The following is a 230686-nucleotide window of genomic DNA, read 5'->3' on the forward strand; positions in this document are numbered from 1 at the left end:
GCGTTCGACGGCTTCCTCGATGATCCGGTCGATGAGCTCCTGGCAGGTCGGCAGATCCTCGATGATGCCCGCCACCTGACCGGAGGCGAGCACACCCGCCTGCGTATTGCCTTCCACCAGACCGGCTTTCAGCAGCATCGGGGTGTTGGCGGCCATGATCACCTGGGACCAGGTGAGGTCCTTGTGCTTGCGCATGGCGAGGCCGTCCTTGACGAGCGCCGACCACTTCATGCCGGTCATGTGCTTGAACTTGACGGCATTCGCGGCCGCCGCCAAGAACCCGCGGTAGCTGCCCGAATGTTCAAGTTTGTTGACCAGTTCGGTGTTCAGCACGCGATGCGGCATGCCATCCACCTTGGTGGAGACCGTGGTGTCCTGGAGCCCGCGCGCGAGGTATTCCTGCTTCACCGAATCCGGCACACTGCTGTCCTGGGTGAGCAGGAAGCGGGTGCCCATTGCGACACCGGCCGCGCCGTAGGACAGCGCCGCCGCCAGCCCACGGCCGTCGAAGAACCCGCCGCCGGCGACCACCGGAATATCCACGGCGTCGAGCACCGAGGGCAGCAGCAGCGTCGTCGCGACGGAACCGGTGTGCCCGCCGCCCTCGCCGCCCTGCACGATCACCGCATCCGCGCCCCATGAGGCGACCTTCACCGCGTGCTTGGCCGCGCCGATGGACGGCACGACCACCACGCCGTTGTCCTTGAGCCGCGCGATGAGTTCCTTCTTGGGCGCGAGCGCGAAGGAGGCGACCTTCACGCCTTCGCGGATCATCAGCTCGCATCGGTCGACGGCGTCCGCCGCATCGGCGCGAATGTTCACGCCGAACGGCTTGTCGGTCTTGGCCTTCGTCTTGGCGATGGCTTCTTCGAGTTCCGGCATGGTCATGGTGGCTGAGGCCAGAATGCCGAGGCCGCCCGCATTGGCGGTGCCCGCGACCAGACTGGGCCCGGCGACCCAGCCCATTCCGGTCTGCACGATCGGATGCTCGATGCCGACCAGTTCGGTCAGCGGAGTCCGCAGCCGCGCGCTCATGCCGTCACTTCCTTCTCCCGGAAGCCCTTGGGGTCGAGCACATTACGAATGATGTTCAGCTCTTCCTCGGTCGGCAGCCGGGTTTCGCCCGCCTCCGCCAGCCCGGCGATCTCGAACGAGGTGTTCTCCGCGACCTCGTCGGCGCTCACGCCCGGGTGCAGCGACAGCGCCCGCATGGTGTGCTCCGGGCCGTTGTAATCGAACACGCCCAGGTTCGACACCACCCGGTGCAGGTGGTGGAACCGGTACGCCGGATTCTCGGGATCGATCTTGTCGTAACCGATTCCGGAGACGATGTCGATGCTCTCGGTGAACACCCGCTTGTTGTGCTTGGGCACGAAGTAGCTGGTGGCGTGATTGATGGTGTTGCCCGGCGCGCCGCGCACCCCGAACATCTGGCGGGTCGGCTGCTGCAGCGGACCGAAGGCCGAGAGGTTCTGATTGCCGTACTTGTCGAGCTGATTCGCGCCCATGACCACGTGCCGACGGCCCGAGGCGACGACATCGAACACCTTGGAGAACGGAATCCAGCCCTCGATGGGCGCCTTGCCGCCGATGGCCGGAACCTCGGCGAAGAACAGCGCCTCACCGTCGGACAGCAGCAGATCCGGTTCGAAGGTCAGCCGGGCCAGCCGCGCCCCGATGGTGGTGACGGTCGACATCGGGCTGGCCATGATTTCGCCCGCGCCCCGGAAGATTTCGGCCGCGGCGACAACACAGACCTCGGCCCGGGTGATGGTGGTGGTCTCGCTCATTACTTCTGCTCCTCGGCGAAAGCCTTGACGGCGGCCTGGTATTCGGCTTCCGAGACGTCCAGGTAGCGCGCCTTGAATTCGGCCCACGACTCCGGAGTCTTGGCGGCCTCCACGTAGTGGCGCTGGAACTTCTCGTCGCGCCCGTAGCTGCCGGAGAAGGTGAAGTGCGCGCCGCCGGGGGCTTCGACCACACCGTCGACCATCATGCGATTGAGGATGATCGCCTGCTGCGGAACGGCTTTCACCAGTTCGTCGGTCTCGACGAGCCGGTCCACCGACAGGTAGCGGCGCTCGGCCGCCAGCAGGTACAGGTCGTCGAAGTAGGGGTCGACGCCGGTGTAGGCGGCATTGCCGTGCTTGTCACCCAGATCCAGGTGCACGAAGGCGGCGTCCAGGTTCAGCGCGGGCATGGCGACCAGAGTCTCGGTCTTGCCGTCGGTCGGGTACGGGGACTCGACCGTCTTCAGCTCGCCGTCCCAGAAATCGATGACGGCGGAACCCAATCCGGCGCGGATGGGCAGGAACGGCAGGCGTGCGGCGGCGGCCTGGAGACCGCACTTCACCATGCCCTCGTCCATCTCGCGCACGGTGATCGCGCCCTCGGTGCGCGCCTTGGCGAACCACGGGTCGTAGAACGGCGCCGAGTCCAGGGATACGAAGCCGTAGTACGCCTTTCGCACCTTGCCCGCCGAGCACAGCAGGCCCAGGTCCGGTCCGCCGTAGGTGACGACCGTCAAATCCTTGATGTCCGACCGCAACAGCGCCCGCACGAAGGCGAGCGGCTTGCGCCGCGAACCCCAGCCGCCGATGCCGATGGTCATTCCGCTGCGCAGTTCGCCGACGACATCGTCGAGCTGCATTCGCTTGTCGCGCATATTATTTCGGCCCTTCTACCGTGCTTTTTTCTGGGCGGCGATATCGTCGTCGAAGCGCGCCCGGATCTCGTCGGCGACACCGGCGAGGTTGAGCTCCATGGTGAAGCCCTGCTCGTAGCGGTAGGACCGGTGCACGTCCTGCACGTCGATGCCATTGAGCGCCCGCTTGGCGGCACGGATGACGCGGCCGTCCTTGTTGGCGATGTTCTTGGCGACTTCCATTGCGGCGGCGTCGAGTTCGGCGCGCGGCACCACTTTGAACACCGAGCCGTAGTGGTGCAGCTGCTGTGCGGTGAGGGTGCCCGCGGTGTAGAACATGGTGCGCATCAGGTGCTGGGGGACCAGTCGCGCCAGATGGGTGGCCGCGCCGAGCGCTCCGCGATCGACCTCGGGCAGTCCGAAGGTGGCGTCATCCGAGGCCACGATCACGTCCGAATTACCCACCAGGCCGATGCCGCCGCCGAGGCAGAAGCCGTTGACGGCGGTGACGACGGGGACCTGGCAGTCGTAGACGGCGGCGAACGCCTCGAAGCAGCCGTGGTTGGCGCGGATCAGCTTGGTGTGCCCGGTGTCGTTGTTCATCTCTTTGATGTCGACGCCGGCATTGAAGCCGCGGCCTTCCGCGCGCAGCACGACGACCCGGGTCTCCGGGTTGCGGCCGGCTTCGCGGATGGCGTCGGCCAGGGCGAACCAGCCGTCCGAAGGCAGTGCGTTGACCGGCGGATAGTCGACAGTGACGACTTCGACGCCCTCGGTTTCGGTGTGACGGTTGATCCCCATCATCTGTCCCATCGTTGGCAAAACAAGCAAGTGCTTGGTAGGTTAGCACGGTGGCAATCGAAGTGAACCTCTCCGGTTCGGTGGTCCTGGTGACCGGTGGCGTGCGGGGAGTCGGCGCGGGAATCTCCCGGGTTTTCCTGGACGCCGGAGCGACCGTGGTGGCGTGTGCGCGCCGCCCCGCGGACACCCCCGTGCAGAGCAATGGACGGGAGATCGACTTCCTGCCGTGCGATGTGCGCGATCCGGAATCGGTGCGCGGGCTCGTCGAGGAGATCGTGCGCAAGTACGGGCGGCTCGACACCGTGGTGAACAATGCCGGTGGCGCGCCCTTCGCGCTGGCGGCCGACGCCTCCGCGAATTTTCACTCCAAGATCGTGCAGTTGAACCTGCTTGCGCCGCTGCTGGTTTCGCAGGTCGCCAATGAGGTCATGCAGCAGCAGGAGTCCGGCGGCTCGATCGTGATGATCTCCAGCGTCTCCGGGCACCGGCCCTCGCCGGGCACCGCCGCCTACGGTGCGGCCAAAGCCGGTGTGGACAGCCTGGTTTCGTCGCTCGCCGTCGAATGGGCCCCGAAAGTCCGCATCAACTCGGTCATCTGCGGCATGGTCGAGACCGAGAGCTCGCACCTGCACTACGGCGACGACGACGGCATCGCCGCGGTGGCGAGCACGGTTCCCCTGCAGCGCATGGCCGCCCCCGAGGACATCGGCCGCACCGCCGCCTTCCTCGCCTCCCCGCTGGCCGCCTATATCTCCGGCGGCGCGCTCGTGGTGCACGGCGGCGGCGAGAAGCCCGCCTTCCTCGAAGCCTCGACCGCGGACGTCCCCGCGGTCTCCGGCCACTGAACCCCCGTCATTCCGGCATGCTTTTGGCCGGAATCCACACGGTCGACGGCGTGGATCCCGGCCAAAAGCGCGCCGGGATGACGAAGAACTCCATCGACGCGAAGAGGTATTCGAAATGACGGACAAGAAGATCTGCGACGGCCGCGTGGTCATCGTGACCGGTGCCGGTCGTGGCATCGGTCGTGCGCACGCGCTCGCTTTCGCCGCCGCGGGCGCCAAGGTCGTGGTGAACGATCTCGGTGCCGAGCTCGACGGTGCGCCCAGCCCGGATTCCCCGGCCGCGCAGGTGGTCGAGGAGATCAAGGCGCTCGGCGGCGAGGCCGTCGTGAACGGCGACGACATCTCCGACTGGGAGGGCGCGCGCCGCCTGATCGCCACTGCCGTCGACACCTTCGGCCGCTTGGACGTGCTCGTCAACAACGCGGGCATCGTGCGCGACCGCATGCTGGTGAACCTCGGCGAGGACGAGTGGGATGCCGTCATCAAGGTGCACCTCAAGGGCCACTTCGCGCCCATGCGGCACGCCGCCGAGTACTGGCGCAACGAGGCCAAGGCGGGCCGCACCCCTGAGGCGCGCATCATCAACACCAGCTCCGGCGCGGGCCTGCTGGGCAGTGTCGGCCAGGGCAACTACGCGGCCGCCAAGTCCGGCATCGCGGGCCTGACCCTCACCGCCGCAGCCGAATTCGCGCGCTACGGCATCACCGTGAACGCCATCGCCCCGGCGGCGCGCACCCGCATGACCGAGACCGTGTTCGCCGACATGATGGCCGCGCCCGAGGACGGTTTCGACGCCATGGCCCCGGAAAACGTGTCCCCGCTGGTGGTCTGGCTGGGCAGCGTCGATTCCGCCGGCGTCACCGGCCGCATGTTCGAGGTCGAGGGCGGCAAGGTGACGGTGGCCGACGGCTGGCGGCACGGCGTCTCCATCGATGGCGGCGCGCGCTGGGAGCCGGCCGATCTCGGCCCGGTGGTGCGCGATCTGCTCGCCAAGGCAACCACTCCGGAGCCCGTCTACGGAGCCTGATCCGCAGCTGTTCCCGACGCCTTCATCGCCGGTATCCCCACGGGGGATGCCGGCGATGCGCGTTTCCGGATCCGTTCGGCGCGGCTGTGATTCGAAACACAGCGCGTGCCGATTCGTCTGACTGGCTGATTCTTTGCTGTCGCGTTGGTCTGGAATGTCCGATCTCATATCGCCCCTCCGGGGCTGGTGAGGCACCTGATGACCATGAGATTTGAGCACAATGCCCAATTGCGCTGGGGCTCTTGTTCATATCCGGTACGCCGTGAGGTCCGCAGGCGTACGGTTTGTATGCACCCCTAATGCCACCAAGACTTGTGCGGGTCGGCAAGCGTGCTTGTACGATGACCGCGTTCCGCAAAGGCCTGGCAATCGGGGCGACCGGGCTCTACCGTTCCAGCCTGCCTGGCGGGTTGGACTTCCCACACCGGGTGGGAATGAAAGCCGACTGCGCAGTACTCGATGAGGGGATGGCTGTCGCATGATCTTTGGTCGTGCATTGCGCTTGGTGGCAGTGACCGCAGCTGTCGCCGGTTCGGCGATGCTCGGGCCCGTCACCGCCGGTGCGCAGCCCGGCGGCATCGACCTCGAGCCCGCCCCCGCGGGCGACGACCCCGCCCTGAGCGTGCCCGCCCCGCAGGCCGTACCCGTGAACCCCGTCGCCGGACCGGACGACGTCCTCGCCGCCCTGCTGGGCGTCGGCGCGGGCGGAACCGGTTCGGCCGCACTGGGATCCGCCGCCGTCGGCTCCGCCGGGCTGGGCGCTCTCCTGGGTACCGGTTCGGCCGCGGTCGGCTCGGCCGGCGCGGGAACGGGCTCCGCGGTCCTGGGTACCGGTTCGGCCGCACTCGGAACCGGTTCGGGCGCAGTGGGTTCCGCCGGTGTGGGCACCGGCCTGGCCCTGGGTTCCGCCGGTGCGGGCACCGGATCCGCGCTGGGTTCGGCGGGAGCCGGTACCGGCTCGGCCCTCGGTTCCGCGGGAATCGGCACCGGTTCGGTGCTCGGCACCGGTTCCGCCGCAGTCGGTTCCGCCGGAATCGGCGCATTGGCCCTATTTTTCGGCACGGGCTCCGCGGGCGTCGGCTCGGCGGCGGTGGGTTCCGCCGCGGTCGGCTCCGCGGGTCTCGCCGCCCTGTGCACCGGCTCGGCCGCTGTCGGATCTGCCGGAATCGGTTCCGCCGCTGTGGGTTCCGCCCTCGGCGGCTCCGCGGGCGCGGGCTCGGCCGTGACCGGCTCCGGAGCGGGTTCCGCCGGAGCGGGTTCCGCCGCCGGTTCGGCCGCGACGGGATCCGGTGTCGGCTCCGCCGGAGTCGGTTCGGCGGGCACGGGTTCGGGAGGCGTGGGTTCCGCCGCCGTCGGCTCGGCCGAAGCCGGTTCCGCCGCAGCCGGTTCCGCGGCCCTCGGTTCGGCCGGAGTGGGCTCGGCCGCGGTCTGCGCCTCTCCGCTGCTGCTTCTGCTGATTCCGATACCGGCCCCGGTGCCCGATACACCCGCTGTGCCACTGGACATTCCGCAGCCGCCCGCGGCCCCGGCGCTGCCCGCCGTGGTCGCGCCCGCGGTGGCTCCGGCTCCCGCCGAGGAGGCGCCCGCGCCTGCCGCCGCGCCACCACCGGCACCGGCTCCCGCTCAGGCACAACCGATGCCGCAGGTGCGGCCGACGTCGAGCAACAGTCCGCTGCCGCCCATCAAGGTGCTGTCGGTCATCGGTGGCCTGGTGGCGCTCACGCTGGTGGGCGCGGGATCGGGCGCGGTGAGCTTCCAGAGCGCATCGGCGGCCCAGGGGCGGGTCGATGCCGCGCGGGCCGCGTTCTTCGGACCGAGGGCGTGAGGGGACCGCGATGACCGAGAGCAAGGCGCATAGCATCGGGTCCTACCGTCGCGTGGCGGCGGCGGTGGACGCCGTGTGCGCGGTGGCGGCCGACTTCGACGCCACCACCCTGGACGAGGTGGTGCTCGCCATTTCCGCCGAGCGCCGCCGGCCCATCGAGATCGCCAGTGCCCAACTGGGTCCCGGCGTCTGCGGTCAGCGCCGCAGCTATCCGGACCGGGATGTGATCGTGCTGGCGTCCTCGCTGCCCAGCCGCGATCACACGCTCGCGCACGAGCTCGGCCACATCGTCTTCGACCATCCGGGCGAGGCGGCGACCGAGGTGGTGCTCGAGGCCAGCGACGATCTCATCGCGTACATGCTCAGCCAGCGTGCGCATCAGAAGGTGGTCGAGCTGGGCGAGGACGAGCAGTGCGAGTGGGAGGCCGAGACCTTCGCGAGCATGCTCATGACCCGACTGCGTGTGTTCAACAGCCGGGGCGCAGGCGTCTCGGTCCTTCGATTCGACGAGGCATTGGGATGACCCCGGCGATGGTGGGCTGTCCGCGGGAGGGCGCAGCATGATGTTCTGGTTGACGGCCATGCTGGTCTGGATGGCGGCCGGGGCGCGAGTGGGCCGGGTGCTGGTGAAACCGGCGACGACCGCGCGGGTGGCGATCGTGGTTGCCGTGGCGGCGGTGGCCGCTGCCGTGACCATCGCGATTCCGGATGTCGCTGTGGCAGTGGATCATGCGGCGAAGAACGGCATTCACGGTCAGTGGCTCTCCGATCGCGCCACCACGTCCGCGTGGATTCTGTTCGTGACGGCCACCTCGGTGGTCGCCGCTGCGGCCTGGCCGGTGGTCTCGCGCCGCAATCTGCGGCAGATCGCGTGGATGATCTACGCGGGCGGCGTCATCGCCATGGCGCTGACGCTGGCCTGGTCGGTCACCTTCGGCTGGGTGATCGTGGTGCTGGGATCCCTCTTCATCGTCGTCACCGGCGTGCGCAACCTGGACTGGACCACGCTGGGCCGCGGTATCGCCCTCTACACCTCCGGCACCGCCTTGGTGGGAGTGCTTGCGGCACTGTCGATTCGGCGCGACATCAAGGATATGCCGATGGCGCGGCCCGGCACCGAGGACTGGTTCTGGCCGGCCTGGCTGGTGGCGAGCCTGCTCATCGCGGTCGGCGCGGTGTGGATCGTCATCGAGATGTGGTGGCGAGCCCGCCTGCTGCTCAAGCAGATTCACGCCTTGCATCGGGTGATGGTGGGTCGTTTCCCGGAGGTGGTGGCCAAGGATCAGACCGGATCCGCCACTCAGCTCAAGGCTTCCGACCAGGTGGCGCAGATCATGGACGCGCTCTACCTGCAGTCGGGCGGCGGGATGGAGTTGGCCGCGGTCGGCGCGCCGCCGGAGTCCATGCCCGAGCGGGCCGAGCGGGTGGCGCAGTGGGCGCGTAATCCGTTCGGGGATGTGCTCGTCGACGGCCGTTGGATCGCGCCGCCGCCGGGTGTGGGTCCGCGCCGCTGGGTGCAGGCGATTGCCCGGGCCTTCGATGCGGCCGCCGCCAGTGGAACTCCGGCCGAGAGTCACAGCGCCGCACAGCGCTGAGTGTTCATCCGTAGCGGTGTGTCGGAAGGCGCTGCGCGCAGATCTCGGGAAGATCAACATCGGATAGGGTGAACCGCGTGGAAGAACCGACACAATTCGTACCGGTTCATACCGGACGGTCCGTCTCTTTTGTGTCGAAATCCGAATGTCGCAATTGCGCCGGGGTATGCACGGCGCGGTATTCGACTCGTCGTAATGGTGCATTCAGAGCGAAACACGCGCAGCACTCATAACGACATAGTGCACAAACTCGTTGGTTTCTTCCCGGATGTGATCCGGGCAGGGCAACGCCAGGATTGTGCATAGTGCACCAGGCGCAGCGTTCTACGCCACATGGCCTCAGTCGCCTGAGACCGGTGCAACACTCCTCGTCCGAACCGTATGGGTCGATCAGACGATGACGTTGCCCTGCAAGCAACGCCACCGTCCGACCCTGGTCCGGCCCCCGCTTCTGGTACGGCTGGGAGTAGTCCTGTTACAAACCAACACAGTGCGGCCTCCGAGCTAGCCGCACTGTGTTGCCTTGAGGCAGGGCCTATTCCGTGCCGTCCGGAGGAATTTCGGGCAAGCCTTCACTGGCCCGAAGCTTCTCCGCCATGGAGGTGAGGAGGTTCTGAGATTCTTCGGAGAGGTCGAACGCTCTACTCGACAGCCGACGAAGTCCGTAGCCCTGCAGCTGGGACAGCAGCTCGAGATCATGATCGATCTTCGCCGCGTAGATGTCGTTGAAGAAGTAGTCCGGCTTGACCTTGAAGAACTTTGCCAGCGCAGCCACCGTCTCGTCCGACGGATTCGTGCGCTGTCCCGACCGCAGCTGCGAGAGATACGGTTTCGAGATCGGATGGCCTGAGGCCGTAAGCGCAGCCGCCACCTCTGCATTGGTATGCGGCTTGCGCCCGGGGGGATGCACGGTTTCGAACAGCTTGTTCAGCCGCGCCGCGAAATCAGCCATTGTGAGCCGCCCAATTCCCTTCGCTGTACTAACAGTCGTTATCTCGGATACGTATCATTGATATTAGCGGCTCAGTAACTGAAAACCTACGCCTGATTCGCGATTTCCTTGAAGCTTCTAGGCGGTGATCCTGTGAAGCGTCCGTGGCTTGGGCGTTTGCGGGCCACCCCCACGGTTCTTGCCGAGCGCTTAATGGTGCCGGTTCTGGCCCGTCGCGAGGGTCTTCCCGGACGGGCCGCCAGTAACCATAAGATAGCTGACGTCTCATCTTCTTGTCTGTACCGGAGATTGTGTGGTGTACGCCACTTTTCGCGGTTCCTGGGATGAACGTTCAACCTGGCGCCAACTGGCCCAAAATGATTGAAACGACTACAACCTCTCGATGATCGTCCCCGTGGCGAGTGCGCCACCGCAGCACATGAGGATCATGGCGGTGCTCTTGTCGGACCGCTCGAGTTCGTGCAAAGCCGTTGTGATCAACCGGGATCCGGTGCTGCCGACCGGATGTCCGAGTGCGATCGCGCCGCCGTTCACATTCACGCGATCGAAGTCCGGCTTGTGCACGCTGGCCCAACTCAGCACGACCGATGCGAACGCCTCGTTGATCTCGAACAGATCGATGTCGTTCATGCTCATGCCGGTCCGCTCGAGCAAGCGCTCGCACGCCTGTACCGGTCCGTCCAAATGGAATTCGGGCTCACCGCCGACCAGGCACTGCGCCACGATGCGGGCGCGCGGGCGCAAACCCTCTCGCTGCGCGGCCTTTTCGTCCATCAGCAGCACCGCGGCCGCGCCGTCGGACACCTGCGACGAAGTGCCGGCGGTGTGAATTCCGCCTTCCGCCACCGGCTTCAGCTTGGCCAGGCCCTCCCGGGTGGTCTCGCGCAGACCCTGGTCGCGGCTGACGTCCATGGTCTCGCCGGTGAGTTCGCCCTCCTTGTTCACCTGCGGCGCACCGGCGATGGTGAGCACCTCGCGATCGAAACGGCCCTCGGCCCACGCCTGCGCGGCCAGCCGCTGGGAACGCACGCCCAGTTCCTCGACATCGTCGCGAGTAATGCCGCGCCGCTTGGCAATTCGCTCCGCGGCCCCGAACTGGTCGGGCATGTCGATATTCCACGACGCCGGGCGGCGCGGACCGGCGTGCGTTCCGACATTGGCGCCCAACGGAACATGGCTCATGGACTCGATGCCGCAGGCGAGGCCCACCTCGATCGCGCCCGTGGAGATGAGCCCGGCCACCAGGCCGGCGGCCTGCTGCGCGGAACCGCACTGGTTGTCGATGGTGACGGCGCCGGTCTGCCACGGCAGGCCCGCGTGCAGCCAGGCGGTGCGGGTGACATTGTTCGACTGCTCGCCGACCTGCATGACGCAGCCGCCGATGACCTGCTCGACGAGAGCGGGGTCGAGCTCGGCGCGCTCGAGCACGCCCTTCTGTGCGGCGCCGAGCAGCTCCGCCGCATGCAGTCCGGCCAGCCAGCCATTGCGCTTGCCGATCGGCGTGCGCGCGGCCTCGACGATTACGGGTGTACCCATCAGTGTCCTTCCAGCTTCAAGAACTGCAACGAGTTCCTTAGAGGTAACGTAGACCGGTTAACGGCTCCTTCCCTAGTTTTACCGCCTGTGCTTCAATAGCGGTAGAACGTGTTTCAGTTAGACGAAGGAGTCAACTGGTGGTGGATACGCATGCCCGGCCGAACGTGCCGGACGGATTCGACGTCACGGACCCCGACCTTTGGGCGCAGCGCGTCCCCGTCGATGAATTCACCGAACTCCGCAAGGCCGCCCCGATCTGGTGGAATCCCAAGTCGCCCGAGGTCGGCGGCTTCCAGGACGACGGCTTCTGGGTGGTCAGCAAGCATGCCGACGTGAAGGAGGTGTCGCGCCGCAGCGACGTCTTCTCCACCTACGAGAACACCGCCATCCCGCGATTCAACGACGACATCACCCGCGAGCAGATCGAGATGCAGCGCTTCGTGCTGCTGAACAAGGACGCTCCGGAGCACACCAAGCTGCGCAAGATCATCTCCAAGGGCTTCACCCCGCGCGTCATCAACGGCATGCGCGCCGAACTGCAGGCCCGCGCCGAGAAGATCGTGAAGGCCGCCGTCGAATCCGGTTCGGGGGACTTCGTCGAGCAGGTCGCCGCCGAACTCCCGCTGCAGGCCATCGCCGATCTCATCGGTGTGCCGCAGGAGGACCGGATGAAGCTGTTCCGCTGGTCCAACGAGATGACCAGCTATGACGATCCGGACTCCGATGTCGATCCGATGGTCGCCTCCACCGAGATCCTCGGCTACTCCTGGCAGATGGCCGAGGCCCGCAAGGCGTGCCCCGCCAATGACATCGTCACCGAGCTGGTGCAGGCCGAAATCGACGGCGAGGCACTGTCTTCCGAGGAATTCGGCTTCTTCGTCATGATGCTGGCCGTGGCCGGCAACGAGACCACCCGCAATGCCACCACGCACGGGATGCTCGCGTTCATGGAGAACCCGGACCAGTGGGAGCTGTTCAAGAAGGAGCGGCCCAAGACCGCGGCCGACGAGATCATTCGCTGGGCCACCCCGGTCAGCATGTTCCAGCGCACCGCGCTCGAGGACACCGAGCTGTCGGGCGTGCAGATCAAGAAGGGCCAGCGCGTCATTCTGCTGTACCGTTCGGCCAACTTCGACGAAGAGGTCTTCGAGAACCCCTTCACGTTCGACATCACGCGCCAGGACAACCCGCACCTGTCCTTCGGCGGGACCGGCGCGCACTTCTGCATCGGCGCGAATCTCGCTCGGCTGGAAGTGGATCTGATCTTCAACGCCATTGCCGACCACATGCCCGACATCAGCGCGCTCGGTGACCCCAAGCGACTGCGTTCGGGCTGGTTGAACGGGGTGAAGGAGCTTCAGGTCGACTACAAGGGCGGGTGCCCCGTAAAGCACTGACCCACAACGAGTTAAAGCGAGCGTCCAGATACTGGACGCTCGCTTTATTTTGTCACCGTGACGGCGGAAATGACCCCTGAACTGGGGGCTTGCACCTTCCAGGTGGAACAAACAAAACGGCGGGCGACCGGAAAACCGGTCGCCCGCCGCGCCTTCGGACCCCAACCGAAAGACATCACCACCGTCATCCCGGCGTGCTTTTGGCCGGGATCCATTGCCGGTGGGCGGATTCCGGCCAAAAGCACGCCGGAATGACAGGGTCAGAGAGGTTTCAATGTCGCCATCGCGCGTTCCGTCTCCCAGAACGCGCGCAGGGCGAGAATCTTCCCGTCCTCGGCCACCTTGTAGGTGAAGACGCCTTCGGCGTCGACGATGTGGCCGCCCATGGTGGTGCGGATGCGGCCGGTGAAGGCCACCTCGCTACCGCAGGCGAAGGAGTCGTCGAAGAGGAACTCGATGTTCTCGGTCGGGGCAATCGCCTTGTCCCAGAACGCCGCAATGGCTTCCGGCCCGCGATGGCCCTTGCCGTCCGGGTCGAAGAACGACGGCCCGACCGGGTCTTCGACAATGCCGTCGGCGGCGAACAATGCTACCCACGCGGCCTTGTCCTTGGCACGCACGGCCGCCTGCGAGGCGTACCCGGCTACCCGGGCGGGGTGCTCGGTCGTGGTGGTCACGGCTGCTCGCTTCCGACGACCCACATCGAAAAGTACTGTGAGCCACCACCGTACGCATGACCGAACGCCTTGCGGGCGTTTTCGACCTGGTAATCTCCGGCCCGGCCCATGACCTGCTTGGCGGCCTCGGCGAAGCGGATCATGCCGGATGCGCCGATCGGGTTGGAGGAGAGCACGCCGCCGGACGGATTCACGGGAAGCTTTCCGCCGATGGCGGTTTCGCCCGCATCGGTGAGCTTCCAGCCCTCGCCCTCCGGCATGAAGCCGAGGTTCTCCAGCCACATGGGCTCGAACCACGAGAAGGGAACATAGATTTCGGCCGCGTCGATCTCCTCGAGCGGATTGGTGATCCCGGCCTGCTTCCACAGCGCCTTGGCGGCCTCCTGGCCGGCCTTCGGGTTCACCTGATCGCGCCCGGCGTAGGCGAGCGGCTCGGTGCGCATGGCGGTGCCGTGAATCCACGCCACCTTCTTGCCCTGCGCCTCAACGGCTTTCGCCGAGGACTCGTCGCCGATCACGATGGCGCACGCGCCGTCCGAGGACGGGCAGGTCTCGTCGAAACGAATCGGGTCCCACAGCATCTGCGACGCCATCACCGACTCCATGGTGATGTCGGCCTGCTGCAGATGGGCGAACGGGTTCTTCGCGCCATTGCGGCGATCCTTCACCGCCACCATGGCCCCGATGTGCAGCGGTGCGTTGGCCCGGCGGATGTAGGCGCGCACATGCGGGGCGAAGTAGCCGCCCGCGCCCGCGCCCACCGGCATGGTGAAGGGCACCGGATTCGACAGTGCCCACATGGCATTGGATTCCGACTGCTTCTCCCAGGCGATGGCGAGCACCTTGCCGTGCACGCCGCCCTGCACCAGGTTGGCCGCCACCACACCGGTGGAGCCGCCGACCGAGCCGGCGGTGTGCACGCGCAGCAGCGGTTTGCCGGTGGCGCCCAGGGCGTCGGCGAGGAAGAGCTCCGGCATCATGGAGCCCTCGAAGAAGTCGGGGGCCTTGCCGACCACGACCGCGTCGATATCGGCCATGGTCAGGCCGGAATCGGCGAGGGCACGGTCGATGGCCTCGCGCACCATGCCCGCCATGGACACGTCCGACCGCTTGGTCACGTGATGGGTTTGTCCGGTGCCGAGCACCGCGGCAGGGTTGGACAGCCCACCCGTCGCCCGACCACCACCCCTCACCGAATCGCTGTGCGATGCCGTGCTCATTTTGCCTCCAGGGTGGCGACCAGGTTCTGCTGCAACGCCGGACCGGAACTGGCATGCGCCAGTGCCCGATTCGCGGTGCCATTGAAGATTTCGCGGGCGGCGAAGCCGATGCGCTCCAGGCCCGCGGCGAACATCGGATTGCCGGACAGCGGACCGCCGGACGGGTTGATCCGGGTGTCACCGTTCAGGCCGATGGCCTGCTTGAGGATGAACTCCTCGTGCGAGAACTGCGTGTGCAGTTCGGCGACATCGAAATCGGTTGTGCCACCGTTGATCGCGGCCTTGGCGGCGCGCGCGGCGGAATCCGAGACGGTCAGGTCGCGCGCACCCAGGATCGGGGTGTCGATGTAGTGCGCCATGCCGGTCAGCCAGGCCGGACGCTCACACAGCTCACGCGCCCGGTCGCCCACGGCCAGCACGATGGCGGCCGCACCGTCGGTGATGGGCGCGATGTCGTGCGCCCGGAAGGGGTTCGCCACATAGTCTGCGGCCAAGAGCTTTTCAGCGTCCGCGCCGGTGCTGCGCGCCGCGACGGCCGCCATCTCGGCCTCGGTCCAGCGACCCGCGTCGAGGCCCGCGCGGGCCTGCAAACCGGCCATGGACACCGAATCCGGCCACAGCGGCGCGACCAGGTACGGGTCGGTCTGCAGGGTCAGGATCTGGCGCAGCGTACCGGCCGACGCCTTGCCGAAGCCGTACACCAGCGCCGTCTTCGCCTGTCCGGAGCGCAGTTTCACCCACGCCTCGTACAGCGCCCACGCCGCGTCCATCTCCACGTGCGACTCGTTGATCGGCGGCACCGCGCCGATGGAGTCGATCGCCGAGATGAACGAGAAGGCCCGCCCGGCAAGGTAATCCGAGGAACCCGAGCACCAGAAGTCGATATCGGACTTGGTGATGCCGAGCTTCTCGTACAGCTCGGCGAAGCACGGCGCGAGCATTTCCACGCCATTGGTGGTGCCGAAGGTCTCCGGCACGTGCGGCGCGTGGGCGAAGCCCACTACCGCGATGTCAGTTGCATTGTCGCTCAACGTGATCAGCCTCTACAGGTGGTGGGCGAACGAGTCGTAGTCGGCGTCGGGCTCGCCGGTCGGGCGGAAGTGGTCGATATTGCCGATGGACAGGCTCCACTCCTCGCGCGGCTTCCACACCGCCTCGACGCGCATACCCATGCGGACCTCGCTCGCATCCAGGCCCAGCACCAGGTGCAGGAACGGAATGTCCGCGCCGTCGAGCAGGACGTAGGCCGCCACATACGGGGGCTTGATGCGCTGGCCCATGAACGGCACGTTCACGATGCAGAAGGTGGTGACGATGCCCTTGTCGGACACCTCGACGTAGTCGTCGGTCGGCTCACCGGTGCGCGGGTCGGCGCCGCGCGGCGGGAAGTACACCTTGCCGTCCATCTTGGCGCGGGCGCCGAGCAGGCGGCCCTCCATGATGGCCTTCAGGAATTCGCCCTCCTGCGGGGCGGCGGTGTGCTTGAAGGATAGGTCGACGGGCGTGATCAGGCCGGTCACCGGCTCGGCGTCGGCCACCGAATCGGTTGGCGCGACCGAGGTTTCACCCGGCTCGAAGCATGCGATGTCCTGGATCCGGCCGGTGCGCTCGGCCGCCCAGCGGGCGCGCACGCGCAGGCCGGTCGAAATCTCGTCCGGCGACGCCACATCCACCGCGTGCAGAATCGCGGTGTCCGCGCCGTCCAGCTTGACGAGCGCGTAGGCGAACGGCCGGTCGAACGGCTGGCCCGGCAGCGGCTCGGCCACCCAGGACCAGGTCTGCACGGTGCCCACATCCGCGACGTCGACGAAATCCGTCAGCGCCTCGGCGGTTTTGGGGTCGTATTCGGCCGGCGGCACGAGGACGCGTCCATCGGATCCGCGCACACCGACGACCTGCCCGGCACGCAACCCGGTCAGGAAGCGTCCGATGGTCGGGCCGGTGGAGCGGGTGTAGTCGAATTGCATCCGCAGCGGCGCGGACAGTATCTCGGTGTTTCCCGGAGTCACGAGATCGAGTAGAACAGGTTCTAAGAACGGTCGCAAGAGTCAGCTCCACAAGGGTCCGGTTCCTGTCAACCCGCGAGGTGGGGGAGTGCGGAACCGGTCCCGGGGCCTCGAGGGAAGGATGCCGGATGCGTTTCGGTTTGCAGCTCGGATATTGGGGCGCGCAGCCGCCCGCCAACGCGCAGGAGTTGGTGAACGCCGCCGAGGACGCCGGATTCGACGCGGTCTTCACCGCCGAATCGTGGGGCTCCGACGCCTTCACGCCGCTGGCCTGGTGGGGGTCGCAGACCAGTCGGGTGCGGCTGGGCACCTCGGTGGTGCAACTGTCGGCGCGCACGCCCACCGCCACCGCCATGGCGGCGCTGAGCCTGGACCATCTCAGCGGCGGCAGAGCCATTCTGGGCCTGGGCGTTTCGGGGCCACAGGTGGTGGAGGGCTGGTACGGCCAGCCATTTGCCAAGCCGCTCGGGCGGACTCGCGAATACGTGGACATCATCCGGCAGGTGCTCGCCCGCGAGGGCAAGGTGACCAGCGACGGGCCGCACTACCCGCTGCCCTACAACGGGGCCGGCGCGAGCGGACTGGGCAAGCCGCTCAAGCCGATCACGCATCCGCTGCGTGCGGATCTGCCCATCTGGCTGGGTGCCGAGGGGCCGAAGAACGTCGCGCTGACGGCCGAGATCGCCGACGGCTGGCTGGCCATCTACTACACGCCGCGGTTGGCGGACATGTACAACGAGTGGCTCGACGAAGGCTTCGCGCGCCCGGGTGCCCGGCGTTCGCGGGAGGACTTCGAAATCGCCGCCACCGCACAGGTGATCATCACCGAGGATCCCGCGGCGGCGCTGGCGTATCTGAAGCCGGTCATGGCGCTCTACATCGGCGGCATGGGCGCGGAAGAGGTGAATTTCCACGCCGAGGTGTACCGGCGCATGGGCTACGGGCCGCAGGTGGACGAGATCACCAGGCTCTTCCGCTCGGGGCGCAAAGAGGATGCGGCCAAGGCGGTTCCGGATGAGCTCATCCACGACACCATGATCATCGGCAATGAGGCGCATGTGCGCGAACAGCTGAAGGTGTGGGAGAAGGCGGGCGTCACCATGCTGCTCGTCGGCGTGCGCGATCTGGATCAGATGGAGAAGTTGAAGCCCATCATCGCGGCCGAGAATCGGCTGTAGAACGCGTTTCAAATTCCGGTCGCACGATAGCGGTCGTGCGGCCGGGCGAGAAGGGTGCGTCCCACTATGTGGGGCGCGCCCTTTCGTGGCTATTCCAATTCGGAGTAAGTCGCCGTAGTCTGTGGCGGGGGACACATCCGGTCGATCGACCAAGAGAATTTTGTGGCTTGTCACACACAAGAACACGTTCTATTTTGATCCTGTGAGCTACAACATCGCGGACCTTGTCGAACACACCATCGACCTCATGCCCGAACGTGTCGCGCTCGCCGATGACACCCGCTCGGTGACCTATGCGCAGCTGGAGGACCGGGCCAATCGGCTCGCGCACTACCTGCAGGAACAGGGTGTCAAGCCGGGTGACAAGGTCGGCGTGTACTCGCGCAACACCATCGAGGCCGTCGAGGCCCTGGTCGCCATCTTCAAAGCGCGCGCAGTGATGATCAACGTGAACTACCGATACGTTGAGAACGAGTTGCAATACATCTTCGAGAACTCGGACATGGTTGCTCTCATTCACGAGCGCCGCTACAGCGACAAGGTGGCCAATGTGCTGCCGAACGTCGAGAAGCTGAAGACCATCGTCACCGTCGAGGACGGCACCGACCTCGACCGTCCCGCCGGCGCGGTGGAATACGAAGCGGCCCTGGCCGGCACCCACGGCGAGCGCGACTTCGGCGAACGCTCCGCCGACGACATCGTGATGATCTACACCGGCGGCACCACCGGCCTGCCCAAGGGCGTCATGTGGCGGCACGAGGACTGGTGGCGCGTGCTCGGGGGCGGCATCAACTTCTACACCGGCGAATTCATCCAGGACGAGTGGGAGCAGGCCAAGGGCGGCGCGTCCGGCAACTCGCCCATGGTGCGCTACCCGATCCCGCCGCTGATCCACGGTGGCTCGTTCACCGCCACGCTGCACAGCCTCTTCGACGGCGGCAAGGCCGTCATGCTGCCGGAGTTCTCCGGGCACGGCGTGTGGCAGGCCATCGACCGGCACGGCATCAACATGATCTTCATTACCGGTGATGCCATGGCGCAGCCCATGCTCGCCGCCCTCCGCGAGGGCAACCCGGAAACCGGTGAGCCGTACCAGCATTCGAGCCTGTGGGTGCTGGCCTCCTCGGCCGCGCTGTTCTCGCCGACGCTGAAGGACGAGTTCATCGAGCGGTTCCCGAACGCGCTCATCACCGACTCCATCGGCGCCTCCGAGACCGGCTTCGGCGGTCTTTCCGTGGCCACCAAGGGGTCCACCCACACCGGCGGGCCGCGGGTGAAGATCGACGGGTCCACCCAGGTCATCGACGAAGAGGGCAATCCGTGCGAGCCGGGCTCCGGCAAGGTCGGCATGCTCGCCCGCACCGGCAACATCCCGATCGGGTACTACAACGACCCGGTCAAGACCGCGGAAACGTTCAAGACCTTCAACGGGATTCGCTACTCCATCCCGGGTGACTACGCCCGCGTGGAGGAGGACGGCACCGTCACCATGCTCGGCCGCGGGTCGGTGTCCATCAACTCCGGTGGCGAGAAGATCTACCCCGAAGAGGTCGAGGGCGCGCTCAAGGCGCATCCGGAGGTCTTCGACGCGCTCGTGGTCGGCGTGCCGGACGAGCGCTGGGGCCAGCGGGTCTGCGCGGTCGTGCAGTGCCGCGGCGAGGTGCGGCCGACGCTGGAGGACCTGCGCCCGGTGCTGAGCAAGGAGATCTCCTCCTACAAGATGCCGCGCTCGCTGTGGTTCGTGGACGAGATCAAGCGCAGCCCCGCCGGCAAGCCCGACTACAAGTGGGCCAAGGCGCAGACCGAAGCGCGCGACGCCGACGAGTGACGCACTCCCACTCCATGATTCTCGAGCCCGCCTGCCTTCGCAGGCGGGCTCGGTGGTGGGAGAGGGGGTGAATCCACCCGCCTTCGGGGGTTCGGGGGCGAAGGCCCTGAGGGGCCCGGGAGTGGATCAATCCCATTTTTCTTGTCGGTGGGCTGTGCAAGAGTGTTTGCCATGAGCGACACGGCAGGCCGGTCCACCACCATCACGGACGACGTATTGCGCTCCTTCGAGGGGCACCGGCGCGAGCTGTGCGCTTACGCCTACCGCATGCTCGGTTCCTCCTTCGAGGCCGAGGACGCGGTACAGGAAACCTTCACCCGGGCCTGGAAGTCCTACGACTCCTTCGAGGGTCGTGCCAGCGTCCGCTCCTGGCTGTACAAGATCGCCACCAATGTCTGTCTGGACATGCTGGACGGTCCGCAGCGCAGAGCCAGACCCATGGACCTGAACGGTCCCTCCACGCCCGAATCCCCGCTGCCCATGCCCGAGCCGGATTACGTCTGGGTGGAGCCCATTCCGAACGCGCTCGCCTTCGGCGCGGACCCGGCCGAAGCGGCCAGCACCAAAGACACGCTGCGGCTGGCCTTCGTCGCCGCCGTACAGCATCTGCCGGCCACCCAGCGCGCGATTCTGATCATGCGCGAGGTGCTGCGCTTCTCGGCCAATGAAACCGCCGACATGCTCAATGTGTCGCCCGCGTCGGTCAACAGCGCCCTGCAGCGCGCCCGCGCCACCATGTCCAAGGTCAACGACGTGTCCACGGTGTCGGATGTCTACGACGAATCCAACGAGCAGCAGCGCAAACTCGTCGACGACTTCGTGAAGGCCTTCGAGTCCTACGACATGACGGCCCTCACCGAACTGCTGAAAGCCGATGTGGCGCTGTCCATGCCGCCCATCTCCTTCTGGGTGTCGGGTCCGGAGAACGTCGCGGCCTTCATGCTCGGTCACGGCCACGCCTGCCGCGATTCCCGCATGGTCCCGGTCGAGGCGAACGGCATGGCCGCCTTCGCGCACTACAAGCCCAGCGCGGATGTGCCGGGTCTGTGGACGCCGTGGTCCATCACTGTGCTGGAATTGGACGGCGACAAGGTCTCCGGGTTGAATTTCTTCCTCGACACCGAAAAGCTCTTCCCGTTGTTCGGGCTGTCGATGGAGTACCGCGAGAATTAAAATCGCACACGGGGGAATCCAGACCAGGTCGCCGTGCACGGTGGATGCGCCGGGGTGGTCCGGCGCGGCGCGGCGACATGCGTGACGGCCCGCTGGGAGCAATTGCCAGCGGGCCGTTCATGTTTCGCCGCCACTGCGGTACTGTGCCGACACGGTCGGACCTTCGCGGGACTGGAGGTACTCATGGCGCGCACCGAATCCGATCTGGCGCAACTGCTCACCCATTCGCGGAATCTCCTGGATATCGCCCTCACCGAGATCCTCGAATCACACCGTGCCCCCGACGATGTGACGCCGCTGTGGCCGGACGAGCGCTGGAGCGCCGACCTCGAGCGCATGCTCGCCAACGCCCGGCAGGAGGCCATCCTGGCCATCTCCGGCACCGTGCGCAACGAACCCGAATACGGTGCGGGCAAGACCATGCTGCACACCCTGCACGACGCGGGAACCCAGGTGCGCCTGCTCCTTTCCCCCGATTACGTGCGCAGCCGTGAACAGCGCGAGGCACCCACTCGCTTCGCGGTCAACTCCCAGATCCGGGTCACCGACGCGAACTTCTGCAATACGGTCATCATCGACCGCCGGGTGGCCGCACTGTGGGCGCAGAGCGAGGACCGCCGCCCGCGCGGCGTTCTCGTCACCGAACCCACCCTGCTCGGCGTGATCCACCAGTTCGCCACCACCACCTGGCATTCCGCCCGGCACCTGCGCGACCACCTGGACGTCAGCGATGCGGAACTGGGCGAGAACGCTTTACGCGTCATCCAATACCTCAATGCCGGCCTGATCGACGAGGTGGCGGCGCGCAAACTCTCGGTCTCGGTCCGCACCTACCGCCGCTACGTCGCCGACCTCATGGCGCGGCTCGAGGTCACCAGTCGCTTCCAGCTCGGCGCCCGGGCACGCGAACTGGGCCTGCTGAACTGACTTCGCGTGGCCGCGCCGCGCGGTGTGCTCCGGCCGACGCGGTCGCGGCCGTGGGGCTCAGCGCGGCGGTAGACCCGCCTCCGCGTGTTCGGCCGCATACCGTTTGGCGGCAGCGTAATTGGCCTTCCCGCTCGGCTGCCGGGTCATCTGCTCGACCAGCCAGTACGTCCTCGGCGCCTTGTAGCCCGCGACCTGCGTGCGCACATGCGCGTCCACCTCGGCGAGGTCGAGCGATGTACCGCGAGGCTGCACGAGCGCCGCCACCCGCTGCCCGAAACGCTCGTCGGGCACCGCGATGACCAAGGCGTCGAACACATTCGGATGCGATTTCAGCGCGCCCTCCACCTCCTCGGGGAACACCTTCTCCCCGCCGGTATTGATGCACTCCGATCCGCGCCCCAGCAGAGTGACGGTGCCGTCGGCCTCGTAGCGCGCGTAATCGCCGGGCACCACGTACCGGGTGCCGTCGATTTCCAGGAAGATCGTGGCCGACTTCTCGGGATCCTTGTAGTAGCCCAGCGGCACATGGCCTTTGCGTGCCATCCGCCCCACCGCGCCCGGCACCGGCTCGACCAGATTCCCGTCGTCATCGATGAGCGCGGCCTGCGCGCCGAACTTCACCCGCGGCCCTTGCGAATGATCGGAATCCTTGCCCACCACCGCCAATCCGGTGCTGCCGCTCTCGGACGAGCCGATCACGTCGGTGAGGAACAGATTCGGGAACAGCTCGAGATACTGCTGTTTCAGCGCATGCGAGAAGAGCGCCGCATGACTGCTCAGCGCCCACAGCGAAGGAGTGTCGTAGCCGCCCTCGCGGTACGCGTCCAGCAGCGGCCGCGCCATGGCGTCCCCGACCACGGTCAGCACGTTCACCCGATGCCGCTGCACCACCCGCCACACCTCGTGCGCGTCGAACTGTGGCACGAAAACCACTGTGCCGCCGGAGTTCAGCGCGATGAACACCGCCCACTGCGCCGCCCCGTGGATCAGCGGCGACAGCGGCGCCATGACGATTCCGCTGGGCGCGGACTTGGCATTGTTCGCCAACTCCCATTCGTCCGCGACGTATTCGCCGGTCACATGGTTGATGCCGCCGCCCAGTGCCCGCCACACGTCCTCGTGAGTCCACATGACGCCCTTGGGCATTCCGGTGGTGCCACCGGTGTAGAGCAGATACAGGTCCTCGGAGGACCGCGCCGCGAAGTCGCGTTCACCGGACTGCCCGGCCAGCGCGTCGTCGTACGCGATGCCCCCGAAGCGCATGTAGTCGAGCGCCGAATCATCCTCCACCGCAATGAACTCGGTGAGCTCCGGGCTGAGTGCGGCGACCTCGGCGACGATGTCGGAGTACGCGCGCTCGAAAACCAGCGCCTTCAGATCGGCATTGTCGACGATGTAGCGCACCTCCTCCGCCACATACCGATAGTTCACGCTCACCGAAACCGCCCGCAGCTTGTACGCCGCGATCATGGCCTCCAGTGCCTCGATGGAATTGCGCGAGTACACCCCGACGTGATCACCATGACCGATTCCCCTGGCGGACAAGTGATGTGCAAGCCGATTGGCCCGCTCGTCTAGCTCCCGATAGGTGACCCGCCGCTCCCCACAGATCACCGCGACCCGATCGGGCACCGCATCCACCGCATGTTCGAACAGGTCGGCGACATTGAAAGACATGCCGCCAGCCTCGCAGCGGAGATACCGATACCAGGAGGAAAAGCCCTGGCAGGAAGCGGTCGGGCGGTGACAGGAACTGGTCGCGACAGCAGTCGGCCCGCCGGAATGTACGGCGGGCCAAGGAAGTTCGGGTCAGTTCGCGCCGGGGTAGGCCATGTAGAAGGGCTCCCACTGGTGGCCGTCGGGGTCGAGGAAGGTGCGGCCGTGCATGCCCACCTGGGCTTCCTGGGCGCGTTTGTCGGTGTTGATCTGTTCGGTGCCGCCGGCGCGGAGGGCGGCCTCGGTGAGGGTGTCGACTTCGGCGGCGCTGGTCAGGGCGAGGGCGTAGGCGGCGGCGACGGTGGCTTTGGTGTCGGCGAGGGGGCGCTCGGAGAAGGTGGTGAAGAAGTCGGGGGTGAGGAGCATCAGGCAGATGTTGTCGTCGATGACGATGCAGGCGGCGTTGCAGTCGGTGAAGTCCTGGTTCACTTTCCAGCCCAGCGCCTCGTAGAAGGTCTTCGACCGGTCCAGGTCGGTGACGGGGAGGTTGATGAAGATCATCTTGCTGGCCATGGTGGCTCGTCCTTTCCTTGATGTCATTCGTGTGGACGGGGTGCGCGCGGAAAACTAATCGGCACCGCTCGCGCTGTGGTCTGTGACACATCATTTGCCCATCACGCGGTGGCGGGTGAGCCCGGCGTGCAAGAGTGACTGTTGGGAGGTGCCTGATGAAAAACAGCTACCTGGTCGCGCTCACCGGCAGTGGCGGGACGGTACCGCCGGAGTTGGGTGTGGTGCGCCGTCTGGTCGAGCGCGGGCATCGGGTCACGGTGCTCGCGGAGGACTCCATGGCCGCGGCGGTCGCCGCCACCGGTGCGCGGTTGCGGATTCGCGCGGGGGCGGGGTTCGCGCGCGAGACCGTCGACGAAATCGACAGTGCGGCACCGGATATGGTGCTCGCCTCCTACTTCGCATTCGGGGCGATGGTGGCCGCGCAGAGCCGGGGCGTCCCCTTCTCGGTGCTCATGCCCGGCATCTATCCGCTGCCCGTCGAAGGCTCCCCGCCGCCCGGATCCGGATTCACCCGCGCACAGGGCCCGCTCGGGCGCGCCCGCGACAATCTGGTCGGCGGCCTGGTGCAGCGCCGCTGGGATCAGGAACTGCTGCCACAGCTCAACGCCCTGCGCGCCGACTTCGATCTGGAGCGTCTGGCCCACTACCGCGACCAGGTGCAGCTGGCCCACCGTCAGCTCGTATTGTCCAGCGAGGCTTTCGATTTCCCGGCCCCGTGGCCGGATGGCGTCCGCTTCACCGGCCCCATCCTGGACGACCCGCACTGGACCCGGGACACGGAGTGGACGGTCCCCGACGGCGGCGCACCCGTGATCCTGGTTTCCCTGTCGAGCACGGACCAGCGCCAAACCGACTGTCTCCAGCGGATTGCCGACGCCCTCGGCCGTCTCCCCGTGCGCGGCGTGATCACCACCGGCCCCGCGGTACATCCGACCGCGCTCACCGCCCCCGCCAATGTCTCCGTCCTACCCGCGGCCCCGCACCTGCCGATCATGCGGCACGCCAGCCTGGTCATCACGCACGGCGGCCACGGCACCCTCATGAAGTCCTTCGCCGCCGACCTCCCCGTCCTGGTCCTCCCGCACGGCCGCGACCAAGCCGACAACGCCGCCCGGGTCCGCGCCCACAACGCCGGAATCACCTTGCCCCGCACGGCATCTCCGCACCGCATCACCCGCGCCGTGCAGCGGCTCCTGACCAGCCCCGCCCACTACCGCGCCGCCGCCCGCCTGGGCCGCACCATCCGTCAGGACGCCACCTCCGACCGTCTCATGCGCGAGCTCGACCCGGCGGGAGATCACCCAGGCGTGATATCCGAGCGCCTCTTCCCGGTCCGCGAATTCGAATCCTGACCCCCGCGCCCCCGCCGCCCCGGTTACCGTGACCAGCATGGATTTCCTGGCCGTCCTGCGCGACAAGCTCACCGCCTTCGGCGCCCTCATCACCCCCGAGGCCGACCTCACCACCCCCGTCCCCTCCTGCGGCGACTGGACCTTCTACGACCTCGTCGACCACATGGGCCAGGGCAACCTCTGGGTGGTCACCGCCGTAGCCGAGAACCGCGGCGACTACGAGGGCCCCGCCGCCCCCAAGGACCCCACCGACCTCCGCGCCTGGTACGACGAAACAGCCCACGCCATAGTGCAATCCCTCTCCGCCGCCCCCGAAACCCCCGCCTGGACCTTCACCCGCCTCCTCCCACGCAATGTGGCCTTCTGGCGTCGCCGCCGCGCCCAGGAAACCCTCATGCACCTCTGGGACGCCCGAAACGCCCTGGGCGCTCCCGAAGCCTTCGAACCCGCCCTGGCGGACGACGGCATCGCCGAGGTGTTCGAACTCTTCGCCCAGCGCATGATCGACCGCGGCCTGGCCACCACCCCCACCTCCGCCCTCCGCATCACCACCACCGACACCGCCCGCACCTGGACCTACGGCCCCGGCGAGCCGGTAGCCGAACTCTCCGGCCCCACATCCGATCTCCTGCTCGCCCTGTGGGGACGCAAGCCCGCCTCCGACCCGGGCTTCACCTGGTCCGGCGACCGCACCGCCGGTGAACGAGTCCTTGCCGGGCCGTTGGTGCCGTGACACCGACCCGGAAGTTCCCCGGAACGAGAGAGGCGGTGGCACCGGGTTGGTGCCACCGCCTCGCTGTGCCGTTGTGCGGCTGAAGGTTTACCTCAGTGCTGCGCGGCCAACTGCGCGCCGAGAGCGCGGAGGTGGTCGGTGGCCCCGCCGAGCGCGAATTCGTTGTGCTTCGCGGCGGTGAAGTACTGGTTGACGATGTGGTCACGGTCGATGCCCACGCCGCCGTGGACGTGGACCACCGTGTGCGAAACGCGGTGGCCGGCTTCGGCCGCCCAGAACTTGGCGGTGTGGATTTCGCTGGTGGCGTCGAGACCTTCGGCCAGGCGCCAGGCGGCCTGCTGGACCGCCAGGCGGATGCCCTGGACGTCGATGTAGGCGTCGGCCAGGCGCTGGGCGACAGCTTGGAAGCTGCCGATCTTGCGGGCGAACTGTTCGCGTTCGCGGGCGTAGTCGGCCACCAGTTCGAGGCCCTTCTCCAGGGTGCCGAGCTGCTGGGCGGACAGGCCCAGCCAGGCGCGCTGGAGGAGCCAGTTCAGGATTTCGGGGCCCTGGTCGAGGGTGCCGACCAATTCGGCCGGGGCGCCTGCGAATTCGATCTCGGCTTCGGGGGAGCGGTCGGTGACGATCTGGTCGGCGATGTGGACCTTCTCGTCGGCCAAGTCGACGAGGAAGACGGCCGGGACGCCGTTGGCCGTGGCGGGGACCAGGATTCGGGACGCCTGGCGGGCGAAGGGGACCGTGGTCTTGAGGCCGGTGATACGCCAGGAGCCGTTCTCGTCGGCGGTGGTGACGGGGTGCTCGGGCTCCCAGTTGCGCTCCTCGGACAGCGCCACGGTGAGGATGACCTCGCCGGTGGCGGCCTGGGAAGCCAACTCGCGCTGGGCATCCGAGCCGAAGGTCGCCAGCACGCCCGCGCCGAGGATGGCCGACCACAGGTAGGGGACGGCGGCCACGGACTTGCCGAGCTCGCGCAGGATGGCGATTTGCTCGAGGACGCCGAAACCGCTGCCGCCCACCGCTTCCGGGAGGGTGGCGGCCAGAATGCCGGTCTCCGCCAGCGACTTCCACAGCGCGTCGTCGTACCGCACGGTGGGCTCGCCCAGATCGGACTTGTTCTTGTCGAGTTCGCGCAGCTTGTCGGCGGTGACCAGCTTGCCGGTCACCTCGGCGGTGAGACGGGCCAGGTCCTGCTGCGCCTCGGTAAGGGTGAAATCCATTGGAGTTACCTTGCTTTCCGCGCCGTCCGGGTCAGGCCCGGAGGAGGCAGCTTGCGTAACCACGCAGGGCCCCCGGACGTCGCAATCTGATTCGGTATCAGCGGGCGGCGGGCGGCTGCTTGAGGGCGGTCATGGCGATGATGTCGCGCTGCACCTCGTTGGTGCCGCCGCCGAAGGTGAGGATCAGGCAGGCGCGGTGCATGCGCTCGAGCCGGCCGCGCAACTGCGCGCCGGGGGAGTCCTGGCGCAGGTACGCCTGCGGTCCGAGCACCTCCATGAGGCTGCGGTAGGTCTCGGTGGCCAGTTCGGTGCCGTACACCTTGCAGGTGGAGGCGTCCCAGGGCCGCGGCGCGGCCTCCCCGCCGGCGTCGGCGCGCGAGGCGATCTCCCAGTTCAGCAGCTTCAGGTATTCGACCTTGGCGTGCACCCGAGCCAGCGCGATCTGCACCCATTCCTGGTCGATGACGCGGGAACCGTTGGAGTTCTTGGTATTGCGCGCCCACTCGGTGGTCTGCGCCAGCGCCAGCGCCAGCGGAGCGGAGGAGGTCAGCGCGACCCGCTCGTGGTTGAGCTGGTTGGTGACCAGCGACCAGCCGCCGTTCTCCGGCCCGACCATGTCGGAGTGCTTGACCCGCACATCCTGGTAGTAGGTGGCGGAGGTGTCGGGCCCGGCCATGGTGTGCACCGGCGTCCAGGAGAATCCCTCGGCGGAGGTGGGCACGATGAACATCGAGATGCCCTTGTGCTTCTTGGCTTCCGGGTCGGTGCGGGCGGCCAGCCAGATGTAGTCGGCGTAGGCGATGAGGGAGGTCCACATCTTCTGCCCGTTGATGATCCACTCGTCGCCGTCGCGCACGGCGGTGGTGCGCAGCGAGGCCAGGTCGGTGCCGGCGCCGGGCTCGGAATAGCCGATGGAGAAATGCAATTCGCCCGCGGCGATCTTGGGCAGGAAGAACTTCTTCTGCTCCTCGGTGCCGTAGTGCATGATCGTCGGCGCGACCGAGTTGATGGTCAGGAACGGCACCGGGGCGCCGGCGATGGCGGCCTCATCGGTGAAGATCAGCTGATCCATGGTCGAACGGTCCTGGCCGCCATACTCTTTCGGCCAGCTCAGGGTGAGCCAGCCGTCGCGGCCCATTTCCCGGACCACCTCGCGGTACACATTGCCCGAGCCGTACTCGCCGGTCTGGGCCGAAAGTGCCTGGCGCCGTTCGGGAGTGATCAGCTTGGCGAAATAGTCACGCAGCTCAGCACGAAGCTGTTCCTGTTGCGGCGTGTAGGCAATCCGCATGGTACGTACCCCTAGCCTGAAGTTTCTGGTTCCGCCGATCATCGCACAGGGGGTGGAACTTGTTCCAGTAATAGGGTCCCCTAAGCCCATTCCGACTACCTCTGAACGGCGCTGCTTGTTACTCTCGGGCCATACCTGAGGTTAAGGAGTCACCTATGAAGGTCACCGTCGATTTCGACCAGTGCGAGGCGAACGGCATCTGCGTCGGAATCGCCCCTGAAGTCTTCGATCTCGATGACGATGACAATCTGCACGTCCTCGTCGACGAGGTGCCGAAGGCCGATGAGCACGATGTGAAGACCGCGGTCGCGCAGTGCCCGAAGGCGGCGCTGAAGCTCGCCTGAATCGGCGCTTGCCCGCGAAGTGGAACACGTTCTAGAGTCGGCCCGGTGAGCGATTCAGATGTGAGTCTTGCCGGCCGGGTTGCCATCGTCACCGGAGCCGGTGCGGGTCTGGGCCGGGCCGAAGCCCTCGAACTGGCCCGGGCCGGCGCGTCCGTCGTGGTGAACGACCTTGCCGAAAACGACGCCGTCAGCGCAACCCTCGCCGATATCCGGGCGCTGGGCGCGAAGGCGGAGTTCGTGGCGGGCAGCATCGCCGAGCGGTCCACCGCCGACGCCCTGATCAGCACCGCCGAGCAGACCTTCGGCGGGCTGGACATCGTGGTGAACAATGCCGGGATCACCCGGGACAAGATGTTGTTCAACATGTCCGACGAGGATTTCGACGCGGTGGTCGCGGTGCACCTGCGCGGGCATTTCCTGCTGACCCGCAATGCCGGGTCGTACTGGCGCACCAAGTCCAAGGAGGCGGGTGCGCCGGTGTACGGGCGCATCGTCAATACGTCCTCCGAGGCCGGCCTGCTCGGTCCCGAGGGGCAGGCCAACTACGGCGCGGCCAAGGCGGGCATCACCGCGCTGACCCTGTCGGCCGCACGTGCGCTGTCACGTTTCGGCGTGACCGCCAATGCCATTGCCCCGCGCGCCCGTACCTCCATGACCGAGAAGGTCTTCTCCGCGGCTCCCGAAGAGGGCCCGGATCCGCTCTCGCCCGATCATGTGGCGCGGCTGGTGGCCTACCTGGCCTCCCCGGCGGCCGCGGCCGTCAGCGGCCAGCTGTTCGTCGTCTACGGCCCGATGGTGGCGCTCATGGCGGCTCCGGTGGTGGAGCAGCGCTTCGACGCCGAGGGTGAATGGAGCACAGCGGGTCTTGCATCCACGCTGGGCGCATATTTCGCCGAACGTTCTTCGGGCGCCACGTTTTCCGCGTCCTCGCTGATGGATCTCGGATAATCCGGTCAATGTAACCGTCATCCGGGGTTTTTACCCTGTCCAGCGGTTGATCATGCGGTCGACAGTTGGTAGGAAGGATCAAACTGTGTGTGTGACGCCTCACAAAGGCGTCACACACATACCGGTGGTTGCCGGATGAACACGTTCTCGAAACTGGACACTGGTTCAGAAAGATTGCCTGTTCAAACCGGCGAAACCTTCCCGAATCGGATGAGAACGTGTTCTAATCTGTGAGCGGGACCGAGATCACATTCACATCTCGGGTGCTATAGCTAGGCAGGGGCAGGAGGAATAGCGGGAATGAATGAAGTCCTTGCCGTACCGCTGCGGGCGGTCGGAGGGTTCTTCGAACTCGCCGGTGCTGTCGCTCGCGCCGCGGTACGGCCCCCGTTCCAGCGACGGGAATTCATCGATCAAGCCTGGTTCGTCGCCCGGGTTTCCATCTTTCCGACCCTATTGGTCGCGATTCCGTTCACCGTCCTGGTGAGCTTCACTCTCAACATCCTGCTCCGGGAGATCGGCGCGGCCGACCTGTCCGGAGCCGGCGCGGCCTTCGGCGCCATCACCCAGATCGGCCCCATGGTCACCGTGCTCATCGTGGCCGGTGCGGGCGCCACCGCGATCTGTGCCGACCTCGGCGCGCGCACCATCCGCGAGGAGATCGACGCCATGCGGGTGCTGGGCATCGACCCGGTGCAGCGGCTCGTCGTCCCCCGCGTGCTCGCCTCCATGGTCGTGGCGGCCCTGCTCAACGGACTCGTGTCCGCCATCGGCATTCTGGGCGGCTTCGTCTTCTCCGTGTTCCTGCAGGACGTGAACCCCGGCGCGTTCGTCAACGGCATCACCCTGCTGACCCATCTGCCCGAGGTGATCATCTCCGAGGTGAAGGCCATGCTGTTCGGACTCTGCGCCGGACTGGTCGCCTGCTACCTGGGGCTGAACGTGAAGGGCGGTCCGAAGAGCGTCGGTGACGCGGTGAACCAGACCGTCGTTTTCGCGTTCATGGCGCTGTTCGTCATCAATGTCGTGATGACCGCCATCAGCGTCAAGTTGGCGGTGCGGTGATCCCATGGCTTTCGTGATCCAATCCCGGTTCCCGCGGGTGACGCGGCGTGTGAAGCGCACGTCCGACAGCCTGGACTCGGTCGGCAAGCACGCGGTGTTCTACGCGCAGTCGCTCGCCTCGATTCCCAAGGCGCTCGTCCACTACCGCACCGAGACCATCCGGCTCATCGCCGAGATCTCCATGGGCACAGGCGCACTCGCGGTCATCGGCGGCACCGTCGTGATCGTCGGGTTCCTCACCCTGGCGGCCGGCGGCACCATCGCGGTGCAGGGCTACAGCTCGCTCGGCAATATCGGCGTCGAAGCACTCACCGGCTTCTTCGCCGCCTTCATCAACGTTCGCATTGCGGCACCGGTGATTTCGGGCATCGGCCTGGCGGCGACCCTCGGCGCGGGCACCACCGCGCAGCTCGGCGCCATGCGCGTCTCCGAGGAGATCGACGCGCTCGAGGTGATGGCTATCCGGCCGGTGCCCTTCCTCGTCGGCACCCGCATGCTCGCGGGCATGCTCGCGGTCATTCCGCTGTACTCGCTCGCGGTCATCGCCTCGTTCATCGCGAGTCGCTTTGCGACAGTGGTGATCTACGGGCAGTCGGCCGGTGTGTACGACCACTATTTCGAGACCTTCCTGATCCCCAGCGACATCCTCTGGTCGTTCGCGCAGGCGATCTTCATGGCCATCGCGGTCATGATGATCCACACCTACTACGGCTATCACGCCGCGGGCGGCCCCGTGGGCGTCGGCGTCGCGGTGGGCAATGCGGTGCGCGCGTCCCTGATCGCTGTCGTCATGGTGACGCTGTTGATGTCGCTCGCCATCTACGGCACCTCCGGCAATTTCCATCTCTCCGGGTAGGGCGGGGCGACATGGTTCAAGAACATGCACGAGTGGCGAGTCCGATCGGCTCGCCCTTCGTCGAGAAACCCAGACCCAAAAGGGCTTCCGAACAGGGCTGGTTCATCAAGCTGGCCGGCCTCGGCATGGTGCTGGGCCTGGTCGCGATCGTCGCGATCTGCCTGGTCATGTTCGCGGGCGGCTTCGAGAACACCGTGAAGGTGACCGTCGCCGCCCCGCGCAGCGGCCTGGTGCTGGACCCCGAGGCCAAGGTGAAGATCCGCGGCGTGGAGATCGGCACGGTCTCCGGGATCACCACCACCGGCGACGGCGCGCGCATCGAATTGGCGCTGGACCCGGACAAATTGAAGATGGTGCCGGCCAATGCGCTGGTGGACATCAAGTCCACCACCGTCTTCGGCGCCAAGTACATCAACTTCGTGTCGCCGGAGAACCCGTCGGCCGAATCGCTGCGCCCGGGTGCGGTCGTGCAGGCCGGTGCGGTGACGGTCGAATTCAACACGCTCTTCCAGCATCTCAACGAGGTGCTGCTCAAGGTCGAGCCGGAGAAGCTGAACGCCACCCTGACCGCGCTGGGCATGGCCCTGGACGGTCGCGGTGAGAAGCTGGGCCAGCTGCTGGCCGACAGCGACGCGTACCTGCGCGAGATCAACCCGAGCCTGCCCGACCTGCAGCGCGATCTGCAGACCTCGGTCGGCGTCACCAACCTGTACGCGGACACCGTGCCGGATCTGTTGCGCACCACCGGAAATATGACGGTCACCGCCGAGACCATCGTCGACGAGACCGCGAACTTCGATCGCGTGCTGCTGAACCTGATCGGCCTGGCCAACGACACCGGCGCCGTGCTCGACGAGAACGCCGAGCCGCTGGTGACCGCGCTGAATCTGTTGCGCCCCACCGCGGAACTGCTCAACGAGTACAACCCGGCGCTGTACTGCCTGGTCGTCGGCGCGGCCGACGGGCTCGAGCGCGGCAACCAGATCTTCGGTGGCCTGGGCCCGTACGTGAACCTGAACGCAGGCTTCATGCCCGGCGGCACCCCGTACGAGTACCCGAAGGACCTGCCGAAGGTGAACGCCACCGGTGGCCCGCACTGCGAGAACATTCTCGACCGGGTGCCGGGCAGCCACTCCAACTATCTCGTCACCGACACCACCGAGGGATACGTGTGGACTCCGCCCACGGGCACGAGCCTCAACGGCCCCCGGGTGTTCCAACTTCTGTTCGCCGGATTGCCGGGGGTGACCAACTGATGCGGATCAAACCGCACGCGAGCACCGTGAAGCTGGGGATCTTCACCCTGGTCATGGTGCTGATCCTCGCCGGGCTGGGGGTGATCTTCAGCCAGGTGCGCTTCGCCGCCTCGACGAGCTATCACGCGATCTTCACCAGTTCGTCCGGGATGCTGCCCGGCGCGAAGGTGCGCATCGCCGGTGTGCCGGTGGGTTCGGTGGATCGGGTGTACGTCAAGGACAACAAGGCGTACGTCGATTTCGACATCGACAGCAAGTACCGCATCTACGCCGGCACCCAGGCCGCCATCCGTTACGAGAACCTCGTCGGCGACCGCTATATGGAGCTGATGGACGGGCCCGGTGACGCGCAGCCGCTGCGTGAGGGCTCCACTCTCGGCTTGGATCAGACCAAGCCCGCACTGGATCTGGACATGCTGCTCGGCGGCTTCAAACCGCTGCTGCGCGGGCTGAATCCGGATCAGGTGAACGATCTGACCGGCGCGCTGCTGCAGGTGTTCCAGGGGCAGGGCGGCACGCTGGTGGCGCTGCTCAACAGCGGTGGCTCCTTCAGCAAGACCCTCGCCGACCGGGACGCGTTGATCGGCAGCGTGATCGAGAACCTGAAGACCGTGCTCGGCACCATCGACGCACACAATCAGGAGTTCTCGACCACGTTGACCGAATTGCAGCGCCTGGTCAGCGGTCTCGCTGCCGACAAGGATCCGCTCGGGGCCGCACTGCCCCGATTGGCCGGAGCGACAGGCGATCTCACCGGGCTGCTGCAGCAGGTGCGCCCGGATCTCAAGGCCGACATCGAACACCTCGGACGCCTGTCGGCCAATCTGGATGACAAGCGCGACGACGTCCAGTACGTGATGGATCTGCTGCCCGAGACCTACAAGAAGCTCATCCGGATCGGCTCCTACGGCTCGTTCCTGAACATGTACGTCTGCGGCGCGGACTTCCTCGTCACCGCACCCGACGGCTCGACGAAGGTCATCAACGCGCCGGGTGGGGAAACGGCCGGAAGGTGTGCCAAGTGAACGGACAACGCTCTCCGCTGATCAATATCGGTGTCGTCGGCATCGTGCTGGTCGTGACGATCTGCCTGACCGCCCTCCAGTTCGACCGGCTGCCGTTCGTGCGCGCCGGGGCCGAATTCAACGCCTACTTCGCCGATGCCGGCGGCCTGCTGCCCGGGGATCCGGTGCAGGTCGCGGGTGTGCGCACCGGGCGCGTGGAGGAGGTGGAGCTGGACGGCCCGAAGGTGAAGGTGCGCTTCACCCTCGACGAGTCGATCGTGCTGGGCGGCAAGACCACCGCGGCCATCAAGACCAATACCCTGCTGGGCCGCAAGTCCCTGGAGGTGACGCCCGCGGGCACCGGAGCCATCCGCAAGGACGACGTTATTCCGTTGGACCGCACCACTTCTCCGTATTCGCTCAACGATGCCCTCGGCGACCTTGCGACCACGGTGAAGGGGCTCGACACCGATCAGGTGAACGAGACCCTGGACACCCTGTCCGAGGCGTTCGCCGACACACCCGGGCCGCTGCGCTCGGCGCTGGACGGCATCAGCGCGCTCTCACGCAGCCTGAACACGCGTGACCAGGCACTGCTCGACCTGCTCGGGCACGCGCAGAATGTCACCAGCGTGCTGGGTGAGCGTGCGGCGCAGATCAATTCGCTGCTGGTCGACGGCAACAGCCTGCTCGGCGAGCTCGATGCCCGGCGTGCGGCGCTGAGCCAGCTCATCGTCTACGTGAACGGATTGGCCCAGCAGCTCACCGGTTTCGTCAACGACAACGAGGCGCAGCTGAAACCGACTCTGGACCGGCTGAATTCGGTGCTGGAGCTGTTGCAGAACAACAAGGACAACCTGAGCAAGGCGCTCATCGACCTCGGCCCGTTCGAGGCGGCGCTCGGCGAACAGGTCGGCAGCGGCCCGTACTTCCAGGCCTACCTGTCCAACGGGTCGGGCAAGGCGTTGCAAACAGTGATCGATGCGATGGTCTGGCCGGAGCATCTGCCCAACGATCTGCGCGAGTGGCTGCTGAACCCGCCGCCCTCGATCAACCCCGCACTGGTGGAGCCGCCGAAGTGAACGCAATTCGAAAAGTTCCTCGCTGGGCGCGATTGGTCGCCGCGGGCCTCGTGGTCGCCCTCGGGGCCTGGGTGGTCTACGGGCTGGTCTCCGATATCGGCAAGAAGCACATCACCGCGTACTTCCCGTCCACCACCGGTCTGTACGACGGGGACGAGATCCGGGTGCTCGGCGTGAAGGTCGGCACCATCGACTCCATCGAGCCCGGCAAGGACGGCGTCAAGGTGACGATGACCGTCGACCGTGGCGTCGACCTGCCCGCGGACGCCAAGGCCGTGGTCATCTCGCCGTCGCTGGTGTCGGCGCGGTTCATCCAGCTCGCGCCCGCCTACGACGGCGGTCCGAAGATGGGCGATGATGCGACGATCCCCGTGGAGCGCACCGCGATTCCGGTGGAGTGGGACGACATCAAGGCGGAGCTGACCAAGCTGTCCACCGCGCTCGGCCCGATCGGCGAGGACGACAAGGGTTCCTTCGGCCGCGTGATCGACACCGCCGCGGCCAATCTCGGCAACGGCAATGCCGAGTCCTTCCGGACCACGCTGCGGGAGCTGTCCAGCACCCTGAACACGCTTTCCGACGGCCGGACCGACCTGTTCGGCACCATCCGGAACCTGCAGCAGTTCGTCGACGTGCTGTCGAAGTCCAATGATCAGATCGTGCAGTTCGGCGGCCGGCTCGCCTCGGTGGCGTCCGTGCTGGCCAATGTGTCCACCGATCTCGGTGCGGGACTGGACAATCTCGATATCGCCATCGCCGATGTGAAGCGCTTCCTGGACGAGCGCGGCGACGCGCTCACCGAGAGCGTGCAGCGGCTGGGCGACGCCACCCAGGTGCTCGCCGACCACAAGCCCGAGCTGGAGCAGATCATGCACTCCGGCCCGACCGCGCTGGCGAACTTCTACCAGCTCTACAAGCCGGCGCAGGGCACGCTCACCGGCTCGCTGGCCGCACCCAACTTCGCCAACCCGATCGTGTTCCTGTGCGGGGCCATCGAGGCGATCGAGGTCAACGATTCGCAGAAGAGCGCCGACCTGTGCAAGCAGTACCTCGGACCGGTCCTCAATACGCTCGTCATGAATTACCCTCCGCTGCTGCTCAATCCGGCGACCCAGCAGAACGCCTTCCCGCAGCAGCTCACCTACAGCACGCCGGAGCTGGCGGGCCAGGTGCAGACGGGCAACGCGCCCACCAACCTCGCCGAGATCCTCACCGGAGGTGGGCAATGATGAGCCGCCGAATTCGACTGGCGGGCATGGCGATCGGACTGGTCGCCGTGCTCGGGGCCAGCGGATGCGAATGGGACGGACTGAACTCGCTGCCGCTCCCCGGCGCCCAGGGCGTCGGAGAGGACTCCTGGCAGGTGCGCATTCAAATGCCGAATGTCACCATGCTGACCCGCAATTCGCCGGTCAAGGTGAACGACGTGTCCGTCGGCACCGTCACCGACATCGAGGTCGAGGACTGGCACGCGCTGGTCACCGTGGGCCTGGAAAAGGGCGTTCAGCTGCCGGCCAACGCCATCGCGCGCATCGGCCAGACCAGCCTGCTGGGCAGCAATCACATCGAGCTGTCCGCACCGAAAGATGTTCCGGCACAGGGCACCCTGAAGGACGGCGACCTGATCCCGCTGGATCGGGCCGGCGCCTTCCCGACCACCGAGCAGACGCTGTCCTCGCTGTCGGTGGTGCTCAACGGCGGCGGCATCTCCCAGGTGGAGACCATCACCCGGGAACTCAACGCCACCTTCACCGGCCGCACCGACGCCATTCGCGATCTGCTGCCGCAGCTGAACACGCTGACCAGCACGCTGGATCAGCAGACCGGTGACATCATCGCCGCCATGAGCGGACTCGACCGCTTCGCCGGCACGCTGGCCCAGCAGAAGGACGATGTCACCCAGGCCATCACCACCATCCACCCGGCCCTGACCGTGCTCGCGGACCGCCGCGAGAACATCACCAAAGCCATTACCTCCCTGGGTGATCTGAGCGCCGTCGTGCAGCGGATCATCGATCAGGGCGGCGAGGACCTGAAGGCCGACCTGGCCAATCTGGAGCCCGCGCTGAAGTCGCTGGCCGACACCGGCGGCAAGCTCGCCGACTCGCTGCAGTGGCTGCTGACCTTCCCCTTCCCGATGAAGAACATCGACAAGGTCATCAAGGGCGACTACATGAACCTGTGGATGACCGTGGATCTCACTGCCTCCCGGCTGGATTCGAACTTCCTGACCGGCACGGCGCTCGGCGGCACCTACGGCGGCGTGCAGGCCACCCTCGGGTACGGGATCCCGGCCACGGCCGCGGGAATCGGTGACCCGCTGCAGGATCCGTACAAGACGCCGGCCGAGACCACGGCTCCGGCGCCGACCATCGCTGGGCTGCCGCCGATTCCGGGTCTGCCCGCCATTCCGGGGCTCACCGTGCCCGCGACCGGACAGGGGGGTACCGGACAGTGAAACTCACCAAGTTCGTCAAGATCCAGCTGGCGATCTTCTCGGTGCTGACCGTGATCGGCCTGTCGGTCATGGGTGGCGAATATGTGCGGCTGCCCGCCATGTTCGGCATCGGAACCTACACCGTCACAGTCGAACTGGCGGCTACCGGCGGTCTCTACGAAACCGCCAACGTGGCCTACCGCGGCACCAATGTCGGCAAGGTGGACGAGGTCCGGCTCACCTCCAAGGGGGTCGCCGCGAAACTGTCCATCGACAGCGACTACAAGGTCCCCGCCGATATCGACGCCTACGTGAAGAGCGTCTCCGCGGTCGGCGAGCAGTACGTCGATCTGGTGCCGGTGGAATCGCCCAAGGGCGGGAATCTGCGTGACGGCGCGGTGATTCCGATGGAACGCACCAAGCTGCCGCAGGACGTCGGGGCGATGCTCGATCAGGCCGACCGGCTGCTGTCCACCGTCGCCGACACCAAGCTGCAGGAGGTCATCCAGGCCGCCTTCACCGCCTTCGACGGTGCGGGACCGGAATTGCAGCGCTTCATCGACTCGGCCTCCCTGCTGGTGCAGGAGGCCAAGGCGAACGCGGAGCCCACCAAGGATCTGCTCGCCAAGCTCGGTCCGCTGCTCGACACCCAGGTGCAGTCCGAGGACTCCATCCGCAGCTGGACCCGCGACCTGGCGACGCTGACCGACCAACTGCGCGAACATGATCCGGCGCTGCGGTCGGTGCTGCAGAGCGCACCGTCGACGGTGCAGAAGGTGAACCAGACCTTCCAGGACCTGAAGCCCACGCTGCCGATCGTGCTCGCGAACATGATCAGCGTCGGACAGGTCGGCGTCACCTATCACGCCGGTGTCGAGCAGATTCTCGTCATCTATCCGCCGTTGCTGTCGGGGCTGCTCACCGCGATTCGCGGGCCCGTCGAATACGGCGCGATGGTCGACTTCATGCTCGGCCTGAACGATCCGCCCGGCTGCACCACCGGCTTCCTGCCGGCCGAGGAGCGGCGCTCGCCCGCTGAGTGGGACCAGATTCCCACGCCCGCCAATATGTACTGCAAGGTGGCGCAGAACGCCAACGAGGCCGTGCGCGGTATCCGCAATACGCCGTGTATGGAGGTGCCGGGCAAGCGGGCGCCGACTCCGGAACTGTGCCGTGACCCGCAGGGTTACGTGCCCGAGGGCACCAACCCGCCCTTCGGCGATCCACAACCTGTTGACAACACCGGTCAACCGACCAGTAACCTGCTCGGTAACCAGACGTCCCCCTTCATCGGACACTCCGATCCGGTCACCGGCAACTTCGTCGGACCCGACGGCAGCGTCTACCGGCAGGGGGGTATCAACCCAGATGGTTCCACCAGGGTGCCGTCGAGCTGGCAAGAAATGCTTCAGGAGCCAACACGATGAGCGAAACCGCAGCTAATCGGAGCCGCACTCGGCGGCGAGTCAGTCGACAGGCCGGTCCACCGGCCGAGGACAGCGCCGCCGTCGAGATCCGGGAATCGGTTGCCGCCACGGTGGAACCGGCGCCGGCCGAGGACGCCGCCGCCGCACCGGCGGTGGAACTCGTGAAAGACGCTCCGACAGCTGTGGATTCGGCCGCGAAGGCCGAGCCTGAAGTGGTGGTGGACGCCGAGCCTGAGACTGTGGCGGTTCCGGCCGCCGAGCCCGACGCCGCGGCGGACGCGGCTCCGGCGGCGGAGGCCGACGGCGAGGAAAAGCCGAAGTCCAAGCTGCGCAACCTGTTCGGCTCGCTCGGGCGATCGGGCACGATCGCCGCGGCGGTCGCGCTGGTGTCGGCGCTGGTGCTGCTGGCCTCCGGTGGCGTGTTCTTCTACCACCAGAATCGGGCCGACGCGCTGGAGACCCGGCGCGCCGACTACATTCAGGTCGCCAAGCAGGCCTACATCGACATGACGACCATCAAGGACACCACCGCGGGCGCGGACATCGACCGGCTGCTCACGGTCGCGGGCGGCTCGCTCGAGAACGAGTACTCGCAGAACCGGGATCTCTACAAGCAGATCTTCGAACAGCTGAAGGTCAACTCCACCGGCACGGTCGTCGCCGCCGCGATCGAGACCGACGACGAGAATTCGGCCGATGTGCTGCTGCTCGCCAAGCAGACCATCTCCAATACCGCCTCCAACGGCCCGATGCAGAAGGACTACCGCTTCCGGGTCCATGTGCAGCGCGAGGGCGATTCCCTGTCCGCCACGTCCGTGGAGCTGGTGCCGTGAAAACCGATAAGCGTTCCCTCCTGATCGCCGCCGCCGGTGTCCTTTTCGTCGCGGCCGTCGCCGTCGCCTCGCTGACCGCGTGGACCTTCTGGTCCGACCGGCAGGCCGAGCAGAACCGCGCATCCTCGGCGGAGGCGGCGCAGCGCACCGTCGAGGCGCTGTTCTCCTACGACTTCAACAATGTCGACAACCAATTGGCCACGGCCGCAGAGAATCTGACCAGCACCTACCGTGACGACTACATGAAAGTCATCGCGCAGCAGGCGATTCCGGCCGCCAAGGAAACCAAGCTCACGGTCCGGACCACCGCGCAGGCCAGTGGCGTGATCAGCACGTCGCGGGACAGCGCCACCATCCTCGTCTTCGCGAATCAGCTGTTCATGCGCGGTGATTCCGATCAGAAGACGATCACCGGCTCGCGCCTGCAGGTCGAACTGACCAAGCAGGACGGGCAGTGGCTGGTCTCGAACATTATTCCGGTCTGAGTTCCGCCCGTCGTCCGGTTGCGGCGCGCCCGCGTCGATCTCGAACTAATCTCCTCGGAGAGAACAAGATCGACGCAGGGGCAGTGCTTTGGGTAAGACGACGACGCCGTGGACCGCGGCCGACATACCGGATCTGAGCGGGCGCACCGCGGTGGTCACCGGAGCCAGCGCGGGATTGGGGCTGCAGACCGCGCGCATGCTCGCCGAGCGCGGCGCACAGGTGGTGTTCGCCTGCCGTGACACCGAAAAGGCCACGGGGGCGGTGGGATTGATCCGGCAGACGGCGCTGGATGCCGAATTGCCGGTGCTGGAACTGGATCTGACCTCACTGGAATCGGTGCGCACAGCCGCCGACCGGCTGCACGACCTGGTCGGCGGTGTCGATCTGCTGATCAATAATGCCGGGACCCTGAATCTGGAGCGGACGCTCACCGGCGACGGGTTCGAGAACACCTTCGCCACCAACCATCTCGGGCCGTTCGCTTTCACCGGGCTGGTGCTGGATCTGTTGCTCGCCGCGCCCGGTGCGCGCATCGTCACGGTCTCCAGCGGAATGGCGGAGTCCAAGCGGTCCCCGCTCGACCTCGACGACCTCGCGTTCGAACAGCGGCCGTACAAGGCCACGGTCGCCTACGCGCAGTCGAAACTGGCGAACCTGATGTTCAGCCTGGAGCTACAGCGTCGCTTGAACGGGACCGACATCGAATTGTCCGCTGTCGCAGCGCATCCCGGTATCTCGATCACCGAGTTCCCGCGCAATCTGCCGCTGGCCGTCCGCATCCTCGCGCACCCGGCCCTGCGCTGGCTGTTCACCCCGATCCAGCAGACCGCCGCCATGGGCGCCCTGCCGACCCTGCGCGCCGCCGTCGACCCCACCGTGCGGGGTGGTGAATTCTTCGGCCCCACGGGCAAATTCAAGGGTTATCCGGTGCCCCTCGAGCCGGTGGCGCAGGCGATGGACCCGGAGACGTCCGCCGCGCTGTGGGCGGCCTCGGAGAAACTCACCGGCGTGACGTTCGACTTCGGCGGGCGGCAGTCGACCGAATCGGCCTGAATCCCAGGGGGCGCGTGATCGGGTGCCAGACGGCTGTCGAACGTGTACCGGCGATGTCGCCGACGAGGGGGTGTGCCGCATGAACCCTCAGTAGCGGTGCTGGTTGTCTGCTGGTGGGACGACGGTGTTGACAGCATAAGGGTTGCCTAACCTAAAGTCATCGCCCGTGACTGCTGTGGATACCGCCCGTGCGCCCGCGCTGCGGCGTGGCCTTCCGATGCTAGGCATCGGGATCGCCGCGCTGCTGGTGTGCGTTGTGCTCAGCCTCGCGCTGGGGGCGCGGTCGGTGCCGGTCAGCACCGTCGTGCAGGCGCTGCTCGGAAATGGGCAGGGGCGGGACGCGCTGGTGGTGACCGGAATGCGGTTGCCGCGCACGATCGTCGGGCTGGCGGTCGGAGCGGCCCTGGGGCTGGCCGGAGCGGTGGTGCAGGGGGTAACCCGGAATCCGCTGGCCTCGCCGACCACGCTCGGAATCAATGCCGGTGCGGGACTCGCGGTGGTGACCGCCATCTACGCCCTGGGACTCACGCACCCGGCGCAATTCGCGGGATTCGCCTTCGCGGGAGCGGCTGGGGCCGCGGCCTTCACACTCGCGCTCGGCCGACGGTCGGGGGATCTGGACCCGGTGCGGCTGGTTCTCGGCGGGACCATGCTCCAGCTGGTGCTGGTCTCCTGGACGTCGGCGATCATGCTGCTCAGCGAACGCACGCTCGATGAGGCGCGGTTCTGGCTGGCCGGATCCATCGCCGAACGTGATCTCGGCACCTTGATGCCGCTGCTGCCGACCATGATCACCGGCGCGGTTGTGGCGCTCGCGATCGGTCCGGCGCTCAATGCTCTCGCGCTCGGTGATGAAGCCGCGACAGCGCTCGGACTGCCGGTGGCGCGAATCCGGTTGGCGGGCATGGCCGCCGTGGTGTTGCTGGCCGGATCCGCCGTCGCCGTCGCGGGGCCGATCTCCTTCATCGGGCTGGCTGCTCCGCACCTGGTGCGGCTGGTCATCGGTGGCGACCACCGTCTCCTGTTGCCCGGCTGCCTCATTGCTGGTCCGCTGTTGTTGCTTTCGGCCGACATCATCGGACGTCTCGTCGCCCGGCCCTCCGAAGTGGAGGTGGGTATCGTCACCGCCCTCCTCGGCGCGATCCTGCTCGCGGTGCTCGCACGGCGGAAGACGGTGCAATGAGGGACAACCGCCGCGCACTCGCCGAGACGTCGCGTTCCACCGCCGGGACCGATCGGGCGGGTTCCCCTGCCGAGCAGGGGAAATCCTTGGATCCGGCAGTCGAGACATTCGATGTGCGGTTCTGCTCGCTGGAGCCGGTCGCGGCACGGCGGTACAGCGGGCGTTCCGTGAACTCGATTGTGCGGCAACGCAGGCGGGTGCTGGTGTACGGCATCGGCTGTGTCGCGGTGCTGGCAGTCCTCGCGACGGTCGCACTGGTTTCCGGCGAGATCGCGATGCCGGTGCCGACCGCGCTGTCCGCCGCGCTGGGTATGGGCGATGCGGGTGACGTGTACGTCGTGCAGCAGTTTCGAGCGCCACGGCTGGTGGCCGGGGTGATCGCCGGGGCGGGGCTCGCGGTGGCAGGCGCGATCCTGCAGCGATTGTTCCGGAATCCGCTGGCGTCGCCGGATGTCATGGGTGTCACCGGTGGCGCGTCGCTCGGCGTGGTGCTGATTCTGGCGTTCGGGGCCAGTCAGGCGGCTATTCCGTTCGGGGCGTTGGCCGGCGGTGTGCTCGCGGGTGTGCTGCTCATCCTGCTCGGAAGCAAGGCCGGGTTGCCGGTCGCGCGGCTGGTGCTGGTCGGGCTGGCCGTGCAGGCCGGACTCCAGGCGGCCGTGAATCTGTTCGTGGTGCGATTTCCCCGGGAGCTGGCGTCCTCGGCGACACAGTGGACAGTCGGATCGCTGTACGGGCGCACCTGGACCGAAGTGCAGGGCGCGGCACTCGCGCTCGCGGTCGTGCTGGTGCTCGCCTTCGTGCAGTACCGGACGTTGGCGACACTCGATCTCGGTGACGAATCCGCCGGGGCGCTGGGCATTTCGGTGCCGAGTGCCCGGCTGCGACTGCTCATGACCGCGGTCGTGCTGGCCTCCCTGGCGGCTGCCATCGCCGGGCCGATCACCTTCGTGGCGCTGGCCGTGCCGCAGCTGGTGCGCATGCTGGTCGGACCGCCCAGCGCCCTATCGCTTTTCGTCACCGGACTCGCTGGGGCGGTGCTGCTGGTCGGCTGTGACCTGGTGGCGCAGCATGTTTCGCCGGTCACCGTGCCGGTGGGCATCGTCACCGCCACCATCGGCGCGCCCTGGCTGTTGATACTCATGCTGCGCGAGAGCAGCCCGGCCCATCGGAGGACCGCTTGAGCGCGAATGTGCTTGCCACGCAAGGGCTCGCCTTGCATTACGGCGAGCGGGTCATCATCGATGGGCTGGATCTGGAACTGCCCGGCGGGGCGGTCACCGCCATTGTCGGACCCAATGCGTGCGGCAAATCCACGCTGCTGCGGGCGCTGTCGCGGCTGCTGCGGCCCAGCGGCGGCGCGGTCACGCTGGACGGGGCCGATATTCATCGCATGTCGGCGCGGGCGCTGGCGCTGCGGCTGGGATTGCTGCCGCAGCAACCGATCACGCCGGAGGCCATTACCGTGGAGGCGCTGGTGCGGCTCGGGCGGTACCCGCATCAGCGGTTGCTGCGGCCCTGGTCGGCCGGAGATCAGGCGGCGGTGGACGAGGCCCTGCGGCGCACCGGCACCACCGAACTGCGGGACCGGCAGGTCGATCGGCTCTCCGGCGGTCAGCGTCAAAGGGTATGGATCGCACTGGCTCTCGCACAGGACACCGATCTGCTGCTGCTCGACGAGCCCACCACCTTCCTGGACCTGCGCCACCAGCTCGACGTGCTCGATCTGGTCGCCGAATTGCACGCCGACGCCGACCGCACCGTGATCATGGTGCTGCACGACCTCGGCCAGGCCGCCCGCTACGCCGACCACCTCGTGGTGCTGCACGACGGCCGGCTCGCCGCCGCCGGTCCGCCCGCCGAGATCCTCGACGCCGAGCTGGTGCGCACCGTCTTCGGCGTCGACTGCCGGGTCATTCCCGACCCGGAGACGGGCACGCCGCTCGTCGTCCCGGCTCGCCGCGCGGCCCGCTCACTGCTTCCGGGAACCGTTGCCGCCCAAGGCGGTGGGCCCGAGCCCACCGCCGTCGCTCCGGTCTGACGTCCGGAACCGCACGTCCACGCCGCCGCCCGTTCGGGCGGCGGAGCACCACCCCACGAAATGAGGACTCACCTTGTCCAGACGAGGATTCGGCATGCCCGGAACCGGCCGGGTCATTGCCGCGCTGGCCGCGGCCGCCATCGGCATCGCAGGGCTCTCCGCCTGCGGATCCAGCTCCACCACAACGGATTCCGGTGCTTCGGTGGCCGGGCGCGGGGAGTTCCCGCGCACCCTCGACACCGTCAAGGGGCCGGTGACCATTCCGAACGCGCCGCAGCGGGTGGTGGTGCTCGACACCGCCGAACTCGATTCGGTGACGCTGCTGGGCGTCAAGCCGGTGGGAGCGGTGGTGCCGCACACCAAGACTCGCGGTGGGTTCCCCGATTACCTGGCGGACAAGGTCGACGGTGTCACCGATGTCGGGCCGCTGCTGGAACCGAACCTGGAGCGCATCGCCTCGCTGAAGCCGGATCTGATCCTGTCGTCGAAGGTGCGGCACGAGAAGATCTACGACAAGCTCTCGGGCATCGCGCCGACCGTCTTCACCGAGACCACCGGCAGCACCTGGAAGGCCAATCTGGCCGTGCACGGTAAGGCCCTGGGGCTGGAACAGCAGGCCGCCGACGCGCTCAGCGCCTACGAGGGCCGGGCGCGGGCGCTCGGGGAGAAGATCAAGACTGCCAACAACGGTGCGCTGCCGTCGGTTTCGGTGATCCGCTTCCTGGCCGGACCGACCCGGCTCTACCTGAGCAACTCCTACAGTGGCACCGTGATGGCCGATATCGGCCTGGTCCGCCCGGCCGCGCAGGTCTCCACCGATCCGAAGAAGATCATGCAGGAGGTCAGCGCCGAGCAGATCGACCTGGCCGACACCGATCTCATCTTCGTCGCCACCATCGACGACCCGAGCAAGACCGAGAAGGGCACTGTCACAACGAGTCCGGTGTGGAAAGACCTGCCCGCCGTGCGCGGCGGCAAGGTCTTCGAAGTGGCGGACGAGACCTGGATGTCGGGCATCGGCGTGCAGGCCGCCGACCGCATGCTCGCCGACGTGGCCAAGGCCACCGGCGTGCAGCAGTAACCCGTCGTCATCCCGGCGCGCTTCTTGGCCGGGATCCACGCAATCGAATCATGACTTGCCTGTGTGGATCCCGGCCAAAAGCATGCCGGGATGACGGAATGTGATCAGTCGCGGATCGCCGGATCCACGTCGTCGTCGGTGAGCAGTGCGCTGCCCGCGACCCGATCTTGCGCCAGCGCGTCCAGGAAGGCTCGCGCCCACCGGTCCACGTCGTGCGTGAGCACCTGACGGCGCATCGACCGCATTCGGCGTCGCCGGGTGTCCCGATCGTCGTCCAGCGCGCCGAGCAGGGCCTCCTTCACGCTCTCCAGGTCGTGCGGATTGCACAGGTACGACTGCCGCAATTCCGCTGCCGCGCCGGTGAATTCGCTCAGTACCAGCGCGCCGTTCAACCCGCCCTGGCAGGCCACGTACTCCTTGGCCACCAGGTTCATGCCGTCGCGCAGCGGTGTCACCACCATGACGTCGGCGGCCACGAAGAACGAGATCAGCTCATCGCGCGGGATCGGCCGGTGCAGGTAGTGCACCACCGGATAGCCCACCCGGGAGAACTCGCCGTTGATGCGTCCCACCTGGCGTTCGATATCCCCGCGCATCTGCACGTAGGACTCGACCCGCTCGCGCGACGGCGTGGCCAGCTGCACCATCACCGTCTCCTCGGGATTCACCCTGCCCTCGTGCAGCAGCTCCTCGAGCGCCGCGAGCCGGATGTCGATGCCCTTGGTGTAGTCGAGCCGGTCCACGCCCAGCAGGATGTTCTTCGGATTGCCCAGTTCCGCACGGATTTTCGCGGCCCGCTCCCGCACGGTGCGCCGGCGCGAGTACTCGTCCATCTCGGTGGAGGCGATGGAGATCGGGAACGCACCCACCCGCACGGTGCGGAAACCCACCTGCACCACACCGAGTTTCGAGCGCACACCCACATTGCCGCGCGAAGTCGGCTGTCCGGCAAGCCTTCTCGCCAGATACAGGAAGTTCTGCGCTCCGCCGGGCAGATGGAAGCCGATCAGGTCGGCCCCCAGTAGGCCCTCGACGATCTCGGTGCGCCAAGGCATCTGCATGAACAGTTCCACCGGCGGGAACGGAATGTGCAGGAAGAAACCGATGGTCAGATCCGGGCGCAGCATGCGCAGCATCTTGGGGACCAGCTGCAGCTGATAGTCCTGCACCCACACCGTCGCGCCCTCGGCGGCCACCTTCGCGGTGTGCTCGGCGAAACGCCGGTTCACCTGCACGTACGCCTGCCACCAGGTGCGGTCGTACACGGGCCGCACGATCACATCGTGATACAGCGGCCACAGCGTGGCATTGGAGAAACCCTCGTAGTAGTCGGCGACCTCATCCGAGGAGAGCGGAACCGGATGCAACTCCAGCCCGTCCTCGACGATCGGGTCGATCTCCACATCGGGAACCCCGGCCCAGCCGACCCACGCCCCCTTGTTGTTGCGCAGCACCGGTTCGAGTGCGGTCACCAATCCACCGGGGCTGCGCTTCCAGCGGGTGGTGCCATCGGGTAGTCGTTCCAGATCGACCGGTAGCCGGTTCGCGACGACGACGAATCCGGAGCCGGAGCTGTCCGGGTTCACGGGTCATTCGCCTCGCGAGTTCGGTCCGATACCCAGCATCGACAGCAGCATCCGGCATTCGTCGGCGTCGGTGGCGTACGCCGCGACGACGCGCTGGGCCTGGCGTGCGGTCTCGTCGGCGAGCGGTTCCAGATCGTCGTCCGCGATGTCGTTGGCGGTGCTCTTCGCGGCCATCATCATGTCCTCTCGGGAAAGTCTGCTCAGGTCTCGAGAGTCCATCGTATCTGCCAGGCATTTCCGGCACGTTCCCTCGGGGCGCAGCGTGCCCTGATCGCGATACTCGAGGCTTGCACATCGGGGCGCTCCGAAACGACGCCGGGCCGAATACCTATACGGTGAGCAGTGCACATGTTCCAACCGATGAAGGGGTCGCAGCCATGCCGTTGGCCACGGTGAACGGAATCTCGCTGAACTACCAGGTCAAGGGAGACCGGTCCAAGGGCACCGACGTCAAGGGCGCGGCGCCGCTGGTGGTCATGATCATGGGGACCGGCAGTCCGGGCCGGGTGTGGGAGCTGCACCAGGTGCCCGCGCTGGTGGCCGCCGGATACCGGGTGTGCACCTTCGACAATCGCGGAATCGCGCCGTCCTTCGAGGCCGCGAACGGCATGACCATCGACGATCTGGTGCGCGACACCGCCGCGCTCATCGAATTCCTCGATGAGGGGCCGGTATTCGTGGTCGGGCAGTCCATGGGTTCGCGGGTGAGCCAGGAACTCGCGCTGGCCCGCCCGGATCTGGTGCGCAAGGCCGTTTTCCTGGCCGGGCACGGCCGCCTCGACCAGTTCCAGCAGACGCTCTCGCTCGGCGAGCACGAACTCGATGCGAGCGGTGTGAAGCTGCCGCCCAAGTACGAGGCCGCCATCACCGCGCTCATGAACCTGTCCCCGGCCACCATGGCCGAGACCAACGCCGCCCGCGACTGGCTGGACCTGTTCGAATTCACCGGCGGCCCGGTCACTCCCGGGGTGCGCGCACAGCGCCGCATGGACCACGATTTCCACCGGCTGGCCGCCTACCGCGGCATCAAGGTGCCTTGCTTGTCGGTCGGATTCGCCGACGACCGCATGATTCCGCCCTACCTGTCGCGCGAGGTGGCCGAGGCCATTCCGGGCGCTCGCTACCAGGAGGTTCCCGACGCCGGGCACTTCGGCTACCTGGAACGGCCGGAGACCGTCAACAAGCTGCTGCTCGAATTCTTCGCGAGCTGAAGGTAAAGGTAACCACCAACTCGTAACGCCCGCCTTGCTAGGGTCCATATCAACGTCGGGGGTTCGTTGCAGTGCTGTGGTGCCTCACCCAGCGCCTATGCGATCCGTCAGCGTTCCCGTACACAGCGCCAGTATCAGTGAGGTGAAATGAGCACCAATCCCTTCGATGACGAAGACGGCCGGTTCTTCGTCCTGGTCAACGACGAGGAACAGCATTCGCTGTGGCCGGCTTTCGCCGAGGTCCCGGCGGGTTGGCGAGTCGTGTTCGGCGAGGACAGCCGTGCCGCGTGCGTCGAGTACGTCGAGAAGAACTGGACGGATATGCGTCCCAAGAGCCTGCGCGATGCCATGGCCGCCGACGATGCGGCCCGTCAGGCGGCGCAGTCCTGAAATTCGCGGTTGACCCGATACTGCGCAGGAACGGTTCCCGAGTGCGGTTCGCCGATGCCATGAGCATCCGGCGACCACGCTCGGGCCGCCCCTGAGGGCATCGGCCGACCCGGTGAACTCCGGCTTTCCGCGCAGCCGGACCACCTGGTTATGATGGGCACCGCATCCGCCTCCTTAGCTCAGTGGTAGAGCACCGCTCTTGTAAAGCGAAGGTCGTCAGTTCAATCCTGACAGGGGGCTCCACCCCGGAAGCCGGGCCGAACCAACAGGTTTCGGCCCGGCTTCCGGCATTTCGCGCTCACGCGCGGGAGTCGGGGAGCTCCGCGTAGTCGGGGAGGTCGATGCCGTTGATCGCGCGCTCGATCAGCTCTGGATCCCAGCCGGTTTCGGGCTCGGCGTCCGGGGCGGCGACCTCGAGACTGCGCACGTGCAGACGGCCGATCTCCTGGTTCGCCTCGACGAAGGCCCGCATGCGCTTCTCGTAGGCGGTGAATCCGGCCTCCGGATCCCAGTCGGCGGCGGCCAGTTCCCCCGCCAGCAGATAGGCGCCGACCAGGGCCAGTCCGGTGCCCTGGCCGGACATCGGCGACGAACAGAAGGCGGCGTCGCCGAGCAAGCCGACCCGGCCGTCCGACCAGCGATCCATGACGACCTGGGCCACCTGGTCGAGATAGAAGTCGGGGGTGTCGTCCAGGTGGTCGAGGATCCGGGGGCCGAGCCAGCCCATTCCGGCCATCCGCTCGCGGAGCAGGCGCTGCTGGGCTTCCACATCGCGGTGGTCGACGTCGAACTCGGCGGCGGGGAACGAGAACATGGCGATCGCGCGGGTGGCGTCCCGCATGGGGCGCAGTCCGGCGGAACGGCCGGACTCCTGATAGTCCATCAGCCAGCGGTCCAAGCCGAACTCATTGGGCACGGTGTAGAAGGCCAGCACCAGCCCGAGGTGGCGGATGAACTGCTGGTGCGGGCCGAAAACCAGTGCGCGCAGCGCCGAGTGCAGGCCGTCCGCGCCGATCACCAGGTCGAAGCGCCGCTGTTCGCCGCCGGCGAAGGTCACGTCGACCCCGTCCGGGTCCTGGCTCAGCTCGGCGATCCGATCGCCGAAGAGGTACTCCACTCCATCGCGGGTGTCGGCGTACAGCACGCGGGACAGGTCGCCGCGCAGAATCTCGATATCCGCGACATACCCGTCGCCGTCGTGGTCTTCGGCGCGAAAGGTCTCCAGCACTTCGCCATTCGCGTCCACGGTGTACGCGCCGGCGGTGTCGGTGCAGGCCGCGCGAACCGCCTCGTCCAGCCCCATGCGCCGGATGACCTCCTTGGCCACCCCGCGCGCGTCCACCGCCTGCCCGCCGGGCCGCAGCCCAGGAGACCGCTCCACCACGGTCACCTCGGCTCCGCGCCGATGCAGCCAATGGGCCAGCGCGGGCCCCGCGATGCTCGCCCCCGCCACCAACACTCTGATCTCGCTCACGAATTGGTGACGATGTGGCCGGCCGGGATTCATCGGTGATGTTCGCGTTCCCAGGAAACTCCCAGCGGGGGCCCAGGTTCGGCCGGGGTGTGCAGCACAATATGAGGTCATGACAGGTGTGTCCGTGCGTGAACCCGAGGCCAGGGTGCTCGTCGTCGATGATGAGCCGATGATCGTGGAGTTGCTGACGGTCAGCCTGCGGTATCAGGGGTTCGAGGTGGCCAGTGCGGCCAGCGGGACCGAGGGGCTGGACAAGGCCAAGACGTTCAAGCCGGATGCGCTCATCGTCGATGTGATGATGCCGGGGATGGATGGGTTCGGGCTGCTGCGGCGGTTGCGGGCCGATGGGATCGATGCGCCGGTGCTGTTCCTGACCGCGCGGGACGAGGTGGAGGACAAGGTCACCGGGCTCACGCTGGGGGCCGACGACTATGTGACCAAGCCGTTCAGTCTGGAAGAGGTGGTGGCTCGGCTGCGGGTGATCCTGCGGCGGGCGGGGCGGACCGCGCCGGAGGAGAAGTCGTCGCGGTTGAAGTTCGCGGATATCGAACTCGATGACGACACCCACGAGGTGTGGAAGGCGGGGGAGCCGGTTGCGTTGTCGCCCACCGAGTTCACGCTGCTGCGGTACTTCCTGGTGAATGTGGGGACGGTGCTGAGCAAGCCGCGGATCCTGGATCACGTGTGGCGCTACGACTTCGGCGGGGAGGTCGGGGTGGTCGAGACCTATGTGTCGTATCTGCGGAAGAAGGTGGACACCGGGCCGGATCGGTTGATTCACACGCTGCGCGGGGTGGGATACGTGATGCGGGAACCCAATCGCGGGAAAACGAGCGTGCAGTGAATGCCGCGGCAGCGCGGCGGAAACTGACCGATCGGCTCGCGGCGGTGCCGCTGCGCACCACGCTGGCCTTGGCGCTGGTGTCACTGGCCGGGCTGGGGCTGTTCATCTCGAGTTTCGCGGTCACCTCGCTCATGCGGGATGTGCTGATGGATCGGCTCGACGAATCGCTGATCGACGCCGCGCACGGGTGGGCCTCGCCGGGGGCGCCGCAGCCGGAACGACTACCGCGGCCGCCGCAGAACAAGGAGCGGCCGGCGCAGTTGTTCTATGTGCGCGTGGAGGATTCGCGGGGAGAGCAGCGGCTGTCCCTCGACGACGGAGCCCAGATACCGGATATTCCAACCGATCTCGGGAATCGGCCGGTCACCGTCGGGTCGGTGGGCGACCCGGGGGAGAAGTGGCGGGTGCTGCGGCGCACCGACCAATTCGGCACCAGCACAGTGGGTTTGCGGCTGGACGAGAACAAATCCATTCTCGACCGGTTGATCGTGCTCCAGGCGGTGATCGGCGCGCTGGTGCTCGCCGCGCTGGCTTTGGTTGCGCGCGTGGTGATCCGGGCCAGTCTGCGGCCGCTGCGCGAGGTGGAGCAGACCGCGGCCGCCATCGCCGGCGGGGACCTGGATCAGCGAGTTCCGGTGCGCGGCACCGACACCGAGGTGGATCACCTGTCGCAATCGCTGAACACCATGCTGCATCAGATCCAGCAGTCCGTGGCCGCCACCGAAGCCTCCGAGGAGGCGGCGCGGCGGTCCGAGGCCAAGATGCGGCGGTTCGTGGCCGACGCCAGTCACGAACTGCGGACGCCGCTCACCACCATCAAGGGATTCTCCGAGCTGTACCGGCAGGGCGCCATCGACGACGCCGGCATGGTCATGGACCGCATCGAACACGAGTCGAAACGCATGGGGCTGCTGGTCGAAGACCTGCTCATGCTGGCGCGGCTGGACGCCCAGCGGCCGGTGGAACGGCGGCCGGTGGACCTGCTCACGCTCGCCAGCGACGCCGTGCACGCGGCGCGCGCGGTCGCCGCGGTGCAGCATCCGGAAGGACCCGCGCGGCCCATCGACCTCCAGATCGTTTCCGGCGAAGGCACATTGGAGGTGCTGGGGGACGAGGCGCGGCTGCGGCAGGTGCTGGCGAATCTGGTCAACAACGCGCTCGTGCACACGCCGTCCGACGCCGCGGTGACGGTGCGGCTCACGCCCGCCGCGGACCAGGTGCTGCTGGAGGTCGCCGATACCGGGCCGGGGCTGAAAGCCGAACACGCGGAACGGGTTTTCGAACGGTTCTATCGCACCGACAGCTCCCGCACCCGGGGCAGCGGCGGCGGCACCGGGCTGGGGCTGTCGATCGTGCAGGCGCTGGTCGCCGCGCACGGCGGGGCGGTGTCGGTGACCAGCGCGCCCGGGGCGGGCACCACCTTCACGGTGCGCCTGCCCCGCGGAAATCCTTCTCAGGCAGGCACGTTCGCGCCGTAGCCGAGATCGCGCAGGGCCTGCTTGATCTTGGCCTGCGCCTCGTCCAGGGACTCCTTGCTCGGATCCGGATCCGCGCCGGTGATGTCGAAATCACCGAGCTCGAAGGCCGGGAAGACGTGGATGTGCAGGTGCGGCACCTCCAGGCCGGCGATGAGCAGGCCCGCGCGCGGGGCGTCCCAGGCCGCCCGCACCGCCTGGCCGATCTTCTGGGCCACGCCCGTCATGCGCGCGAAGGTGTCCGGATCGAGGTCCTGCCACTGGTCGATCTCCTTGCGCGGCACCACCAGCGTGTGCCCCTGCGTCACCGGGGCAATGGTCAGGAATGCGACGAAATCGTCGTCCTCCCAGACGAACCGGCCCGGCAGCTGACCTTCGATGATGAGCGAGAAAACGGAAGCCATGCCCCGGACCTTACGCGCATCACACCGCCACGAAGTGCGACAGGATGCCCTGCACCTCGTAGATGTCGACCTGCCGGTTGAAGCGTTTCTGGATGGGTTGCGGGGCGCCTGCGATATAGATCGCCAGCTCGGCGTCCAGGTCGAAGGTGCCCGCCGTTTCCACCGAGAAATGCGTGATCGCGCGGTAGGGGATGGAGTGGTACTCCACCTTGCGTCCGGTCAGGCCCTGCTTGTCGATCAGGATCAGCCGCCTGTTCGTGAAGAGGATCGCGTCGCGCACCAGGAGGTAGGCGGCGAACACCTGCTCCTGCTGACCGAGCAGCCTCCCGTACTCCTGCTGTGCCGCCCCCGCATCGATGCGCCCGGCATTGCCCATGATCCCGTCGATCAAGCCCATGGCTCTTCCTCACAGTTCGCGGTGATCGCCGTCACGATCCATCATCCCCGGGGTACCCGCTCGCGGGCATGCGAACTCTTCGTGACTTTCTGGGCGACCAGGGGTGCTCAGGGGGATTCCGGCACGATCTAAGCTGTTGGCCGTGCGCGTACTCGTCATCGGTTCCGGAGCCCGTGAACATGCCCTCGCCCTGGCTCTGCGCCGGGATCCCCAGGTTTCCGCGCTGTTCGTGGCGCCCGGCAATGCCGGTATCGCTCAGCATGCCGAGGTGCGGGCGGTGGATGCGTCCAATGGGGACGCGGTTGTCGCGCTGGCCAAGGAGGTCGCGGCGGATCTCGTGGTGATCGGGCCCGAGGTGCCGCTGGTGCTCGGCGTTGCCGATGCGGTGCGGGGTGCGGGAATCGCGGCGTTCGGGCCGTCGGCCGCGGCGGCTCAGATCGAGGGGTCCAAGGCGTTCGCCAAGGACGTGATGAGTGCGGCGGGCGTGCTGACGGCGCACAGCGAGATCGTGGATCATCCGGGCGAATTGGATGCCGCGCTGGATCGGTTCGGGCCCACCTGGGTGGTGAAGGACGACGGGCTGGCGGCCGGTAAGGGTGTCGTCGTGACGGCGGACCGGTCGGTGGCTCGCGAACACGGCGCGGAGCTGCTGGAGAACGGGCATCCGGTGCTGCTGGAGTCGTTCCTCGACGGGCCCGAGGTGTCGCTGTTCTGCCTGGTGGACGGGGAGACCGTGGTGCCGCTGCTGCCCGCGCAGGATCACAAGCGGGTGGGCGACGGGGACACCGGGCCGAACACGGGCGGGATGGGCGCGTACACGCCGCTGCCGTGGCTGCCGGCGGAGACCGTCACCGCGATCGTCGACGATGTGGTGAAACCCGTTGCCGCCGAGATGGTCCGGCGGGGCGTGCCGTTCAGCGGCCTGCTGTACGCGGGGCTCGCCATCGGGCAGGCCGGGCCCGCCGTGGTCGAATTCAATTGCCGCTTCGGGGATCCCGAGACGCAGGCGGTGCTGGCCCTGCTGGACAGCCCGATCGGTGAGCTGCTGTACGCCACCGCGACCGGGACGCTGGACCAGGTGGACGCGCCGCGCTGGAAGGACGGCTCGGCGGTCACCGTCGTGCTGGCCGCCGAGAACTACCCGGCCCGCCCGCGCAGCGGCGATGTCATTTCCGGGGCCGAATCCTCGGGCACCGGAACCGAATCCGAGGTGCTGCACGCCGGCACCGCACAGCGGGAAGACGGTGCGCTGGTTTCCGCGGGCGGCCGCGTGCTCGCCATCGTCGGCCAGGGCGCGGATCTCGCCGAGGCCCGTAAGAACGCCTACGACCGGCTCGCGGGAATCAAGTTGCCCGGCGGGCACTTCCGCAGCGATATCGGTCTCGCTGCCGTCGAGGGCCGCATCACGGTGCCGACCCCGGCCTGATCGACCTCTGAAAGACTTACGCCCCCTTGCGGTTTCGCAAGGGGGCGAAGTGTTTCACCGGCTTTCAGCTGAGGTTGACGCCGTGCAATGCCAGCCAGCGCTGCGGGTCGACCTTCTGCCCGTCCATGACGATCTCGAAGTGCAGGTGCGGGCCGGTCGAGTCGCCGCGATTGCCGATGCGGGCGATCTGCATGCCGGCCGGGACGCGCTCGCCGACGGAGACGAAGAAGTCGTACATGTGCCCATAGATGGCGATGCTGCCGTCATCGTGGCGGATGCGCACCCACAGCCCGAAGCCCTGCGCCGGCCCGGCCTCGATCACCGTGCCCGCGGCCACCGAGTAGATCGGCGAGCCCAGCGGCGCGGCGATGTCGATGCCCGCGTGGAAGGTTCCCCAGCGCGGTCCGAACCCCGAGGTGAACGCCCCGATTGCGGGCAGCGTGTACTGGCCGACTCCGGGCAGCACGAAGGTATTGGCATTGCCGCCCGTGATCCACGGCTGATACTCCCCGGCCACCGCCGCCGCGGCCTCGGCCTTGGCGCGTTCGAGGGTCTGGCGCGCGGCCGCCGCCACCACGGCCTGTTCGCGCAGCCGTTCGCCATTGTTGATGGCATCCAGATACCGCTTGGTGGTTTCCGTCGATGCCTGCACCTGCAAGGGGTGCGCGACCGGAACCCGAATGGCCACACCGGGACTCGGCTCCGCGTCCACCGGAATCAACCCCATGGCACTGTCGGCTCCGGCGAACACCACCACGGCCGTCATCCCGGCGATCAGTACTCGATGCCGCACCGCCCAGTCCCGCGCCACCGGCGCCTGCCGCCGATACTCCGCGCGCGCCTGCCGCGCCAGCTCCTCCACCTCGGCGCGCGAGCGGGGCCGCCGCCCCCACAGCTCGATGCCGCGCTCGCGCACGACCGGAGCCTGCCTTCGCACCCAACGCGCGGTCTGCGCGGCAGCCTGAACACCGCGTGCCACGACCGCGCGCGTGCTGGTCGATTCGGTCTGGCCGGCCAATTGTGACCGCACGCCGGGGGTATAACTACCCTGGTCGCGCCCGAAGCCTCGCTTGCGCGCGGGACGCTCGGTGCCCTGCGCGGGCTCCGCGACCGGTGCCTCCGCTCCCGATTCCTCGGGTTCGGTGGCGGTTTTTCCCCCCGCCATGTGGCTCCCCTCAGCCATTCCGGAGACCATTACGGGACAGCCGGGGGAGCGGGTGCTCTACCGTCTGTCGGGTGCGTATCGAATCTCGGCGGTCGACCATTCCACCTTTTTACGTGATGGACGTCTGGAAAGCAGCAGCTGAACGGGCACGAACCCACGGGGATGTGCTGGTGCTGGCGGCCGGGCAGCCGTCCACGCCCGCGCCGCGGGCGGTGCTGCGAGCCACCCGGGAGGCCATGGATTCCGAATTGCTGGGGTACACCGAGACTTTCGGGATCCTGGCCTTGCGGGAGGCCATCGCGGGGCATCACCGGGATACCTACGGGGTTGCCGTGGAGGCCGACGATGTGGTGGTGACGACCGGGTCGTCCGGCGCGTTCACGCTCATTTTCCTGGCGGCCTTCGATGCGGGGGACACCGTGGTGGTGGCCCGGCCCGGCTATCCGGCCTACCGCAATACGCTGACCGCGCTGGGTTGCGAGGTGGTGGAGCTGGACTGTGGTCCCGAGACCCGGTTCCAGCCGACCGTGGCCATGCTGGAGGCGCTGCCGGAGGCCCCCGCGGGGTTGATCGTGGCGAGCCCGGCCAATCCGACCGGCACCATGATCGCGCCGGAAGAGCTTGCGGCACTTGCCCGCTGGTGTGACGAGCACGGGACGCTGCTCATCTCCGACGAGATCTATCACGGCATCGTCTACGACGCTGGGTTTGCTTCGAGCGCCGAGCCGACAGCATCCGCGTGGGAAACCTCCCGCGAATCCGTGGTCATCGGCTCGGTGTCGAAATACTTCTCCATGACCGGCTGGCGGCTGGGCTGGATGCTGGTGCCGGAGTCGCTGCGCCCGGCCCTGCAGCGGCTGGCCTCGAATATGACGGTGTGCCCGCCCGCCATCTCGCAGTACGCGGCCGTGCACGCGTTCGGGGCGGAGGCGAAGGCCGAGCTGGACGGGCATGTGCGCCGCTACGCAGCCAACCGGCAACTGTTGTTGACCGGTCTGCCGAAGCTGGGCATCACCGATCTGGCGCCCGCGGACGGCGCGTTCTACGCGTACGCGGATATCGCGCACCTGACCGATGATTCGATGCGCTGGTGCCAGGACGTGCTCGATCACACCGGTGTCGCCTTGGCCCCCGGCCTCGACTTCGACACCGTGAACGGCCTTCACACAGTTCGCTTCTCGTTCGCCGGGGCGAGCGCCGACATCGAGGAAGCGCTGGACCGGTTGGAACGCTATATGGCGTGATCTGCCAAGACTTTCCGGACTGGCCCACGAGCCCGCGCGGATGGGGTACAAAAGCTGTAATGCGATTCCGCGCGGCGCGTCCGATCGCCCTTCCTTTCCGGAATCACCACAGATCGCACAGATTTGGCATGAATTTACCGATGATGACTGGCACGTTTGGCACGATTGCACCGTGACCACTGCGACGACTCCGAAAGGCGAACGGCGTCGCCAAGCGCTGGTTTCAGCCGCCGCCGAGCTACTGCTCGAGGGTGGCTTCGAGGCGGTCCGGCACCGCTCGGTGGCGACCAGGGCGGACCTGCCGCTCGCCTCGACCACCTACTACTTCGAATCCCTGGAGGATCTGATCGCCCGCGCGGTCGAGTTCTCCGGCAATGCCGAACTGGATGCCATGCGCCGCCGTGTCGGCGAGGTGACCCACCGCCGCCGCGGTGCGGAAGCCACCGTGGATCTGGTGCTCGATCTGCTGGTCGGCCCCGACCAGCACGACGAGGACGCGCGCGGGCAGCTGATCGCCCGCTACGAGCGCTCGGTCGCCTCGGCGCGGCATCCCGAGCTACGCGAGGTCCAGCTCCGACTACGCGCCCAGCTCGAGGAGCTGCTGGCCGATGTGCTGCGCCGGTCCGATCGGGTGGTACGGACCGAACAGATACGCCGGCTGGTGGCGGTGGTGGACGGGGCCGTCGTGACCGCCCTCAGCGAACTCGACCCGCAACCCCGCCGCATGGCGCGCGGGGCTCTGCTCGAGGTGATCGACATCGTCGCGCCTCCGGCCTGACTCGGATCCAGGAGCGGGAAGCCCACTCCCGGGACCCTCAGGGGTTTCACCCCTGAAACCCCAAGCGGCGAACGGGGAAACACCCCGCCCGCAGACCCAGCACACCATGGTTCGCGGCCGTCTCGATTCTGGACTGACGGAGCGGGGGAGCGAAGCGGAGGAGCGGAGGAGGGAAGAATCGAGACTCAGGGCCGCGAACCCCGCCGGAGCGAAGCGGAGGCAAATAGGCACAGTAAACTGGGTCAACGTGACCTTTGTGCCTAACGTCCTCGCCACTCGCTACGCCTCTCCTCAGCTCGTGCGGCTGTGGTCTCCCGAGAACAAGATCGTTCTCGAGCGGCGGCTGTGGCTGGAGGTGTTGCGGGCGCAGAGTGAGCTGGGGATCGAGGTTCCCGCCGGGGTCATCGAGGATTACGAGCGGGTCATCGAGCAGGTCGATCTGGCGTCGATCGCGGAGCGGGAGCGGGTCACCCGGCACGATGTGAAGGCGCGCATCGAGGAGTTCAATGCGCTTGCCGGACATGAGCATGTGCACAAGGGCATGACCTCGCGCGACCTCACGGAGAATGTCGAGCAACTGCAGATCCGGTTGTCGCTCGAGCATGTGTACGCGCACGGTGTGGCCATCGCCGCGCGGCTGGCCGAGCGGGCCACGCAGTATCAGCCGCTGGTGATGGCGGGGCGCTCGCACAATGTGGCGGCGCAGGCCACCACGCTGGGCAAGCGGTTCGCCTCGGCCGCTGATGAGCTGCTGATCGCGCTCACCCGGCTGCGGGAGCTGATCGACCGGTACCCGCTGCGCGGCATCAAGGGTCCGATGGGCACCGCGCAGGACATGCTGGATCTGCTGGGCGGCGATCCGGCCAAGCTGGCGCAGCTGGAGCAGAAGGTCGCGCATCACCTCGGGTTCAAGAACGTCTTCACCAGCGTCGGCCAGGTGTACCCGCGCTCGCTGGATCACGACGTGCTGTCCACGCTCGTCCAGATCGGTGCGGGCCCTTCGTCTTTCGCGCACACCATCCGTCTGATGGCGGGCCACGAGCTGGTGACCGAGGGCTTCCAGCCCGGTCAGGTCGGCTCCTCGGCCATGCCGCACAAGATGAACACCCGCTCGGCCGAACGGGTCAACGGCCTGCAGGTGGTGCTGCGCGGCTACGGCTCCATGGCGGCCGAGCTGGCGGGCGCGCAGTGGAACGAGGGCGATGTGTTCTGCTCGGTGGTGCGCCGCGTCGCGCTGCCGGACGCGTTCTTCGCCGTCGACGGCATGATGGAAACCTTCCTCACCATCCTGGCCGAATTCGGCGCCTACCCGGCCGTCATCGACCGCGAGCTCAATCGCTACCTGCCGTTCCTGGCCACCACCCGCATTCTCATGGCCGCCGTGCGCGCCGGGGTGGGCCGCGAGACCGCGCACGAGGTCATCAAGGAGCACGCGGTGGCCGTGGCGCTGGCCATGCGTGAGCAGGGCCGTGAGCCCGATCTGCTGGATCGCCTGGCCGCCGACGACCGCATGCCGCTGGACCGCGCGGCCCTGGATGCCGCGCTGGCCGATCGGTCCGCCTTCATCGGCGCGGCCGAGGCGCAGACCCGCGATGTGGTCGCGCAGGTGCAGAAGCTGGTCGACGCGAATCCGGAGGCGGCCCGCTACACCCCGTCCCCGATCCTCTAAGGGAGACAAGGATTCTCGTACGATCACTGGGTCATCCCGGCGTGCTTTTGGCCGGGATCCACACAGGCCGAGGTGGTTTCCGGCTAAAAGCATGCCGGAATGACGAGGGTGGGGCCTCCGCCTAGGCTCGCCACATGAATCCGTACACCATCTTTGCCGATATCGTCGCTGGTCGGGCACCTTCCTCCAAGGTGTACGAGGACGATGATGTGTTGGCGTTCATGGACATTCGGCCGTTCACGCCGGGTCATCTGCTGGTGATTCCGAAGGTTCCGGCGCGGAGCCTGTCGGAGTTGGATCCCGAGGTGGGCGGGAAGCTGTTCCGGGTGGGGCAGCAGCTGGCCGCCGCGCTGCGTGCTTCCGAGGTGGGGGCCGACGGGGTGAATTTCTTCCTCGCCGATGGCGTGACCGCCGGCCAGGAGGTGTTCCATGTGCACCTGCATGTGATTCCGCGTACACCCGGCGATGGTTTCGGGCTGCGTGGCCGGCCCACCACTCCGCCGCGTGCGGACCTCGATTACCTGGCGGGTTCCATCCGCGGAGCGCTGGACAGAAACGCCCCCAAGTCATAGCGAATCTGCATTACCATATGCGTACCGCATGGTTTGCTAGCGACACGCCAATTCCGCAATCTTCCCCGAGGCTCCTGGTTCGTGAGTTACGTTTGAATGCGATTGTGGTGGGCTGATGGAGGTGGGGCATGCGCAGAAGAGTCGTTGCCGCAGCGATTTTCGCGATCGCCGCGAGTTTGCTGTACCCGGTTGCCGTCGCACCGGCAACCGCGAACGCGGCCTCGGTCCTACGCGTAGACGAGCTGAACTCGACCCGCTCCGCCCTCTTCATCGACTCACCCGCCATGGGCCGCGTCATCCAGGTCCAGGTGCTGCATCCGGCGGGCGGCGGATCCCGCCCCAGCTACTACCTGCTCGACGGCCTGGATCCCGGTGCGGCGCAGAGTACCTGGACCAATGCCACCGACGCGGAGCCGTTCTTCAGCGGCAAGAACGTGAACGTGGTGCTGCCCATGGGTGGCCAGGCCAGCTACTACACCGACTGGATCGCCGACGATCCGAAGTTCGGCCGGTACAAGTGGGAAACCTTTCTGACAGAAGAACTTCCGCCGATCATCGACGGCTACTTCAGCGGTAACGGCGTGAACGCCATCGGCGGCCTGTCCATGGGCGGCAACGCGGCTTTCACCCTGGCGGTACGGCATCCGGGCCTGTACACGGCGGTGGCGGGCTACAGCGCCTGCCCGGACACCACTTTCGCTCAGGGGGCCATGCTGTTCTCGATCGCCAACCGCGGCGGCAATCCGTTCAATATGTGGGGCGGCACCACGAGTCCCGCCTGGGCGGAGCACAATCCGGCGCTGATGGCAGATCGCTTGCGCGGCAAGACCATCTACCTCTCGACCGGCACCGGCCTCCCCGGCCCGCACGAGCTGGAGATCAAACCCCAACTGCCGGAGAACATCTTCTTCGGCGGCCCGATCGAGTTCGGCGTGAACGCCTGCGTCACCTCGTTCGAGGGCAAGCTGAAATCGCTCGGTATCCCGGCGCGCATCGACTACAGCCCGGTGGGCACGCACTCCTGGTCGTACTGGCAGGACACCCTGCACCAGTCCTGGCCCACGATCGCCGGAGCGATCGGGGCCTGACGATGGGTGAGCGGGCGTGCCGGTCCGGCACGCCCGCGAACTACGTTCCGGGACGGTTGAATTCGCCGTCCTTGGCTCCGGCTACGAACGCCGCCCACTCTCCCGGCGTGAAGATCAGGATGGGTCCGTCGGGGTTGCGGGAATCGCGAAGGGCGATATTGCCGGTCGCGAGGAAGGCGATCTCGACGCCGTCGGCGTTCTCGTCGCTCCGCCGCCACACGGCGTCGGGTTCTATCTGGCGGTTCTTGACTTCCACTCCTGGGCTCCTGTGCGGCTGCGGGCAGTACTGGACGGTGATGTGGATCGCATTCATGATGCCAGCGTTTGTGCGGCCTCCGGATCGGATATTCCATTCTGTGTCAGCGGAAGGGAGGTATGGTGCGCACGCCATGGTCTCAGCAGCGGGCAGCCCCCATCTCCGACAGCTGTGAGATGGTTCCCGCACGCTTCACGGTGGAATTGGCTCACAGCATCCTGCGGATCCACCGAAGTTGCCCGACCGATCAATGTGCCCGTCGCAAGGCGGCGGTGTTTTTCCTGTACGAACAGCGGCAGCCTGCCAACGGCAATGGAGCGCGTACGCGCCGCCGCTAACCGACCCGAGTCGTGGGCCGCCGCAGCACGATGGTGGCGGCGAGCACCGGGATCAGCCCCAGCGCGCTCACCACGAGTATGTAACCCGCTGGGATGCTGAGGATTTCGCGCACCTCGGTGCGGCGCACCACGTGCTGGAAGTCGCCTGCGGAACTGGCCGTGAAGGTGAAGTCCGAGGTGATCGCCGCGGGGGTGCGGATCGTGGTGGTCAGCTCGGTCAGATAGTTGTTGCCGTTGGCGGAGAGCCGGCGCAGATCCGCGTCCGCAGGATCGGAGATGCGCCCCGCGAAGTCGACGTCCTGCCACTGTTCGGTGCGTGCCGACCGCGATGTCGCGTCGGGATCGGAGCGCGTGACCCGCTGACCGTTCAGCACGTACAGGCGTACCGACTGGGTGCCGGTGGCGGCGCTCGACATGCGCATGGGATACACCAGGTGATCGGTGTCGAAGGTGAGCCGCACCGGATTCAATCTGCCGCGCAGGGCTTCCGAGCCGGTGAGCCGCATGGCCACGAACGACCAGCCCTCGCTGAGATACGGCTGCAGTGTGGCGATCACCTCGTCGCGCAGGGCATAGCCGTTGGCGTTCAGCCACTCTCGTACGCCACTAGAATCCCCGCCGCTGAGCGTGGTGGCTTCGAGCGGGCCGAGCCGGACCTGGTTCACCACGGTCGGCGCGCCGGTCGAGTTGGCCGCACCGCCGGGTGCGACCGCGCCATCGCCGCCGCGCCCCAGCGCGGGCGATGGCGGGAACCACCGGTAGTCCACGATCTCCCGGGGCGCGGTGATCTCGTCCAGTTCGTCGAAGGTCGCCGCACTGCCCTCGGTGACGGTGGCGGGTGCGGGTGTGGGCACGATGAGCGCCGCATTGTCGCCACTGCTCTGGAGCGACAGCCGCATGACGATGGTCTCGCGCGTGCCCTCCAGCCCCAGCAGCGCGACTTCGTCGTCCACGCTCGCCGTCTGTCCGATCGGCGGCGCGATTCCCCCGCACGCGCATGCGGAAGCGGGTGCGGCCAAACCCATTCCCCCCGCCCCGGCCACGGTGGCCACCACCGCGAGCAGGCGCGCTGTCGAACGCAACAGCATGGCGCGAGCTTACCGGAGTGAGCGCCCCACTAACGTGGAGCGCATGGCTCTTGACAGTGGTAGCGCGACGACCAATCCAGGCGTGGCAGTGTCCGCGCCGATCGCCAAGAAGGTGCCGAGCGAACGCGTGCACCACGGCGATGTCTTCGTCGACGAGTACGAGTGGCTGCGGGACAAGGAGAACCCCGAGGTCATCGCCTATCTGGAGGCGGAGAACGCGTACACCGAGGCGCAGACGGGCAAGTTGGGGCCGTTGCGGGAGAAGATCTTCGACGAGATCAAGGCCCGCACGCAGGAAACCGACCTGTCGGTTCCGACTCGCATGGGCGACTACTGGTACTACTCGCGCAGCTTCGAGGGCAAGCAGTACGGCGTGCACTGCCGCTGCCGCGTCGCCGACGCCGACGACTGGACCCCGCCCAAGCTCGAGGTGGACGCGGCCATCGAGGGCGAGCAGATCCTGCTCGACTCCAATGAACTGGCCGAGGGTCACGATTTCTTCTCCCTCGGCGCGTTCTCCATCAGCCACGCGGGCGACCTGCTGGCCTACTCCGTCGACACCGTCGGCGACGAGCGCTACATGCTGCGCTTCAAGAACCTGGAGACCGGCGAGATCCTCGCCGACGAGATTCCGGGCACCGCGCCCGGCGCGACCTGGTCCCTCGATGGGACGCACGTCTTCTATCAGACCGTCGACGAGTCCTGGCGGCCCGACACCGTGTGGCGGCATCGCCTCGGCACCGCACAGGCCGCCGATGTGAAGGTCTTCCACGAGCCGGACGAGCGCTACTGGGTGAGCATCGGCGCGACCCGCTCCGAGAAGTACCTGGTGGTCTGGGTCGGCTCCAAGATCACCAGCGAGGGCTGGATCCTCGAATCCGACAATCCCGAGGGCGAATTCCGGGTGCTCATCCCGCGCCGCGAGGGCGTCGAGTACTCGGCCGAGCACGCCGTCATCGGCGGCGAGGACAAGCTGCTCATCATGCACAACGATGTGATCGACGGGCGGAAGGCGGAGAACTTCGTGCTCGCCGAGGCCCCGGTCGCCGATCCGTCGAATATGCGCATCCTCATCGGCCACCGCGACGATGTGCGCCTCGAGGATGTCGACGCCTTCTCCGACAAGCTGGTGCTCAGCTACCGCAAGGAGGCGCTGCCGCGAGTCGCGGTGTGGCCCTTGACCGCCGACGGTTACGGCGAGCTGAAAGAGATCGATTTCGATCTCGCGCTCTTCTCCGCCGGTCTCGGCTCCAACCCGGAGTGGGAGCAGCCGACCCTGCGCATGGGCGTCACCTCCTTCATCACCCCGATGCGGGTGTACGACTACGTGCCCGGCACGGGTGAGCTGCTGCTGCGCAAGGAACAGCCGGTGCTCGGCGGCTACAATCCCGACGAGTATGTGCAGCAACGCGATTGGGCCGTGGCCGCCGACGGCACCCGTGTCCCGATCTCCCTGGTGGTGCGCCGCGACGCCCCCGCCGGCCCGAAGCCGTTGCTGCTCTACGGTTACGGCTCCTACGAGGCCAGCATCGACCCCGGCTTCTCGGTGGCGCGGCTGTCCCTGCTCGACCGGGGCATGGTCTTCGCGGTCGCGCACGTGCGCGGCGGCGGCGAGATGGGCCGCCTCTGGTACGAGCACGGCAAGACCCTCACCAAGAAGAACACCTTCACCGACTTCGTCTCCTGCGCAAGGCATCTCATCGATTCCGGCGTCACCGCCGCGGACCGCATGGTCGCCGATGGCGGCAGCGCGGGCGGCCTGCTGGTGGGCGCGGTGGCCAACCTCGCGCCGGAGTCCTTCGCGGGCATCCTCGCCAACGTCCCCTTCGTCGACCCCCTGACCTCCATCCTCGACCCCTCGCTCCCGCTCACCGTCATCGAGTGGGACGAGTGGGGAAACCCGTTGGAGGACAAGGAAGTCTACGACTACATGAAGTCCTACTCGCCGTACGAGAACGTCGAGGCCAAGGACTACCCGGCCATTCTCGCCATCACCAGCCTCAACGACACCCGCGTGCTGTACGTGGAACCGGCCAAGTGGGTCGCGAAACTGCGCGCCACCAAGACCGGCCACGCTCCGCTGCTGTTGAAGACGGAGATGAGCGCCGGTCACGGTGGCGTCAGCGGCCGCTACGAGAAGTGGAAGGAAGTCGCCTTCGAATTCGCCTGGGTGCTGGACACTGTGGGCCTGGCCGACCGCTGACCGGCTAGCCGGTCTTCAGGTGTGAGGTGTCGGCGCTCGGACCGAGCGCCTTCGCCTTCACCTCGTCCGGCGGGACCCAGGACGGCTTCTTCATGCGCTCGATGATCAACGGCACCGCGCTGAACACGATCGCCCCGCCCGCCACCAGGGCGATGTAGGTGCCGGGGCTGCCGATGGGCAGCTGCGACGGTGGCACGAACGCCAGGATGAAGGCGAAAGCCACCGAGAGGAAACCGATTCCGGCGAAGATCCACATGCCCAGGGTGCCGCCCGGAATCTTGAAGGCGCGGGGGAGGTCCGGCTGGGTGTAGCGCAGCCGGATGGCGGCGGCGTACATGAACATGTAGATGATCAGGTACAGGCTCACCGCCATGGCGGAGATGAGGAAGAACGCCGAGCTGACATCGTCCATGAACAGGTAGATCGAGGACAGCGCGGTGACGATGACGCCCTGGATGATCAGGATATTCACCTGCACGCCACGGTTGTTCACCTTTTGCAGCACCGGCGGGAGCATGCCGTCGTGTGCGGTGGCCAGGACGCCGCGGCTGGGGCCCATGATCCAGGCGAGTACACCCGCCAATGCGCCGTAGGCGATGAGCGCCGACAGGATGCGCACCGGCCAGCTGGTGTGGATCATCTCGTCGAAACCGAGCGTGAAGGCGTCGAAAACGCCTGTGTTCAAATCGATTTTGTCGTAGGGGACGATGCCCGCCACGGCGAGCGCGCCGAGGGTGAAGATGCCGAAGGCCACGGCCGCCGCGATCATGATGGCGGCGGGGTAGCCCTTGGCCGGATTCTTCAGTTCGGTGGAATGCACGCCCTGCGATTCCACGCCCGCGAAGTTCAGCAGGATGCCCGCGAGGAAGGCCAGGCCGGAAAGCCCTGCGAGATAAGGGAAGAAGCGCGGTGAGTCGTGGCCGCTGTGGTCGACGGTGACGGCCGGATCGGTGGTGTGCTCCCAGCCGATGGAATGCCCGGTGGACAGCCACCAGAGGAAGACCAGCACCAGGATGATGCCGGGCAGCGCGGTGCCGAGCAGGAATCCGGCGCGGGTCACCTTCAGCGCGAACTGGTTGCTCACGAACGCCACCGCCGTGCACAGCCAGAAGGCGACGATGGCGAAAACGCCTACGTAGACATGGTTCTGGGCGATGTCGGGGCGGTCGAAGGCGAAGGCCACGCCCGCGGCGGCGAAGCTCATGCCGGTCGGGTAGAAGACGATCACCTGGATCCAGGACAGGAAGATGATCCAGAAGCCCACGGGCTTGCCGAAAGCCCCGCTGATCCACGCGTAGAGGCCACCGGCCTTGTCGGCGTACATGCTTCCCAGTTCGGCCGCGACGAGCCCGGCGGGAATCAGGAACAGCACGGTCGAGAAGCCGATGTAGAAGAACATCGTCATCTCTTCCTTGGCCATCATGGGCAGCCCGCGCAGCGAGGTGACGATCGAGGCGGCGGTGGTGAATCCGAGCGCCGAGACGCTCAGGTACTTGGTGGCGGTCCGCGCCGTCGTGGCTGTCACGACTTCGCCTTGCCCGCAGCGGCTTTCACCCTCGCCACGATCTCCTCGTGCGAGACGGCCGGGGTGGCGTTGTGGGTGAAGCCGCCCGCGTCCTCGCGGGTGAGCGAGGTCTGCATGGGATGCGCATCCAGTTGCCGCAGACCGCGTTTCACGTCGTCGAGCAGCAGATCGGCCTGGTCCAGGGTGAATCCGTGTCGCAGTACCGCGCGCATGATGGTCTCGTTGTCGCGGTCGGCGGGCAGCGGATAGGCGGCGATGAGCCAGCCGCGGGTGCGCAGCCGGTCGGACAGGTCGTAGAGGTTGAAGTTCTGGTCGCCGTTCAGCCGCCACGACACGGCGGTGATGCCCTTGTCCGGGTCGGCGGCGTGGATGAGGTCGAACGGGCCGATGTCGGTGAGGCCCTTGGCCAGGTGCTGGCCGGCCGCGTAGATGGCCGATTGCACGCGCCGGTATCCGGTGCGCCCGAGCCGGATGAAGTCGTAGTACTGGGTGATGGCCTGTCCGCCCGGCCGGGAGAAGTTCAGATTGAAGGTGGGCATATTGCCGCCGAGGTAGTCGACATTGAAGACGAGTTCCTCGGGCAGGTCCTCGGCGCTGCGCCAGATGGCCCACCCTGCGCCGAGCGGGGCCAGCCCGGTCTTGTGCCCGGAGGCGTTGATGGATTTCACGCGCGGCAGCCGGAAGTCCCACACGATGTCGGGCGCGGTGAACGGTGCGAGGAAGCCGCCGCTGGCCGCGTCCACGTGAATCGGGATGTCGAGTCCCGTTTTCGCCTGAATGTCGTCGAGCGCCCGGCTGATGCCCTGCACGTCCTCGAACAGTCCGGTGAAGGTCTGCCCGAAGGTCGGCACCACCATGATGGTGTTCTCGTCGACATGCGCCGCGATGTCGTCGGGGTGCATGGTGAAGTGGTTGCCGCGCAAGGGAATCTGGCGGATCTCGACATCGAAGTAGCGGGCGAACTTCTCCCAGCACACCTGCACCGGCCCGCACACGAAGTTGGGGAGGCCGCGCCCGCCGCGCTTGCGCCAGCGGAATTTGGCGGCCAGTCCGCCCAGCATGGCGGCCTCGCTGGAGCCGGTGGTGGAGGTGCCGAGGGTGCTCATCGGGTCGGGGGAGTGCCACAGGTCGGCGAGCATGTGCACGCAGCGCTGTTCGAGTTCGGCGGTCTGCGGGTATTCGTCCTTGTCGACGATGTTCTTGTCCAGGCTCTCGTCCATGAGCCGCCGGGCCTGGTCGTCGACCCAGGTGGTGCAGAAGGTCGCGAGGTTCATCCGGGCGACGCCGTCGAGCAGCAGTTCGTCGTGGACGATCTGATAGGCGACCTGGGGGTAGATCTCCCGTTCCGGGAAACCGCCGCGTGGGGCCGGGCGTTTGATGCCGGGCATGGCGAACAGGTCGTCGGGTTCCTGAGTGGTGGTCATCGGGCCTCCGTCGCACGGTCGAGCCGGGTGTTTGCCATCGAAGTGCACCAGTCCCGAGACTCATCGAAACCGGTTGAGCAAGTATTCGTTTCGTAATCAGAAGATAGTTGCTGAACGGTTACTATTTCGACTATGGACTATCCGCATGTCGTCGACCAGGTGATGTCCGCAGTACGGCCGCACATTGGCGAGGGCGCGGTCGCCGATTACATTCCCGGCCTCGCGAAGGTCGATCCCAAGCAGTTCGGTTTCGCCGTCGCGACCGCGGACGGGCAGCTCTACACCGGCGGTGACGTGCACGTTCCCTTTGCCATCGAATCCATTTCCAAGGCGTTCGCGCTTGCGCTGGTGCTGGGTCGCAAGGACGCCGACGTCTGGAAGCGGGTGCGCCGCGAACCGTCCGGCATGGCCTTCAACGACCTGATCGAGCTTCAGCTGGAGAACGGCATTCCCCGCAATCCGTACATCAATGCGGGGGCCATCGTGGTCGCGGACGAATTGCTGGCCGATACCGGCGATGCCGTGGCCGCCCTGCGCGACTTCTTCCGCGCCGAGACCGGCAATCCCGCCCTCGACGTCGACAGCGTGATCGCCGAATCGGAGCTGCGCTCCGGCGACCGCAATCGCGCCATCTCCTATCTCATGGCCAGCTTCGGCAATATGCGCAACACCGTGGAACTGGCCCTGGACCACTACTTCCGGCAGTGCTCGTTCAGCATCACCTGCGCCGAACTGGCCAAGGCCGGACTCGTCATCGCCCGGCACGGCCTGCGCGCCGACGGCAGCCGCCTGCTGAGCGAGGACGACGCCCGGCACATCACCGGGCTCATGACCATGTGCGGAACCTACGACGGCGCAGGCGAATACGCGTATCGCGTCGGCCTGCCCACCAAGAGCGGGGTCGGCGGCGGACTGCTCGCCGTGGTGCCCGGCGTCTGCTCGGTCGCCGCCTGGGGACCGGGGCTGGATGCCAAGGGCAACTCGGTCTCCGGCGGCATCGCGCTCGAAACATTTTCCCGGACAGGCGGTTTCTCGGTCTTCTGACCTGTCGTTCTCGTGTTCACAACGGACGGAAGGGAACAACCATGGCGCACGCGGCGACCAAATCCGCGAAACCGGCTGTGGCCACCTCGTACATCTCCTGGATCACGCTGGCCTTCATGACCACCAGTTCGGTGGCCAGCCTGCGGTCCGCGCCGACCATGGCCGTGTACGGCCTGGCCTGCATCTTCCTGTACCTGTTGCCCGCCATCGTGTTTCTGCTGCCGACCAGCTTCGTGGCGGCCGAACTGGCCTCGGGCTGGGCGGGCGGCGTCTACAAGTGGGTGGGGGAGGGGCTGTCGCAGCCGCTGGGCTTCCTGGCGGTGTGGTGCCAGTTCGCCATGACGATCTTCTACTACCCGACGCTCCTGGCTTATGTGGCAAGCACTTTCGCCTACATCATCCATCCGTCGCTGGCCTCCAACGGCGTGTACGTCGCGATCGTCATCATCACCATCTACTGGGCGGGCGTGTTCATCTCCTCGCAGGGCACCAAAACCGTTGCGGGACTGTCGAGTATGGGACTGGTCATCGGCACCCTGATTCCGGGCACGCTGCTGGTCATCCTCGGCCTGGTGTTCCTGGCACAGGGCAACGAGACCGCCGCGCCCATGGACGCCGGGCATCTGCTGCCCGCCTGGACCGGACTGGCCAGCCTGGTGCTCATCGTCAACAACTTCATGTCCTTCGCGGGCATGGAGATGAACGCCGTGCACGTGTCCTCGCTGAAGAATCCGGGCAAGGAGTACCCGAAGGCCATGGCCGTGGCCGTGCTGCTGGTGCTGGCCATCTTCATCATTCCGGCGGTGGTGATCAGCTGGGTGGTGCCGGCCGGCAGCCTGAGCCTGACCGCGGGCGTCATGCAGGCTTTCGACGGCTTCTTCAACCACTTCGGCATCGGCTTCCTGACCCCGGTGCTCGGCATCATGCTGGTGGCGGCGGCGCTGGGCGGAATGCTCACCTGGCTGGCCGGACCGTCCAAGGGACTGCTGCTCATCGGCCGCCAGGAGGGCTATCTGCCGCCGATCCTGACCAAAGTGAACAAGCACGGCGTGCAGCAGAACATGCTGGTCGCACAGGGCATCTTCACCATGGTGCTGGCGCTGCTCTATGCCTTCATCCCGAATGTGTCCAGCGCGTACTGGATTCTGTCGGTGATCACCACGCAGGTGTATCTGATCATGTACGTGCTCATGTTCGCGGCGGCCTGGCAGCTGCGGCGCAAGCAGCCCGACCATCCGCGCGGCTACCGCGCGCCCATACTGGGCGTGCTGTGCGTGGTCGGCACGCTGTCGTCCATCGCGGCGTTCGTCATCGGGTTCGTCCCGCCGTCGCAGTACAGCAGTGACAATCCGGTGGTGTACGTCGGCATCATCGCTCTCGGCCTGGGCGTGGTGGGCCTGCTGATCCCGTATCTGTTCCTGCGTTTCGCCAAGCCGAGCTGGAAGACCGAGGTTCCCGAGGAGGCGCTGTCATGACCGGTCTGGAATCGGCGCAGCAGACCCGCAACCGCCGCAGGATCAATATCGTCGCGGCGCTGGTGCTGGTCGCTCTCGCCATTGTGGGAGCAATCCTGTTCAAGCAGAACAAGAATGACGACGAGGCGCTGCGCAAGGCGCAGATCCTGCACACCCGGCTCATCGACGCGGGGCTGGCCGCGCCCGACGCGGAGACCATCCGGGATTCGCTGGGCAGTGACGGCGGTCTGGTGTGCCAGGACCCGTCCTCGCCGCTCATCAAGGCCCGCTATCAGGCCGCGATCAGCAATGGCGCGTCCGGGCCGGGCAATCGCCCGGTCATCGCCGACACCGACATGTTGCAGGCCACCGCCCTGGCCATCGAGACCTACTGCCCGGATCATCTCGCGGCCTACCTGAAGGAAACGGCCGATCTGCGGACCGGCGATACGGTGAAACCCGGAGACGGCCAGTGACAGAGGAGGATGTAGTGACCGATACCGCTGCCGCGAACGACGATTCGCGCACCGCCGAGCTGCGGGCGCAGGTCAAGGCGCTCATGCCGCGGGCGAAAGCCGATCTCACCGAACTGGTTTCGTACAGGTCGGTGTACGACGCCCGGCAGTTCCCGGTCGAGGAATGCGTCAAGACCGCGCAGTGGGTGGCCGACGCCTTCGCCGCCGAGGGCCTCACCGACGCCGGACTGCACGTGACGCCGGACGGCAGCAATACCGTGGTGGCCCGCTATCCCGCACCCGCCGGGAAGCCGACCATCATGCTGTACTGCCACTACGATGTGCAGCCGCCGCTGGACGATGCCGCCTGGAAGACGCCGGTGTGGACGCTGACCGAGCAGGACGGCCGCTGGTACGGGCGCGGCGCGGCGGACTGCAAGGGCAATATCGTCATGCATCTGACCGCCCTGCGTGCGCTGCGGAAGACACTGGGCGGCAAGGACTTCCCGGTCGGGCTCACCCTGGTCTGCGAGGGCTCCGAGGAGCAGGGCACCGGCGGTCTCGAACAGTTCGTGCCCGGCAATGTGGAACTGCTGCGCGCCGACACCATCCTCATGGACGACTGCGGCAACTTCGCGGTCGGCGTGCCCACCTTCACCCAGACCCTGCGCGGCAATGTGAATGTGGTCGTCACCATCGAAACCCTCAGCAGCCCCATGCATTCCGGCATGTTCGGCGGCGCCGCGCCCGACGCCCTGGCCGCGCTCATCCACGTGCTGGCCACCCTGCGGGACGAGCACGGCAACACCACCATCGACGGGCTCACCGCCGATCAGGTGTGGGACGGCGTGCAGTACCCGCCCGACGCCTTCCGCGCCGACGCCAATGTGCTGCCCGGCGTGGACCTGCTCGGCAGCGGCACGGTGTCCGACATGCTCTGGGCGCGACCGTCATTGACGGTGCTCGGCATCGACGCCCCCAAGGTGGTCGGCTCGTCGGCGGCCATCCAGCCCACCGCGGCGGCGCGCCTGAACCTGCGCATCCCGCCCGGCCAGGACCCGCAGCAGGCGCTGAAACTGCTGAAGGGGCACCTGGAATCGCACACCCCGTGGCATGCCAAGGTGACCGTCGAAACCGAAGCCGTCGGTGCGCCTTTCAAATCCGCGTCCGGCGGCCCGGCCCGCACCGCCATGGAGAAGGCCCTCGAAGCCGCCTACGGCCGCCCCACCACCACCTCGGGCCAGGGCGGCGCGATCCCCCTCTGCAATGTCTTCGCCGACACCTACCCCGATACCGAGATCATGCTGCTCGGCGTCGAGGAACCCAAATGCCTGATCCACGCCCCCAACGAGAGCGTGGATCCGACCGAGATCGAGAACATGGCACTGGGTTTGGCGCTGTTCCTGGCGTCCTACACGGACTGAGCACAGCGTCATCCCGGCGCGCTTTTGGCCGGGATCCACACAGGCGGTACACCTGCTGATTGTGTGGATCCCGGCCAAAAGCATGCCGGGATGACGAGGCCGGGATGACGGGGTGGGGTCAGCGAGAGAGTATGCGGCTCAGCGGTTCGGCGAGGTCGATCGGCATGGGGAACACGACGGTGTTGCGGCCCTCGCCGCCCATTTCGCTGAGTGTCTGGAGATACCGCAGTTGCAGGGCGGCCGGGGTGCTCGCGAGGATTTCGGCTGCCTCGCGGGTGTTCTCGGCCGCCTGCACCTCACCGCGTGAATGGATGACGCGGGCGCGGCGTTCGCGTTCGGCCTCGGCCTGGCGGCCGATGGCGCGCTGCATGGCCTCCGGGATCTCGACGTCCTTGATCTCGACGAGAATGACCTTCACGCCCCAGGGTTCGGTCTGCTCGTCGATGATCTTCTGCAGGTTGGTGTTGAGCTGGTCCCGCTCCGACAGCAGCGTGTCCAGGTCCTCGCGCCCGAGCACGGAACGCAGTGTGGTCTGGGCGATCTGGGAGGTGGCCACGGCGTGGTTCTCCACCTCCACCACGCTGCGCACCGGATCGACCACCTTGAAGTAGGCGACCGCGTTCACCCGCACCGGCACATTGTCGCGGGTGATGGCCTCCTGCGGCGGAATGGTGAGCGCGATGGTCCGCAGATCGACCCGCACCATGCGGTCCGCGAACGGGATCAGGCCCACCAGGCCCGGTCCCTTCAACGGGCGCAGCCGGCCCAGCCGGAAGACCACGGCGCGTTCGTATTCCCGCAGAATCCGCACCGTCGATACCAGGGCGGCGAGGACGACCACGCAGCCCGCGGCGAGACCGGCGACCATCATCGGGAACTCCTCTCGAGCCCGGCCGGGAAGGCGGCGGGCGTATGCCGGAAGTGGTCGGTCAGCACCCAGCCCGCCGCCAGCCAGCCCAGCGAGATCGGCACCAGCACAGCGAAATTCGCGATCGACGGCTTGAGTGCCGCGGCGAGCAGCAGGAACACCGCCGCCAAGAGCATGAGCAGCAGCGCGATCCCGCGATGGAACCGCCCCGCCTCCGAATGCGGCCACGGATCCACCGCCCGCGTGATCTCCCGGCCCTCCAGCGAGGGCGTGCACTCGCGCTTCTCCGGGCAGGCATTGCACACCGTGGGCCGGCCCCGGTACCGCACCAGCCGCTCCCGCTTGTCGATGCTGTGCGGCCACAGCGGCTGATCGGTGGGGCACACCCAGTAGTCGTGGTCGGGCAGGTACCGGAATCCAGCCGTCCGATGCCGGTCCGCACGCCGATGAATATGGCGCGCAATCACATCCAGCACGAAGGCGATGGCGATCAGCAGCACCGCGTAGCTGCCCATGGCCACGGTCTCGGGGGAGGGGCTCAGGGTCACTGCTCCTCGCCCCCGGCCACGGTCGCCAGCTCCGGCGCGGGCACATCCCAGTCCGGGGTGTGCGTCTTGGAGTCCTCGGGCCGGTCCGCGCCGCCGGTGCCGCGATACTTCACCGCCAGCACCATGATCCACAGCAGCGGCGCGATGCCGCCCAGCATGAACACGATGTCGCCGGGCATGCGCAGCCACTCCAGCACTGTATTGGCCTTGCTCTGGATGTAGGTGAGCTCGCGCGCCTCGTAGTAGCCGCTGCCGACGGCCTTGTACAGCTGCAGGATTCCGATCGGGAACAGGGTGGCGAACACCATCCACGCCAGGCCGATGTTCAGCGACCAGAACGACAGTTTCGCGAGTTTGTCCGGCCACTTGTCGGCCGGGATCATGTAGCGCACGCAGAACAGGGCGAAGGCGCAGGCCAGCATGCCGTACACGCCCATCATGGCGGCGTGCGCGTGATTGGCGGTGAGCGCGGTCCCGATCTCGTAGTAGGACACGATGGGCAGGTTGATCAGGAAGCCGAAGACGCCCGCGCCCAGGAAGTTCCAGAACCCGACGGCCACCAGGAACATGACCGCCCAGCGGTGCGGGAACGGGGTCTGCGAGCGCGCCTCCTGCTTGGAGCCCAGCTGCAGGAAGCTCCACGCCTCGACGGTCAGGAAGGTCAGCGGCACCACCTCGAGCGCGGAGAACACCGCGCCCAGAGCCATTGTCTCCACGGGGGTTCCGTTGAAGTACATGTGGTGCATGGTGCCCACCACGCCGCCCGCCGAGTACAGGATGACGTCCAGGTAGATGACGATCATGCCGACCCGTTCGCGCACCACGCCCAGCAGCACGAACATGTAGGCGACCATGACGGTGGTGAACAGCTCCAGGAAGTCCTCCACCCACAGGTGCACCACCCAGAACCGCCAGAACTCGGTGACGGTGAAGTTGTCGCCCGGCCGGGCCAGCAGCCCGACCGCGTACACGGCCGGAATGGCCAGCGCCGCAAGGAAGAACAGCCACGGCATATTGCCCATGTGCTCGTTGGCGAGCCGGTGCCGCATGCCGCGCCACAGGATCGCCACCCAGACCGCGAGCCCGGCCACCAGCAGGATCTGCCAGAAGCGCGCCAGATCCAGGAAGGTGAATTGCTGTGCGGCGAAGAAGTTGTCGTAATCCACCTTGCCGTGAATGCTCAGCGCCTCGCAGATGAGGCTGCCGAACACCACCACCGCGACCGCCCCGAGCAGGATGTAGGAGAGTTTGCCCTGCCCGCGCGGTTCGCGGCGAGCGATCAAGGGCGTCAGGAAGATTCCCGCCGCCAGGAACGCCGCCACCACCCAGAACAGCGCCAGTTGCAGATGCCAGGTGCGGGTCAGGTTGTAGGGCAGCCACTGTGCGAGATCGATGCCGAAGAAGTCGGTGATGTGCGCCCGATAGTGCTCGGTGGCCGCGCCCAGCATGGCCTGCGCGCCGAACAGCACCACCATGACCGCGAAATACCAACGGGTGGAACGCTGTCCGGGCGTCAGCATGACCTCGCCGGGCTCCCGGAACGACAGCGTCGCCGCCTCCCGGCCCTTCCAGCCGAGCTTGTCGCCCCAGCGCCCGAACACCGCGAACAGCACGCCGATGCCGACCAGCAATGAGATCAGCGAAATCACGCTCCACACCACGACACTCGCGGTCGGGGTGTTGCCCACGCGTGGTTCCGGCGGCCAGTTGTTGGTGTAGGAGTAGTCCTTGCCGTCGCGGTGCGCGGCCGAGATCCAGGCGGTCCAGGAGATGAACGAGGTCACCGCGCGCACGGCGTGCTCGTCGGCGAGCACCTCCGGCTTGAGGCCGAGTTCGGTGCTGTCGCTGCGGAATACGGTGCCGTAGTGGGCGGTCAGCGCGTCGAATGCCAGCGCCTGCTCGGGGCTGTACACCAGCACGCCGGTGTGCTCGTCGTAGCGATTGGCCTGGAAGTCGGCCTGGACGAGTTCACGTGCGGCATCGGTGCCCGCGTGCTCGTCGATGGCGATATTCGCGGCCCGGCGCAGATAGTCGGCGGTGTAGTCGGGTCCGAGCCAGGCCCCGTGGCCGAGGATCGAACCGTATTCCATCAATCCGGCGGCCAGGAAGATCTTCTGGCCCTCGCCGATATCGTCGCCGGTGAACAAGAGGGTGCCGTCGGCGGTCTGCACGCGATCGGGAATCGGCGGTCCGTCGTCGTAGGTGCGGAAGGCCAGTAATCCCATGATGAAGAATCCGAATAGGGCGACCAGGGCACAAGCCTGAATCCATCCCTTGCCGACGAGCAATTGCCGTTTCGAATCCTGGGCCACTCCCGATCCTCCGCTCGTTGTCCGAACTCGCCGATCGCAGTACCTTTTCCGCTCGCCCGACGACTGTATCGCTTGATCGAGCGGCAATTACGTAGCAAACTCTGATGTCGAAACTGCACGACTGACCGATTGCACGATCCGGCTACCTACTGGGAGATGCGCGTGTCCGTCTATCTGTATCGGTGGGGAAAGTTCGCTTACCGGCGCAAGTGGATTGTTCTGCCCGTCTGGATAGCCCTGTGGATCGTGCTCGGCATCCTCGGCTTCAGCCTCCAGAAGCCCATGAGCAACTCCTTCGACATCCCGAATCTGCCGTCGGAACGAGCCAGCGAGATCCTGGACAAGCATTTCCCGGGCATGTCGGATGCGTATCAATTCGATGCCGTCACCGGCGTCTACGTGATAGGCGCGCCCGCCGGCACGAAGCTGACCGACGAGAGCAATCACCAGGCGGTGCAAGCCCTCGTGCAGAAGATCGAAGCGCTGAATATCGTCAATCACAGCAAACCGCTGGTGGACCCGATCGAGGCCGCGCAGGAAATGGGCTGCCTCGATGCCGACCGCACTTCCAGCGCCTTCATCTCCAAGTGCAGCAACGCGCCGCTGAACGTGTTGAACCCGGAGCACCCGGATTCGGTTGCGGTACTCAGCGTTCCGTTCGATATCAAGAATTTCGCGGATATCACCGCAGACGACCGCAAAGCCGCCTACGACGTCGCCGACGAGGCCCGCAGCGCCGGGCTCACCGTGGAACTGTCCGGCACCATCGCCATGGAACAGGAGCAGCCCAGCGGCAAGGCCGAGCTGATCGGCATGGGCTTCGCCTTCCTGGTCATGATCATCTCGTTCGGCGCGATCGTGGCGGCCTTCGTGCCCATCCTCACCGCGCTCGTCGGGCTCGGCGCGGCCACCTCGGTGATCTTCCTCGGCACCTCGGTGCTCGACGTGCCGAGCTTCACCACCTTCCTGGCCTCCATGATCGGCATCGCGCTGTCCATCGACTACGCGCTTTTCATCGTCTCCCGCTACAAACACGAACTGGCCGTACAGGATTCACCCGAGGAAGCCGCAGGCGTGGCGCTCGGCACGGCCGGCTCGGCGGTGGTGTTCGCCGGTGCGACCGTGATCATCGCGCTGGTCGGGCTCAGCATCGTCGGCGTCCGCTTCTTGACCTTCATGGGTCTGGGCGGCGCGGTGGCGGCGGCCTTCGCGGTGCTGGTGGCGCTGACGCTCATGCCCGCACTGCTGGGCGCGTTCGGCCGCTTCCTGTTCAAGCCGAAGCTGCCGCTCATCGCCCAGCACGATCCCGAGGACGACAACTCCGTCACCAACGGCATGCGCGTCGGCACGCTGATCGGCCGCATGCCGGTGGTCACGCTGATCCTGAGCATTCTGGTGCTGGGCCTGCTCGCGCTGCCCGCCGCGAAAATGAATCTCGGTCTGCCGGGCGAGGATTCGCTGCCCAAGACCTCCACCGCCCGCAAGGCGTACGAACTGCGCACCGAGGGCTTCGGGGTCGGCAGCAATGGCGTGCTGCAGGTCGCGGTGGATCTCTCGGATACGCCCGCCGATCAGCGCGAACCGGCGGTCACCGCGCTGCGCGAGAAACTCGCCTCGTACTCGGATATGAACTACGTGACCGAACCGACCTGGAGCGAGGACCGGGCGGGCGCGACCTTCGAGGGCGTCCCCAAGACCGGGCCCAATGATCAGCAGACCAAGGATCTGGTCCGCGATGCCCGCGACGCGGAATCACAGTTCCGGTCCAAGTACGGCATGGCGTACGGAATCACCGGCACCACAGCCATTTACGCCGATATCGACCACGTGCTGCTCGGCAAGATCGTGCCCTACCTGGCCATTGTGGCGGGCGCGGCCTTCCTGCTGCTGATCGCCGTCTTCCGCTCGATCCTGGTGCCGTTGACGGCGGCGCTCGGCTTCCTGCTGTCCATGGCCGCCACCTTCGGCGCGACCGTGCTCATATTCCAGGAGGGCGCGTTCGGCCTCATCGACGAGCCACGGCCGATCATCAGCTTCCTGCCGATCATGTTGATCGGCTTGGTCTTCGGCCTCGCCATGGACTACCAGGTCTTCCTGGTGACCCGCATGCGCGAGGAGTACGTGCACGGGGAGCGGCCCAAACAGGCCATGGTCAAGGGCTACCACCACGGCGCGCGCGTGGTCACCTCGGCGGCCATCATCATGATCTTCGTGTTCGGCTCGTTCCTCATGGAGCCCGATGCCAGCGCCAAGTCCATGGGCTTCGCCCTCGCCGCCGGCGTACTCTTCGACGCCTTCCTGGTGCGCATGGTGCTGATCCCGTCGCTGCTCGTGCTCATGGGCGACGCGGCCTGGTGGATGCCCAAGTGGCTGAGCAAGATCGTGCCGGATATCGACGTCGAGGGCGCGAAGCTGCGGGAAATTCAGCGGCGCGAGGCAAATTCCGCCTCGGAATCGGGGGTTTTTACAGGTTGACATTTGATGTAGATCTGTAAAACTCAAGGGCGTTTTGCGGTCATCCGGAGAGAGGGACGCCAATGACCGAGCACGCCCGCACGGCGCTCGACCTGCTGCGCGACAGCAGCCAATTCAAGTGGTATGCCATTCCACTGCTGCTGCTCGTCATCTACGTCTATGCCACCGAGGTCGAGCGCCGGAACTGGAATGTTCTGTTCGCGGGCATCGCGCTCTGGGGCATGGATCTGTTCAACGAGATCTGGAATTCGCTGGTCTTCCATGCCACCGGCCGCGCACCCGTCTGGGGCGCGACCGGCCCGACCGCGTATCAGCTGCTCATCGGACTGAACATCGAGATCTGCTTCATGTTCGCCATCATGGGCGCGGCGGCGGCGAAGATGCTGCCGCCCAAGGAAACCCGCATCCTCGGCCTGCCCAACCGGCCGGTGCTCATCGCGGTGAACGCCGCGGCGGCCGTCGGCGTGGAGGTGCTGCTCAACAAGGCCGGCGTGCTCACCTGGGACTGGTCCTGGTGGCAGCCGAGCTTCCCGTTCCTCATCTGGCTCATCGGCTACGTGCCGTTCTTCGCGGCCTGCTTCTACGTGCACGATCTGCCGACCGTGCGGGCGAAAGCCACTACGGTGGGGGCGATTCTGGGCGTGGACGCGGTGGCCATCGCTGTCTTCGGAGCTCTGGGGTGGCTGTGAATTCTCGTTTCAAGCGCGGCGCAGTCTGGGTGGCAGCCGGAGTCGTCTTCGCCGGTCTGACAACGTATTCCGGCGCTTCCGCCGAGACCGGCGGGTGCGGGCTGATCGGCACCGTGGGCACACCCGAGCTGGGCGCGGACGACACCACGGCGGGCCTCGAGGCCCTGCCCGCCGCGAATATCGCACTGCCCGAACAGATCTACTTCCGCACCTCTGCCGAATCGTTCAACCGGCGCTGGTCCTTCTCCGCCCGCGACGGGCACATCTACGTGAAAGAAGCCGCCGCGCAGGGCGGGTGGCGCAACCTCCCGCTGCCCGGCTGCATGGAGGGCCGCATCGCGGGCGTCTCCGCCGATGACGACGAGGTCATGGCCATCGATCGCGACGGCCGGTTCTTCACCATGGACCACGCGCTCAGCGCGCCCGAGGACTGGAACTGGAGCGAGCGGTACGGGACGCCGCTGTGGACCGGGGCCGGAAACACCCTGCCCGCAGGCACCCTCGACTGGACCTGGTCGGTGCTCTCGCCGAACGAGGATCACGTCTGGCGCGACAATGCGGGCAATGACCATCCCGTCGGCGGGGCCAAGGTCTCGCACGTCTTCGCCTTGACCGGCGGCGGCAGCCGCATCAGCTATGTGGACCCCTGGCTGCCGGTGGACCACAGCTACGAGTTCGCCACTCCGGCGAACGGGCGCTTCCGGGCGGTGAAGCTGTCCACCAGCGCCTCGACCACGTTGGTGGTCAATCGATTCGGCGATCTGTACACGCGGCTCTACGACTTCGACATCTCGGGCGCGGACAAGGTCTTCTTCCGGTACTCGTACGAGGATCAGCGCGGCCTGCCGGAAGCGCCCGACATGCTGTCGGAGCGGATCGATTCCCGGTACGCCGCCATTCAGCTGCCCGCGCCCGACTGGGTGCGCCAGCCCAAGGTGCCCGGTGAGATCACCGACCGCATCTCCGTGCACAAGACCGGAATCGGTTCGGACGCACGGGAGTTGCGCGTCGAGGGCCGCAGTGACGGCCGCACCGGCTACTGGGTCAAGACGCTGACCGCCGCGCAGTGGAGTTTCGTGCCCACCGACCAGCCGCTGGCCGGAAATCCCTTGCAGAACACCACGGACGACCGTTCCATCGACGATTCGATCCAGCCCTCGCCGTACAGCTATGCGGGCAGCGCCGGAACGTGGACCGCGTCGGTCGAGAACTTCGATGTGTCGAACACGCCTACGCTGCGAATAGATTTCGGCGACGGCGCGCGCCTGGATCTGATCCTGCACACCGTCGACGGTCTGCGGCAGCTCCCACAGCAGCAGGGCATCGGCACGCAGGCCCGCCGTTTCGACGGGACCATCGAGGTTCCCGCCGAGGTCCTGGGTTCACTTGCCACGCAACCCGATTCGGTGCGTCAGTTCCTCGCCTCGGCGCTCGGCGGCCGGCGGTTCACCGACACCGCCGTCGATGTCACCGTGAGCGAATTCCGTATCGACGGACTCGGCGTGGTTCTGGTCAGAACTCCGCCTGGTCCTCCGGCTCGATGACCTTGAATTCGGTATTCGCAGGGCGCATTTCGTTCAACCGGCCGAAATAGATGCCCTGCGCCTCCGGCTGAATGATCCCGTAGTGGATCGGCAGCGCCGTGCGCGGATTCACCGCGCGCAGATAGTCCACCGCCTCGCTGATCCGCATCCACGGGGCGGCGGCCGGAATCGCGAGCACGCCCACCGGCACCGGCGGCACCCACAGCGAATCGCCCGGATGCACCAGCTGCGCCGGATCGTCCGGGGTGCCGAGCTGGAAGACCGTATTGTCGATGACCGGAATCTCCGGATGGATCACCGCGTGCCGCCCACCGCCGCCGGTGACCTGCACGTCGCCGACCTTCAGCACGTTCCCGGCGTGCACCGCCTCCCACGGCTCCTCGCGCAGTTGCGCGGTCTGCGGATCCGACAGCAGCCGCGCCTGCGGATTCGCCTCGACCAGCGCGCCGATCCGATTCGGGTCGATGTGATCGGGATGCTGATGCGTCACCGCGATGGCATCCAGCCCCGTGAGGCCCTCGAACCCGTGCGAGAAGGTGCCCGGATCGAAGAGAATCTTGGTCCCGTTCAGCTCCACCAGAATGCATGAGTGTCCGAAATGGGCTATGCGCATATGGCAACGGTAGCCCTGATCTGTGGCGCGGCCCACTTACCGCACGACCCGGCGACGCCCCGCCGCGCCACGCCAACTACCCTGATCAGCGAAACCCCCGCTCGGCTGCATGTGTCTCCGAGCGCCGCCCCACCAGCTGAGGAGCAACGCGTGGCACGTGTCGTGGTCGAGGTGATGCCGAAGGCCGAAATCCTGGATCCGCAGGGACAGGCCATCGTCGGCGCGCTGGGGCGCCTGGGTCACCCGGGAATCTCGGATGTGCGGCAGGGCAAGCGATTCGAACTCGATGTCGCCGACAATGTGAGCGACGCCGAGCTCGAGCAGATCGCCGAATCGCTGCTCGCCAACACCGTCATCGAGGACTGGAAGGTCGTCCGGCTGTGACCGCACGCATCGGAGTCATCACCTTCCCGGGCACGCTCGACGATGTCGACGCCGCCCGCGCCGCCAAACTGGCCGGTGCCGAGGCCGTCTCGCTGTGGCATGCCGACGCCGACCTGAAGGGGGTCGACGCGGTCATCGTGCCCGGCGGCTTCTCCTACGGGGATTACCTGCGGGCCGGGGCGATCGCCAGCATGGCTCCGGTCATGGGCGAGGTCATCAAGGCCGCCGGGCAGGGCATGCCGGTGCTGGGCATCTGCAACGGTTTCCAGATCCTGTGCGAGGCCGGGCTGCTGCCGGGCGCGCTCACCCGCAACGAGGGGCTGCACTTCGTGTGCCGCGACCAGTGGCTGAGCGTCGAGCGCACCGACACCGCCTGGACCTCCCGCTACGAGCCGGGCGCGCAGATCCTGGTGCCCGTCAAGAACGCCGAGGGGCGCTACCAGGCTTCGCAGGCCGTGCTGGACGAGCTGGAAGGCGAAGGCCGCGTGGTCTTCCGGTACGCGGGCGACAACCCGAACGGGTCGCAGCGCGATATCGCGGGCATCTGCTCCCCGGACGGCCGCATCGTCGGCCTCATGCCGCATCCGGAGCACGCCACCGAGGCGCTCACCGGCCCCAGCGACGACGGGCTGGGGATCTTCTTCTCCGTGCTGGACGCGCTGGTTTCCGCCTAACTGATCCGATCCAGAATCTCGAACCCGACCCCCTCGGCGCGGGCGATGTAACCGGGTAGCACCACCTGGTTTCCATCGAATCCGATTGCGCCCGAGGGGGTTTCGAGTATCGCCCCATTGTCGACGGCGGCGTGCACCCGGCGGACGTCCAGGGAATTCGCGGCCTCGGCCATGGCCCACAGCGTGCGGACCGCCTCGTATTCGGTATTGCTGAAGTTGGTGAGCGCCGGGGCGAACTCACCGTGCAGCCGCCGGTAGCGCTCCAGCCGATCCATGCCCTCGGCCCCGTTCACGAAGAAGCTCGACGGCACATACAGATTCCGGTTCGCCTTGCGGCCCGCCGCCAGCAGCACGTTCTCGTCCACCGCCGGGCTCACCCGCAGCTGCTTCTCGTCCCGCCCGATCTTGGCGAACTGCTTGTTGAATCGCGCCACATCGGCCCCCACCAGCAGCACGATCACCCCGTCCACCTGATCGAGCAGGGGATCGGCGAGGAAATCCTCGAAGTCCTGCGTGCCCATCGGCACGAATTTCTCCAGCGGCAGGAAGTGCTCCAGATCCGCGGCCCCCCGATGGCCGAGCTCGTCGCGCACCGCGTCCGCGGTCCGCCGCGGCCACACATAGTCGTTGCCGATAATGGCCCAGCGTCGTGCGCCCAGTTCTCTTCGCAGCCAGCGCAGCGCGGGCAGAATCTGCCGGCCCGGATTCGAGCCGATCATGAAAAGCCCTGGTGGCGGCCGTTCCACGCCCTCGTGATCGGTGGCGAACAGGTACGGCACCCGCCCGTCGACCGCTTCCGACACCGCCCGCCGCACCGCCGAGGTGTGCCAGCCGGTGATGGCGTGCACCATCCCGGTCGCCAGCAATGCCGATACCTCGCGTGCCACGTCGGCCGGATCGCGCCCGCCGTCAATGTGCGTGACGCGCAATTCCCTTCCGAGAATTCCTGTGCCGCTGTTGATTTCTTGCACGGCCAGAGAAATGGCGGCCTCGCACGAGGGCGCGAAGATGCCGCCCGGCCCCTGCTGCGGGACTATGTTGAGGATCTCGATACAGTTCTCGGGATTCCCGCCGAACGGGGTCATCGGATACCCTTCCCCTCGTTCGATGGAATTTGGACGGGCGGGAATTATGGCGACAATTCTAGGTGGAATTTCGACCCTGCACGGTGCACTGAGGGCTGCGGAGCGCAGTTGGCTTCGTCACCTCGACGCCGCTCTGTGTGCCAGACGCCTGACCCCCGACCAGTGGTGCATGCTCACCAACCTCTCCGGTGACACCGGCATCACCATGAGCGAACTGGCGGCCCGCGCGCAACTGCCGCCCTCCTCCGCCACCCGGCACGCCGACCATTTGGCCGAGCGTGGACTCATCTTCCGCGTGGCCGCCGCCGACGACCGCCGCCGCATCCTCATCGGATTGAGCCGGCGCGGCGTCGAACTCGTCGAAGAGGTCCGCGCCGAGGAGATGCGCGCCGAGGCCGAGCTACGCCGGACCCTCGGCGGCGGCGACTACCTGGAGCTGCTACGCCTGCTCGAACGCGTCGCCGACGCACCCCAGCCGCGCTGACCGAGCGCCGATCCGAACTCACCCGGTGAGCACCGTCAGATCCACCCCGTCCGCGCGCGCGATGCGCACCGGCCGCAGAATCTGATCGTCCCAGAACCGGAATTCCCCAGGCGGGCCCTCGAATACGGACCGCGCGTGCAACGCGCTGTGAATCCGCGGCACCTCCGGTGAACCCACCGCCTGCACCAGCGCCGCCAGTGCGTGCACCGACAGATACGAGCCGTACGCGAAACGTCCCACCGCGGGCGGGAATTCGCGATACCACTGCCCGTAGCGATCCCGCAGCGCCCGGCTGTCGGCACGATCCGGCAGCGAACTCGACGCCACGAACACATTCCGGTTGGCGCCGGGCCCACCGGCCAGCAGCACATCCTCGTCGAAGGTCGGCCCCACCCGCACCTGCCGTTCGGCCCGGCCCGTCGCCGCGAACGCGCGATTGAATCGAACGGCATCGCCGCTGGTCATGACGAGCAGCAGGCCGTCGGCCAGATCCAGCATGGGATGTCCGAGCACCGGCTCGAAATCCGCGGCGCCGATCGGCACCGCGTATTCGGCGAACACCACGTGCGGGGGTGCGAGCAGCCGGCGCAGCACGGCCGCGTAGCGCCACGCCCAGCCGAAGTCGGACACCAGCAATACCCAGCGGTGCAGCCCGTATTCGCGATACAGCCAGCGCACCACGTGATAGGTGAGCGCACCCGGATGTTCGGCGATCATGAAGGTGCCCGGCTGATACGGGGCCAGCCCGTCGTGCCCGTAACCGAACAGGCAGGGCACGCGCCCGGCCACCGCGCGCATGATCGACAGCCGGTCCGAGCTCACCGGATTGCCGGTCACCGCGCGCACCAATCCGGTGGCGATCAGCGCCGAGACCTCGCGCCCCAGCTCGATCGGATCGCCGCCGCCGTCCAGGACGGTGAGGCAGGTTTCCCGGCCGAGAATGCCGTCCGAGGAATTGATTTCACCGGCGGCCAGCCGCGCCAGCGCCTCACACGAGGGCCCGTACATGGCGGCGTGACCCTGCCGGGGCGCAATGTGCAGGATTTCGAACGAATCCCCCAGCGCAGGCCCGGACTGTCGCACGGTTTTCACCCCTCCCGCCGGGCGAACCCGGATACCAGGATCGTGGACTGATTCTAGTCCCGCGCCGCAGGCCCGAGCCGGCGGATCGAAATTCCATTCCCCTCGAAATCCTTTAATTACCAGCGCAACCCGATACCCGCGCCACGCGCGTACGCGGCCGGAGGGACCGCTGCCGCAGAAACTGAATCAGACATGCTTAGGATCGGCACATGCCAGTTGCCGAGACCACCGCCACTGCCGCCGGACTGTGCGAATTCATCGACGCCTCGCCGTCGCCGTTCCATGTGTGCCGCACCGTGGCGGCCGAACTCGACGACCACGGATTCACCCGCCTCTCCGAATCCGCGCCCTGGCCCTCCAACAGCGCCGGCCGCTACTACGTGGTGCGCAGCGGCTCGCTGGTGGCCTGGGCCGACGGCGGCCCCGGCGCGCCCACCGGCTTCCGCACCGGACAGGCCACCCCGTTCCGGGTGGTCGGCGCGCACACCGACAGCCCCAACCTGCGCGTGAAACAGCATCCGGACCTGGCCGTGGCGGGCTGGCAGATGGTCGGGCTGGAACCCTACGGCGGGGCCTGGCTCAACTCCTGGCTCGACCGCGACCTCGGCATCTCCGGACGGCTGTCGGTGCGCGACGGAAATGTGGTGCGGGAGCGGCTGATTCGCATCGACGAACCGATCCTGCGGGTACCGCAGCTGGCCATCCACCTGTCCGAGGACCGGGGCGGGGTGAAACTGGATCCGCAGCGGCACGTGAACGCGGTGTGGGGGATCGGCGGGGAACCGCGCTCGTTCATGGCCTTCATCGCCGAACGCTCCGGCATCGAAGCCAACGCGGTGCTCGGCTGGGAACTCATGACCCACGATCTGGTGCCGTCCAAGCTCATCGGCCGCGACCTGGATCTGGTGTCCGCGCCGCGCCTGGACAATCAGGGCACCTGCTACGCCGGACTGCGCGCCTTCCTCGCCGCCATCAACGAACCCGGCGCGGCGGTGCCGGTGCTGGCCATGTTCGACCACGAGGAGGTCGGCAGCCAATCCGACCGCGGCGCCCAATCCGGGCTGCTGCCCACGGTTCTCGAACGCATCGTGCTGACTCGCGGCGGCGGGCGCGCCGAATACCTGGCCGCGCTGGCCGGATCCGTCTGCGCCTCCGGCGATATGGCGCACGCGACGCACCCCAACTACCCGGACCGGCACGAGCCCGCGCACCGCATCGAGGTCAACGGCGGACCGGTGCTCAAGGTCAACCAGAACCTGCGCTACGCCACCGACGCGGCCGGCGCGGGCGCCTTCGCCCTGGCCTGCTCGCAAGCCGATGTGCCACTCCAGCGCTACGTCCACCGCGCCGACCTGCCCTGCGGCTCCACCATCGGCCCCATGACCGCGGCCCGCACCGGCATGCCCACCGTCGACGTCGGCGCGGCCCAGCTCGCCATGCACTCCGCGCGAGAAATGATGGGAGCGGCCGACATTCCCGCCTACGCCGCAGCGCTCGCCGCCTTCCTCACCCCCGAGCCGCCGCGCTGAAAGAGCATTTACCTAGACCGTGTGCGCTGCGGGTTTCCGCAGCTGCGGGTGGTAGGTCAGCGCTGCCACCACGAAGATCGCGAAGGTGAACAGCACGTAGCTGCTGCCGAGGATCTGCTCCCACCAGGACCATTCGAGTTCGCGGTCGCGGTCGTGCGGGAGCACCCACTGCGGCCCGACCGCGAACATGACGAAGGCGAAACCGACCGCGCCGACGAACCAGCGGCTGCGGCGGCCGTTGGCGATGGCGTCGGCGGCCACGATGAGCGCGGGCGCGACCCACACCCAGTGGTGCGACCACGACACCGGCGAAATCAGCAGCACCGTAGCGGCATTCACCATCAGGGCGGCCGCGTCCGCGCCGATCGAGAACAGCCGCTTCATCCAGATGGCGGCCAGCGCCACGGCAATGGCGGACAGCCCCAGCCAGATCAGTGTCGCCGCCGAATCGGAGACCCCGAGGCGGAAGGCGAAGCCCTTCAACGACTGATTGCCCGCGTAGTACGGCGGCCCGATCCGCCCGGTGTCTGCCAGCGTCTCGAACCAGTACTTCGGCGAATCCTTCGGGAAGATCAGCCAGCCCACCAGCACCGCGCCGATCGTCGCGCCCACGAGGGTGGCCGCGCCCTTCCAATCCCGGCGCAGCACGAAGTACAGCAGATATCCGGCCGGCGTCAGCTTCACCGACACCGCGATGCCGATCAGCATGCCGCGCGGCCAGAAAGGCTTGCGCACCAGGCAATCCAGCGTGATGGCCGCCATCAGCACCAGATTGATCTGCCCGAAATTGAAGGTCTGCCGCAGCGGCTCCAGCAGCTGGAAGATCGCGATCGCGCCGACCACGATGCTCAACCGGGTGACCCGCTCCATGGCGGGGCGCAATCGCTCCAGCACCACCCACAGCGTGATGCCCAGGGACAGCACCGAAGTCGCGAGCACCACCCACTCGGCGACATCCAACGGCATCAACGCCAGCGGCGCGAAGAACAGGGCGGCCAGCGGGGGATAGGTGAACGGCAGCCCGATCCCCATCACCGGCGGCATCGGCCCGTACAGGTCCTTGCCGTCCAGCCAGGCCCGCGCGCCATTGCGGTACACCTGAAGATCGATGTAGCCGTACCAGAACTTGGCGAGATAGCTGACAATCGCGGACACCGCGAAGAGGCCGATCGCGATCGCCAGCAATTCGAGCTGTCGGCGCGTCAAACCTGCAGAACCTTCTGATGCGGTCGCGGGCTTCTCCGCCGGATCCGCAAGCCCGGATCGATCGCTCACCGCCCTAGAGTAGCGGTGAGGCTTGGCTTCTCTGTGCCTTCGGGCACCCGTGCGCCGCCGAAACCGCGACCCCGCAGCACATTCCTCACAAAAGCCCCAGCGAGGACGAGGAATGTGCTCTCGACCACACAGGTAGGCGGCGAAAAGCGCGCGGAGACCGGCAACTAGACTCACGCTGTATCTCGCCGATATCCAGCCATGCCGGTTCTCGGTCCTGACCTGCCCGGCCGAAAGGACTCTGGTATTCCCGTGACCAGCCACGTCGATACCGTCAGCAACGCCGCGGCCACCCCGGACACCGCACAGCCCTACAAGGAACTCGGCCTCAAGGACGACGAGTACGCCCGGATCAAGGAGATCCTCGGCCGTCGGCCCACCGACGCCGAGCTCGCCATGTACTCGGTGATGTGGTCCGAGCACTGCTCGTACAAGTCCTCGAAGGTGCACCTGCGCTACTTCGGTGAGACCACCACCGACGAGATGAAGAAGTCCATGCTCGCCGGCATCGGCGAGAACGCGGGCGTGGTGGACATCGGCGACGGCTGGGCGGTCACCTTCAAGGTGGAATCGCACAACCACCCGTCCTATGTCGAGCCCTACCAGGGTGCGGCCACCGGCGTCGGCGGCATCGTCCGCGACATCATGGCCATGGGTGCGCGCCCGATCGCCGTCATGGACCAGCTGCGCTTCGGCGCGGCCGACCACCCGGACACCCGGCGCGTGGTCGACGGCGTGGTGCGCGGCGTCGGCGGCTACGGCAACTCGCTCGGCCTGCCGAATGTCGGCGGCGAGACCGTGTTCGACGCCTCCTACCAGGGCAACCCGCTCGTCAACGCGCTGTGCGCGGGCGTCATGCGGGTCGAGGATCTGCACCTGGCCTTCGCCTCCGGCAAGGGCAACAAGATCATTCTGTTCGGCGCGCGCACCGGCCTCGACGGCATCGGCGGCGTGTCCGTGCTCGCCTCCGACACCTTCTCCGGCGACGAGACCGCCGCGGGCCGCAAGAAGCTGCCCAGCGTCCAGGTCGGCGACCCGTTCGCGGAGAAGGTGCTCATCGAGTGCTGTCTCGAGCTCTACCACGCCGGACTCGTGGTCGGCATCCAGGACCTCGGCGGCGCCGGACTCTCCTGCGCCACTTCGGAACTGGCCGCTGCCGGTGACGGCGGCATGCACATCGACCTGGACCGGGTGCCGCTGCGCGCCGCCAATATGACTCCCGCCGAAATCCTTTCGAGCGAGTCGCAGGAGCGCATGTGCGCGGTCGTCACCCCCGAGAACGTGGACGCCTTCATGGCCGTCTGCAAGAAGTGGGACGCCACCGCCACCGTCATCGGTGAGGTCACCGACGGCGACCACCTGATCATCACCTGGCACGGCGAGACCGTCGTCGACGTGCCGCCGCGCACCGTCGCCCACCAGGGCCCGGTGTACGAGCGCCCGGTCGAGCGCCCCGCCGACCAGGACGCGCTGAACGCGGATTCCGCTGCGGCGCTGAACCGTCCGAAGACGGCCGACGAACTGCGCGCCACCGTGCTGAAGATGATCTCCAGCCCGCAGCTCTGCTCCAAGAAGTGGATTACCGAGCAGTACGACCGGTACGTGCGCGGCAACACCGTGCTCGCCGAGCACGCCGACGCCGGTGTCGTCCGCATCGACGAGGAGACCGGTCGCGGCATCGCCCTCGCGACCGACGCCTCGGGCCGCTACACGAAGCTCGACCCGTACACCGGCGCGCAGCTGGCGCTCGCCGAAGCCTTCCGCAATGTCGCCACCACGGGTGCCACCCCGAAGGCCGTCACCAACTGCCTCAACTTCGGTTCGCCGGAGGACCCGGGCGTCATGTGGCAGTTCCAGCAGGCCGTGCGCGGCCTCGCGGACGGCTGTGTGGCCCTGGGCATTCCGGTCACCGGCGGCAATGTGTCGTTCTACAACCAGACCGGCCAGACCGCCATCCTGCCCACCCCGGTGGTCGGTGTGCTCGGCGTCATCGACGACGTGCACCGCCGCATCCCCACCGGCCTCGGTCTCGAGCCCGGCGAGACGCTGATCCTGCTCGGCGAGACCCGCGACGAGCTCGACGGCTCCATCTGGGCGCAGGTCGAACACGACCACCTCGGCGGCCTCCCGCCCAAGGTCGACTTCGCCCGCGAGCAGGCGCTCGCCGAGATCCTCACCATCGGTTCGCGCGACGGCATGATCACCGCCGCCCACGACCTCTCCGAAGGCGGCCTCATCCAGACCGTCGTCGAGGCCGCGCTGGCCGGCGAAACCGGTTGCCGCGTCCTGCTTCCCGAGGGCGCGGACCCGTTCGTCACCCTCTTCTCCGAGTCCGCGGGCCGCGTCCTGGTGGCCGTGCCGCGCAACGAGGAGATCCGCTTCACCCAGATGCTGGACGCACGGCAGATGCCGTGGACCCGCATCGGCGTCGTCGACCAGGGCTCCGACTCCCTCGAGGTGCAGGGCCAGTTCTCCATCACCCTGGACGAACTGCGCACCGCCCACGAGGGCACCCTGCCCGCCCTCTTCGGCGGCGAAGACCACTAGGTCACCCCAACACGACTCCACCCCGCCGGGTCCGTACCCCTCGTACCGGACCCAGCGGGGTGGAGTTTTCTATGTCATGACCTTGAACGGATCGTGTTCGGCCATGAGCTTTTCCATACGAGCCTCATCGATGCGACTGTGCACCTTGCTCGACTCGTGCTGATCGCGAATGACTTTCGCGAGAGTGAACGTGCTGCTCGTCAGGAACAGCACCGTCATGGCGAGGAACCCGCGCTGCCAGATATCGAGCGGCAGATACAGGATTCCGATAATCAAGGCGGAGAAGGAGATTCCGAACGCGATGGCCGCCTGGGCCAGAAATGCGGTGGTGCTCTTGGTCTGTGCGCTGGGAGTGCTCATGACTCAGCAGTCTGTCGGCCATGCCCGCCGCTCGACCGCGTAGGACTACTCGAGTCCCCCTGGGTAGATGTCGTAACCGACACGCCGCAGCGGTTGCGGCTCTCACATACCGAGGTCCACGGTTTCGGGCGATCGGCCGCCATACTGGACCGGTGCTGGACACCGCTCGCGCTCTGACGCGGCTGCGCGCTCGCGGAGCCGTGTTCTTCCGGCGCGGACGCGGCCGCCCGGTCGCCGCCATCGTACGGCGGGCCGAGGAGATCATCGATCTCAATCACACCGGGCTGGTGGTCGCCACCATATTCTTCGCCTGGTCGGTGACGCCGTCGCTGCTGCCGCGCGACTGGCTGTTCCAGGGGTTGATCAGTGGCATCAATGCCGCGCTCGGCTATGGCGTCGGCTGTCTGCTGCAATGGCTGTTCCACAAGTGGATTCGGCCCCGGTTGAAGATCGGCACGCCGCCGGTGTGGGTGCGCGACCTCGTCAAGGTCGCGATCGTGCTGTCCTGCATCCTGTTCGCCGCCTACATGCTGGTCATGTCGGCCGACTGGCAGCGCGAGATCTACACCCTCATGGGTATGGAGGGCACCACGCGCGCCGCCTACCTGCGCACCGGCGGGTTGAGTCTCGCGGTCGGGGTGGCCGTGGTGGCGGTGTACCGGACGCTGCGGGAACTGGTGCGGTTCATCGCTCGCCAGCTCAACCGCTGGGTGAAGGTGCCGCCGACACTGGCCCCCGCCACCGGCGTGCTGCTGCTCACCGTACTGATCATCACGTTGTTCAACGGCGTCGCCACCAGCGCGTTCTTCGCTGTCGCCAACTCCGGTTTCAGCGTGCGCAACGACACCATGAGCGATTTCGCGAAACAACCCACGCGGCCGGAACGTTCCGGCAGCCCGCAGTCGCTGGCCAAATGGGCGACGCTCGGCTTCGAGGGGCGCTGGTTCGTCTCGCACGGGCCGGACCCGCTGCTCATCGGCGCACTCACCGGAAAGCCTGCGCGCGAACCGATTCGGGTGTACGTCGGCCTGCAATCCGCCGGACCCGGCACCACCCAGGAAGCGCTGGCCGTCGCCGAGCTCGAGCGCACCGGGGCCTTCGACCGCAAGGTGCTGGCCATCGTCACCACCACCGGCACCGGGTGGGTCAACAATATGAGCGCGGCCGCGCTGGAATACATGTACGGCGGCGACACCGCCATCGTCGCCTCCCAGTACTCGTATCTGCCGAGCGTGCTGTCCTTCCTCGCCGACCGTCAGAAGGTCGCGGTGGCGGGCAAGAAGATGTTCGACGCGGTGTACGCGGCCTGGTCCGCGCGGCCCGAGAACGCCCGCCCCAAACTGCTCGTCTACGGGGAGAGTCTCGGCTCCCAAGGTTCGGAAGCCGCCTTCGACGGCCTCGCCGACCTGAGATCCAAAGTGAACGGCGCACTCTGGGTGGGCCCGCCCAACTCCAACCGCCTCTGGGAACAGTTCGTCTCCCGCCGCGACCCCGGCACCCGCGAGGTGGACCCCATCTACGCCGACGGCCTGGTGGTCCGATTCGCCGCCACCGCAGCGGATCTGGGCAAGCCGTCCCCCGACTGGCGCTACCCCCGCATCGTCTACCTCCAGCACCCCTCCGACCCCATCGTCTGGTGGTCGCCGGATCTGCTGTCCTCCCAACCGGATTGGCTCTCCGAACGCCGCGGCTCCGACGTCTCCACCCAGATGCGCTGGTGGCCCTTCGTCACCTTCTGGCAGGTGGCCGCCGACCTCACCAACGCCCAGGGTGTGAGTGACGGCCACGGCCACCGCTACGGCTCCCTCGTCCTCGACGGCTGGGCCGCCATCGCCCCACCCGAGGGCTGGAACGACGAACTCCGCGAAAAGATCCGCGTCCAAATCGAATCGGCCGAAGACTTCGAACGAGTGGTCAAGTAGCCCCGCATGCGCCCCGCGCCCCGGACCGCTCGCACCGCAGTATCGAAAACCGCTGTGGCGGTGAGCTTTCCACTGCTCTGGGCCAACTACCTGCTGCCTGCCCTCGACCTTCCCATGCGTGGCCGCAGCACCGCCAACATCCTCTTCGCCACCGCCTATGCCATGGTCTTCCACGGCCGCGCGAACTGGTTCTCGCCGCGCGGCCTGCGGACCGGCACGGCCGCGGCGGGTCTCATTACCGCCGGTTACCTTGCAGCACTGGCCATCCCGTCCGTCCGGCGACACATGGCCGAGGTGGACCGTGGCCCGGACGTCACGACCGCCGAATGGGCGGGCGTGCACATCCCCTTCGGCACCGTCTACAGCGAAGAACTGATCTACCGCGCCACCCTCACCCCGCTCTTGCGCGAAACCTGGGGAGCGGACGGAAAATGGCTGGGCGCAACGACATTCGGCCTGGCCCACGTGCAGCCGGCCCGGAGCGTAGGCGATCCGATACCCGCCACCGTCGCTGTCACCGCCTTGGCGGGCCTGGTCTTCGACCACCTCCGAGACCGCTCCGGCAGCGCCGCCGCCCCGGCTCTCGCCCATCTCGCCCTCAACGCCGGCGGCGCACTCGCCCCAGCCGCCGCTCGCGCCCTCGACCATGTCCGCGCGGCGCGCCCCGGAAAATCCTGGCGCGGCTGGCGCTTTCGCAACCGCTGACAGCGGTTGTCGACAAGCTCTGCAAATGGGTGTGACCTGGTGATATCATGTGATATCACCAGCATTGGAGGTCCACGATGTCGGCAGATCTGTTGATCCGGGACGTACCGGATGATGTCATCGCCGCGATCGATGCCAAGGCCAAACGCCTAGGTCTATCGCGGACGCAATATCTTCGCCGCACGCTGGCTCGCGAAGCGGCATCCGATGAACGGCGTGTCACCGCTGCGGATCTCGTATGGTTCTCGGACACCTTTGCGGATCTCGCAGATGAGGAGGTAATGCGCCGCGCATGGGAGTAACCGAGTGGCTCATCGACAAGTCAGCGCTGGTGCGGCTTTCCGGATCGCCGGATATCGATGTCTGGGCGGAACGCATCGACCAGGGTCGCGTTCGAGTAGCGACAGTCACCATGCTCGAGGTGGGATTTTCGGCTCGATCTGGACCAGATCACCGCGCGGCGTTCTCCCGGCCGCCTCTGTCGTCATTCCTCGTCGAGTACCTGACTCCGACCATGGAGGACCGAGCGCTCGAGGTTCAGGCCGCACTCGCCGACGCCGGGCATCATCGCGCGCCGTCTGTCGCAGATCTGCTGGTTGCCGCTGTGGCCGAGTTGTCAGGTCTGACGGTGCTGCATCTGGACAAGGACTTCGAGCTGATCGCCGACGTCACGGGTCAACCTGTGGAGCGATTACGGCTCTCGGGTGAATAGGTAACCTCGCTGACGTGGGACGACAGGCGAAGGTGGATCCGGTGGAATTGCGGGCCGCGCTGGCGGCGGTGGGGGAGTGGCTGCGCGACGGGGAAGCGCCGAAGCCCGCGCGCAACGAGCTGGCGGCGGCGGTGCGGGGGACGGCGCGGACGCTGGCGGCGGATGCGCCGGGCGGGTCGGTGGAGGTGCGGGTGCCGCCGTTCGTGGCGGTGCAGTGCGTCGAGGGGCCACGGCATACCCGGGGGACGCCGCCCAATGTGGTCGAAACCGATGCGCGCACGTGGCTTCTGCTCGCCACCGGAATGCTGTCGTTCGAGGACGCGGTGGAATCCGGGGCGCTGACCGCGTCGGGGTCGCGGGCCGCCGAGGTGGCGCGCTGGCTACCGATCGTTCCGCTCTGAGGCCCCTCGCCGGGATCGGCGAGGGGCCGGCGGGTCAGACCTTCGCGTCCCGGGATTCGTTGATCGGCTTGCGCTCCAAGCCCTTCCGGTCGTAGTAGGTGGTGATCGCCAGACCGCCCACCAGGCCGATGGCCAGCCCCAGCGCGGCCATCCAGAAGCCGCGGGTCAGGCCCGCCTGGCCGCTGCCGTTGAAGTAGAGGATGGAGCGGGTGCCCAGGAACACCTGGTGCATGGGCTCGAATTTGGCCAGCCAGGCGAAGTACTTCGGGGTGGCCTCGATCGGGACGGTGCCGCCGGAGGAGGGCAGGCCCAGGATGATGAAGATGATCAGGTTGATGATCAGGCCCGCCGTGCCGACCGCCGCGAGGATCGAGGTGCAGGTGACGCCGACCGCGATGATCACGAACGCGCCGTAGAGGAACAGGCTCAGCGGTTTGTCGATCGGCATGCCGAGGGCCGTGCCGATCCCGAGCAGTGCCGCCGAGACGGCCGTCGCCATCACCACCACCGCCGACCATTTGATCAGCAGCGTCGTCACGCGAGAGATGGGGGTGCGCGGGAAATGCACGTACCAGGGACCCCATTCGGTCGGCAGGAAGCCGAGCGCCGAATCGATGAGCTGATGAATGATCATCGCGCCGACCATGCCGACCAGCAGGAGCAGCAGACTGTAGAAGAACGCGGTCAGGCCCTCACCGGAACCGCCGGGCAGCGGCCAGAACTGCTCGACCACGATATTCAGCGGATGCTCCAGCGCGATGCGGGTGGCGCCCGACAACTCCGGCGCGGGCGGTCCGCCCGGCGGCGGCGCCAGCTGCGTCTTCACCTGTTCGGTGAGCTGCTGCCCGACCTGCGCGTCCACCTGCGTCAGCGCTTCCTCGCCGAACTTCTGCACGATGGCCGTGGTGAACGCGCCGGTGCGCGGATTCGTCTGCAACGTGATCACCGGTCGCGAGATGTCTCCCGGCACAACACTGCCCACGCCGAGGATGCCGAGCCGCTTGGAGAAGTCGCTCGGAATGATGATCGTCCCGTACACCTGCGCGTTCTGCATCTGCAGCTGCGACTCGTTGATGCCGATCTCACGCAGATCGATCTTGTCGGCGGGCACCGCCTTGCGCAGCCCCTCGGCGACCTGATCGCCGAAGTTCACATGCGTCACCTGCCCGTCGGCTCCGGTGATGTCGTCGCCCACATCCTGATTCACCAGCGCGATCGGGAACCCGTGCAGGTTCTTCTCCGGATCGACGACGTAATCCAGGTACATCACGCCGAGCAGCGAGGCCAGCAGCGTGACGACGATAATCGGAAACGCCCATTTGACGGGCGTCAGATGCCGGCGAGGAGGGGCTTCCGCAGTCTCGGTATCCGTCACGCTCGAAAGCTAACAGCAAACCGCCCGCCAACTCGGTTATCCCAGCGGTGGGTTGTGTTGTGAATACCCGTACTATGGGGGAGCCCCCCGCCCGCCGAACAGGGAGCAAACGGTGACACTGCCCCCCGACGCCACCACCCCCGACCAGGACGAGAACGAACCCCGCGAGGAATGCGGTGTATTCGGAGTCTGGGCGCCGGGCGAGGATGTGGCCAAGCTCACGTACTACGGACTCTACGCATTGCAGCATCGCGGTCAGGAGGCGGCCGGCATCGCCGTCGCCGACGGCACGCAGGTGCTGGTGTTCAAGGATCTCGGCCTGGTGAGCCAGGTCTTCGACGAACAGACCCTCGCGGCGATGCCCGGCCATGTGGCCGTGGGCCACTGCCGCTACTCCACCACCGGTTCCACCACCTGGGAGAACGCGCAGCCGATCTTCCGCACCACCGCGGTGGGCACCGGCCTGGCCCTGGGGCACAACGGAAATCTGGTGAACACCGCCGAATTGTCCGCTCGGGCAAGGGAACTCGGTCTCATCAGCGGACGGCTCGCCGGGAACCTGGGCGCCACCTCCGACTCCGATGTGATGACCGCGCTGCTCGCGCACGCGGCCGCCGACAAGAGCATCGAGCAGGCCGCCATGGAGCTGCTGCCGACGCTGCGCGGCGCCTTCTGTCTCACCTTCATGGACGAGCACACGCTGTACGCGGCGCGCGATCCGTGGGGCATCCGCCCGCTGTGCCTGGGTCGCCTGGACCGCGGCTGGGTGGTCGCCAGCGAAACCGCAGCGCTCGATATCGTCGGCGCCTCCTTCGTGCGCGAGATCGAGCCCGGCGAACTGCTGGCGATCGACGCCGACGGCGTGCGTTCCATGCGCTTCGCCAACCCCGAACCCAAGGGCTGCGTCTTCGAATTCGTGTACCTGGCCCGCCCCGACTCGACCATCTCCGGTCGCTCGGTGCACGCCACCCGCGTCGACATCGGCCGCCGCCTGGCCAAGGAGCATCCGGTCGAGGCCGACCTGGTCATCCCGGTCCCGGAGTCCGGCACCCCGGCCGCGGTCGGCTACGCGCAGGGTTCGGGCATCCCCTACGGCCAGGGCCTGATGAAGAACGCCTACGTGGGCCGCACCTTCATCCAGCCCAGCCAGACCATCCGCCAGCTCGGCATCCGGCTCAAGCTGAACCCGCTGCGCGAGGTCATTCGCGGCAAGCGGCTCATCGTGGTCGACGACTCCATCGTGCGCGGCAACACCCAGCGCGCGCTCATCCGCATGCTGCGCGAGGCGGGCGCGCTGGAGATCCACGTGCGCATCGCCTCCGCGCCGGTGAAGTGGCCGTGCTTCTACGGCATCGACTTCGCCTCGCGCGCGGAGCTCATCGCCAATGGCGCGGGACCCGATGGGATCGAAGGCAATTCGCTCGACGAGATGGTCGAGGGCGTGCGCCGCTCCATCGGCGCGGACAGCCTCGGCTACATCTCCATCGACGAGATGATCGCCGCCACCGAGCAGCCGGCCACGCGTCTGTGCGCCGCCTGCTTCGACGGCACCTACCCGATCGCGCTGCCCACCGAGGCGGCCATCGGCAAGAACGTCCTGGAGGGCATGCTCACCGGGGCCAGTGAGTCGGATCTGCTGGCGGACAATGCGAACGCGAGTGCGCTGAGCCGTCCGTAGGGACTCTCGATCTGTGCCCCCGCCCCGTTTCGGGGGGCGGGGGCACAGTCGTGTCCGGGGGAGTTTTCTGGTCAGCCGCCCAGGGGGCTTGGCGTGTCGAGCACGTCCGGGCGTGTCGCGAAAATGGGTTTGCTGCAGGGATACTCACCGATCCCAGTGAATGGGACACCGCTTCGCTCGAGTGGTTATAACCGCAGGCGGGAGCGCGCAGGCCACGGGGTCGCGGGAGAGAAGCGGACCAATTCGTCTGTCGCACTGAGGACATCGACCCTCTCGGGAAAATGTCCGGTTTGTGATCTGTTTGTTCGTAAACGCAACACATCGGCAACGGCGCGCCGATACTGTGCCCAGCCAAACGAGTTCACCGCGGTGCGCCGCAGCTTGTGATCCAGGCCGCCACACCGCGTTTCGAGAGCGGGGCATTGATGCGCGCGAAAAGTGTTGCGGCGATTGGTTTCGCCGCACTGGCAGTACTAGCGGTGGCCGGCTGTGGAGCCGGCCGCACCGACAAGGAAGCGAGCGGCGGCGCCGCGGGCCTCGTCATCGGCACCACCGACCGGATCTTCACCCTCGACCCCGCCGCGGCCTACGAGAACGGTTCTCTCGCCGTGGAAACGCAGGTCTATCAGTACCTGCTCAACTTCGCGCCCGGTAAGACCGTCCCCGAACCGGACGCAGCCGAAAAGTGCGAGTTCACCTCGCCCACCGTCTACACCTGCAAACTCAAGCCGGGCCTGAAGTTCGTCAACGGAAACCCGTTGACCGCCAACAGCGTCAAGTTCTCCTTCGACCGCATGGTCGGCATCAACGACCCCAACGGCCCGGCCGTACTGCTCACCAACCTGGACCACACCGACGTGGTGGACGAACTCACCGTCAACTTCACGCTCAAGGTGGCCAACGACCAGACCTTCCCCGCGGTGCTGCCCACCCAGGCCGGGCCCATCGTCGACGAGAAGGTGTTCCCCGCGGACCGGGTGCTCGGCGACGACGAGGTGTGGAAGGCGCACCCGTTCTCCGGGCCCTACGACATCACCAGCTACGACAAGAACAAGCTGGTCCAGTACAAGGCCAATCCCGCCTACGATGGCCTGCTCGGCGCACCCAAGATCGAGACCGTCTCCGCGAAATACTATGAGAGCCCGGAGAACATGAAGCTCGACGTGCAGAACGGAGCGATCGACGTCGCCTACCGCTCGCTCAGCCCCACCGACATCTCCTCGCTGCGCAACGACTCGAAGGTCACTGTGCACGACGGACCCGGCGGCGAATTGCGCTACGTCGTCTTCAATCTGAAGACCATGCCCGGCGACACCCCGGCGCAGAAGCTGGCCGTGCGCAAGGCCATCGCCTCCAGCGTCGACCGGGACGCGCTGTCGCAGAACGTGTACGAGGGCACCTACACCCCCGCCTACTCCTCGGTTCCGCAGGGTGTCACCGGCGCCACCGAACCGTTCAAGGACATCTACGGCGCCAAGCCGAATCGGGACGCCGCCGCCAAGTTCCTCTCCGACGCGGGCGTGGCCGCCCCGGTGCAGATCAACCTGCAGTACAACCCGGATCACTACGGCGGCACCAGTTCCGAGGAATACGCCGCGATCAAGACCCAGCTGGAAGCCACCGGGCTGTTCAAGGTGAACCTGCAGTCCACCGAGTGGGTGAGCTACCAGAAGGAACGCGTCCAGGACGCCTACCCGATCTTCCAGCTCGGCTGGTTCCCGGACTTCCCGGACCCGGACAACTACCTGACCCCGTTCTTCGCGCCGAACAACTTCTTGCAGAACCACTTCGAGGACCCGGCCATCACCAAGCTGCTCACCGCCGAGGCCACCGAGGCCGACCCGGCCAAGCGCAATGCGATCCTCGCGCAGGTGCAGCGCGACCTGGCGGCCGATCACCTCTCCATGATTCCGCTGCTGTCCGGCAAGTCGATCGCAGTGTCCGGCACCGACGTCAAGGGCGTCGAATCCACACTCGACGCCTCCTTCAAGTTCCGGTACGGCGTACTGAGCAAGTGAGCGACGTGCCCGAGGGGTACCTGAGCAAGGATCCGAAGGGCGGTGGGCCGGCCGCGCCGGCCCGCCGCCGGATCCCTCTGCCCGCATCGCGAATTCGGGTGCCGGGAGCCGACTCCCGGTACGGCGCACTGCTGCGCTACCTGGGCGTGCGGCTCGCGCTCATCCCGGTCACCGCCTGGATCCTGGTGACCATCGTGTTCCTCATGCTGCGCGTGATCGGCGATCCGATCACCGCGGCCCTGGGCGGGCGCATGAGCGCCGACCAGATCGAGGCCCGCAAGGAGGCCGCCGGGCTGAATCGTCCACTGCTGACCCAATATTGGGAATACATCAGCGGGCTCGCACGCGGTGACTTCGGCTACACCCGTGAGCATCAGGCCGTCAGCGAGGTCATCGTCACCTACGGTGCGGCCACGGCGGAACTGGTGTTCTGGTCGCTGCTGGTGGCCTTCGCGGTCGGCATCCCACTGGGCAGGTTCGCTGCCACACACCGGGATTCGGCCGCCGACGTGGGCCTGCGCCTGTTCGGCATCCTGGCCTATGCCGCGCCGGTGTTCTTCGTGGGCCTGCTGCTCAAGCTGATCTTCTCGGTGTGGCTGGACTGGCTGCCGGTCTCGGGTCGCGCCAGCCCGCTCGTCGAGGGGCAGCTGCAGAATGTCTCCCCCAAAACCAATGTCATGGTGATCGACGCGATTCTGTACGGCGACGGCGAATATCTGGTCGACGTCCTGAAGCACGCGGTGCTCCCGGCACTCGCGCTCGGACTGCTCACCGCGGGCGTGTTCCTGCGGCTGGTGCGCATCAACCTGATCCAGACGCTGCGCAGCGACTACGTCGACGCCGCCCGCGCCCGCGGGCTGTCCCGGCGCGTGGTCACCGGGCGGCACGCCTTCCGCAATGCGCTGATTCCCGTCGTCACCGTCATGGGATTGCAGATCGCCATGCTGCTCGGCGGTGCGGTGCTCACCGAGCGCACCTTCGAATGGAAGGGGCTCGGCAACCAGCTGGCCATCTACCTCGGACAGCGGGACTTCTTTGCCGTGCAAGGGATCGTCGCCTTCATCGCGCTGCTCGTCGCGGTGATGAGCTTCGTCGTGGACGTCGTCGTCGCCATGATCGACCCGAGGGTGAGGTTCTGATGACCGCGCCGGAAATCCTGACCGAACCCGTTGTGCCCGCGCTGGTTCCACGACGGCGCGGCATGCCGGGGCTGCGGCTGATCGGCATGACCTCCGGATTGCAGCGCGCCACACTGCTTTTCGGGCTCGCGCTGGTGGGGATCTTCGTCTTCATCGCCGTGTTCGCGCCGGTGCTCGCCCCCTACGGGCTGGCCCAGAAGTCCGCCGACGGCGTCGAATTCGTGAAACTGCAGGGGCCGTCGGCCGATCATCTGTTCGGCGTCTCGGTGCGGCAGGAGGACGTGTTCTCCCGCGTGCTCTACGGCGCGCGCACCGCGCTCATGGTGATCGGCGTATCCCTGGTGCTGTCGCTGTTCGTCGGCGTCCCACTGGGATTGGTGTCCGGATATGTCGGGCGCTGGCTGGACCGGGTGCTGGTGCTCGTCATGGACGCCATGTACGGGTTCCCGTCGCTGCTGCTGGCCATCGTGGTGTCCATCGCGGTGGCGGGCGGGGAATCCAGCGCCTTCGGCGGGGTGATGTCGGCGGCGGTGGCCATCACCGTCATCTTCGTGCCGCAGTACTTCCGGGTCACCCGCAATGCCACCATCGCCGTCAAACACGAACCGTACGTGGACGCCGCCCGCGTCACCGGGGCGTCGACGCCGCGAATCCTGTTCCGGCACATCCTCGCCAATGTCACCCAGTCGCTGCCGGTGATCATCACGCTCAACGGCGCGGAGGCCATCCTGACTCTGGCCGGACTCGGTTTCCTCGGCTTCGGCATCGAACCGACCCAGGCCGCCGAATGGGGTTACGACCTGAACAAGGCCCTCGGCGACGTGGCCAACGGCATCTGGTGGACCGGCGTCTATCCGGGCCTGGCCATCGTCATCGTGGTGCTCGGAATGACCCTGGTGGGCGAAAGTCTCAACGAGGTGCTCAACCCGTTGCTGCGCACCCGCCGCGGGGTGACCGCCGTCGTGGGCGCGACCGTGCCGGCGGGCGCGACCACGGCGGCGGATCTCGAAGTCGCGGCCGCCTTGGACGAGGCCGCGGAAACGGAGGTGCATGTTGACGAGTGACCGTGGCGCACCGGCACTTTCGGTGGAATCGTTATCCGTCACGTTCGCGACCGACGCGGGGCCGGTGAACGCCGTCTGCTCGGTCTCGTACCAGGTGTTCCCCGGCGAGGTGCTCGCCGTCGTCGGGGAATCCGGGTCCGGGAAATCGGTGAGTTCGCGCACCGCGATGGGGCTGCTGCCGCCCACCGCGCGCGTGCGCGGACTGGTCACCCTCGGGACCGACAAGATCACCTCGATGAGTGAGAAACAGCTCACCGCCCTGCGCGGCGGAGCCATCTCCATGATCTTCCAGGAACCCGGCTCCGCGCTGGACCCCCTCTACACCGCCGGCTACCAGATCGCGGAAGCCCTGCGCGCGCACGGGGATATGAGCAGGAAGGCGGCGCGGGCGCGAGCTGTGGAACTGCTGCGAATGGTCGGACTGCCCGATCCGGAGCAGCGCGTCGACTACTACCCGCACCAGCTGTCGGGCGGGCAGAAGCAGCGCGTCATGATCGCCATCGCCATCGCGTGCGAGCCCAAGGTGATCATCGCCGACGAACCCACCACCGCCCTGGACGTCACCGTGCAGGCCGAAATCCTGGAACTGCTCCGGGATCTGCGTGACCGCATCGGCAGCGCCATCGTGCTCATCACGCACAACATGGGCGTCGTCGCCGACCTCGCCGATCGCGTCGTGGTGATGCGCGCCGGGGAGGTGGTGGAGGAAGCCCCGGTCGAAGAACTCTTCGCCGGCCCTCGGCACGAATACACCCGCGCGCTGCTCGCAGCGGTACCGCACCTGGGCGCCACCAGGATTCGCGACCAGGTGGCCGAGCGGGCCGCGGGCGGATTCGCGCCAGCGAGTCCCGCCCCGGCGCCTGCCGAACCCGCACCCGCACTGGGGAAGACCGTGCCCGCCTTGGATGAGGGGGCGGGCACGGTCCTCGACATCGCCGACCTGGTGGTGGAATTCCACGGTGCGCTGGGCCGCAGTGCCTTTCGCGCCGTCGACGCCGTGAGCCTGTCCATCGCGGCCGGTGAAACCCTGGGCCTGGTGGGCGAATCCGGCTCCGGCAAGTCCACCATCGGCCGCTGCGTGGCAGGGTTGCAGCGCGCCACCTCCGGTGCGGTCCGGGTGCAGGGCGTCGATATCGCACGCCTCTCGGAACGGCAGCTGCGACCCATGCGCCGGCGACTCGGCTTCGTCTTCCAGGATCCGGCCACCTCGCTCAATCCCCGCCTCACCGTCGGCGACTGCGTGGCGGAACCGCTCATCGTGCACCGCACCGAGAGCGGCCCCGCCCTGCGCGCCCGCGTCCGCCAACTGCTCGACGACGTCCAGCTACCGGCCGGCACCGAGAAGCGGTACCCGCACGAACTGTCCGGCGGCCAGCGGCAGCGGGTCAGCCTCGCGCGCGCCCTCGTGCTGCGGCCGGATCTGCTCATCGCCGACGAGCCGACAAGCGCCCTCGACGTGTCCGTCCAAGCCAAGGTGCTCGAACTCTTCGCGCAACTCCAGGCCGAGTGCGGCTGGGCGTGTCTGTTCATCAGCCACGACCTCGCCGTCGTGGATCAGCTCGCCGACCGTATCGCCGTGCTCTGCCGGGGTGCGATCGTCGAACAGGGGACTCGCGACGAGATCCTCCGGAACCCGCGCGAGGAGTACACACGGCGGCTGGTAGCCGCTGTGCCCGTACCGGATCCGATCGAACAGCGCCGCCGCCGGACCGAATCGTCCGCCTTGTTCGGCACGGATCACACGGCTTGACACGGATACGGGTTGTCGGGGTGTTATCGCTCTCCGGTACCGTGAGCAGGCAACTATCCACCGCGAATCGGCTTGGAGTTCTCCCCGACAATGACTGAACAGACACCCAGTGCGGCCGGTGCCTCGTATGCGGCTGCCGGAGTGGATATCGAGGCCGGCGACCGCGCAGTAGAGCTGTTCGCGCCCCTGGCCAAGAAGGCCAGCCGGCCCGAAGTGCAGGGTGGACTCGGCGGATTCGCCGGACTGTTCGCGCTGAAGGGCGGATACAAGGAGCCGCTGCTGGCCGCCTCCACCGACGGCGTCGGCACCAAGATCGCGGTCGCGCAGGCCCTTGACAAGCACGACACCGTCGGCCTCGACCTGGTCGCCATGGTCGTCGACGACCTCGTCGTCTGCGGCGCCGAACCGCTCTTCCTGCAGGACTACATCGCCGTCGGCAAGGTCGTCCCCGAGCGCGTCGCCCAGATCGTGGCCGGCATCGCCGAAGGCTGCGTCCAGGCCGGTTGCGCCCTGCTCGGCGGCGAGACCGCCGAACACCCCGGCCTCATGGGCAACGACGACTACGACCTGTCCGCCACCGGCGTGGGCGTCGTGGAAGCCGATGCCGTCCTCGGCCCCGACCGCGTCCGCCCCGGCGACGTCGTCATCGCCATGGGCTCCTCGGGCCTGCACTCCAACGGCTACTCCCTCGCCCGCAAGGTCCTCCTCGACATCGACCGCATGTCCCTCACCGGACACGTCGAGGAATTCGGCCGCACCCTCGGCGAGGAACTCCTCGAGCCCACCCGCATCTACGCCAAGGACTGCCTGGCGCTGATCGCCGAGACCGACGTGCGCACCTTCAGCCACGTCACCGGTGGCGGCCTCGCCGCCAACCTGGCCCGCGTCCTCCCCGCCGGCCTGGTCGCCGAACTCGACCGCGGCACCTGGAACCCGGCTCCGGTCTTCAAGATGATCGCCCAGCGCGGCCGCGTCGAGCGCGCCGAAATGGAGAAGACCTTCAACATGGGCGTCGGCATGGTCGCGGTGGTGGCCCCGGAGGACGCCGACCGCGCGCTGGCCGTCCTCACCGCCCGCCACATCGACTGCTGGACCCTCGGCACGGTCAAGAAGGCCAAGGACGCCGAGGCCCCCCGCGCCGTCCTGCTGGGCGACCACCCCCGCTTCTGAGCGGGCCTCCACCCCAAACCAATCCGGCCCCGATCACTCGAAAGTGATCGGGGCCGGACGCATTTCAAGATCAACGACACCGAACCGCGACCCGGCAGCCCCGCCTCTCCGTCATCCCGGCATGCTTTTGGCCGGGATCCACACCGGCAGGTGCTGCGCAGATTGTGTGGATCCCGGCCAAAAGCGCGCCGGGATGACAACCGGGATGGCGAGAGAGTCGGTCTCCGAGGAGGACAGGCCCCAGGCGTGCGCCGAGCGAGCTCGGCACGAGAGTGCGTGTGCTCCAGGGGGTTCGGGGGCGCAGGCCCTGTGGGTCCCGGGAGTGGGTATACGCCAGTGCCCGCCCGGGTTAGGGGCGGGACGTGGTGTTTAGAGCGAGCCTTCGAATGGGCTGTGCTCGGTGCATTTCGACGTGCTAAGGGGGAGGCCTGTCATGGCCTCCCCCTTCGACATGTCTGATGAATCCGAGTCAGCGGCGCCAGTCGTCGTAGTCGTCGTCGTTGTTCCAGCTCGACAGCGAATCGTCCGCGTCGCGCTCGTCGGAGACCTTCACACCGCCCAATGGTGAATCGGTGGAGCTACCCGACAGCTCGCGCTGAAGGCTCGCGAAGTCGGTCGATGGCGAGCTGTACTTGAGCTCACGTGCGACCTTGGTCTGCTTTGCCTTAGCCCGGCCACGGCCCATGGCTGACCCCCTCGCGTCACTGCGGGGCGGCCTGGGGTGTGTTGGCGGCCCCGTTCGAATTAATAATCTTCCTGACAGACACTTTAGCGTGTGTCTCGCGGTCGCGCTTCCAGGAGTGGGGGAGAAACCATCGAAGTGCTCCCCGGGGGCCGTGGCGACCGGGGTGGAAGAGCCGTCGGCCCCGGGCTAGAACGCTCCTGGAATCGCCCGGATTATGCCGACTCGAGCGCCGCCGCCGAGCACCGCGGGAGTAGCCAATTCCGCGTGCTCGCCGGTCCATTCGATGCCCATACGCTGCAACAGCGCGAGCGTGAGGGGTAGCCGCGCGCGGTCCGCGCCATCGTCGATCTTGTACGCGAACGACGAGCCATCGGGCAGCGCGCCGGCGTGCACACCGTCCGCGCCGATCTTGCACACCAGTCCCGGGGTTGCCGTCATCACGCGCAGATCGGGGCCGTCCGTGCCGGAAATCACTCGCGGATGGGCACGGATCGCGTCCGCGACCCGGCGTTCCGGACTGGATTCGGGCGCGGTGGCCAGCGTTGCGTAGGCGCGGGCCAGGTTCACCAGGGAGACCGGCACGATCGGCAGACCGCAGCCGTCGATGCCCAGATCGGTCTCCGGCTCGCCGGTGACATCGGCGATGGTGTCCAGCACGGCCTGCTGCAAGGGGTGCCCGGTGTCGAGGTAGCCGCGGGTCGGCCAGTCGTTGATCTTGCAGGTGGCCAGCATGGCGGCGTGTTTGCCCGAGCAGTTCATGAAGATCCGGCGGGCCGCCTTGCCGCGGTCGTGTCCGGCCAGCGCCTGGGCGCGGGCCTGCTCCTCGAAGGGCAGATCGGGCGGGCACTCCAGATCGTCCTCGGTGAAACCGAAGCGATCCAGCAGCCGCCGCACCAGCTCGACATGATCCGGTTCGCCGAAATGCGAGGCGGTGGAGATGGCCAGCTCGGCGTCGTCGAGCGGCTCGAAACCATTGCGCAGCAGGGTCAATGCCTGCATGGGCTTGTTGGTGGAGCGCGGAAAGATCGGGATGTGGACCGAGCCGGCCGCCACGACGGGCTCGCCGTCCGGGGCCAGCACCACGGCCGAACCACGGTGCACGCACTCGCGGAACCCGGACCGGACCACCTCGACCAGATCGACGCTCACAGCGGGGCCCCGCTCTCTGCTCGGGCGGCACTGCTCCCGGCACGGGCGGCATTGGCGCCGCGCTTGCGGTGGCGCTCGATCTGCATGCGCACGTCGTCGGAGATGGTGGGCTCGGCCTCCAGCAGCAGATCCAGCTTCGCCTGATCGGCGCCGGTGAACAGGTCGCGGACGGTGATGCCGTGCGCAGGCGTGTGCACGATCTCGACGGGGTCGCCCGCGCCGATCGAACCCTCGCGCAGAACGCGGAAGTACGCGCCCGTATCCGATTGCAGCGTGAAGCGTTTCACCCACTGCTGCTCGCCGGTGCGCCACTGGAACGTGGCGCAGGGCACGCGGGGCGCGGAGACCTCGAGCAGCGTGTCGCCGATGGCCCACCGCGCGCCGAGCACGGCATCGCTCACGGGAAGTCCGGACAGACGCAGGTTTTCGCCGAACCAGCCGGCGGGCAGGTCGCGGCCGAGCTCCTCGGCCCAGCGCCGGGCGTCCTCCTCGGCGTAGGCGTACACCGCCTGATGCACGCCGCCGTGATGCTTGGTGTCGCACACGTGGTCACCGTCCAGGCCCAGCGCGCGCACCGGAACCCGCTGCAGCACCGGACGTTTGTCGATCGCGGTGCGGCCGACCTTCGACGAGCGGGCAGGCACCTCCAGCTCGGCGTGCACGACGCACACCGCCAGCACCCGGGCGGTCACCGGCCGCGCAGCTTCTCGACGGCGAGTCGGCCCGCTTGCGGCTCGTCATGGGAGGGAACGGAATCCGCGTCGATGGCGGCGGCGCACGCGCCGGCTTCCAGCGGGGTGTCGGCGGGGATATTGCGTTTGATCAAGGCCAGCGCGATCGGGCCGAGCTCGTGATGGTCGACCACGGTGCCCAGCACGCCCACCGCACGGCCGCCGGCGGTCACCGGTTCGCCGGGCTCGGGGCGGGTGTCGGTGGAGCCGTCCAGGTGCAGCAGCACCAGATGGCGCGGCGGCTTGCCGAGATTGTGCACGCGGGCCACGGTCTCCTGACCGCGGTAGCAGCCCTTGTTCAGGTGCACCGCACCGTATTCGGCGGGGCCGCCGATCCAGTTGACCTCGTGCGGGATGGTGCGGTCGTCGGTGTCGACGCCGATGCGCGGACGCAGGGCCGCCACGCGCAGGGCCTCGAAGGTCCAGCTGCCCGCGGGCTCGGCGCCGGCCTCGCGCAGCCGCGTCCACCAGGTGACCAGCTGATCGCGGGGGATCACCAGGTCGAAGGAATCGGCTGTGGGCCAGGGCATCCGGCGCAGGAATCCGCCGCCCGGCAGCGCCACGGCGCGGTTCGTCTCGGGAAGGGTTGCCACGCCCAGGGTTTCGGTGAGTTCGGTCACGCGCGGGCCCAGCAGGCTCAGCACCGCGTGATCGGGGGCGGCCACCGGCTTCGCGTCGGCCCAGAAGACCATCTTCTGCAGGAAGTCCAGCAGCGCCGGTCCGCGCTCGGCCTCGGTGTCGATCCAGACCGTGCCGTCCAGCTCGGTGAGCACGAAGTGATGCTGCACCCGGCCGTTCAGATCGAGGTCGAGGTTCTCTGCGGACTCGCCGTCGCCGAGCCCGGCCACATGCTGACTGGAGATGGTGTGCAGCCAGCTCAGGCGTTCCTTGCCGGTGATGGCGAGGACGAATCGATGCGACCGATCCACGATCGCGACCCGCTGCACGGCCGCGCGCTGCTCACCGAGCGGATCGCCGTAATGCCACGCGACGGCGGCATCGGGTGAGCCGGGCAGCCCCGCGACAGCCCCTGGAATCTGGAGAATCGGACTGGGTGCAACCTCGAAGGACACAAGACCACAGTACTGGTGCGCACATGCGCCGCTGCGTCGGCACATGGCGTCCGTACGACATCCTGACGGTCAACGGCGTAAACCTCGATGTGATGTATTGCCGGGTTACGCGGATTACGGGGTCTGTTGACCGGTGCGGCGGGGTTTGCTGTCGTAGGGTCAGCGCATGGTGGAACGAGTTCTGGTGACTCTCGACGGCGCGATCCGGGATCCGGACGCGCCGTTGCTGTATGCGGACGACATCGGTGTGCTGCGGGGCGACGGGGTCTTCGAGACCGTGCTCGTGCGCAATGGGGAAGCGTGTGCGCTGGAATCGCATCTGGCGCGGCTACGCAAGTCCGCGGAGGCCCTCGAGTTGCCCGCGCCGGACCTCGACGCTTGGCGGCTGGCGGTGTGGACGGCGGCCGAGGAGTGGGGCAAGGACCGCGAGGGTTTGCTGCGGCTGATCCTGACCCGCGGCCGCGACAGCGAGCTCGGACATGCCAGCGACCGCCCAGCAAACGGTAGCGGCGACCTTGCCGGCGCCGAACCGGCCGGAACCGGGTACGTGCTCGTACTCCCGGTGCCCGAGCGTGTGAAAACGGCGCGCACCGAAGGTGTTTCGGTCATCACACTCTCGCGCGGCATTTCGGTGGATCTGGCGCAGGCCGCGCCGTGGCAGCTGCTCGGCGCGAAAACCCTGTCGTACGCGACGAATATGTCCGCCCTGCGGTTCGCTCAGCGGATGGGCGCCGACGATGTCATCTTCACCAGCACCGAGCACCGTGTGCTGGAGGGTCCGCGCTCGACAGTCGTTGTGGCGCGGGGCAATCAGCTCATCACACCGCCCGCCAAGATCGGCGTGCTGCCCGGCACCACCCAGCGGGCGCTGTTCGCCCAGGCCGAGAAGGCGGGCTGGGAATGCAAATACGAGCCGCTGTTCACCGCCGACCTGATCACCGCCGACAGTGTGTGGATGCTGTCCAGCGTCACCCTCGCGGCGCGGGTCAAGTCCCTGGACGGATTGCGAATGTCGGCTCCGGACAATGCCGCCGAGATCATCGAACTGGTGGAGAAGGGGATCGCGCAGCCCGGCAGCATCGCCGACTGGTAGTCGGGTTTCGGGCCCAAATGCTCTAGTTCCGACCGGTTTCTCTGACGATCATCGACGTGTCAAACAGGATGTGCGTCACAAGTCAGCAAACTTCTGGCACGTTGTGGTGCGTCACATGTTGATCTAATGCCCGGTAAGCGTAATGTCGGGTACTACGTCATGTCGTAGATCGGCAGGGAGGTCGGATGAGCGTCGTCGACGTTGCTCGCTGGCAGTTCGGTATCACCACCGTTTATCACTTCATCTTCGTGCCGCTCACGATCGGCCTGGCCCCGCTCGTCGCGGGTATGCAGACCGCCTGGGTGATCACGGGCAAGGAGCACTGGAAGCGACTCACCAAGTTCTTCGGGAAGCTGTTCCTGATCAACTTCGCCCTCGGCGTCGCCACCGGCATCGTGCAGGAATTCCAGTTCGGCATGGGGTGGAGCGAATACTCCCGCTTCGTCGGAGACGTCTTCGGCGCACCCCTGGCCATGGAGGCGCTGGTCGCCTTCTTCATGGAATCCACCTTCCTCGGACTGTGGATCTTCGGCTGGGAACGACTGCCCAAAAAGGTGCACCTGGCGTGCATCTGGCTGGTCGCCATCGGCGTGAACGCGTCCGCGTACTTCATCATCGCGGCCAACTCGTTCATGCAGCATCCCGTCGGCGCCGCCTACAACCCGGAGACGGGACGCGCTGAGCTGAAAAGCATTTGGGAGGTCATCACCAATGTGACCACCCTCGCCGCCTTCCCGCACGTGGTCGCCGGCGCCTTCCTCACCTCCGGCACCTTCGTGGCGGGCATCGCCGGATGGTGGATGGTGCGCAAGGCGCGGCAGAGCCAGGCTCTCGGCGACACCGCGCACATCGAGGAAGCCCGCACCATGTGGCGGCCGGTCGCCAAGATGGGCCTCTGGGTCATCGTGATCTCCTGCATCGCACTGATTTTCACCGGTGACATCCAGGGCAAGCTCATGTTCAAACAGCAGCCCATGAAGATGGCGTCCGCGGAATCGCTGTGCAACACCGAAACCGACCCGGACTTCTCCGTCCTCACCGTCGGCACGCACAACAACTGCGCCAGCGTCGACCACCTCATCGAGGTGCCGTACGTGCTGCCGTTCCTCGCCGAAGGCAAATTCGACGGCGTCACCCTCAAGGGCGTCAACGACCTGCAGGCCGAATACAACGCCAAGTACGGGCCCGGCGACTACCGCCCCAACCTGTTCGTCACCTACTGGACCTTCCGCGCCATGATCACCTGGATGGCCGGCTCGATCCTGCTGGTGCTGGCCGGAATGTGGGTGCTGCGCGGCGGGCGCGTGCCGGACCAGAAATGGTTCTCGTGGCTGTCGCTGCTCGCCATCGCCACGCCGTTCCTCGGCAACAGCGCGGGCTGGGTGTTCACCGAGATGGGCCGTCAGCCCTGGGTGGTCGCACCCAACCCGACCGGCGACCCGAACATCCACATGACTGTGCAGCAAGGTGTTTCGGGAGTGTCCGCGGGCACCATCCTCACCTCGCTCATCGTCTTCACCCTGCTCTACGGCATCCTCGCGATCGCCTGGTTCTACCTCATGAAGCGGTACACGGTCGAAGGACCCGAACCCGCGCCCACCGATGACGACACCCCGAAGATGACCGGGGACGCCGTCGAGAAGCTTTCCTTCGCCTACTAGGAGACTCGCGATGAGCCTGCAAGTGTTCTGGTTTCTGCTGGTCGCCGTGCTCTTCATCGGGTACTTCGTGCTGGAGGGCTTCGACTACGGCGTCGGCATGCTCATGCCCATCATCGGGCGCAAATCCGAGGTGAAGAAGCGCGTCGTGCTCAACACCATCGGACCGGTGTGGGACGGCAACGAAGTGTGGCTGCTCACCGCCGGTGGCGCCATGTTCGCGGCCTTCCCCGAGTGGTACGCGAGCCTGTTCTCCGGGTTCTACCTCGCGCTGCTGCTCATCCTCGTCGGACTGATCGCACGGGCCTGCGCCATCGAATGGCGCAGCAAGATCAATGACGAGCGGTGGCGGGTCTGGTGCGATGTCGGCATCGGGCTCGGGTCCTGGATCCCCGCTCTCGCCTGGGGATTGGCGTTCGCGAACATCGTGCGCGGCGTGAAACTCAACGCCGACAAGCAGATCGAAGGCAATCTGTTCGACCTGCTCAACCCGTACGCGCTGCTCGGCGGACTCACCACGCTGCTGCTGTTCCTGCTGCACGGCGCGGTGTTCATCTGCCTCAAGACCGGCGGCGAGGTGCGCGACGACGCCCAGGCCATCGTGCGGAAGATCTTCGTTCCGACCGCGGTCGTGGTCGCCGTGTTCGGGATCTGGACCCAGCTGTCCTACGGGCACGGCTGGACCTGGATTCCGTTGGTGCTGGCCGTGATCGGGCTGCTGGTCGCCGGCTGGGCCATGACCCAGGGCTGGGACGGCTGGGCTTTCGCGGGCACCGCGCTCACCATTCTGTCGGCCACCGTGCTGCTGTTCGGTTCGCTGTTCCCGAACGTGCTGCCCTCCAGCATCGACCCGGCCTTCAGCCTCACCGTCGACGGCCGCGACGGCACGGTCAGCGCGTCCTCCACGCACTACACGCTCGTGGTCATGAGCTGGGTCGCGGTGGTCATGGTGCCGCTGGTCCTCGGCTACCAGGCGTGGACGTACTGGGTGTTCCGCAAGCGCCTCACCATGGAACAGATCCCCGCGCCCATCGGACTGCCCCTGGAATCCGCGAAGAACTGAACGAAGAAGCGAACCGATGGCACGACCGGTAGACCCGCGCCTGTGGCGGCACGCGCGCTCGGCACGCAGGTACCTGGCGCTGAGCGTGACGCTGTCGCTGACGACCACACTGTGCATCGTGGTCGCGGCCCTGGCCCTGGCGCGGGTGCTGGCCGGTGTCATCACCGAACCGGCCCACCGTGACATCGGTTCCTGGACAACGGAACTGCTCGTGTTCACCGCCGCGGTCGCGATCCGGATCACCGCCACCTGGTGGCAGGCCCGGCTCGCGCACCGCGCCGGAGCGCAGGTGGTCGCGGAACTCGAAACCGCGGTCGTGGCAGCGGGAGCCGCCCTCCCGCCTCGCGAATTGGATTCCCGCCGAACCGAACTGGCGGTCATCGCGGGAAACGGCCTGAGCGGCCTGCGCGCCTACCTGGCCGGCTACCTGCCCGCCCTGCTGCTGGCCTGCCTGGTCCCACCGGTCGTGCTGGCCGTAATCGCCGCCCACGACCTGGTTTCCGGCGTGATCGTCGTGATCACCCTTCCGCTGATCCCGATCTTCATGATCCTCATCGGCCTGCTCACCAAGGGCCGTGCCGAACAAACCCTTACCGCCACCACCCGCCTGTCGGACCAGTTACTCGACCTCTTCGCGGGCATGCCCACCCTTCGCGCCCTGGGCCGCGAAACCGGCGGCGTGAGCCGTGCGTCGGCATCGGAAACCACTGCGGCCCAACCCGACTCCTCACGAACCACCATGCGGCACCGGGTCGCCGACCTGGGCGATACCCTGCGCCGCCGCACCATGTCCGCGCTGCGCATAGCGTTCCTCTCCTCGATGGTCCTGGAGATGCTGGCCACCCTGAGCGTCGCCCTGGTGGCCGTCTCCATCGGCATGCGCCTCGTCTTCGGCGACATGCCCCTCTACGCCGGCCTGGTGGCCCTCATCCTCGCCCCCGAGGTCTACCTCCCCCTCCGCATGGTCGGCGAACGCTTCCATGCCGCCCAGGACGGGATGGCAGCCGCCGAAAAGGCTTTCGCCGTCCTCGACCCCGCGCCGCGGCCCGCCCCCGGGCGGCATTCGGCGGGCGCGACGGTCGCCGCACACCCGGTGGGACACATAGAGATTCGCGACCTGTCCGTGGTCGCCCGCGACGGATTCGCCCCGTGCGGCCTGTCGGCGGTGCTTCGCCCCGGCGCTGTCACCGCCCTGACCGGTCCCAACGGCTGCGGCAAGTCGACTGTCCTGCAGGCGATCCTGGGCTTGCTCACCCCCGACCGTGGCGCAGTGACCGTCTCCGGCACCCCGGTCCCGGACCTGGACGCCGATCACTGGTGGTCGCACATCGCCTGGCTGCCCCAACGTCCCGTTCTCCTCCCCGGCACCCTGCGCGCCAACCTCGAACTGCTCGGCGCCCCCGCGAATGCCGACGACCTCACGAAGGCAACCGCCGCAACGGGATTCGACGAAGTACTGGAAACCCTCCCGGACGGCTGGGACACCCTCGTCGGCACCGGCGGCACCGGCCTGTCCCTGGGCCAGCGCCAACGCCTCGCCCTCACCCGCACCCTGGCCGCCCCACGCCCGATCCTGCTTCTCGACGAACCCACCGCCCACCTCGACGAGGACAGTGAAGCAACGGTTCTCGCGGCCCTGACGGCCCGAGCCCGCGCCGGAGCCACAGTCGTAGTGGTAGCCCACCGACCCTCCGTCCTCGCTGCCGCAGACCACATCATCGAAGTCCGCGCCGAGGTCACCGCAAACGAGTCAGGCCCCAGCGGAAAACGGCCCGCCGAAGCCGGAGCACCACATCCCGCACGAGGCTCGGTGGAGGAGAAGGCCACGCCCGGCGGCACAGGCTCTGCGACAGCGACTGTGTGTACTTCGCAAGGCGCTGTGGCGCAGTGCGGGACGGGAGAGACCGCTGCCGGGCACGGAATGGTCGATACGACTGCCGGGGTGATTGTGCGATGAAGGCTGTGCTGCGGGACTTTCGGCGGATCCGGGGGCTGTTGGAGCTGTCGCCGGGGCGGATGGTGGTGTCGGTGTGCTGGGGGGTGCTGGCGCTCGGGAGCGGGTTGGGGCTGGCGGCGCTGGCGGCGTGGTTGATCGCGCGGGCGTGGGAGATGCCGCCGGTGCTGGATTTGACCATTGCGGTGGTTACCGTTCGGGCGCTGGGGATTTCGCGGGGGTTGTGCCGGTATCTGGAGCGACTGGCCACGCATGATGTGGCCCTGCGGGCCATGAATACCGCGCGGACTACCACCTACCGCACGCTGGCGGCCGCGGACATCTGGCGGCCCCGGCGTGGGGTCGGCGGGAAGGGCGCGGGAGGCGATCCTGCCGTCAGGGTGGGGGCGGCGGGGCGCGGCCGGGATGCCGCGGCGGAAAGGGCTGGGCAGCAGCAGGATCCGGAGGACCTGCGGCGCGGGGAGCTGCTCGGGCGGGTGATGAACGATATCGACGATCTCGGGGCGGTCGTCGTGCGGGCGTTCGTTCCCCTCGCGGTGGCGGTGGTGCTGGCGGTGTTCGCGGTCGGGCTGCTGGTTCCGATCTCGGTTCCGGCCGCGTTGATTCTGGCTGTGGCGCTGGCTGTTTCGGGAATCCTCGCGCCATGGTTGTCGGCGCGGGCGGCGCGGGAGGCGGAGCGGGCCGTACGGGAGGATCGGACCGCGTTCACCACCGAGGCGCTCACCGTGCTCGACCACGCGCCCGAATTGCGGGTGGCGGGACGGCTGGATGACGCTCTCGCACAGGCGAATCGGGCTGGACAGCGAGCCGTGGCGGCAGAGGACCGGGCCGCGTCGCACAGTGCGTGGGCGGCGGCCGCGGTGCCGTTGTCGATCGGGGTGAGTGTGCTGGGGTCGCTGCTCATCGGGATCGCGTTGTACGGGAGCGGGACGGTCGTCCCCACCGCCGGCTTCCAGACGATTCCGGGTGGCGGCATTTCGCCCATGGCGTTCACTGTGCTCGTGCTGCTGCCGCTTTCGGCGTTCGAGGCGGTGGGGGTGCTGCCCGCGGCGGCGCAGGCGATCACCAACGGGCGGGCCGCATTGCACCGGCTGGAACGACTGGAGCGGCCGGAAAACGAACGGCCGCAGGTGAATGCGCCGGAGCTGCCCGAAGGCCGGAGGATCGCGGTCGTGGGGCCCAGCGGAGCCGGGAAGACCACCCTGCTCATGGCGTGGGCCGGACTGTTCGGCACTCCGAAGCCGGGCGTCACCTTCTTCGCCGAGGACGCGCATCTGTTCGGGACCACCGTGCTGGAGAATCTGCGGGTCGCGCGCGGCGATATCACCGAGCGGGAGGCCGAGGCAGCACTGCGAGCGGTGGGCGCGGGGGAGTGGCTCGATTCGCTGCCCGAGGGCGTGCACACCGACCTGGTCGGGGGTGCGGCGGCGGTGTCGGGCGGGCAGCGGCGGCGCATTCTGCTGGCGCGGGCGCTGCTGTCGCCCGCGCGAGTGCTGCTGCTGGACGAGCCGACCGAGCATCTGGAAGCCGAGGCCGGGGCGGATCTGCTGCGCCGGCTGCTGGATGGATCCAGTGGGCTGGTCGATGGAGACCGCACGGTTGTCGTGGTCACCCATCAGCTGCCGCCGGACCACAAGGCGGACACCATCGTTCACGTGACCGGCGACGGCGACACTCGGATCGACCGGCTTATTCCCGCCTGACCTGCGATTTCGCAGTGCGAGAAAATGCGTTGCCGCCGTTGGTGCCCGCGACTAGATTCGTCGGTACACAGAAGGGAGGTGGTCAGAGAAATGGTTATTTCTAGGACGCGTGAGGTGGCTGCCAGCTAGGCGCTACCGCTGCAGAACGGATTCTCGTTAGCGCGAGCGCCTAGCGAATCCAAGGCAGTCACCCGGCCCCCGAGTCCCTGATCTGTCCGATCAGGATCGCGTGAGTTGCATCCGCGATACCAGGCTCGGGGGTCGTTCCTTGTTCTGGGAAAGCAGTCAGCCGATGTAGCGCTGCAGTCGCGCCGAGAGCCGAGGCTCCAGGGCCCCATCCGCCGCGATGCGCTCTTCCACGTAGCCGAGATCGCCGCCCTCGACGATGCCGTACAGCCGCTTGGCGCCGCCCACGACGACTCCGGACTGCGAACGGATCACCACGTCGGTGGCCAGCTCCCAGGACGACTGGGTGAGCGCCTGACCGTAGAACAGCTCCACGATGCCGGACGAGTGGGTGAGCAGCAGCTCCAGCACCTCGTCGTCACCGTCGATGCCGACCCGCCAGAAGCCGCTCTCGCGCAGATCCGGTCCGGCGTACTTGCCGTCGGAATCGAGCTTCCAGGAACGGGATTCCCACGTCAGGTAGTCGCCGCCATCGTGCGAGACGATGATCTGCTGCCCGAAGCGGTAGTCGCCGGTCTCCGCGTCATTGCCCTCGCCCTCGCCGCGCCACACGCCCACCAGCGGCAGCAGGGCGAGCATGGAGGAGCTCAGGTCGGGGCCGAGCCGGAGGTTGGCGGTGTCCTCGGGAAGCGGTAGGCCGTCGAGCGAGGGGATATTGCGCACGCCGGTGTTCTTGGCGCGCTCGACAGCTTCGGAGACCGCCTGGTCGCCACTGCGGCGTACCGCAGTGCTGTCTTCCCCGTTTTGAATGTTCTCGCTCGCCGGCTCGGTCACGACTCGGTGAACAGGCGGTAGGCGACGTACCCGGCGAACCAGGCAATCAGCACCGAGACGAGGACCAGCAGAATCTCGAAGAATTGCACCACGCTCGCGAGTCTAATCCGCGACGCCCGCAGACATGAAAACGACCCCGGGGAAAATGAATCCCGGGGCCGTTCTGTGTGTTTCATCCCCCAGAGGTTCGGGGGTTCGGGGGCGAAGCCCCTGAGAATCCGAAGAGTCGGAATCTCCCTCTTACTTGGCGACGGTCACGTCGACCGAGTGGATGCCGGCGCCCTCGGGCGCGACCTCGGCCGAACCGTTGCCGGACGCCGACAGCGCGCGGATGGTCCAGTTGCCCGGCGCCGCGAAGAAGCGGAAGTCACCGGTGCCGGAGGCGACAACCTCGGCGGTGAAGTCGCCGTTGCCGTCGAGCAGACGCACGAATGCGCCACCGACGGTCTGGCCGTCAGCAGTCAGGACGCGGCCGGTGATGACCGTTTCCTTCTCGACGTCGACATTGGCCGGGATGGCCTGACCCTGGGTAGGTGCTGCACACATATTGATTACGCTCCCAACTCGATCGGTGCACCGACGAGGGAGCCGTACTCGGTCCAGCTCCCGTCGTAGTTCTTGACGTTCTTGTGGCCCAGCAGCTCCTGCAGCACGAACCAGGTGTGCGAGGAACGCTCGCCGATGCGGCAGTAGGCGATGGTCTCCTTCTCGCCGTCCAGGCCCGCGTCCTTGTACAGCTGCGCCAGCTCGGCGTCGCTCTTGAAGGTGCCGTCCTCGTTCGCGGCCTTGGACCACGGCACGTTGATGGCGCCCGGGATGTGGCCTGGACGCTGCGACTGCTCCTGCGGCAGGTGGGCCGGGGCCAGGATCTTGCCGGAGAACTCGTCGGGCGAACGCACGTCGACCAGGTTCTTGTTGCCGATGGCGGCGATGGCGTCATCGCGGAAGGCGCGGATGGACAGGTCCTGCTCGGAGGCCTTGTACGCGGTGGCCGGGCGCACCTTGACGTCCTTGACCAGCGGGCGGCCGTCCAGCTCCCACTTCTTGCGGCCACCGTCGAGCAGCTTCACGTCCTGGTGGCCGTAGAGCTTGAAGTACCAGTAGGCGTAGGCCGCGAACCAGTTGTTGTTGCCGCCGTACAGCACGACGGTGTCGTCGTTGCCGATGCCGCGGGCCGACAGCAGATCGGAGAACTGCTCACGGTTGACGAAGTCGCGGCGAACCTGGTCCTGCAGGTCCTTCTTCCAGTCGAGGCGCACGGCGCCCTCGATGTGGCCCAGGTCGTAGGCCGAGGTGTCTTCGTCGACCTCGACGAGGACGACGCCCGGGGTGTTCAGGTTCTCTTCGACCCAGTCTGCGGAGACCAGGACATCGGAGCGAGCCATTGTGTTCCTTTCGAGGTGGCGGGTGCCGGTGTCAGGCGGTGGGATGGGGGTTGGTCGGCGCGGTGCGGAACCGCGAGACGAGCGGATAGATCTTGCAGCCCAGGCAGATGCCGAAGGCGGCGTTGAGGAAGGCCGCGAACAACGCGAAACCGGTGAAGATCGCACCGATCACCGAATTGCCTGCGGCATAACCCAGTACGCCGATCACGGCGAACACCAGGCCGACCAACTGCGCGAACCGCAGCGGCGCAACAGGTTCCACCGCGGGGGCGGGACCGATCTTGGGCGCGACATAGGTCGCGTAGAGCCGGCCGTAGGGGCTGCGGCGCGGGCCGTAGGCGGCGCCGAGTGCGAACACGGCGGCCTGCAGGGCCAGCAGCACGGTGGCGGCCGGGACGGAAAACGTAGCGATGATCAATACGAGCGCCAAGGCGGCGGTGGTGATCCAGGCGGCGAACCGCGGGCCGCGCACATCCACCTGTCCGGTGGGGGCGGTGGAATTTTGTGTACTACCGGGAGTGTTCGGGTTCGACATGGGAATGCTCCTGCGCTGAAGGATTATTGGCCAGATCGCCGGAGGATCTGGACGATCTCTCGTACGGCGGACGAATCCGGTCGGCGCGTCAGGAAGGGACGTGTAAAGGCCGACCGGCTAGCGGCACAGGCAGCAACAACCACCGAGGCGGCACAGGTCTACCGTGCGGCGTCGGGTGAGCATCAGCTCGCGGTTGGTTTGCACGAGAGGGAGTTTACCCAAAAATTCGGGGAAATTGGACCCGGGGTCCGTAATGCTGGTCACTCGACCGCCTCGGAGCCGGTCAATTCGCCCAGTGACGTGCGCAGATCCGCGGCCTTGGGCACTCCGGAAATTCGGAACCGCTCCCGTCCCCGGGCATCGAGGACGAAGGTGGTCGGCAGCGACAGCACGTTCAGTTCGCGCGCCAGCGCCGGGTCCGCGTCGATGTCGATCTCGAGATCCAGCGGCGGGCGGGGCGCGTCCGCGAGTTCGGCCACCACACTCGAAACGACTCGGCGCACGGCCGCGCACGGGCCGCACCAGTCGGCGGAGAAGTGCAGCACGGTGGGCCGGCCCGGAACCACTCCGGCGGCGGCCAGCAATTGCGCACGGGCATCGGCTTTTTCGGGAGCGGTCTCGCTCACCTGTGTGCTGCGCACGCGACCTTCGTTGCGGCGCACCAGGATTCCCACGCCGATCGCTCCCGCGACCGCCGCGGCCAGCACGCCGAGCGCGATCATGGCTGCTGTAGCCGATCCAGATCGAGGACCACGTTCTCGGCGGTGCCCTCCACGATGATCACTCCGCCGAGCGCCTGCACCTTGGTGGGCATGATGCCGAAGGGCAGATCGCGCACGTCGATGGTGCGGGTGAAACGCGCGAGCACCGCGGCCTTCTCCGACTCGGGCACCACCGCGGGCTTCTCCGCCTCCGGCACCACCGCCGCCGGCGAGGAGTCCGATCCGCGATAGATGTCGGTGGCGATGATGTGCACCTGATCGCCGTCCAGGCGCAGTTCGGCGAGCACGCTCACCACCTGCTTGCTCTTGCTGGTCGTCGGCACGGTGCTGAGCGAGACCGCGCTGTCGTCGGAATCGGGGTACAGCGAGATGGTGCCCGCCAGCCGGATCAGGCCGGGCTTCAACTGGGTGCTGGTGATGCCGGACCCGCCCGAACCGCCCGAGCCGTCGGACTTATCGGTGGACGGACCGAGCACCTGCAGATCCGGGATCTTGAACAGCCGGCCCAGATCGACCGATTCGAAGCGCATGGTCGCGTTCACCTCGTCCACCGGCACCCGATTCGCCACGCCGTCCACCAGATCGCGCATGGGCAGCCGCACGCCGCGCAGGTCGGCCTCGGAATAGATCGAGCCCTGCACATCGGTGCGCGGGGTGCGGGTCCGGATCTTCACGTTCTCGAATTCCCCGTCGAGGGCCTGCGACACGAACGGATGCAGAATCGATTCGCGGAAGGTGACCTCGGGATCGGAGCCGAGACCCGAACCCTGGCGCAGCAGTCGCGATACCCGGTACTCCGAATACGCGGCGACACCGAAGTCGAGCACGACGGCCAGCCCTGCCAGGCAGAGCAGCCCGATGATCAGCCTCCGGAAATACATGGGGCCAACCCTATCGGGCCGCGCGCCCGCACGACGATCGGCGAGCTCACGCCGTTTCGGTATTCGGTGTGATGTTTCGTTAGCGGGGCTGTGATGCGTCGCCCGCATTGCGTGGTCTGGTCCAAGTACGCGCTAATGTATGACCCGAATTACCTGTGATGACTTGCATGCGGGTGTGGCAGACAATGCGGTAGCCACACACATGCCAGAGATGGGATGGAGGGCCCCCCATGGAGCTGCTCCTGCTGACCTCCGACCCCAATCCTGAGTCGGTGCTGCCGTCACTGGCGCTGCTGCCGCACCACGTGCGGCCCGCTCCCACCGAGGTGGCGTCGCTGCTGGAGGCGGGATCCGCCGATGTGGCGCTCGTCGACGCCCGCACCGATCTGGCCGCCGCGCGCGGCCTGTGTCGTTTGCTGGGCAGCACCGGATCGTCGGTGCCCGTGGTCGCGGTGCTCACCGAGGGCGGCCTGGTCGCCGTCAATGCGGACTGGGGACTGGACGACATTCTGCTGCCCGGCACCGGACCCGCCGAACTCGATGCCCGGCTGCGGCTGCTGGTGGCCCGCAACGGTGGCGTCGCCAGCCCGGAGAACACCGGCAAGATCACCCTGGGTGAGCTGGTCATCGACGAGGGCACCTACACCGCGCGCCTGCGCGGCCGCCCGCTCGACCTCACCTACAAGGAATTCGAACTGCTGAAATACCTCGCGCAGCATGCCGGCCGGGTGTTCACCCGCGCCCAGCTGCTGCAGGAGGTGTGGGGTTACGACTTCTTCGGCGGCACCCGCACCGTGGACGTGCACGTGCGGCGGCTGCGCGCGAAACTCGGCAGCGAGTACGAGTCGCTCATCGGAACGGTGCGTAATGTCGGGTACAAGGCGGTGCGGCCGGCCCGGACGTCCGGCAAGGGCGACGCGGTCACCTTCCCTGATGCGGACGACACCGGCGACAGTGAATTGACCACGGCGAACGGCACTTTCTAGATGATTTCGGAGCGGCAGCCGGGTATGCGGCTGCGGGAGCTCGGCTGGGACCGGCGGGTGCCGGACGCGGTCGCGGCGCAGACACGGTCGGTGATCGAGCGGGCGACCGCGGTCGACGGGGTGGCCCCGATATCCGAGCAGGCGGTGCTGTCGCTGGGCGCGGAGTCCGAGGCGTGGCATCACGTGGTGGCGTCCGAAAACGGCTCCGGCGTGGCCGGATACGTGAATCTCGTGCCCTCGCACGGCGGGCATCCGGCCATGGCCGAGATCGTGGTGGATCCGGCGGCGCGCGGGCGGGGTCTGGGCGCGAGCCTGGTGCGGGCCGCGCTGGAGGCCGGCGGGCGTGGGGCGCGGGTCTGGGCGCACGGTGATCTGCCGCCCGCGCGGGCGGTCGCCGAACGGTTGAAGCTGTCCGTGGCGCGCGAACTCTGGCAGATGCGCCGCGATCTCGCTAACTCCGAGCTACCGGAATTGGCGGTGCCCGAGGGGCTCGAATTGCGAACCTACGCCGGGCCTTCCGACGATGCCGAGATCCTGCGGGTCAACGGCGAAGCCTTCTCCTGGCATCCGGAGCAGGGCGCGTGGACCGCACGCGATATCGAGGCTCGGCGCAATGAATCCTGGTTCGACCCGAAGGGTCTGTTCCTGGCGTTCGATCCCGCCGAGCCGGACAAGCTCCTCGGATTCCACTGGACCAAGATCCACTACGACGAAAACCCGCACCTCGGTGAGGTTTACGTCGTCGGCGTCGATCCCTCGGCGCAGGGCCGCGGCCTCGGCCGCCTGCTCACCCTCGCCGGTCTGCACTATCTGCGCGATCGCGGCCTCGGCTCGGTCCTCCTCTACACCGAGGCCGACAACACCGCCGCCGTGCACACTTACACCAAGCTCGGTTTCGAGCGCTTCCACGTGGATGTCGCCTACGCGCTGTCGCCTTAGCGTTCCTCACCGGAGGGTTCCGGACTCCTTCGGGGGTTCGGGGGCGAAGCCCCTGAGGGCCCCGGGAGTGGTGCGAGCTACTGTGAGGCAAACGTCACATATGGTGCAGCGTAATCGGGGCGGGTTGTTCATCTCCCGTTCACCTGCCCTGGTCCAACTGTCAACCGAGCGCCCTTACGTTGCTTGTGGGCGGTACCGAGCTGCCCGGTGTGCTAGTTCGCAGCGAACGGCCGCCACCGATACGCCCGTCCGACCGTTGAGGGGTCGGGCGTGCAAACCGTGATTCCCGGAGGAATAGGTGAATCTCAAGCGCAGCACCACCGTGTTCGGTGCGCTGATCGCGGCCGGTGCCATGACGCTCACGGCGTGTGGCAGTGACGACAACACCACCGAGACCGGCAACGCGAGCAAGATCGACGTCGCCTGCGGCGGCAAGACCGCGCTCAAGGCCAGCGGCTCGTCCGCGCAGAAGAACGCGATGGATCGCTTCGTCGCCGCCTACGAGGCCAACTGCGACGGCTTCAAACTCGACTACACCTCGTCGGGCTCCGGCGCCGGCGTGAAGGAATTCCTCGGCGGCCAGACCGATTTCGCGGGCTCCGACTCGCCGCTGAGCGCCAAGAAGAACGAGGTCGCCGACGCCGAGGCCCGCTGCGGCGCGCCGGCGTGGAACCTGCCGACCGTCTTCGGACCGGTCGCGGTGACCTACAACATCCCGGGCGTCACCGACCTGGTGCTGGACGGCCCGACCATGGCCAAGATCTTCAACGGCCAGATCACCACCTGGGACGACGTGGCCATCAAGGCACTCAACCAGAAGGCCGCCCTGCCGTCGGAGAAGATCGCCGTGATCTTCCGCTCGGACGAGTCGGGCACCACCGACAACTTCCAGAAGTACCTGACCGCCGCCTCCGAGGGCGCGTGGACCCAGGAGTCCGGCAAGACCTTCAACGGCGGTGTCGGTGAGGGCGCCAAGGGCAATGAGGGCACCTCGGCCGCGGTGAAGAACACCAAGTTCGCCATCACCTACAACGAGTGGTCGTTCGCGAAGGCGCAGGGCCTGTCCATTGCCCGCATCCTGACCGCGTCGACCTCCAACGACCCGAAGCCGGTCGAGCTGACCGCGGAGACCGCGGGCAAGGCCATCGACGGCGTGAAGATCTCCGGCCAGGGCAACGACCTCGTGCTCGACCTGTCCTCGATCTACAAGCCGACCACCGGTGGCGCGTACCCGATCGTCATGCCGACCTACGAGATCGTCTGCTCCAAGTACAAGGACGCCGACACCGCGAAGGCCGTCAAGGCGTTCCTCGTCTCCGCGCTCGGCAATGGCCAGAGCGGTCTGGCGGATGCCGGCTACGTGCCGATCCCGGACCAGTTCAAGACCAAGCTGACCACGGCCGTCAACGCCATCTCCTGATCGACTGATCGAAAAACACCATGACCGTGCACGATCAAACAACCCCGACGGGTCGGTCCGTTTCGACCGGCCCGGCGGGGAGCCGTGCCCTGCCGCCGGGGGATACTGCGCTCATGCCGACCGATCTCAGCAAGCAGCCGGCCGCCCCCCAGCCCAAGGGGAAGGCCACCTCCGGCCGCGGCCAGAACAAGTTCGGTGCGGAGTTCATCTTCCGCTCGGCGGCCACGGCCGCCGGTGCGATCATCGTCGCCGCCATCGCCCTCATCGCACTGTTCCTGCTGGTGCGGGCGGTGCCGTCGGTGGCGGCCAATGAGGCGAACTTCTTCACCAGCACCGAATTCAACACCTCCGATGCCAACCACCTGCGGTTCGGCATCAAGGACCTGTTCATGGTCACGGTGCTGAGCTCGCTGCTCGCCCTGGCGATCGCGGTGCCGATCGGTGTGGGAATCGCGCTGTTCCTGACGCAGTACGCGCCCAAGGCGCTGGCGCGACCGTTCTCCATGCTGGTCGACCTGCTGGCGGCGGTGCCCTCGATCGTGTTCGGTATGTGGGGCTTCCTGGTGCTCGCCCCGGAAATCGAACCGTTCCAACGCTTCCTGAACGAGAAGCTCGGCTGGTTCTTCCTGTTCGCCGACGGCAATGTGTCGATCTCCGGCGGCGGCACCATCTTCACCGCCGGCGTGGTGCTGGCGGTCATGATCCTGCCCATCATCACCTCGGTGAGCCGTGAGGTCTTCGGCCTCACCCCGCGCGCGCACATCGAGGCCGCGCAGGCCCTCGGCGCCACCAAGTGGGAGGTCGTGCGCATGACGGTGCTGCCGTACGGCCGCTCCGGCGTGATCGCGGGCTCCATGCTGGGCCTGGGCCGCGCGCTCGGTGAGACCATCGCGGTGCTCATCGTGCTGCGCACCTCCGCGCAGGCCGGGCACTGGTCGCTGTTCGACGGCGGCTACACCTTCGCCTCCAAGATCGCTGCCGCGGCAGCGGAATTCAGCTCGAAGCTGCCGACCGGCGCGTACATCGCCGCCGGCTTCGTGCTGTTCGCTCTGACCTTCGTGGTCAACGCACTGGCCCGGCTGGTCGCCGGCGGGAAGGTGAACGGATGACCGCCACACTCGACAAGCCGATCAAGGCCCCCACCTTCCGGCACGTCAGCCCGGCTCGCCGGCTGAAGAACAATCTCGCCACCGTCGTGGTGTGGGTGTGCTTCGCGGTCGCGCTGGTCCCGCTGCTGTGGGTGCTCTACACCGTGGTCGAAAAGGGCGGCGAGGCAATCCTTTCCGCCAACTGGTGGACCAAGTCGCAGAAGGGCGTGCTGCCCGACCAGACCGCGGGCGGCGTCTACCACGCAATCTACGGCACCATCGTGCAGTCCGCGGTGGCCGCGGTCATCGCGGTGCCGCTGGGCATCATGGCCGCGGTCTACCTGGTCGAATACGGGCGCGGCTGGCTGGCCAAGACCACCACCTTCATGGTGGACATCCTGGCCGGCGTGCCGTCGATCGTCGCGGCGCTGTTCATCTTCGCGCTGTGGATCGCCACCCTGGGTTTCCCGCAGAGCGCGTTCGCGGTGTCGCTGGCCCTGGTGCTGCTCATGCTGCCGGTGGTGGTGCGCAGCACCGAGGAGATGCTCAAGCTGGTCCCGGACGAATTGCGGGAGGCTTCCTACGCGCTCGGCATTCCCAAGTGGAAAACCATTCTGCGCATTGTGGTTCCGACCGCCGCGCCGGGCATGATCTCCGGCATCCTGCTGTCCATCGCCCGCGTCATGGGTGAGACCGCGCCGGTGCTGGTGCTGGTCGGCTACTCGAAGTCGATCAACTTCAATGTCTTCGACGGCAATATGGCCTCGCTGCCGCTGCTGATGTACCAGGAGCTGGCCAACCCGGAGGCCGCCGGCCGACTGCGCGTCTGGGGTGCGGCGCTGACCCTCATCCTTCTCATCGCGCTGCTGTACGCCGCGGCGGCCGCGGTCAACAAGTTCCTCACGCGGAACCGATAGAGCGAACGGAAAAGACTCATGGCCAAGCGGATCGACATCAAAGATCTCAACATCTACTACGGCAAGTTCCACGCCGTGGCCGATGTGGCGCTGACCGTGCTGCCGCGCAGCGTGACCGCGTTCATCGGTCCTTCCGGCTGCGGTAAGTCCACCGTGCTGCGCTCGCTCAACCGCATGCACGAGGTGACTCCGGAGGCCCGCGTCGAGGGCGCGGTGCTGCTCGACGGCGAGGACATCTACGGCGCGCAGGTCGATCCGGTCGGCGTGCGCCGCACCATCGGCATGGTGTTCCAGCGTCCGAACCCGTTCCCCACCATGTCGATTCGCGACAATGTGGTGGCGGGGCTGAAGCTGCAGGGCGTGCGCAACAAGTCCGAGCTGGACGAGGTGGCCGAGCGCTCGCTGCGCGGGGCCAACCTGTGGAACGAGGTCAAGGACCGGCTCGACAAGCCCGGCGGCGGTCTGTCCGGCGGTCAGCAGCAGCGTCTGTGCATCGCCCGCGCCATCGCGGTGTCGCCGGACGTGCTGCTCATGGACGAGCCGTGTTCGGCGCTGGACCCCATCTCCACGCTCGCGATCGAGGATCTGATCTCCGAGCTGAAGAAGGAGTTCACCATCGTCATCGTCACGCACAACATGCAGCAGGCCGCGCGGGTCAGTGACCAGACGGCGTTCTTCAACCTCGAGGCCCAGGGCAAGCCCGGCCGTCTCATCGAGATCGACGAGACCGAGAAGATCTTCTCCAACCCGTCGCAGAAGGCCACCGAGGATTACATCTCGGGTCGTTTCGGTTAAGCCGGCTGCGCAAGGCTCCTGGCCCCGGTCCTTCAGGACCGGGGCCTTTTTCGTGCCGGTGGGCTAGTCGTGGACGGCGGCGAGCATGCGCTGCTTGCCGGATCGGATGTGGGCCTCCATGAGGCGTCCGGCTTCGTCGGCGTCGCCTTCGGCCAGGCGGTCCAGGATCTCGGCGTGCTGGCAGTTGGATGTGTGTCTGGCGTTCTCGGTTTCGAGGCCGTGGCGGCGGAACAGGTGCAGTTCCTTGGAGACGTCGTCGTAGAGGTCGATCAGGCGCGGATTGCCGGACAGGGCAACGAGATCGCGGTGCAGGTCGACATTGCCGGGGTAGTAGTCGTCGACGGCGGGGACGGCGTCCGCGAGCCGGGAAACCTTGGCGCGCAATGCTTCCACGTCTTCGGGGGTGGCGCGTTCGGCGGCGAGGCGGCCCGCCAGGCCGAACAGGGCGGCGCGGACGTCGTAGAGCTGGGCGGCTTCCTCGACGGAGATCTCGCGCACGAACATGCCTCTGTTGGTGCGGAATTCGACGAGCCGGCTGTGTTCGAGCTGCCGTAGCGCTTCCCGGACCGGGCCGCGGCTGGTGCCCAGTTGCAGGGCGAGCGCGGATTCGTTGATCCGGTCGCCGCCGCGCAGGGCGCCGTTGATGATCATCTGCTCGAGTTGCCTGGCGATGAGTTGCAGCAGCGAGGTGGATCGCCGGTCGGCGACCTGCTGCTGTAGGGCGCTCAGTGCATCGGTGTGCTCGGCCATGGCCTCCGCTCGCTCGCTCCGCCGACAGATCTGTGCGGCATTCTGGCATGTCGAATTGTCAATTGCAAATCGTTGACAGTTGACGATTCTCGCGCGCAGACTCTGTGCACCGTCCAGGCGAAACGAAGGAGGACGGAATGAAGATCAAGGACATCCGGGCCGGCGTGCACACCACCTCGATCGAGGTGCCGCTGCTACGGGACCGGGTCAGCGGCTACGGCCGCGAGGAGCAGAAGGAGTTCGTCTTCTGCGAGGTCGAGACCGACGAGGGGCACACCGGGGTGGCACTCACCGGGCACTTCCTGGCCCGCGCGGTGGTGGTCGCGCTCCAGGAACACTTCCTGCCCGTCGTGGTGGACATGGACCCGCGCGAGACCGAGGCGATCCACCAGAAGGTCTGGCGCACACTGAATCCGCGCACCATGACCGGTGTGGTGTCCAGCGCGCTGTCGCTGCTGGACATCGCGCTCTGGGATATCGCGGGCAAGGCCGCGGGCCGGTCGGTGGCGAGCCTGCTCGGCGGCGCGCGCACCGACGTGCCGACCTATGTCACCTTCGGCTTTCCGCAATACGACCGGGAAACCCTGGCCGAGGCCGCGAGACTGCAGGTGGCGCAGGGCTTCACGGCGCTGAAGATGGTCGTCGCGGTCGACCCCGGCGGCTGGCGTGAGGACGCCGCGCGCATCCACGCCGTCCGCGACGCGATCGGCCCGGACATCGACCTGATGATCGACGCCAACTACCTGTACACCCCGACCGAGGCCGCGCAGCTGTGCCGCGCGGTGGAGGACGCGAACCTCACCTGGTTCGAGGAACCCCTGCATCAGAACGACGCTCGCGCACTCGCGGATCTGCGCGCGCACACCAGAATTCCGCTCGCCGCCGGCCAGATGGAGGGCCACCGCTGGCGGTTGCGTGAACTGGTGGAGCGGCAGGCCGTCGACATCCTGCAGCCGAATGTCTGTTACTGCGGCGGCTTCACCGAGGCCCGCAAGGCCGCCCATCTGGCGCAGATCTACAACCTGCCGCTGGCGCACGGCGGCGGCTGGCCGCTGTTCAACCTGCACACCCTGGCCGGAATGATGAACGGCTGGATCCTGGAGTGGCATGTGGGCATGGTGCAGGTGGGGGAACTGCTGTTCCCCGACGCGCCCAAGCCGGTGCACGGTGTGATCACCGTGCCGGATCGCCCCGGTCTCGGCCTGACCGTGGACCGGGCCGCGCTGCGCTCGACGCTCGTCGCGGCCGAGTGAATCCGGGCGGTGAGTCGGATGAGCAGTACCGCGCTCGACACCGCGCCGGAATCCGCGGCCCGCCCGCCGCGCTGGCGCCGGGTGGTCACCAACACCAGCTTCCAGGTGCTGGTGGCGGCCGTGGCCGCGGCCGTCTTCGGCATTGTCGCTCCGGAGGCGGCGGCCGGCACCAAGCCGATCGCCACCGCGTTCATCGCGCTGATCCAGATGCTGATCGCGCCGATCGTGTTCCTGGTGATCGTCACGGGCATCGTCACGGCCGGCGGGATGAAGGCGGTCGGCCGGATCGCGGCCCGCGCGCTGATCTATTTCGAGATCGTCACCACCGCGGGCATGCTGCTCGGGCTGCTGGCGGTCAATCTGTTCCAGCCGGGCTCCGGGGTGGCGCCACCGCAGGATGCCTCCGATGACGTGTCCAGTTATGTGAAAGGCGGCGCGCACACGTCGTTCGGGGAATTCCTGATCGGCATGGTGCCGGACAACGCGGTGAACGCCTTCGCGTCCGGCCATATCCTGCAGGTGCTGATCTTCGCGGTGCTGTTCGCCATCGCCGTGGTGAAAATGCCCGCGGCGGTGCGGGATCCGATCGTGGACGGGTGTACCCGGTTGGCGCAGATCCTGTTCCGGATGATCGGCATGATCATGCTGCTGGCGCCGATCGGCACCTTCGGCGCGGTGGCGTCCACGGTCGGCAAGTACGGTCCGGCGACGCTCACGGCCCTGATGAAGCTGGTCGCCGTGTCCGCGCTCGCGCTGGCGGTGTTCGTCTTCCTCGGGCTGGGGCTGGTGTGCCGGCTGGCCGGGTTCTCGCTGTTCCGCCTGATCCGCACCTTGCGCCGGGAGCTGATGGTGGTGGTCGGCACCTCCTCGTCGGAGGCCGTGCTGCCGCAGTTGATGGAGCGGATGGAGGAGGCCGGCTGCCGCCGCAGTGTGGTGGGTCTGGTTGTGCCGACCGGGTTCTCGTTCAATCTCGACGGTGTCGCGGTGGTGATCCCGATCTGCGTGGTGTTCATCGGGCAGGTGTACGGGATTCCGCTGACCTTCGCCGATCAGTTCGGGCTGTTCCTGGTCTTCCTGCTGTTGTCCAAGGGCACGGCGGGGATCAGCGGTTCGGCGTTCATCACGCTCGCCAATACGGTCGCCGCGACCGCGCTGGTTCCGGTGGCGGGGCTGGCGCTGGTGCTGTCGGTGGATCGATTCCTCTCGCTCATCAGGGCTTTGACCAATGTGCTCGGCAATGCGGTGGCCACCGTGGTGGTGGCGCGCTGGGAGCCGGGTGGGCTGGATCCGGAGGCGGCCGCGCCCGCGCTCGGTTTCCGCCCGAAAACCGTTCAAGGAGTATAGAAATGCCTCGTATCGTCGCCATTCATGAAGGCACCGTGCCGATCAGCTCGTCCATGAGCAATGCCTTCATCGACTTCAGCGCCATGGACTGCTCGATCGTCGCGGTGGTCAGTGATGTGATCCGGGACGGAGAGCCGGTGGTCGGTTACGGCTTCAGTTCCAACGGCCGCTACAGCGCCGGGGAAATCCTGCGCCGCAGGGTGATTCCGCGATTGATCCATGCCGCGCCGGAGGACCTGGTGTCCGCGGACGGCTCGGTGATCGATCCCGCGAAGGCGTGGAAGGTCATGACGCGCAACGAGAAACCGGGCGGCCACGGCGAGCGTTCGGTCGCGGTGGGCGTGATCGACATGGCGCTGCACGATCTGGCGGCCAAGCTGGCCGGACTGCCGCTGTACCGGTGGCTGGTGCGGCACTACGGCCTGGGTGCGCCCGACGATGACGTATTCGTCTATGCCGCAGGCGGTTACTACGCGCCGGGCAAGGGCCTCGGCCAACTCCAGGACGAGATGAGGGGCTTTCTGGAACAGGGCTACGACGTGGTGAAGATGAAGATCGGCGGGGCGAGCCTGGCCGATGACATCAAGCGGGTGGAGGCCGTGCTGGAGGTGCTGGGCGGTGAGGGTGCGCGGCTGGCCGTGGACGCCAACGGCCGCTTCGATCTCGACACCGCGCTGGAGTACGGTCGCGCGCTCGAGCCCTACGGTCTCTTCTGGTACGAGGAGCCGGGCGATCCACTCGATTTCGCGCTGCACGCGACCCTGTCCGAACGCTATCCGGGTCCGCTGGCGACCGGGGAGAACCTCTTCTCCATGCAGGACGCGCGCAATCTGATCCGCTATGGCGGTATGCGGCCGGATCGCGATTACCTGCAGTTCGATCCGGTGCTGGGCTACGGGCTGGTGGAGTACCTCCGCATTCAGGACATGCTGCGGCAGCACGGCTGGTCCTCGCGGCGGTGCATACCGCACGGCGGGCATCAGTTCGCGCTGCATATCGCGGCGGCGTTGCGGCTGGGCGGGAACGAGTCCTATCCGGGCGAGTTCCAGCCGACCGGCGGGTTCGCGGATGCCGCCGTGATCGTGAACAGTCATCTGCGGCTGGGTTCGAGTCCGGGTATCGGGTTCGAGGACAAGGCGGAGCTCTACCGGGTTTTCCGGGCGCTGCACACTCGCTGAGCAGGTGTCCGATCGTCCCCGGCCCGGGTGGCCGGGGACGATTTGGTGTGTCCCGCGTCATAGCGCTTTCCTACCAGGGGAGGATTGTCTGCAACCTGCGGTCACAGTTAGCCTGAGTCGGTAAACCGATCGGTCTAGTTGGGAGGTGTCGGATGACGGTGTCAATGGCGAGCCGGAGTTCCGGACGAACCGTGGCGGGCTTGAGCAAGCAGGGGCGGATCGCCGCGCTGATTGCCATCTGCCTCGCGGAACTGCTTGTAGTGCTGGACAACACGCTCGTGAACGTGGCGCTGCCATCCATGGCGGTGCAGCTGCAGGCCGATATGAGCGGCCTGCAGTGGATCGTCGACGCCTTCACCCTGGCGTTCTCCGGACTCCTGCTGGCCATGGGCCACCTCGGGGACCGGTACGGGCGGCGCAAATTCATGATCATCGGCCTGGCCGGCGTGGCGGTCATGTCGCTGGCGGGGGCGCTGTCCTCCGGACTCGGTCAGGTCATCGCGGCACGGGCGGGCATGGGCGTGTTCGCCGCCGTGGTCTTCCCGGCCACCCTCGCCCTGCTGACGAACATCTTCACCGAGGCGCGGGAGCGGGCCGCCGCCATCGCGCTGTGGACCGCCATGGCCGGCATCGCGATCGCCGTCGGGCCGACCGTCGGCGGCTGGCTGCTGCAGTACTTCTCGTGGCATTCGGTGTTCTGGATCAATGTTCCGGTGGCGCTCGTCGCCATCGCGGCGGTGCTGGCCACCACGCCGGAATCCCGTGCGGAGCATGTGGATCGGCTGGACCGGGTCGGCATCGTGCTGTCGCTGGCGGGCATCACCACACTGGTGTGGTCGATCATCGAAGCGCCCAAGCACGGCTGGCTGGCCACCCAGAGCCTGATCGGCTACCTGCTGTCGGCGGTCCTGCTGGCGGCCTTCGTGGCGTGGGAACTGCGCGTGAAAACGCCTGTGCTGAACATGAATCTGTTCCGCATCCGCCGATTCGCGGTGCCCGCCCTGGCAATCACCGTGTCGTACTTCTGCGCCTTCGGATTCCTGTTCCTCATCACCCAGTACTTCCAGGGCGTGAAGGAGCTGACCCCGCTCCAATTCGGCATCCACTCATTGCCTTTCGCGGTGGCGGTGGGTGTCGGCGCACCGCTGGCGACGCTGCTGGCGCAGCGGGTGGGGACGACGGTGATGATCGTGTCCGGCATGCTCATCCTGGCGGTGGCCATGTACATCGCGGGGCAGACCACGGTCGAGACGCCCTACCTCGGCCCGGTCGTGATCTCCATGGTGCTCATGGGTTTCGGCTTCGCGGTCGTGCAGGGTCCGGCGACCGAATCCATCATGGGCTCAGTGCCTTTGGAGGAGGCGGGTGCGGGCTCGGCGGTCAACGACACCACCCGCGAGGTCGGCGGCGCGCTCGGCGTGGCACTGCTGGGCTCCATCATGACCTCGATCTACGCCGATCGGGTCAGCGGCCGCATCGCGGGGATTCCGAACCAGATCATGAACGACCAGCAGAAGGAATTGGCGAGCAATACGCCGATCAGCGTGCTGGAGATCGTGAAGGCGCCGGTGAATCCGCTGCTGGCGCAGGCGAAGACGGACCTCATTTACGCCATGAAGGTCGCGGCCATGGAGGGCGCTCAGGCGGCTTCCCATGTGGCGGTGGGCACTTTGCTGGTGGCGGCGCTCGTCGTGGCCGTGAGCCTGCCCTGGAAGCCCGAACGCAACCGTTCCATCCTGCTGTCCTGGCGCGACAAGGACTGAGCCGGCCCACGGACATGAAAAGGATTCGGCCCCCGCACCGAGTGCGGGGGCCGAATGCGTCCAAGGGGCTATGGGGCGAGGTCCCATGCGGCTCTTGGGGTTTCAGGGGTGAAACCCCTGACGGGCTTCTGGAGAGTCAGATGGACTCTTTCTCGGAGTCCGGGTCCGGGGGCAGCACGCCGGTGACGAGGAAGACGACGCGGCGGCCGATCTCCACCGCGTGATCGGCGAACCGCTCGTAGTAGCGGCCCAGCAGCGCCACGTCGACGGCCGACGGCACGCCGTGCTGCCAGTCCCGGTCCATGATGAGCGTGAACAGATGCTTGCGCAGGTCGTCCATCGCCTCGTCGTCGTCATTGAGCTTGGCGGCGCGCTCGGGATCCCGGGTCTCCAGGACCTCCTTGGCGGCCGCGCCCATCTTGACCGCGATGCGGCCCATCTCGGCGAAGTAGCTGTTGACGGCCTCCGGGACGGCGTGCGCCGGGAAGCGGCGGCGGGTCATCTTGGCGACGTGCAGGGCCAGCACACCCATCCGGTTCACGTCGGACACGATCTGGATGGCGCTGACCACCTGCCGCAGATCGCCGGCGACCGGGGCCTGCAGCGCCAGCAGTGCGAACGCCTTCTCCTCGGCGAGCTGGATCATTTCCGCGATCCGGTCGTACTCGGTGATCACCTGCTCCGCGAGCTCGAGGTCGGCGTTCAGCAGCGAGTTGGTTGCCCGCTCCATCGCCGACCCGGCGAGCCCGGCCATGCCACCGAGCAGGTCGGCGAGCTCGGCCATTTGTTCGTTGTAGATGACACGCATGAGTCAAGACATTAGTAGTAGCTGCTGACCAAGTCACCAACGGCAGGTAAAACCTGAGTGCTGGTATGTCCCGGCTGCTCCGCAGCGCCTACTTGCAGGTGTCGTCGGCGGCGTTCACGTGTTCCAGGTCGGAGGGCAGTGTGACCGGCGCCGCACTGACCGAGTCGGTCGGCGCGTCGGGCAGGGTCGAACCGAAAGCCGTGGGCGCCTTGATCGTTCCGGCGAAGTCGCTGCCGATCACCACCTCCACGATGCTGCCCATGCCGCTGGTGGCCTCCAGGGTCGAGCCCGGGATGGCGCTGGCGACGGTGGCCGCCGCGGCTTCCTGTCCGGCGGAGTAGCGGACCTTGGTCTTGGTGGAGGTGCCTTCGGCGTAGTTGCCGGTGCTGTAGATCTGGAAGCCCTGATTGGAGAGCTTGGTCGCGGTGGTGGAGGCCACGCCGCCAATGCCGGAACCATTGGAGACCTGCAGCGACACCGTGCTCGGGTCGACGGCCAGCAGTTTGGGTTTGCTGGTCGGCGCGGCGCTGGTGGTCTCTTCGGGGTCGTCCTGCTTCTTCTCGCCGGGCAGCGGCTGGTCGTCGATGATGGCGCGGAAGATGGCCTTGATATCGGATTCGCGCGGAATCTCGTTGCCGTAGGACGTGGTTCCCGCGGTGGGCACGGTCAGGAAGGTGATGGCGCCGGCGTCCACCTTCTTCAGCGACTGGCCGAGCATGAGCAGGTCCTTCACGTTCACGTTGTCCATGAAGGTGTGCTTGGTGAAGGCGTCGATGAAGCCGTTGAGCTTGCCCGGGTCGAACAGCACCCGGCTGGAGAGCGCGCTGCGCAGCAGTGAGGACAGGAAGCGCTGCTGCCGGTTGATGCGGTCGTAGTCGCTGCGTTCCTCGCCGACGACGTGGCGGGCGCGCACGTAGTCGAGGGCGGTCGCGCCGCTGACCATCTGCTTGCCCGGGTTGGTGAGGATGGTGCCGAGGGTGTCGTCGACGAGCGGTTTGGCGCTGCACACCTCGACGCCGCCGATGGTGTCGACCATGGTCTCGAAACCGGCGAAGTCGATGCCGACGAAGTGGTTGATCTTGAGGCCGGACATGCGCTGGATGACATTGGTCAGGCATTTGGGCCCGCCGAGCGCGTAGACGGCATTGAGTTTGTCGCCGGGGGCCGACGAGAAGCTCTCGCCGGTGTACTTGCCCTTGTCGTTGTCCCAGCCTTCGCAGACGGGCCGGGTGACGTCGAGGTCGCGCGGGAAGGACACGGCCACCACGCGGTCGCGGCTCTTGGGGATGTTGACCAGCATGACGGTGTCGGCGCGCGCGCCCTCGGCGTCCTCGGTGGTGCCCGCGCCGAGGCTGGAGTTCACGCCCGCGCGGGTGTCGGTGCCGATGATGAGGAAGTTCTCGTCGCCGTACTGGGCGTCGGCGTCGACGATGTCGGGGGAGTCCTGCTGCAGCGCGCTGATGTTGTTGAAGTTGTTGTCCTTGGCCTTCAGGTAGCTCCAGCCGCCGCCGGTGATCAGGATGGCGATCACCGAGAAGACGATGGCGCTGCTGCGTGCGGCGAGCTTCATGCGCTTGTTGCGGCGCTTGCGTCCGGCGGCCAAGCGGGACAACGGCTTTGCGCCGACGGCGGCGGGCAGCGCGGTGGTCGGATAGTCGGCGGGCGAGGACACCGGCGCCGGCGCCGGAGCCTTGGCGCGTTCGCGCGGGGCCTCGGGGGCGACCACGGGTAGTTCCTCGGTGACCGGATCGGCCGGGGCCGCCGGATGCTGAGAACCGTTGGTGGCGGCCGGTTCCGGCGCGGGCGTGCGCCGCGCACCGTTGACGGCGGCCGGGTCGGCCGGGACGGTGCGCCGCGAACCCGTGGTGTGCACCGGGTCGGCGGGGACGGTGCGGCGGGATCCCGTGGTGTGCACCGGGTCCGCGGGGACGGTGCGTCGCGAGCCGGTGGTGTGCACCGCGTCGCCGTTGGGGGCGCGGCGAGAACCGTTGGCGGCGGGCTGTTCCGGGGGTGCCGCGCGACGGGCGCCGGTTTCCGGCCAGCCGGCGGAGTTGCCGGGGGCGGGGCGGTGGGTGCGGCCGGAGCCGGTGGCCTCGTAGTCGTCGGGGGCCGCGGTGGCCTCGTCGTGGTCGTCGGCGCGGCGCCGGCGGCGGGTCTTGCGTTCGCTGTCGACGCGTTCGACCAAGTCCTGCACCGAGATCGGGGCCGAGCCGGGGGCGGCGCTGTCCGTGTGGCGGCTGCGCCGGCCCGTGCGGGATTGAGTTTCGTCGTCCGCGGGGTAGCGCTCCCACGGGGCGAGACCTCCGGGCCGTGGCGTACGCCCGTACCGATCGTCACCCACCAACGAACCTCACTTTGCTATTCGATGCCGACCGCCATGATAACGATTCCGCCACGATGGACCACTCGAACCGAAATCGGTTCGCGCGCCCGCCCTGAAGATTCTGATCCGAACTGGGACTTCAGCGGGTGAGCGGAAGCCGATTTGTGGATTGCATCTCGATGTCGAACTCGCGACGCGCACGCTCGTTTATTCGAACAAATGTGCGGTCGGGTCGAATTCGATTCGGTCGCAGCGGTTATCCGCCGCTGTGCATGACGTCGGCCGCCGCGGGCACGGTGTCGTCTTCCGGATCGTCCAGCCAGCCGTCCGGCAGAGCCACCTTGACCTGCGGCGATCCCTGTCTGCCGCGCGGTCCGGTGGCCTCGTCCACGGGGAACGGAATGCTCGGATCGAGTTGCCCGACAAGGTCTTCGATTTCGGTCAGGCTGGAGACGGTGGCGAATTTTCGCCGCAGTTCCGAACCGATCGGGAAGCCCATGTAGTACCAGGCCATGTGCTTGCGAATATCGCGCATGGCTTTGTCCTCGCCGTCGTGCTCGACGAGCAGTGCGGCATGCCGGATGAGGATTTCGCCGACGCGGCCCAGGGTGGGTCCCTCGGGAATGGGTTCGCCGCGCAGTGCGGCGGACAGTTCCGCGAACAGCCACGGCCGGCCGAGGCAGCCGCGTCCGACGACGACTCCGTCGCAACCGGTTTCGGCCATCATGCGCAGCCCGTCCTGGGCGGTGAAGATATCGCCGTTGCCGAGCACCGGAATGGTGGTGACGGCTTCCTTGAGCCGCGCGATGTGACTCCAGTCGGCCTGGCCCGAGTACAGCTGGGCGGCGGTACGGGCGTGCAGCGCGACTCCGGCCGCGCCCTCGGCCTCGGCGATGCGCCCGGTGTCGAGGTAGGTGTGGTGGTCGTCGTCGATGCCGATGCGGAATTTGAAGGTGACCGGGACATCCCCGGCGGCCTTCACCATCTCCTGCACGATGTTCGCGAACAACCGCCGCTTGTACGGCAGCGCGGACCCGCCGCCGAGTCGCGTCACCTTCTTGACCGGGCAGCCGAGATTCATGTCGATGTGGTCGGCCCAGCCCTCGCCGACGACGATCCGCACGGCCTCGCCCAGCGTCTTCGGATCGACCCCGTACAGCTGCATGGACCGCGGGCTCTCGTCGGGCCCGAACGACATCATGTGCAGCGTCTTCTCATTGCGCTCCACCACGGCGCGCGCGGTGATCATCTCGCACACGTACAGCGAAGTGGCGCTGCCGAATTCCCGGCACAGCGTCCGGAAGGCCACATTGGTGATGCCCGCCATCGGAGCCAGCACAACCGGCGGATCGACCTGGTAGGGGCCGATCCGCAGCGCGGTCTTCGGGGCTTCGAGCGACACGGTCACGAGGTCAAGTCTCTCATCCGGCAACCAGTGGCCCGGACCACATCCCCGGGTTTGTGCACCCGGTCACCATGGAGAGCGGCCCCCGTGACCGATGGTCACGGGGGCCGCCAGGTTCCTGGGGGTTCGGGGGCGAAGCCCCCTGCGGGTCCCGGGGGTGGGTGCTACGCGTTGGCGAGCTCTTTTTCGCGCTTGGCGGCCTCGCGGGCCAGCATGCGGTCGCGCTGTTCCTCGAACTTCACGACGTCCTTGGACAGCTTCTCGAGGAAATTGCCCAGGCGCTCGCGGGTCTCCTCACCGCGGGCGGTGAAGTCGTCGCGCTCGAAGATCTTCCACTTCTTGAGCACCGGGTTGACGACCTCTTCCAGGTGCTGGCGTAGGTCGTAGATGCCGTGCTTGGCCATGAGCACGCCATTGCGCCGGAAGTTGGGCATGCCCGCGCCCGGCATCTGGAAGTTCTCCAGAATGAGGGTGATGGCGTCCAGCGCCTGGTCGGGTGAGAGGTCCAGGGCCGCGCCGCACATGTTCCGGTAGAAGATCATGTGCAGGTTCTCGTCGGCGGCGATGCGCTGCAGCATGCGGTCGGCGATGGGGTCGTCGCAGACCTTGCCGGTGTTGCGGTGGCTGACGCGGGTGGCCAGCTCCTGGAAGGTGACGTAGGCGACCGAGTGCAGGAAGCCGGCCTCGAGTTCGTCGGTGGGAGAAGCGAATCCGTTGGTCATGTGGATCATGCGCGCCTGTTCGAGGGCGACCGGATCCACGCCGCGGGTGACGACGAGGTAGTCGCGCATGACGATGCCGTGCCGGTTCTCCTCGGCGGTCCAGCGACCGACCCAGGTGCCCCAGGCGCCGTCCTGGGAGAAGTTCTCGGCGATCTCGCGGTGGTAGGAGGGCAGATTGTCCTCGGTGAGCAGGTTGGTGATCATGGCCGCCTTGGCCAGTTCACTCAGTTTCGACTGCGAGGGGTCCCAGTCGATGCCGCCCATGGCGGCGAAGTTGCGGCCCTCGTCCCACGGCACGTAGTCGTGCGGGTGCCATTCCTTGGCCAGTGACAGGTGGCGGTTGACGTTCTCCTCGGCAACCGGCTCCAACTCCGTCAGTAGTTCGAGTTGAGTCAGATCCCTTGCCATACATACGCCCTTCGTGTGTTGCGAACTCTGTGTCCCTCGCTGGCCTGCCGCCGCGCCCATACCTTACGACACCGTAGGGTGATGTGAAACTCATGCGGTCCCCATTGCGGCGCCAGTGAGCGATGTCATATGGCGGCGGCTTCGCTGCCGAACGACGACGGCCCGCAGCGATGTCTCTATCGCTGCGGGCCGTTGATCGTTAGCCGCACACCGGATTTCGGTGCACCATCACTTCTTGCCGCCGAGCAGCCCACCCAGCACATTGCCGAGTACGCCGCCGGCGTTCTGTCCTACTGCCTTGCCCAGCACATCGGCGAGACCGCCACCGCCCTTGTTACCACCGGTGGCGCCGCTGAGCAGTCCGCCGAGAATGTCGCCGAGACCGCCGCTGCTCGCCGCTTGGGTGCCACCGCCGGCGGCGGCGCCGCCACCGAGGGCCTTCTTGCCGAGGTAGGCGAGCACGATCGGGGCGAGCATGGGCAACAGCTTGGCCATCAGATCCTGGGCATTGCCGCCGCCGACATTGCCGAGCGCGCTGATGACGGTGTTCTTCTCGGCGCCGAAGGTCTGATCGACGATCTGGCTGCCCGCGGCGGTGTCCACCTGTTCTATATCGACGCCGCCGTCGAGGAGGGTGGCCGGCTGATTGGCCACTTCGCCTTCCAGATTCAGCCCGACATCGGGGTTGCCGGCCTGTGCCTGGAAACCGCCGAGCAGAACCGGAATGGCCGCATTGATCGCGGTGGTCGCGGTTGCTTCGTCAACTCCGAGCTTGTTGGCGATCTGTGCGACCGGCACGTTGGAGAGCAGGTCATCGAAGGAAGTCATGAACTCCGCCTGAGGTGAGGGGATCCCGGAAAAGCCCTAACGAAGCCACGGTAGGGGAAAACCGGACAGATTGCCACAGATTCGCGGATGTGGCGAGGGGCCCGGATGTAGCATCCGGGCCCCTCGGCGTGTGTGCCCCCACCAGGGCTCGAACCTGGGACCTGCGGATTAAAAGTCCGTAGCTCTACCAACTGAGCTATAGGGGCGCGGGCCACAGTGTAGTGTGCCGACCCCGCAAGTGTTAAACGAGTATCCGATTGTGTTCGGTGCGTGGACATTTGCGCAGGTCATCACGGTTCGTCCGGATGTTGGGGCGGCTGGTTCCGGGCGCGGCGCGGGGGAACGGCGGGGGAGTGGCCGATGGATTTCCGGCGGGTGCGTAGGGGGGACCGGTCGGTGTCTGCGGGGACGGCTAGGGGGTACTGACCGGTCCTCTGGGTGGCGCGCGGCAATCCGACTCGGGGTTCTCGCGGGATCGGCCGGGGGTGTCGCGGGCGTGAACGGCCGACGCGGCGAGTCGCGGTCCGGACTCGGGTGGGTGCGGGGTGGGAAGACCGTGGGCAGGGCATGGGAATGCCCCCGGGCAATCGCGTTGCCACACAGTTTGTTTCATTCCTACCAGGTGGGAATATCATCCAATGGTGATGTGTGGCAACCTTTTTGGTGCGGCAGCCGGGAACGGCCGAAAGTCCGCGCGCCGGCGCGGGTGTCGGCTCGAGGGTGATGCCGTGCGGGCGGGGGCGGCCCGGGCGGGAGGGGTGCGCGTGCCGAACATCGATGGGATAGGGGCGAATTCGCCTATTCGGACCAATCGCCCAGTGGGTAACTGGGGAATTGCGGTATCCGCTAGGGGGCAGTCTGGCTAACTGACTTTCCGGTACACCTCACGCAGGGAGGACTTTCCGGGTACGGTGACCGACTGGTGAATTCCCGAAGAACCGGGATTGCCCCGGCGGCACGGGATTCGGCTTATCGTTGATGTGCCCGAACGTGTCGCGACCGGTCTGGCCGATCGCGGCTCCAACAGATTGAAGCTGCGGGAGGCGGATCCAGACGACGAGAACGCCCGGATGCGCACCCCCTGCGGCGCACCCGGGCGGGAAAAACTATACCAGTTGGTGTGTTTCAAGTTTTTCGCGCTTTTTCGTACCAAAAGTTTGGTAATTCGGGCGTCAGCCCGTCTGAAGTATTTGAAAGACACGTAACTTTGCGTCGCCGGTAGCCCGGAAAGGGTCCGCGACGGTAGCTAGCTTCGGAGGCGTTTCGAGCATGGCACGGCAGCAAGAGCGGGCCCGCCGGACACGCGCGGCGATCATACGGTCCGCCGCCGTTGAGTTCGGGAAGAGCGGCTATGCCGCTGCATCGCTCAACCGCATATTGGAAGGTTCACGCGCCACCAAGGGCGCCATGTACTTTCACTTCGATTCCAAGGAGGATCTGGCACGGGCAGTTCTGGAAGCGGCAGTCGACCGCTACCGCGCCTCCACCGAAAGATGGCTCGGCAGAGGCGATCTCGGTCCCCTGGACGTTCTGCACGGCATGATCGACGAGATCGCGCTGCGGCTGGAGAACGACATCATCATCCAGGCCGAGTTCCGGCTCATCATCGAACCGGAGTTCTACCGCGACATCCAGGCCGGCGGCGGCCGCATCCTCGGGCGGTCCATCCGGCTGCTCGCGGTGCGCGCCATCGAGCACAAGCAGTTGCGCTCCGACGCCGATCCGGACCGCTTCACCCGCACCCTGGCCGCTGCGCTCGCGGGCCAGCGCTATATCTCGGACGTGCTCGGCGGTCCGGCGGATCTGCGCTCCCGTTTCGCCGAGGCGCTCGAGGTGATCGTGGATGCCACCGCGACGCCGGAGTGGGCCGAGGAGTTCAAGCGCACCGGCTGGAAGGTGTCCGCACGCTTGGAAGATCTCAATTTGGCGCTGTGACCAGTGGATTTGGGATTAGAGCGGTGGCTGTCATAAGCTATCTCCGCTCCCAACGGAAGCCGTTGAGCAAACGGTCCAGAGAAATCTGGCGGGCCCCCTTCGTCTAGCGGCCTAGGACGCCGCCCTTTCAAGGCGGTAGCGCGGGTTCGAATCCCGTAGGGGGTACCAGCAGTGGCAACACTGCTGGCGCGGAGCAAGCAAGGCCCTGTGGCGCAGTTGGTTAGCGCGCCGCCCTGTCACGGCGGAGGTCGCGGGTTCGAGTCCCGTCAGGGTCGCAAGTCTGAAGTTTGGCATTCGAATGGGTGCCTTTCGGCCAGGTAGCTCAGTTGGTACGAGCGTCCGCCTGAAAAGCGGAAGGTCGCCGGTTCGATCCCGGCCTTGGCCACCAGTTCACAAAGGCCGCACCTCCGGGTGCGGCCTTTTTGCGTGTTCGCGAGCCTCGCACTGATCTTGGTGCCATCCTGGAAGCATGGCTGATTCCGACGACCAGGCGTGGTACTACGACCTGTCCACGCATCAGGCGGTGCAGGGCAAGCAGGGCTGGGTGAACGACCGGATGGGTCCGTATCCCGACAAGGCAACGGCCGAAAGGGCTTTGGAGATCGCGCGAGCGCGTAACAAGGCCGCCGACGCCGAGGATGACTGATTCGGTGTGATCCGCGACGCGACCGGCCGAGGCGCTCACGCTGCACTCAGACGAACCAAGTAGTGTTTCGTGAGCACATTTGACCGGAGCGGGAGGGCGAGTCTTGAAGGTTACCGTGGTGGTGCCGACCTATAACGAGCGGGAGAACCTGCCCGTGGCGGTGGAGCGTCTGACCGCGCTACCGGTGGCGGACCTGCATGTGCTGGTCGTGGACGACAATTCGCCGGACGGCACCGGCGAGGTGGCCGACAAGCTGGCCGCCGATCTGCCCAACACCGTCAGCGTGCTGCACCGCACCGAGAAGGACGGCCTGGGCCGCGCCTACATCGCGGGCATCACCAAGGCGCTGGACGAGGGCGCCGACGTGGTGATCCAGATGGACGCCGACCTCTCGCATCCGGCCGAGGTGATTCCGGCCATGCTGGAGAAGCTCGAGACCACCGACGCCGGCGTCGTGCTCGGATCCCGTTATGTCCCCGGCGGTTCCACCGCCGCGGAGTGGAAGTGGTACCGCAAGGCGCTGTCGGCGTGGGCCAACTTCTACGTGAACATGATCCTGCGCCTGGGCGTCAAGGACGCCACCGCCGGCTTCAAGGCGTGGAAGGCGGATACGCTGCGCGCCATCGACGTGGCCTCCATCAAGTCGAACGGCTACTCGTTCCAGGTGGAGATGAACTACCGCACGGTCAAGAAGGGCATCGCCATCGCCGAGGTGCCGATCCGCTTCGAGGAGCGCACCCTGGGCGCCTCCAAGATGAGCCTGAAGGTGCAGCTGGAGTCCGCGGCCATGCCGTGGAAGCTGCTGTTCGGCAAGCAGGTCTAGTCTTTCGGCCAGTGCAGCAGGGTGTCGGTGAACAACTGCCGCACCCGTTCGACGTCGGCGTCCATATCGGCCGGATCCCAGCCGCTCACATCGATGGGCGGTAGGACGGCCACGTCCACGACGCCTTTGCGCACGATTGCCGAATTGCGCCAGGCGATTTCGCCCGCATTCCGGATGACGACCGGGATGATCGGCACGCCGGCCTGGATGGCGATGTGGAACGCGCCCTTCTTGAAGGGGCCGATGCGCGGGGTGAGCGAGCGGGTGCCCTCGGGCGCGATCACGACCGACAGTCCGCCCCTGAGGGTTTCGACCACGGGCGCGAGCGCCGCCTTGGCGGCCTTGGTGTCGGCGCGGTCGATGAAGGTCACTTCGACGAAGCGCATGAGGGGTCCGAAGACCGGATTCTTGGTGACCTCCTTCTTGGCGATGCCGGTGAAGCCGGCGCCGAGCACCTCGGCCAGCACCACGATGTCGAACTGGCTCTGGTGGTTGAAGATGAACACGGCCGGCCGTGGGGCGCGGGTGTGTTCGGCCCCCACCACCCGCACCTGGACGCCGCTGCCGCGCAGGGTGGAGTCGGCGGCGTGGGTCATCATCGAATCTGCCATGCGGCGGCGCTCTTTGGTGTGCGCCTTGGCGGCGACGCCGAACAGCGCGCCGCCCAGCAGCCCGCCGAATCCGGCTGCGGTGCGCGCGTAGTCGATGGCCTTCGGGTCCTGCCGGGGCCGGAAATGCAGGACAGGCCAATCCTTTTCGGCGGCCTCGAGCACCACGCGCGGGTCGGGGTTGACGGCCACCGGATGTCCGGCGAGCTGGAGCAGCGGCAGGTCGGCGGCGCTGTCGGCGTACACCCGCACGTCCGGCAGTTCGATGCCGCGGCCGGTGCAGAATCGGCGCACGGCCTCCGCTTTCCCGTTGCGCCACAGTGGTTTCCCGTCCACATGCCCGGTGAGGACGCCGTCGGCGACGCTCATGGTGGTGCACAGCACGTTCGGGATGCCGAGTTCGGCGGCCACCGGCTGCACCTGGTACCGGGTGAGCGAGCTGACCAGCAGCAGGGTGTGCCCGGCGGCCTCGTGTTCGCGGACCAGCCGCCAGGCTTCCGGGTACAGGTGCCCGTACACCGAGCGCTGGAACAGTTGCGACCCCAGCTCTTCCAGTTCGGTCTCGGGGACGCCCGCCCAGGTGTGCATGGCGAATTGCAGGAAGCGTTCGTACTCGCCTTCGCTGCGCGCGCCGCGGATGCTGCCCAGCATGGTGGCGGTGAGGACGCGACTGCTGGTGCGCCGCCCCAGGATTCGGTTCAGCAGCGGTGGCGGATTGAATCCGGCCACCACGGTGCCGCCGAAATCGAAGACGGCGGCGATGTGCGGTCCGCGCGGTCCGGAGCGGATGGCCGCGATGGCATCGTCGAGTTCGGTTGCGCCGATGGGTTGTTGGGTGATGCCGACCCCGGGCCGCAGTCGGCGGCGGGGCCGGGCTCCGTCCACGATGCCGGAGGCCCGATGGCTCATAGCGCGTCCAGCCGGTTGGACGGATCGAGTACGGCCGCACGGGATATGCGCGCGCTGATGGCCCGCAGTTCCGCCCCGAAGCGAATCCGCCGGGCGGTGAGCTCGTCGGGGTCGTCGCCGCCGAGCAGTCCGTGATTGTCGGCGAGTTTCCAGGCGCTGCCGAACAATTCGGAGGACACCGATTCCGGGCTGTGCAGGCGCTGCTGGAGCAGCATCTGTTTGCCGACGGTGAGGCATTCGTCGATGAAGGTCTTCTTGTCGAGGGTCTCGGTGGGATCGTGTGCGGCGAGCCGCTCGGCCACCACCAGTTGCGCGTCGAAGAACGACCGCAGGACCCGGTGCGCCATCATGAATCCGGATTCTGCCAGCTTGGCCAGGATTTCGGCGCCGACGGTGCCCGCGGCGGTGCGGCGATGCCATTCCTGGTCCACCAGCAGCATTTCCGCGGTGAGCTGGCTGGTGAACTCGGTGCGTTCCGGGAAGAAGAACTCGAATTTGAGCAGATCCCGCAGCCGGTAGGCGGCTTCCCAGCCGGCCCGCAGCTGATCGCCCTCGGGTGCTTCGACGGCGGTGAGGATGGCCAGTTCCAGGATGGCGCGATTGACGAACCAGTGCACCGCGCTGTTGCGGTAGAACGCGGCCTCCAGGTGCGCCCCGGCGTTGATGGAGTACACCGGTTCCAGCCCGCCCCGGTACACGGTGACGACCTTGGCGACGGTGAGCTGTTCCAGCACCACCGCGAGCCCGTGATCGTCACGCAGCGTGGCGAGTTCGCCGCGCGGCAGGTCCCGGCCTTCGATGTAGCCGAGTACCGGTGCGATGGCGTAGCGCAGTTCGTCGCGGGTGAGCGCGCGTTCGTGCACGCCCAGCAGCACCAGTGTGGTGAGGGCGTTGACGGTGATGGGCGTGACGTCGTTGATGCCGACCGCGACCTCGAAGGCGAGCCGCTGCACGGCGCGGTGCTCGCTCTCCTCGATCTCCTCCGGCGCGGAGATGCCGTGCGCCTGCAGTGGATCCCCGTGTACGGCAAGCCGTTCCCGCGCCGAGAGCGGTGATCCGAAGCGCACGTACACGTGCCCGGCCGAATGCTGTTGATTGCGCACGTAGCGCGCCAGCCAGGTGAGCCCCTCGGCTTTCTTGCTGCCGCCGGTCTGTTCGTCGGCGATGGCGCCGATTTCATTGAGCCGTTCGTAGGTGATCGACACCGGAATGAGCATGACATCGTCGATGCGTTTCGAACGCAGCGCCGCCGCAAGATAATTCAGCAGTCCGTAGCGCGGCGGCCGGAGTTTCCCGGTGCGGGTGCGCCCGCCTTCGAAATACCATTCCAGGTTGAATCGTTTGGCCAGCAGATATGCGAAATACTCTTCGACGACGGCCTTGTACACCTCGTCGTCGCCGAAACTGCGGCGGATGAACACGGTTCCGGTGCGCCGCGCTATGGGCCCGATCGGCCAGAAACTCAGATTCGCCCCGCCGACCACATGATTGGGCGGAAAGTCGTTGCGCGCCAGAATGTCTCCGAGCACGAACGCGTCCACGTAGGAGCGGTGCGAGGGCAGGAACACCAGCGGATAGCGCCGGTTGAGTGCGCGCAGCCGATCCAGTCCGTGTTCTTCGGAGTCGACCTTCCAGGTGGAGGCGTGGATGGGCCGCATGGCCTGGGTGAACAGGTCGGACACCAAACGGCTCTGGGCCGCGACGAGTTCGCGCAGGGCCTTCTCCGCGCGCCGGTGCACCTCCCGTTCGGAGGCGCCGGTCTGCTCGGCGATGGCGTCGAGGCGGCGCAGGAATTCGCGGGAGTCGAGGATCTCCTCGGCCACCAGCCGGGGCACCTTGTAGCGGTCGCCGATGACGGCGCGTTCGGCGCGTTCCAGCGCCACGATGCCGGCGCGAACTATGGCCCGCGCGAAGGCTTCCGGGGCCGGGGCCACGTCCGGATTGTTGGCGCGCAGCTCGCTCAGTCGCGCGGGCTGGCCGGTGAGGACGAGGTGCCGGTCGGGGGCCTTCTTCACCAGTCGTCGCTGTAGCAGTTTGTTGGGCTTGCGCGGATTGGAGAGCGTGGCCAGATCGGTGAAGGTGGTGCGCCGCACGCCGTCTCGTTCCGGCGGCAGCCACAGCACCCGCACGGGGACGACGAGCGGATCGTCGCGCCGCCCGACCAGCCGGGTGGCCACGGCCTCGGCGTCGAGGTCGAGCTGGGTGACGGGGGCGCTGGTGCCGAATTCCTGGGCGATGCCGCCTTCGATGAGCCAGTTGCCGACGAGTTCACGTTCGACGCGGCTGGCGGCGTCGACGAGGGCGACCACCGATCCGGGGCTGGTGGCGGCTTCCGGGAGCCGACTGTCGTGATCGAGCATGGTCGCACTCCTCCGCACGCACGTGGTGGCGATCTCCATTCAAGCCGAAAAGCGGTGTGGTGCGGGGCGGAACATAGCGGGTATTTCCGGGCGGGTCTTCGTGATGTATTCGGCTGTCACCTGCTGCGGCATGTAGGGCAAGGTAATGCTAACCTCACTCGAGAAGTAAGGTAAGCATAACCTTGGAGGACCTGGTGTCGGCTACGGACGAGCGAGTGCGGCTGGAGTTTGCGAACAGTCCGGCGGCACTGTCCCCAGCACGGGTCACCGACCCTATCGCGGCCATGACCGCACTGGCCGCGTCGGATCGCTTCGGCGAGTACGTGGTCTACGAGAAGCCCGGCGAATGGGTGTTCGCCGCCGACCCCGTCGGCAGTGTCGAACTCGACGCCGACGAACTGCGCGTCACCTGGGGCGGCGACACCACGCGCGGCCCCTGGACCGGCCGTCCGGCGCAGGTCATCGATACCGCGCTGGCCGGACTGCCGATCGGCCGCCGCAACGGTTACGGCTGGATCGGTTTCGAGTTCTGCGCGTGGGCGCTGAACGCCACCGAGCACGTGCATCCGCGAGCGGCTGTGGCGCAGATCATGATTCCGCGCATCGAGGTGCGCATGGACGCCAGCGGCATCCAAATCTCCGGCGCGAGCACCGACGAGGCCGGTGACATCCTGGCCCTCATCGGTGCGGCACAGGGGACTTCGCTGCCCACCGCGCACCCGGTGGACATCGGCCTCGACCCGACCGGCTATCAGGATCGGGTGGCCACCGCGGTGGCGGAGATCAACTCCGGCAAGTATCAGAAGGTCATCCTGTCCCGGAAGGTGGATCTGCCCTTCGCCGTGGACATTCCGAGCAGCTACCGGCTGGGCCGCATGCACAACACGCCCGCGCGCTCGTTCCTGCTGCGCCTGGGCGGCCTGGAAGCGGCCGGCTTCAGCCCGGAACTGGTGGCCTCGGTGGACCGCGACCGCGTGGTCACCACCGAGCCCCTCGCGGGCACCCGCGCCTTCGGCCGCGGCTCCGAGGTCGATATGGCGGCGCGCGCCGATCTGATCAGCGACCCCAAGGAGATTGTCGAGCACGCGATTTCGGTGCAGCTGTCCTTCGCCGAGATCGCCACCGTCGCCGAACCCGACACCACCGCCGTCTCGGATTTCATGGCGGTGCGCGAGCGCGGCAGCGTGCAGCACCTGGCCTCCACCGTGCGCGGGCGGCTGGCCGCCGACCGCAGCCCGTGGGACGCGCTGGAGGTGCTGTTCCCGTCGGTGACGGCCTCCGGCATTCCGAAGACGGGCGGCGTGGACGCGGTCTTCCGTCTCGACCACGATCAGCGCGGCCTGTATTCCGGTGCGGTGGTGACGGTTTCGCCGGACGGTGAACTCGAGGCCACCCTGGTGCTGCGCGCGGTCTACCAGACCAGCACGGGCGCCTGGCTGCGGGCCGGCGCGGGTGTGGTCGGACAGTCGAAGCCGGAGCGCGAGTTCGAGGAGACCTGCGAGAAGCTGGGCAGCGTCGCGCCGTACGTGGTGCGCGCCGCGCACTGAGCGCGCCCCTGGTCATCCCGGCGCCGAGCGTAACCTTCGTGATCCCGGCGCCGAGCGTAACCTTCGTCATCCCGGCGTGCTTTTGGCCGGGATCCACGCCGAGAGTGGTTCACCCGACCGGGAATTCGACGCCGGTCAGCTCCTCGGCCTGCTTCCACAGCAGGCGCATGGTCTTCTCGTCGTGGGCGGCGGCACTGGATCGGTTGCGGGCCGGTGCGCCGCGCCAGTCGAAATGCTCGGGGCCGTAGTAGCCGCCCGGCTCCACTGCGGCGGTGGCGGCGTACAGCGTTGGCAGCGCGCCCATCTCGGAGCTCTGCGCGACGAATCGATTGCCCAGGTTGATGATCGACTCCAGCAGGTTCCCGGCCTTGGAATTGATGCCGGTGGCCGCGTATCCCGGATGCGCGGCCACCGCCAGCTTCCGTGATCCCGCGGCCAGCAGGCGCCGCTGGAGTTCGTTGGTGAATTGCAGCGCAGCGAGTTTCGACTGCGCGTACGCGCCGAAGCGGGAGTAGGCGCGCCGCTCCCAGTTCAGGTCGTCGAGGTCGATGCGGCCGATGTAGTGGGTGAGGCTGGACAGGTTCACCACGCGATCGGAGATCCGGTCCAGCAGCAGTGCGGTGAGCGCGAAGTGGCCGAGAAAGTTTGTGCCGATCTGCATTTCGAAGCCGTCGGCGGTGTGGCTCTTCGGCACCGCCATCACACCGGCATTGTTGACGAGGACGTCCGCGCCCTCGACCGTGCCGGCGAAGCGGCGGATGGAGGCGAGGTCGGCGAGATCGAGGGCCCGGATGTGCACCTTGCCGTCGCTGGTCTTGGCCACCGCCTGCGCCTTGATCTCGTTGCGGCAGGCCATGATCACCTCGGCGCCGGCCTCGGCCAGGGCGCGCGCGGTGGCCGCGCCCAGGCCGCTGGTGGCTCCCGTGACGATATGTGTCCGTCCGGCTTGATCAGGGATATCCGCTGTTGTCCACCCGCCCATACCTGAACTCTAGGACGTGTGACCAACAACGGCACGGCGAACGGGACGCCGCGAAATCAGGCTCCCCGCAAGGCTTTCTTGTCGATTTTGCCGACGGCGGTGATGGGCAGGATGTCGGCCTGGCGCAGCACATCGGGCAGCTTGTAGGTGGCCAGGCCGCGATCGGTCAGGAACTTCTTGATCTCCGCCAGCGACGGCATGTCACCGTCCACCACCAGTACGGCGCACGCCTTTTCGCCGAGCGCGGCATCGGGCAGGCCGACCGCGGCGGCGTGCCGCACGGCCGGATGGGCGAGCAGGTGCTCCTCGAGCTCGTCGCAGGAGATGTTCTCGCCGCCGCGATTGATCACATCCTTGATGCGGCCGGACACCACCAGGTGGCCCGAGGGCAGGCGGCGCACCAGATCACCGCTGCGGTAGAAGCCGTCCGGGGTGAAGGCGCGCGAATTATGCTCGGGCGCACGGTAGTAGCCGCGCAGCGTGTACGGGCCGCGGGTGAGCAGTTCGCCCTCCTCGCCGTCGGGCACGTCATTGCCCTCGCCGTCCACGACGCGGACCTCGTCGGCGGGGGAGAGCGGGCGGCCCTGCGTGGTGGTGATCAGTTCCTCGGAGTCGTCCAGGCGCGTGTAGTTGAGCAGGCCCTCCGCCATGCCGAACACCTGTTGCAGGCGCGCGCCCAGCGCCGGGGTGACCTCGACCGCGTTCACCTCCGCCAGTCGCGCGCCGCCCACCTGGAGCAGGCGCAGCGAGGACAGGTCGGCGTCCTCCCATTCGGTTGCCGCGCACCAGAGTTGGGCCAGCGGCGGCACCACCGCGGTGACCGTCACGCCGTGCCGTTCGATGGCGGCGAAGGCGCTCTCCGGGCTCGGGTCGAGGGTGAGGGCGACCGCGCCGCCGGTGGCCACGGTGCCGAGGATGCCGGGGCAGGCGAGCGGGAAGTTGTGTGCGGCGGGCAGCGTCGCGAGATACACGTCCTCCGGGCCGAGGGCGCACACCGCGGCGCTGGCCTTGGCGTTGTAGGCGTAGTCGTCGTGGGTGCGGGCGATGAGCTTGGGCAGGCCGGTGGTGCCGCCGGAGACCAGCATGAGCGCGATCTCGCTCGCGTCGACCGTGGGCAGTGAATCACCTTCGGCGGTCACGGAATTCAGATCGGTGAAGGTGCCGGGGTCGCCGAGGATCAGCACGTGCTCGAGACTCGGCACGGCGGCGGTGACCTCGGCGGCCAGTCCGCGGTAGTCGAAATCGCCCAGCCGGTCGGCGGCGATGTAGGCGACCGCGCCCGAAAGCCTGGTCAGGTGCTCGATTTCGGCGCGCCGGTGGGCGGGCAGGGTGAGCACCGGAATGATCCCGGCGCGCAGCAGGCCGAACAGCACGCGCGGGAACTCCGGCACATTCGGCAGCTGCACCACGACCCGATCGCCGGGCGCGAGCCCGAGCGCCAGAAAGCCGTGCGCCGCGCGATCCGCGGCGGCGTCGAGTTCCGCGTAGGTGAGAGCGCCGGATTCGCTCAGCAGTGCGGGGCGCTGCGGCCACTGCCGGGCCGCGTCGCGCAGCAGCTCACCGAGCGGCTGCCCGGCCCAGTATCCGGCCGCCCGGTACTGCTCGGCCAGTTCTGCGGGGAAGGGGACGAAGCCGTCACGATGATCCCCGGTGGCATTGGAGGGGGATGTCCCGGCGGCGGTGGAGGGGGAAGTCACGGTCTGGCCTCACGCTTCGAGCAAAGTTGATAAGGGTCTCATTACATAGGTTAGGCAACCCTATCTCAATCGGTTAGGCTGCTCGACGAGACGTGTCCGGAGAGCGGGCCGGAGGACAAGGAGTGCAGCGGAAATGGAGTCAGCGCAGCGGGCTGGTAACGAGGCCGGCGCATCCGACGAGGTCATCGCCCGCGACGAAATCCGCGCCGCCATCGCGGGCCACCTCGGCCTCGACCCCGCGGACGTCACCGACCACGACGACCTCATCCAGCTCGGCCTGGACTCCATCCGCACCATGAAACTCGCGGGCGCCTGGCGCAAACGCGGCCTGTCCATCAACTTCGCCCAGCTCGTCGCCGAGCCCACCGTCGCCGACTGGCACCGCCTGCTCGGCGGCGGCGACGCGGCGGACAGCGCAGCACCCGCGGCGGCGCCGCAGGCGGCTACCGCTGAAACCACCGCCGCGGCGCGACCACCGGCCGCTGCTGTGAGCTCCGCCGTGGAACCGCGGGCAGCATCCGCGGACGTCGCCGATCCGGAAACCGTTGGGGCAGTTGACGACGGCACTCCTTTCGCTCTCGCGCCCATGCAGCACGCCTACTGGATCGGCCGGTCCGAGGGCCAGGAACTCGGCGCGGTCGCCGCTCACCTGTACGTCGAATTCGACGGCAGCGGAGTCGATTCCGAGCGCCTGGAGCGCGCCGTCGAACAGCTCGTCCAGCGGCACCCCATGCTGCGCACCCGCTTCCTGCCGGACGGCACCCAGCAGACCCTGGACCGTCCGGGCCGCTCGGTGTGGACCATCACCGACCTCCGCGATCGCGATGCCGCCGAAGCCGAACGCGCCCTGGAAGAACTGCGCGACCGCAAGACCCACCAGCTCATGGCCGTCGAGGACGGCCAGGTCATCGACATCGCCCTCACCCTGCTCCCCGACGGCCGCACCCGCCTCCACCTCGACGTGGACATGCTGGCCGCGGACGCCCAGAGCTACCGCATCCTGATCAGCGACCTGGCACGGCTCTACCACGGCGAAGACCTGCCCGCGCAGACCTACACCTTCCGTGACTACCTGACTGCCTACAGCGGTCCGGATGCCGACCGCGAGCGCGCTCGGGAATGGTGGCAGCAGCGTCTCCCCGAACTCCCCGGCGCACCCGAACTGCCTCGCGCACAGGAGATCACGCGCCGAGCCGACTCCTCGCCGGTCGGCGAGGTCCTCGCCGAGGCCCGGTCCGGGACCGCCGCGGTCGGCGTCGGCGGAACGGTCGCGTCTGTCGGCGGTGCTGTCGAGCCCGGCGGTGCTGTGCGCGGGGGCAAGCCGATCGGTGGTCCGCGCACCGGCGCGACGTCGACGGCCGCGCCCGAAATGCGCACGGTGCGTTTCCATCGCTGGCTGTCGCCCGAGGCGAAGGCGCGCACCTTCGCCGCCGCGCATGCGCGTGGCGTCACGCCCGCCATGGCGCTGGCATCGGTCTTCGCCGAGACGATCGGCGGTTGGTCCGCGCAGCGCCGCTTCCTGCTGAATCTGCCCCTGTTCCACCGCGAACCGGTGCACCCGCAGGTGGACGGCGTGGTCGGCGACTTCACCTCCTCGGTGCTGCTCGAGGTCGACGTGACCACTCCTGCGACGGTGACCGAGCGGGCGCAGGCCCTGCAGCGCGAATTGCACGCCGCCGGAGCCCATTCCGCGTACTCCGGCCTCGAGGTGCTCCGCGACCTCGGCCGCCACCGCGGCGAGCCGGTCCTCGCCCCGATCGTCTACACCAGCGCCATCAACCTCGGCGAACTCTTCTCCGATCAGGTCACCGACACCTTCGGCGACCCGGTGTGGATCATCTCCCAGGGCCCGCAGGTTCTGCTGGACGCCCAGGTGACCGAGGTCCGCGGCGGCCTCCTGCTCAACTGGGACGTCCGCGAGAACGCTTTCCCCACAGGCATGGTCGAAACCATGTTCGCCCGCTACATCGCCGCCATCCTGCGCCTGTCCGGCCTGCCCGCCGACGCGGCTCGCGAGCTCGCCGCAGGCGGTGTGGTCGTCGCGCAGTCGCCGGGCGATACCGCTGCTGAGGCGACTTCTCCCGGGCCGCAGGGTGATTCGAGCGCGGACGCGCCGACATCCGCCGAGCCGTCGGGCCATCCGGATCCGACCAGGATGCCGGCCGGTGCCGCCGGGGAACTCGGCGGCCCGGTCGAGACGGCGGTCGGCGATTCGGTGGGTGACACCGGCGCGGCGATCTCCGCCGGGCTGATGCGCGACCACACCGCGAGAATGACGGCCGTCGTCGCGCCGGTGTGCGGTCTCGATGCCGATTCCGCGACTTCCTTTGCGCCGGTGCGGGATACCGGGGTGGCCCGACCTGCGCGGGGTGTGGACCCCGAGCCGGTCCCGGCGGCCGTGCTCGCCGATGCGGCGGCCGAACTGTCCGCCGAGGCGGTGGCATTGGTGCTGCCCGCGGCGGAGCGCCGCGCGGTCCCGGCCGAGAGCGCGGGCTGGGACGCGGAAGCCACGGTGCGAATCCCGGTGGAGCAGGCGGTGATCCGGGCGCAGGTGAATGCCACGTCCGGGCCGGTCAGCGGGCGAACCCTGCACGAGGGGTTTTTCGCGCACGCGACGGCGAATCCGGATGCGGCGGCGGTGATCTGGGAGCGCGACGGGGCGGCCGGAGCCGAGCCGGTCGTGCAGACCTACCGGGAACTGGCGGCCGAGGCGCTGGCGGTGGCCGGGGTGCTGCGGGCCGAGGGTGTGAAACCCGGTGATGCGGTGGCGGTGCAGCTGCCGAAGGGGCCGGATCAGGTGGTGGCCACGCTGGGTGTGCTGGCGGCCGGTGCGGTGTATGTGCCGATCGGGTTCGATCAGCCTGCCGCGCGGCGGTCGGAGATTCTGCGTACGGGTGGCGTGGTCGCCGCCGTCACCACGGGGGATCGGGTGCCGGAGGTGCCGACCATCGTGCTCGGGGCGGCGCGCGGGTACGCGGAACCGTTGGCGGAGCCGGTGTTTCCCGATCCGGAGGCCATTGCCTATGTGCTGTTCACGTCGGGGTCGACCGGCAAGCCCAAGGGTGTGGAGGTGCCGCATCGGGCGGCCATGAACACCATCGACGATCTGAACGAGCGGTTCGAGATCGGGGCGGGGGATCGGGCATTGGCCTTGTCCGCCTTGGAGTTCGACCTGTCGGTGTATGACATCTTCGGTCTGCTCAGTGTGGGCGGCGCGGTCGTGACCGTGGACGACGCGCAGCGTGGTGAACCGGCCCGCTGGGTGGAATTGATTCGGCGGCATCGCATTTCGGTGCTCAACTGTGTGCCGAGCCTGCTCGACATGCTGCTGACCGCTGCGGCCGCGCAGCGCCTGGACAGCCTGCGCATGGTGATCCTGGGCGGCGACTGGGTGGATGTGGCGCTGCCGTCGCGGCTCGCCGCCATCGCCCCCGCCTGCCGGTTCGCGGGTCTGGGCGGCGCCACCGAGACCGCCATCCACTCCACCATCTGCGAGGTCGTGGACGCGCGCGTGCCCGCCGAATGGTCGGCCGTGCCCTATGGCACGCCGCTGCGGAATGTGCGCTGCCGGGTGGTCGGTCCCGCCGGGCACGACTGCCCGGACTGGGTGACCGGCGAACTGTGGATCGGCGGCGACGGCGTCGCGGCCGGCTACCGCAATGACCCGGAGCGCACCGCCGACCGCTTCGTCACGCACGAGGGCCTGCGCTGGTACCGCACCGGCGATCTGGCCCGCTACCTGCCCGACGGCACCCTGGAATTCCTGGGCCGCGCCGACCACCAGGTCAAGATCCGCGGCTACCGGGTGGAACTCGGCGAGGTGGAGAGCGCCCTGCGCGCCCTGCCCGGGGTCCGGCACGCGATCGCCGCCGTGATCGGTTCGGCCGCACCGAAACTCGCCGCCGTGGTGGTCGGCGTCGACGGCGTCCGGCTGGAGGTGGAGGCGCTGCTGACCGCCGCCGCAGACCTGCTCCCCGGCTACATGATCCCCACCCGGATCGAACTGCTCGCCGAGCTCCCGTTCACCTCGAACGGCAAGCCGGACCGCAAGGCCATCGTCACCCTGCTGTCCGTCGAGGACAGTGCGACCGAATTCGTGGCCCCGCGAACCGATCTGGAGCACGCCCTCGCGGATATCGTTGCCGCCGTGCTGGATCGCGAGCAGGTCGGCGTCACCGACGACTTCTTCGCGCTCGGTGGCGATTCCGTCCTCGCCACCGCAGTGGTGGCCCGCGTCCGCGAATGGCTGGATTCCCCCGACACCGTGGTCTCGGACTTCTTCGCCGCCCGCACCGTCGCCGGTCTGGCCGCGCGTCTGCTGAAGCGTGAGCAGCGCAATGGAACTCCGGGCCGCCTGGACGCGGTCGCTCGGATGTACCTGGAGGTCGCCGCCATGTCCGACGACGAGGTTCTCGCCCAGTCCTGACGACAGAGGCCCCGCACCTGAGCAGGTGCGGGGCCACTGTCGGTGCGAGGGAACGCTACTCGATGACCGGGCAGTCGCCGTCGATGATGCCCAGGTCGTGGAACAGCTGATAGCAGGACGGATTGTCCGGCAGGTACCAGTGGAAGCCCGCCAGGCAGAACACCGCCACCAGGTTGATCACGATGACCAGCCCGAGGAACCACAGCGCCAGCTTGCCGATCAGCTCGTGCGCGCCGCCGGTGGGGATCCGGGTGGCCGCGGTCTCGTCCGCGAAGGCGAGCACCACGCCGATGGTGGCGATGGCGGCTACGAACAGAATCAGCGCCCACACGTACAGGTGCAGGCCGAGTACCGCGCCGCCGTAGCCGGGGTCGCCGGGCAGGATGTGCAGCATGGTCTGCCGCCAGGAGGTGAACCCGCCGCCGAAGCAGCCGACGATGCACAGACCCCAGCCGGTCATGTAGTGCAGCCGGGAGATGCTGCCGGTCATGGCTTTTCGCACAATGTATGCGCCGCCGAGCGCCGCCAGGATCATGAAATTGCGCTGCACCATGCACAGCGGGCACGGATAGTCCCAGGGGCCGAACTGCACGGCCAGGCCGCCGCAGACGACGCCGGTCCAGCCGACGATGAAGATGACGGCCAGCCAGTACTGCACCTGGCCGAGGGCGCCGGTGCGCGGCGTGGTGGTCGCGGTGTCGTTCGTCATGGCGGTCACCAGGTGAGTCCCAGGCCGAGGCCGCTGGTGATGTGGTGTTTCAGCAGCAGTGCGGTCACGATGAATCCGACCCACCACGCCGCCAGCACGGTACGGCGAGAGCTTTGTCGATAGATCAACACCAGCACCGCCAGCAAAATAGCCCAAAGGATGGTGTCCATGGTCGCGGACGCTACCGCTTTCGCAGGTCATAGGTGTTTAACGCGGTTCGGACACGCCGCGCTCCGACGACCTGGTGCGGCGGATGGCAACTTTTCAGCATTCGAGGGTGGGGTGGTCCGGAGCGTGCGGGTTCCCGGCTAGACCACCCGGTCCCGCGCCCGCGCCCCTAGACTCGGTCGGGTGAGTGGTTGGGACATCGCCGACATCCCGGATCAGAGTGGCCGGACGTTCATCGTCACCGGCGCCAACAGCGGATTGGGCGCGGTGACCGCTCGGGCGCTCGCGGGCGCCGGCGCGCAGGTGATCATGGCCTGCCGCAATGAATTGAAGGGTCATGCGGTCGCGAACCAGATCGGGGCGGGCGCGCAGGTCCGCCGGCTGGATCTGGCCGACCTGTCCTCGGTGCGCGAGTTCGCCGACGGCATCGACTCGGCCGATGTGCTGATCAACAATGCGGGCGTCATGGCCGTCCCGCTCGAGCGCACTGCCGACGGTTTCGAAATGCAGGTCGGCACAAACCATCTCGGTCATTTCGCGCTGACCGGGCTGCTGCTGGACAAGATCCGGGACCGGGTGGTGACGCTGTCCAGCGGCGCGCACGCCATGGGCCGCATCGATCTGGAGGATCTGAACTGGGAGCGCCGCTCCTATCAGCGCTGGGCCGCCTACGGGCAGTCGAAGCTGGCCAACCTCATGTTCGCCTACGAGCTGCAGCGCCGGCTCACCGCAGCAGGTTCGGCCAAGCTGTCGGTGGCCGCGCATCCAGGTTATGCCGCGACGGAATTGCAGTCGCACACCGAATCGATTCAGGACCGGTTCATGGCGATCGGCAATCGCCTGTTCGCGCAGAGCGCCGAAATGGGCGCGCTGCCAACCCTGTTCGCCGCCACCACCGAGGTGGAGCCGGGGGCGTACTACGGCCCCACCGGATTCCGTGGCCTGCGCGGGTATCCCGGCCGCAGTGGTTCCACCGCCGCGTCCCGCGACGAGATGACGGCCCGCCGCCTGTGGGAACTGTCCGAGCAGCTGACCAAGGTCACCTATCCGTTCACTCGAAAATAGCTGCTGAAGAGCAGAATCCGGCACCCGGGAATCCGAATAGGCTGGGCCGCATGAACATTCCGCACGACCGCCGCGACCAGCTCGACAAGATCCAGTCGGGCCTGCTGCAGGGTGAACAGATTCTGGCGGTCTACGACGCGATCGGCGTGGGCACCGGCTTCCTCGGGCTCACCGACCGCCGCGTCATCATCCAGGACAATTCCTTCGTCGGTAAGAAAGTCGCCGTCACCAGCATTCCCTATTCGCGGATCAGCAGTGTGAGCGTCATCGCCAACAAATCCATCGCGGGCCAGTTCTTCTCGTCGGGCCATATCGCGATCAGCACCGGCCACAACACCTACGAGGTGGAGTTTCGCGGCGATCAGAAGGCCCGCCACGTACACGACGTGATCCTGCATTACATCGCGCGATAGTTGCCGGAGTGTCGCACGCCACACGCAATATCTTTCAGTTCTGGTACAGTCCGGGACATGCAGCGCGTGTATTTCTGGTTTAGCCAGCCGGCCCCGGGTGGGCCGAGCGGCGTGAACCTGCGCTGACCTCCTCCACCCCGAGCCGGATGTAACACAGACCGGCTCCGGGGTTCTCGAAACCCGAATCACCGTGGGCCGGCCTGAGAAAAGGAACCCACGATCATGACTCTCGCCGCCGATCTCGACAGGCATGCCGACCTCGACGACCAGCGCACGCTCAGTGTGAGCCCGCTCCGTTCCCCCGCCGATATTCGCGGCATGCACCCGATCGACGACGCGCTCGCCGATGTCGTGCGCGCCGGGCGCAAGGCCACCGTCGATGTGCTCAATGGCGACGACGACCGCCTGATGGTCGTCGTCGGCCCGTGTTCGGTGCACGATCCCGAGGCCGCCATGGACTACGCCCGCCGCCTGGCCGCCAAGGCCGCCGAGCTCGGGGACCGGCTGCACATCGTCATGCGCGTCTACTTCGAGAAGCCGCGCACCACGCTGGGCTGGAAGGGCCTGATCAACGATCCGCACCTGGACGGATCCTTCGACATCAACACCGGTCTGGATCTGGGCCGGCGTCTACTGGTCGACATCACCGGACTCGGGCTGCCGGTGGCCTGTGAGTTCCTCGATCCCATTACGCCGCAGTACATCTCGGATCTGGTCTCGTACGGCGCGATCGGCGCGCGCACGGCCGCCAGCCAGGTGCACCGGCAGCTGTCGAGCGCGCTGTCCATGCCGGTCGGCATCAAGAACGGCACCGACGGTGACGTGCAGGTCGCGGTCGACGGCGTGCGCGCCGCGGCGGCCAGCCACGTCTTCCCCGGCACCGACCTCGACGGGCGTTCGGCGCTCATCCGCACCGCGGGCAACCCGGACTGCCATGTGATCCTGCGCGGCGGCAGCAACGGCACCAACTTCGACGCCGCCTCCTGCGCGGAAGCGCTGCTGCGCCTGGAGAAGTCGTCGCTGGCGCAGCGCCTGGTGGTGGACGCCTCGCACGGCAACAGCAACAAGGACCACAACAAGCAGGTCGACGTGGTCACCGATATCGCCGGACGCATCGCCGAGGGCGAGCGCACCGTCGTGGGCCTGATGATGGAGAGCTTCCTGGTGGCGGGCCGTCAGGACCTGACCCTCGGGCAGGCCGACGACCTCACCTACGGGCAGTCCATCACCGACGCCTGCCTCGACTGGGAGGTCACCGCCGCCCAGCTCGACCGGCTGGCCGAGGCTGTCGCCGCGCGTCGCGGCTGAGGAATGTGCTGCCGGACACGGGGTTTCATTCGTCCGGCGTGGCGATCACGCACAGCAGATCGCCGGAGGATTCGACTCGGGTGGTGAAGCCCGCCGCGGCCAGGTTCGCATCGAGCTCGGCGGCGGCGGGCTTCGGGCTCTCCGACGGGTCGCCGTCGGCGGCGCCGTAGCCGTAGGCGAGATAGAGCCGGCCGCCGGGCGCGAGCAGATTCCGGATCAGCGCGAGTTCGGTTGCCGCGCGGCGGGTCCAGAACAGATTCACATTGACCGCGAGGATCTTCGTGAAGGGGTCGTCCGGAAGTTCTTCCGGCAGCAGCTCTTCCACCTCGGCCACCCGCAATTCGACCTTGCCCGAATCGACCAGGGCGGCATGCTTTTTCGCGGACCGCGTGATGGCGGTGGCGGACCGGTCGATGGCCAGCACCCAGCCGGAGGTCAGCCCGGCGGCCAGATAGGCCACCGAGGGGCTGGATCCGGCCCCGATCTCCAGAATGCGGTCGTCCGGGCGGATCCGCATGAGCTCGGCGATCCATTCGAAGCGGGAATCACTCGGCACGGGTACTCCTAGACGCTGTCGGGCCAATCGGGGGCGGGGTCCGCGGCATCGGTGGCGAGCCGGCCCGCCACCCAGCTGTCGCGGCGCACGCCGCGCTGGACCGCGCCGCCGCGTAGCAGGCCCTCATAGCGGAAACCCGCGCGGCGGACCACGGCGGCGGAGCCGTGATTGCCGGTGAACGCGCGCCATTCGATGCGCTGGAAGGCGAACAGCAGCGGATCGAATCCGGCGGTGCAGACCATGCGCACGGCCTGGGTCATGAGGCCGCGGCCGCGCTGCGCGCCGGACAGCCAGTAGCCGATCTCGGCGGCGTCGCTGTCGCGGTGCAGATCGGGGGTGCCGAGGCCGATCATGCCGATCACCGGGCCGTGCTCGGCAAGACGCAAAGCCCAGGTGGGGCGGCGGCTCGCCCAGCCCGGCGTGACGATGTCGTAGACGAACTTCTCGGCGTCGGCGCGGTGATAGGGCACCGGCATGGTGGTCCATTCGCCGATGGACGGTTCCTGACAGCGGGCGGTGATGGCGTCGATGTCGTGCACCGTGGGCGGTGACAACCAGAGGGTTCCGTTGGACAGGGTCTGCGCGTCCTCCATCGAGCCATGCTGTCACGGAATCGTGCGCGAGCGCAGCCGGATTCCGGGGTGCGGTGGCGGGCGTGTCGCCGGGCCGCCGTAGGATCGGCTCGATGGTTGCCGCTCTTCTCGCCGACTTGTTCGAATCCCATCGGCCGCATCTGCTCTCGGTGGGCTATCGGCTGACGGGAAGCGTCACCGATGCCGAGGACGCGGTGCAGGAGAGCTGGTTACGGCTCGCCGTCGCCAGGCAGCACGAGATCGAGGATCTGCGCGCCTGGCTGACCACCGTGGTGAGCCGCATCTGCCTGGACCGGCTGCGCAGCGCCGCCACCCGGCGCGAACGCTATGTGGGGCAATGGCTTCCGGAGCCCGTCGTCACCTCACCGCTGCCCTCCAGCACGCCTGACCCGCTGGCGGCCGTGGTGCGCAAGCAGGACGCGCGGCTGGCCGCCCTGGTGGTGCTGGACACGCTGACGCCGCCGCAGCGGGTGGCCTTCGTGCTGCACGACGGATTCTCGGTGCCGTTCGACGAGATCGGCGACATTCTCGGCGTATCCACCGACGCCGCACGGCAATTGGCGGTGCGGGCCCGCAAAGCCGCCGCGCGAGCGCCCGAACCGGTCACCGACGACGAGCACAATGCGGCCGTGCAGGCGCTGCTGGAGGCGCTGTACCGCGGTGACGTGGATGCCGTTGTGGCGGCGCTGCATCCGGAGATCCACACGGTCGGCGACGCGGGCGGCACCACCGCCACCGCCATCAATGTGGTTGCGGGCGTGGAGAAGAACGCGCGCCTGTGGCTGGGGCTGCGGCGCAAGTACGGCCTGGACGATGTCTCGCAGATCGGCGCGGGCGAATTCGAATTCGTGCTCGTCAACGGGCAATTGGGGATGCTCATCCACGAACGCGCCCCGCGCGACGGCATTCCGGGCAGCCCGCTGCGCGTCTACGCCTTCACCGTGCGCGACGGCAAGATCTGGAGCATCTACGACCTGGTGAATCCGGCCAAGCTCACCGGTATCCGGCTACCGCGCTGATGCGTGGGGGATGGGCGGCACACCCCCGACGAACCTGCCGCCCAGCCCTTTTCGTCAGTTGGGTGTGACCACGCCGCTACCCGAGGTGCAGCTCGGGCCGCCGGAGATGCTCACCGAGCCGGTGGGCAGGCAGTTGCCGATGCCGGAACCGGTGCCGGAGCCGCTGCTGTTGCCGGAACCGGAGGGCGGGAAGCTGGAGCCGACGTTCCAGTCGGGCGTGGTCCAGCCCCAGCCGGAGACGAACTGGTGGGTGGTCTGTTGCAGGAAATCGATGGCGAGTGCCGGATTGAGCAGAAATTCTATGTAGGAGGCCATGTTTCGCCCCTTTCGAGAAGCCGCCGGGTGTGGCGGTGTGAGATGAAGCACGGGCAGGCTAGCTCTCGCTGGGAAATTGCACAACGACGCAGGTAGAAGCCTTGATCAAAAAGTGAAATATGCGTGTTCGCTATCGCCTCGCAACGATTTGCGCAGGTGGACTATCCTCCGGACATGCCCCACACACCGACCGTCGCCCGGTTGCGGCCCTTCGCGTCGACGATCTTCGCCGAGATGACCGAGCTCGCCGTCAAGCACGGCGCCGTCAATCTCGGCCAGGGGTTCCCGGACTCCGACGGGCCCGCGGGCATGCTCGAGGTCGCGCGCCAGGCCATCGCCGACGGCTTCAACCAGTACCCGCCCGGCCGCGGCGTTCCCGCGCTGCGGCAGGCCGTCGCCGTCGACCGGGCGCGCCGCTACGGCACCCACTACGACCCGGACAGCCAGGTGCTGGTCACCGTCGGCGCGACCGAGGCCATCGCGGCCACCATCCTCGGGCTGGTCGAACCCGGCGACGAGGTGGTGCTCATCGAGCCCTACTACGACTCCTACGCGGCCGCCGTCGCCCTGGCCGGAGCCACCCGGCGCACCGCGCGCCTCGTCCCCGACGGCGACGGTTTCGCCCTCGACCTGGACAGCCTGCGCGCCGCCATCACCCCGAAAACCCGCATGCTGCTGGTCAATTCACCGCACAACCCCACCGGCACGGTGCTGTCGCGCGCCGATCTGACGGCCATCGCCGAACTCGCCATCGAACACGACCTCTACGTCATGTCCGACGAAGCCTACGAGCATCTGGCCTTCGACGGCCACGAGCACATCAGCATCGCCACCCTGCCCGGCATGTTCGAGCGCACCGTCGTGATCTCCAGTGCCGCCAAGACTTTCAGCGTCACCGGCTGGAAGATCGGCTGGGCCTGCGCTCCCGCCCCACTGCTCGACGCCGTGCTCGCCGCCAAACAGTTCCTCACCTTCGTCGGCGGCGGCCCCTTCCAGCCCGCCGTCGCCCACGCCCTCCAGCACGAACAGCACTGGGTGACGGCCCTGCGAGACACCCTCGCGGACAAGCGCCTTCGCCTCTCCTCGGCCCTCTCCGACGCCGGCTTCGGTGTGAAGCGCAGCGACGGAACCTATTTCGTCTGCGCCGACATCACCCCCCTCGGCGCCACCGACGCCTACGCCTTCTGCCGCGAACTCCCCGAACGCCTCGGCGTCGCCGCCGTCCCGGTGAGCGTCTTCGCCGACGACAAACCTTCCTGGAACCACCTGGTGCGCTTCACCTTCTGCAAGAAGGAGGAAACCATCGCCGAGGGCGTCCGCCGCCTCCGCGCCGGCGTCCGCGTCGGCTAGTCCAGGGTGAGCGGGCCAGCGGCTGCCGACTGGCCCGCGACAGGACACCGGTCGGTCGCGCAGCATCGAAGACATGATCGAGGCGACGGCGGTGGTGGGGGTGGCGGTCGCGGCGCTGGGGTTGGTGCTCACGCCGGGGCCGAACATGATGTATCTGGTGTCGCGCACGGTCTCACAGGGACGCCGCGCCGGGATGGTGTCACTGCTCGGGGTGGTGGCGGGGTTCCTGGTCTATCTGGTGGCCGCCGCCGCGGGCATTACGGCGGTGTTCGCCATGGTGCCCGCGCTGTATCTGACGCTGAAGCTGGCGGGCGCCGCCTATCTGCTGTGGCTGGCGTGGAAAACGCTTCGGCCGGGCGGTATTTCGCCGTTCGCGCCGCAGGAGCTGCCCGTCGACAACACGCGCCGGCTGTTCACGATGGGCTTCGTGACCAACCTGCTCAACCCCAAGATCGCAGTCATGTACATGGCGCTGATCCCGCAGTTCGTGGTGCCCGCGCACGGCCGGGTCTGGCTGCAGAGCCTGAGCCTGGGTGCGGTTCAGATCGTCATCGCTGTGAGCGTGAACGCGCTCATCGTGTTCAGCGCGGGCGCGGTGGCCGCCTTCCTGTCCGGCCGTCCGCTGTGGCTGCGGGCGCAGCGGGCCGTCACCGGCGGCATGCTGGGCGCTATGGCCGCGATGGTCGCCACCGACCGCGCCCGGCCCGTTCCGGCGTGATCTAGGTGTGCAGCGAGCCCGGGTAGAGGTATTCGTCGGCCGGGGGTTCCTCGGTGTCCAGCCAGGCGGTGAAGAAGCCGGTCAGGTCCTGGGTTGTCTTGGTCTGCATGAACTTCCGGAATTCCGGCATGGAGGCATTGCCGTAGGCGTGGGCGTTCACGAATTCGTGGATGCCGGAGAAGAACGCCTCGTCGCCGATGGTGCGGCGCAGAGCGTGCAGGAACAGCGGGCCGCGGTAGTAGACGGAGGTGAATTCCTTGCCGACGCCGGGATCTTGCAGGCGGTTCCGCCAGAACTTGGGGTTGCCGAGGAATTCGTTCAGCGTCTCGTGGTACTCGGCGTCCACGTCCAGGCCCTCTTTGCGTTCCGGCCACAGGTAGTCGGCGGTGTAGCTGGCGAAGCACTCGTTCAGGCAGATATCGGACCACTGCTTGATGGACATGGAGTCGCCCCACCACTGGTGGGCGATCTCGTGCACCACCGTCTGCAGGTCCGTCCACGGCGCGTAGATGGGCCGCGACTGGGTTTCGAGGGAGAACTCCAGTTCGGTGTCGACGTAGATGCCGCCCGCCACGTCGAACCGGTACGGCCCGTACAGCTCCTCGGTGAAGTCCAGGATTTCCGGCAGCCGGGCTTCCATCTCCTTGGCGTCCACGGCATTCGGCGCGAAGGCGCTCAGCAGCGGAGTTCCATTGGCGCGCCGCTGTTCCAGGAATTCGAACCTGTCGATGGCAATGGTGGTGAGATACCCGATGACCGGCTGCCGCATCTCCCAATCGGTGACCCGGTGGGCTCCCTGCACCACATCGCGCACCTTCAGCCCGTTCGACATCACCTCCCACTCCTGCGGAACGGTGGCGTGCAGCGTGAAAGTTGCCTTGTCCAAAGGGGTGTCGTTGAGCGGATACCAGCTGGTGGCCGAATGCGGTTCGCCCGCAACGAAAGCGCCGCCGGTGGGGGACAGCACCCAGCCTTCGCCGTCGGTGCCGGTCACCTCGCCCGCGTACTCCACCTGCACCGCGAACGGCAGACCGGGCAGCAGCGGGATGAGCGGGGTGATCACCAGTTCGTGCTCGTCGGTGCGGTCGAACCAGGCGGGCATATTGTTCACCGACACCTTGGACACCTGCGGGCCGCTGTAATCCAGATTGAAGGTGCGCAGCAGCTGGGTCGCGGTCGCGTCGACCCGGGTGGATCCGGTGAGCTGCCGGGTCGGCGGGTCGTAGCCGATGGTGACGTCGTAGTGCCTGGCGTCGTAGCCGCCATTGCCGTCGAGCGGATAGTAGGGGTCTTCGAGTCCGGGCGCGCCGACCGTCGGATCTGCCGGATCGGCCTGGGCCGGTGCCACGCCCACTCCCGCGAGCACGGCCGCGCTCGCCGCCGCGTACCGCCACCAGCCGCGCCGCCCTGTCCGTGCCCCGTACAAGAAATCCGCCCCTTTCCGACAAACCGCCGATCAGCCGATGCTAGTCGCCCCCCGGCTCAGTGCGCGTTGCCCGACACGGCCACGCTCGCACCCAGGCCGATGATCATGACCCCGCCCGCACCCCCGACCGCATCCATCCGCTTCGGAGACTTGGCGAACCAGTCTCGCGCCGACCCCGCCACCAGCGCCCACGCGCTGTCGGACACCAGGGCGATGGCGAGGAAGAGGAAACCCAGGATCAGCATCTGCACCGGCAGCGGCCCGCTCGCCGGATCGACGAACTGCGGCAGCACCGCCGAGAAGAAGATGATGGCCTTGGGATTGGTGACGCCGACGATCACCGACTGCCGGAACACCCGGCGACGGTGCGCGGTCTGCGCCTGGGTGCCCAGCGCCGCACGCAGCGACCGCCGCTCCCGGATGGCCTGGATGCCGATGTAGATCAGATACAGCGCACCGGCCAGCTTCACGATGGTGAGCAGGATGGCCGAGGCCTGGAGCACCGCGCCGAGCCCCACGGCGACGAGCAGCAGCACGCCGAGCACGCCGAGCGAGTGCCCGAGCACCGACACCAGGGCGGCTCGCCGGCCCTCGGTGAGCGCCCGGCCGATCACGAAGAGCACACCCGGACCCGGAACGACAATGAGAACGAAGGCTGCGACGAGGAACGCCAGCAGGTTTGCGGCGGGGATCATCGGATCAGTCTACGGAAGCGGCGCAAGCCATTTCGGGTTCCGGCGATCCGGTCAGCGCTGTAGTTCCTCGGGTAGCTGCTGCGGATCCAGCAGCAGCCGTTTGGCGTCCACGCGCCGCACCTTGGCCGCCAGATCCAGATTGTCGGTGAGCAGCTTCCACTCGACCTCGCGAATGGACCGGCGAGCGTCCTCGATGATGTTGAGATCGCGGGTGCCCCAGGCGATCGGCATGGTGCTCACCGACTGCCACAGCTCCCCGACCTTGGCGGGTGCGCGGTCGATGCGGACCGTCACCGCCGGGACCCGCTCCCCGGTCTGCGGGCGATGGCCGGGCAGGGTGCGCACGGTGCGGGTGATGAGCGCGTAGCGCGGGCCGTCGGCGCTCGGCTTGGCTAGATTCACCAGGGCCAGCAGCGTGGTGCCCCTACCCGTGGATTCGGAGACCACCGCCGGCACGAGTTCGCCTGCGGCATAGAGCTTGTCGACACGGCCGCGGTGCGGCGTCCACAGTCCGATGAACAGCGAGGTGGCCGCGCCCAGCGCGAAGGCCACGGCCAGCAGGTACGACCACGGGTGGTTGAGCCAGATCAGGAAGGCGGTGCCCAGCCACAGCACCACCGCGACCGTCATCGCCGCCACCCGCAACCGTCGCAGATCGGCGACGACTTCGTTGACCGCTCGGGCGTGCTCCCGGTCCACCGCGAATTCGAAGCGTCGCACGTGCGTCCCTCCCGCCTTGTGGAGGCAAATCCTCCACTTCTATCCTATCGTCGGCCCCAGGAGGTCGTCCGCATCGGTGATGCGATACGCATACCCCTGTTCGGCAAGGAAACGCTGCCGATGCGCGGCATATTCGGCGTCCAGCGTGTCACGTGCGACGACCGAATAGAAGTGAGCCTGGCCGCCATCCTGTTTCGGCCGCAGCAGCCGGCCCAGGCGCTGCGCCTCCTCCTGCCGCGACCCGAAGGTGCCCGAAACCTGCACGGCAACAGACGCTTCCGGTAGGTCGATACTGAAGTTAGCGACTTTGGAGACGACCAGCACCGGAATTTCCCCGCGCCGGAACGCGTCGAACAGCTCCTCGCGCTCCTTGGTGCGGGTGGAGCCCTGGATGACCGGGGCGTTCAAATGCTCGCCCAGCTCCTCCAGTTGATCCAGGTACGCGCCGATCACCAGGCTCGGCGCGTCCTTGTGCTGGGCCAGAATCGATTCCACCACAGGCAGTTTCGTGCGCGCGGTGGAGCACAGCTTGTAGCGCTCCTCGGGTTCGGCGGTGGCGTAGGCCATGCGCTCGGCATCGGTGAGCGTCACTCGCACCTCGACGCAGTCGGCCGGGGCGATCCAGCCCTGCGCCTCGATGTCCTTCCACGGCGCGTCGTAGCGCTTGGGGCCGATGAGGGAGAAGACATCGCCCTCGCGGCCGTCCTCGCGCACCAGCGTGGCCGTCAATCCCAGGCGGCGGCGGGACTGGAGATCGGCCGTCATGCGGAAGACCGGCGCGGGCAGCAGGTGCACCTCGTCGTAGATGACCAGACCCCAGTCGCGGCTGTCGAACAGCTCGAGATGCCGGTACTCGCCCTTGGTCTTGCGCGTGATCACCTGATAGGTGGCGATGGTGACCGGCCGGATCTCCTTGCGCTCACCCGAGTATTCGCCGATCTCGTCCTCGGTGAGCGAGGTGCGCGCCAGCAGCTCGCGCCGCCACTGCCGCCCCGCCACGGTATTGGTGACCAGGATCAGCGTGGTCGCCTTGGCCTTGGCCATGGCCGCCGCGCCCACCATGGTCTTGCCCGCGCCGCAGGGCAGCACCACCACGCCCGAGCCGCCGGCCCAGAACGAATCGGCCGCCATCTCCTGGTAGTCGCGCAGATGCCACTGCCCGCCGGTGTAATCCAGATCGATGGGATGCGCCTCGCCGTCCACATATCCCGCGAGGTCCTCGGCCGGCCAGCCGATCTTCAACAGCATCTGCTTGATCCGCCCGCGCTCGGACGGATGCACGATGACCGTGTCGTCGTCGATGCGCGCGCCCAGCATCGGCGCGATCTTCTTGTGCCGCAACACTTCTTCCAGCACCGCGCGATCCAGGCTGACCAGGGTCAGCCCCTGCGCCGGATGCTTCACCAGCTGCAGCCGCCCGTACCGCGCCATGGTGTCCACGATGTCCACCAGCAGCGGCTGCGGCACCGCGTACCGCGAGTACTTGACCAGCGCGTCCACGACCTGTTCGGCATCGTGCCCCGCCGCCCGCGCGTTCCACAGCGCGAGCGGCGTGATCCGATACGTGTGCACATGCTCCGGCGCCCGCTCCAGCTCCGCGAACGGCGCGATGGCCTGCCGCGCCGCGTCCGCCGACTCGTGGTCGACCTCCAGCAGCAGCGTCTTGTCACTCTGAACGATCAGCGGACCGTCGGTCATCACACCTCCAGGCTTGTCCGGGCCCGGCTGCGGGCCGTCGTCCATTCTTCCTGATGGGACCGACAGGTGGTGGTGGGCTCCGCCACGGCGCGGGCCGCCCACACCGGTGGTATCGAAGGCTGTCCCGCCGGACGGGCGCCGAATTCGGCGAAAACGGTCAAGACCCGAGTTTCCGTGGCTACGATCACTCGGCAACTGGACGGTTGACCATAACTGCAGAGGTGGCCGATGCGCGGGAAACGATGGCTGGCCGGGCTTGCGGCGTCGGGGTGTGTCCTGGTGGCGGCCCCGGGGGCGATGGCCGAGGCCGCACCCGGGGATCCGGTGGCCGGCGACATTCGGGTCGCGGGCTCCCGGTTCGTGGACGAGTTCGGGCGGGTCGTGCTGCTGCACGGGGTCAACAATGTCGACAAGGAAGCGCCCTACATCGAGCCCGGAGACGGGTTCACGCTCACCGAGGACGATGCGGCGCTGCTGGCTCGGCACGGCTTCAATACGGTCCGGCTCGGGGTGAGCTTCGACGGGCTCATGCCCACGCGGGGTGTGGTCGACACCGCGTACCTGGATCGGGTCGCCGCCGTGGTGGACATCCTGGCGCGCCACGGGATTCACACGCTGCTCGACAATCATCAGGATGGGTTGTCGAAACCGTGGCAGGGCAATGGATTTCCGGCCTGGGCGCTGACCTCGCGGCCCGGTGCGCTCGAACCCAATCCGGGATTCCCGCTCTATTACCTGATGCCCAGCATGAATCTCGCCTGGGACGAGGTGTGGGACAACCACAATGGCGTGCTCGACCATCTCGGGCAGGCGCTCGGCGCGCTGGCGGCCAAGATGGACGGGCGCGCCGGAGTGCTCGGCATCGAGCTCATGAACGAGCCGTGGCCGGGCACGGCGTTCCTGTCCTGTTTCCCCGACGGCTGTCCGGGCTTCGACGCGAAATATCAAGCGGCCATGCAGAAATTGACCGATGCGGTGCGGGCGCGCAATGCCGGCATCACGGTGTTCTGGGAGCCGAATGTGACCTGGAACGAGACCATGCCCTCGAATCTGGGCAAGAACCCGCCGATCACCGCGCCCGGCATCGCCTTCGCACCGCACGACTACTGCATTCCGAGTCAGCTGGCCATCTATCTGGGCCTGCCCGCGTTCCTGCGCGGCCTGTGCTCGCCGCAGCAGGGCAAGACCTGGGGCAATATCGACTCCTTCACCGCGCGGACCGGGATACCCGCGCTGGTCACCGAATTCGGTGACGGGGATGCCAGTGTCCTGGGTCAGACGCTGAGCCGGGCTGACGAGCGGTTCATCGGCTGGCAGTACTGGCACTACTCGTCGCGCTTCGGCGCGGGCGGTCCGCGGCCGGATCCGTTCCTGGGCGACGCCGGCCGCGAACTCGTGCGCACCTACCCGCGGGCCACCGCGGGCACGCCCGGTCGCATGATCTTCGATTCGGGCACCGGGGATTTCGCCTACCGCTTCACGCCGTCGGCCGCGGCGCGGCCCACCGAGATCTATGTGTCGGATCTGCACTATCCGGACGGGTACGAGGTGCGGGCCGAGGGCGGGGTCGTGACCTCGCCGCCCGGCGCGTCGCTGGTGACGGTCGAGGCGCGGGGGTCGCAGCCGGTGACCGTCTACCTCCAGCGGCCCGGGTCGAAGGGCGCGACGCTGCCCGGTGGCTCCATCGGAACCGGTTCTGCGGGAACGGGTTCCGGTGGATCGGGGTCCGCGGGAGCGGGATCGTCGGGGCTGTCTTCGGACTCCGGTTCGTCCGGTAACGGATCGGCGGGCTGATCCGACAAGCAGTTGATTCGCACGTGTAACGATCAGTCGGTACGGTGCGACAAAGTGTGGGCCGCCACAGTTGGTCGGTTGCCCAGATAGATTCGAGAGGGAATATCCGTGAACACCAGCCTGATTCTGCTCAACCTCCTGCTCTCCAACCTGGGCCGGCTGTCCCTCGCCGGGTTCAACAGCATGTACACCTACAACCACCTCTGAGCAACGTTTTCGGCGCTGATGCGGTCGGTGCTGGTCGGAAGGTATTCTCACCGCGTTCACGGCAGCCGTGAATTGTTCGGTGAGAAAGGTTTTCGCTAGTGAAGTTCGCAGGAACGAGGCTGATCACTCGCCTCGTGCTCGCCCTCGTGGCGGTGGCCGCGCTGGCCGTGACCGGGTGTTCCATGATCAAGGACGCCAGCAAGTCCGATACCGCCAAGGCGGCCGTCGGCGACTGCATCAATGTCCTCGAGGGCGCCTCGGCCAAGACCGAACCGGTCGACTGCTCCTCGGAGAAGGCCGTGTACAAGGTCATGCAGGTCTTCGACAAGTCGACCACCTGCAAGGACGAGTACACCTCCTATGAGGAGACGCTGAACGGCGGCACCACGGCGTTCCTGTGCCTCGCGCCCAACTTCAAGGAAGGCGCCTGCTACAACGAGAACCAGAGCACCGGGTACAAGTACGTCGCCTGCACCGCGCCGGACGCCTCCTTCAAGGTGACCAAGCGCATCGACGGTCAGGCCGACGAATTCCTGTGCGACGCCACCAGCGCCCTCGGGTTCCGCATGATCCCGGACCCGGCCACCACCTTCTGCCTGGGCAAGCCCACGGCGTGATCTCCACTCCCTGGAGGCGGTAGCACCATCGGGCGGCGTGGGAATTTCCCACGCCGCCCGAGCTATTCGACGAGGGACACCGACGCGATGCGGTGCAGCGTGAAATGGCGGATCGAATTCGTCACCGGGTCCAGGGCGTCGAGCTGGCCGCCGCCGACCTTGACCGGTTCGACCACACGCTGGCTGGCCACGCCCTGGGCGTCCACATAGCCGATGCGCACCTGGCGGCGGGTGCGGGTGGCCAGCTGCAGCAGATTCAGGGTGGCCGCGGTATTGGTGCGGGTGCCGTCGGCGCGAATTGTCTGGCCGCCCCGGGCATTCGCGGCGCGCTCCCCGGCGCGCAGTTCGGCCACCAGCGACTGAAGCTGTTCCGGCGTAGGCGGATTGGGCCGCCATGCCGGTCTCTGATTGGAACGGCCCGGGATTCGCGCACCACGCGGGCGCAGGTCGACGATCGCACCGGAGGAGTCCTCACCGGCCGGGCTGAAGCCGGCCGCGCGCAGCTGCTCCAGGACTTCGCCCAGGGGAGCCTGGGAGATCGCGACCGTGGGCGCGACCACCCGCAGGGCCAGCTGACTCGCCACGGGCGCGGCCAGCACTTCGGCGAGCAGCGCGGGATCCTCACTGCGCACGAAGGATTGGGCCATGCCCGCGCGCAGCCGCCCGTGCCGGCGGGCCACATCGTCGATGAGATAGGTCAGCGACTGCGGAACCGGCGTGCGCGAGTGCGTGGTGAACAGGTTGTGCAGTTCGGCGGCGGTCGCACCGGCATCCAGAGCCCGCCGCACCGACTGTTCGGATATCCGGTAAACCGTTGCCGCACCGGCCGATTCGACATCCGCGACCAGTGCGACGCGATCCTGCAACTCCGGTGTGAGCGGTCCGGGCGCGATCACCGTCAGATCCGCCTGCACCAGTACGTGATCCACCGGTTCCGGCAGCGCGTTGGCCATCTCCGATTCGGCGTCCTCCTGGCTGCCGTGCAGCAGCGCCCGGCCCGCCGAGGTGACCGCGCCCCGCGCCACCAGTCCGAGCGTCTCGGCCTCGGCCAGTGTGCGTTCCACCGCCTCCAGCCGGTAGTGCCGTCGCCAGCGCGGCTGCCGCCACGCCAGCACCCGCGCCAGATCGGCGGCGGAAACCTCGGTGCCGGAAGGGTATTCGGCCAGCAGTCGCAGGATCGCCCGCCGGTCGCGCACGGCGTGCACATTGCGTAGCTCACCCGACAGCGCCGCCAGCGGCTTGTCATTGGCGTCGCGCATACCGATCATCCACGGGAAGCGTTCCAGCTCCAGCCAGGCCCACGCCAGCACCACCCAGCGGCGCGGCGGCACCACCGCCAGCCAGGCATCGGCCGTCGTGGTGGGGGCCCAGTAGTCGTCGGCGCTGTCCACATCCGGCGCGGGTTCGGGTCCACCCTTGTCGATCAGCCTTGCGGCGGAAAGGATTTCGGCCAGCAGTCCGAGCCGGTTCTCGTCGATGCCGGTCTGTTTGGCGACACGGCGCAGCTCCCGCACCCCCAGCCCGCCGGAGCGCAGGGCCGGTGCGGGCCCCTGCCCGAGCGACTCCAGCACGGAAGCGCTGTGCCGCAACAGTTCTCCCACCTCGCCTGCGGCGGCCGCGTTCACGTCGGCGGGGGAGTGCTTGGTGATGTCGGTGTGCGGCGGCGTCAGCGCGTGCGGATCGGTGACCGGTTCGCGCCGCAGCACCTGCCCCACCGAGACCGGCAACTCCACGGTCTCCTCGTCGATCCAGTTCAACAGTCGCCGCGACAGCAGGCGCTGCACCGGACGCTCCTCCGGCGTCCCCGGTGCCGCATCCCGCGTCCGCCCGCGCGGCCCGGTCGTCGCCAGCTTCTCCAGCAGCCCGCGCTCCTGCGGCGTGCACTGCGCCAGCGCGGCCTCGATCTCCGGTTCGGTGAGCGAGTCCGGCAGTTCGGTGGTGCTGCCCAGCGGCCATGGCAGCGCCTCCTGCGCGGCCGGCGTCACCCGCAGCGCCTTGTCCGGCCCCCACACGAGGGCCCGCGCCCGCAGCCGCCCCACCGAGGCGTCGACGGCGGCCTTCGAAACTCGATCCCCCAGCAGCTTCCGCAGCTTCGTCAAGGCCAGCGGCTCGGGCGTGCGCGGATCCCCGCCCTGCACCACCAGCGTTTCGATGACAGCGAAATCGAGCGTGTCCAACTCGTCGGTGGCCCGTAGTACCGAAGCGCGCTGCTCCACCCGCCCCGCCAGCACGGTCATGGAACTCGGCAGCGGCACAGCCAGATCCGGCCGCAACTGCAGCAGCGTCACCAGCTCGTCGTCGTCGCGCGCCGACAACCACTCGGCCAGTGTCGGTTCGACCACGGTCCTGCGGTTCTTGGGGCGTGCTGCGGCAGCACCGGACTCGGACTCGTCCGGTCCTGCGGAGGTGACGGTTTCGGTCACGTCAGGCACCTTGCCCCTGGGGTTTCACGATCCGGCGTCCCCGGACCCTATCGGCCGCACCGGTGCTCGCGGCCGCGCTCACGTGGTACCACGCGGCCCGGACCCCGAAATCATGGCGCGAATGCGCGGATGTGAACCCTCCGGAGTGCGGCAATGCCGGCCGGCCGACCGGCGCGCATCGCATCTGCTCGAACCCCATCACGCCAGGCTATGCCTCGAGCCGCGCGAGGGTGTCGGGGAGGGGTGAAACGGCACAGCTCAACGGCCGCCGCTCGAGCCGGGCTCGCCAAGTGGAGCCGGGCGATTGCGCGGCGGCCGTCGGAAAGAGAGCCGCACCTTCGACCGCATAGGAAGGCCGAAGCCTGCTATCGGTTGATGACGGTGTGCGGGTGCACGTACGGCAGCTGCTCCACCGGCAGCGGGAACTCGGTGTCCTCCCCGTACGGGGACAGGTTGCCGGAGCGCGTCGAGGAAAGCTCGGTGACGGCGTGCTCACCGTCGGCCACCGCGGGCCAGCCATTGTCGACGTAGGGTTTCTTCGATTTGTTCACCACGCCGCTCATTCTGGCATGCGAGCCCCGCAACCGCCGTGCCCGGCACCCGGAAGTTTGCCCGGCGCAGGATGATCCACGACCATCGTGGCCCGATATCGCCCGCAAATACACAAACGCCCCGCATCGACATTGATGCGGGGCGTTTGCGTGATGCGAACTGCAGGGGTCTAGCTGGGCAGCAGGCCCTTGTTCGCCTGGTAGAAGTTCACGATGTTCGGGTCGAGCTGGCCACCGGCCTTGGTGGCATTGATGAAGTCGAGCACCGGCTGCGGCAGGTTGACGCCGGCCTGCTGGGCGACCTCGACGGCGCGATCGACGGCCTGGAAGACTTCCTGGGTCTGGTCGGCGGCCTGGGTCGCGCCCGGGTTGGGGTTCCACTTCGGGGTTTCCACGACGGACGGCGCGGTGCGCTCGGTCGGGCCGCTGGTGAGGCCGAGGGCCGACGAGCAGGAGGGCCAGGCGCCCCAGCCCTGCGAGGCGAGCACCTTCTCGGCGATCACGATCTGCTGTTCCCGGCTGGCCTGATTGGCGGTGGGGGCGAATTCGCCGCCGCCGTGGGCCTTCCAGGTGCTGGGCGAGAACTGCAGGCCGCCCTGGTATCCGTTGCCGGTGTTGATCTGCCAGTTGCCACCGGCTTCGCACTGTGCGAGGCGATCCCAGTCGGAGTCGGGTGCCGCGCTGGCGTTTCCGGCCAGGGCCACTCCGGCTCCACCGATGATCGCGCCCGTCAGGGCGACCTTGGCGGCGGTACGACCGGTGTTACTCGGCTTGCGATGGCGTCCACTCATGTTCGGGTCGTTCCTCTCGTACGCGTCTACGAGGCCGACTACCGGGGTCGAACTGAGAGGTCGTCCGGCCCGGCGCACCAGGTGCGCTGTTCCTCGTCCTCGCCCCTGGATCCAGTTGGGGGTCCGTACCCGCGGGGCGAGGCTCGATGCGGCGGGCCGGTGGCGCCGGGCTGACCCGGCTGGTGAGAGACATTACGACGACCGCCGCGAAAAATCACCATTTGGTAACCGTCGTGTCTGTCCGAGTCACTAACCGGTGCAAGGGGTTCCGCTTCGCGTCTTCGCAGGTGGTCACGGCGAGTCCCGTCCGATAGGCCCCTGACACCGCGCCGTGACCTTCTCGTTATGTGACGAAGGTCACAGGCATGACGGGGTAACGAACGGGGCAATCAGTGTGTCGCGCCGGGCGCGGCGAAGCGGTGCGGCAGTGAGCCGGATCCTCGGTCAGCGCCCCGGAGGGATCACCGCGCCCGGCGACCAGACCACAGCGCGAACCCGATCGACCCCAGGAACCCGATCGACGTACCGGCCATCGCCACGAGATACAGCCACACCCCGGGCTTCGCGTCGGTGAACAGACCGATCACGAAAATCGCCACCACAGCCAGCAATCCGACTGCGAACAACGCGAGCGAGGCGTACAGCAGCGGGCTCCCGGACCTGCGGGGCGGCTGCGAAGAGGAAGTGTCGGACACCTTCAGACCGTAAAACTGATGTGCTCGCGCTATTCGCACCGGGGTAGACTCGATGGCATTCGCGTCCTGCATACCTGTGTGGGGCGCGTTCTTTTCGCAAGCAGAAAGGTTGCGGACGAACGGTCCGACAGCCACGACTGTGCCCGGCACCGCCCGGGCATCGAATGACGAACGGGTGAGCGCAGTGCCGACCGGCAAGGTGAAGTGGTACGACGTCGAAAAGGGCTTCGGCTTCCTTTCCCAGGATGAGGGTGAGGACGTCTACGTTCGATCGTCGGCGCTGCCCGAAGGTGTCGAGGCGCTCAAGCCCGGACAGCGCGTCGAATTCGGAATGGCGGCGGGACGCCGTGGGCCGCAGGCGCTCAGCCTCAAGCTGCTCGAAACCCCTTCCCTGCGAAACACTCCCGAGCGCGGAGAGCGCGGCGGTCGCGGCAAGGGCAATGACGGCGCGCCCATCCAGCGCAAGTCCGCCGACGAACTGCACGGGCTCATCGGTGACCTGATCACTTTGCTGGAGACCAAGGTTCAGCCGGATCTGCGCCGCGGCAAGTACCCGGACCGCAAGACCTCGCAGCGCATCGCCGAGGTCGTGCGCGGCGTCGCGCGCGAACTCGACCACTAGGGTCGAGGCGCAGACAGCGGAAAGCCCCGGTGAGCATCGGCTCACCGGGGCTTTCCGCTATGGGAGATGTTGTGGCCCCGCGACATTCGTGCGGGGCAGTCGGAGAGCGGCGCGGATCAGGAGGCCACCCGCACCGACCACGCGGCATGCGGAATGTAGCCCTCTTCGCCGGTTGCCATGTCCCGCGCCAGAATCGGCAGATCCAGCTCGATGCCCACCAGCGGCAGTTCCTTCGCCGACGGGATGGTGATCGCGGTCGGCGACTTCTTCACCGTCTTGAAGCCGGTCCAGCTCAGCTCACGATGCTCGGTCTCGAAATCGGTCTTCATGAACTGCTGCTTCATCAGCCGCCCGTCGGGCAGCTGGTACACCGCCGTCAGCAGCCACGGCGCCTCCACGACCTGCCTGGGCAGCGACAGCTGCAGCGGGTATCCGGCGGGCACCGCCAGCTCCGCGAATGTGCCGGTGCGGCAGTCGGTTCCCGCGTTGCAGACAATGCCGTCGGGCAGTTCCTCGGCCTTGATGTCGGCCGGCAGCACCCGGCAGTCCTGCATCTTCGTATTGCAGAACATGTACGGCTCGACGGTGACCGACTCGCCGTGCGCGTACGCGGTGATCTCCGGCTTCGGCTCCGGCGCGTCCTTCACCGCCAGGGCGACGACAGCGGCGACTGCTGCCACGAAAACGAGCAGTGCCGCTCCCGCTAGCGCGGCGATGGTGCGGGCGTTGGGTTTGCTCACCGGTAGAGGTTCCTTGTCCGTCAGGGGGTGGCTTCCCCGAGCCCGTGGGCGCCGGGGATCTCCTGCTTCGCATGCTGTGGTCGGTTGCCGCCCAAACCGGGCAGCAGCGAATGACCACGGTAGCTGACCACGGTCTGGATCAATCCGAGCGCCATGACCCCCGCGACGATCGCGAACCCCTTCCACCACACCGTGGGCAGCAGCACGCCCATGGCCCCGCCGAGCACCCACGACAGCTGCAAAACCGTCTCCGACCTGCCGAAACCGGAGGCGATGGACTCCGGCGGGAGATCGTCCTGAATGGACGCGTCCAGCGACACCTTGGCCAGCGCGCTGCCGCCCGCCGCGACCAGGGTGGCCACGGCCGCGCCGATCAGATTGCCGAAGACCGCGGCGAGCACGGCGATGGCCACGCAGGCGATGGTGCACAGCAGCACGATCAGCGTCGGCCGGCCGAGCTTCATGCGGGCGCCGGTGGCATTGCCCGCGAAATTGCCGATGGCCGCGGCCGCGCCGACCACGCCGAGCATGGCGGCCTGCTGCACCGGGCGATGCTCGGTGGCCTTGGCGACGAAGGCCACATAGAAGGTGAGGAAGCCGGTGAGCACGCGAATGGTGCCGTTGCCCCACAGCCCGGTCACCACCGACCGGCCCAGTGGCTGACGGCGCTTCTTGGGGGGCACGTCGGTGAGCTCGCTCGAATCCAGCAGTTCGGTGCGGGCTTCGGAGCCGTGATAGCCGAGGGTCGCGGGCACCTCGCCCTCGGTGACCTCCACCCACTGCGGAATCCGCAGGCTCAGATACGCGCCCGCGGCCGCCAGCATCGCGGCGAACAGCAGCGCACCCGTCGACCCCGCGATGAAAGCGATGAGCCCCGCCACGCCGCCCGCACCCAGCGTGCCGCCGACCAGACCGAACACGGTGAGCCGGGAGTTGGTGCGCACCAGGTCGATTCCCGACGGCAGCACCCTGGGCGTGACCGCGCTCTTCAACACCGAGAACGACTTGCTGAGGATCATCATGCACAGGGCCAGCGGATACAGCGCCCAGTTGTCGATATTGAAGATGAGCAGCAGCGCGATGAACACGCGTAGCCCGAACGAGCCCGCCAGCGCCAGCCTGCGACCCCGCTGCAGCCGATCCAGCATCGGCCCCACGAACGGCGCGATCACCGCGAACGGCGCGATCGTGATCAGCAGATACAGCGCGACCTTCGTCTTCGACTCCGCGGTGGCGCTGGCGAAGAACAACGTATTCGCCAGCGCCACCGCAATAGCCGCGTCCGTCGCGAAATTCGCCATGGTGGCGTACACGAGCGAGGTGAGCCCCGACTCCTCCGCCCCATCGGCCTTCGCGGCCCGCTGAAAGGTCGCGAACCCCCGCTCGGTCAACTCGATACTCCGCCGCGCCGCCACCCGGGTCACGGTCAGTTTCCGCGGCGGCTTGTGCAGCCCGGGATTCGACGGCGTGCCCACACTGGCCTGTGGATCACCTTGCGGAGCTGTGCCTTCCGCATCGCTGATCGGCCACGGCTTCGTCGCATCCGGTGCTGCGCCCCGTAGTTCTTCCGGCGCTCGCGAACCCCGGGGATCCGGGCCCGATTCCAGGTATCGCGCGGTGCGCGGGTCGGGAGTCTGCGGCGCGTTCGGATTGCGGCGACCGTCCGCCGACGCGGGCTCCGCCGCGAAGCGCCTTGTCGGTGGGGCGGACTGCGGCGGCCCCGATGCGAACGGCCGGGTGGCCGGGTTCTCCGGCCCGGCCTCGGCCTGGTGCTTGCGCCGCGACCACCACGATCCGGTCGCCTGCGTGGCCTGGTTGTCGGCAGGCGGTTGCGGACTCGCGGGCCGGGCGGGGGTGCGGCGGGTAAGGAACTCCGGCACATCCGGTTCGTCCGGGGCGGGCCTGCGGGCGGGCCGGTTCGCGGGCGGGTATCGGTCGTAGCCGGGATGGCGTTCGATGAGGGGAGACTCCTCGTCGCCCCACCGACCGGGGTCGGCGCCTGGGTCACGGGGAGCTGTCACGCACCCAATTCTTGCAGTGCCGAACGACTGCGGTGCGACTACCGCCGGTGTGGCCCGCCACAACTGCCGAGAATGCCCTTCCCGCACCCGAATTCCGCGCCGTGTGCCGTCGCGCACAGGATCAGCGGGACCTGGTGGCGGCATTGTGCGAGTAGTCCCCGCCATCAGGTCCCGCTCGATGACGGGGCCGCGCTAGTTCGGGACGAATCGGACTTCGTAGGTGGTGGGCCAGTTCTTGCCGGACAGCAGGAATCGGTCGGTGCCGGGGATCGAGGCGATGCCGTTGAGGACGTCGACGCCGGAGGGTCGGGGGTCGGTGGGGAGCAGGCCGGAGGCGTCGATGATCGCCAGGACGGCGCCCGTCGAGGGGTCTATGCGGAGGATGTCGTCGGTGGGCCAGGCGTTCGCGTAGACGGAACCGTCGGGGGCGCAATCGAGTTCGTTGAGGCGGGTGCGATTGTGCGAGGTGAGGGTCACCGTGCCGGTGGGGGCGAAGGTTTCCGGGTCGCGGAAGGTGAGGGTGTCGGTGCCGTTGCTCATGACGACCCGGTTGTCGCGGGTGCACAGGCCCCAGCCCTCACCCTCGTAGGTGGTGCGGCGCAGTTCGGCGAGGGTGCCCGGATCGCGGGCGATGGCGATGCCGTCCTTGTAGGTGAGCTGCCACAGGATGTTCCCGGTGTCGGTGATGCCCTCACCGAACAGGGGCGCGTCGAGGTCGGCGCGGGCGACCGTCGCACCGGTGGTGGTGTCGGTGGCCCGCACCCATGAGCGGCCGGACAGTCCGGTGCTTTCGTAGAGCACGCTGCCCCGTATTTCGAGACCTTCGGTGAAGGCGGAAGTGTCGTGCGGACGCTCGCCGACCACCTCGACACGCATGCGCGGCGTGTCGTCGGCGGGTTCCCCGCATCCGGCCGTGGCGGCGGTCAGACACAGGGCTGTGGTCAGCAGTATCGGTACGTTCGCTACCGGTGCACGACGTTTGCGCTCCATACGGCAAAATGTAGGGCGTGAGCGCGGTTGGAGTTTCGGAGTCCGGTGTGCGGCCCATCCTGGCGGAGGCTGTGGAGCAGGCTCGCCGTGCACTCCTGGAGCTGGAACCGGTGGGTGTGGGCGTGCATCTCGGCGTGACCGCCGAGGGTGATACGGCCGCCACCCACCATTTCGAGGCCACCCTGCCCGGCTATCGCGGCTGGCAGTGGGCGGTCGTCGTGGCGGCCCCGCCCGAGGCCACCCATGCGACGGTCTCCGAGTCGGCCCTGCTGCCCGGCCCCGACGCCCTTGTCGCCCCCGACTTCCTGCCCTGGGATCAGCGCATCCGCCCCGGCGACCTCGCCCCCGGCGACCTGCTGGCCCCGCCCGCCGACGACCCCCGGCTGGTCCCCGGCTACCTGGTCTCCGGCGACCCCATCGTCGACGAGACGGCCACCGAGCTCGGTCTCGGCCGCCCCCAGGTCCTCTCCCGCGAGGGCCGCGAGGAAGCTGCCGACCGCTGGTTCTCCGAATTCGGCCCCGACACCGACATGGCCCGCTCCGCCCCCTCCACCTGTGGCGTCTGCGGCTTCTTCGTCCCCCTCGCCGGCTCCCTCCAGGCCGCCTTCGGCGTCTGCGCCAACGCCATGGGCGCCGACGGCCGCGTGGTCCACGTCGCCTACGGCTGCGGCGCCCACTCCGACACCACGGTCCCCACCGGCAACGGCTCCCCCCTCTACGAGGCCTACGACGACGCCGCCGTGGAACTGATCCCCGCCGAAGACCTCCGCAAACCGGAACCGCCTGCCGCCGAATCGGATACCGCCGGCGAGATCGAACCGGCCACCGCCGAGACCTCCGATGCGGCTCCCGAGCCCGCCGCCACCGCTGCGGCCGAGGTTGCCGTGGCGGATTCCATTGTGGCCGAGGCAGAGTCCGGGCCCGCGGCCGAAGCGGCTGCCGCGCACACCTTGTTCGACCTCGACGACGCCGACGCCCGCAATACCGACGCGTGGACCGCCTCCGCGGTCGACGTCGAGGCCGAGGCGCGCTCGAACGAATCCGGAGCGCCGGAAGCCAACTGAGTCACGGGCCGTTCCCGGCTCGGCGCGCTCGCGGGACTCTCGGCTCACGGAAACGGCACGCTGGACCAGGCGCCCGTTTGGAAATGCTCCGCGATATGAAGGCCGATCCCGAGCAGAGTTTCGCGCGCAACGTCCGATCAGGCTCTTGGTACCCGGCCTCAGCGCACACAGATCGCCGATCTTCGGCCGAAATGGCGGAGCTCGGTGCGGTGGTATGGGCTCGGGCCGGTTCCGGCCCGAGCCCGCGGCGACGTGCGCGGCGGACTGGGATCAATGAAGCCCCCGGCTTCGCGAGGCCGCGTGGTTCGGTGCGCCTCCAGTGCGGGCGGCGGGCTCACGATACCGGGGCAGACGGGTGGGACCTCGCCGCATCGTTCCAGGGTCGCGGTGGGGCGATTCCGGGCGGGAGGGGCCGGTGATGATGGGTGGTGTGCGGGGAGGGGCTACGGTCACGGGCGACTAGTGGCGTTGTGACGGGAAAGGTTGGGTGTGAGCGTGGAGGATACGTTCGGCACTGCCGGGCTGCGGGTGGGAGTGGTTGCGGCTTGGCGGGACTCGCCTACCCGGTTGCGGGAGGACGCGGCTACCGAAGCGGATCTGGTGCGGGCGGGGTATCGGGATCGGGTGCTCACCGAGTTGGCGCAGAACGCCGCTGACGCAGCGGCCAAGGCGGGGGTCGAGGGTCGGGTCGCGGTGTGGCTCGATGGGCGCGAGCTGCATGTGGCGAATACGGGGGTGGGGCTGGATGTTTCAGGGGTGCACGCGCTCACCGCGCTGCGTGCCTCCAGCAAGAGCGGGGGATCGGCGGAGGAGTCCGGCGGGAACGCGTCGGTGGGGCGGTTCGGTGTGGGGTTCACCGCTGTGCTCAGCGTCGCGGACGAGGCCGAATTCCGCTCTGTGGGTGGGTCGGTGGTGTTCTCGCGGGCGCGTACGTGGGACCTGATCCGCTCCGAAGGCGTCGGGATCCCTGAGGGGGTCGAAGGATTCGCGCCGCCCGCACTGCGCTTGGCCTGGCCGCTCGATGCTCGCCCGGCGAACGGCTTCGATACTGAAATCGTCCTGCGACTGCGTGACGACATCGATGCGGCCGAGCTGCTGGCAGGTATGCGGGCGGAGGCGGTGGATCTGCTGCTGGAACTGCCCGCGCTACAGCGCATTCGGATCGGTGACGACGAACTCGTCAGCACGGTGACCGATCTCGGCGTGGATGCTCGGGTCACACAGCCTGTCGTCGAGAATCCCGCTGTCGCGGAGACGCGGCCCACGAGTGCGGAGCCGGACGACGGCCAGCTGGCCCTGGATATCACTGGCGGACAATCCGATTCGGATCAGATCACACTCGATCTCGGTGTCGGGCCGGCCGATGCGGCTGGGCGGGCGCCGAGTTCCGTCGATGATGCGGCAGGTTCTCGGCTGCAGGAGTTGCGGATTACGGGTGGGGAAGAGGGGGAGTGGGTGTGGTGGCAGTTCCGGACCGGGCGGGTGCGGTGGCTGGTACCGGTGCGGGATGGGCGGGCGGTGGCGGCGCGGCCGGATGTGTTGCGGGCGCCTACGCGGTCGGATGAGGAACTGTCGTTGCCGGCGTTGATGATCGCGGATATTGCGATGCAGCCGGATCGGCGGCGGCTGCTGCCCGGGGCGCGGGTTGCCGAATTGGCTTCGGGGTATGCGGATTTCGCGCGGGCGCTGCCGCCTCGGGATCGGCTGGTGCTGGTTCCGGTGCCGGGGTTCGCACGCAGTGAGGCGGATGGGCTGCTGCGGGAGGCGCTGGTCGAGGAGTTGCGGCGCGGGGAGTGGCTGCCGGTGCTCGGCCGCCGGGATGATGGGTATCCCACTCCGGCAGATGCTTTCGGTCTGGACGCCGATCCCGGGTCGGCGGGAGGCAGCGGGGGAGGTCACGACGCCCTCCAGGTGCCACCGGGGGGATATTCCGGCGCGAATGCCGCGCCTGCGCGGGCGAGTGTGTTCACCGGGGTGACACCGGAATTGGCGCCGCTGCTGGCGGAGATGGTTGGGCCGCTGGTGATTCCGGAGCTGTCGGGGCGGATGCAGGCGGATGCGCTGGCGGTGCTGGATGTGCATCGGATCGGGTTGGCGCGGATCGCGGAGTTGTCGGCGAGTCTGGAGCGGGAACCGCAGTGGTGGTATTCGCTGTATGACGCGTTGGAGCCGTTCGTGGGTGATCCGCTGGCGGTGGAGGAGCTCGGGGCGCTGGCGGTGCCGCTGACGGATGGGCGGCTGGTGACGGGGCCGCGGACCGCGATTCTGGATGAGCATCTGGAGTCGGCTATTCCGGTGCACTGGGCGCGGCTGGTGCATCCGGAGGCGGCGCACGAGCTGCTGGGGCGACTGGGGGCGCGCCAGGCCACGGCGGAGGATCTGTTGAATGATCCTGCGCTGCAAGCGTATTTGGAGGACGAGCCGGGGGATCCGGACACCGTGGACGCGGTGTTGGGGTTGGCCGCACATGTCGGTCCGGCTGCCGGGGTGCTGCCGACCTGGCTCGGGTTGATCGAATTGGCCTCTGATACCGGTGAATTGCTGCCTGCCGATGAACTGCTGCTGCCGGGTGCGCCGCTGGCCCGGGTGCTGGTGGCCGATTCGCCGTTCGCGACCGTGTCCGAAGAAGTCGTGGAGCGCCATGGCGCGCAGGCTTTGCGGGCCGTCGGCGTCGGCTGGAGCTTCACGCTGGTGGCGGAGACGGATCCGACCGGACCGGACCATCACCTCGATGACGAGGAATCCTGGTGGGAGTCGCTGGCGGAGGATCCGGCGGAACTCGTCGCCGTGCGCGACCTGGATCTGGTGGACGACGCCGAATGGCCGGAAGCCTTGCGGCTCTTGCTCTCCGATGAATCCACCCGCCCCCTGCTGGCGGATCGCGACGGCTACACGGCGTGGTGGCTGCGGCAGCACGCGCATATCGACGGTATTCCGCTGGGCCTCATGCGGCACCCGGACGACAAGATCTTCGCCGGTCTGCTCCCGCTGCTGCCGGGCTTCGAATCCCATGATCTGGCGGTGCTGCGCGGAGTGCTCGCCGCGCCGCAGGTGCTGACCGCGCAGCTGGCCGAGGAGCTTCTCGACGCGCTCGCCGATCCGGCGAGAATCCCTACGCCGGAGGCGATCTCGGAGACCTACCGCCTGCTCGCGGAGACTCTCGCCGAGGGCCGCCTGGACACCGAGGATCTGGTGCTCCCCGACCGGGTGCGCGCCATCTCCGGCGCGGTGATCCCCGCCGCGGACGCGCTGGTGCTGGATCTGCCGTGGTTCGGCCCGGCGCTGCCCGCGGATCGTCTCGTGGTCGGCGATATCGAATCCGCCACGGCGCTGGCCGATCTGCTGGATCTGCCGCTGGCCTCGCAGGCCGTCGTCGCGAAGGTGACGAGCGAGGGGCACCACACCACCTGGACCGCCGCACCGCTGGGCGTGCTGCTGCGCCTGCAGTTCGGTTTCCCGGCTCGCACAGGCGAACTCGTGGTGCACGAGGATCTGCGCGTGCACCTGTCGGGCGCGTACGAGGGCACGGTCGCGGTCTCCTGGTGGGAGGACGGCGACGTCACCCACGTGCAGGCGGCTTCCCGCAGCTGACGAGCGCAACCGGGATCCGCACAGCGGATCCCGGTTGGGGCGAATCGAATGTCAGGCCGCGTGCGAGGACACCATGCCCGCGAGCACATCCAATTGCTCACGCACGGCGGCGCTGTCGTTGTCGACCAGCCACCGCAGCACGATGCCGTCGATGGTGGCGAGCATGAATCGGCTCAGGGTGCCGACGGAGGCCGTCCACTGGCAGCCGGTGGCTTCGCGCGCGTGCTCGATGATGTCGGCGACGGTGGAGTCGTTGAACGTGTACTGCTCGCGTGCGATGGCGAGTTTCGCCGGAGTTGTTTCACCTTCGCGGAGTGCGTAGGTGGTGGTTTCGTAGGTGAGCAGCTGCCGTTCCGGCGTGGCTTCGATGTTGAGCCACATGAGTTCCAGTCCGGCGCGCACCAATTTTTGAAGCGCTTCTTTTCCAGTTCCGACGTCCTGCCAAACCGCTTCGTTGGCATCGACGGAATCGCGCAATTCCATCGAGAGGGCCTTGACCAGCTCTGTCATGAGCTGATCCTTATTTTCGAAACAGTAATGCACCACACCGAGGGAAACACCGGCTGCCTGCGCGACATCGCGGGTGGTTACCCCTGCCACGCCCTTTTTTTCGGCAAGGCCGATGGCCGCCTCGATAAGGTGGGCCCGTCGTTCTTCGACGCTCAATCGGGAGGACACTCCGCAGAGTAAAGCTTCAAGGAAGCGCACAGTCAATTCGCACGCTCCGAAAATCTGGTCTGGACGAACGTCCAGTTGCATGGTTCGATCCCATCCAAGACGTGAGGAGGCGCGAATGGTGCTGTCGGACAACGGAACGAACACCGCCGGCGGGAGCTCGGCGGTGTCGCGCCGGACGGTGCTCGCGGGCGCGGCGGCGGGCACGGCCGCGCTGGCCGTCGCGGGCACGCTCGCGCTACCCGAAGGGGAGGCGCGCGCCGAAAATGCCGATTTCCTCATTGGAGTAGGCATTTCCGACATCACCGGCCCCGCGGCCGAATGCGGCATGATGGGCTATTCGCAATTCGGGCAGGACACGGCCGGCATCCACCTGCGCCCCCGCGCCCGCGCCTACGTCTTCGCCACCGGCGACCGCCGCCTCGCCTACGTCGTCGCCGACAACGGCATGATCTTCCAGTCCGTGCATCGCGGCGTGTTGCAAGAACTGGCCCGGCGTTTCGGCGACCGCTACACCGAGCAGAACGTCCTGCTCACCTCCACGCACTCGCACGCCACCTGCGGCGGTTCGGCCCACGACTACGCCTACAACCTCTCGATTCTCGGCTTCCAGCAGCAGGTTTACGACGCGGAGGTGAACGGCATCGTGGAGGCCGTCGTGGCCGCCGACGCCGATCTCGCGCCCGGCACGCTCGCACTGGGCCGCGGTGAACTGCACGATGCCAGCGTCAATCGCTCGCGAATTGCCTTCGACCGCAACCCCGAAGCGGATAAACAGCATTTTCCGAATGCCATCGATCCGGCCGTCACCGTGCTCTCGCTGCGCCGCGGCGGCCGGGAGATCGGCGCTGTCACCTGGTTCGCCACCCACAACACTTCGATGAGCAACAAGAACCGGCTCATCAGCGGCGACAACAAGGGTTACGCCTCCTTCGCCTTCGAACACGGCGAGCACGGCGTGCGCTATCTCGACGGCGCGGACTTCGTGGCGTCCTTCGCGCAGACCAACTCCGGTGACATGTCGCCGAACCTGAATCTGCACCCCACCGACGGCCCGACGCAGGACGAATTCGAGAACACCCGGATCATCGGCGAACGCCAGTACCGTGCGGGCAAGGACGCCCTCGCCGCCGCGCGCCCGATGGGCGGCACCATCGACAGCCTTCTCTGTTATATCGACATTTCCGACATCGCGGTCGACGGCCGATGGACGGATAGCGGACAGCCCCGCCGCACCGCACCGGCCTGCGCGGGCGTGGCCCTCATCGCCGGCAGCATCGAGGACGGCCCCGGCCTGCCCGGCGTCCCGATCCCGGAGGGCGTGCGAAACCCGTTCGTGGACGCCCTCGGCGGCGCGAACCAGCCCGTCCCCGACTGGCTGGCCGACGCGCAGGCCCCCAAGGCCATCGTCGCCCCGCTGGGTCTCATGCCGCCCGCCGCCTGGGTGCCGAGTGTCGTTCCCCTGCAACTGGTTCGCATCGGCGACCTCTACCTGGCCTGTGGCGGAGCGGAATTCACCATCGTCGCCGGCCTGCGCATCCGCCGCGTGGTCGCCGAGGCGCTCGGCGTCCCGCTGGAGAACGTCCTCATGCAGGGCTACGCCAACTGCTATCACGAATACGTCGCCACCCCCGACGAATACGACGCCCAGCAGTACGAGGGCGGCTCAACCCTCTACGGCCGCTACACCCTCCCCGCCTATCAGCAGGAATTTCACCGCCTGGCAACAGCTTTAGCCGCCCGTCAGACCGTCCCGCGTGGCCCGGCCCCCCGCGACATCTCCAACATGCAGCCGAATCTCGTCGCCGCCCCCGGCCCCGACGCCACCCTCCCCGGCCTGTCCTTCGGCGACGTCCTCACCCAGCCCGCCCCGTCCTACGCCCCCGGCACCCAGGTCGCAGTCGAGTTCCTCTCCGCCCACCCGAAACACAGCACCCGCCGCAACGGCACCTTCCTGGAAGTCCAGCGCGCCACCGGCAACACCTGGACCCGGGTGGCCAACGAGGGCGAATGGGCAGTCAAATACTTCTGGAGCCGCCGCGCGACAGATGTCTCCGCAGCCCGCTTCACCTGGGACATCCCCGCCGACGCCACCCCCGGCCGCTACCGCTTCCAGCACTTCGCCGACCACCTGTCGGCAGACGGCGCCCTGCACCCCTTCACCGGCACCAGCGCGGAATTCGACATCCCCTGACCCGGGGCAAGCCCTTCGTCATCCCCTGACCCGGGGCAAGCCCTTCGTCATCCCCTGACCCGGGGCAAGCCCTTCGTCATCCCGGCATGCTTTTGGCCGGGATCCACACGGGCAAGGCATGACTCGACTGCGTGGATCCCGGCCAAAAACGCGCCGGGATGACGAAGGGCGGGGTTCGCCGGGATGACGAAGGCGGGGTTCGCCGGGATGACGAAGGTGGGCTCAGGGCTACCGGAGGCCCAGTTGGGCGCCCTTGTCGCCGCGGCGGGCGGAGCGGCGTTGGAGGGCGAAGATGGTGTAGCCCAGGAGGCCCACGGCCAGGCCCATCAGGCAGATGGGGCGGTAGGTTGCCCAGTCGTCGTTGAGCCAGACCGCGATGGTGGCTATGAGCCAGGCGATGCTGCCGACGAGGAGCACCGGGCGGGGGTCGGTGAGGTGCGGCGGTATCTCCGGGACGGGGGGAGTCACGGGTTCAGACTACTGAGACGCGCGCTGGGATGCGGGGGACGCGGGCGGGACCGGGGCACGTGTAGCGAGACTTGCGTACCGGTAGGTCCGCCACCTGCGAGGGGACCGCGATCTTGCGTGGTGGGACGGTGCGGGGCGGAGCGCGCGAACAGGTAACTCGTGCGCGAACGTTCCCGTATCGTTTGCCTCTGTGACAACGCCTTCCGACATTCGAGCGCTCGCTGGTGACCTCTCACTGGCGGTGGTGCGCTTGACGCGACATCTGCGAGGTAGGCGCGCCGATGCCCAGATTTCGCTGACTCAGCTGTCGGCGCTCGCGACCCTCAACCGGGACGGGGCCATTACGCCCGGCGCGCTGGCCGCCAAGGAGCGGGTGCAGCCGCCGTCCATGACCAGGGTGATCGCGTCGCTGTCCGATCTGGCGCTGGTGGAACGCAAACCGCACCCCACCGACGGGCGGCAGATCATCGTGTCGCTGTCGGAGGCCGGGCGCGCGCTCATCGCCGACGAGACGCACGCGCGGGAGGCGTGGATGACCGAGCAGCTCGCCACCCTGCGGCCGGAGCAGCTGAAAACGCTGAACGAGGCCGTTTCGATCATGAAGCAGATCGTGGACGAATCGGAGTAGCGCTGCCGTCTCTCCGGACTTCACAGCGGGAAATCGGGGAAACTACGCGAAAGCGTGGTCGCTGGGGACGATTTCGCGGCCCAGGGGGAACAGCGAGATCGGGATGAGCTTGAGATTCGCCCAGGCGAACGGGATTCCGACGATCGTGATGGCCAACGCGATGCTGGTGAACAGGTGCCCCAGCGCCAGCCACCAGCCGGCGACGATCACCCAGATGATGTTGCCCAGCATCGAGCCCGCGCCGGCGCTGGGCTTTTCGACGGCTTCGCGGCCGAAGGGCCAGAGCACGTACCCGGCGATGCGGAACGACGCGATCCCGAACGGGATGGTGATGATCAGGATGAAGCAGATGATTCCGGCGATCACATAGCCGACCGCCATCCAGAATCCGGCCAGGAAGAACCACAGGATGTTCAGGATCAGCCGGAGCACGCTCATATTTCCAGCATGCCAGCCGGACCGTGCGCCCACCACCGGCGGCGAGTGACCGGTCGGTGGGAATACTGACCAGGGCATGGGCCACCTGGTGAAACACCCGTTTCGGCGCCCCCCTGCGAATTCGATCACTGCTAACGTCTCGCTATCGCGGCTTCGAGCAGCTCATTCGGGATTCTCCAGCAGCAGAGAAGGTGGGAGCACATGGTGGGCAATGGGATGCGACTCCGGGCGAGCGCGGCCGCGCTGGCGGCGGCCGCGGGCCTGCTCACCGCCTGCGGTGACGACGATGGCTCCGGTTCCGCACCGACCAGCGTCGAGATAGCGCCCGGCATCGGCCCGGCCCGCAACCCGTACCTGGCGGCCCCGCGCTACGCCATCACCCACATCTACCCGGGCAACTCCGACAGCTTCCCGGATCCCGTGCCGCGCGGCACTTTTCCCATCGATCCCGCCCGGATGCCGCGCGTCCCGGGCGGTCCCGTGAACGTCATGACATTGGCTTCCACGTCACCCGACTACATGTGGGTGTCCTCCACGTCGGGGCCGCGCTACGTGAAGGTGTCCGATGGCGGCTTCGAACAGGTCGCCGCCCTGGATGCGCCTGGCGTGGAACCGATTTCGACACCCGAGCTGGACAAGGTGATCGATCAGCAGTACACCGGCACCGACCAGATCGGTGCCGCCATCGCCCAGGATTGGGACGGCGTGGACTGGCAGCGCATCGGCAACGGCGTCTACAGCCTGGTGGACAAGGACAATCACCTCTACTACGTCACCCAGAAGGCCGAACTGTTCGTCTTCGGCCTGAAGGACGAGGACGATCCGGCCGCGGGCATCGAGATCCTGGCCCGCCGCGACTTCGTGCCACTGCTCAGCGATACGCCGACCACGCTCGGCATTCCGGAGATCATCGTCGGGGTCAACATGACCTACGACGGGCATCTGGCGGTCCTCGGCTCGCGCTCGCTGTATGTGCTGGAACGGGATCTGCGCGGCGATCCGGAACGCCTGCGCGTCGGCGACAACGAGACCATCTCGAATTCCATGGCCGTCGACCCGTACGGCGGCATCTACTTCGCCTCCGACAAGGTCATGCGCAAGGTGGTGTGGCGGGACGGCAAGCTCTCCACCGACGGCGCGGACGGGGCGTGGGCCTCGCCCTACGACTTCGGGCGTCAGCCGCCGACGGTGAAGTTCGGCATCGGCACCGGCTCCACCCCGACCCTCATGGGCTGGGGGCACGGGAACGACGAACTGGTGGTCATCACCGACGGCGCCGATCGGATGAAGCTGGTCGCCTTCTGGCGCAACGGAATTCCCGCGGACGCGCAACCGGCGCCGGGTGCGAGGTCCCCGCGCATCGCCGGGCAGATCCCGGTGACGGCCGGGCTCGACCCGCAACCGGAGTTCATCCAGTCCGAGCAGTCGGTGGTGGTGACCGGATACGGCGCGTTCGTCGTGCAGGCCATTGTCGAGGGCGGGTCACCGGACCGGCTCGTCGACGTGATCGCCAACGGCCCGGTGACCCGGCCCGCGCACGGCGTGCAGCGCTTCGAATGGGACATCACGCTGAATCGCTGGAATTCGGTGTGGGAACGCGGTGACGTGGTGACCAATTCGATGGTGCCGGGCGTATCCACCACCGCCGGAATCGTTTTCGTGAACGGCTACTACGAGGCCGACGGCTGGGAGGTCACCGGCCTGGACTGGGCGACCGGAGAAACGGTGCACCGCACCGTCTTCGGCCGCTCCAATCGAGGCAACGGCGCCTATTCCCAGACCGAGGCGTTCCCGAACGGCGATCTGCTGTTCAACAGCATCTCCGGGCCGTTCCGGGTGAAGATCGCCGGAAACTAGTGCGGCTCAGAAGAACCAGCCCAGCTCCGGGGTGCGCTCGGTGCTGAACGCCTCGTCGAACGCGCGCAGCACGGCGGCGTCCTTGACCTGAATCCGGTTGGCGGCGGCGAAGACTCGCGCGCGATGCCCGCCGAAGTAGAGCCCGCCGAGTACGTCGATGCCGAGTTCCAGGTCGGCGGCGCGGTCGGTGCGTTCGCATTCGGCCACCCCGTCGCGCACCCGCAGCGCGAAGGTGCCGCCGGCATCGCGGAACGGGTCCTCCACGGCCACAACCACATCCAGATCCTGGCGGTAGCTGCGGGCGGTGAGCGCGGCGGGGATGTCCATGAGCCGCACCCACAGGCTGTCGTAGCGGCGGACCAGCTTCACCAGGCGCGGGTCGGTGAGCAGGTAGGGGAGCGGATCCTCGTCGATGTAGTCCGCCTCCACCTTGTCCACCAGGTCCAGGCTCAGCAGCACCCGCCACAGCGCGATGTGGGCTTCCGGTGTGACAGCGTGGATTTCGGAGATGGTCGCGACGGACTTGGTCTCGGTCCACTGCCTGCGATACAGCACGTAGCCGTCCGGGTGGGTCAGCGCGAACAGGGTGGACGCGCCGTCGCGGTAGCGTTCCGGATCGGCGAAGGTGAGGTCCCAGTGGGCGTCCGGGCGGACCTGCGCGCCGGGGGTGAGCCGCTGCCAGCGAGCGTAGACCTCGCGGATGTGGTCCTTGGCCGCTTCCACGGTCGCGATCCGCACGCCGCCGGGATTCGGTGCGTCGGAACGGAATTCGACTCGGTGCCGGTCGATCTCGACCTCGTTGAGGTGGATGGCGGTGTGGTAGCCGAAGCGGCCGTAGATGGTGCCCTCGCTCGCGGTGAACATGGTGAGCGGCAGGCCCTCGGCCTCGGTCCGTTCGTGCAGCGCGGTGTACAGGGAGCGCAGGATGCCGCGGCGGCGATGGGTCGGGGAGACCACGACGCCGGAGACGCCGCAGGCTCGCACGGTGTTCTCGCCGGGCACGGTGACGGTCAGTTCGCGGTCCACGGTGTGGCCGACGATCTGGTCGCCGTCGATCGCCAGAAGTGCGCGTTCGACGGGGAAAATGTGGGGCATGTGGTCGATTTCGGCGCGGTCGTATCGCATGCCGAAAGCTGTTTCCACCAGGTTTTGTATCTGGGGCCAGTCTTCTTGGGTGGCCGAGCGCACGGTAATGCCAGTCATAGCCATACGTCGGACGATCCCACGGACCCGCCATCGTTCGCATCCGATTATTCGGCGAGTCGAGCCGGTGAAGGCCACCTGCCACCCCCTCCGAGGCAGGTGACCTTCACACCGGTAACTATGCCGAGGACCGCTGACGAAACTCTTGCAAAGTTCTAATCACTCTCATTGAGCTCTCAGGGGCTTCGCCCCCGAACCCCCGAAGACGAAAGCGTGGCTTCCCCCGCCCACCCGAAGCGACGAAACCCGCCTTCCCCCAAGGGAAGGCGGGTTTCGACAGTTTTTCGCAGCTACCTCAGCGGGTGGTGATGCCGTTGTAGTCGCGGGCCTCGTAGCCGGTGTAGATCTGGCGCGGGCGGCCGATCTTCAGCGGCTCGCGGTGCATTTCGCGCCAGTGGGCGATCCAGCCCGGCAGCCGGCCCATGGCGAACAGCACGGTGAACATGCGGGTCGGGAAGCCCATGGCCCGGTAGATGACGCCGGTGTAGAAGTCGACGTTCGGGTACAGGCGGCGCTCGATGAAGTACTCATCGGTCAGAGCCGCTTCTTCCAGCGCCTTGGCGATGTCGAGCAGCTGGTCGTCGCCGCCGATCTTGGACAGGATCGAGTCGGCGACCTTCTTGACCAGCATGGCGCGCGGGTCGTAGTTGCGGTAGACGCGGTGCCCGAAGCCCATGAGCTTCACGCCGTCTTCCTTGTTCTTGACCTTGCGCACGAACTCCTTGACGTCGCCGCCCTGCGCCTTGATGTCGTCGAGCATCTCGAGCACCGCCTGGTTGGCGCCGCCGTGCAGCGGGCCCCAGAGCGCGTTGATGCCGCCCGACACGGAGGTGAACAGGTTGGCGTCGGACGAACCGACAAGGCGCACAGTCGAAGTGGAGCAGTTCTGCTCGTGGTCGGCGTGCAGGATGAGCAGCATGTCCAGCGCGGCGGCGACCTCGGGGTCGACCTCGTACGGCTCGGCCGGGAAGCCGAAGGTCATGCGCAGGAAGTTCTCGACCAGCGACAGCGAGTTGTCCGGGTAGAGGAACGGCTGGCCGACCGACTTCTTGTAGGCGTAGGCCGCGATGGTGGGCAGCTTGGCCAGCAGTCGGATGGTGGACAGCTCGACCTGCTCCGGGTCACGCGGGTCCAGCGAGTCCTGGTAGTACGCGGACAGCGCGTTCACCGCGGAGGAGAGCACCGGCATGGGGTGCGCGTTGCGCGGGAAGCCGTCGAAGAACCGCTTCAGGTCCTCGTGCAGCAGGGTGTGCCGGCGAATCCGGTTGGTGAAGTCGTCGAGCTGGGCCTGGGTCGGCAGCTCGCCGTAGATGAGCAGGTAGGAGACCTCGATGAAGGTCGACTTCTCCGCCAGCTGCTCGATCGGGTAGCCGCGGTAGCGGAGGATGCCGGCCTCACCGTCGATGTAGGTGATGGCCGACTTGGTCGACGCGGTGTTCATGAAGCCCGGGTCGTAGGTCACGTACCCGGTGCTGGCGAGCAGCTTGCCCAGGTCGATTCCGTCGTTGCCCTCGGAAGCCTTGGCAACCGTCATCGGGTACTCGCCACCGGGGTACGACAGCACCGGCTTGGCGTCGTCGTCGACGTTGATGATGTTCTCAGCGGGCACGGAAGGATCCCTCTCAGGCTTGAAACCGTAGGCACAGGACGCGGTCGGCGTACGGTGCGCTTGCCTGAAGGCTAGTCGCTGTCCGGTTGGCCCCACTAATGAGGGTCGTCGTTTGCTACCTCACAGTCACATGACAACGAGGTGAGGCGCGGCGCGGTTCTGTGCTAATGCCGTGAACCGCGGCCGCGCCCCTGCTCCGAGAGCTTTTGGTAGCTGTCAGTACTCGTTGCAGACCGACTTCAGGATGACCGAGTCGTGGTGCACGCGAGCGTTGTCCTCGGCCTCCCAGCGGGTGTCGCCGTAGCGGCCGTTGTACTCGCGGGCGAACTTGGAGTGGCTGACCGCGCCGCAGCCGGTGAAGGACACGAGGACCTCGCAGTTGGGGCCGTGGCACTCGTTCATGGCGGCCTGCTTGGCCTCGTCCTTGGTCCGGTAGTTCCAGGCCGAGCCCATGGCGCCGTCGTCGGCGACCGCGATGGCGCCCCACAGGGTGGGCGAGGCGGAGGCGGTGGCCGGGACGAGGACCGGAGAGATGGCGAGGCCCGCGACGGCGAGCGTGGAGACGATGATCTTGCGCATGGTGATAATTCCCCCGTATGGAATCATTTGTCGGGTTTGACCGAGTTCAGGTCGCGTGGACTTTAGCGTCAGAACCCGGGACGTACCAGTTGTTTCGCGGGTCTGCTCCGTTTCCGGACAAGAGGAAAGCTAGCCCACGCTCCCTGTGAAAGATCTTGGAACTTCCTTAAAATCGCAGGTCAGGCCGCCTGAGGAACTGAGTGCGCGCGGGCCACGCGATACCGCACGAAGGCCGGGAAAGCCAAGGCCGACACCACCATTCCGAGCACCACCAGCACCCCGCCGCCCGCGGCCGCCGCCGCGGTGCCGACCGCCGCCGCCGCGAAACCGTGCGCCACATCGCCGATTCGGGGACCGCCCGCCACCACCACGATGAACGCGCCCTGCAGCCGCCCGCGCATCTCGTCGGTGGCCACCGATTGCAGCATGGTGGTCCGCAGGGCCGCCGAGAACATGTCCACCGCCCCACCGAAAGCCAAGCAGCCCAACGCGATCCACAGCGCGAGGGTGACATTCAGCGCCTGTCCGGCCGCGCCGACGGCCAGGCCGAAGCCCACCATGCCCAGGCCCCACAGCACGATCAGCCACACCACCGCCAAGCCCTGCCGTCGCACCCGGGTCAGCCAGCCGGAGAAGACGCCGCCCGCCACCGCGCCCACCGACATGGCCGCGAACAGCAGGCCGAGGGCGTGCCCGGTGGTGGCGGTATCGCCGAAACTGTCCTGCGCGATCTGCGGGAACAGCGCGCGCGGCATGCCGAACACCATGGCCACCACGTCGACGGCGAAGGAGGCCAACAGGATTCGCTGCGTGGCCAGGTAGACGAAGCCGTCCGCGACCTCGCGCAGTCCGGCCCGGCGGGATTCGCCGGTGGGCGGAACGGGCGGGAGTTTCCAGATCGCCCACAGCGTGGCCAGCAGCGCCACGGCGTCCAGCAGATAGAGCAGCGCCAGACCGCTGACCGGAATCAGCATGCCCGCCACCACGGGTCCGGCGATGGCGCCGAACTGCATGACCGTCATGCTCAGCGAATTCGCCGCCGGCAGTTGATGTTCCGGCAGCAGCCGGGGGTAGATGGCGGCGCGGGCGGGCTGGTTCACCGCGAAGAACGCCTGCTGCACCGCGAACAGGCCCAGCACCAGCCAGACATTGTTCAGCCCGGCGGCGGCCTGTGCCCAGAAGGCGAGCGCGGTGAGGCCGGTGCCCGCACTGGTGATGAGCAGCAGTTTGCGCCGGTCCATCACATCGGCGAGCGCGCCGCCCCAGAGGCCGAACACGATCAGCGGAATCAAGCCGAAAAGTCCGGCGAGCCCGACATACGACGAGGAGTGCGTGATGTCGTAGAGCTGCTTGGGCACCGCTACCACCGACAGCTGGGCCCCGATGACGGTGACGATGCCGGTGGTCCACAACCGTCGGAAGTCGGGATCCCGGAGCGGGGTTATGTCGGCGAGCAGCTTCACCGGCAGGAGATTAGTAGGATGAATTGGCGTAAGGCCAGGCGATTTCGGTGATTCATCCCACGACTCCAACTCTTGCTTTCGTCAGGGCTGTAGGCGTTCGACCTTCATCGCGCTCACATCGGTGTTCCCCGGCTCGACCGTCACGCGGATCCGGTTGTGCATCCGGCTGCGCCGCCCCTGCCAGAACTCCAGGGTCTCCGGCTGCAACTGGAACCCACCCCAGAACGGCGGCACCGGAATCTCCGCGACATCCTTGAAACGTGCTGTGACATCGGCCAATTGGCGATCCAGCTCGGCGCGCGAGGCGATCGGCCGGGACTGCTGCGAAGCCCACGCCCCCAGTTGCGAACCGCGCGGGCGCGAATGCCAGTACAGCGCCGTGACCTCCGGCTCCACCTGCCGCACCGGCCCGCGCACCAGGATCTGCCGTCCCAGCGCGGGCCAGACGAAGGTGGCCGACGCGTACGGGGTTTCGAGCAGTTGCCGGCCCTTCTGCGATTCGTAGTTCGTGTAAAAAGTCACACCTTCGGGAGAGAGCCCTTTGCACAGCACGGTCCGCGAGACCGGGCGCGGCCCGGTTTCGGTGACCTCCACGGTGGCCAGCACCATGGCGTTCGGATCGGTCATGCCGGCGCTGGTGGCGTGCTCGATCCAGTTGCGCAGCAACGGTTCCCAGCCGTCGGCCAGCCAGCTCTCGTCCAGGTCGGTTTCCACGCCGGGATGGTTGTCCCCGGCGTCCACCCCGTACTCGACCCGCAGTGCCGCGATATCGAGCGCGACGGTGACATTGTGCGCCTCCGGCGCAGTGGCGAATTTCTCCTGGTCACCCATGGGCCAGACGTTACTCCGCGGTAATCCTGGCGTTAAGGTCTAAGTGATCGGCGTGGCTGCCCATCGATCGGGCAGCCCGACTTGCAAGGAGAGTCACAACATGACTGCCAGCGCTGCGGTTCCCAGCTCAGCCGTCCCCGCCGACTTCGTCAGCGGCCTCGAAGGCGTGGTGGCCTTCACCACCGATATCGCCGAACCGGACAAGGACGGTGGCGCACTGCGGTACCGCGGCGTCGACATCGAGGATCTGGTCGGCAATCGGGTCACCTTCGGCGATGTGTGGGCGCTGCTCGTGGACGGCGAATTCGGCCGGGGGCTACCGCCCGCCGAACCCTTCCCGCTGCCGGTGCACACCGGTGACGTGCGCGTCGACGTGCAGGCCGGCCTGGCCATGCTCGCCCCGATCTGGGGTTACCAGCCGCTGCTGGACATCGACGACGACACCGCCCGCGAGAACCTCGCGCGCGCCTCGGTCATGGCGCTGTCCTATGTGGCGCAGTCCGCGCGCGGCATCTACCAGCCGGCCGTGCCGCAGCAGAAGATCGACGAGTCCGCCACCATTACCGAGCGGTTCATGACCCGCTGGAAGGGCGACCCGGACCCGCGCCACACCGAGGCCATCGACGCCTACTGGGTGTCGGCCGCCGAGCACGGCATGAACGCCTCCACCTTCACCGCGCGCGTGATCGCCTCCACCGGTGCGGATGTGGCCGCTTCGCTGTCCGGCGCCATCGGCGCCATGTCCGGCCCGCTGCACGGCGGCGCCCCGGCGCGCGTGCTGCCCATGATCGAGGACGTCGAAAAGACCGGGGACGCACGGGCTCTGGTGAAGGGCATCCTGGATCGCAAGGAAAAGCTCATGGGCTTCGGGCACCGCGTGTACCGCGCGCAGGACCCGCGCGCCAAGGTGCTGCGCGAGACCGCCAAGCGCCTGGGCGCCCCGCGCTACGAGGTTGCCGCGGCGCTGGAGCAGGCCGCGCTGGCGGAGCTGCGCGAGCGTCGCCCGGATCGGGCCATCGAGACCAATGTCGAGTTCTGGGCCGCGGTCATCCTCGATTTCGCCGAGGTTCCGGCGCACATGATGCCCGCCATGTTCACCTGTGGCCGCACCGCCGGCTGGTGTGCGCACATTCTGGAGCAGAAGAAGCTGGGCAAGCTGGTCCGCCCGGCCGCCATCTACACCGGGCCGGCGCCGCGCAAGCCGGAGACGGTTGTCGGCTGGGAGTCGGTCATCCGCAAGTAGTCCCGTCGCGGTAACCGGCTGGTTGCCGGGCCGCGAAGACTGGGCAATGGCGATCCTGCCCCTGGAAACGGGGGCGGGATTCCCATAACCTGCATCGGTGCTCGACGCAGGATTGCCGCGGCGCCGCTTCCTGGCCGCGGGCGCGGCCTTGGCCGCAGGATTCATGACAACCGGATGTGGTGTGGCAAGCGGCAATTCCGCCGATCGCATCCTCGAACCGCCGCTGAACCGGACCGGCCCCGGTCCCGCGCCCGTCAGCATGCCCATCAACACCGTGAACCCGAATACGGTGGCCGCCAAGTACGCCGGCCGCAAACCGGGCAGCTGGGGCACCGACCTGAACGGCATCACCACCGGATTCCAGGCTGCCGGAAAGCAATTCGCGCTCACCTTCGACGCGTGCGGCGGCCCCGGCAACAACGACATCGACGAGAACCTCCTGAGTTTCCTTGTCGCCCAGCAGATCCCAGCCACCCTCTTCCTCAACAAGCGCTGGATCGACGCCAACCCCGCCCGCGCCACCCAACTGGCCGCCAACCCCCTCTTCGAGCTGGCCAACCACGGCACCGCCCACAAACCCCTGTCCGTGAACGGCCGCGCCGCCTACGAAATCAAAGGCACCGCAACTCCTCAGGAGGCCGTGGACGAGGTCTGGGGCAACCACGAACGCCTCACCGCCCTCACCGGCCACGCCCCCCGCTTCTTCCGCACCGGCACCGCCCACTACGACGAAGTGGCCGTCTCCATAGTCTCGGATCTCGGCGAAACCCCCGTCGGCTTCACCGTCAACGCCGACTACGGCGCCACCGCCCCCGCCGCCAAGGTCAATACGGCCATGCTCGCCGCCAAGCCGGGCGGCATCTCCCTCGCCCATATGCACCGCCCCAACTCCGGGACCGCCGCCGGCATGCTCCAGGCCCTCCCCGCCCTGCGCGCCAACGGCTTCGAATTCGTGAAGCTGCCCTAGCGGGCCGGGGTATCGGGTCGTCGACGACTGTCAGCGGCCGAAGTGGCGGTGCATCCGCTCGAGGCGCGCCTCGGTCGTCGCCGGATCGGCGATGCCCAGGCGGGCGCGGCGTCGCAGCCGGTACTCGACGGTCTCGCCGAGGGGCGCGTCCCGCCATTTGCGCCAGCGCATGTTCATCCATCGTGACTTCTCGCGCTGGAGTTCGGTTTCCACGCGCTCGGCGAGATCCACGTCGGCCGAGGTGCCGGTCGCGCCGCTGAGCACCTGATGCTCCCGGTGACGGTCGGAGCGGTTCGGTTCGCGCTTGTTGCGGCGGATGTTCCGGCGGGAGCTCTTGTCGTTCTCGCCGTAGTCGTTGCGACGGTCCCTGGCGTAGCTGAGCGCCTTCTTCTGCTGCGGGGTCTTGCGCATCGGGAACTCCTCTCACCCGTTCGGTTCCACCGTAGGTCGCGGGGACCGGTGCGGGCGATCAGTTTTTCCGGGAGGCGGTCCAGTCGATTGCGACGGATTCGCCGCGGTCGACGGTGAAGAAGGCGGCTTCGAGATGGCGGCCGAGGTCCACGAGTTCGAGGGCGGACAGGGGAACGGTCTGGACTATGCGGACTCGCCAGGGCGAGGGTTCGTCCCAGGCTTGGAGTTCCAGGTCCAGACGCAGGACTGGGTCGTCGCGGCCGGTGTAGTCGGCGGCCACGGGAGTGGCGGCGAGGACCGTGGCGCGGGCTCGGCGGCCGTCGGTGAGGATTTTCGTGATGCTGGTGCGGGTGGACTCGTCCGGGGAGGGGACATAGAGGACCACCCGGTCGCGGTCGCCGGGGTCGACGCGGCAGGCGATCACCTCGCCGGGTTGCATCCATTCCAGATCGGCGGGGGCCACGCGCTGGCGGACTCGGGTCTCGTACGGGTGCCGGCCGTCTCGCTGGATGCGGACCCAGAACTCGTGGCCGAAGGCCGGGGAGTGGTCGGGTGCTGGAGTTTCGGGGGTACCCGCGGCGGGGGAACGACCTTTCGTGCTGGAGCGGACGCTGAGAATCGTTGCCACGCCGTCGGCGCCGTGCAGGAGGAGTTCGCGGCGGGCGGCGTCGTCGAGGGCGGGGCCGCGGCGGGTGAGACCGCGGGAGCCGAACTGGGAGGACAGGCGGGTGAGCAGGCCGGGGCGGGGGCGCGGGGGAGTGGCCGGATCGCCTTGGGGGCGGCCGGGATTCGCGGGGGCGGCGGACGGGGCGGCGGGGACGCCGGGTCTGTCGTGCGCGGCCATGTTCATGGCGGTAAACCGTAATGGTTATGTGCGACGCGCCACAGCGATACTCACATCCGGGCTCGTCGATGCGGCAGTTTTGCGCGCCAGGTCCTAAATGTCCTGGTTACCGGGTGGTCGCCGCAGTTCGGTAGGGGCTACCCAGTGCATTCGCCGGCCAACCCCTGGCCCTATTCTGGTCGCCATGACCTCTGCGTTCCCGACCATCCCCGACGATCTCAAGCCCGCCGACGGACGGTTCGGTTGCGGCCCCTCCAAGGTCCGCCCCGAGCAGCTGCAGTCCCTGGTGGATACCGGCGCCTCGGTGTTCGGCACCTCCCACCGGCAGAAGCCGGTCAAGGATGTGGTGGCCCGCGTGCGCTCCGGCCTGCGCGAATTGTTCTCGCTGCCGGACGGTTACGAGGTCGTGCTGGGCAACGGCGGCACCACCGCGTTCTGGGACGCCGCCGCCTTCGGCCTGATTCGCGAGAAGTCGCTGCACCTGAGCAACGGTGAGTTCTCCTCCAAGTTCGCCTCGGTGGCCAAGGGCAACCCCTTCATCGGTGACCCCATCGTCATCAAGTCGGAGCCGGGCGACGCGCCCGAGCCCACCTCGGACCCCTCGGTCGACCTGATCGGCTGGGCCCACAACGAGACCTCCACCGGTGTGGCCATTCCGGTTTCGCGCCCGGCCGGCTCGGAGAACGCCCTCATCGCCATCGACGCCACCTCCGGCGCCGGCGGCCTGCCGGTGAACATCACCGACTCGGACGTCTACTACTTCGCGCCGCAGAAGTGCTTCGCCGCCGACGGTGGCCTGTGGATCGCGCTCATGAGCCCCAAGGCGCTCGAGCGCGTCGAGGAGATCAAGAACTCGGGTCGCTGGGTGCCGGAGTTCCTGTCGCTGCCGATCGCCATCGACAACTCCACCAAGGACCAGACCTACAACACCCCGGCGCTCGCCACGCTGTTGCTGTTCGCCAACCAGATCGAATGGCTCAATGGGAACGGCGGTCTCGATTGGGCCGTCAAGCGCACCGCGGATTCCTCCTCGCGCCTGTACAACTGGGCCGACACCAGCGAGTTCGCCACTCCGTTCGTGCAGAACCCGGCGCTGCGCTCGCAGGTCGTCGGCACCATCGACTTCGCCGACACCGTGGATGCGGCGCAGGTCGCGAAGGTGCTGCGCGCCAATGGAATCGTCGACACCGAGCCGTACCGTAAGCTGGGTCGTAACCAGCTGCGTGTGGGCATGTTCCCGGCCATCGATCCCGAGGACGTGTCGCAGCTGACCCGCTGCATCGACTGGGTCGTCGAGAAGATCGGCTGATACCGAAAACGGGCCTCGCGCATCGAGTTGCGTGAGGCCAAACGAGACACAGTATGCGGCGCGGGAGTCCAGCAATGGATTTCCGCGCCGCGTGTCTTGCCCCATGATTAACAGAAGTGCACTACTGTTCCAGATCGTGGGCGGTGTCGCGAGCCGATGCGTTTGTGAGTAACGGTGCGGCTGTGAGTGACGCAGCGATAAGGAGGTAACGGTGCGTGAACTTCGAGTAATCGGGTTGACGCCCGATTCCGCGCACATCGTGTGCATCGATACCGAGAACGGTCAGAAGTACCGGCTCGCCGCCGATGACAAGCTGCGTGCCGCCGCCCGTGGAGACCTTGCCCGATTCGGCCAGATCGAAATCGAAACGGAAGCCACGATGCGCCCTCGTGATATCCAGGCTCGTATCCGTGCCGGTGCTTCGGTGGAGCAGGTGACCGAAGAGTCCGGCATGCCCGCCTCTCGGGTGGAGAGGTTCGCGTATCCCGTTCTGCTGGAACGCGCCCGCGCCGCCGAACTCGCCCAGAAGGCGCACCCGGTCCGCAATGACGGCCCGGCCGTGGAAACCCTCATCGACATCGTGGCGGCGGCGTTCACCGAGCGCGGCCACAATATCGAGGTCGCCGAGTGGGACGCCTGGAAGGACGAGAAGGGCTACTGGGTCGCCCAATTGCAGTGGCAGGCGGGTCGTTCCGTCATCGCCGCGCACTGGCGCTACCAGCCCGACGCGCACGGCGGCTCGGTGGTGCCGCTGGATGACCCCGCCTCGGATCTGATCGATCCCGACTTCGGCCGCGCCCTGCGCGGGCTGGCCAGCATCCTCCCCGATCAGACGCAGCTGGCCGCGCCGGAGCCGATCTCCGCGCCCGCGCCGCGCACCGAACGCGCCGAATACGTGGAGTCCGCGCCCGCGCGTGTCGCCAGCCAGCAGAGCCTCGACGGGTACTTCGAGCAGCGTGCCGCCGTCGGCGCGGACACCGTTCCGGTTCCGGCCGCCGTCGCCCCGGCTCCCGCGCCGTCCGCTCCGGCCGCGCCGAAAGAACCTGCCGCCCCGGCGCATTCGGCCCCCGCCTCGACCTCGGCTCCGGCGGCGGTTCCGGCCCCGGCCGCCGCGACGCCCGCCGCTGAGGCTCCGGCCGTCGAGGCCGCCCCGGCCGCGGAACCGGCTGCCGCGCAGCCCGCCGCAAAGCAGAACGCGCCCAAGCAGAATCGCCCCAAGCGCGGCGGCAAGGCCCCGATGCCGTCGTGGGAGGACGTCCTGCTGGGCGTCCGCAGCTCCGGCCACTGATCGTTCGCTCCATCCGCGCGCCCTCGTCCACATGGCGGGGGCGCGTTTTTGGATGCTGGAGGGTAGCTGTACGGCAAAAAGTGTTGCCTGTGGATAGCCGATGCGTGCTGCTCGAGGCGTGAATAGCCAGTTGGATGCGGAAAACCGCTTTTCAACGCCCTGCGCACCGGGTGCTGACCGTTTCGTCCGAAGCTCTGGGAGACAGGCGGTTTCGCCGCGCCGGGAACGCGCCCCCGTAACAGCGCCATTTCAGTCCTGACGGGGGTAGATTTTGTACTGGTGGCGGTGAATGTCGGGGTCGATCCGCACCGGCGCCGACCGACGGCCACCAAATGTTGCTCAAGATTTGCCAACTTGGGTCGCAATGACTTCGGGAGGTGCCGTTCGTGCCATCGACAGTGTCATCCCTCTGGTACGTCGACGCCCCCGATCCGGTCGCCGTGCTGCGCGAACACCCCGGGCCGGATCCCGAGGCCGCATGGGCGCTGGCGCGCCAGCTCAATCCCGGCCGCGATGTCGTCCCGGCCGCCTCCGGCACCATGAAGGTGTGGGCCGGGCCCGACCCCGAATCCGTCTACATCGGCTGCTATCCCGGCGTCACCGTGGTCTGCTCCACGCAGGCCGCGCTGCCGCGGCCCACGAAACTGCCCGAGCTGCTGGTGCGTCCGCTCGCCTCCGAGCACACCTACCTGGTGGCCTACGACCTCTCGCTCGGCTGGGGCGCGTTCGCGCATTGGGAGCGTGGGGAATTCCGGCGCTCGTTCAGCTCGACCCGGGTGAACATCCTGGAGGACGAGGGGCTGCCGCTGGTGTGGGAGCGGTCCTACTGGGCGGGCGAGCATCCCATCGAACTCGCGCCGGGTGAACTGCCCGACCCGCAGCTGCTGCCCTTCGAGCCACCCGATTTCGCGGATGCCGCCAATGCCGAATGGCTCGGATTCCATTACCGCGGCGAAGTTCCCGAGGATGCGCTGCGGCCCGAAGAGATTGCGGTGTGCGGGTTCTCGCTGTTCCCCAAGGGCGAGGCCCCGGTGCTGGAGAAACCGGTGGAACCGCAGGTGGAACACAACGGCAAGCGCGGTTTGCTGCGCTGGCTGCGCGGCCGGGACCGAGTGTCCTGAACGCTTCCGCCGTGCCCGGCCGGATATCGGCTGTGGCAGGGCGATTTCGGCCGAGCCGGGGCCGGTTCCCGGGAACCGGGTCGGGATGCGGGCTATCCCAGGGCAGCCAGGCCGCTGATGAGCAGGGCCAGCCAGCCCAGCGCCACGCCCGCGGTCAGGCCGATGATCACCCAGCGTGTCACCGGCGCGTAGCGCCAGCGCCACGCGGAGGGGGCCGCGCCGCCCACCGCGACCACGTTCACCAGCAGCGACAGCAGCGGATGCACCTCGGCCAGGGCCGCACCGAAGGCGTACACACCCGTGGCGGCCAGCAGCGCGACGAAGACGGACACGAAGACTCCGGTCGCCCACGGGGTGGGTTCGGAATAGCCGTATCCGTACGGCCCGTCCGGCGGATGCGTCACTGCGCTGGTCCTTTGCTGCCCTGCCGAGCTCACTGGATGCGAACCCGTTCGTAGAACGCCATGGCGGCGGCGGTGGCCACATTAAGCGAATCGGTGCCCGGTGTCATGGGGATGCGCGCGCGAATATCGCTGGCCAGCATGGTTTCCTCGGTGAGGCCCGGACCTTCCGCGCCGAGCAGCAGGGCCGCCTTGGCGCCGGTCATGGCGGCGGCGAGGGTGTCCGCCTTCGGGTCCGGGGTGAGTGCGATGACCTGAAAACCCCTGTCGCGCAGCATATTCAAACCACCCGGCAGCGGCGGGAGAGTGGCGAAGGGGACCCGCAGCACATGTCCCATGGACACGCGCACCGCGCGCCGGTACAGCGGATCGGAGCAGCGGTCGCCGAACAGCACCGCGTCCGCGCCCAGCCCCGCGGCATTGCGGAAGATCGACCCGATGTTCTCGTGGTCGTTCACGCCCTCGAGCACCGCGACCGTGCGCGCGTCCGCGAGCACCTCCTCGGCGGACAGCTCCGCCGGTCGCCGCGCCGCCGCCAGCACGCCCCGGTTCAGATGGAATCCGACCACCTCCGCCATCACCTCGGCGCTCGCGCAGTAGTACGGTACGTCCACGCCCGCGAGATCGTCCGCGAGTTGCTCGTACCGCTTGCGCACCCCCAGCAGCGCGAACGGCGCGAACCGGGACGCCAGCATGCGCTGCACGACCACCGTCCCCTCGGCGATGACCAGCCCTTTGCCGCCCGGCAGGTCGGGTCGCCGGTCGGCATTGTTGAGGTCGCGGAAGTCGGCGACCCGCGGATCCGCCGGGTCGTCGATCTCGATCACTTCAGCCACGATGCTTCATCCTGCCGTCGTCGCTTCACACGCCCCGCCCCGGGCTGTGACACGCCGTGCGGTCGCAGGGCCTATGGTGATCAGGACCCGATTCCCGTCATCGAACGACAGCGAGGACAGCGCATGACCAAGCCCGTGATCGATATCTCCGAGGGCCCCGCCCCCACCGACCTGGTTATCGAGGACCTCACGGTGGGCACCGGCGCCGAGGCCAAGCCGGGCGATCGCGTCGAGGTCCACTATGTCGGCGTCGAATACGGCACCACCGACGAATTCGACTCCTCCTGGAAGCGCGGCGAGTCCATCACCTTCCCCCTCGACGGCCTCATCCAGGGCTGGCAGGACGGCATCCCCGGCATGCGCGAGGGCGGCCGCCGCAAGCTCACCATCCCCCCGCTGCAGGCCTACGGCCCCGCCGGCGCCGGCCACCCCCTCTCCGGCAAGACCCTGGTCTTCGTCATCGACCTCATCAAGGTCGGCTGAGAAACCCAACTCTCGGGAGGGCTCAGGGGGCTCCGCCCCCCGAACCCCCGGGTAAGCCTCGTGCCCGCCGCGCACAACGCGCGGCGGGCACAGCCGTATAAGGAGAACGGCGCGGCCCGAAAGCGGGCCGCGCCGAAGGGGATTGAGGCAAGGTATCCCAGTCCACCCGCGCGCGGGGGACGCCCAAGTCATTGGGGGTTCGGGGGCGGAGCCCCTGAGGGCCTCCCTGGGAGTGGGGAAGCCCATGTTGTTGGGGGTTCGGGGGCGGAGCCCCTGAGAGGTCCCGGAGAGTTGGGCTACTCAGACCTTGACGACGATCGTGTTCATGATCTTGTCGGCGAAGGTCTGCTTCTTGGGGTCCCAGATGGGCCAGAGGTAGCCGATGTAGCAGGGGAGGCTGTCGACGATGTGGCAGAGGCGGCGGAGGAAGGCGTAGCCGAAGCCGAGGGGTTGGCCGTCGGCTTCGCGGATCAGGCGGATGCCCACCATTTTCTTGCCGGGGGTTTGGCCGGTTTTGCCTTCGAGGTAGATGAAGTAGAGGCCGGCGGCGAAGGCTACGAGGCCGGCGAGGACGATCAGCAGGATGCCGAGGCCGGAGAGGCTGCCGGTGCAGGAGCTGCTGTAGTAGCCGGGGCCTTCGTCGACCACGCAGTCGCTGTCCTCGAAGCCGAGGATGAAGGCGAGGGCGTAGAGGATGCCGGCGGGGATGCCGATGATCAGGCCGTCGATCAGGAAGCCGCCCACTCGGGTCAGCCAGCCGGCGTAGGGCGGGCTGACCCATGAGCGCTGATTGGGGTCGGGGGCGCCGTAACCCGTTGGGGGCGGCGGATATCCGGGCTGGGATTGTGGGTAGCCGCCCTGCTGCGGGTATCCGCCGGGCGGCTGCGAGTACGGATCGTTCGGGTTGCTCATGGGTTTCTCCGATGCGAACTCGGTGGTACTGCATCCCGATTGTCCGCGCGACCCGCCGAATCCGCGCTGGAAACGGGCTAACCCACCACGGCATTCATGATCGTGCCCGCACTGGTCGCCGTCGCGCCGCCGATCATGGCATTGGCCACCATCTTCGGTGAAGCGGACCCTCCGCCCCATTTCTCCCAGGCGAATCGACCGCCGCCGTAGGTGATGGCCGCGATGCCCGACATCTGGGCGAACCAGGTGAAGTAGCGGAACATCTTCATCATTTTGTCGGCCATGGGCGGGGTTTCCGCGGTGGGGTTGCCGATCTGGGCTAGCACCGTGCCATACATGTCATGCGCGGCAAGCATCATGCTCACGATCGTTTCCTCTCCGGTACCGAGTGGCGCAGATGGTGAAAACGGGTCGATTAGAGCAATTCGGGCATCATTTTAGCCCGGCGAACCGCCGAATGTTGCTGATTATTTGCGAACGATATCGACCGGATCGGTCAGCGCGGTCGCGATCACCGACTGCACCGGCGCACTGCGCGCCGGGATCGTATTCAGCGCCTGATTGGCCTGGTTGCCCAAGGTCGTGGTCACCGACTGCAACTGCGTCACGCCATTGGTGAGCGCCGTCATGGCCGTCAGCAGCTGCGTCCCGGCCTGATCGGCAATGCTCGGAATGCTCTCGGCCAGCGCCGCGCCCTGATTCAGCTGCGCCGCCGCATCCCCGAGCCGGCTCGCCGCATCCCGCAGCAGCTGCCCGACCTGCGTGTCGTCGGTGACCGCGGTCCCGGTGAGCTCGCCGAACCCGGCCAACTGCCCGGTGGCCTGCCCCGCGAGGGTCTGCAATCCCTCCAGCTGCGCGATCACATTCGCCAGCTGCGGATCGTTCGCGAACGGCAACCCGCGCAGCAGTGGCAGCACGATGTTCAGCCCATTGCTCAGCCCATTGGCCGTGGCGGAGATCTGCCCGATCGTCACCCCGGTCGAATCCAGGGCCGTGGCAAGCTGATTCGCCTGCGTGGTGGCCGCCGACAGCGTGGCGTTCAGCGCGTCGATGCCCGAAGTCAATTGGCTCGCACCGGATTTCGCCTGCTCCAGGAACGCCAGCATTTGATCCGCCCCGCCCTGGAACTGCCCGGCCCCCTCGGCCGCCGCGTTCACCCCGGCGCTGAGCAGCTGCGAGGTGAACGCCACCTGCGAAATCGACCCGCGCGCACTGTTCATGGTGGCGAACAGCGAATCCAGCCCGGCCGCGCTGATCCGCCGCGTCACCTCGTTGACTGCGTCGTTCACCAGATACGGATCGGCCCGGTCATTGGTGGCCACGGTGACCTGTGCCCGCTGCGGCTGGTCGGTGGCCAGCGAGGTGATCGAACTCGACAGATCGGTGGGCAGCGTGATGACCGCCGCGTAATCCCCGGTGCTGGCCTCGTCGACCACATCCCACTCCCGGGTTCCGCTGTCCTGCAGGGCTTTCACGATCTTCTCGCCCATCGGCCCGGTGTCGCCGTTGATCAGCGCCACTCCGCTGGGCGCGTCGGCCGCCCAGCGCAGATAACCGACGGCGCCCGCGCCGATCGCGGCTGCCACGAGCAGCACCAACAGGGCCCAGCGGGTACGTTTTCCGGTCACCTTTGAGACCGTACGGGTATGGATTGGCGCGAGCGTTGGCGTTTCTCTGAGAGTTCCATAAAACGCGGCGCGGCGCGGGGTCAGGCGTGCCGCAAATCGATCGGCTCGGTCGCAGGCGCGCTGCGATCCGGCAGCACCAGTACCAGCCGTACGCCGCCCAGATTGCCGTCGTCGAAATAGGCTCGGCCGCCGTGCAATTGGGCCTGCTGTGCGACCAGCGCCAACCCCAGTCCGGAACCACCCTTGCTGGCCCGGCTGCCCCGGAAGAAGCGTTCGAACACCGCCCGCCGTTCTCCGGGCGGAATGCCGACGCCATTGTCGTCGACGGATATGACGATGTACCCGTTGGGATCTCGATGCGCCGACAGCAGCGCCTCGGTGGCCCGGCCGTGCCGCGCGGAGTTGGTGAGCGCATTGTCGACGGCCAGCCGCAGCCCGGTGGGCAGCCCGCGCGTCACGAGTTCGGAGCCGACGTTCAAGCGCACCTTGAGATCCGGGAAGTGCCGCATGGCATCGTGCGCGGCGGCATCGCAGAGCTCGGCCACATCGGTTTCCACGTGATCGCGTTCGCTGGTGAGGTCGCCGCGCGCCAGCCGCTCGAGTGCCGACAGCGTCGATTCCACCCGATTCTGGCCGCGGTGCAGGTCTTCCAGGATCTCGGTGCGCTGCGCCTCGTCCAGCTGGAGCGTGCGCATGACTTCCAGATCGGTGCGCATGGCGGTGAGCGGGGTGCGCAGCTCGTGCGCGGAGACGGCGGCGAAATCGCGGGCGGTCTCGAGGGCGGCGGCGGTCTGCGCCTGCGCGCGATCCAGCCGCTCCAGCATCATATTGACGGCTTCGGCGAGTTTCTCCGCCTCGCGCACGCCCGAACCGTCAACGGGCAGTGGGGTTCCCGAGTCTCCGGCGGGATCGCGCTGATCCACCTGCCGGGTGAGGCTCACGATGGGCCGCACCGCGCGCCCGCCGAACAGCCAGCCCAGTCCGGCGGCGGCGGCCACCGCGGCGGCGGCCGCCAGCATGACCCAGCGTCGCTGCGCCGCCGTCTGCGCCTCGGTCTGTGTGGTCGAGATGCCCAGTGACACAACGCGTCCCGCGGGCTGATTCTCGGTGGTGGTGAGCACCCGGTAGGTGTCGCCGTTCACGGTGACGGTGTGATTGCCGACCGGCAGCGGCGGCAGCTGTACCTTGGTGCTGGCCAGCGACCCGTCCGCGTTGCGCACGGTCATGGCCATATTGTCCTGCGGTAGCACGCCGAGGATGGTCACCGCGATGACCGGTTCGATCATGGTGAGCTGCGAGGCCACCCGCAGCTGCTGATCGGCCTGCGCCAGATTGTTGCGCTCGATGGCGGTCACGGTGACCCAGCTCAGTGCCGCCACAATGATTGTCGCGCCCAGGGCGGCGGCCGCCGCGACGCGGGTCCGCAGGGAATAGGAGCGCCGCCGCCGGCCGGTTTTCTCGGAAACGATCATGGCCGCGTCTCCCTCAGCGTGAAATCACCTGTGGTGTCGTTCATTTCGGTGCGCGCAGCACGAATCCCACCCCGCGGATGGTGTGCAGCAGGCGCGGGGTTCCGTCCACCTCGAGTTTGCGCCGCAAATAACCCACGAATACGTCGACCACATTCGTATCGGCGGCGAAGTCGTAGCCCCACACCAATTCCAGCAGCCGTTCCCGGCTCAGCACCACGCCGGCACTGCGCGCCAATGTGGACAGCAACTCGAATTCTCTTTTGGTGAGCTCGATTTCGTGCCCGTTCAGCAGTGCGCGATATCCGGCCACATCAACGTTCAACGGGCCCACGCTGATCGCGCCGGGAATGGCGGTGGCGGGGGTGTCGGTGCGCCGGCGCAGCAGTGCCTTGATCCGCGCCACGAGTTCGGCCAGCACGAACGGTTTCACGAGATAGTCGTCGGCCCCGGACTCCAGTCCGGCGATGCGATCGTCCACCGAACTGCGCGCCGACAGCACACAGATCGGCACCTCGTTGCCCATGGCCCGCAGGGCCGTGACCACGCCCGCGCCGTCCAGTACCGGCATGTTCATATCGAGCACCACGGCATCGGGCGACTGCTCGTTGACACACTTGAGTGCCGCCCCGCCGTCGCGGGCGATCAGCACCTTGAATCCGGACAGCCGGAGCCCGCGCTCGACCGACGCGAGCACATCCTCGTCGTCATCGACGACCAGGACAGTGGGTAGCTCACCGCGTTCGACCACGGGCTCCATTATCGCTGCCGCCGCCTCAGTAGTTGTGGCAGGAGTCGGCGACCTGCTGGATCGCGGCGGCGATTCCGGCATTGGCGTTGGCGTTGGCCTGATCCGCGACACCCGGGTTGTCGCGCAGGTACGCCTGGAATTCGGCCTGGCGCTGCTCGACCGGCTGCTCGAACTTGGCCTGCAGTTCGGCCTTCTGCGCGGGGTTCTGGTCGAGGATCGAGGCCAGGGCGGGCGCCTTGTCGTGCAGGGCGGCATCCACCTGCGCGAAGCTGCACGTCGAATTCAGTAGCGGGGCAGCCATATCCAGTGGGCTGGCGGAGGCCGTGGCCGGCACCAGGGCCAGCGCGACGGTGGCCAGCGCGCCGGCTCCGAGGGCGGCACCGAACCGGCGATTACGGACGAAACTCATGCATCGACCTTTCATCAGGGGCCCAAGTCGATTGGGCGGCGCGGATCCCGCGATCCGCGCCCGCCCGACGCTAAAGCACCCGCTTGGGATGGCGATGAACGATGTCTGAGAACTTTGTGAGGGCGGTGCGCGGTCAGTCCGCGGAGGCCGGGTCTCCGGTCGGCGCGGCGATCGGCCCGGTGGGCGTCTCGATGCGGCGAATGGGCATGGTGGCGGCGGTCGCGGCCTCGGCGGCGGCGATGCGCTCCTTGTCCTCGATGAGGGTGACCGCGTCGCGGATCTGCTTCTCCAGGGTGGGCAGCATGCCCGCGTCCTCGATGGTGGGCGGCACCTCGAACTCCTCGCCCGCGGCGATCTGACGCATGGTGCGGCGCAGGATCTTTCCCGAACGGGTCTTGGGCAGCGCGGTCACCGCGACCACGTCGTAGAGGGTGGCGATATTGCCGACCCGCTCGCGCACCCGCTGGATGACCTCGCCGCGCAGCTGGTCGGCGTCGATGCCGACCCCGGCCTTGAGCACCACGTACCCGATCGGCCGCTGGCCCTTGAGCTCGTCCGGAATGCCGATGACCGCGGTTTCCGCGACGGCCGGATGCCCGGCGATGGCGGCCTCGATCCCGCCGGCCGAGAGCCGGTGCCCGGCCATATTGATCACGTCGTCGCTGCGGCCGAGGACATAGAGGTAGCCGTCCTCGTCGAAGTATCCGGAGTCGCCGGTCAGATAGTGGCCGGGATACGCGGAGAGATAGGAGCGTTCGAAGCGCGCGTCGTCCTGCCACAGCGTGGTGAGGGTGCCGGGCGGCAGCGGCAGCCCGATGACGATATTGCCCTCGGTGTTCGGTGCGACCGCATTGCCTTCCGAATCCAGCACGCGCAGGCGGTATCCGGGCACCGGCACCGAGGCCGAGCCGGATTTGATCGGAAGTTGTTGCAGTCCGAGCGGATTCGCGCAGATGGGCCAGCCGGTTTCGGTCTGCCACCAGTGGTCGACCACCGGGCAGTCGGCGCGGTCGGCGAGCAGGGTGGACGACGCCCACTCGTAGGTGGCCGGGTCCAGGCGTTCACCCGCGCAGAACAGGGCGCGCAGCGTCGAAAGATCGTGGCGGTGCGCCAGTTCCGCCTGCGGGTCGGCGCGGCGGATGGCGCGCAGGGCGGTCGGCGCGGTGAACATGACGTGCACCTTGTACTCGTCGATCAACCGCCAGAAGGTGCCCGCGTCGGGTGTCCCGATGGGTTTGCCCTCGTAGAGGATGGTGGTCGCGCCCACCAGCAGCGGCGCGTACACGATGTACGAATGTCCCACGACCCAGCCGATATCGGAGGTCGTGCACATGACCTGCCCGGGCCCGACGTCGTAGATATTGCGCATGGACCACGCCATGGAGACCGCGTGCCCGCCGTTGTCGCGCACCACGCCCTTGGGTTTTCCGGTGGTCCCGGAGGTGTAGAGGATATAGAGCGGATCGGTGGCGGCCAGCGAAACCGGTTCGGCCGGTTCGGCATCGCGCACGGCATCGTCCCAGTCCAGCCAGCGCGCGGCCACGGTCGCGGTGGAGGCGGGCAGGTTGTCGGTGGCGGGCTGTTCGGCGGAGAAGCGGATGGCGGGGAAGCCGTCGCGCTGTTTCACCAGCACGGTGCGGGGCGCGGTGGTCTGCGCGAGCTCGAGGGCCTGCAGCACGATGGGCGGGTATTCGATGCGGCGTCCGGGTTCGAGGCCGCCGGAGGCTGTGATGATGAGCACGGGTGCGGCGTCGTCGATGCGGGCGGCGAGTTCGTGCGCCGCGAAACCCCCGAAGACAACCGAATGCACGGCGCCGATGCGGGCGCACGCGAGCATGGCGATCACGGCTTCGGGAATCATCGGCATATATATGACGACGCGTTCGCCCTTGGTCACCCCGAGACGCTGCATGGATCCGGCAAATCGGGCGACTTCGTCCAGCAATTCCCGATATGTGTAAATCCGCCTGGCGCCCGTCATAGCCGAGTCGTATATTAGGGCGGGCTGATCGGCTCGACCCCCTCCTGACCGTTGGTCGAGCCCTCTTCCGATGTGATCTCGCGCACATGGCGATCCAGTGCGTTGTAGGAGGTGTTGAGGCGAGCGTCCGGAAACCAGCGCGCCGTGGGCCGCTGCTGCGAGTCGAGAATCTGGGTGGGAGGCACGTCCCAGCTGATGGATTCCGCTGCGGTGCGCCAGAACTCCGAGGGATCGACCAGGCTCAGTTGATACGCCGGTCGGTACTCCTGCTTCGCGTTCAACCCGGTGACTCCCTAGCTCCGCATCGATGCCCGCCTCGATAGATCAGCCTGATTGTGGCAGACTTCACGCGACGTCCGGGCGGACGCCGCGACCTTTGATTTTGCCTGGAATTGGCAGGTCAGCGACCGGTGGTTGCCAAGAAGTCACACAAGAAGTTATTGATCCGTTAGAATCGCATGTCACATATTTCGGCCGTCATGGACGCAATTTCTCGGCCAGCCGCAGTTCTCGGTCAGCTCTACCTGTCGAGCCCCGCGTGCGATCGCGGAGGCTCGCTGTTGGTTCGTGGCTGGGGCCAGTTTGGAAAGTGAGTGGGAGATGCGTGACGCCGCTAGGTCCGGCAGCACGAAGAGCTGGGCTCTGAGCAATTGGGACCTGCGATGGAAGGTCACGGCGGTTCTCGCCGTGCCGCTGCTGGTCGCCGTTGTTCTGGGCGCGTCCAGGATTTCGGCTGAGTTCGCCGAGTCCAGTCGTTTGTCAACGGCGGTGGACCACGTCGGGGTCATCCCGGCGATCACCGGCCTCAGTGCGGCGGCGGCTCAGGTCGCCTCCGGTCAGTCGGTCATGCTCGGCCCGACCCAGTCGATCACCTCCGAGCCGGAGCTCGCCAAGCTCGACACCGCCATCGCGTTCGCCGAGAAGGCCGCACCGCGACTGAGCGATATCCCGAGCGCCCGGCAGGCGCTGGACAAGATGATCGTGACGGCCAAGGCGGTCCGGGCCCAGGGCCTGGCGCCGTCCAAGACCGTCAGCGACGCCATCAACCAGGTCGAGGACATCCGCACCAACAGTGTCAAAACGGTGGAGCAGATCGTCGCCACCGTCTCCGACCGGGTCGTGGACACGGCCAAGCTGAAGATGGTCGACTCGCTCAACACCCGAGCGGTGATGGTGAGTGAGATCGGTGGCTTCGCCGAGGCCCTACGCGGCAACGCCAAGGATGGTGTGCGCGAGATTCAGGTCGCGGTGGCCGCCGAGCGTCAGATGCTGGGCGTGCTGCAGCACCGCTTCAATGACGGCGACCCCACCATCGCCGAACTTTTCCGTCAGGTCGACACCCGAATCCAGTTGACCTCCAGCACTCAGGCCGGCGCCGGCACGCTGCCGGTCTCCGAGCTGAAGGATTCGCTCGAGGCGAGCCTGGTCAAGTACCAGTCGATCGTCAACGACACCACCAAGGACATCACCAACCGAGTGGACACCCTGGCGAGCACCGCTCGCTCGGACGCGATCCGCTACTCGATCATCGTGGTCGCCACCATCCTCGGCGCGCTCGCGCTCGCCGTGCTGATCGCGCGCGCCATGATCGTGCCGCTGCGCCGCCTGCGCCTGGCCGCGCTGCGCGTCGCCGAATACGACCTCTCCCAGGAGGTCACCGCGCTGCGTGACGGCGCCGATCCCGAAGAGGTTCCGCTGGAACCGATGCCGGTGCACACCGACGAGGAGATCGGCCAGCTGGCCCGCGCCGTCGACGACATCCACGGCCAGGCGCTGCGCCTGGCCGCCGATCAGGCCGCCATGCGTAGCCAGGTCAACGACATGTTCGAGACCCTGGCCCGGCGCTCGAAGTCCCTTGTCGACCATCAGCTCTCGCTCATCGAGGCGATGGAGTACGACGAGAAGGACCCGCGCCTGCTCGAAAACCTGTTCCGCCTGGACCATCTCGCCGCGCGTATGCGCCGTAACGGTGACAACCTGCTGATTCTGGCCGGTACCACCAAGCAGCGCCGCGGCAAGGCCGCGCCGGTCGAGATCGCCGACGTGCTGCGCGCCGCCATCTCCGAGGTGGAGGACTACGAACGCGTCAAACTGGGTGCGACCCCGCGTGGTTCGCTGGTCGAGCCCGCCGCCTCCGATCTCGCGCACCTGTTCGCCGAGCTCCTGGACAACGCGCTGCGCGCTTCGCCCCCGGAGACGGACGTGAAGTTCACCTTCGCGCAGGCGCACGATCAGGGTCTGCTCATCGAGGTCTCCGACCGCGGCATCGGTATGCCGCCGGCGGAAATGGCCGAGATCAACCGCAAGCTGGAATCCACCGCCGAGGTCGGCCCGGACACCGCCCGCCACATGGGTCTGTTCGTGGTCGGTCGCCTCGCCGAGCGGCACGGTCTCACGGTCCGGTTGCGGCCGACCCTGGACTCGGCCCGCGATCCCGGCGTCACCGTGACGGTGCACGTGCCCAAGCCGCTCATCGTGGCCGCGGGCGGCGGACTGTCGGTGCCGCAGCAGTCGGCTCCGGCCGCGCCGGCCCCGCAGGGCGCGGGCAACCAGGCCGGGGCCTCGGCCTCCATGCAGATGCGTGCGGTCACCCGCACCGCCACCGGCAATGTCATGGTCACCGTGGATCCCGGTGTGAGCGGGCCGATTCCGGCCGGTGCGCCGGCTCCGGCCGCGCCCGCCCCGGCGGCCGCGAGCGCCGCGACCGGGCTGCCGCAGCGCACCCCGGGTGTGTCGACTCCGGCCGGAATGCCGCAGCGCGACGGCGGTTCCGGTGGTCTGCCGCAGCGTTCGCCCGGCGATGCCGCGGCCGCGAGCGGCCTGCCCACCCGTCAGCCGGGTGTGAACGGTCCGACTGTCAAGCACACCGTGGCGCCCGCGGGCGGCACGAGGCCGGGCCTACCCCAGCGGGATCCGGGCGCGAACCAGCCCGTCGGGCTCCAGGGCCAGCCGGGCGCGAGCCTGCCGCCGCGGGCGCCGGGCGAGGCTCCGGCCCGTCCGGGTGGCGGTCTGGCCGCCAATATGTTGAAGCGTCAGGGCGGTCTGCCGCCGCGGCCGGGCGGTCCGGGTGCACCGGGCGGACCGGGCGATTCGGCGCTGCCGCCGCGTGGCCCGGGTGGTCTGCCGCAGCGCGATCAGTCGGGTGCGATGCCGCAGCGTGAGCCCGCCGAGGGCGGACTGCCGTCGCGGGATGCGAACGGTCTTCCGCAGCGCGGTGATTCGGTGCTGCCGGGGCGGGGCGATTCGGCCCTCCCGGGGCGGGGCGATACCGCTCTGCCGCAGCGCGGTGAGTCGGCCGCCGGTGGGCTGCCCACTCGTCAGCCGGGTGCCAATGGCGCGCCGGGTCGTGAGCCGGGCGTCGGTCAGCCGCCGCGTGGTGGTTCGGCCCCGCGTACCGCCGCGAGCGGTCTGCCGCTGCGTGAGCCGGGTGCCAACGGCGCCCCGCAGCGTGATGCCGGGCGCAATGGCCTGCCACCGCGTGACGGTGGCGCGCCGGGCGCTGCTCCGGGTGCTCCGGAGTCGGGTCTGCCGCAGCGCGGCCCCGGTGGTCTGCCGCAGCGTGGCGCGGGTTCCCGCGACGCCGCCGGTGGTGGCCTGCCGCAGCGTGATGCGGCCGGTGGTCTGCCCGAGCGCGGTGCCGCCGCGCGTGGCGACGCTCCCGGCGGTCTCCCGCAGCGTGGCGAGAACGGTCTGCCGCAGCGTGGGGCGAACGGTCTTCCGCAGCGCGGTGATTCGGCGGCCGGTGGCCTGCCGTCGCGTGAGCCGGGCGCCAATGGTCTGCCGCAGCGTGGTGACGCGACGCGTGATTCCGGTAAGCACGGTCTCCCGCAGCGTGATTCGGGCGCCAACGGCCTGCCGCAGCGTGGTGACGCCGCCAACGGTCTGCCGCAACGCGGCGATGCCCTGGGCGGTCTGCCGCAGCGTGGCGAGGCCGCGAACGGTCTGCCGCAGCGTGGTGACGCCGCCGGTGGTCTGCCGCAGCGTGGCGCGAATGGTCTGCCGCAGCGCGGTGATTCGGCCGCGGGTGGTCTGCCGACCCGTCAGCCGGGTTCCACACCGGGTCTGCCGCAGCGTGATCCGGGTGCGGGTCTGCCGCAGCGGCCGGCTCCGCTGCCGGGTGTCGGTCTGCCGCAGCCGGATCCGGGCTCCGCCGGTGACGCTCGCGATCGGGGCCGGCACAGCTTCCGGTCGAACCCGCAGAAGGCCGCGTCGTTCTTCCAGACCAGGCTGCAGCCGGCCGGTGAATCGGAGGCGACGCTCGGCACGCCGATCTTCGCTGAGATGATGTCCGCGTGGCTTTCCGATCCGAATGCCGACCGGTCCCAAGTGGCCGCCTCCTTCGAATCACCGGGTGATGAAGGTTGGCAGGCCGCGCAGCGGGCCAATGAGTCGCAAGCCGAGAAGCGCACGGCAGCCGGTCTGCCGCAACGCGATCCCGGTAACCGACTTGTGCCCGGTGGTGTGACCGGTTCGGCTGACAGAACCCCCCAGCGCGACCCAGAATCCATCAGGTCAAGTCTGAGTCGTCACCAGCAGGGCGTCCGGGATGGCCGCGCAATGAAAGCTATGAACCTAACCGGAGATAAAGGAGACCGATGAACCCCGATCTAGGTGGTACGAAGCGTCAGCTGGATTGGCTGGTTTCGAATTTCGCCAATGAGGTTCCCGGCGTCGCGCACGCCGTGCTCGTTTCGGCGGACGGCCTGTTGATGGCCGCGAGCGCTCAGCTTCCCGTTGATCGTGCAGAGCAGTTGTCCGCGGTGACCGCCGGTCTCGCGAGCCTCTCCGTGGGTGTGTCGAACCTCTTCGAGGGCGGCACCGTGCTGCAGTCCGTGGTCGAGATGGAACACGGGTATCTGCTGCTCATGGCCGTCGGTGACGGCTCCTACCTGGCCGTTCTCACGAACACCTCGTGTGACATCGGCCAGGTGGGCTACGAGATGGCGTTGTTGGTCGAGCGAGTGGGCCAGACAGTCCAGGCCACACCTCGCGTCACGATGGGTTCCTGATGGCGGGATGGACATAGACAACGAACGCGTTGGGAGCGCCGAACCTAGCCTGGTTCGCCCGTATTCGCTGACCGCCGGTCGTACGCGGCCGAAGGTGGAATTGGCGTTGGAGGCGCTCGTCGCATCGCATCCGGTCGCCCTCGAGCGGCAGTTCGAACTCACCAACATCGAGACGTCAATCGTGGAGTTGTGCAGAGAATCGCCGTCTGTCGCCGAGGTCGCCGCGCGCCTGGGCATCCCGATCGGGGTTGCCCGGGTGCTGGTCGCCGACCTGATCGAAGCCGGCCACGTAAGGGTTTCGGCGACTTTGAAAGACGATTCCAGCGACGATGAACGTCGCGAGCTGATCGAAAGGGTTCTCAGTGGACTCCGGCGTATTTGATTCGACGACACAGGTCGACACACGCACGAGCAAGCCGACTTCGGCGAAGATCGTGGTGGCCGGTGGCTTCGGTGTCGGCAAGACCACCTTGGTCGGTGCCGTCTCGGAAATCGTCCCGCTGCGTACCGAAGCTTTGGTGACCAATGCCAGTGTCGGCGTGGACTCCCTCACGGGGGTCCCGTCGAAGGCCACCACCACGGTGGCCATGGACTTCGGCCGTATCTCGCTGGCCGACGACCTGGTGCTGTACCTGTTCGGCACGCCTGGCCAGTACCGCTTCTGGTTCATGTGGGACGACCTGATCCGCGGTGCCATCGGCGCGGTGGTGCTGGTCGACACCCGCCGGCTGGAGGACAGTTTCGCCGCCGTCGACTACTTCGAGGCGCGGAACCTACCCTTCCTGGTGGCCATCAACGAATTCGATGATGCGCCACGGTATCCGGTCGAGGACATCCGGCAGGCGCTGGCCATTCCGGCCGATGTCCCGATCATGTCGATCGACGCCCGCCGCCGGGATCCGGTGAAGCAGGCGCTGGTCGCGGTGACCGAGTACGCGCTGCGCAAGGTTGTGCAGGGGTACTAGGTAGTGGGCCCGGCGTTCGCGTATGCGGAGCTCCGGGCCGGATAAGCTCGCGCGCGTGAAGATTTCGGCGCGTGAGCTCTTGGGCGAGTTGCTCGATCCCGGTTCTTTCGTGAGCTGGGATCGACCGCCTGTCGCCATCGACGCCACCCCCGAATACGCGGCGGAGTTGGCGGCCGCGGCCGTCGCGGCGGGCACCGATGAGTCGGTGCTCACCGGTGAGGGGCTGTTGCGCGGGCGGCGGATTGCCGTGATCGCATGCGAATTCGCTTTTCTCGCAGGTTCGGTGGGCGTGGCCGCCGCCGAGCGGATCACCTCCGCCGTCGAGCGCGCCACCGAACTGGGGTTGCCCCTGCTGGCGTCGCCGACCTCCGGCGGGACCCGAATGCAGGAGGGCACAGTCGCTTTCGTGCAGATGGTGAAGATCGCCGGTGCGGTGGCCGCGCACAAGTCCGCCGGGCATCCGTACCTGGTGTATCTGCGCAATCCCACCATGGGCGGTGTGTTCGCCTCCTGGGGTTCGCTGGGCCACATGACTTTTGCCGAGCCGGGAGCCTTGATCGGCTTCCTCGGGCCGCGCGTCTACCGGGCCCTGTACGGCCGGGACTTCCCCGAGGGCGTGCAGATCGCCGAAAACCTTTACGCCAGTGGCGTTATCGATGGTGTCGTCCCCGTTCCGGTCTTCCGCCGTATCGCGCACCGCGCCTTGAACGTGCTTTGTGGAACCCCTGCCGATCCACCTTCCCCGGAGCGGGACCCCAAGGAATTCGGCAGGGGCACTGGAGTATTCGCGGCCGGACACGAACTGTATGGGCCCGCTCTCCGGGAAGGTGGTGATATTCCCGCCTGGCAGTCGGTGCTGATCTCCCGCCGCGCCGACCGCCCCGGCATTCGCGAACTGCTCCGCAATGTCACCGACCGAGTCCCCCTGTCCGGCACCGGCCAGGGCGAATCCGACCGCACCGTGGTCCACGCCCTGGCCACCTTGCGCGGCCAGCCCTGCGTGGTCTTCGGCCACGACCGCGCCGGCCAGTCCCCGGACAACACCATGGGTCCGGCGGCGTTGCGCGAGGCCCGCCGCGCCATGGCCCTGGCGGCCGAACTCCACGTCCCCCTGGTCCTGGTGATCGACACCGCTGGCGCTTCCCTCTCCCGGGAGGCCGAGGAACGCGGCCTGGCTCCTGAAATAGCCCGCTGCATAGCCGATCTCGTCACCCTCGACACCCCCACGGTCTCCGTCCTGCTCGGCCAGGGCACGGGCGGCGGCGCGCTGGCCCTGCTGCCCGCGGACCGCGTCCTGGCGGCGGCCAATGGCTGGCTGGCCCCCTTGCCGCCCGAGGGCGCCAGCGCCATCGTCCACCGAGACACCGGCCACGCCCCGAATCTGGCCGCCGCCCAGCGCATCCGCGCGGTGGATCTCCAGGAGGACGGCATCGTGGACCGCATCGTCCCCGAATACCCCGACGCCGCCGACGAACCCGTCGACTTCTCCCGCCGCATGGTGGCCGCGATCGCCGCCGAGGTGGCGGCCCTGCGCGAACAGCCCGCCGGGAAACTGCGCGCCACCCGCCACTCGCGCTACCGCCGCCTCGGCCTGAACTGAGTCAGCCGACGACCTGGCCGGTCTCGTTCCCGTGTTCGTCGCGCAGGTGCGTGGGCCAGATCTCCAGCTCCAGCCCCGGCAGGCTCGCGAAGGTGTGCCGGCCGGCCTCCGGCCGCAGCGCGGCGGTGAACTCGTCCAGCGCCGCCGCGGGCAGCTCGATCTCCAGGGCGTCGTCCTGCACCAGCTCCGCCCGGAAGCGGTCGCCGGGCACGAAACGCAGGAGCCGGTCCTGGCTTTCGAGGAGCAGCGGTCTGTCGTGCGGTAGCCGCCCGCGCAGCACATCGGCAATGGCCGGGGCCTGCAGCGCGCCCAGTCGCAGCACGGTCGTATCGGGTTCCAGCTCCCAATCGACGAGAGATACGAACAGCGACCCCGCACTGGATCCATCGCGCGCGATCCCCGCCGCGACCGCTGTCGCCAGCTCCGGATCCTGGAGCAGGGACGAGCGCTCGATATCGGTGACGTACAGGGGAATTCGCTGTTCGAGGGCCTCGAGCAGCAGTTCGGTCCGCCACTGCCGCGCGGCGTCGTATTCGTCGCCGGTGAGCCCGACGACCTGCAAAAACTGGACCTGTCCGTGTGGGGTGCCGATGGTGCCGAGCTCGGGATCGTGGGTGAAGGCGATGGCCCGCACCGCCGAATCCTCGCGATCGGCGGCAATGGGACCGTTCACGTTCATGTGATGGCCTGCCTCGAACCAGTTTCCGGTCTTGAACACGTACCGCCCCAGGTTCTGCAGCAGGCTCGCCGCCCATACGGGCGGTGTGCTCTCCTCCGGTTTCCGGGCGAGCCGGAAGGTGAATTCGAAACCCCACCCGGACTCGTCCGGGTTGTCGGATTCCTTGTCGTACAGCTCGCTCATGCCGTAGGAGATGTAGTGCCAGTGCGGCACGGGCTCGGTGCGGGCGTACACACTGATTCCGTCGAGCGGATCCGGTCCGCCGAGCATCCACTTGATCACCGTTCCCCAGTGGAACGGCTGGGCGTCGCCGTAGATTCGAGCCAGCGCCGCGTCGATGGCCGCCCAGCCCGGTGCTTCGTCCTCGATGAGTTCATTGCTCCCCATGCGTGAAAGTTAGCCGATTCACAACGGATTGACCTCGCGCTATGTCGCTTCGTGGGCGGTTGACGTGCCCCCCGTGCGCTTCTACTTTCGATGTAGTGACCTACCGCCCAGAATCCAGCGACATTCCCGCAATCGTTCTCAGTGATGGACAAGTCATGCCCAAGCTCGGGTTCGGTGCGTACAAGGTCGCCGGTGAGCAGGCCGAGGGCATCATCACCAAGGCTTTGGAGCTCGGGTACCGGAGTATCGATACGGCGTCGCTGTACGAGAACGAGGAGGAGGTCGGGCGGGCGATCCGGGAATCGGGGCTGCCGCGCGATGAGGTCTTCGTCACCACGAAGCTCTGGAATTCCGACCATGGCTACGATTCGGCAATGCGGGCGTTCGACGCCAGTATGAAGCGGCTGGGGCTGGATCGGGTGGATCTGTATCTGATCCATTGGCCGCTGCCCGCCACCGACCTGTACGTCGATACCTTCCGGGCGTTGCAGTCGCTCAAACGGCAGGGCCGCGTGGTCTCCATCGGCGTCTCGAACTTCAATCGTTCGCATCTGGAGCGCGTCATCGGCGAGACCGGGGAGATCCCGGCCGTCAATCAGATCGAGCTGCACCCCTACTTCGCGCAGAACGAGCTGCGCGCCTTCCACGCCGCGAACGGCATCGTCACCGAGGCGTGGAGCCCGCTGGGGCGCGGCGCGGAGTTCAACGACTCGGTGATCATCCATCTTGCCGAAAAGCTGGGCCGCACACCGGCTCAGATCATCCTGCGCTGGCATATGCAGCTGGGCAATGTCGCAATCCCCAAGTCCGCCACGCCTTCTCGCATGGCGGAGAACCTGGCCGTCTTCGATTTCGAGCTGACCGGCCGCGAGATGACCCAGATCACCACCCTGGACAAGGGGGCGCGGCAGGGCGGTGATCCGGACACGCTGGATCTGGATGCGCCCGGCGCGTCCTAAACGCCTTTCAGCCCAAGGTAATTCGTGAGTTCCACGGCGGCGGCGCGGCCCGCGCGGTTCGCGCCGATGGTGCTGGCCGAGGGGCCGTAGCCGATCAGGTGGATGCGGGGGTCGGCGGCGACCTGGGTGGCGAGCTGCCCGGTCATGGTGATCCCGCCGCCGGGACCGCGCAGGCGCAGCGGGGCCAGATGGTCGAGGGAGCTGCGGAAGCCGGTGGCCCACAGGATGACGTCGGCCGGCTGGAACGAGCCGTCCGCCCAGCGGATGCCGCCGGGATCGATGTGATCGAACATGGGTTGCCGGTTCAGGACGCCGCGAGCGCGCGCGGCCTTGACCCGGTCGTCATTGCGCAGTCCCGTCACGGACACCACGGAGCCGGGCGGCAGGCCGCGCCGCACCCGGTCCTCGACGATGGCCACGGCGGCGCGCCCGGCGTCGGGGGAGAATTCGTCGTCGCGGAAGACGGGTTCGCGCCGGGTCACCCACGTCGTGGTGGTGACTTCCGAGATCTCGTCCAGCAGTTGGATCGCGGTGATCCCGCCGCCCACCACGACCACCTGCTTGCCCGCGAATTCGCTTGCGGTGCGGTAATCGTGGGCGTGCAGCTGCCGTCCGGCGAAGGTGTCCGCGCCGCGATAGAACGGGATGAACGGCTTGTCCCACGTGCCCGTCGCATTGATCAACCCGCGCACCCGGAACGTGTCGCCGGGTGTCGTGGTCGCGGGCGGAGCATTGTTCGCGGTGGCGTTGGTGCCGCCCTGCCTGGTTTCCGCGTGCAGCAGCCCGTCGACCTCTTCGTTCGGGCAGGTGGCCGGGGTGGCGCGGTCGCACACCACGCTCACCGACACCGGCCGGTGCACGCGCAGGTCGAAGCGCTTCTCGTACAGGTCGAAGTAGTGCGGCACGGCGGTGGCGGCCTGCACCTGGTCGGAGTCGGGCGGCAGGGTTTCGGTGAAGGACATGCCGGGCAGGTCGTGGATGCGGTTGACGGTGCTCAAAGTCAGTGAGGGCCACCGGAATTGCCAGGCTCCGCCGGGGGCGGGGGAGTGGTCGAGGATGAGGAAGTCCTGTTCGGGTCGCAGGCCGAGGCGTCGCAGGTGGTAGCCGACGGAGAGACCGGCCTGGCCCGCGCCGATCACGAGGATGTCCACATCGGGTGTCGCACTCACGAGCCGACAGTACCGAGCCGTGCGGCCGTCCTTTGTTGACCGGTCGGTAGCTCTCGCCGCGTCGAGTGCGGGGCAGTCGGTCCGTCCCGCTTAAAGTGAATGCCGACAATCAGCACGGTGGAGGGGCAGGACATGCTCGGAGTGAGTCGCGATGGCGATGTGGTCACCATCGAACTACAGCGTCCGGAGCGCCGGAACGCGCTGAACACCGACCTGGTGGTGGAGATCCAGCAGGCGGTCCAGGAAGCGGCGAAGTCGGCGCGCGTGATCGTGCTGACCGGGCAGGGCCCGTTCTTCAGCGCGGGCGCCGACCTGGACGGCGTCTATTCCGACGACTTCCTGGACGGCCTGCTCAGCATGCTGCGCACCATCGAGCAGGTGCCGGTCCCGGTGATCGCCGCCATCAATGGCGGGGCCATGGGCGCGGGCGTGCAGATCACCCTGGCCGCGGATCTGCGGGTCATGGAGCCGGACGCCTTCATCGGTATTCCGGCGGCAAAACTCGGTGTGGCCGTGGACGGTTGGACGGTTCGCCGGCTGTCCTCGCTCATCGGCGGCGGCCCGGCCCGCACGATTCTGCTGGGCGCCGAACGGGTTTCCGCCGCCGACGCCTACACCTTCGGTTACGCCAACAAGCTCGGCACCCTCGCCGACGCCAAGAGGTGGGCCGCGCAGATCGCCGACCTGGCCCCGCTCACCCTCGAGCACCTCAAACTGGTCTTCAACGACGACGGCGCCCGCGCCGAGGAAACCCCCGCCCAGCGCGCGGCCATGGCAGCGGCGTGGAGCAGCGCGGACGCCCAGGAGGCCCGATTGGCCCGCCAGGAAAAGCGGACCGCGAAGTTCGTGGGCCGATGAAGAACACACGGCGAGCGACCGCGATTTCGCGGAAACTGGTGGGTATGGGAGCTGGTGCGTTCGGAATTTCCTGGGTGGTGCGGGCGGCGTGGGGCATCCCGTCCGCGATGGGCGCGTCGATCTCGGCGATCGCCCCCACCGCGAAAGGTGCCACCACATACCGCAATCGGCAGTTCCACAACACCGAGCCGAGCAGTCAGATCGCCGCGGGTTCGGGCATGGGGCTGCTGTATCAGCTGGTGACGCAGCGCAATAACGGTCGCCCGCCGGGGAAGATCCCGCTGGAGACGCCCGCGGTGCCGGAGGAGGCCGCGGATCTGGCGGTCACCTGGTACGGGCACGCGAGCTGTCTGGTCGAGGTGGACGGGTATCGCGTCCTCACCGATCCGGTCTGGAGTGAACGTGTTTCGCCGTCGCCGCTGGTGGGCCCGGCCCGCCTGCACCCGGTGCCGACACCTCTCGAAGCGCTGCCGCCGATCGACGCGGTGCTCATCTCGCACGACCACTACGACCATCTGGACCGCGAGACCGTCACCGAGCTGGTGGCGCGCCAGCAGTGCGTGTTCATCGTGCCGATCGGCATCGGCGCGCACCTGCGGCACTGGGATGTCCCGGTCGACCGCATTGTCGAATTGGATTGGGCGGCTTCGGTTTCCCTGTCGGAGCTGGAGCGCGACCGCGGCGACGGCACCGATCTGGTGATCACCTGCTCGGAGGCCCGGCACTTCTCCGGTCGCGGGCTGGTGCGCAACACCACGCTGTGGGCGTCCTGGTCCCTCACCGGTCCGACGCGGCGGGTCTACTTCGGTGGCGACACCGGCTACACCAAGGCGTTCGCGGAGGCGGGCGCCCGGCTCGGCCCGTTCGATCTGACCCTGCTGCCCATCGGCGCGTACGACAAGGCGTGGCCGGACGTGCACATGAACCCGGAGGAGGCGGTGCGCGCACACGCCGATCTGTGTGTCGGCGACGCCGGGTACGGCCTGCTCGTGCCCATTCACTGGGCGACCTTCAATTTGGCCTTCCACGGCTGGTCGGAGCCGGTACGCCGAATGGTGGCGGCGGCGCGCGAGGCGGGCACGGAGGTCGCCGTGCCGAAGCCGGGACAGCGGATCGACCCGATTGGCCTGCCGCCGCGGGATAGCTGGTGGGAGGATGTTCGCCAATAACCGAGGACCGAGTGTGAAGGAGCACGGCCGTGAGCTTGTTGGACACGCTCAAGGGATTGGTTGGCAAGGGTAAGGATGTCGCCGCCCAGAACGCCGAGAAGATCGAGCAGGCAGTAGACAAGGCCGGATCGGTCATCGACCAGAAGACCGGTGGCAAGTACTCGTCCCAGATCGAGAAGGGCGCCGAGGCCGTCAAGAACGCCATCCCGGAGAGCACCCCCGCTGCCGCCGCACCCGCGGAAGCAGCACCGGCTGAGGCCGCTCCGGCGGCGGAACCGGCCCCCGAGCCCGCGCCGGAGCCCGCTCCGGCCGAGGCGGCGGCCGAGCCCGCTCCCGAGGCCGCCGCGGAACCGGCTCCCGAGCCGGCGCCGGACGCCGCTCCGGAGGACAAGCCGCAGGTCTGATCTCGTATCGCTGGTCGCGGGCCGTTCGGTCCGGCGGAGACACACCGCCGGTAACCCGAACGGCCCGTTTCCATTTCGCGGGACGCCTAGACTGAGGTCATGGGGTCCCGGCGGAGTTTCGGGGGTGTCGAGGTTGGGCTGACCAACCTCGACAAGGTGCTGTATCCCGCCACCGGCACCACCAAGGGCGAGGTCATCGACTATTTCACGGCCATCGCGCCGGCGCTGCTGCCGCATGTGGCGCAGCGGCCGGTGACGCGCAAACGCTGGCCGAACGGGGTGGAGGAAGCCTCCTTCTTCGAGAAGAACCTGCCCGATCACGCCCCGAAGTGGCTGGAGCGCCGCACCATTGAGCATTCCGACCGGACGGTGGTGTACCCGCTCATCGACTCGGAAGCGGGCATGGCGTGGCTCGGGCAGCAGGCGGCGCTGGAACTGCATGTGCCGCAATGGCGTTTCGACGGCGCGGAAATGGGGGCGATCACCCGGCTGGTCTTCGACCTCGACCCCGGGCCGGGCGCCGGGCTGCCACAGTGCGCGGAGGTGGCGCTGATCCTGCGGGATGTGGTGCGCGAGGTGGGGCTGGAGGCGTATCCGGTCACCAGCGGCAGCAAAGGGATTCACGTCTACGTGCGGCTGGATCGCGAGCTCGGGCCGAACGGGGCGTCGGCCATCGCCAAGCAGGTGGCCACCAGCCTGGAAAAACTGCATCCCAAGCTGGTGACGGCCAATATGGCGAAATCCGCGCGCACCAACAAGGTCTTCCTGGACTGGAGCCAGAACAACACCGCCAAGACCACCATCGCGCCGTACTCGCTGCGCGGCCGCGCCGAACCCTGGGTGGCGGCCCCGCGCAGCTGGGACGAGATCGAGAAGCGGAAGAAGCTGCGGCACTTGCACTTCGATGAGGTGCTGCGGCGGTGGCAGGAACACGGTGATCTGCTGGCGGAATTGGATGAGCCGCTGGAACAATCGGAGCCGGAGCAGGCGGATTCGCCTGCGGCCGAACCGGATCGCCTCGACACCTACCGCGCCAAGCGGGACGCGAAGAAGACGCCGGAGCCCGTACCCGCCGCCCCGCCCGCGCCGAGCGCCGGGAATCGCTATGTGGTGCAGGAGCATCGGGCGCGCCGGTTGCACTGGGATGTGCGGCTGGAACGCGACGGCGTCCTGGTGTCCTGGGCGGTGCCCAAGGGCCCGCCCACCGACACCCACGAGAACCGGCTGGCGGTGCACACCGAGGACCACCCGCTGGAATACCTGGACTTCCACGGCACGATTCCCAAGGGGGAGTACGGCGCCGGGGACATGACCATCTGGGATTCGGGCACCTACGAGACCGAGAAGTGGCGCGACGACGAGGTCATCGTGCGCTTCCGCGGCGAGCGGCTGGACGGGCGGTACGCGCTCATCCAGACCAATGGCAATCAGTGGCTCATGCATCTGATGAAGGATCAGTCGCAGCCCGAAACCACTGGTGCGCACACTTATTCGTCCTCGAACGGCGATGCGCCCTTCCCGCACGGCCTCAGCCCCATGCTCGCCACACCCGGCGATGTCTCCACGCTCACCGGCGACGACTGGGCCTTCGAAACCAAATGGGACGGGTTCCGGCTGATCGCCGAAATCGAAGACGGCGCGGTGACTTTGCACAGTCGCGCCGGGCATGTGGTGACGGGCCGGTACCCCGGCGTCGCGAGCCTGGGGGAGGAGCTGTCCGAGCATCGCGTCGTCCTCGACGGTGAAGCCGTGGTGTTCGACGATCACGGCGGCGCGAATCTCGGCCTGCTGCGGGCGGATTCGAACAATGCCGTCTTCGTCGCCTTCGACATCCTGTATCTCGACGGCACTTCGCTGGTGCGCAAACGCTACGAGGACCGGCGGCGGGTGCTGGAGGCGCTGGCCGCCCGCGCGCCCTCACTGGAAGTTCCTGCGCGCCTGGAAGGTTCGGGCGCGGAGGCGCTGCGCTTCAGCCAGGAGAACGGCATGGAGGGCGTGGTCGCCAAACGCCGCGACTCGGTGTACCTGCCGGGCAAGCGCGGTCAGTCCTGGATCAAGACCCGCAATTGGCGCACGCTACAGGTGGTCGTCGGCGGCTACCGCAGTTCCCAGGTCCGCCAGTTCGCCTCGCTGCTCGTGGGCGTCCCGCACGAGGGTCAGCTGTACTACCTGGGCCGGGTCGGCACCGGTTTCAGCGAGCAGGAGATGAGCGAGCTGGCCACCCGACTGCATCGCCTGGAGCGCAAGACCAGCCCGTTCGGCAATGAGCTCACCGCCGAGGAGCGCAAGGAGGCGGTGTGGGTGTCGCCCAAGCTCACCGGCACCGTGCGCTTCATGAACTGGACCGAGGTCGGACGCCTGTGGCATCCGGCGTGGATTCCGGCCTCGGACTGAGGTTTCCGCGCTAGGCGGGCTTCTCCAGCAGTGGCGTGATGGTCGCGGTGTCGGTGACGAAGGCGTGCCCCTGGAATGCGAATTCCTCCCAGGCGCGCGCCATTCCGGGTTCGTCGCGCCCGCCGACGGCATCCTCGACGACCACCGGGATGAAGCCCAGATCGGTGGAGTGCGTGACGGTCGGGACGATGCCGATCTCCAGGGCGACACCCGCGATGGCGTACGCCCCGATGCCGAGATCGCGCAGCGTGGACGCCAGCGGCGTGCCCTCGAAGGCCGACATGGAGGTCTTGTCGAAGACCATCTCGCCCTCCTGCGGCTGCAGTTCGGGGACCAGCTGGAAGCCGGGCGTATCGCGCTGCAGGATCGGATGCACGGCCTCCGGCGAGTCCACACCCTGCCAGCTCATCGCCATGCGCAGCGCGAACGCGCCCATGAGCCGCTTGGGCAGGAACATGTGCCGCAGGAAGATGATCGGATACCCGCCGCGCCGCGCGGCCTCGACCACGTGCACGACCTTCTCGATGATCTGCGGACCGTGTTCGAGCTGCGACAGCACCCCGACCTGCATGTCGTACACGATCAACGCCATGCGCTCGGGCGCGCAGACGTCCTCGAGTGTCTCCGGAATCTCCACACCGTTCCCGTGTCGCATCGCTTCTCCGCTATAGCTCGCTCCCGCAACAACTTCCGATCTTCACAGTACCCATCTTCGCCACTCGCCTCTCGTCATCCCGGCATGCTTTTGGCCGGGATCCACACGCGGAAGTGCTGCGCGGACAGGGTGGATCCCGGCCAAAAGCGCGCCGGGATGACGAGGCGGTCGTCCGGGATGACGAGGCGGGTCGTCCCCCCCCACACGGAAATACTGATGACACGCATAAGTCGATGCGCACCAGTCGGTTTCACCCGCAACACCCTGGCAACGACACGCGCAACCCGTTGACCTGGAGTGATAGCCGCAGTAACTTGAGTGGTCCGATGCGCCGGAGTAGTGGTCGGCGCGGTTTGCGAGTCCGTAGTGCCTGGAGCGTCGGTGATAGGACGCTGGAGGCGTGATGCGGCGGGATGGCGCACGGTTCGAGGGATACTCACGGACTTTTGCAGGAGGTTCGCCGGCCGTCCCCGTCAGAAGATCCGGTTGGCGGGCGGTGCTCATCGCGGTGGCAGCGCTCGCGGCGGCACTGCTCGTGCTCCCGGTGACGCGGGCCGACATCCCGTTTCCGGATGACGATCCGTTCTACTCCCAGCCGATGGGGCTGGACGCCTATGCCAATGGGGCCGTGCTGGATTCGCGGCCGATCTCGGTGCTCGGACTGCCGCTGCCGGTGGCCGGGTGGCAGTTGAAGTATCGCACCACCGATGCGGCCGGAGATCCGGTGGCGGATGTGACGACCGTGCTGCGGCCGCTGCTGCCGTGGCTGGGGGCGGGGATGCGGCCGCTGGTGTCGTATCAGGTGGCGGAGGACAGTCTGGGTACCCGGTGCGCGCCGTCGTTCGCACTGGCCGGCGGGCGGGACTGGTCGATCGTGAACACCCTGCTGGACGTGCCGTTCCTGGCGGAGATGCTGCGCCGGGGCTGGGCGGTGGTGGTGTCCGATTACGAGGGACCGCAGTCCCGCTTCTTCGATGGCGTGAACTCCGGCCAGGCGGTGCTGGACGGGGTGCGGGCCGCGAAATCGTTTCCGCCCCTGGGGATCACCGATTCCAGTCCGCTCGGGGCGTGGGGCTATTCGGGCGGCGCGTTCGCCACACTGTGGGCCGCGCAGCTGCGCGCGACCTACGCGCCGGAGCTGTGGTTCGCGGGGGTGTCCTCGGGCGGTCTGCCCGCCGATATCGCCGCCATTGCCCGGGAGGCCGACGGCAGCGTCCAGGCCGGGCTCAGCATCCTCATAGTTATCGCCATGGCGCGCAGTGCGTCCGGGCTCGGGATACCGGGGCTGTTGAACGACGACGGGCGCGCCATGCTGAATCAGGAGGCGGCGGCCTGCGGTTCGGATCTGGTGGCGCGCTACCTGCACCGGCACGTGGATGATTTCGCCGCGGAACCGGGCCTGCTGTGGCATCCGGTCTTCCGCGCGGCGGTCGAGCCGCAGGAACTGGGCCGCAGTGCGCCCGACGTGCCGCTGTACCTGTACCACAGCACCACCGACGACGTCGTTCCCGTCGCGGGCTTCGATCGGCTGTTGAACCGCTACTGCGAGTTGGGCGCGGACGTCACGGCCCTGCGCTCGGGAGTACCCGGCCACAATGCGGCGGCCCTGCTGGAATCGGTGGGTGCCATGAACTTCCTGGCCGATCGTTTCGCGGGCATCGCGCCCGCCCGCGGCTGCGTCACCCGCTAGCCGCGGAGCGAGCCGCGCGTCATCCTCATCATCCTGACGCGCGGCTCGTCACTCGGACCTACTTGGTCGCCCACTTGGTGGTGCCGGGGGCGGCCGTCAGCGTCGAGATCAGGTCGATGCCGGCGATGACCAGCGTCGGCCCGCCGACCACGACGGTGCCGATGATCGCGCCGACGGTGGCGCCCGTGACCACGGTCGCCAGACCGGCCGGGCCACCGGCGAATCCGGCGAGGCCCACCAGCGCACCGAGCGCGAGCCCGATGAAGCTGCCGATGGCGGTGGCGAGCCCGAACTGGCTGGCGAAGTTCTGCTGGGCGGCGAGGTTCTCGGCCGGCGAGGCGACCTCCCGCACGCCCGGGCGGGCGAGCGACACATCGCGCACGGCATCGATTTCCAGCGTGGCGCCGTCACCGCTCACGGTGGCGGGCAGGGTGTATTCGATGCCCTCTTCCTGCACCGAAACCGGCAGGCTGACCAGCGTATTGCCGGAGCGGTCGAGGACGTTGACGGTGCCGCCGGACAGTTCGAAGCGGCCGTCGGTCAGCGTGGTGACGACAG

205 protein-coding genes, 5 tRNA genes and 4 pseudogenes (2 of these 214 running past the window's edge) are annotated in these 230686 nt (G+C 67.7%); 121 read left to right on the plus strand and 93 right to left on the minus strand.

Going from position 1 to position 230686, the window contains the following annotated elements; all coding sequences use genetic code 11:
• The 4 genes in view from H0264_RS03980 to H0264_RS03995 are tightly spaced (at most 15 nt apart) and all read right to left on the minus strand, a layout consistent with a single transcriptional unit that may run on beyond the window.
• A protein-coding gene (locus H0264_RS03980) for an NAD(P)H-dependent flavin oxidoreductase (RefSeq protein ID WP_181582704.1) crosses the window boundary here: on the minus strand, window positions 1-1035 show its 5' portion. 54 nt of this gene lie to the left of the window's left edge; only the first 1035 of its 1089 coding nucleotides appear in the window; its start codon is at window positions 1033-1035; its stop codon lies beyond the left edge, outside the window.
• Window positions 1032-1790 (minus strand): CoA-transferase subunit beta, encoded by a 759-nt coding sequence (locus H0264_RS03985; protein ID WP_181582705.1) that lies wholly within the window; start codon window positions 1788-1790, stop codon window positions 1032-1034. The genes H0264_RS03980 and H0264_RS03985 overlap by 4 nt, the downstream gene beginning before the upstream one ends.
• Window positions 1790-2665 (minus strand): CoA transferase subunit A, encoded by an 876-nt coding sequence (locus H0264_RS03990; protein ID WP_181582706.1) that lies wholly within the window; start codon window positions 2663-2665, stop codon window positions 1790-1792. The genes H0264_RS03985 and H0264_RS03990 overlap by 1 nt, the downstream gene beginning before the upstream one ends.
• A gap of 15 nt (window positions 2666-2680) precedes the next feature.
• Window positions 2681-3445: an enoyl-CoA hydratase family protein gene (locus H0264_RS03995; protein WP_181585279.1), complete on the minus strand. Its 765-nt coding sequence runs from the start codon at window positions 3443-3445 to the stop codon at window positions 2681-2683.
• Between the two features lie 56 nt (window positions 3446-3501).
• Between H0264_RS03995 and H0264_RS04000 the strand changes: the two genes are divergently transcribed.
• From H0264_RS04000 to H0264_RS04020, 5 genes are all read left to right on the plus strand, one after another.
• Window positions 3502-4290 (plus strand): SDR family oxidoreductase, encoded by a 789-nt coding sequence (locus H0264_RS04000; RefSeq protein ID WP_181585280.1) that lies wholly within the window; start codon window positions 3502-3504, stop codon window positions 4288-4290.
• Window positions 4291-4405: 115 nt separating this feature from the next.
• The gene (locus tag H0264_RS04005; protein WP_181582707.1) at window positions 4406-5317 is read left to right on the plus strand and encodes an SDR family oxidoreductase; all 912 of its coding nucleotides are present in this window, start codon (window positions 4406-4408) and stop codon (window positions 5315-5317) included.
• A 511-nt stretch (window positions 5318-5828) separates the two neighbouring features.
• Window positions 5829-7142, plus strand: a complete 1314-nt coding sequence (locus H0264_RS38950; RefSeq protein ID WP_181582708.1) for a hypothetical protein — start codon at window positions 5829-5831, stop codon at window positions 7140-7142.
• Window positions 7143-7152: 10 nt separating this feature from the next.
• Window positions 7153-7665, plus strand: a complete 513-nt coding sequence (locus H0264_RS04015; RefSeq protein ID WP_181582709.1) for an ImmA/IrrE family metallo-endopeptidase — start codon at window positions 7153-7155, stop codon at window positions 7663-7665.
• A gap of 37 nt (window positions 7666-7702) precedes the next feature.
• Window positions 7703-8737, plus strand: a complete 1035-nt coding sequence (locus tag H0264_RS04020; protein ID WP_181582710.1) for a hypothetical protein — start codon at window positions 7703-7705, stop codon at window positions 8735-8737.
• Window positions 8738-9272: 535 nt separating this feature from the next.
• Here H0264_RS04020 and H0264_RS04025 read toward each other — a convergent pair.
• A complete protein-coding gene (locus H0264_RS04025; protein ID WP_011207048.1) occupies window positions 9273-9689 on the minus strand; it encodes a helix-turn-helix domain-containing protein in 417 nt (138 codons plus the stop codon).
• Between the two features lie 369 nt (window positions 9690-10058).
• Window positions 10059-11225, minus strand: a complete 1167-nt coding sequence (locus H0264_RS04030) for a steroid 3-ketoacyl-CoA thiolase (RefSeq protein ID WP_181582711.1) — start codon at window positions 11223-11225, stop codon at window positions 10059-10061.
• Between the two features lie 137 nt (window positions 11226-11362).
• Here H0264_RS04030 and H0264_RS04035 point away from each other — a divergent pair, with 137 nt between their 5' ends.
• Both H0264_RS04035 and H0264_RS04040 read left to right on the plus strand, forming a co-directional pair.
• Entirely contained in the window at window positions 11363-12622 is a 1260-nt protein-coding gene (locus tag H0264_RS04035; protein WP_420832035.1) for a cytochrome P450, read from the plus strand.
• 57 nt (window positions 12623-12679) lie between these two features.
• On the plus strand, window positions 12680-12877 hold the full coding sequence (locus tag H0264_RS04040) for a hypothetical protein (protein WP_181582712.1): 198 nt from the start codon (window positions 12680-12682) through the stop codon (window positions 12875-12877).
• 5 nt (window positions 12878-12882) lie between these two features.
• Here H0264_RS04040 and H0264_RS04045 read toward each other — a convergent pair whose 3' ends face one another.
• The 4 genes from H0264_RS04045 to H0264_RS04060 are packed head-to-tail and all read right to left on the minus strand — an operon-like array spanning window position 12883 to window position 16486.
• The gene (locus tag H0264_RS04045; protein ID WP_181582713.1) at window positions 12883-13299 is read right to left on the minus strand and encodes a nuclear transport factor 2 family protein; all 417 of its coding nucleotides are present in this window, start codon (window positions 13297-13299) and stop codon (window positions 12883-12885) included.
• Window positions 13296-14462 carry a thiolase domain-containing protein gene (locus H0264_RS04050; protein WP_231087223.1) on the minus strand — a complete coding sequence of 389 codons (1167 nt, stop codon included), beginning with the start codon at window positions 14460-14462 and terminating at the stop codon, window positions 13296-13298. The genes H0264_RS04045 and H0264_RS04050 overlap by 4 nt, the downstream gene beginning before the upstream one ends.
• A gap of 53 nt (window positions 14463-14515) precedes the next feature.
• The gene (locus H0264_RS04055; protein ID WP_181582715.1) at window positions 14516-15550 is read right to left on the minus strand and encodes a thiolase domain-containing protein; all 1035 of its coding nucleotides are present in this window, start codon (window positions 15548-15550) and stop codon (window positions 14516-14518) included.
• Between the two features lie 12 nt (window positions 15551-15562).
• The gene (locus H0264_RS04060; protein ID WP_181585282.1) at window positions 15563-16486 is read right to left on the minus strand and encodes a Zn-ribbon domain-containing OB-fold protein; all 924 of its coding nucleotides are present in this window, start codon (window positions 16484-16486) and stop codon (window positions 15563-15565) included.
• A gap of 167 nt (window positions 16487-16653) precedes the next feature.
• Between H0264_RS04060 and H0264_RS04065 the strand changes: the two genes are divergently transcribed.
• The 4 genes from H0264_RS04065 (at window position 16654) to H0264_RS04080 (ending at window position 21631) form a co-directional block, all read left to right on the plus strand.
• Window positions 16654-17703, plus strand: a complete 1050-nt coding sequence (locus H0264_RS04065) for an LLM class F420-dependent oxidoreductase (RefSeq protein ID WP_181582716.1) — start codon at window positions 16654-16656, stop codon at window positions 17701-17703.
• Window positions 17704-17905: 202 nt separating this feature from the next.
• A complete protein-coding gene (locus H0264_RS04070) occupies window positions 17906-19531 on the plus strand; it encodes an acyl-CoA synthetase (RefSeq protein WP_181582717.1) in 1626 nt (541 codons plus the stop codon).
• 171 nt (window positions 19532-19702) lie between these two features.
• Window positions 19703-20704 (plus strand): sigma-70 family RNA polymerase sigma factor, encoded by a 1002-nt coding sequence (locus H0264_RS04075; protein WP_181582718.1) that lies wholly within the window; start codon window positions 19703-19705, stop codon window positions 20702-20704.
• A gap of 183 nt (window positions 20705-20887) precedes the next feature.
• On the plus strand, window positions 20888-21631 hold the full coding sequence (locus H0264_RS04080; protein ID WP_181582719.1) for a response regulator transcription factor: 744 nt from the start codon (window positions 20888-20890) through the stop codon (window positions 21629-21631).
• A gap of 57 nt (window positions 21632-21688) precedes the next feature.
• On the opposite strand, the gene H0264_RS04085 is transcribed toward H0264_RS04080, so the two are convergent.
• Both H0264_RS04085 and H0264_RS04090 read right to left on the minus strand, forming a co-directional pair.
• Window positions 21689-23308: an acyl-CoA synthetase gene (locus H0264_RS04085; RefSeq protein ID WP_181582720.1), complete on the minus strand. Its 1620-nt coding sequence runs from the start codon at window positions 23306-23308 to the stop codon at window positions 21689-21691.
• A 132-nt stretch (window positions 23309-23440) separates the two neighbouring features.
• Window positions 23441-23860 (minus strand): VOC family protein, encoded by a 420-nt coding sequence (locus tag H0264_RS04090; RefSeq protein WP_181582721.1) that lies wholly within the window; start codon window positions 23858-23860, stop codon window positions 23441-23443.
• Window positions 23861-24015: 155 nt separating this feature from the next.
• Here H0264_RS04090 and H0264_RS04095 point away from each other — a divergent pair, with 155 nt between their 5' ends.
• Both H0264_RS04095 and H0264_RS04100 read left to right on the plus strand, forming a co-directional pair.
• Window positions 24016-25212, plus strand: coding sequence for a glycosyltransferase (locus H0264_RS04095; protein WP_181582722.1), 1197 nt, complete (start codon window positions 24016-24018; stop codon window positions 25210-25212).
• Window positions 25213-25249: 37 nt separating this feature from the next.
• Entirely contained in the window at window positions 25250-25945 is a 696-nt protein-coding gene (locus H0264_RS04100; RefSeq protein ID WP_181582723.1) for a maleylpyruvate isomerase family mycothiol-dependent enzyme, read from the plus strand.
• A gap of 92 nt (window positions 25946-26037) precedes the next feature.
• On the opposite strand, the gene H0264_RS04105 is transcribed toward H0264_RS04100, so the two are convergent.
• Both H0264_RS04105 and H0264_RS04110 read right to left on the minus strand, forming a co-directional pair.
• Window positions 26038-27162 carry an acyl-CoA dehydrogenase family protein gene (locus H0264_RS04105; RefSeq protein ID WP_181582724.1) on the minus strand — a complete coding sequence of 375 codons (1125 nt, stop codon included), beginning with the start codon at window positions 27160-27162 and terminating at the stop codon, window positions 26038-26040.
• Between the two features lie 97 nt (window positions 27163-27259).
• Window positions 27260-28453: an acyl-CoA dehydrogenase family protein gene (locus H0264_RS04110; RefSeq protein ID WP_181582725.1), complete on the minus strand. Its 1194-nt coding sequence runs from the start codon at window positions 28451-28453 to the stop codon at window positions 27260-27262.
• Between the two features lie 155 nt (window positions 28454-28608).
• Between H0264_RS04110 and H0264_RS04115 the strand changes: the two genes are divergently transcribed.
• The 17 genes from H0264_RS04115 (at window position 28609) to H0264_RS04195 (ending at window position 45546) form a co-directional block, all read left to right on the plus strand.
• The gene (locus H0264_RS04115; protein ID WP_181582726.1) at window positions 28609-28797 is read left to right on the plus strand and encodes a ferredoxin; all 189 of its coding nucleotides are present in this window, start codon (window positions 28609-28611) and stop codon (window positions 28795-28797) included.
• Window positions 28798-28842: 45 nt separating this feature from the next.
• Entirely contained in the window at window positions 28843-29745 is a 903-nt protein-coding gene (locus tag H0264_RS04120; RefSeq protein ID WP_181582727.1) for a 3-oxoacyl-ACP reductase, read from the plus strand.
• 300 nt (window positions 29746-30045) lie between these two features.
• A complete protein-coding gene (locus H0264_RS04125) occupies window positions 30046-30810 on the plus strand; it encodes an MlaE family ABC transporter permease (protein WP_181582728.1) in 765 nt (254 codons plus the stop codon).
• 4 nt (window positions 30811-30814) lie between these two features.
• On the plus strand, window positions 30815-31666 hold the full coding sequence (locus H0264_RS04130; protein WP_181582729.1) for an MlaE family ABC transporter permease: 852 nt from the start codon (window positions 30815-30817) through the stop codon (window positions 31664-31666).
• A 125-nt stretch (window positions 31667-31791) separates the two neighbouring features.
• Complete coding sequence (locus H0264_RS04135; RefSeq protein ID WP_231087224.1) at window positions 31792-32922, plus strand: MCE family protein; 1131 nt, start codon at window positions 31792-31794, stop codon at window positions 32920-32922.
• Window positions 32922-33947 (plus strand): MCE family protein, encoded by a 1026-nt coding sequence (locus H0264_RS04140; RefSeq protein ID WP_231083961.1) that lies wholly within the window; start codon window positions 32922-32924, stop codon window positions 33945-33947. The genes H0264_RS04135 and H0264_RS04140 overlap by 1 nt, the downstream gene beginning before the upstream one ends.
• Entirely contained in the window at window positions 33944-35008 is a 1065-nt protein-coding gene (locus H0264_RS04145; protein WP_181582731.1) for an MCE family protein, read from the plus strand. The genes H0264_RS04140 and H0264_RS04145 overlap by 4 nt, the downstream gene beginning before the upstream one ends.
• The gene (locus H0264_RS04150) at window positions 35005-36237 is read left to right on the plus strand and encodes an MCE family protein (RefSeq protein ID WP_181582732.1); all 1233 of its coding nucleotides are present in this window, start codon (window positions 35005-35007) and stop codon (window positions 36235-36237) included. The genes H0264_RS04145 and H0264_RS04150 overlap by 4 nt, the downstream gene beginning before the upstream one ends.
• Window positions 36237-37466 (plus strand): MCE family protein, encoded by a 1230-nt coding sequence (locus H0264_RS04155; RefSeq protein ID WP_181582733.1) that lies wholly within the window; start codon window positions 36237-36239, stop codon window positions 37464-37466. The genes H0264_RS04150 and H0264_RS04155 overlap by 1 nt, the downstream gene beginning before the upstream one ends.
• The gene (locus H0264_RS04160; protein WP_181582734.1) at window positions 37463-38872 is read left to right on the plus strand and encodes an MCE family protein; all 1410 of its coding nucleotides are present in this window, start codon (window positions 37463-37465) and stop codon (window positions 38870-38872) included. The genes H0264_RS04155 and H0264_RS04160 overlap by 4 nt, the downstream gene beginning before the upstream one ends.
• Window positions 38869-39705, plus strand: coding sequence for a hypothetical protein (locus H0264_RS04165; protein WP_181582735.1), 837 nt, complete (start codon window positions 38869-38871; stop codon window positions 39703-39705). Before H0264_RS04160 ends, H0264_RS04165 begins: the two co-directional genes overlap by 4 nt.
• Window positions 39702-40190 (plus strand): h domain protein, encoded by a 489-nt coding sequence (locus H0264_RS04170; protein WP_181582736.1) that lies wholly within the window; start codon window positions 39702-39704, stop codon window positions 40188-40190. Before H0264_RS04165 ends, H0264_RS04170 begins: the two co-directional genes overlap by 4 nt.
• Window positions 40191-40278: 88 nt before the next feature.
• A complete protein-coding gene (locus H0264_RS04175; protein WP_181582737.1) occupies window positions 40279-41244 on the plus strand; it encodes an oxidoreductase in 966 nt (321 codons plus the stop codon).
• Window positions 41245-41410: 166 nt separating this feature from the next.
• The gene (locus H0264_RS04180) at window positions 41411-42427 is read left to right on the plus strand and encodes a FecCD family ABC transporter permease (protein WP_244976098.1); all 1017 of its coding nucleotides are present in this window, start codon (window positions 41411-41413) and stop codon (window positions 42425-42427) included.
• Window positions 42424-43608: a FecCD family ABC transporter permease gene (locus tag H0264_RS04185; RefSeq protein WP_181582738.1), complete on the plus strand. Its 1185-nt coding sequence runs from the start codon at window positions 42424-42426 to the stop codon at window positions 43606-43608. The genes H0264_RS04180 and H0264_RS04185 overlap by 4 nt, the downstream gene beginning before the upstream one ends.
• On the plus strand, window positions 43605-44465 hold the full coding sequence (locus tag H0264_RS04190) for an ABC transporter ATP-binding protein (protein WP_181582739.1): 861 nt from the start codon (window positions 43605-43607) through the stop codon (window positions 44463-44465). Before H0264_RS04185 ends, H0264_RS04190 begins: the two co-directional genes overlap by 4 nt.
• Window positions 44466-44559: 94 nt before the next feature.
• Window positions 44560-45546 (plus strand): ABC transporter substrate-binding protein, encoded by a 987-nt coding sequence (locus tag H0264_RS04195; RefSeq protein WP_181582740.1) that lies wholly within the window; start codon window positions 44560-44562, stop codon window positions 45544-45546.
• Between the two features lie 104 nt (window positions 45547-45650).
• Here the strand turns inward: H0264_RS04195 and H0264_RS04200 are convergent, their stop codons facing one another.
• Both H0264_RS04200 and H0264_RS04205 read right to left on the minus strand, forming a co-directional pair.
• Entirely contained in the window at window positions 45651-47132 is a 1482-nt protein-coding gene (locus tag H0264_RS04200) for an alpha,alpha-trehalose-phosphate synthase (UDP-forming) (RefSeq protein WP_181582741.1), read from the minus strand.
• 3 nt (window positions 47133-47135) lie between these two features.
• The gene (locus H0264_RS04205) at window positions 47136-47351 is read right to left on the minus strand and encodes a hypothetical protein (protein ID WP_220140123.1); all 216 of its coding nucleotides are present in this window, start codon (window positions 47349-47351) and stop codon (window positions 47136-47138) included.
• Window positions 47352-47509: 158 nt separating this feature from the next.
• On the opposite strand from H0264_RS04205, the gene H0264_RS04210 reads away from it, so the two are divergent.
• The 3 genes from H0264_RS04210 (at window position 47510) to H0264_RS04220 (ending at window position 48976) form a co-directional block, all read left to right on the plus strand.
• A complete protein-coding gene (locus H0264_RS04210) occupies window positions 47510-48343 on the plus strand; it encodes an alpha/beta fold hydrolase (RefSeq protein WP_181582743.1) in 834 nt (277 codons plus the stop codon).
• A gap of 147 nt (window positions 48344-48490) precedes the next feature.
• Window positions 48491-48733 carry an MbtH family protein gene (locus H0264_RS04215; protein WP_019931522.1) on the plus strand — a complete coding sequence of 81 codons (243 nt, stop codon included), beginning with the start codon at window positions 48491-48493 and terminating at the stop codon, window positions 48731-48733.
• Window positions 48734-48901: 168 nt separating this feature from the next.
• Window positions 48902-48976: transfer RNA gene (locus H0264_RS04220), tRNA-Thr, on the plus strand.
• 55 nt (window positions 48977-49031) lie between these two features.
• Here the strand turns inward: H0264_RS04220 and H0264_RS04225 are convergent.
• Window positions 49032-50207 carry an FAD-dependent monooxygenase gene (locus H0264_RS04225; RefSeq protein WP_220139942.1) on the minus strand — a complete coding sequence of 392 codons (1176 nt, stop codon included), beginning with the start codon at window positions 50205-50207 and terminating at the stop codon, window positions 49032-49034.
• Window positions 50208-50316: 109 nt separating this feature from the next.
• Between H0264_RS04225 and H0264_RS04230 the strand changes: the two genes are divergently transcribed.
• Window positions 50317-51051: a response regulator transcription factor gene (locus H0264_RS04230; RefSeq protein ID WP_181582745.1), complete on the plus strand. Its 735-nt coding sequence runs from the start codon at window positions 50317-50319 to the stop codon at window positions 51049-51051.
• A complete protein-coding gene (locus tag H0264_RS04235; RefSeq protein WP_181582746.1) occupies window positions 51048-52529 on the plus strand; it encodes a sensor histidine kinase in 1482 nt (493 codons plus the stop codon). Before H0264_RS04230 ends, H0264_RS04235 begins: the two co-directional genes overlap by 4 nt.
• On the opposite strand, the gene H0264_RS04240 is transcribed toward H0264_RS04235, so the two are convergent.
• Together H0264_RS04240 and H0264_RS04245 are read right to left on the minus strand one after the other, a co-directional pair.
• A complete protein-coding gene (locus tag H0264_RS04240; protein ID WP_181582747.1) occupies window positions 52505-52930 on the minus strand; it encodes an HIT family protein in 426 nt (141 codons plus the stop codon). The two genes, H0264_RS04235 and H0264_RS04240, sit on opposite strands and share 25 nt — an antisense overlap.
• Before the next feature lie 19 nt (window positions 52931-52949).
• Window positions 52950-53327, minus strand: a complete 378-nt coding sequence (locus H0264_RS04245) for a PH domain-containing protein (protein WP_181582748.1) — start codon at window positions 53325-53327, stop codon at window positions 52950-52952.
• Between the two features lie 142 nt (window positions 53328-53469).
• Between H0264_RS04245 and purD the strand changes: the two genes are divergently transcribed.
• Entirely contained in the window at window positions 53470-54753 is a 1284-nt protein-coding gene (gene purD / locus H0264_RS04250; protein ID WP_181582749.1) for a phosphoribosylamine--glycine ligase, read from the plus strand.
• A 64-nt stretch (window positions 54754-54817) separates the two neighbouring features.
• On the opposite strand, the gene H0264_RS04255 is transcribed toward purD, so the two are convergent.
• Complete coding sequence (locus H0264_RS04255) at window positions 54818-55918, minus strand: M23 family metallopeptidase (protein WP_338040130.1); 1101 nt, start codon at window positions 55916-55918, stop codon at window positions 54818-54820.
• A 71-nt stretch (window positions 55919-55989) separates the two neighbouring features.
• Here H0264_RS04255 and H0264_RS04260 point away from each other — a divergent pair, with 71 nt between their 5' ends.
• From H0264_RS04260 to H0264_RS04280, 5 genes are all read left to right on the plus strand, one after another.
• Complete coding sequence (locus H0264_RS04260) at window positions 55990-57162, plus strand: pyridoxal phosphate-dependent aminotransferase (protein ID WP_181582750.1); 1173 nt, start codon at window positions 55990-55992, stop codon at window positions 57160-57162.
• Window positions 57163-57334: 172 nt separating this feature from the next.
• Window positions 57335-57940 (plus strand): TetR/AcrR family transcriptional regulator, encoded by a 606-nt coding sequence (locus H0264_RS04265; RefSeq protein WP_181582751.1) that lies wholly within the window; start codon window positions 57335-57337, stop codon window positions 57938-57940.
• Window positions 57941-58187: 247 nt separating this feature from the next.
• Entirely contained in the window at window positions 58188-59609 is a 1422-nt protein-coding gene (gene purB, locus H0264_RS04270) for an adenylosuccinate lyase (RefSeq protein WP_181582752.1), read from the plus strand.
• Window positions 59610-59743: 134 nt separating this feature from the next.
• Window positions 59744-60181 carry an HIT family protein gene (locus H0264_RS04275; RefSeq protein ID WP_181582753.1) on the plus strand — a complete coding sequence of 146 codons (438 nt, stop codon included), beginning with the start codon at window positions 59744-59746 and terminating at the stop codon, window positions 60179-60181.
• 128 nt (window positions 60182-60309) lie between these two features.
• On the plus strand, window positions 60310-61269 hold the full coding sequence (locus H0264_RS04280) for an alpha/beta hydrolase (protein WP_181582754.1): 960 nt from the start codon (window positions 60310-60312) through the stop codon (window positions 61267-61269).
• A 40-nt stretch (window positions 61270-61309) separates the two neighbouring features.
• On the opposite strand, the gene H0264_RS04285 is transcribed toward H0264_RS04280, so the two are convergent.
• The gene (locus H0264_RS04285) at window positions 61310-61582 is read right to left on the minus strand and encodes a DUF397 domain-containing protein (RefSeq protein WP_181582755.1); all 273 of its coding nucleotides are present in this window, start codon (window positions 61580-61582) and stop codon (window positions 61310-61312) included.
• 277 nt (window positions 61583-61859) lie between these two features.
• Entirely contained in the window at window positions 61860-62951 is a 1092-nt protein-coding gene (locus H0264_RS04290) for a DUF2330 domain-containing protein (RefSeq protein WP_181582756.1), read from the minus strand.
• Window positions 62952-62994: 43 nt separating this feature from the next.
• On the opposite strand from H0264_RS04290, the gene H0264_RS04295 reads away from it, so the two are divergent.
• Window positions 62995-65154 (plus strand): S9 family peptidase, encoded by a 2160-nt coding sequence (locus H0264_RS04295; RefSeq protein WP_181582757.1) that lies wholly within the window; start codon window positions 62995-62997, stop codon window positions 65152-65154.
• A 4-nt stretch (window positions 65155-65158) separates the two neighbouring features.
• Here the strand turns inward: H0264_RS04295 and H0264_RS04300 are convergent, their stop codons facing one another.
• Together H0264_RS04300 and gad are read right to left on the minus strand one after the other, a co-directional pair.
• Window positions 65159-66679, minus strand: coding sequence for an amino acid permease (locus tag H0264_RS04300; protein ID WP_220139943.1), 1521 nt, complete (start codon window positions 66677-66679; stop codon window positions 65159-65161).
• Window positions 66676-68103: a glutamate decarboxylase gene (gene gad / locus H0264_RS04305; protein ID WP_181582758.1), complete on the minus strand. Its 1428-nt coding sequence runs from the start codon at window positions 68101-68103 to the stop codon at window positions 66676-66678. Before gad ends, H0264_RS04300 begins: the two co-directional genes overlap by 4 nt.
• 132 nt (window positions 68104-68235) lie before the next feature.
• Here gad and H0264_RS04310 point away from each other — a divergent pair, with 132 nt between their 5' ends.
• From H0264_RS04310 to H0264_RS04325, 4 genes are read left to right on the plus strand one after another with little or no spacing between them, the layout of a single operon-like run.
• On the plus strand, window positions 68236-69147 hold the full coding sequence (locus H0264_RS04310; protein WP_181582759.1) for a glutaminase: 912 nt from the start codon (window positions 68236-68238) through the stop codon (window positions 69145-69147).
• Window positions 69148-69188: 41 nt separating this feature from the next.
• Window positions 69189-70622, plus strand: a complete 1434-nt coding sequence (gene gadC / locus H0264_RS04315) for a glutamate/gamma-aminobutyrate antiporter GadC (RefSeq protein WP_181582760.1) — start codon at window positions 69189-69191, stop codon at window positions 70620-70622.
• Complete coding sequence (locus H0264_RS04320; RefSeq protein WP_181582761.1) at window positions 70619-71077, plus strand: hypothetical protein; 459 nt, start codon at window positions 70619-70621, stop codon at window positions 71075-71077. The genes gadC and H0264_RS04320 overlap by 4 nt, the downstream gene beginning before the upstream one ends.
• A gap of 14 nt (window positions 71078-71091) precedes the next feature.
• On the plus strand, window positions 71092-72480 hold the full coding sequence (locus tag H0264_RS04325) for a dipeptidase (protein ID WP_276514531.1): 1389 nt from the start codon (window positions 71092-71094) through the stop codon (window positions 72478-72480).
• A gap of 118 nt (window positions 72481-72598) precedes the next feature.
• On the opposite strand, the gene H0264_RS04330 is transcribed toward H0264_RS04325, so the two are convergent.
• From H0264_RS04330 to H0264_RS04340, 3 genes are read right to left on the minus strand one after another with little or no spacing between them, the layout of a single operon-like run.
• On the minus strand, window positions 72599-73351 hold the full coding sequence (locus H0264_RS04330) for a slipin family protein (RefSeq protein WP_181582762.1): 753 nt from the start codon (window positions 73349-73351) through the stop codon (window positions 72599-72601).
• Complete coding sequence (locus tag H0264_RS04335) at window positions 73348-73896, minus strand: hypothetical protein (protein ID WP_181582763.1); 549 nt, start codon at window positions 73894-73896, stop codon at window positions 73348-73350. The genes H0264_RS04330 and H0264_RS04335 overlap by 4 nt, the downstream gene beginning before the upstream one ends.
• Entirely contained in the window at window positions 73893-76208 is a 2316-nt protein-coding gene (locus tag H0264_RS04340; RefSeq protein ID WP_244976099.1) for a nitric-oxide reductase large subunit, read from the minus strand. Before H0264_RS04340 ends, H0264_RS04335 begins: the two co-directional genes overlap by 4 nt.
• Window positions 76209-76370: 162 nt before the next feature.
• On the opposite strand from H0264_RS04340, the gene H0264_RS04345 reads away from it, so the two are divergent.
• From H0264_RS04345 to H0264_RS04355, 3 genes are all read left to right on the plus strand, one after another.
• Complete coding sequence (locus H0264_RS04345; protein WP_181582764.1) at window positions 76371-78683, plus strand: MMPL family transporter; 2313 nt, start codon at window positions 76371-76373, stop codon at window positions 78681-78683.
• Window positions 78684-78745: 62 nt separating this feature from the next.
• On the plus strand, window positions 78746-79372 hold the full coding sequence (locus H0264_RS04350) for a hypothetical protein (protein WP_181582765.1): 627 nt from the start codon (window positions 78746-78748) through the stop codon (window positions 79370-79372).
• A complete protein-coding gene (locus H0264_RS04355; protein WP_181582766.1) occupies window positions 79363-80916 on the plus strand; it encodes a hypothetical protein in 1554 nt (517 codons plus the stop codon). The genes H0264_RS04350 and H0264_RS04355 overlap by 10 nt, the downstream gene beginning before the upstream one ends.
• On the opposite strand, the gene H0264_RS04360 is transcribed toward H0264_RS04355, so the two are convergent.
• Entirely contained in the window at window positions 80885-81529 is a 645-nt protein-coding gene (locus tag H0264_RS04360; RefSeq protein ID WP_181582767.1) for an MBL fold metallo-hydrolase, read from the minus strand. The genes H0264_RS04355 and H0264_RS04360 overlap by 32 nt on opposite strands.
• 150 nt (window positions 81530-81679) lie before the next feature.
• On the opposite strand from H0264_RS04360, the gene purS reads away from it, so the two are divergent.
• Together purS and purQ are read left to right on the plus strand one after the other, a co-directional pair.
• Window positions 81680-81913: a phosphoribosylformylglycinamidine synthase subunit PurS gene (purS, locus tag H0264_RS04365; RefSeq protein ID WP_181582768.1), complete on the plus strand. Its 234-nt coding sequence runs from the start codon at window positions 81680-81682 to the stop codon at window positions 81911-81913.
• Window positions 81910-82587 carry a phosphoribosylformylglycinamidine synthase subunit PurQ gene (gene purQ, locus H0264_RS04370; RefSeq protein WP_181582769.1) on the plus strand — a complete coding sequence of 226 codons (678 nt, stop codon included), beginning with the start codon at window positions 81910-81912 and terminating at the stop codon, window positions 82585-82587. Before purS ends, purQ begins: the two co-directional genes overlap by 4 nt.
• Here the strand turns inward: purQ and H0264_RS04375 are convergent.
• Window positions 82584-83672, minus strand: coding sequence for a substrate-binding domain-containing protein (locus H0264_RS04375; protein WP_181582770.1), 1089 nt, complete (start codon window positions 83670-83672; stop codon window positions 82584-82586). The genes purQ and H0264_RS04375 overlap by 4 nt on opposite strands.
• Window positions 83673-83718: 46 nt before the next feature.
• Between H0264_RS04375 and H0264_RS04380 the strand changes: the two genes are divergently transcribed.
• Window positions 83719-84156 carry a MarR family winged helix-turn-helix transcriptional regulator gene (locus H0264_RS04380; RefSeq protein ID WP_181582771.1) on the plus strand — a complete coding sequence of 146 codons (438 nt, stop codon included), beginning with the start codon at window positions 83719-83721 and terminating at the stop codon, window positions 84154-84156.
• Window positions 84157-84174: 18 nt separating this feature from the next.
• Here the strand turns inward: H0264_RS04380 and H0264_RS04385 are convergent, their stop codons facing one another.
• Window positions 84175-85239 (minus strand): ABC transporter substrate-binding protein, encoded by a 1065-nt coding sequence (locus tag H0264_RS04385; RefSeq protein WP_181582772.1) that lies wholly within the window; start codon window positions 85237-85239, stop codon window positions 84175-84177.
• A gap of 209 nt (window positions 85240-85448) precedes the next feature.
• Here H0264_RS04385 and H0264_RS04390 point away from each other — a divergent pair, with 209 nt between their 5' ends.
• Window positions 85449-86768 (plus strand): M18 family aminopeptidase, encoded by a 1320-nt coding sequence (locus H0264_RS04390; RefSeq protein ID WP_181582773.1) that lies wholly within the window; start codon window positions 85449-85451, stop codon window positions 86766-86768.
• Between the two features lie 12 nt (window positions 86769-86780).
• On the opposite strand, the gene H0264_RS04395 is transcribed toward H0264_RS04390, so the two are convergent.
• A complete protein-coding gene (locus H0264_RS04395) occupies window positions 86781-87974 on the minus strand; it encodes a glycosyltransferase 87 family protein (protein WP_231083978.1) in 1194 nt (397 codons plus the stop codon).
• Between the two features lie 318 nt (window positions 87975-88292).
• On the opposite strand from H0264_RS04395, the gene purL reads away from it, so the two are divergent.
• On the plus strand, window positions 88293-90587 hold the full coding sequence (purL, locus tag H0264_RS04400) for a phosphoribosylformylglycinamidine synthase subunit PurL (protein WP_181582774.1): 2295 nt from the start codon (window positions 88293-88295) through the stop codon (window positions 90585-90587).
• 69 nt (window positions 90588-90656) lie between these two features.
• Here the strand turns inward: purL and H0264_RS04405 are convergent, their stop codons facing one another.
• Entirely contained in the window at window positions 90657-90947 is a 291-nt protein-coding gene (locus H0264_RS04405; RefSeq protein WP_181582775.1) for a YiaA/YiaB family inner membrane protein, read from the minus strand.
• A 152-nt stretch (window positions 90948-91099) separates the two neighbouring features.
• On the opposite strand from H0264_RS04405, the gene H0264_RS04410 reads away from it, so the two are divergent.
• The 5 genes from H0264_RS04410 (at window position 91100) to H0264_RS04430 (ending at window position 94687) form a co-directional block, all read left to right on the plus strand.
• The gene (locus tag H0264_RS04410) at window positions 91100-92869 is read left to right on the plus strand and encodes an alpha/beta hydrolase (protein ID WP_231083980.1); all 1770 of its coding nucleotides are present in this window, start codon (window positions 91100-91102) and stop codon (window positions 92867-92869) included.
• 60 nt (window positions 92870-92929) lie between these two features.
• Window positions 92930-93574, plus strand: a complete 645-nt coding sequence (locus H0264_RS04415) for a CPBP family intramembrane glutamic endopeptidase (RefSeq protein ID WP_231083981.1) — start codon at window positions 92930-92932, stop codon at window positions 93572-93574.
• 77 nt (window positions 93575-93651) lie between these two features.
• Entirely contained in the window at window positions 93652-93876 is a 225-nt protein-coding gene (gene vapB, locus H0264_RS04420) for a type II toxin-antitoxin system VapB family antitoxin (RefSeq protein ID WP_181582778.1), read from the plus strand.
• A complete protein-coding gene (locus H0264_RS04425) occupies window positions 93867-94286 on the plus strand; it encodes a PIN domain nuclease (protein ID WP_181582779.1) in 420 nt (139 codons plus the stop codon). Before vapB ends, H0264_RS04425 begins: the two co-directional genes overlap by 10 nt.
• Before the next feature lie 14 nt (window positions 94287-94300).
• On the plus strand, window positions 94301-94687 hold the full coding sequence (locus H0264_RS04430; RefSeq protein ID WP_181582780.1) for a sterol carrier family protein: 387 nt from the start codon (window positions 94301-94303) through the stop codon (window positions 94685-94687).
• 34 nt (window positions 94688-94721) lie between these two features.
• Here H0264_RS04430 and H0264_RS04435 read toward each other — a convergent pair whose 3' ends face one another.
• Entirely contained in the window at window positions 94722-96062 is a 1341-nt protein-coding gene (locus H0264_RS04435) for a YhgE/Pip domain-containing protein (protein WP_276514532.1), read from the minus strand.
• Between the two features lie 112 nt (window positions 96063-96174).
• Here H0264_RS04435 and purF point away from each other — a divergent pair, with 112 nt between their 5' ends.
• The 6 genes from purF (at window position 96175) to purM (ending at window position 104881) form a co-directional block, all read left to right on the plus strand.
• Window positions 96175-97740 carry an amidophosphoribosyltransferase gene (gene purF / locus H0264_RS04440; protein WP_181582781.1) on the plus strand — a complete coding sequence of 522 codons (1566 nt, stop codon included), beginning with the start codon at window positions 96175-96177 and terminating at the stop codon, window positions 97738-97740.
• Between the two features lie 422 nt (window positions 97741-98162).
• The gene (locus H0264_RS04445; RefSeq protein ID WP_420832078.1) at window positions 98163-99758 is read left to right on the plus strand and encodes an ABC transporter substrate-binding protein; all 1596 of its coding nucleotides are present in this window, start codon (window positions 98163-98165) and stop codon (window positions 99756-99758) included.
• A 128-nt stretch (window positions 99759-99886) separates the two neighbouring features.
• Complete coding sequence (locus H0264_RS04450) at window positions 99887-100897, plus strand: ABC transporter permease (protein ID WP_231087227.1); 1011 nt, start codon at window positions 99887-99889, stop codon at window positions 100895-100897.
• Window positions 100897-101961: an ABC transporter permease gene (locus H0264_RS04455; protein WP_181582783.1), complete on the plus strand. Its 1065-nt coding sequence runs from the start codon at window positions 100897-100899 to the stop codon at window positions 101959-101961. The genes H0264_RS04450 and H0264_RS04455 overlap by 1 nt, the downstream gene beginning before the upstream one ends.
• Window positions 101948-103711, plus strand: coding sequence for an ABC transporter ATP-binding protein (locus H0264_RS04460; RefSeq protein WP_181582784.1), 1764 nt, complete (start codon window positions 101948-101950; stop codon window positions 103709-103711). The genes H0264_RS04455 and H0264_RS04460 overlap by 14 nt, the downstream gene beginning before the upstream one ends.
• 90 nt (window positions 103712-103801) lie before the next feature.
• The gene (gene purM, locus H0264_RS04465) at window positions 103802-104881 is read left to right on the plus strand and encodes a phosphoribosylformylglycinamidine cyclo-ligase (protein WP_181582785.1); all 1080 of its coding nucleotides are present in this window, start codon (window positions 103802-103804) and stop codon (window positions 104879-104881) included.
• Between the two features lie 469 nt (window positions 104882-105350).
• Here the strand turns inward: purM and H0264_RS04470 are convergent, their stop codons facing one another.
• The 4 genes from H0264_RS04470 to ygfZ form a co-directional block, all read right to left on the minus strand.
• Window positions 105351-105566, minus strand: coding sequence for a DUF3073 domain-containing protein (locus H0264_RS04470; protein WP_181582786.1), 216 nt, complete (start codon window positions 105564-105566; stop codon window positions 105351-105353).
• 186 nt (window positions 105567-105752) lie between these two features.
• Window positions 105753-106715, minus strand: coding sequence for an asparaginase (locus H0264_RS04475; RefSeq protein WP_181582787.1), 963 nt, complete (start codon window positions 106713-106715; stop codon window positions 105753-105755).
• Window positions 106712-107407 (minus strand): MOSC domain-containing protein, encoded by a 696-nt coding sequence (locus H0264_RS04480; RefSeq protein ID WP_181582788.1) that lies wholly within the window; start codon window positions 107405-107407, stop codon window positions 106712-106714. The genes H0264_RS04475 and H0264_RS04480 overlap by 4 nt, the downstream gene beginning before the upstream one ends.
• Window positions 107404-108564: a CAF17-like 4Fe-4S cluster assembly/insertion protein YgfZ gene (gene ygfZ / locus H0264_RS04485; RefSeq protein ID WP_181582789.1), complete on the minus strand. Its 1161-nt coding sequence runs from the start codon at window positions 108562-108564 to the stop codon at window positions 107404-107406. Before ygfZ ends, H0264_RS04480 begins: the two co-directional genes overlap by 4 nt.
• Window positions 108565-108685: 121 nt before the next feature.
• On the opposite strand from ygfZ, the gene H0264_RS04490 reads away from it, so the two are divergent.
• From H0264_RS04490 to H0264_RS04510, 5 genes are all read left to right on the plus strand, one after another.
• On the plus strand, window positions 108686-109612 hold the full coding sequence (locus H0264_RS04490; RefSeq protein ID WP_181582790.1) for an aminodeoxychorismate lyase: 927 nt from the start codon (window positions 108686-108688) through the stop codon (window positions 109610-109612).
• A 185-nt stretch (window positions 109613-109797) separates the two neighbouring features.
• Window positions 109798-111273 carry a cytochrome ubiquinol oxidase subunit I gene (locus H0264_RS04495; RefSeq protein ID WP_181582791.1) on the plus strand — a complete coding sequence of 492 codons (1476 nt, stop codon included), beginning with the start codon at window positions 109798-109800 and terminating at the stop codon, window positions 111271-111273.
• A 10-nt stretch (window positions 111274-111283) separates the two neighbouring features.
• On the plus strand, window positions 111284-112333 hold the full coding sequence (cydB, locus tag H0264_RS04500; RefSeq protein WP_181582792.1) for a cytochrome d ubiquinol oxidase subunit II: 1050 nt from the start codon (window positions 111284-111286) through the stop codon (window positions 112331-112333).
• Between the two features lie 16 nt (window positions 112334-112349).
• A complete protein-coding gene (gene cydD / locus H0264_RS04505) occupies window positions 112350-114290 on the plus strand; it encodes a thiol reductant ABC exporter subunit CydD (protein WP_181582793.1) in 1941 nt (646 codons plus the stop codon).
• A complete protein-coding gene (locus tag H0264_RS04510) occupies window positions 114287-115990 on the plus strand; it encodes an ATP-binding cassette domain-containing protein (protein WP_181582794.1) in 1704 nt (567 codons plus the stop codon). Before cydD ends, H0264_RS04510 begins: the two co-directional genes overlap by 4 nt.
• 285 nt (window positions 115991-116275) lie before the next feature.
• On the opposite strand, the gene H0264_RS04515 is transcribed toward H0264_RS04510, so the two are convergent.
• The 6 genes from H0264_RS04515 to H0264_RS04540 all read right to left on the minus strand — a co-directional run bounded on the left by H0264_RS04515 (window position 116276) and on the right by H0264_RS04540 (window position 120473).
• Window positions 116276-116950, minus strand: a complete 675-nt coding sequence (locus H0264_RS04515; RefSeq protein ID WP_181582795.1) for a heme-binding beta-barrel domain-containing protein — start codon at window positions 116948-116950, stop codon at window positions 116276-116278.
• A 240-nt stretch (window positions 116951-117190) separates the two neighbouring features.
• A complete protein-coding gene (locus tag H0264_RS04520; RefSeq protein ID WP_181582796.1) occupies window positions 117191-117496 on the minus strand; it encodes a DUF1416 domain-containing protein in 306 nt (101 codons plus the stop codon).
• A gap of 5 nt (window positions 117497-117501) precedes the next feature.
• On the minus strand, window positions 117502-118335 hold the full coding sequence (locus tag H0264_RS04525) for a sulfurtransferase (RefSeq protein ID WP_181582797.1): 834 nt from the start codon (window positions 118333-118335) through the stop codon (window positions 117502-117504).
• Window positions 118336-118366: 31 nt separating this feature from the next.
• On the minus strand, window positions 118367-118870 hold the full coding sequence (locus H0264_RS04530) for a DUF4395 domain-containing protein (protein WP_181582798.1): 504 nt from the start codon (window positions 118868-118870) through the stop codon (window positions 118367-118369).
• A gap of 260 nt (window positions 118871-119130) precedes the next feature.
• Complete coding sequence (locus H0264_RS04535; protein ID WP_181582799.1) at window positions 119131-119592, minus strand: TlpA family protein disulfide reductase; 462 nt, start codon at window positions 119590-119592, stop codon at window positions 119131-119133.
• Window positions 119589-120473: an LmeA family phospholipid-binding protein gene (locus tag H0264_RS04540; RefSeq protein WP_181582800.1), complete on the minus strand. Its 885-nt coding sequence runs from the start codon at window positions 120471-120473 to the stop codon at window positions 119589-119591. The genes H0264_RS04535 and H0264_RS04540 overlap by 4 nt, the downstream gene beginning before the upstream one ends.
• Window positions 120474-120703: 230 nt before the next feature.
• Here H0264_RS04540 and H0264_RS04545 point away from each other — a divergent pair, with 230 nt between their 5' ends.
• The 6 genes from H0264_RS04545 (at window position 120704) to pstB (ending at window position 126618) form a co-directional block, all read left to right on the plus strand.
• Complete coding sequence (locus tag H0264_RS04545) at window positions 120704-121459, plus strand: winged helix-turn-helix transcriptional regulator (protein WP_181582801.1); 756 nt, start codon at window positions 120704-120706, stop codon at window positions 121457-121459.
• Between the two features lie 24 nt (window positions 121460-121483).
• Window positions 121484-122398 (plus strand): mycothiol synthase, encoded by a 915-nt coding sequence (mshD, locus tag H0264_RS04550; RefSeq protein ID WP_181585292.1) that lies wholly within the window; start codon window positions 121484-121486, stop codon window positions 122396-122398.
• A gap of 298 nt (window positions 122399-122696) precedes the next feature.
• The gene (gene pstS / locus H0264_RS04555) at window positions 122697-123818 is read left to right on the plus strand and encodes a phosphate ABC transporter substrate-binding protein PstS (protein ID WP_231083987.1); all 1122 of its coding nucleotides are present in this window, start codon (window positions 122697-122699) and stop codon (window positions 123816-123818) included.
• A 20-nt stretch (window positions 123819-123838) separates the two neighbouring features.
• On the plus strand, window positions 123839-124927 hold the full coding sequence (pstC, locus tag H0264_RS04560; RefSeq protein WP_181582802.1) for a phosphate ABC transporter permease subunit PstC: 1089 nt from the start codon (window positions 123839-123841) through the stop codon (window positions 124925-124927).
• Window positions 124924-125823: a phosphate ABC transporter permease PstA gene (pstA, locus tag H0264_RS04565; protein ID WP_181582803.1), complete on the plus strand. Its 900-nt coding sequence runs from the start codon at window positions 124924-124926 to the stop codon at window positions 125821-125823. Before pstC ends, pstA begins: the two co-directional genes overlap by 4 nt.
• Before the next feature lie 18 nt (window positions 125824-125841).
• Window positions 125842-126618, plus strand: coding sequence for a phosphate ABC transporter ATP-binding protein PstB (gene pstB / locus H0264_RS04570; protein WP_181582804.1), 777 nt, complete (start codon window positions 125842-125844; stop codon window positions 126616-126618).
• 63 nt (window positions 126619-126681) lie between these two features.
• Here pstB and H0264_RS04575 read toward each other — a convergent pair whose 3' ends face one another.
• Window positions 126682-127368, minus strand: coding sequence for a GntR family transcriptional regulator (locus H0264_RS04575; RefSeq protein WP_181582805.1), 687 nt, complete (start codon window positions 127366-127368; stop codon window positions 126682-126684).
• A gap of 137 nt (window positions 127369-127505) precedes the next feature.
• Here H0264_RS04575 and H0264_RS04580 point away from each other — a divergent pair, with 137 nt between their 5' ends.
• The 4 genes from H0264_RS04580 to H0264_RS04595 all read left to right on the plus strand — a co-directional run bounded on the left by H0264_RS04580 (window position 127506) and on the right by H0264_RS04595 (window position 132906).
• The gene (locus H0264_RS04580) at window positions 127506-128621 is read left to right on the plus strand and encodes a mandelate racemase/muconate lactonizing enzyme family protein (protein WP_181582806.1); all 1116 of its coding nucleotides are present in this window, start codon (window positions 127506-127508) and stop codon (window positions 128619-128621) included.
• Between the two features lie 18 nt (window positions 128622-128639).
• Window positions 128640-129965 (plus strand): cation:dicarboxylate symporter family transporter, encoded by a 1326-nt coding sequence (locus tag H0264_RS04585; protein WP_181582807.1) that lies wholly within the window; start codon window positions 128640-128642, stop codon window positions 129963-129965.
• Between the two features lie 2 nt (window positions 129966-129967).
• Window positions 129968-131143 (plus strand): mandelate racemase/muconate lactonizing enzyme family protein, encoded by a 1176-nt coding sequence (locus H0264_RS04590; protein ID WP_181582808.1) that lies wholly within the window; start codon window positions 129968-129970, stop codon window positions 131141-131143.
• A gap of 164 nt (window positions 131144-131307) precedes the next feature.
• The gene (locus H0264_RS04595) at window positions 131308-132906 is read left to right on the plus strand and encodes an MFS transporter (protein WP_181585294.1); all 1599 of its coding nucleotides are present in this window, start codon (window positions 131308-131310) and stop codon (window positions 132904-132906) included.
• Between the two features lie 136 nt (window positions 132907-133042).
• On the opposite strand, the gene phoU is transcribed toward H0264_RS04595, so the two are convergent.
• The 6 genes from phoU to H0264_RS04625 all read right to left on the minus strand — a co-directional run bounded on the left by phoU (window position 133043) and on the right by H0264_RS04625 (window position 139606).
• Window positions 133043-133714: a phosphate signaling complex protein PhoU gene (phoU, locus tag H0264_RS04600; RefSeq protein ID WP_181582809.1), complete on the minus strand. Its 672-nt coding sequence runs from the start codon at window positions 133712-133714 to the stop codon at window positions 133043-133045.
• Between the two features lie 88 nt (window positions 133715-133802).
• On the minus strand, window positions 133803-136055 hold the full coding sequence (locus H0264_RS04605; RefSeq protein ID WP_244976100.1) for an LCP family protein: 2253 nt from the start codon (window positions 136053-136055) through the stop codon (window positions 133803-133805).
• A gap of 238 nt (window positions 136056-136293) precedes the next feature.
• A complete protein-coding gene (gene dusB, locus H0264_RS04610; protein WP_220140017.1) occupies window positions 136294-137439 on the minus strand; it encodes a tRNA dihydrouridine synthase DusB in 1146 nt (381 codons plus the stop codon).
• Window positions 137440-137606: 167 nt separating this feature from the next.
• Window positions 137607-138572 (minus strand): acyl-ACP desaturase, encoded by a 966-nt coding sequence (locus H0264_RS04615; protein ID WP_181582811.1) that lies wholly within the window; start codon window positions 138570-138572, stop codon window positions 137607-137609.
• 228 nt (window positions 138573-138800) lie between these two features.
• Complete coding sequence (locus tag H0264_RS04620; protein ID WP_181582812.1) at window positions 138801-139400, minus strand: DUF937 domain-containing protein; 600 nt, start codon at window positions 139398-139400, stop codon at window positions 138801-138803.
• Window positions 139401-139533: 133 nt separating this feature from the next.
• Window positions 139534-139606, minus strand: a tRNA-Lys gene (locus tag H0264_RS04625).
• Between the two features lie 1063 nt (window positions 139607-140669).
• On the opposite strand from H0264_RS04625, the gene H0264_RS04630 reads away from it, so the two are divergent.
• The 6 genes from H0264_RS04630 (at window position 140670) to H0264_RS04655 (ending at window position 142804) form a co-directional block, all read left to right on the plus strand.
• On the plus strand, window positions 140670-141335 hold the full coding sequence (locus H0264_RS04630) for a TetR/AcrR family transcriptional regulator (RefSeq protein ID WP_181582813.1): 666 nt from the start codon (window positions 140670-140672) through the stop codon (window positions 141333-141335).
• 92 nt (window positions 141336-141427) lie between these two features.
• Window positions 141428-141503, plus strand: a tRNA-Glu gene (locus tag H0264_RS04635).
• A gap of 33 nt (window positions 141504-141536) precedes the next feature.
• A tRNA-Asp gene (locus H0264_RS04640) sits at window positions 141537-141610 on the plus strand.
• Window positions 141611-141646: 36 nt separating this feature from the next.
• A tRNA-Phe gene (locus H0264_RS04645) sits at window positions 141647-141723 on the plus strand.
• 81 nt (window positions 141724-141804) lie between these two features.
• Window positions 141805-141981 carry a hypothetical protein gene (locus H0264_RS04650; RefSeq protein ID WP_181582814.1) on the plus strand — a complete coding sequence of 59 codons (177 nt, stop codon included), beginning with the start codon at window positions 141805-141807 and terminating at the stop codon, window positions 141979-141981.
• 121 nt (window positions 141982-142102) lie between these two features.
• The gene (locus H0264_RS04655; protein WP_181585296.1) at window positions 142103-142804 is read left to right on the plus strand and encodes a polyprenol monophosphomannose synthase; all 702 of its coding nucleotides are present in this window, start codon (window positions 142103-142105) and stop codon (window positions 142802-142804) included.
• Here H0264_RS04655 and H0264_RS04660 read toward each other — a convergent pair.
• Complete coding sequence (locus tag H0264_RS04660; RefSeq protein ID WP_181582815.1) at window positions 142801-144321, minus strand: HAD-IB family hydrolase; 1521 nt, start codon at window positions 144319-144321, stop codon at window positions 142801-142803. The two genes, H0264_RS04655 and H0264_RS04660, sit on opposite strands and share 4 nt — an antisense overlap.
• Window positions 144318-146681: a glycerol-3-phosphate 1-O-acyltransferase gene (locus tag H0264_RS04665; RefSeq protein ID WP_181582816.1), complete on the minus strand. Its 2364-nt coding sequence runs from the start codon at window positions 146679-146681 to the stop codon at window positions 144318-144320. The genes H0264_RS04660 and H0264_RS04665 overlap by 4 nt, the downstream gene beginning before the upstream one ends.
• A 284-nt stretch (window positions 146682-146965) precedes the next feature.
• Between H0264_RS04665 and H0264_RS04670 the strand changes: the two genes are divergently transcribed.
• Window positions 146966-148228, plus strand: a complete 1263-nt coding sequence (locus H0264_RS04670; protein WP_181582817.1) for a salicylate synthase — start codon at window positions 146966-146968, stop codon at window positions 148226-148228.
• A 109-nt stretch (window positions 148229-148337) separates the two neighbouring features.
• Here H0264_RS04670 and H0264_RS04675 read toward each other — a convergent pair whose 3' ends face one another.
• Both H0264_RS04675 and H0264_RS04680 read right to left on the minus strand, forming a co-directional pair.
• Window positions 148338-149210, minus strand: coding sequence for an oxidoreductase (locus H0264_RS04675; RefSeq protein ID WP_181582818.1), 873 nt, complete (start codon window positions 149208-149210; stop codon window positions 148338-148340).
• Between the two features lie 56 nt (window positions 149211-149266).
• Window positions 149267-150907 (minus strand): (2,3-dihydroxybenzoyl)adenylate synthase, encoded by a 1641-nt coding sequence (locus H0264_RS04680; RefSeq protein ID WP_181582819.1) that lies wholly within the window; start codon window positions 150905-150907, stop codon window positions 149267-149269.
• Window positions 150908-151040: 133 nt separating this feature from the next.
• On the opposite strand from H0264_RS04680, the pseudogene H0264_RS39275 reads away from it, so the two are divergent.
• The 3 pseudogenes from H0264_RS39275 to H0264_RS39155 all read left to right on the plus strand — a co-directional run.
• Window positions 151041-151274, plus strand: a pseudogene (locus tag H0264_RS39275) (phosphopantetheine-binding protein); the annotation flags it as partial.
• Window positions 151248-152927: pseudogene (locus H0264_RS39280) on the plus strand (condensation domain-containing protein); the annotation flags it as partial. The pseudogenes H0264_RS39275 and H0264_RS39280, both read left to right, overlap by 27 nt.
• A gap of 450 nt (window positions 152928-153377) precedes the next feature.
• Window positions 153378-155333: pseudogene (locus H0264_RS39155) on the plus strand (non-ribosomal peptide synthetase); the annotation flags it as partial.
• Between the two features lie 55 nt (window positions 155334-155388).
• Here the strand turns inward: H0264_RS39155 and H0264_RS04695 are convergent.
• Window positions 155389-156042 (minus strand): disulfide bond formation protein B, encoded by a 654-nt coding sequence (locus H0264_RS04695; protein ID WP_181582820.1) that lies wholly within the window; start codon window positions 156040-156042, stop codon window positions 155389-155391.
• A gap of 5 nt (window positions 156043-156047) precedes the next feature.
• On the minus strand, window positions 156048-156212 hold the full coding sequence (locus tag H0264_RS04700) for a DUF5993 family protein (protein ID WP_181582821.1): 165 nt from the start codon (window positions 156210-156212) through the stop codon (window positions 156048-156050).
• Window positions 156213-156393: 181 nt separating this feature from the next.
• Here H0264_RS04700 and H0264_RS04705 point away from each other — a divergent pair, with 181 nt between their 5' ends.
• The 3 genes from H0264_RS04705 (at window position 156394) to H0264_RS04715 (ending at window position 158996) form a co-directional block, all read left to right on the plus strand.
• Window positions 156394-157275, plus strand: a complete 882-nt coding sequence (locus H0264_RS04705; protein WP_181582822.1) for an oxidoreductase — start codon at window positions 156394-156396, stop codon at window positions 157273-157275.
• Window positions 157276-157325: 50 nt separating this feature from the next.
• On the plus strand, window positions 157326-157688 hold the full coding sequence (locus H0264_RS04710) for a PH domain-containing protein (RefSeq protein WP_181582823.1): 363 nt from the start codon (window positions 157326-157328) through the stop codon (window positions 157686-157688).
• Between the two features lie 222 nt (window positions 157689-157910).
• Window positions 157911-158996, plus strand: coding sequence for a 3-deoxy-7-phosphoheptulonate synthase (locus tag H0264_RS04715; RefSeq protein ID WP_181582824.1), 1086 nt, complete (start codon window positions 157911-157913; stop codon window positions 158994-158996).
• 25 nt (window positions 158997-159021) lie between these two features.
• On the opposite strand, the gene H0264_RS04720 is transcribed toward H0264_RS04715, so the two are convergent.
• Complete coding sequence (locus H0264_RS04720) at window positions 159022-159552, minus strand: class I SAM-dependent methyltransferase (protein ID WP_181582825.1); 531 nt, start codon at window positions 159550-159552, stop codon at window positions 159022-159024.
• Between the two features lie 8 nt (window positions 159553-159560).
• On the minus strand, window positions 159561-160145 hold the full coding sequence (locus H0264_RS04725; RefSeq protein ID WP_181582826.1) for a GNAT family N-acetyltransferase: 585 nt from the start codon (window positions 160143-160145) through the stop codon (window positions 159561-159563).
• A 92-nt stretch (window positions 160146-160237) separates the two neighbouring features.
• Here H0264_RS04725 and sigJ point away from each other — a divergent pair, with 92 nt between their 5' ends.
• The gene (gene sigJ, locus H0264_RS04730; protein WP_181582827.1) at window positions 160238-161164 is read left to right on the plus strand and encodes an RNA polymerase sigma factor SigJ; all 927 of its coding nucleotides are present in this window, start codon (window positions 160238-160240) and stop codon (window positions 161162-161164) included.
• Between the two features lie 54 nt (window positions 161165-161218).
• Here sigJ and H0264_RS04735 read toward each other — a convergent pair whose 3' ends face one another.
• Window positions 161219-161479, minus strand: a complete 261-nt coding sequence (locus H0264_RS04735) for a hypothetical protein (RefSeq protein ID WP_181582828.1) — start codon at window positions 161477-161479, stop codon at window positions 161219-161221.
• A 174-nt stretch (window positions 161480-161653) separates the two neighbouring features.
• Here H0264_RS04735 and H0264_RS04740 point away from each other — a divergent pair, with 174 nt between their 5' ends.
• Window positions 161654-162829, plus strand: coding sequence for a pyridoxal phosphate-dependent aminotransferase (locus H0264_RS04740; RefSeq protein ID WP_181582829.1), 1176 nt, complete (start codon window positions 161654-161656; stop codon window positions 162827-162829).
• A gap of 73 nt (window positions 162830-162902) precedes the next feature.
• Window positions 162903-163547 carry a LysE family translocator gene (locus tag H0264_RS04745; RefSeq protein WP_181582830.1) on the plus strand — a complete coding sequence of 215 codons (645 nt, stop codon included), beginning with the start codon at window positions 162903-162905 and terminating at the stop codon, window positions 163545-163547.
• Window position 163548: 1 nt separating this feature from the next.
• Here H0264_RS04745 and H0264_RS04750 read toward each other — a convergent pair whose 3' ends face one another.
• The 4 genes from H0264_RS04750 to H0264_RS04765 are packed head-to-tail and all read right to left on the minus strand — an operon-like array spanning window position 163549 to window position 168086.
• Window positions 163549-164973, minus strand: a complete 1425-nt coding sequence (locus H0264_RS04750) for a M1 family metallopeptidase (RefSeq protein WP_181582831.1) — start codon at window positions 164971-164973, stop codon at window positions 163549-163551.
• A 56-nt stretch (window positions 164974-165029) separates the two neighbouring features.
• Window positions 165030-165668 (minus strand): LysE family translocator, encoded by a 639-nt coding sequence (locus H0264_RS04755; protein WP_181582832.1) that lies wholly within the window; start codon window positions 165666-165668, stop codon window positions 165030-165032.
• A 51-nt stretch (window positions 165669-165719) separates the two neighbouring features.
• Window positions 165720-166388, minus strand: coding sequence for a DUF3239 domain-containing protein (locus H0264_RS04760; RefSeq protein ID WP_181582833.1), 669 nt, complete (start codon window positions 166386-166388; stop codon window positions 165720-165722).
• Window positions 166389-166427: 39 nt separating this feature from the next.
• Window positions 166428-168086: a DNA repair helicase XPB gene (locus tag H0264_RS04765; RefSeq protein ID WP_181582834.1), complete on the minus strand. Its 1659-nt coding sequence runs from the start codon at window positions 168084-168086 to the stop codon at window positions 166428-166430.
• A 228-nt stretch (window positions 168087-168314) separates the two neighbouring features.
• Between H0264_RS04765 and H0264_RS04770 the strand changes: the two genes are divergently transcribed.
• Complete coding sequence (locus tag H0264_RS04770) at window positions 168315-169880, plus strand: endoglycoceramidase I (protein ID WP_181582835.1); 1566 nt, start codon at window positions 168315-168317, stop codon at window positions 169878-169880.
• Window positions 169881-170185: 305 nt separating this feature from the next.
• Window positions 170186-170704, plus strand: a complete 519-nt coding sequence (locus H0264_RS04775; RefSeq protein ID WP_181582836.1) for an LppU/SCO3897 family protein — start codon at window positions 170186-170188, stop codon at window positions 170702-170704.
• Window positions 170705-170766: 62 nt separating this feature from the next.
• On the opposite strand, the gene H0264_RS04780 is transcribed toward H0264_RS04775, so the two are convergent.
• The 4 genes from H0264_RS04780 to H0264_RS04795 form a co-directional block, all read right to left on the minus strand.
• The gene (locus H0264_RS04780) at window positions 170767-173046 is read right to left on the minus strand and encodes a helicase-associated domain-containing protein (protein ID WP_244976235.1); all 2280 of its coding nucleotides are present in this window, start codon (window positions 173044-173046) and stop codon (window positions 170767-170769) included.
• A 446-nt stretch (window positions 173047-173492) separates the two neighbouring features.
• Window positions 173493-173681: a hypothetical protein gene (locus H0264_RS04785; RefSeq protein ID WP_181582838.1), complete on the minus strand. Its 189-nt coding sequence runs from the start codon at window positions 173679-173681 to the stop codon at window positions 173493-173495.
• A 167-nt stretch (window positions 173682-173848) separates the two neighbouring features.
• The gene (locus tag H0264_RS04790; RefSeq protein WP_181582839.1) at window positions 173849-174469 is read right to left on the minus strand and encodes a resuscitation-promoting factor Rpf1 domain-containing protein; all 621 of its coding nucleotides are present in this window, start codon (window positions 174467-174469) and stop codon (window positions 173849-173851) included.
• A gap of 461 nt (window positions 174470-174930) precedes the next feature.
• Window positions 174931-175164 carry a hypothetical protein gene (locus H0264_RS04795; RefSeq protein ID WP_338040131.1) on the minus strand — a complete coding sequence of 78 codons (234 nt, stop codon included), beginning with the start codon at window positions 175162-175164 and terminating at the stop codon, window positions 174931-174933.
• A gap of 184 nt (window positions 175165-175348) precedes the next feature.
• Between H0264_RS04795 and H0264_RS04800 the strand changes: the two genes are divergently transcribed.
• Window positions 175349-175786 (plus strand): cold-shock protein, encoded by a 438-nt coding sequence (locus H0264_RS04800; protein WP_181585299.1) that lies wholly within the window; start codon window positions 175349-175351, stop codon window positions 175784-175786.
• A gap of 116 nt (window positions 175787-175902) precedes the next feature.
• Here the strand turns inward: H0264_RS04800 and H0264_RS04805 are convergent, their stop codons facing one another.
• The 3 genes from H0264_RS04805 to H0264_RS04815 form a co-directional block, all read right to left on the minus strand.
• Window positions 175903-176526, minus strand: a complete 624-nt coding sequence (locus tag H0264_RS04805; protein ID WP_181582840.1) for a DUF2771 domain-containing protein — start codon at window positions 176524-176526, stop codon at window positions 175903-175905.
• 20 nt (window positions 176527-176546) lie between these two features.
• On the minus strand, window positions 176547-178547 hold the full coding sequence (locus H0264_RS04810) for an MFS transporter (RefSeq protein ID WP_231083998.1): 2001 nt from the start codon (window positions 178545-178547) through the stop codon (window positions 176547-176549).
• Window positions 178548-178739: 192 nt separating this feature from the next.
• Window positions 178740-179537 (minus strand): glutaminyl-peptide cyclotransferase, encoded by a 798-nt coding sequence (locus tag H0264_RS04815; RefSeq protein WP_181582841.1) that lies wholly within the window; start codon window positions 179535-179537, stop codon window positions 178740-178742.
• 17 nt (window positions 179538-179554) lie between these two features.
• Here H0264_RS04815 and H0264_RS04820 point away from each other — a divergent pair, with 17 nt between their 5' ends.
• The gene (locus tag H0264_RS04820; RefSeq protein ID WP_181582842.1) at window positions 179555-180601 is read left to right on the plus strand and encodes a DUF3027 domain-containing protein; all 1047 of its coding nucleotides are present in this window, start codon (window positions 179555-179557) and stop codon (window positions 180599-180601) included.
• A 489-nt stretch (window positions 180602-181090) separates the two neighbouring features.
• Window positions 181091-184192, plus strand: a complete 3102-nt coding sequence (locus H0264_RS04825) for a sacsin N-terminal ATP-binding-like domain-containing protein (RefSeq protein WP_181582843.1) — start codon at window positions 181091-181093, stop codon at window positions 184190-184192.
• 51 nt (window positions 184193-184243) lie between these two features.
• Here the strand turns inward: H0264_RS04825 and H0264_RS04830 are convergent, their stop codons facing one another.
• Window positions 184244-184951 carry a TetR/AcrR family transcriptional regulator gene (locus H0264_RS04830; RefSeq protein WP_181582844.1) on the minus strand — a complete coding sequence of 236 codons (708 nt, stop codon included), beginning with the start codon at window positions 184949-184951 and terminating at the stop codon, window positions 184244-184246.
• 34 nt (window positions 184952-184985) lie between these two features.
• On the opposite strand from H0264_RS04830, the gene H0264_RS04835 reads away from it, so the two are divergent.
• Window positions 184986-187061: a neutral/alkaline ceramidase gene (locus H0264_RS04835; RefSeq protein ID WP_181582845.1), complete on the plus strand. Its 2076-nt coding sequence runs from the start codon at window positions 184986-184988 to the stop codon at window positions 187059-187061.
• A 228-nt stretch (window positions 187062-187289) separates the two neighbouring features.
• On the opposite strand, the gene H0264_RS04840 is transcribed toward H0264_RS04835, so the two are convergent.
• The gene (locus tag H0264_RS04840; protein ID WP_181582846.1) at window positions 187290-187529 is read right to left on the minus strand and encodes a DUF2530 domain-containing protein; all 240 of its coding nucleotides are present in this window, start codon (window positions 187527-187529) and stop codon (window positions 187290-187292) included.
• 190 nt (window positions 187530-187719) lie between these two features.
• Between H0264_RS04840 and H0264_RS04845 the strand changes: the two genes are divergently transcribed.
• Entirely contained in the window at window positions 187720-188157 is a 438-nt protein-coding gene (locus H0264_RS04845; RefSeq protein ID WP_181582847.1) for a MarR family winged helix-turn-helix transcriptional regulator, read from the plus strand.
• A 42-nt stretch (window positions 188158-188199) separates the two neighbouring features.
• Here the strand turns inward: H0264_RS04845 and H0264_RS04850 are convergent, their stop codons facing one another.
• Entirely contained in the window at window positions 188200-188595 is a 396-nt protein-coding gene (locus H0264_RS04850; protein ID WP_181582848.1) for a YccF domain-containing protein, read from the minus strand.
• Between the two features lie 201 nt (window positions 188596-188796).
• On the opposite strand from H0264_RS04850, the gene H0264_RS04855 reads away from it, so the two are divergent.
• Window positions 188797-190452, plus strand: a complete 1656-nt coding sequence (locus tag H0264_RS04855; protein ID WP_220139944.1) for a hypothetical protein — start codon at window positions 188797-188799, stop codon at window positions 190450-190452.
• A 6-nt stretch (window positions 190453-190458) separates the two neighbouring features.
• Here H0264_RS04855 and H0264_RS04860 read toward each other — a convergent pair whose 3' ends face one another.
• From H0264_RS04860 to pdxH, 5 genes are all read right to left on the minus strand, one after another.
• Window positions 190459-191661, minus strand: coding sequence for a GNAT family N-acetyltransferase (locus H0264_RS04860; protein ID WP_181582849.1), 1203 nt, complete (start codon window positions 191659-191661; stop codon window positions 190459-190461).
• Between the two features lie 289 nt (window positions 191662-191950).
• A complete protein-coding gene (locus H0264_RS04865; protein ID WP_181582850.1) occupies window positions 191951-193264 on the minus strand; it encodes a citrate synthase in 1314 nt (437 codons plus the stop codon).
• A gap of 216 nt (window positions 193265-193480) precedes the next feature.
• Entirely contained in the window at window positions 193481-193843 is a 363-nt protein-coding gene (locus H0264_RS04870; RefSeq protein ID WP_181582851.1) for a DUF4189 domain-containing protein, read from the minus strand.
• A gap of 179 nt (window positions 193844-194022) precedes the next feature.
• A complete protein-coding gene (locus H0264_RS04875) occupies window positions 194023-195306 on the minus strand; it encodes an MFS transporter (RefSeq protein WP_181582852.1) in 1284 nt (427 codons plus the stop codon).
• Between the two features lie 81 nt (window positions 195307-195387).
• Window positions 195388-196137 (minus strand): pyridoxamine 5'-phosphate oxidase, encoded by a 750-nt coding sequence (gene pdxH / locus H0264_RS04880; RefSeq protein ID WP_181582853.1) that lies wholly within the window; start codon window positions 196135-196137, stop codon window positions 195388-195390.
• A 100-nt stretch (window positions 196138-196237) separates the two neighbouring features.
• Here pdxH and H0264_RS04885 point away from each other — a divergent pair, with 100 nt between their 5' ends.
• Together H0264_RS04885 and H0264_RS04890 are read left to right on the plus strand one after the other, a co-directional pair.
• Window positions 196238-197380 carry a citrate synthase 2 gene (locus H0264_RS04885; RefSeq protein WP_181582854.1) on the plus strand — a complete coding sequence of 381 codons (1143 nt, stop codon included), beginning with the start codon at window positions 196238-196240 and terminating at the stop codon, window positions 197378-197380.
• Between the two features lie 97 nt (window positions 197381-197477).
• On the plus strand, window positions 197478-198347 hold the full coding sequence (locus H0264_RS04890; protein WP_231084004.1) for a polysaccharide deacetylase family protein: 870 nt from the start codon (window positions 197478-197480) through the stop codon (window positions 198345-198347).
• A gap of 30 nt (window positions 198348-198377) precedes the next feature.
• Here H0264_RS04890 and H0264_RS04895 read toward each other — a convergent pair whose 3' ends face one another.
• Together H0264_RS04895 and H0264_RS04900 are read right to left on the minus strand one after the other, a co-directional pair.
• The gene (locus H0264_RS04895) at window positions 198378-198758 is read right to left on the minus strand and encodes a hypothetical protein (RefSeq protein WP_181582855.1); all 381 of its coding nucleotides are present in this window, start codon (window positions 198756-198758) and stop codon (window positions 198378-198380) included.
• Window positions 198759-198816: 58 nt separating this feature from the next.
• The gene (locus H0264_RS04900; RefSeq protein WP_244976103.1) at window positions 198817-199608 is read right to left on the minus strand and encodes a hypothetical protein; all 792 of its coding nucleotides are present in this window, start codon (window positions 199606-199608) and stop codon (window positions 198817-198819) included.
• 178 nt (window positions 199609-199786) lie between these two features.
• Here H0264_RS04900 and serC point away from each other — a divergent pair, with 178 nt between their 5' ends.
• From serC to H0264_RS04915, 3 genes are all read left to right on the plus strand, one after another.
• Window positions 199787-200911 (plus strand): phosphoserine transaminase, encoded by a 1125-nt coding sequence (serC, locus tag H0264_RS04905; protein WP_181582856.1) that lies wholly within the window; start codon window positions 199787-199789, stop codon window positions 200909-200911.
• Window positions 200912-201122: 211 nt separating this feature from the next.
• Window positions 201123-202199: a septation protein SepH gene (sepH, locus tag H0264_RS04910; protein ID WP_181582857.1), complete on the plus strand. Its 1077-nt coding sequence runs from the start codon at window positions 201123-201125 to the stop codon at window positions 202197-202199.
• 386 nt (window positions 202200-202585) lie between these two features.
• Entirely contained in the window at window positions 202586-203320 is a 735-nt protein-coding gene (locus H0264_RS04915; protein WP_231084008.1) for a DUF6928 family protein, read from the plus strand.
• Window positions 203321-203412: 92 nt separating this feature from the next.
• Here H0264_RS04915 and H0264_RS04920 read toward each other — a convergent pair whose 3' ends face one another.
• The gene (locus H0264_RS04920; RefSeq protein WP_181582859.1) at window positions 203413-203724 is read right to left on the minus strand and encodes a DUF2537 domain-containing protein; all 312 of its coding nucleotides are present in this window, start codon (window positions 203722-203724) and stop codon (window positions 203413-203415) included.
• A gap of 29 nt (window positions 203725-203753) precedes the next feature.
• Window positions 203754-204557: a TrmH family RNA methyltransferase gene (locus H0264_RS04925; protein WP_181582860.1), complete on the minus strand. Its 804-nt coding sequence runs from the start codon at window positions 204555-204557 to the stop codon at window positions 203754-203756.
• Window positions 204558-204680: 123 nt separating this feature from the next.
• On the opposite strand from H0264_RS04925, the gene H0264_RS04930 reads away from it, so the two are divergent.
• Window positions 204681-205040, plus strand: coding sequence for an FKBP-type peptidyl-prolyl cis-trans isomerase (locus tag H0264_RS04930; RefSeq protein WP_181582861.1), 360 nt, complete (start codon window positions 204681-204683; stop codon window positions 205038-205040).
• A 300-nt stretch (window positions 205041-205340) separates the two neighbouring features.
• Here the strand turns inward: H0264_RS04930 and H0264_RS04935 are convergent, their stop codons facing one another.
• The 7 genes and pseudogenes from H0264_RS04935 to H0264_RS04965 form a co-directional block, all read right to left on the minus strand.
• Window positions 205341-205952: an RDD family protein gene (locus tag H0264_RS04935; RefSeq protein WP_181582862.1), complete on the minus strand. Its 612-nt coding sequence runs from the start codon at window positions 205950-205952 to the stop codon at window positions 205341-205343.
• A gap of 77 nt (window positions 205953-206029) precedes the next feature.
• Entirely contained in the window at window positions 206030-206311 is a 282-nt protein-coding gene (locus H0264_RS04940; protein WP_181585304.1) for a hypothetical protein, read from the minus strand.
• 108 nt (window positions 206312-206419) lie between these two features.
• Window positions 206420-207580 (minus strand): YhgE/Pip domain-containing protein, encoded by a 1161-nt coding sequence (locus H0264_RS04945; protein WP_181582863.1) that lies wholly within the window; start codon window positions 207578-207580, stop codon window positions 206420-206422.
• Between the two features lie 80 nt (window positions 207581-207660).
• Entirely contained in the window at window positions 207661-209052 is a 1392-nt protein-coding gene (locus H0264_RS04950; protein WP_181582864.1) for a HAMP domain-containing sensor histidine kinase, read from the minus strand.
• A 40-nt stretch (window positions 209053-209092) separates the two neighbouring features.
• Window positions 209093-209800, minus strand: coding sequence for a response regulator transcription factor (locus H0264_RS04955; RefSeq protein WP_420832036.1), 708 nt, complete (start codon window positions 209798-209800; stop codon window positions 209093-209095).
• A 25-nt stretch (window positions 209801-209825) separates the two neighbouring features.
• Window positions 209826-210209 carry a hemophore-related protein gene (locus H0264_RS04960; protein ID WP_181582866.1) on the minus strand — a complete coding sequence of 128 codons (384 nt, stop codon included), beginning with the start codon at window positions 210207-210209 and terminating at the stop codon, window positions 209826-209828.
• Between the two features lie 133 nt (window positions 210210-210342).
• Window positions 210343-212471 (minus strand): annotated as a pseudogene (locus H0264_RS04965) (AMP-binding protein).
• A 319-nt stretch (window positions 212472-212790) separates the two neighbouring features.
• Between H0264_RS04965 and H0264_RS04970 the strand changes: the two are divergent.
• Genes H0264_RS04970 through H0264_RS04990 form a run of 5 tightly spaced genes read left to right on the plus strand, consistent with a single transcriptional unit; the run spans window position 212791 to window position 219764 of the window.
• A complete protein-coding gene (locus H0264_RS04970; protein ID WP_181582867.1) occupies window positions 212791-216789 on the plus strand; it encodes an ATP-binding protein in 3999 nt (1332 codons plus the stop codon).
• Window positions 216786-217199: a roadblock/LC7 domain-containing protein gene (locus tag H0264_RS04975; RefSeq protein ID WP_029930951.1), complete on the plus strand. Its 414-nt coding sequence runs from the start codon at window positions 216786-216788 to the stop codon at window positions 217197-217199. The genes H0264_RS04970 and H0264_RS04975 overlap by 4 nt, the downstream gene beginning before the upstream one ends.
• 7 nt (window positions 217200-217206) lie before the next feature.
• Entirely contained in the window at window positions 217207-217581 is a 375-nt protein-coding gene (locus H0264_RS04980) for a DUF742 domain-containing protein (RefSeq protein WP_067531005.1), read from the plus strand.
• Complete coding sequence (locus H0264_RS04985) at window positions 217562-218164, plus strand: GTP-binding protein (protein ID WP_181582868.1); 603 nt, start codon at window positions 217562-217564, stop codon at window positions 218162-218164. The genes H0264_RS04980 and H0264_RS04985 overlap by 20 nt, the downstream gene beginning before the upstream one ends.
• A gap of 22 nt (window positions 218165-218186) precedes the next feature.
• Window positions 218187-219764: a carboxyl transferase domain-containing protein gene (locus H0264_RS04990; protein ID WP_181582869.1), complete on the plus strand. Its 1578-nt coding sequence runs from the start codon at window positions 218187-218189 to the stop codon at window positions 219762-219764.
• A gap of 1 nt (window position 219765) precedes the next feature.
• Here H0264_RS04990 and H0264_RS04995 read toward each other — a convergent pair whose 3' ends face one another.
• Entirely contained in the window at window positions 219766-220830 is a 1065-nt protein-coding gene (locus tag H0264_RS04995; protein WP_181582870.1) for a suppressor of fused domain protein, read from the minus strand.
• 95 nt (window positions 220831-220925) lie between these two features.
• Between H0264_RS04995 and H0264_RS05000 the strand changes: the two genes are divergently transcribed.
• Window positions 220926-221789 (plus strand): aldo/keto reductase, encoded by an 864-nt coding sequence (locus H0264_RS05000; RefSeq protein WP_420832037.1) that lies wholly within the window; start codon window positions 220926-220928, stop codon window positions 221787-221789.
• Here H0264_RS05000 and H0264_RS05005 read toward each other — a convergent pair.
• On the minus strand, window positions 221786-222958 hold the full coding sequence (locus H0264_RS05005) for an FAD-dependent oxidoreductase (RefSeq protein WP_181582872.1): 1173 nt from the start codon (window positions 222956-222958) through the stop codon (window positions 221786-221788). The two genes, H0264_RS05000 and H0264_RS05005, sit on opposite strands and share 4 nt — an antisense overlap.
• Window positions 222959-223090: 132 nt before the next feature.
• Between H0264_RS05005 and H0264_RS05010 the strand changes: the two genes are divergently transcribed.
• The 4 genes from H0264_RS05010 to H0264_RS05025 all read left to right on the plus strand — a co-directional run bounded on the left by H0264_RS05010 (window position 223091) and on the right by H0264_RS05025 (window position 227783).
• Window positions 223091-223816: an enoyl-CoA hydratase gene (locus H0264_RS05010; RefSeq protein ID WP_181582873.1), complete on the plus strand. Its 726-nt coding sequence runs from the start codon at window positions 223091-223093 to the stop codon at window positions 223814-223816.
• Window positions 223813-224985: an MBL fold metallo-hydrolase gene (locus tag H0264_RS05015; protein ID WP_420832038.1), complete on the plus strand. Its 1173-nt coding sequence runs from the start codon at window positions 223813-223815 to the stop codon at window positions 224983-224985. The genes H0264_RS05010 and H0264_RS05015 overlap by 4 nt, the downstream gene beginning before the upstream one ends.
• 29 nt (window positions 224986-225014) lie before the next feature.
• Window positions 225015-225389, plus strand: coding sequence for an antitoxin (locus H0264_RS39285; protein ID WP_181582875.1), 375 nt, complete (start codon window positions 225015-225017; stop codon window positions 225387-225389).
• A gap of 99 nt (window positions 225390-225488) precedes the next feature.
• Window positions 225489-227783, plus strand: a complete 2295-nt coding sequence (locus H0264_RS05025) for an ATP-dependent DNA ligase (RefSeq protein WP_181582876.1) — start codon at window positions 225489-225491, stop codon at window positions 227781-227783.
• Between the two features lie 10 nt (window positions 227784-227793).
• On the opposite strand, the gene H0264_RS05030 is transcribed toward H0264_RS05025, so the two are convergent.
• Window positions 227794-228438: a cysteine hydrolase family protein gene (locus H0264_RS05030; protein WP_181582877.1), complete on the minus strand. Its 645-nt coding sequence runs from the start codon at window positions 228436-228438 to the stop codon at window positions 227794-227796.
• A gap of 508 nt (window positions 228439-228946) precedes the next feature.
• Between H0264_RS05030 and H0264_RS05035 the strand changes: the two genes are divergently transcribed.
• Complete coding sequence (locus tag H0264_RS05035) at window positions 228947-230128, plus strand: lipase family protein (protein ID WP_181582878.1); 1182 nt, start codon at window positions 228947-228949, stop codon at window positions 230126-230128.
• Between the two features lie 58 nt (window positions 230129-230186).
• Here H0264_RS05035 and H0264_RS05040 read toward each other — a convergent pair whose 3' ends face one another.
• Window positions 230187-230686 carry the 3' portion of a DUF8020 domain-containing protein gene (locus H0264_RS05040; protein WP_231084016.1) on the minus strand. Its footprint extends 145 nt past the window's final position, so 500 of the gene's 645 nt are visible here — the last part of the coding sequence; the start codon falls outside the window, past its right edge; it ends in the stop codon at window positions 230187-230189.

The sequence above is a fragment of the Nocardia huaxiensis genome (genome assembly GCF_013744875.1).
Classification (GTDB): domain Bacteria; phylum Actinomycetota; class Actinomycetes; order Mycobacteriales; family Mycobacteriaceae; genus Nocardia; species Nocardia huaxiensis.

What these genes read in the sequence shown, in the direction of transcription:
- H0264_RS04320 (WP_181582761.1), top strand. Translation starts at nt 70,619, where the DNA reads ATGACCGGTCTGGAATCGGCGCAGCAGACCCGCAACCGCCGCAGGATC.
- H0264_RS04670 (WP_181582817.1), top strand. Translation starts at nt 146,966, where the DNA reads ATGACCGCACTGGCCGCGTCGGATCGCTTCGGCGAGTACGTGGTCTAC.
- H0264_RS04205 (WP_220140123.1), bottom strand. Translation starts at nt 47,351, where the DNA reads ATGGACTCTCGAGACCTGAGCAGACTTTCCCGAGAGGACATGATGATG.
- H0264_RS03990 (WP_181582706.1), bottom strand. Translation starts at nt 2,665, where the DNA reads ATGCGCGACAAGCGAATGCAGCTCGACGATGTCGTCGGCGAACTGCGC.
- H0264_RS04990 (WP_181582869.1), top strand. Translation starts at nt 218,187, where the DNA reads ATGCGGAGCTCCGGGCCGGATAAGCTCGCGCGCGTGAAGATTTCGGCG.
- H0264_RS04695 (WP_181582820.1), bottom strand. Translation starts at nt 156,042, where the DNA reads ATGACGAACGACACCGCGACCACCACGCCGCGCACCGGCGCCCTCGGC.
- H0264_RS04895 (WP_181582855.1), bottom strand. Translation starts at nt 198,758, where the DNA reads ATGCGCAAGACCCCGCAGCAGAAGAAGGCGCTCAGCTACGCCAGGGAC.
- H0264_RS04715 (WP_181582824.1), top strand. Translation starts at nt 157,911, where the DNA reads ATGACTCTCGCCGCCGATCTCGACAGGCATGCCGACCTCGACGACCAG.
- H0264_RS04115 (WP_181582726.1), top strand. Translation starts at nt 28,609, where the DNA reads ATGAAGGTCACCGTCGATTTCGACCAGTGCGAGGCGAACGGCATCTGC.
- H0264_RS04495 (WP_181582791.1), top strand. Translation starts at nt 109,798, where the DNA reads ATGAGCGTCGTCGACGTTGCTCGCTGGCAGTTCGGTATCACCACCGTT.
- H0264_RS04215 (WP_019931522.1), top strand. Translation starts at nt 48,491, where the DNA reads ATGAGCACCAATCCCTTCGATGACGAAGACGGCCGGTTCTTCGTCCTG.
- H0264_RS04940 (WP_181585304.1), bottom strand. Translation starts at nt 206,311, where the DNA reads ATGATGCTTGCCGCGCATGACATGTATGGCACGGTGCTAGCCCAGATC.
- H0264_RS04735 (WP_181582828.1), bottom strand. Translation starts at nt 161,479, where the DNA reads ATGGCCTCCTACATAGAATTTCTGCTCAATCCGGCACTCGCCATCGAT.
- H0264_RS04675 (WP_181582818.1), bottom strand. Translation starts at nt 149,210, where the DNA reads ATGGGCGGGTGGACAACAGCGGATATCCCTGATCAAGCCGGACGGACA.
- gad (WP_181582758.1), bottom strand. Translation starts at nt 68,103, where the DNA reads ATGACCACCACTCAGGAACCCGACGACCTGTTCGCCATGCCCGGCATC.
- H0264_RS04245 (WP_181582748.1), bottom strand. Translation starts at nt 53,327, where the DNA reads ATGGGCTTGATCGACGGGATCATGGGCAATGCCGGGCGCATCGATGCG.
- H0264_RS04885 (WP_181582854.1), top strand. Translation starts at nt 196,238, where the DNA reads ATGACTGCCAGCGCTGCGGTTCCCAGCTCAGCCGTCCCCGCCGACTTC.
- H0264_RS04255 (WP_338040130.1), bottom strand. Translation starts at nt 55,918, where the DNA reads ATGGCGGGGGGAAAAACCGCCACCGAACCCGAGGAATCGGGAGCGGAG.
- H0264_RS04130 (WP_181582729.1), top strand. Translation starts at nt 30,815, where the DNA reads ATGGCTTTCGTGATCCAATCCCGGTTCCCGCGGGTGACGCGGCGTGTG.
- H0264_RS04375 (WP_181582770.1), bottom strand. Translation starts at nt 83,672, where the DNA reads ATGACCCCGTTCGGCGGGAATCCCGAGAACTGTATCGAGATCCTCAAC.
- H0264_RS04835 (WP_181582845.1), top strand. Translation starts at nt 184,986, where the DNA reads ATGGTGCTGTCGGACAACGGAACGAACACCGCCGGCGGGAGCTCGGCG.
- H0264_RS05010 (WP_181582873.1), top strand. Translation starts at nt 223,091, where the DNA reads ATGCTCGGAGTGAGTCGCGATGGCGATGTGGTCACCATCGAACTACAG.
- gadC (WP_181582760.1), top strand. Translation starts at nt 69,189, where the DNA reads ATGGCGCACGCGGCGACCAAATCCGCGAAACCGGCTGTGGCCACCTCG.
- H0264_RS04350 (WP_181582765.1), top strand. Translation starts at nt 78,746, where the DNA reads ATGACCGAGCACGCCCGCACGGCGCTCGACCTGCTGCGCGACAGCAGC.
- H0264_RS04290 (WP_181582756.1), bottom strand. Translation starts at nt 62,951, where the DNA reads ATGCTGTTGCGTTCGACAGCGCGCCTGCTCGCGGTGGTGGCCACCGTG.
- H0264_RS04725 (WP_181582826.1), bottom strand. Translation starts at nt 160,145, where the DNA reads ATGGAGGACGCGCAGACCCTGTCCAACGGAACCCTCTGGTTGTCACCG.
- H0264_RS04065 (WP_181582716.1), top strand. Translation starts at nt 16,654, where the DNA reads ATGCGTTTCGGTTTGCAGCTCGGATATTGGGGCGCGCAGCCGCCCGCC.
- H0264_RS04095 (WP_181582722.1), top strand. Translation starts at nt 24,016, where the DNA reads ATGAAAAACAGCTACCTGGTCGCGCTCACCGGCAGTGGCGGGACGGTA.
- pdxH (WP_181582853.1), bottom strand. Translation starts at nt 196,137, where the DNA reads ATGGGTGACCAGGAGAAATTCGCCACTGCGCCGGAGGCGCACAATGTC.
- H0264_RS04595 (WP_181585294.1), top strand. Translation starts at nt 131,308, where the DNA reads ATGGCGAGCCGGAGTTCCGGACGAACCGTGGCGGGCTTGAGCAAGCAG.
- H0264_RS04975 (WP_029930951.1), top strand. Translation starts at nt 216,786, where the DNA reads ATGAACCCCGATCTAGGTGGTACGAAGCGTCAGCTGGATTGGCTGGTT.
- H0264_RS05025 (WP_181582876.1), top strand. Translation starts at nt 225,489, where the DNA reads ATGGGGTCCCGGCGGAGTTTCGGGGGTGTCGAGGTTGGGCTGACCAAC.
- H0264_RS04590 (WP_181582808.1), top strand. Translation starts at nt 129,968, where the DNA reads ATGCCTCGTATCGTCGCCATTCATGAAGGCACCGTGCCGATCAGCTCG.
- H0264_RS04830 (WP_181582844.1), bottom strand. Translation starts at nt 184,951, where the DNA reads ATGCAACTGGACGTTCGTCCAGACCAGATTTTCGGAGCGTGCGAATTG.
- H0264_RS04230 (WP_181582745.1), top strand. Translation starts at nt 50,317, where the DNA reads ATGACAGGTGTGTCCGTGCGTGAACCCGAGGCCAGGGTGCTCGTCGTC.
- ygfZ (WP_181582789.1), bottom strand. Translation starts at nt 108,564, where the DNA reads ATGTGCCGACGCAGCGGCGCATGTGCGCACCAGTACTGTGGTCTTGTG.
- H0264_RS03995 (WP_181585279.1), bottom strand. Translation starts at nt 3,445, where the DNA reads ATGGGGATCAACCGTCACACCGAAACCGAGGGCGTCGAAGTCGTCACT.
- H0264_RS04580 (WP_181582806.1), top strand. Translation starts at nt 127,506, where the DNA reads ATGAAGATCAAGGACATCCGGGCCGGCGTGCACACCACCTCGATCGAG.
- H0264_RS04995 (WP_181582870.1), bottom strand. Translation starts at nt 220,830, where the DNA reads ATGGGGAGCAATGAACTCATCGAGGACGAAGCACCGGGCTGGGCGGCC.
- H0264_RS04700 (WP_181582821.1), bottom strand. Translation starts at nt 156,212, where the DNA reads ATGGACACCATCCTTTGGGCTATTTTGCTGGCGGTGCTGGTGTTGATC.
- H0264_RS04295 (WP_181582757.1), top strand. Translation starts at nt 62,995, where the DNA reads ATGGCTCTTGACAGTGGTAGCGCGACGACCAATCCAGGCGTGGCAGTG.
- H0264_RS04585 (WP_181582807.1), top strand. Translation starts at nt 128,640, where the DNA reads ATGAGCAGTACCGCGCTCGACACCGCGCCGGAATCCGCGGCCCGCCCG.
- H0264_RS04425 (WP_181582779.1), top strand. Translation starts at nt 93,867, where the DNA reads ATGGGAGTAACCGAGTGGCTCATCGACAAGTCAGCGCTGGTGCGGCTT.
- cydD (WP_181582793.1), top strand. Translation starts at nt 112,350, where the DNA reads ATGGCACGACCGGTAGACCCGCGCCTGTGGCGGCACGCGCGCTCGGCA.
- H0264_RS04530 (WP_181582798.1), bottom strand. Translation starts at nt 118,870, where the DNA reads ATGTCGAACCCGAACACTCCCGGTAGTACACAAAATTCCACCGCCCCC.
- H0264_RS04765 (WP_181582834.1), bottom strand. Translation starts at nt 168,086, where the DNA reads ATGACCGACGGTCCGCTGATCGTTCAGAGTGACAAGACGCTGCTGCTG.
- H0264_RS05030 (WP_181582877.1), bottom strand. Translation starts at nt 228,438, where the DNA reads ATGCGACACGGGAACGGTGTGGAGATTCCGGAGACACTCGAGGACGTC.
- H0264_RS04575 (WP_181582805.1), bottom strand. Translation starts at nt 127,368, where the DNA reads ATGGCCGAGCACACCGATGCACTGAGCGCCCTACAGCAGCAGGTCGCC.
- H0264_RS04520 (WP_181582796.1), bottom strand. Translation starts at nt 117,496, where the DNA reads ATGTGTGCAGCACCTACCCAGGGTCAGGCCATCCCGGCCAATGTCGAC.
- pstB (WP_181582804.1), top strand. Translation starts at nt 125,842, where the DNA reads ATGGCCAAGCGGATCGACATCAAAGATCTCAACATCTACTACGGCAAG.
- phoU (WP_181582809.1), bottom strand. Translation starts at nt 133,714, where the DNA reads ATGCGTGTCATCTACAACGAACAAATGGCCGAGCTCGCCGACCTGCTC.
- H0264_RS04275 (WP_181582753.1), top strand. Translation starts at nt 59,744, where the DNA reads ATGAATCCGTACACCATCTTTGCCGATATCGTCGCTGGTCGGGCACCT.
- H0264_RS04405 (WP_181582775.1), bottom strand. Translation starts at nt 90,947, where the DNA reads ATGAGCACTCCCAGCGCACAGACCAAGAGCACCACCGCATTTCTGGCC.
- H0264_RS04710 (WP_181582823.1), top strand. Translation starts at nt 157,326, where the DNA reads ATGAACATTCCGCACGACCGCCGCGACCAGCTCGACAAGATCCAGTCG.
- H0264_RS04980 (WP_067531005.1), top strand. Translation starts at nt 217,207, where the DNA reads ATGGACATAGACAACGAACGCGTTGGGAGCGCCGAACCTAGCCTGGTT.
- H0264_RS04490 (WP_181582790.1), top strand. Translation starts at nt 108,686, where the DNA reads ATGGTGGAACGAGTTCTGGTGACTCTCGACGGCGCGATCCGGGATCCG.
- vapB (WP_181582778.1), top strand. Translation starts at nt 93,652, where the DNA reads ATGTCGGCAGATCTGTTGATCCGGGACGTACCGGATGATGTCATCGCC.
- H0264_RS04815 (WP_181582841.1), bottom strand. Translation starts at nt 179,537, where the DNA reads ATGGAGCGCAAACGTCGTGCACCGGTAGCGAACGTACCGATACTGCTG.
- H0264_RS04330 (WP_181582762.1), bottom strand. Translation starts at nt 73,351, where the DNA reads ATGATGGTCGCCGGTCTCGCCGCGGGCTGCGTGGTCGTCCTCGCCGCC.
- H0264_RS04100 (WP_181582723.1), top strand. Translation starts at nt 25,250, where the DNA reads ATGGATTTCCTGGCCGTCCTGCGCGACAAGCTCACCGCCTTCGGCGCC.
- H0264_RS04015 (WP_181582709.1), top strand. Translation starts at nt 7,153, where the DNA reads ATGACCGAGAGCAAGGCGCATAGCATCGGGTCCTACCGTCGCGTGGCG.
- H0264_RS04075 (WP_181582718.1), top strand. Translation starts at nt 19,703, where the DNA reads ATGAGCGACACGGCAGGCCGGTCCACCACCATCACGGACGACGTATTG.
- H0264_RS04390 (WP_181582773.1), top strand. Translation starts at nt 85,449, where the DNA reads ATGCCAGTTGCCGAGACCACCGCCACTGCCGCCGGACTGTGCGAATTC.
- mshD (WP_181585292.1), top strand. Translation starts at nt 121,484, where the DNA reads ATGCGGCTGCGGGAGCTCGGCTGGGACCGGCGGGTGCCGGACGCGGTC.
- H0264_RS04850 (WP_181582848.1), bottom strand. Translation starts at nt 188,595, where the DNA reads ATGAGCGTGCTCCGGCTGATCCTGAACATCCTGTGGTTCTTCCTGGCC.
- H0264_RS04125 (WP_181582728.1), top strand. Translation starts at nt 30,046, where the DNA reads ATGAATGAAGTCCTTGCCGTACCGCTGCGGGCGGTCGGAGGGTTCTTC.
- H0264_RS04285 (WP_181582755.1), bottom strand. Translation starts at nt 61,582, where the DNA reads ATGAATGCGATCCACATCACCGTCCAGTACTGCCCGCAGCCGCACAGG.
- H0264_RS04080 (WP_181582719.1), top strand. Translation starts at nt 20,888, where the DNA reads ATGGCGCGCACCGAATCCGATCTGGCGCAACTGCTCACCCATTCGCGG.
- purM (WP_181582785.1), top strand. Translation starts at nt 103,802, where the DNA reads ATGACTGAACAGACACCCAGTGCGGCCGGTGCCTCGTATGCGGCTGCC.
- H0264_RS04535 (WP_181582799.1), bottom strand. Translation starts at nt 119,592, where the DNA reads ATGATCGCGCTCGGCGTGCTGGCCGCGGCGGTCGCGGGAGCGATCGGC.
- H0264_RS04090 (WP_181582721.1), bottom strand. Translation starts at nt 23,860, where the DNA reads ATGGCCAGCAAGATGATCTTCATCAACCTCCCCGTCACCGACCTGGAC.
- H0264_RS04970 (WP_181582867.1), top strand. Translation starts at nt 212,791, where the DNA reads ATGCGTGACGCCGCTAGGTCCGGCAGCACGAAGAGCTGGGCTCTGAGC.
- H0264_RS04140 (WP_231083961.1), top strand. Translation starts at nt 32,922, where the DNA reads ATGCGGATCAAACCGCACGCGAGCACCGTGAAGCTGGGGATCTTCACC.
- H0264_RS04105 (WP_181582724.1), bottom strand. Translation starts at nt 27,162, where the DNA reads ATGGATTTCACCCTTACCGAGGCGCAGCAGGACCTGGCCCGTCTCACC.
- H0264_RS04460 (WP_181582784.1), top strand. Translation starts at nt 101,948, where the DNA reads ATGTTGACGAGTGACCGTGGCGCACCGGCACTTTCGGTGGAATCGTTA.
- H0264_RS04770 (WP_181582835.1), top strand. Translation starts at nt 168,315, where the DNA reads ATGCGCGGGAAACGATGGCTGGCCGGGCTTGCGGCGTCGGGGTGTGTC.
- H0264_RS04280 (WP_181582754.1), top strand. Translation starts at nt 60,310, where the DNA reads ATGCGCAGAAGAGTCGTTGCCGCAGCGATTTTCGCGATCGCCGCGAGT.
- pstC (WP_181582802.1), top strand. Translation starts at nt 123,839, where the DNA reads ATGACCGTGCACGATCAAACAACCCCGACGGGTCGGTCCGTTTCGACC.
- H0264_RS04380 (WP_181582771.1), top strand. Translation starts at nt 83,719, where the DNA reads ATGGCGACAATTCTAGGTGGAATTTCGACCCTGCACGGTGCACTGAGG.
- H0264_RS04860 (WP_181582849.1), bottom strand. Translation starts at nt 191,661, where the DNA reads ATGGCTATGACTGGCATTACCGTGCGCTCGGCCACCCAAGAAGACTGG.
- H0264_RS04525 (WP_181582797.1), bottom strand. Translation starts at nt 118,335, where the DNA reads ATGGCTCGCTCCGATGTCCTGGTCTCCGCAGACTGGGTCGAAGAGAAC.
- H0264_RS04650 (WP_181582814.1), top strand. Translation starts at nt 141,805, where the DNA reads ATGGCTGATTCCGACGACCAGGCGTGGTACTACGACCTGTCCACGCAT.
- H0264_RS04310 (WP_181582759.1), top strand. Translation starts at nt 68,236, where the DNA reads ATGGACTATCCGCATGTCGTCGACCAGGTGATGTCCGCAGTACGGCCG.
- serC (WP_181582856.1), top strand. Translation starts at nt 199,787, where the DNA reads ATGACCTCTGCGTTCCCGACCATCCCCGACGATCTCAAGCCCGCCGAC.
- H0264_RS04240 (WP_181582747.1), bottom strand. Translation starts at nt 52,930, where the DNA reads ATGGCTTCCGTTTTCTCGCTCATCATCGAAGGTCAGCTGCCGGGCCGG.
- H0264_RS04740 (WP_181582829.1), top strand. Translation starts at nt 161,654, where the DNA reads ATGCCCCACACACCGACCGTCGCCCGGTTGCGGCCCTTCGCGTCGACG.
- H0264_RS04195 (WP_181582740.1), top strand. Translation starts at nt 44,560, where the DNA reads ATGCCCGGAACCGGCCGGGTCATTGCCGCGCTGGCCGCGGCCGCCATC.
- H0264_RS04755 (WP_181582832.1), bottom strand. Translation starts at nt 165,668, where the DNA reads ATGATCCCCGCCGCAAACCTGCTGGCGTTCCTCGTCGCAGCCTTCGTT.
- H0264_RS04855 (WP_220139944.1), top strand. Translation starts at nt 188,797, where the DNA reads ATGGTGGGCAATGGGATGCGACTCCGGGCGAGCGCGGCCGCGCTGGCG.
- H0264_RS04185 (WP_181582738.1), top strand. Translation starts at nt 42,424, where the DNA reads ATGAGGGACAACCGCCGCGCACTCGCCGAGACGTCGCGTTCCACCGCC.
- H0264_RS03985 (WP_181582705.1), bottom strand. Translation starts at nt 1,790, where the DNA reads ATGAGCGAGACCACCACCATCACCCGGGCCGAGGTCTGTGTTGTCGCC.
- H0264_RS04540 (WP_181582800.1), bottom strand. Translation starts at nt 120,473, where the DNA reads ATGTATTTCCGGAGGCTGATCATCGGGCTGCTCTGCCTGGCAGGGCTG.
- pstA (WP_181582803.1), top strand. Translation starts at nt 124,924, where the DNA reads ATGACCGCCACACTCGACAAGCCGATCAAGGCCCCCACCTTCCGGCAC.
- H0264_RS04745 (WP_181582830.1), top strand. Translation starts at nt 162,903, where the DNA reads ATGATCGAGGCGACGGCGGTGGTGGGGGTGGCGGTCGCGGCGCTGGGG.
- H0264_RS04135 (WP_231087224.1), top strand. Translation starts at nt 31,792, where the DNA reads ATGGTGCTGGGCCTGGTCGCGATCGTCGCGATCTGCCTGGTCATGTTC.
- H0264_RS04660 (WP_181582815.1), bottom strand. Translation starts at nt 144,321, where the DNA reads ATGAGCCATCGGGCCTCCGGCATCGTGGACGGAGCCCGGCCCCGCCGC.
- H0264_RS04615 (WP_181582811.1), bottom strand. Translation starts at nt 138,572, where the DNA reads ATGGCAAGGGATCTGACTCAACTCGAACTACTGACGGAGTTGGAGCCG.
- H0264_RS04030 (WP_181582711.1), bottom strand. Translation starts at nt 11,225, where the DNA reads ATGGGTACACCCGTAATCGTCGAGGCCGCGCGCACGCCGATCGGCAAG.
- sigJ (WP_181582827.1), top strand. Translation starts at nt 160,238, where the DNA reads ATGGTTGCCGCTCTTCTCGCCGACTTGTTCGAATCCCATCGGCCGCAT.
- H0264_RS04790 (WP_181582839.1), bottom strand. Translation starts at nt 174,469, where the DNA reads ATGAGTGGACGCCATCGCAAGCCGAGTAACACCGGTCGTACCGCCGCC.
- H0264_RS04025 (WP_011207048.1), bottom strand. Translation starts at nt 9,689, where the DNA reads ATGGCTGATTTCGCGGCGCGGCTGAACAAGCTGTTCGAAACCGTGCAT.
- H0264_RS04960 (WP_181582866.1), bottom strand. Translation starts at nt 210,209, where the DNA reads ATGAGTTTCGTCCGTAATCGCCGGTTCGGTGCCGCCCTCGGAGCCGGC.
- H0264_RS04950 (WP_181582864.1), bottom strand. Translation starts at nt 209,052, where the DNA reads ATGATCGTTTCCGAGAAAACCGGCCGGCGGCGGCGCTCCTATTCCCTG.
- cydB (WP_181582792.1), top strand. Translation starts at nt 111,284, where the DNA reads ATGAGCCTGCAAGTGTTCTGGTTTCTGCTGGTCGCCGTGCTCTTCATC.
- H0264_RS04210 (WP_181582743.1), top strand. Translation starts at nt 47,510, where the DNA reads ATGCCGTTGGCCACGGTGAACGGAATCTCGCTGAACTACCAGGTCAAG.
- H0264_RS04630 (WP_181582813.1), top strand. Translation starts at nt 140,670, where the DNA reads ATGGCACGGCAGCAAGAGCGGGCCCGCCGGACACGCGCGGCGATCATA.
- H0264_RS04870 (WP_181582851.1), bottom strand. Translation starts at nt 193,843, where the DNA reads ATGCGCAAGATCATCGTCTCCACGCTCGCCGTCGCGGGCCTCGCCATC.
- H0264_RS04110 (WP_181582725.1), bottom strand. Translation starts at nt 28,453, where the DNA reads ATGCGGATTGCCTACACGCCGCAACAGGAACAGCTTCGTGCTGAGCTG.
- H0264_RS04470 (WP_181582786.1), bottom strand. Translation starts at nt 105,566, where the DNA reads ATGGGCCGTGGCCGGGCTAAGGCAAAGCAGACCAAGGTCGCACGTGAG.
- H0264_RS04165 (WP_181582735.1), top strand. Translation starts at nt 38,869, where the DNA reads ATGAGCGAAACCGCAGCTAATCGGAGCCGCACTCGGCGGCGAGTCAGT.
- H0264_RS04900 (WP_244976103.1), bottom strand. Translation starts at nt 199,608, where the DNA reads ATGAACATGGCCGCGCACGACAGACCCGGCGTCCCCGCCGCCCCGTCC.
- H0264_RS04455 (WP_181582783.1), top strand. Translation starts at nt 100,897, where the DNA reads ATGACCGCGCCGGAAATCCTGACCGAACCCGTTGTGCCCGCGCTGGTT.
- H0264_RS04935 (WP_181582862.1), bottom strand. Translation starts at nt 205,952, where the DNA reads ATGAGCAACCCGAACGATCCGTACTCGCAGCCGCCCGGCGGATACCCG.
- H0264_RS04360 (WP_181582767.1), bottom strand. Translation starts at nt 81,529, where the DNA reads ATGCGCATAGCCCATTTCGGACACTCATGCATTCTGGTGGAGCTGAAC.
- H0264_RS04085 (WP_181582720.1), bottom strand. Translation starts at nt 23,308, where the DNA reads ATGTCTTTCAATGTCGCCGACCTGTTCGAACATGCGGTGGATGCGGTG.
- H0264_RS04060 (WP_181585282.1), bottom strand. Translation starts at nt 16,486, where the DNA reads ATGCAATTCGACTACACCCGCTCCACCGGCCCGACCATCGGACGCTTC.
- H0264_RS04510 (WP_181582794.1), top strand. Translation starts at nt 114,287, where the DNA reads ATGAAGGCTGTGCTGCGGGACTTTCGGCGGATCCGGGGGCTGTTGGAG.
- H0264_RS04005 (WP_181582707.1), top strand. Translation starts at nt 4,406, where the DNA reads ATGACGGACAAGAAGATCTGCGACGGCCGCGTGGTCATCGTGACCGGT.
- H0264_RS04930 (WP_181582861.1), top strand. Translation starts at nt 204,681, where the DNA reads ATGACCAAGCCCGTGATCGATATCTCCGAGGGCCCCGCCCCCACCGAC.
- H0264_RS04665 (WP_181582816.1), bottom strand. Translation starts at nt 146,681, where the DNA reads ATGCTCGATCACGACAGTCGGCTCCCGGAAGCCGCCACCAGCCCCGGA.
- H0264_RS04620 (WP_181582812.1), bottom strand. Translation starts at nt 139,400, where the DNA reads ATGACTTCCTTCGATGACCTGCTCTCCAACGTGCCGGTCGCACAGATC.
- H0264_RS05015 (WP_420832038.1), top strand. Translation starts at nt 223,813, where the DNA reads ATGAAGAACACACGGCGAGCGACCGCGATTTCGCGGAAACTGGTGGGT.
- H0264_RS04545 (WP_181582801.1), top strand. Translation starts at nt 120,704, where the DNA reads ATGGAGCTGCTCCTGCTGACCTCCGACCCCAATCCTGAGTCGGTGCTG.
- H0264_RS04020 (WP_181582710.1), top strand. Translation starts at nt 7,703, where the DNA reads ATGATGTTCTGGTTGACGGCCATGCTGGTCTGGATGGCGGCCGGGGCG.
- H0264_RS04155 (WP_181582733.1), top strand. Translation starts at nt 36,237, where the DNA reads ATGAGCCGCCGAATTCGACTGGCGGGCATGGCGATCGGACTGGTCGCC.